211 protein-coding genes, 2 pseudogenes and 2 riboswitches (2 of these 215 cut by a window edge) are annotated in these 230,686 nt (G+C 56.4%); of the genes and pseudogenes, 159 read left to right on the top strand and 54 right to left on the bottom strand.

Translation table 11 applies throughout. The annotated features are described in order from the left end of the window. The 26 genes from WMO45_RS03990 to WMO45_RS03865 form a co-directional block, all read left to right on the top strand. Positions 1-450, top strand: the 3' portion of a protein-coding gene (locus WMO45_RS03990; protein ID WP_155151632.1) for a hypothetical protein. It extends 285 nt beyond the left edge of the window; 450 of the gene's 735 nt are visible here — the last part of the coding sequence; its start codon lies beyond the left edge, outside the window; it ends in the stop codon at positions 448-450. Further along, on the top strand, positions 447-851 hold the full coding sequence (locus WMO45_RS03985) for a synapsin-1 (Synapsin I) (RefSeq protein ID WP_155151635.1): 405 nt from the start codon (positions 447-449) through the stop codon (positions 849-851). The genes WMO45_RS03990 and WMO45_RS03985 overlap by 4 nt, the downstream gene beginning before the upstream one ends. Position 852: 1 nt before the next feature. After that, the gene (locus WMO45_RS03980) at positions 853-1,515 is read left to right on the top strand and encodes a hypothetical protein (RefSeq protein WP_243141969.1); all 663 of its coding nucleotides are present in this window, start codon (positions 853-855) and stop codon (positions 1,513-1,515) included. Between the two features lie 20 nt (positions 1,516-1,535). Next, the gene (locus WMO45_RS03975; RefSeq protein ID WP_155151638.1) at positions 1,536-2,192 is read left to right on the top strand and encodes a DUF4240 domain-containing protein; all 657 of its coding nucleotides are present in this window, start codon (positions 1,536-1,538) and stop codon (positions 2,190-2,192) included. Next, positions 2,189-3,118 carry a ParM/StbA family protein gene (locus WMO45_RS03970; protein WP_173023941.1) on the top strand — a complete coding sequence of 310 codons (930 nt, stop codon included), beginning with the start codon at positions 2,189-2,191 and terminating at the stop codon, positions 3,116-3,118. Before WMO45_RS03975 ends, WMO45_RS03970 begins: the two co-directional genes overlap by 4 nt. Next, positions 3,111-3,407 carry a hypothetical protein gene (locus WMO45_RS03965; RefSeq protein WP_155151643.1) on the top strand — a complete coding sequence of 99 codons (297 nt, stop codon included), beginning with the start codon at positions 3,111-3,113 and terminating at the stop codon, positions 3,405-3,407. Before WMO45_RS03970 ends, WMO45_RS03965 begins: the two co-directional genes overlap by 8 nt. A 14-nt stretch (positions 3,408-3,421) precedes the next feature. Then, positions 3,422-4,561, top strand: coding sequence for a DNA (cytosine-5-)-methyltransferase (gene dcm / locus WMO45_RS03960; protein WP_155151646.1), 1,140 nt, complete (start codon positions 3,422-3,424; stop codon positions 4,559-4,561). After that, positions 4,558-5,520 (top strand): amidoligase family protein, encoded by a 963-nt coding sequence (locus tag WMO45_RS03955; RefSeq protein WP_349139271.1) that lies wholly within the window; start codon positions 4,558-4,560, stop codon positions 5,518-5,520. Before dcm ends, WMO45_RS03955 begins: the two co-directional genes overlap by 4 nt. Positions 5,521-5,524: 4 nt before the next feature. Further along, positions 5,525-5,773, top strand: coding sequence for a hypothetical protein (locus tag WMO45_RS03950; protein ID WP_155151651.1), 249 nt, complete (start codon positions 5,525-5,527; stop codon positions 5,771-5,773). 1 nt (position 5,774) lies between these two features. After that, positions 5,775-6,317, top strand: coding sequence for a gamma-glutamylcyclotransferase family protein (locus WMO45_RS03945; RefSeq protein WP_155151654.1), 543 nt, complete (start codon positions 5,775-5,777; stop codon positions 6,315-6,317). An 18-nt stretch (positions 6,318-6,335) separates the two neighbouring features. Then, positions 6,336-6,734 carry a hypothetical protein gene (locus tag WMO45_RS03940; RefSeq protein WP_155151656.1) on the top strand — a complete coding sequence of 133 codons (399 nt, stop codon included), beginning with the start codon at positions 6,336-6,338 and terminating at the stop codon, positions 6,732-6,734. After that, complete coding sequence (locus WMO45_RS03935; RefSeq protein ID WP_009258915.1) at positions 6,724-7,104, top strand: DUF3846 domain-containing protein; 381 nt, start codon at positions 6,724-6,726, stop codon at positions 7,102-7,104. The genes WMO45_RS03940 and WMO45_RS03935 overlap by 11 nt, the downstream gene beginning before the upstream one ends. Beyond that, the gene (gene metK, locus WMO45_RS03930; protein WP_155151659.1) at positions 7,094-8,245 is read left to right on the top strand and encodes a methionine adenosyltransferase; all 1,152 of its coding nucleotides are present in this window, start codon (positions 7,094-7,096) and stop codon (positions 8,243-8,245) included. Before WMO45_RS03935 ends, metK begins: the two co-directional genes overlap by 11 nt. Further along, positions 8,242-8,946: a phosphoadenosine phosphosulfate reductase gene (locus tag WMO45_RS03925; RefSeq protein WP_155151662.1), complete on the top strand. Its 705-nt coding sequence runs from the start codon at positions 8,242-8,244 to the stop codon at positions 8,944-8,946. The genes metK and WMO45_RS03925 overlap by 4 nt, the downstream gene beginning before the upstream one ends. 133 nt (positions 8,947-9,079) lie before the next feature. Next, a complete protein-coding gene (locus WMO45_RS03920; RefSeq protein WP_155151664.1) occupies positions 9,080-9,853 on the top strand; it encodes a DUF7768 domain-containing protein in 774 nt (257 codons plus the stop codon). A 1-nt stretch (position 9,854) separates the two neighbouring features. Continuing rightward, entirely contained in the window at positions 9,855-10,184 is a 330-nt protein-coding gene (locus WMO45_RS03915) for a hypothetical protein (protein ID WP_155151667.1), read from the top strand. Next, complete coding sequence (locus tag WMO45_RS03910) at positions 10,174-10,914, top strand: DNA-methyltransferase (RefSeq protein WP_155151672.1); 741 nt, start codon at positions 10,174-10,176, stop codon at positions 10,912-10,914. Before WMO45_RS03915 ends, WMO45_RS03910 begins: the two co-directional genes overlap by 11 nt. A 119-nt stretch (positions 10,915-11,033) precedes the next feature. After that, positions 11,034-11,372, top strand: coding sequence for a DUF6329 domain-containing protein (locus tag WMO45_RS03905; RefSeq protein WP_155151674.1), 339 nt, complete (start codon positions 11,034-11,036; stop codon positions 11,370-11,372). A gap of 167 nt (positions 11,373-11,539) precedes the next feature. Further along, entirely contained in the window at positions 11,540-11,851 is a 312-nt protein-coding gene (locus tag WMO45_RS03900; protein WP_173023939.1) for a plasmid mobilization protein, read from the top strand. Further along, positions 11,851-13,263 carry a relaxase/mobilization nuclease domain-containing protein gene (locus tag WMO45_RS03895; protein WP_155151677.1) on the top strand — a complete coding sequence of 471 codons (1,413 nt, stop codon included), beginning with the start codon at positions 11,851-11,853 and terminating at the stop codon, positions 13,261-13,263. The genes WMO45_RS03900 and WMO45_RS03895 overlap by 1 nt, the downstream gene beginning before the upstream one ends. After that, on the top strand, positions 13,244-13,891 hold the full coding sequence (locus WMO45_RS03890) for a DUF3801 domain-containing protein (RefSeq protein WP_155151681.1): 648 nt from the start codon (positions 13,244-13,246) through the stop codon (positions 13,889-13,891). Before WMO45_RS03895 ends, WMO45_RS03890 begins: the two co-directional genes overlap by 20 nt. 87 nt (positions 13,892-13,978) lie before the next feature. Beyond that, entirely contained in the window at positions 13,979-14,437 is a 459-nt protein-coding gene (locus WMO45_RS03885; RefSeq protein ID WP_173029645.1) for a recombinase family protein, read from the top strand. 76 nt (positions 14,438-14,513) lie between these two features. Further along, positions 14,514-16,019: a VirD4-like conjugal transfer protein, CD1115 family gene (locus WMO45_RS03880; RefSeq protein WP_349139270.1), complete on the top strand. Its 1,506-nt coding sequence runs from the start codon at positions 14,514-14,516 to the stop codon at positions 16,017-16,019. Between the two features lie 91 nt (positions 16,020-16,110). Continuing rightward, positions 16,111-16,494 (top strand): TnpV protein, encoded by a 384-nt coding sequence (locus WMO45_RS03875; RefSeq protein ID WP_101885075.1) that lies wholly within the window; start codon positions 16,111-16,113, stop codon positions 16,492-16,494. Positions 16,495-16,508: 14 nt separating this feature from the next. Continuing rightward, on the top strand, positions 16,509-16,691 hold the full coding sequence (locus tag WMO45_RS03870; protein ID WP_101885074.1) for a hypothetical protein: 183 nt from the start codon (positions 16,509-16,511) through the stop codon (positions 16,689-16,691). Between the two features lie 12 nt (positions 16,692-16,703). Further along, positions 16,704-17,006 carry a hypothetical protein gene (locus WMO45_RS03865; protein WP_101885073.1) on the top strand — a complete coding sequence of 101 codons (303 nt, stop codon included), beginning with the start codon at positions 16,704-16,706 and terminating at the stop codon, positions 17,004-17,006. Between the two features lie 80 nt (positions 17,007-17,086). Here the strand turns inward: WMO45_RS03865 and WMO45_RS03860 are convergent, their stop codons facing one another. After that, positions 17,087-17,932 carry a helix-turn-helix domain-containing protein gene (locus tag WMO45_RS03860; protein WP_101885072.1) on the bottom strand — a complete coding sequence of 282 codons (846 nt, stop codon included), beginning with the start codon at positions 17,930-17,932 and terminating at the stop codon, positions 17,087-17,089. Positions 17,933-18,290: 358 nt separating this feature from the next. Here WMO45_RS03860 and WMO45_RS03855 point away from each other — a divergent pair, with 358 nt between their 5' ends. From WMO45_RS03855 to WMO45_RS03825, 7 genes are all read left to right on the top strand, one after another. Beyond that, the gene (locus tag WMO45_RS03855; protein ID WP_101885071.1) at positions 18,291-18,584 is read left to right on the top strand and encodes a hypothetical protein; all 294 of its coding nucleotides are present in this window, start codon (positions 18,291-18,293) and stop codon (positions 18,582-18,584) included. After that, positions 18,568-18,873, top strand: coding sequence for a molecular chaperone (locus WMO45_RS03850; protein WP_227144416.1), 306 nt, complete (start codon positions 18,568-18,570; stop codon positions 18,871-18,873). Before WMO45_RS03855 ends, WMO45_RS03850 begins: the two co-directional genes overlap by 17 nt. A 426-nt stretch (positions 18,874-19,299) precedes the next feature. Next, on the top strand, positions 19,300-20,532 hold the full coding sequence (locus tag WMO45_RS03845; protein WP_101885069.1) for a plasmid recombination protein: 1,233 nt from the start codon (positions 19,300-19,302) through the stop codon (positions 20,530-20,532). A gap of 64 nt (positions 20,533-20,596) precedes the next feature. Further along, on the top strand, positions 20,597-21,241 hold the full coding sequence (locus WMO45_RS03840; protein ID WP_101885068.1) for a CHC2 zinc finger domain-containing protein: 645 nt from the start codon (positions 20,597-20,599) through the stop codon (positions 21,239-21,241). Beyond that, complete coding sequence (locus WMO45_RS03835) at positions 21,201-22,559, top strand: virulence-associated E family protein (RefSeq protein WP_101885067.1); 1,359 nt, start codon at positions 21,201-21,203, stop codon at positions 22,557-22,559. Before WMO45_RS03840 ends, WMO45_RS03835 begins: the two co-directional genes overlap by 41 nt. Before the next feature lie 266 nt (positions 22,560-22,825). Next, positions 22,826-22,993: a hypothetical protein gene (locus tag WMO45_RS03830; protein WP_002594253.1), complete on the top strand. Its 168-nt coding sequence runs from the start codon at positions 22,826-22,828 to the stop codon at positions 22,991-22,993. Between the two features lie 71 nt (positions 22,994-23,064). Then, complete coding sequence (locus tag WMO45_RS03825) at positions 23,065-24,717, top strand: recombinase family protein (RefSeq protein WP_101885066.1); 1,653 nt, start codon at positions 23,065-23,067, stop codon at positions 24,715-24,717. 48 nt (positions 24,718-24,765) lie between these two features. On the opposite strand, the gene WMO45_RS03820 is transcribed toward WMO45_RS03825, so the two are convergent. After that, positions 24,766-24,990: a peptidase M50 gene (locus tag WMO45_RS03820; protein ID WP_101885065.1), complete on the bottom strand. Its 225-nt coding sequence runs from the start codon at positions 24,988-24,990 to the stop codon at positions 24,766-24,768. 145 nt (positions 24,991-25,135) lie between these two features. After that, positions 25,136-25,747 carry a class I SAM-dependent methyltransferase gene (locus tag WMO45_RS03815; RefSeq protein WP_101885064.1) on the bottom strand — a complete coding sequence of 204 codons (612 nt, stop codon included), beginning with the start codon at positions 25,745-25,747 and terminating at the stop codon, positions 25,136-25,138. 298 nt (positions 25,748-26,045) lie between these two features. Here WMO45_RS03815 and WMO45_RS03810 point away from each other — a divergent pair, with 298 nt between their 5' ends. The 6 genes and pseudogenes from WMO45_RS03810 to WMO45_RS03785 all read left to right on the top strand — a co-directional run bounded on the left by WMO45_RS03810 (position 26,046) and on the right by WMO45_RS03785 (position 31,970). Next, positions 26,046-26,663 (top strand): TetR/AcrR family transcriptional regulator, encoded by a 618-nt coding sequence (locus WMO45_RS03810; protein ID WP_101885063.1) that lies wholly within the window; start codon positions 26,046-26,048, stop codon positions 26,661-26,663. A 142-nt stretch (positions 26,664-26,805) separates the two neighbouring features. After that, complete coding sequence (locus WMO45_RS03805) at positions 26,806-28,608, top strand: ABC transporter ATP-binding protein (RefSeq protein ID WP_101885062.1); 1,803 nt, start codon at positions 26,806-26,808, stop codon at positions 28,606-28,608. Then, positions 28,609-30,351: an ABC transporter ATP-binding protein gene (locus WMO45_RS03800; protein WP_101885061.1), complete on the top strand. Its 1,743-nt coding sequence runs from the start codon at positions 28,609-28,611 to the stop codon at positions 30,349-30,351. A gap of 142 nt (positions 30,352-30,493) precedes the next feature. After that, positions 30,494-30,673 (top strand): annotated as a pseudogene (locus tag WMO45_RS03795) (VirD4-like conjugal transfer protein, CD1115 family); the annotation flags it as partial. Positions 30,674-30,789: 116 nt separating this feature from the next. Beyond that, positions 30,790-31,059, top strand: a complete 270-nt coding sequence (locus WMO45_RS03790; protein WP_226928282.1) for a formate hydrogenlyase — start codon at positions 30,790-30,792, stop codon at positions 31,057-31,059. A 65-nt stretch (positions 31,060-31,124) separates the two neighbouring features. Further along, positions 31,125-31,970 (top strand): VirB6/TrbL-like conjugal transfer protein, CD1112 family, encoded by an 846-nt coding sequence (locus WMO45_RS03785; RefSeq protein ID WP_155151065.1) that lies wholly within the window; start codon positions 31,125-31,127, stop codon positions 31,968-31,970. Here the strand turns inward: WMO45_RS03785 and WMO45_RS03780 are convergent. After that, on the bottom strand, positions 31,967-32,311 hold the full coding sequence (locus WMO45_RS03780) for a molecular chaperone GrpE (RefSeq protein WP_155151066.1): 345 nt from the start codon (positions 32,309-32,311) through the stop codon (positions 31,967-31,969). The two genes, WMO45_RS03785 and WMO45_RS03780, sit on opposite strands and share 4 nt — an antisense overlap. 107 nt (positions 32,312-32,418) lie before the next feature. On the opposite strand from WMO45_RS03780, the gene WMO45_RS03775 reads away from it, so the two are divergent. Genes WMO45_RS03775 through WMO45_RS03765 form a run of 3 tightly spaced genes read left to right on the top strand, consistent with a single transcriptional unit; the run spans position 32,419 to position 37,264 of the window. Beyond that, positions 32,419-32,772, top strand: a complete 354-nt coding sequence (locus tag WMO45_RS03775) for a PrgI family protein (RefSeq protein ID WP_173023887.1) — start codon at positions 32,419-32,421, stop codon at positions 32,770-32,772. Next, positions 32,765-35,143 (top strand): VirB4-like conjugal transfer ATPase, CD1110 family, encoded by a 2,379-nt coding sequence (locus tag WMO45_RS03770; protein ID WP_155152922.1) that lies wholly within the window; start codon positions 32,765-32,767, stop codon positions 35,141-35,143. The genes WMO45_RS03775 and WMO45_RS03770 overlap by 8 nt, the downstream gene beginning before the upstream one ends. Positions 35,144-35,173: 30 nt before the next feature. Beyond that, on the top strand, positions 35,174-37,264 hold the full coding sequence (locus WMO45_RS03765) for a C40 family peptidase (RefSeq protein ID WP_173023581.1): 2,091 nt from the start codon (positions 35,174-35,176) through the stop codon (positions 37,262-37,264). Positions 37,265-37,369: 105 nt separating this feature from the next. On the opposite strand, the gene WMO45_RS03760 is transcribed toward WMO45_RS03765, so the two are convergent. The 8 genes from WMO45_RS03760 to WMO45_RS03725 all read right to left on the bottom strand — a co-directional run bounded on the left by WMO45_RS03760 (position 37,370) and on the right by WMO45_RS03725 (position 51,238). Further along, positions 37,370-38,299, bottom strand: a complete 930-nt coding sequence (locus WMO45_RS03760; RefSeq protein ID WP_243141896.1) for a helix-turn-helix transcriptional regulator — start codon at positions 38,297-38,299, stop codon at positions 37,370-37,372. A gap of 57 nt (positions 38,300-38,356) precedes the next feature. Next, positions 38,357-40,987: an ATP-binding cassette domain-containing protein gene (locus WMO45_RS03755; RefSeq protein ID WP_155151135.1), complete on the bottom strand. Its 2,631-nt coding sequence runs from the start codon at positions 40,985-40,987 to the stop codon at positions 38,357-38,359. 22 nt (positions 40,988-41,009) lie between these two features. Further along, complete coding sequence (locus WMO45_RS03750) at positions 41,010-41,996, bottom strand: TIM barrel protein (protein ID WP_256274442.1); 987 nt, start codon at positions 41,994-41,996, stop codon at positions 41,010-41,012. Beyond that, positions 41,981-42,898 carry an energy-coupling factor transporter transmembrane component T gene (locus WMO45_RS03745; protein ID WP_155151074.1) on the bottom strand — a complete coding sequence of 306 codons (918 nt, stop codon included), beginning with the start codon at positions 42,896-42,898 and terminating at the stop codon, positions 41,981-41,983. Before WMO45_RS03745 ends, WMO45_RS03750 begins: the two co-directional genes overlap by 16 nt. A gap of 133 nt (positions 42,899-43,031) precedes the next feature. Further along, positions 43,032-44,036 carry a DUF4430 domain-containing protein gene (locus WMO45_RS03740; RefSeq protein WP_155151077.1) on the bottom strand — a complete coding sequence of 335 codons (1,005 nt, stop codon included), beginning with the start codon at positions 44,034-44,036 and terminating at the stop codon, positions 43,032-43,034. A 12-nt stretch (positions 44,037-44,048) separates the two neighbouring features. Then, entirely contained in the window at positions 44,049-45,719 is a 1,671-nt protein-coding gene (locus tag WMO45_RS03735) for an S-layer homology domain-containing protein (protein ID WP_155151080.1), read from the bottom strand. Beyond that, complete coding sequence (locus WMO45_RS03730; protein WP_155151083.1) at positions 45,719-46,159, bottom strand: homing endonuclease associated repeat-containing protein; 441 nt, start codon at positions 46,157-46,159, stop codon at positions 45,719-45,721. Before WMO45_RS03730 ends, WMO45_RS03735 begins: the two co-directional genes overlap by 1 nt. 234 nt (positions 46,160-46,393) lie before the next feature. Further along, on the bottom strand, positions 46,394-51,238 hold the full coding sequence (locus WMO45_RS03725) for an S-layer homology domain-containing protein (RefSeq protein WP_195309171.1): 4,845 nt from the start codon (positions 51,236-51,238) through the stop codon (positions 46,394-46,396). A gap of 1,338 nt (positions 51,239-52,576) precedes the next feature. Beyond that, a riboswitch (cobalamin riboswitch) is annotated at positions 52,577-52,852 on the bottom strand. Between the two features lie 250 nt (positions 52,853-53,102). Here WMO45_RS03725 and istA point away from each other — a divergent pair. The 3 genes from istA to istB are packed head-to-tail and all read left to right on the top strand — an operon-like array spanning position 53,103 to position 55,323. Further along, the gene (istA, locus tag WMO45_RS03720) at positions 53,103-54,596 is read left to right on the top strand and encodes an IS21 family transposase (RefSeq protein WP_155151090.1); all 1,494 of its coding nucleotides are present in this window, start codon (positions 53,103-53,105) and stop codon (positions 54,594-54,596) included. After that, a complete protein-coding gene (locus WMO45_RS03715; protein ID WP_155151092.1) occupies positions 54,589-54,831 on the top strand; it encodes a hypothetical protein in 243 nt (80 codons plus the stop codon). Before istA ends, WMO45_RS03715 begins: the two co-directional genes overlap by 8 nt. A gap of 6 nt (positions 54,832-54,837) precedes the next feature. Further along, positions 54,838-55,323: an IS21-like element helper ATPase IstB gene (gene istB, locus WMO45_RS03710; protein ID WP_087397874.1), complete on the top strand. Its 486-nt coding sequence runs from the start codon at positions 54,838-54,840 to the stop codon at positions 55,321-55,323. A 640-nt stretch (positions 55,324-55,963) separates the two neighbouring features. Here the strand turns inward: istB and WMO45_RS03705 are convergent. The 8 genes from WMO45_RS03705 to WMO45_RS03670 all read right to left on the bottom strand — a co-directional run bounded on the left by WMO45_RS03705 (position 55,964) and on the right by WMO45_RS03670 (position 70,110). After that, positions 55,964-62,584: an S-layer homology domain-containing protein gene (locus WMO45_RS03705; protein ID WP_186918807.1), complete on the bottom strand. Its 6,621-nt coding sequence runs from the start codon at positions 62,582-62,584 to the stop codon at positions 55,964-55,966. Between the two features lie 296 nt (positions 62,585-62,880). After that, the gene (locus tag WMO45_RS03700) at positions 62,881-63,243 is read right to left on the bottom strand and encodes a bifunctional adenosylcobinamide kinase/adenosylcobinamide-phosphate guanylyltransferase (protein ID WP_155151098.1); all 363 of its coding nucleotides are present in this window, start codon (positions 63,241-63,243) and stop codon (positions 62,881-62,883) included. Then, positions 63,243-63,800: a bifunctional adenosylcobinamide kinase/adenosylcobinamide-phosphate guanylyltransferase gene (locus WMO45_RS03695; RefSeq protein WP_155151101.1), complete on the bottom strand. Its 558-nt coding sequence runs from the start codon at positions 63,798-63,800 to the stop codon at positions 63,243-63,245. Before WMO45_RS03695 ends, WMO45_RS03700 begins: the two co-directional genes overlap by 1 nt. A gap of 11 nt (positions 63,801-63,811) precedes the next feature. Beyond that, on the bottom strand, positions 63,812-64,753 hold the full coding sequence (locus WMO45_RS03690; RefSeq protein ID WP_155151104.1) for an ECF transporter S component: 942 nt from the start codon (positions 64,751-64,753) through the stop codon (positions 63,812-63,814). Then, a complete protein-coding gene (locus WMO45_RS03685) occupies positions 64,732-66,438 on the bottom strand; it encodes an ABC transporter ATP-binding protein (protein ID WP_155151107.1) in 1,707 nt (568 codons plus the stop codon). The genes WMO45_RS03690 and WMO45_RS03685 overlap by 22 nt, the downstream gene beginning before the upstream one ends. After that, the gene (locus WMO45_RS03680) at positions 66,411-67,337 is read right to left on the bottom strand and encodes an energy-coupling factor transporter transmembrane component T (protein WP_155151110.1); all 927 of its coding nucleotides are present in this window, start codon (positions 67,335-67,337) and stop codon (positions 66,411-66,413) included. The genes WMO45_RS03685 and WMO45_RS03680 overlap by 28 nt, the downstream gene beginning before the upstream one ends. Next, positions 67,331-68,188, bottom strand: a complete 858-nt coding sequence (locus tag WMO45_RS03675) for a DUF4430 domain-containing protein (RefSeq protein WP_155151113.1) — start codon at positions 68,186-68,188, stop codon at positions 67,331-67,333. The genes WMO45_RS03680 and WMO45_RS03675 overlap by 7 nt, the downstream gene beginning before the upstream one ends. Before the next feature lie 8 nt (positions 68,189-68,196). Next, a complete protein-coding gene (locus tag WMO45_RS03670) occupies positions 68,197-70,110 on the bottom strand; it encodes an S-layer homology domain-containing protein (protein WP_155151116.1) in 1,914 nt (637 codons plus the stop codon). A gap of 805 nt (positions 70,111-70,915) precedes the next feature. Further along, a riboswitch (cobalamin riboswitch) is annotated at positions 70,916-71,095 on the top strand. Between the two features lie 215 nt (positions 71,096-71,310). Between WMO45_RS03670 and WMO45_RS03665 the strand changes: the two genes are divergently transcribed. The 4 genes from WMO45_RS03665 to WMO45_RS03650 are packed head-to-tail and all read left to right on the top strand — an operon-like array spanning position 71,311 to position 75,064. Beyond that, positions 71,311-72,333: an ABC transporter substrate-binding protein gene (locus WMO45_RS03665; RefSeq protein WP_155151119.1), complete on the top strand. Its 1,023-nt coding sequence runs from the start codon at positions 71,311-71,313 to the stop codon at positions 72,331-72,333. Between the two features lie 9 nt (positions 72,334-72,342). Next, a complete protein-coding gene (locus tag WMO45_RS03660; protein WP_155151122.1) occupies positions 72,343-73,410 on the top strand; it encodes a FecCD family ABC transporter permease in 1,068 nt (355 codons plus the stop codon). Between the two features lie 15 nt (positions 73,411-73,425). Continuing rightward, entirely contained in the window at positions 73,426-74,184 is a 759-nt protein-coding gene (locus tag WMO45_RS03655; RefSeq protein ID WP_173023883.1) for an ABC transporter ATP-binding protein, read from the top strand. A gap of 55 nt (positions 74,185-74,239) precedes the next feature. Further along, positions 74,240-75,064 (top strand): AraC family transcriptional regulator, encoded by an 825-nt coding sequence (locus WMO45_RS03650; protein WP_155151128.1) that lies wholly within the window; start codon positions 74,240-74,242, stop codon positions 75,062-75,064. Between the two features lie 186 nt (positions 75,065-75,250). Here WMO45_RS03650 and WMO45_RS03645 read toward each other — a convergent pair whose 3' ends face one another. After that, on the bottom strand, positions 75,251-75,670 hold the full coding sequence (locus WMO45_RS03645) for a flavodoxin domain-containing protein (protein ID WP_349139269.1): 420 nt from the start codon (positions 75,668-75,670) through the stop codon (positions 75,251-75,253). A gap of 44 nt (positions 75,671-75,714) precedes the next feature. Further along, positions 75,715-76,278, bottom strand: coding sequence for a DUF3793 family protein (locus WMO45_RS03640; RefSeq protein ID WP_349139268.1), 564 nt, complete (start codon positions 76,276-76,278; stop codon positions 75,715-75,717). Positions 76,279-76,538: 260 nt separating this feature from the next. Between WMO45_RS03640 and WMO45_RS03635 the strand changes: the two genes are divergently transcribed. The 5 genes and pseudogenes from WMO45_RS03635 to WMO45_RS03615 all read left to right on the top strand — a co-directional run. Continuing rightward, complete coding sequence (locus WMO45_RS03635; RefSeq protein WP_349139267.1) at positions 76,539-77,261, top strand: hypothetical protein; 723 nt, start codon at positions 76,539-76,541, stop codon at positions 77,259-77,261. Next, positions 77,251-78,207 (top strand): tRNA dihydrouridine synthase, encoded by a 957-nt coding sequence (locus tag WMO45_RS03630; protein WP_349139266.1) that lies wholly within the window; start codon positions 77,251-77,253, stop codon positions 78,205-78,207. Before WMO45_RS03635 ends, WMO45_RS03630 begins: the two co-directional genes overlap by 11 nt. 5 nt (positions 78,208-78,212) lie before the next feature. Continuing rightward, positions 78,213-78,485 (top strand): GIY-YIG nuclease family protein, encoded by a 273-nt coding sequence (locus WMO45_RS03625; RefSeq protein ID WP_349139335.1) that lies wholly within the window; start codon positions 78,213-78,215, stop codon positions 78,483-78,485. After that, positions 78,478-79,422: a tRNA glutamyl-Q(34) synthetase GluQRS gene (gene gluQRS, locus WMO45_RS03620; RefSeq protein WP_349139265.1), complete on the top strand. Its 945-nt coding sequence runs from the start codon at positions 78,478-78,480 to the stop codon at positions 79,420-79,422. Before WMO45_RS03625 ends, gluQRS begins: the two co-directional genes overlap by 8 nt. An 18-nt stretch (positions 79,423-79,440) precedes the next feature. Further along, a pseudogene (locus WMO45_RS03615) lies at positions 79,441-80,662 on the top strand (endonuclease Q family protein); the annotation flags it as partial. A 73-nt stretch (positions 80,663-80,735) separates the two neighbouring features. On the opposite strand, the gene WMO45_RS03610 reads toward WMO45_RS03615, so the two are convergent. The 6 genes from WMO45_RS03610 to WMO45_RS03585 all read right to left on the bottom strand — a co-directional run bounded on the left by WMO45_RS03610 (position 80,736) and on the right by WMO45_RS03585 (position 90,368). Further along, positions 80,736-81,473, bottom strand: a complete 738-nt coding sequence (locus WMO45_RS03610; protein WP_349139263.1) for a phosphatase — start codon at positions 81,471-81,473, stop codon at positions 80,736-80,738. A gap of 91 nt (positions 81,474-81,564) precedes the next feature. Continuing rightward, positions 81,565-83,940 carry a phosphoketolase family protein gene (locus WMO45_RS03605; protein ID WP_349139334.1) on the bottom strand — a complete coding sequence of 792 codons (2,376 nt, stop codon included), beginning with the start codon at positions 83,938-83,940 and terminating at the stop codon, positions 81,565-81,567. 136 nt (positions 83,941-84,076) lie between these two features. Next, positions 84,077-85,432, bottom strand: a complete 1,356-nt coding sequence (locus WMO45_RS03600; protein ID WP_349139262.1) for an MATE family efflux transporter — start codon at positions 85,430-85,432, stop codon at positions 84,077-84,079. A gap of 97 nt (positions 85,433-85,529) precedes the next feature. Next, on the bottom strand, positions 85,530-86,093 hold the full coding sequence (locus WMO45_RS03595) for a GNAT family N-acetyltransferase (RefSeq protein ID WP_349139261.1): 564 nt from the start codon (positions 86,091-86,093) through the stop codon (positions 85,530-85,532). Further along, a complete protein-coding gene (locus WMO45_RS03590) occupies positions 86,086-87,390 on the bottom strand; it encodes a 2-hydroxyglutaryl-CoA dehydratase (RefSeq protein WP_349139260.1) in 1,305 nt (434 codons plus the stop codon). Before WMO45_RS03590 ends, WMO45_RS03595 begins: the two co-directional genes overlap by 8 nt. 38 nt (positions 87,391-87,428) lie before the next feature. Next, entirely contained in the window at positions 87,429-90,368 is a 2,940-nt protein-coding gene (locus WMO45_RS03585) for an acyl-CoA dehydratase activase (protein WP_349139259.1), read from the bottom strand. Between the two features lie 218 nt (positions 90,369-90,586). Here WMO45_RS03585 and WMO45_RS03580 point away from each other — a divergent pair, with 218 nt between their 5' ends. The 14 genes from WMO45_RS03580 (at position 90,587) to WMO45_RS03515 (ending at position 109,342) form a co-directional block, all read left to right on the top strand. Continuing rightward, positions 90,587-91,192 carry a DUF1700 domain-containing protein gene (locus WMO45_RS03580; RefSeq protein ID WP_349139258.1) on the top strand — a complete coding sequence of 202 codons (606 nt, stop codon included), beginning with the start codon at positions 90,587-90,589 and terminating at the stop codon, positions 91,190-91,192. Beyond that, entirely contained in the window at positions 91,189-92,049 is an 861-nt protein-coding gene (locus WMO45_RS03575; RefSeq protein WP_349139257.1) for a DUF4097 family beta strand repeat-containing protein, read from the top strand. The genes WMO45_RS03580 and WMO45_RS03575 overlap by 4 nt, the downstream gene beginning before the upstream one ends. 116 nt (positions 92,050-92,165) lie before the next feature. Continuing rightward, positions 92,166-95,495, top strand: a complete 3,330-nt coding sequence (locus WMO45_RS03570) for a PD-(D/E)XK nuclease family protein (RefSeq protein ID WP_349139256.1) — start codon at positions 92,166-92,168, stop codon at positions 95,493-95,495. 25 nt (positions 95,496-95,520) lie between these two features. Continuing rightward, positions 95,521-96,960, top strand: a complete 1,440-nt coding sequence (locus WMO45_RS03565) for an alanine/glycine:cation symporter family protein (protein ID WP_349139255.1) — start codon at positions 95,521-95,523, stop codon at positions 96,958-96,960. A gap of 12 nt (positions 96,961-96,972) precedes the next feature. Next, positions 96,973-100,536: a helicase-exonuclease AddAB subunit AddA gene (gene addA / locus WMO45_RS03560; RefSeq protein WP_349139254.1), complete on the top strand. Its 3,564-nt coding sequence runs from the start codon at positions 96,973-96,975 to the stop codon at positions 100,534-100,536. A 124-nt stretch (positions 100,537-100,660) separates the two neighbouring features. Beyond that, complete coding sequence (rpmE, locus tag WMO45_RS03555) at positions 100,661-100,864, top strand: 50S ribosomal protein L31 (protein ID WP_087328273.1); 204 nt, start codon at positions 100,661-100,663, stop codon at positions 100,862-100,864. A 93-nt stretch (positions 100,865-100,957) separates the two neighbouring features. Further along, positions 100,958-101,461: a flavin reductase family protein gene (locus WMO45_RS03550; protein ID WP_349139253.1), complete on the top strand. Its 504-nt coding sequence runs from the start codon at positions 100,958-100,960 to the stop codon at positions 101,459-101,461. 30 nt (positions 101,462-101,491) lie between these two features. After that, on the top strand, positions 101,492-102,784 hold the full coding sequence (gene hflX, locus WMO45_RS03545; RefSeq protein ID WP_349139252.1) for a GTPase HflX: 1,293 nt from the start codon (positions 101,492-101,494) through the stop codon (positions 102,782-102,784). 35 nt (positions 102,785-102,819) lie between these two features. Next, the gene (locus WMO45_RS03540) at positions 102,820-103,353 is read left to right on the top strand and encodes a GNAT family N-acetyltransferase (RefSeq protein WP_349139251.1); all 534 of its coding nucleotides are present in this window, start codon (positions 102,820-102,822) and stop codon (positions 103,351-103,353) included. Next, positions 103,350-103,979 carry a YigZ family protein gene (locus WMO45_RS03535; protein WP_349139250.1) on the top strand — a complete coding sequence of 210 codons (630 nt, stop codon included), beginning with the start codon at positions 103,350-103,352 and terminating at the stop codon, positions 103,977-103,979. Before WMO45_RS03540 ends, WMO45_RS03535 begins: the two co-directional genes overlap by 4 nt. An 87-nt stretch (positions 103,980-104,066) precedes the next feature. Further along, complete coding sequence (locus tag WMO45_RS03530) at positions 104,067-105,071, top strand: deoxyguanosinetriphosphate triphosphohydrolase (protein WP_349139249.1); 1,005 nt, start codon at positions 104,067-104,069, stop codon at positions 105,069-105,071. 56 nt (positions 105,072-105,127) lie between these two features. Then, a complete protein-coding gene (dnaG, locus tag WMO45_RS03525) occupies positions 105,128-106,921 on the top strand; it encodes a DNA primase (RefSeq protein ID WP_349139248.1) in 1,794 nt (597 codons plus the stop codon). Continuing rightward, positions 106,914-108,260 (top strand): RNA polymerase sigma factor RpoD, encoded by a 1,347-nt coding sequence (gene rpoD, locus WMO45_RS03520; RefSeq protein ID WP_349139247.1) that lies wholly within the window; start codon positions 106,914-106,916, stop codon positions 108,258-108,260. Before dnaG ends, rpoD begins: the two co-directional genes overlap by 8 nt. Before the next feature lie 137 nt (positions 108,261-108,397). Then, the gene (locus tag WMO45_RS03515; protein ID WP_349139246.1) at positions 108,398-109,342 is read left to right on the top strand and encodes an L-lactate dehydrogenase; all 945 of its coding nucleotides are present in this window, start codon (positions 108,398-108,400) and stop codon (positions 109,340-109,342) included. Between the two features lie 47 nt (positions 109,343-109,389). On the opposite strand, the gene WMO45_RS03510 is transcribed toward WMO45_RS03515, so the two are convergent. Beyond that, positions 109,390-110,946 carry an N-acetylmuramoyl-L-alanine amidase family protein gene (locus WMO45_RS03510; RefSeq protein WP_349139245.1) on the bottom strand — a complete coding sequence of 519 codons (1,557 nt, stop codon included), beginning with the start codon at positions 110,944-110,946 and terminating at the stop codon, positions 109,390-109,392. Positions 110,947-111,141: 195 nt separating this feature from the next. Here WMO45_RS03510 and WMO45_RS03505 point away from each other — a divergent pair, with 195 nt between their 5' ends. The 5 genes from WMO45_RS03505 to WMO45_RS03485 all read left to right on the top strand — a co-directional run bounded on the left by WMO45_RS03505 (position 111,142) and on the right by WMO45_RS03485 (position 117,106). Beyond that, positions 111,142-113,388, top strand: coding sequence for a hydratase (locus tag WMO45_RS03505; protein ID WP_349139244.1), 2,247 nt, complete (start codon positions 111,142-111,144; stop codon positions 113,386-113,388). Positions 113,389-113,649: 261 nt separating this feature from the next. Next, a complete protein-coding gene (locus WMO45_RS03500; RefSeq protein ID WP_349139243.1) occupies positions 113,650-114,498 on the top strand; it encodes a hypothetical protein in 849 nt (282 codons plus the stop codon). 99 nt (positions 114,499-114,597) lie between these two features. Next, positions 114,598-115,491, top strand: a complete 894-nt coding sequence (locus tag WMO45_RS03495) for a metal ABC transporter substrate-binding protein (protein ID WP_349139242.1) — start codon at positions 114,598-114,600, stop codon at positions 115,489-115,491. Further along, positions 115,488-116,258: a metal ABC transporter ATP-binding protein gene (locus WMO45_RS03490; RefSeq protein WP_349139241.1), complete on the top strand. Its 771-nt coding sequence runs from the start codon at positions 115,488-115,490 to the stop codon at positions 116,256-116,258. Before WMO45_RS03495 ends, WMO45_RS03490 begins: the two co-directional genes overlap by 4 nt. Next, positions 116,258-117,106, top strand: coding sequence for a metal ABC transporter permease (locus WMO45_RS03485; protein ID WP_349139240.1), 849 nt, complete (start codon positions 116,258-116,260; stop codon positions 117,104-117,106). The genes WMO45_RS03490 and WMO45_RS03485 overlap by 1 nt, the downstream gene beginning before the upstream one ends. Before the next feature lie 38 nt (positions 117,107-117,144). On the opposite strand, the gene WMO45_RS03480 is transcribed toward WMO45_RS03485, so the two are convergent. The 5 genes from WMO45_RS03480 to WMO45_RS03460 all read right to left on the bottom strand — a co-directional run bounded on the left by WMO45_RS03480 (position 117,145) and on the right by WMO45_RS03460 (position 125,182). Then, entirely contained in the window at positions 117,145-119,115 is a 1,971-nt protein-coding gene (locus WMO45_RS03480) for a M28 family metallopeptidase (RefSeq protein WP_349139239.1), read from the bottom strand. Positions 119,116-119,178: 63 nt separating this feature from the next. Continuing rightward, positions 119,179-121,290: a sodium-translocating pyrophosphatase gene (locus WMO45_RS03475; RefSeq protein ID WP_349139238.1), complete on the bottom strand. Its 2,112-nt coding sequence runs from the start codon at positions 121,288-121,290 to the stop codon at positions 119,179-119,181. Between the two features lie 169 nt (positions 121,291-121,459). Beyond that, positions 121,460-122,896 (bottom strand): TrkH family potassium uptake protein, encoded by a 1,437-nt coding sequence (locus WMO45_RS03470; RefSeq protein ID WP_349139237.1) that lies wholly within the window; start codon positions 122,894-122,896, stop codon positions 121,460-121,462. After that, positions 122,893-124,281 carry a Trk system potassium transporter TrkA gene (trkA, locus tag WMO45_RS03465; RefSeq protein WP_349139236.1) on the bottom strand — a complete coding sequence of 463 codons (1,389 nt, stop codon included), beginning with the start codon at positions 124,279-124,281 and terminating at the stop codon, positions 122,893-122,895. The genes WMO45_RS03470 and trkA overlap by 4 nt, the downstream gene beginning before the upstream one ends. Positions 124,282-124,495: 214 nt before the next feature. After that, entirely contained in the window at positions 124,496-125,182 is a 687-nt protein-coding gene (locus WMO45_RS03460; RefSeq protein WP_349139235.1) for a hypothetical protein, read from the bottom strand. Between the two features lie 178 nt (positions 125,183-125,360). Between WMO45_RS03460 and udp the strand changes: the two genes are divergently transcribed. The 3 genes from udp (at position 125,361) to guaA (ending at position 129,187) form a co-directional block, all read left to right on the top strand. Further along, positions 125,361-126,134: a uridine phosphorylase gene (gene udp, locus WMO45_RS03455; protein WP_349139234.1), complete on the top strand. Its 774-nt coding sequence runs from the start codon at positions 125,361-125,363 to the stop codon at positions 126,132-126,134. 67 nt (positions 126,135-126,201) lie between these two features. Continuing rightward, on the top strand, positions 126,202-127,509 hold the full coding sequence (locus WMO45_RS03450; protein WP_349139233.1) for an Ig-like domain-containing protein: 1,308 nt from the start codon (positions 126,202-126,204) through the stop codon (positions 127,507-127,509). A gap of 136 nt (positions 127,510-127,645) precedes the next feature. Continuing rightward, positions 127,646-129,187: a glutamine-hydrolyzing GMP synthase gene (gene guaA, locus WMO45_RS03445; protein ID WP_349139232.1), complete on the top strand. Its 1,542-nt coding sequence runs from the start codon at positions 127,646-127,648 to the stop codon at positions 129,185-129,187. Positions 129,188-129,479: 292 nt separating this feature from the next. Here guaA and WMO45_RS03440 read toward each other — a convergent pair whose 3' ends face one another. Continuing rightward, a complete protein-coding gene (locus tag WMO45_RS03440) occupies positions 129,480-130,010 on the bottom strand; it encodes a helix-turn-helix domain-containing protein (RefSeq protein WP_009247529.1) in 531 nt (176 codons plus the stop codon). Positions 130,011-130,458: 448 nt separating this feature from the next. On the opposite strand from WMO45_RS03440, the gene WMO45_RS03435 reads away from it, so the two are divergent. The 8 genes from WMO45_RS03435 to WMO45_RS03400 all read left to right on the top strand — a co-directional run bounded on the left by WMO45_RS03435 (position 130,459) and on the right by WMO45_RS03400 (position 137,687). After that, positions 130,459-130,647, top strand: a complete 189-nt coding sequence (locus WMO45_RS03435) for a helix-turn-helix domain-containing protein (protein ID WP_009247528.1) — start codon at positions 130,459-130,461, stop codon at positions 130,645-130,647. Then, positions 130,648-131,739, top strand: coding sequence for a site-specific integrase (locus WMO45_RS03430; RefSeq protein ID WP_009247527.1), 1,092 nt, complete (start codon positions 130,648-130,650; stop codon positions 131,737-131,739). Further along, positions 131,729-132,064 (top strand): plasmid mobilization protein, encoded by a 336-nt coding sequence (locus tag WMO45_RS03425; RefSeq protein WP_009247526.1) that lies wholly within the window; start codon positions 131,729-131,731, stop codon positions 132,062-132,064. The genes WMO45_RS03430 and WMO45_RS03425 overlap by 11 nt, the downstream gene beginning before the upstream one ends. Beyond that, positions 132,054-133,208 (top strand): AAA family ATPase, encoded by a 1,155-nt coding sequence (locus WMO45_RS03420; RefSeq protein WP_009247525.1) that lies wholly within the window; start codon positions 132,054-132,056, stop codon positions 133,206-133,208. The genes WMO45_RS03425 and WMO45_RS03420 overlap by 11 nt, the downstream gene beginning before the upstream one ends. Before the next feature lie 334 nt (positions 133,209-133,542). Further along, entirely contained in the window at positions 133,543-134,703 is a 1,161-nt protein-coding gene (locus WMO45_RS03415; protein ID WP_009247524.1) for a plasmid recombination protein, read from the top strand. Between the two features lie 26 nt (positions 134,704-134,729). Next, the gene (locus tag WMO45_RS03410; protein ID WP_009247523.1) at positions 134,730-135,107 is read left to right on the top strand and encodes a TnpV protein; all 378 of its coding nucleotides are present in this window, start codon (positions 134,730-134,732) and stop codon (positions 135,105-135,107) included. A gap of 453 nt (positions 135,108-135,560) precedes the next feature. Continuing rightward, a complete protein-coding gene (locus WMO45_RS03405; RefSeq protein ID WP_009247522.1) occupies positions 135,561-137,105 on the top strand; it encodes an ATP-binding cassette domain-containing protein in 1,545 nt (514 codons plus the stop codon). Between the two features lie 84 nt (positions 137,106-137,189). Then, positions 137,190-137,687 (top strand): nucleotidyltransferase domain-containing protein, encoded by a 498-nt coding sequence (locus tag WMO45_RS03400; RefSeq protein ID WP_009247521.1) that lies wholly within the window; start codon positions 137,190-137,192, stop codon positions 137,685-137,687. 436 nt (positions 137,688-138,123) lie between these two features. Here the strand turns inward: WMO45_RS03400 and WMO45_RS03395 are convergent, their stop codons facing one another. Then, the gene (locus WMO45_RS03395) at positions 138,124-138,657 is read right to left on the bottom strand and encodes a helix-turn-helix domain-containing protein (protein ID WP_349139231.1); all 534 of its coding nucleotides are present in this window, start codon (positions 138,655-138,657) and stop codon (positions 138,124-138,126) included. Positions 138,658-139,079: 422 nt separating this feature from the next. On the opposite strand from WMO45_RS03395, the gene WMO45_RS03390 reads away from it, so the two are divergent. From WMO45_RS03390 to WMO45_RS03335, 12 genes are all read left to right on the top strand, one after another. Next, complete coding sequence (locus WMO45_RS03390; protein WP_087189495.1) at positions 139,080-139,283, top strand: helix-turn-helix transcriptional regulator; 204 nt, start codon at positions 139,080-139,082, stop codon at positions 139,281-139,283. A gap of 2 nt (positions 139,284-139,285) precedes the next feature. Beyond that, positions 139,286-140,368: a site-specific integrase gene (locus WMO45_RS03385; protein WP_349139230.1), complete on the top strand. Its 1,083-nt coding sequence runs from the start codon at positions 139,286-139,288 to the stop codon at positions 140,366-140,368. 4 nt (positions 140,369-140,372) lie between these two features. Further along, entirely contained in the window at positions 140,373-140,708 is a 336-nt protein-coding gene (locus WMO45_RS03380) for a plasmid mobilization protein (protein WP_349139229.1), read from the top strand. Beyond that, positions 140,698-141,972 (top strand): AAA family ATPase, encoded by a 1,275-nt coding sequence (locus WMO45_RS03375; protein ID WP_349139228.1) that lies wholly within the window; start codon positions 140,698-140,700, stop codon positions 141,970-141,972. The genes WMO45_RS03380 and WMO45_RS03375 overlap by 11 nt, the downstream gene beginning before the upstream one ends. After that, the gene (locus WMO45_RS03370) at positions 141,969-142,202 is read left to right on the top strand and encodes a complexin-2 (protein ID WP_349139227.1); all 234 of its coding nucleotides are present in this window, start codon (positions 141,969-141,971) and stop codon (positions 142,200-142,202) included. The genes WMO45_RS03375 and WMO45_RS03370 overlap by 4 nt, the downstream gene beginning before the upstream one ends. 471 nt (positions 142,203-142,673) lie before the next feature. Then, entirely contained in the window at positions 142,674-144,008 is a 1,335-nt protein-coding gene (locus WMO45_RS03365) for a plasmid recombination protein (protein WP_349139226.1), read from the top strand. A 145-nt stretch (positions 144,009-144,153) separates the two neighbouring features. After that, positions 144,154-144,453: a hypothetical protein gene (locus WMO45_RS03360; protein ID WP_349139225.1), complete on the top strand. Its 300-nt coding sequence runs from the start codon at positions 144,154-144,156 to the stop codon at positions 144,451-144,453. Positions 144,454-144,629: 176 nt separating this feature from the next. Continuing rightward, positions 144,630-144,842 (top strand): helix-turn-helix domain-containing protein, encoded by a 213-nt coding sequence (locus WMO45_RS03355; protein ID WP_349139224.1) that lies wholly within the window; start codon positions 144,630-144,632, stop codon positions 144,840-144,842. Positions 144,843-144,857: 15 nt separating this feature from the next. Beyond that, entirely contained in the window at positions 144,858-146,753 is a 1,896-nt protein-coding gene (locus WMO45_RS03350) for a Dam family site-specific DNA-(adenine-N6)-methyltransferase (RefSeq protein ID WP_349139223.1), read from the top strand. A gap of 15 nt (positions 146,754-146,768) precedes the next feature. Next, positions 146,769-148,781, top strand: a complete 2,013-nt coding sequence (locus WMO45_RS03345) for an AlwI family type II restriction endonuclease (RefSeq protein WP_349139222.1) — start codon at positions 146,769-146,771, stop codon at positions 148,779-148,781. A 42-nt stretch (positions 148,782-148,823) separates the two neighbouring features. Further along, positions 148,824-149,993 carry an XRE family transcriptional regulator gene (locus tag WMO45_RS03340; RefSeq protein ID WP_349139221.1) on the top strand — a complete coding sequence of 390 codons (1,170 nt, stop codon included), beginning with the start codon at positions 148,824-148,826 and terminating at the stop codon, positions 149,991-149,993. Continuing rightward, positions 149,993-150,454 (top strand): DUF4411 family protein, encoded by a 462-nt coding sequence (locus WMO45_RS03335; RefSeq protein ID WP_349139220.1) that lies wholly within the window; start codon positions 149,993-149,995, stop codon positions 150,452-150,454. The genes WMO45_RS03340 and WMO45_RS03335 overlap by 1 nt, the downstream gene beginning before the upstream one ends. 431 nt (positions 150,455-150,885) lie before the next feature. On the opposite strand, the gene WMO45_RS03330 is transcribed toward WMO45_RS03335, so the two are convergent. Then, positions 150,886-151,443, bottom strand: a complete 558-nt coding sequence (locus WMO45_RS03330) for a helix-turn-helix domain-containing protein (RefSeq protein ID WP_004010378.1) — start codon at positions 151,441-151,443, stop codon at positions 150,886-150,888. A gap of 166 nt (positions 151,444-151,609) precedes the next feature. Here WMO45_RS03330 and WMO45_RS03325 point away from each other — a divergent pair, with 166 nt between their 5' ends. The 7 genes from WMO45_RS03325 to WMO45_RS03295 all read left to right on the top strand — a co-directional run bounded on the left by WMO45_RS03325 (position 151,610) and on the right by WMO45_RS03295 (position 159,114). Beyond that, a complete protein-coding gene (locus WMO45_RS03325; protein WP_004010379.1) occupies positions 151,610-151,798 on the top strand; it encodes a helix-turn-helix domain-containing protein in 189 nt (62 codons plus the stop codon). Positions 151,799-151,811: 13 nt separating this feature from the next. After that, on the top strand, positions 151,812-152,888 hold the full coding sequence (locus WMO45_RS03320) for a site-specific integrase (RefSeq protein WP_004010380.1): 1,077 nt from the start codon (positions 151,812-151,814) through the stop codon (positions 152,886-152,888). Positions 152,889-152,891: 3 nt separating this feature from the next. Beyond that, complete coding sequence (locus WMO45_RS03315; RefSeq protein ID WP_004010381.1) at positions 152,892-153,212, top strand: plasmid mobilization protein; 321 nt, start codon at positions 152,892-152,894, stop codon at positions 153,210-153,212. 3 nt (positions 153,213-153,215) lie between these two features. Beyond that, the gene (locus tag WMO45_RS03310; RefSeq protein WP_031474225.1) at positions 153,216-154,370 is read left to right on the top strand and encodes a helicase RepA family protein; all 1,155 of its coding nucleotides are present in this window, start codon (positions 153,216-153,218) and stop codon (positions 154,368-154,370) included. 446 nt (positions 154,371-154,816) lie between these two features. Then, positions 154,817-156,004, top strand: a complete 1,188-nt coding sequence (locus WMO45_RS03305; protein WP_228275371.1) for a plasmid recombination protein — start codon at positions 154,817-154,819, stop codon at positions 156,002-156,004. Positions 156,005-156,376: 372 nt separating this feature from the next. Continuing rightward, a complete protein-coding gene (gene tet(W) / locus WMO45_RS03300) occupies positions 156,377-158,296 on the top strand; it encodes a tetracycline resistance ribosomal protection protein Tet(W) (protein ID WP_031474227.1) in 1,920 nt (639 codons plus the stop codon). 50 nt (positions 158,297-158,346) lie between these two features. Continuing rightward, the gene (locus WMO45_RS03295; RefSeq protein ID WP_004010385.1) at positions 158,347-159,114 is read left to right on the top strand and encodes a class I SAM-dependent methyltransferase; all 768 of its coding nucleotides are present in this window, start codon (positions 158,347-158,349) and stop codon (positions 159,112-159,114) included. A gap of 586 nt (positions 159,115-159,700) precedes the next feature. Here the strand turns inward: WMO45_RS03295 and WMO45_RS03285 are convergent. Both WMO45_RS03285 and WMO45_RS03280 read right to left on the bottom strand, forming a co-directional pair. Beyond that, complete coding sequence (locus WMO45_RS03285; RefSeq protein WP_349139219.1) at positions 159,701-160,252, bottom strand: hypothetical protein; 552 nt, start codon at positions 160,250-160,252, stop codon at positions 159,701-159,703. A gap of 1 nt (position 160,253) precedes the next feature. Further along, positions 160,254-160,775 (bottom strand): helix-turn-helix domain-containing protein, encoded by a 522-nt coding sequence (locus tag WMO45_RS03280; protein WP_349139218.1) that lies wholly within the window; start codon positions 160,773-160,775, stop codon positions 160,254-160,256. A 303-nt stretch (positions 160,776-161,078) separates the two neighbouring features. On the opposite strand from WMO45_RS03280, the gene WMO45_RS03275 reads away from it, so the two are divergent. The 5 genes from WMO45_RS03275 to WMO45_RS03255 all read left to right on the top strand — a co-directional run bounded on the left by WMO45_RS03275 (position 161,079) and on the right by WMO45_RS03255 (position 164,552). Next, positions 161,079-161,273: a helix-turn-helix domain-containing protein gene (locus tag WMO45_RS03275; RefSeq protein ID WP_006571508.1), complete on the top strand. Its 195-nt coding sequence runs from the start codon at positions 161,079-161,081 to the stop codon at positions 161,271-161,273. A 2-nt stretch (positions 161,274-161,275) separates the two neighbouring features. Further along, a complete protein-coding gene (locus WMO45_RS03270) occupies positions 161,276-162,349 on the top strand; it encodes a site-specific integrase (RefSeq protein WP_349139217.1) in 1,074 nt (357 codons plus the stop codon). A 2-nt stretch (positions 162,350-162,351) separates the two neighbouring features. After that, entirely contained in the window at positions 162,352-162,687 is a 336-nt protein-coding gene (locus WMO45_RS03265) for a plasmid mobilization protein (RefSeq protein WP_108981136.1), read from the top strand. Then, complete coding sequence (locus WMO45_RS03260; RefSeq protein WP_349139216.1) at positions 162,677-163,852, top strand: AAA family ATPase; 1,176 nt, start codon at positions 162,677-162,679, stop codon at positions 163,850-163,852. The genes WMO45_RS03265 and WMO45_RS03260 overlap by 11 nt, the downstream gene beginning before the upstream one ends. Before the next feature lie 454 nt (positions 163,853-164,306). Then, positions 164,307-164,552 carry a DUF6061 family protein gene (locus WMO45_RS03255; protein ID WP_054338622.1) on the top strand — a complete coding sequence of 82 codons (246 nt, stop codon included), beginning with the start codon at positions 164,307-164,309 and terminating at the stop codon, positions 164,550-164,552. Between the two features lie 57 nt (positions 164,553-164,609). Here WMO45_RS03255 and WMO45_RS03250 read toward each other — a convergent pair whose 3' ends face one another. After that, complete coding sequence (locus WMO45_RS03250) at positions 164,610-164,921, bottom strand: helix-turn-helix domain-containing protein (RefSeq protein ID WP_349139215.1); 312 nt, start codon at positions 164,919-164,921, stop codon at positions 164,610-164,612. 110 nt (positions 164,922-165,031) lie between these two features. Between WMO45_RS03250 and WMO45_RS03245 the strand changes: the two genes are divergently transcribed. The 3 genes from WMO45_RS03245 (at position 165,032) to WMO45_RS03235 (ending at position 167,714) form a co-directional block, all read left to right on the top strand. Further along, the gene (locus tag WMO45_RS03245; protein WP_349139214.1) at positions 165,032-165,496 is read left to right on the top strand and encodes a hypothetical protein; all 465 of its coding nucleotides are present in this window, start codon (positions 165,032-165,034) and stop codon (positions 165,494-165,496) included. Positions 165,497-165,607: 111 nt separating this feature from the next. Continuing rightward, complete coding sequence (locus WMO45_RS03240) at positions 165,608-166,471, top strand: TRADD-N-associated membrane domain-containing protein (RefSeq protein WP_349139213.1); 864 nt, start codon at positions 165,608-165,610, stop codon at positions 166,469-166,471. A gap of 703 nt (positions 166,472-167,174) precedes the next feature. Continuing rightward, positions 167,175-167,714 (top strand): hypothetical protein, encoded by a 540-nt coding sequence (locus WMO45_RS03235; protein ID WP_349139212.1) that lies wholly within the window; start codon positions 167,175-167,177, stop codon positions 167,712-167,714. 225 nt (positions 167,715-167,939) lie between these two features. Here WMO45_RS03235 and WMO45_RS03230 read toward each other — a convergent pair whose 3' ends face one another. Next, positions 167,940-169,106: an MFS transporter gene (locus WMO45_RS03230; RefSeq protein ID WP_349139211.1), complete on the bottom strand. Its 1,167-nt coding sequence runs from the start codon at positions 169,104-169,106 to the stop codon at positions 167,940-167,942. Between the two features lie 148 nt (positions 169,107-169,254). Between WMO45_RS03230 and WMO45_RS03225 the strand changes: the two genes are divergently transcribed. Both WMO45_RS03225 and WMO45_RS03220 read left to right on the top strand, forming a co-directional pair. Continuing rightward, on the top strand, positions 169,255-169,689 hold the full coding sequence (locus WMO45_RS03225; protein WP_349139210.1) for a MarR family winged helix-turn-helix transcriptional regulator: 435 nt from the start codon (positions 169,255-169,257) through the stop codon (positions 169,687-169,689). Positions 169,690-169,790: 101 nt separating this feature from the next. Next, on the top strand, positions 169,791-170,261 hold the full coding sequence (locus WMO45_RS03220) for a GNAT family N-acetyltransferase (protein WP_349139209.1): 471 nt from the start codon (positions 169,791-169,793) through the stop codon (positions 170,259-170,261). Positions 170,262-170,429: 168 nt separating this feature from the next. On the opposite strand, the gene WMO45_RS03215 is transcribed toward WMO45_RS03220, so the two are convergent. From WMO45_RS03215 to WMO45_RS03200, 4 genes are all read right to left on the bottom strand, one after another. Then, the gene (locus WMO45_RS03215) at positions 170,430-170,729 is read right to left on the bottom strand and encodes an AtuA-related protein (protein ID WP_349139208.1); all 300 of its coding nucleotides are present in this window, start codon (positions 170,727-170,729) and stop codon (positions 170,430-170,432) included. Between the two features lie 27 nt (positions 170,730-170,756). Beyond that, a complete protein-coding gene (locus WMO45_RS03210) occupies positions 170,757-172,103 on the bottom strand; it encodes an acyclic terpene utilization AtuA family protein (RefSeq protein ID WP_349139207.1) in 1,347 nt (448 codons plus the stop codon). Between the two features lie 49 nt (positions 172,104-172,152). Then, positions 172,153-173,517: a CitMHS family transporter gene (locus WMO45_RS03205; protein ID WP_349139206.1), complete on the bottom strand. Its 1,365-nt coding sequence runs from the start codon at positions 173,515-173,517 to the stop codon at positions 172,153-172,155. A 293-nt stretch (positions 173,518-173,810) separates the two neighbouring features. Beyond that, positions 173,811-175,163 carry a sigma-54 interaction domain-containing protein gene (locus WMO45_RS03200; RefSeq protein WP_349139205.1) on the bottom strand — a complete coding sequence of 451 codons (1,353 nt, stop codon included), beginning with the start codon at positions 175,161-175,163 and terminating at the stop codon, positions 173,811-173,813. A gap of 102 nt (positions 175,164-175,265) precedes the next feature. On the opposite strand from WMO45_RS03200, the gene WMO45_RS03195 reads away from it, so the two are divergent. Beyond that, the gene (locus tag WMO45_RS03195) at positions 175,266-176,138 is read left to right on the top strand and encodes an EamA family transporter (RefSeq protein ID WP_349139204.1); all 873 of its coding nucleotides are present in this window, start codon (positions 175,266-175,268) and stop codon (positions 176,136-176,138) included. Between the two features lie 80 nt (positions 176,139-176,218). Here the strand turns inward: WMO45_RS03195 and WMO45_RS03190 are convergent, their stop codons facing one another. After that, on the bottom strand, positions 176,219-177,010 hold the full coding sequence (locus tag WMO45_RS03190) for an IclR family transcriptional regulator (RefSeq protein WP_349139203.1): 792 nt from the start codon (positions 177,008-177,010) through the stop codon (positions 176,219-176,221). A gap of 196 nt (positions 177,011-177,206) precedes the next feature. Here WMO45_RS03190 and WMO45_RS03185 point away from each other — a divergent pair, with 196 nt between their 5' ends. The 20 genes from WMO45_RS03185 to cls all read left to right on the top strand — a co-directional run bounded on the left by WMO45_RS03185 (position 177,207) and on the right by cls (position 198,231). Further along, the gene (locus WMO45_RS03185; RefSeq protein ID WP_349139202.1) at positions 177,207-177,998 is read left to right on the top strand and encodes a 2-keto-4-pentenoate hydratase; all 792 of its coding nucleotides are present in this window, start codon (positions 177,207-177,209) and stop codon (positions 177,996-177,998) included. Between the two features lie 14 nt (positions 177,999-178,012). Further along, entirely contained in the window at positions 178,013-178,834 is an 822-nt protein-coding gene (locus WMO45_RS03180) for a 2-keto-4-pentenoate hydratase (protein WP_349139201.1), read from the top strand. Between the two features lie 22 nt (positions 178,835-178,856). Continuing rightward, entirely contained in the window at positions 178,857-179,798 is a 942-nt protein-coding gene (locus WMO45_RS03175; RefSeq protein WP_349139200.1) for a flavodoxin family protein, read from the top strand. 146 nt (positions 179,799-179,944) lie between these two features. Further along, positions 179,945-181,087 (top strand): DUF819 family protein, encoded by a 1,143-nt coding sequence (locus WMO45_RS03170; RefSeq protein ID WP_349139199.1) that lies wholly within the window; start codon positions 179,945-179,947, stop codon positions 181,085-181,087. Between the two features lie 60 nt (positions 181,088-181,147). Continuing rightward, positions 181,148-182,305 carry a hypothetical protein gene (locus WMO45_RS03165; protein ID WP_349139198.1) on the top strand — a complete coding sequence of 386 codons (1,158 nt, stop codon included), beginning with the start codon at positions 181,148-181,150 and terminating at the stop codon, positions 182,303-182,305. A 25-nt stretch (positions 182,306-182,330) separates the two neighbouring features. Next, positions 182,331-182,717: a tautomerase family protein gene (locus WMO45_RS03160; protein WP_349139197.1), complete on the top strand. Its 387-nt coding sequence runs from the start codon at positions 182,331-182,333 to the stop codon at positions 182,715-182,717. 1 nt (position 182,718) lies between these two features. After that, positions 182,719-182,931, top strand: coding sequence for a tautomerase family protein (locus WMO45_RS03155; RefSeq protein WP_349139196.1), 213 nt, complete (start codon positions 182,719-182,721; stop codon positions 182,929-182,931). Between the two features lie 5 nt (positions 182,932-182,936). Then, a complete protein-coding gene (locus WMO45_RS03150; RefSeq protein WP_349139195.1) occupies positions 182,937-183,719 on the top strand; it encodes an HpcH/HpaI aldolase family protein in 783 nt (260 codons plus the stop codon). Beyond that, positions 183,716-184,858 (top strand): iron-containing alcohol dehydrogenase, encoded by a 1,143-nt coding sequence (locus WMO45_RS03145; protein ID WP_349139194.1) that lies wholly within the window; start codon positions 183,716-183,718, stop codon positions 184,856-184,858. The genes WMO45_RS03150 and WMO45_RS03145 overlap by 4 nt, the downstream gene beginning before the upstream one ends. Before the next feature lie 26 nt (positions 184,859-184,884). Beyond that, positions 184,885-186,039 (top strand): hypothetical protein, encoded by a 1,155-nt coding sequence (locus WMO45_RS03140; RefSeq protein ID WP_349139193.1) that lies wholly within the window; start codon positions 184,885-184,887, stop codon positions 186,037-186,039. A gap of 143 nt (positions 186,040-186,182) precedes the next feature. Then, a complete protein-coding gene (gene glnA, locus WMO45_RS03135; RefSeq protein ID WP_349139192.1) occupies positions 186,183-187,520 on the top strand; it encodes a type I glutamate--ammonia ligase in 1,338 nt (445 codons plus the stop codon). A 37-nt stretch (positions 187,521-187,557) separates the two neighbouring features. Then, positions 187,558-188,055 (top strand): ANTAR domain-containing response regulator, encoded by a 498-nt coding sequence (locus WMO45_RS03130; RefSeq protein WP_349139191.1) that lies wholly within the window; start codon positions 187,558-187,560, stop codon positions 188,053-188,055. A gap of 62 nt (positions 188,056-188,117) precedes the next feature. After that, on the top strand, positions 188,118-188,873 hold the full coding sequence (locus WMO45_RS03125) for a glycoside hydrolase family 25 protein (RefSeq protein WP_349139190.1): 756 nt from the start codon (positions 188,118-188,120) through the stop codon (positions 188,871-188,873). Between the two features lie 94 nt (positions 188,874-188,967). Continuing rightward, positions 188,968-189,882, top strand: a complete 915-nt coding sequence (gene murB, locus WMO45_RS03120; RefSeq protein WP_349139189.1) for a UDP-N-acetylmuramate dehydrogenase — start codon at positions 188,968-188,970, stop codon at positions 189,880-189,882. An 11-nt stretch (positions 189,883-189,893) separates the two neighbouring features. After that, positions 189,894-190,754: an RNase adapter RapZ gene (gene rapZ / locus WMO45_RS03115; RefSeq protein WP_349139188.1), complete on the top strand. Its 861-nt coding sequence runs from the start codon at positions 189,894-189,896 to the stop codon at positions 190,752-190,754. Positions 190,755-190,767: 13 nt separating this feature from the next. Further along, the gene (locus WMO45_RS03110; RefSeq protein WP_349139187.1) at positions 190,768-191,778 is read left to right on the top strand and encodes a gluconeogenesis factor YvcK family protein; all 1,011 of its coding nucleotides are present in this window, start codon (positions 190,768-190,770) and stop codon (positions 191,776-191,778) included. A gap of 12 nt (positions 191,779-191,790) precedes the next feature. Continuing rightward, positions 191,791-192,684, top strand: coding sequence for a DNA-binding protein WhiA (gene whiA / locus WMO45_RS03105; protein WP_349139186.1), 894 nt, complete (start codon positions 191,791-191,793; stop codon positions 192,682-192,684). Between the two features lie 258 nt (positions 192,685-192,942). Then, positions 192,943-193,158, top strand: a complete 216-nt coding sequence (locus tag WMO45_RS03100; protein ID WP_349139185.1) for a hypothetical protein — start codon at positions 192,943-192,945, stop codon at positions 193,156-193,158. 37 nt (positions 193,159-193,195) lie between these two features. Further along, the gene (locus WMO45_RS03095) at positions 193,196-196,690 is read left to right on the top strand and encodes a DNA polymerase III subunit alpha (RefSeq protein ID WP_349139184.1); all 3,495 of its coding nucleotides are present in this window, start codon (positions 193,196-193,198) and stop codon (positions 196,688-196,690) included. After that, positions 196,687-198,231 (top strand): cardiolipin synthase, encoded by a 1,545-nt coding sequence (gene cls, locus WMO45_RS03090; protein WP_349139183.1) that lies wholly within the window; start codon positions 196,687-196,689, stop codon positions 198,229-198,231. The genes WMO45_RS03095 and cls overlap by 4 nt, the downstream gene beginning before the upstream one ends. A gap of 44 nt (positions 198,232-198,275) precedes the next feature. Here cls and WMO45_RS03085 read toward each other — a convergent pair whose 3' ends face one another. Next, positions 198,276-198,971, bottom strand: a complete 696-nt coding sequence (locus tag WMO45_RS03085; RefSeq protein ID WP_349139333.1) for a response regulator — start codon at positions 198,969-198,971, stop codon at positions 198,276-198,278. Between the two features lie 15 nt (positions 198,972-198,986). Further along, on the bottom strand, positions 198,987-200,603 hold the full coding sequence (locus WMO45_RS03080) for an ATP-binding protein (protein ID WP_349139182.1): 1,617 nt from the start codon (positions 200,601-200,603) through the stop codon (positions 198,987-198,989). Between the two features lie 223 nt (positions 200,604-200,826). Here WMO45_RS03080 and WMO45_RS03075 point away from each other — a divergent pair, with 223 nt between their 5' ends. From WMO45_RS03075 to WMO45_RS02970, 22 genes are all read left to right on the top strand, one after another. Then, positions 200,827-201,309 (top strand): DUF2798 domain-containing protein, encoded by a 483-nt coding sequence (locus WMO45_RS03075; RefSeq protein ID WP_349139181.1) that lies wholly within the window; start codon positions 200,827-200,829, stop codon positions 201,307-201,309. Between the two features lie 82 nt (positions 201,310-201,391). After that, positions 201,392-202,093: a F0F1 ATP synthase subunit A gene (locus tag WMO45_RS03070; protein ID WP_349139180.1), complete on the top strand. Its 702-nt coding sequence runs from the start codon at positions 201,392-201,394 to the stop codon at positions 202,091-202,093. Positions 202,094-202,122: 29 nt separating this feature from the next. Next, positions 202,123-202,341, top strand: coding sequence for an ATP synthase F0 subunit C (atpE, locus tag WMO45_RS03065; RefSeq protein WP_349139179.1), 219 nt, complete (start codon positions 202,123-202,125; stop codon positions 202,339-202,341). 13 nt (positions 202,342-202,354) lie between these two features. After that, positions 202,355-202,843, top strand: a complete 489-nt coding sequence (gene atpF, locus WMO45_RS03060) for a F0F1 ATP synthase subunit B (protein ID WP_349139178.1) — start codon at positions 202,355-202,357, stop codon at positions 202,841-202,843. Then, positions 202,840-203,364 carry an ATP synthase F1 subunit delta gene (atpH, locus tag WMO45_RS03055; RefSeq protein WP_349139177.1) on the top strand — a complete coding sequence of 175 codons (525 nt, stop codon included), beginning with the start codon at positions 202,840-202,842 and terminating at the stop codon, positions 203,362-203,364. The genes atpF and atpH overlap by 4 nt, the downstream gene beginning before the upstream one ends. Then, positions 203,361-204,881, top strand: a complete 1,521-nt coding sequence (atpA, locus tag WMO45_RS03050) for a F0F1 ATP synthase subunit alpha (RefSeq protein ID WP_349139176.1) — start codon at positions 203,361-203,363, stop codon at positions 204,879-204,881. Before atpH ends, atpA begins: the two co-directional genes overlap by 4 nt. Beyond that, entirely contained in the window at positions 204,869-205,750 is an 882-nt protein-coding gene (gene atpG / locus WMO45_RS03045) for an ATP synthase F1 subunit gamma (protein WP_349139175.1), read from the top strand. The genes atpA and atpG overlap by 13 nt, the downstream gene beginning before the upstream one ends. Before the next feature lie 68 nt (positions 205,751-205,818). Then, entirely contained in the window at positions 205,819-207,219 is a 1,401-nt protein-coding gene (gene atpD, locus WMO45_RS03040) for a F0F1 ATP synthase subunit beta (RefSeq protein ID WP_349139174.1), read from the top strand. Then, positions 207,220-207,624 (top strand): ATP synthase F1 subunit epsilon, encoded by a 405-nt coding sequence (gene atpC, locus WMO45_RS03035; protein ID WP_349139173.1) that lies wholly within the window; start codon positions 207,220-207,222, stop codon positions 207,622-207,624. 196 nt (positions 207,625-207,820) lie between these two features. Beyond that, complete coding sequence (locus WMO45_RS03030) at positions 207,821-208,954, top strand: TerD family protein (RefSeq protein WP_349139172.1); 1,134 nt, start codon at positions 207,821-207,823, stop codon at positions 208,952-208,954. 24 nt (positions 208,955-208,978) lie between these two features. Beyond that, on the top strand, positions 208,979-209,809 hold the full coding sequence (locus WMO45_RS03025) for an AIM24 family protein (protein ID WP_349139171.1): 831 nt from the start codon (positions 208,979-208,981) through the stop codon (positions 209,807-209,809). A gap of 85 nt (positions 209,810-209,894) precedes the next feature. Next, complete coding sequence (locus WMO45_RS03020; protein ID WP_349139170.1) at positions 209,895-212,231, top strand: YceG family protein; 2,337 nt, start codon at positions 209,895-209,897, stop codon at positions 212,229-212,231. Positions 212,232-212,249: 18 nt separating this feature from the next. Then, on the top strand, positions 212,250-213,320 hold the full coding sequence (locus WMO45_RS03015) for a toxic anion resistance protein (protein WP_349139169.1): 1,071 nt from the start codon (positions 212,250-212,252) through the stop codon (positions 213,318-213,320). Positions 213,321-213,416: 96 nt separating this feature from the next. Then, on the top strand, positions 213,417-213,995 hold the full coding sequence (locus WMO45_RS03010; protein WP_349139168.1) for a TerD family protein: 579 nt from the start codon (positions 213,417-213,419) through the stop codon (positions 213,993-213,995). Between the two features lie 30 nt (positions 213,996-214,025). Next, positions 214,026-214,634 carry a TerD family protein gene (locus tag WMO45_RS03005; RefSeq protein ID WP_349139167.1) on the top strand — a complete coding sequence of 203 codons (609 nt, stop codon included), beginning with the start codon at positions 214,026-214,028 and terminating at the stop codon, positions 214,632-214,634. 38 nt (positions 214,635-214,672) lie between these two features. Next, positions 214,673-215,251 carry a TerD family protein gene (locus WMO45_RS03000; protein WP_349139166.1) on the top strand — a complete coding sequence of 193 codons (579 nt, stop codon included), beginning with the start codon at positions 214,673-214,675 and terminating at the stop codon, positions 215,249-215,251. Positions 215,252-215,329: 78 nt separating this feature from the next. Beyond that, the gene (locus tag WMO45_RS02995) at positions 215,330-216,445 is read left to right on the top strand and encodes an HpcH/HpaI aldolase/citrate lyase family protein (protein ID WP_349139165.1); all 1,116 of its coding nucleotides are present in this window, start codon (positions 215,330-215,332) and stop codon (positions 216,443-216,445) included. After that, a complete protein-coding gene (locus WMO45_RS02990) occupies positions 216,438-217,679 on the top strand; it encodes a phosphoribosyltransferase domain-containing protein (protein ID WP_349139164.1) in 1,242 nt (413 codons plus the stop codon). The genes WMO45_RS02995 and WMO45_RS02990 overlap by 8 nt, the downstream gene beginning before the upstream one ends. Then, positions 217,676-218,782: a cysteine protease StiP family protein gene (locus WMO45_RS02985; protein WP_349139163.1), complete on the top strand. Its 1,107-nt coding sequence runs from the start codon at positions 217,676-217,678 to the stop codon at positions 218,780-218,782. Before WMO45_RS02990 ends, WMO45_RS02985 begins: the two co-directional genes overlap by 4 nt. Then, entirely contained in the window at positions 218,779-219,549 is a 771-nt protein-coding gene (locus WMO45_RS02980; protein ID WP_349139162.1) for an HAD family hydrolase, read from the top strand. The genes WMO45_RS02985 and WMO45_RS02980 overlap by 4 nt, the downstream gene beginning before the upstream one ends. A gap of 27 nt (positions 219,550-219,576) precedes the next feature. Then, a complete protein-coding gene (locus WMO45_RS02975; protein ID WP_349139161.1) occupies positions 219,577-222,288 on the top strand; it encodes a calcium-translocating P-type ATPase, PMCA-type in 2,712 nt (903 codons plus the stop codon). A 74-nt stretch (positions 222,289-222,362) separates the two neighbouring features. After that, positions 222,363-222,818 carry a helix-turn-helix domain-containing protein gene (locus WMO45_RS02970; RefSeq protein WP_349139160.1) on the top strand — a complete coding sequence of 152 codons (456 nt, stop codon included), beginning with the start codon at positions 222,363-222,365 and terminating at the stop codon, positions 222,816-222,818. A gap of 351 nt (positions 222,819-223,169) precedes the next feature. Here the strand turns inward: WMO45_RS02970 and pdxR are convergent, their stop codons facing one another. Then, the gene (pdxR, locus tag WMO45_RS02965) at positions 223,170-224,567 is read right to left on the bottom strand and encodes a MocR-like pyridoxine biosynthesis transcription factor PdxR (RefSeq protein ID WP_349139159.1); all 1,398 of its coding nucleotides are present in this window, start codon (positions 224,565-224,567) and stop codon (positions 223,170-223,172) included. Positions 224,568-224,732: 165 nt separating this feature from the next. On the opposite strand from pdxR, the gene sigG reads away from it, so the two are divergent. Next, positions 224,733-225,503 (top strand): RNA polymerase sporulation sigma factor SigG, encoded by a 771-nt coding sequence (gene sigG / locus WMO45_RS02960; protein WP_349139158.1) that lies wholly within the window; start codon positions 224,733-224,735, stop codon positions 225,501-225,503. 28 nt (positions 225,504-225,531) lie between these two features. On the opposite strand, the gene WMO45_RS02955 is transcribed toward sigG, so the two are convergent. Beyond that, on the bottom strand, positions 225,532-225,810 hold the full coding sequence (locus WMO45_RS02955) for a GNAT family N-acetyltransferase (RefSeq protein ID WP_349139157.1): 279 nt from the start codon (positions 225,808-225,810) through the stop codon (positions 225,532-225,534). Between the two features lie 247 nt (positions 225,811-226,057). Between WMO45_RS02955 and WMO45_RS02950 the strand changes: the two genes are divergently transcribed. Further along, complete coding sequence (locus tag WMO45_RS02950) at positions 226,058-226,711, top strand: YczE/YyaS/YitT family protein (protein ID WP_349139156.1); 654 nt, start codon at positions 226,058-226,060, stop codon at positions 226,709-226,711. 269 nt (positions 226,712-226,980) lie between these two features. Beyond that, positions 226,981-227,970: a helix-turn-helix transcriptional regulator gene (locus WMO45_RS02945; RefSeq protein WP_349139155.1), complete on the top strand. Its 990-nt coding sequence runs from the start codon at positions 226,981-226,983 to the stop codon at positions 227,968-227,970. 95 nt (positions 227,971-228,065) lie between these two features. Here the strand turns inward: WMO45_RS02945 and WMO45_RS02940 are convergent, their stop codons facing one another. From WMO45_RS02940 to WMO45_RS02925, 4 genes are all read right to left on the bottom strand, one after another. Next, a complete protein-coding gene (locus WMO45_RS02940; RefSeq protein WP_349139154.1) occupies positions 228,066-228,548 on the bottom strand; it encodes a YbaK/EbsC family protein in 483 nt (160 codons plus the stop codon). A gap of 132 nt (positions 228,549-228,680) precedes the next feature. Continuing rightward, positions 228,681-230,018: a CCA tRNA nucleotidyltransferase gene (locus WMO45_RS02935; protein ID WP_349139153.1), complete on the bottom strand. Its 1,338-nt coding sequence runs from the start codon at positions 230,016-230,018 to the stop codon at positions 228,681-228,683. Positions 230,019-230,239: 221 nt separating this feature from the next. After that, complete coding sequence (locus WMO45_RS02930; protein WP_349139152.1) at positions 230,240-230,368, bottom strand: hypothetical protein; 129 nt, start codon at positions 230,366-230,368, stop codon at positions 230,240-230,242. Between the two features lie 125 nt (positions 230,369-230,493). Continuing rightward, on the bottom strand, positions 230,494-230,686 hold the 3' end of the coding sequence (locus WMO45_RS02925) for a DMT family transporter (protein WP_349139151.1). Its footprint extends 764 nt past the window's final position; the window shows 193 of its 957 coding nt (coding positions 765-957); its start codon lies off the right edge, out of view; it ends in the stop codon at positions 230,494-230,496.

Raw genomic sequence — 230,686 nt, 5'->3', positions numbered from 1 at the left:
TTTGTCGTTTCTTTGGACAGCCCTCATGAGCGTATGAAGTGGGCGCTCGTTACAGAGCGGTATGGCTATGACGCGCCGGAATTTGAATGCGGCAATGTCCGTGACATGGTGAAATACATCAATGCCATCGCGCCGGAGCTGGCGCAGGGGATCCAGCCTCGCTTCGTGCTGGAGAAAGCGGCTGTGGGCGAATATGTCCGGCAGCACGAGGGGAAAAGCAGCTACAGCATCCGGCGGGCGGGGGAGCACCTGTTCGCCTACCAGTCCCCCCGTGACTGGAAGTACCGGACGGTTGCGGTTTCGGACTCTCCGGAGCATGTCCCCCAGGGCTTTCCTGCAGAACTTGCAGAACATCACTGCATGCTCTATGTTTTCCCAAGCGAGGCGCCCGCCCTGGACAGGGCCGACGTGGTGCAGCGCGCACAGCGCAGGAAGGAGCAGACGCGATGACCAGGAGATCCCACGGCCGCCCCGCGCTGCCACCCAAAGCCAAAACTGAGATCCTGGAGGTGCTGTTTGCCAACATGGAGATCAGCGGCGATGAGATCGCGGCCATTTTGAAAAAGCACCATGTCTCCTGCGACGCCGACGTCCTGCAGGACCGCTACCGCAGGCAGCTGGGCCAGCGCCTCATGGCCAGCCTCCGGGACGCCTCCGGTGAGCGCGAGGTCCTGTCCAACGGGCGGGGCCGGTATGTTGTGCTGGAGTGCTGCCGGGACCGCCAGCAGCTCGCGGCCATCCGTCGCCGCATCCAAAATCAGGCGCATGGCCTGAACGCCTCCGCCGGCAAGGTGAGATCCCGCATCGCCGTGCTGGACCGCCTGATCGCCCGGCTCAGAAAGGCGGCGTGACATGAAAGTCAGGGACCTGATCGCCGCGGTTCGGGACTACCCCGCTCTGCGGCAGGCGTTGGAGGAATCCAACGCCGAATTGGACCTCAGCCGAATGGAATGCGCGCAGCTCCAGAGCAAGATCAATGAACTGGAACCGCTCATTGATGAATACTACCAGGAGAGCTGCAGTAAGGAATATGCCGCTAATCAGGAGCGCCAGATAGTGGAAACGCTGAAGAAAGCCTTTGCGTCCTTTTATCCGGCCCTGGACAGTACGGAGCAGCTCCGGCGGTTCTACGACACCATTGCCCCGGATTTTGATGAGGGCGGTTTCCGCCTCTACGACGCCGCCCTGGCGATCTCCGGCTATCCCAACATTCCCGGCGAGTTCCCCTATGAGGACAACCGCGGTGTTTTTGACTATGCTGACGGACACCAGCTCCTGCAGTACTTGACCGCCCTGCGGTTCCACGCCGTCCGGTGGGAGGTCGTGCCCGGCACGACTTGTGAAAAGGCTGTCCTGCTGGATGTGGATACCGCTGCCCCGGAATACCGGGCCTTTGAAAAGCAGCTCTATACGCGGGTACTGCATGACCTGGGCTTTCAGGACCTTCTGCCCCAGAAGCAGGAGCGTCAGACGGGCAAACAAAAAGAAAAATGGAAGGAAGGTGCTGAGCGATAGAACAGAAACCTGACAATGGGATGAGCAAGGATACCTTCTGGGCGCTGATTCAGGAGGCGAAAACCGCCTGCGGTCAGGATATGGACGCCATAACGGAGCATCTGCGGGACGGCCTTTTGATAATGGGGACCGGGGCCGCGCGGCAATTTCACAATATATTTCAGGCTTACATGGACTTGGCAGAGCCGTTCGGCCTATGGGATGCGGCCAGTATCATCAAGGAAAACGGCTGCACGCTGGAGGGATTCATTGATTTCCGGGCTTGGCTGATCGCCCAGGGCAAAGCGGTATACCTGAACGCGCTGCGGGATCCGGACACGCTGGCGGATGTGGAACCATATGGAGATTGCAGCTTCGAGAGCATCGCCTATGTTGGCAACGACGTGTACCACAACTTGACCGGGCAAGATGCCTATGGCGATCTCGATACTGCCGGGTATCTGAAACTGCGAGATGAACTCCAAAGCGAGGTTGTATATCGGGACGGTATCCACGTCCCCAGCGGTCCGCGGGCCTTCCCCAAGATGATGCCAAGGCTTTGCGCCAAATACGGCGGCACAGAGCGATTCGATGTGGATCCCTGTGTCTGGAATTTTTCCCTGTACGGTTTCTGCCTTCCGCTGGAGTGGGCAAAGCATCAGCGGGAGAAACCGGAGAAAGGTGGTGACACCCGATAAAAGATTCCATCACCATCGGCGTGGACCACGGCTACGCGGCCATGAAAACTGTCCACGGTTCCTTCCCCTCGGGGCTGGTGGCCTATGAGCATGAGCCGTACACCCAGAAGAATGTGCTGGAATACGGCGGAACGTACTATGTGGTGGGCAGCGGCAGGCAGCCCCTGCAGAAAGACAAGACCCGGACGGAGGACTACTATCTGCTGACCCTGGCGGCCATCGCCAGGGAGATGGACTGCCGCAGCGCCGAGCGCACTTGCTCCGTTATTTTGGCCGCCGGCCTGCCCCTGACCAGTTTTGGCCGGGACAAGAAGAAGTTCCGCGCCTATCTGCTGCGGGACGGCAAGCCGGTGTCCTTTCGCTACGAGGGCCGGGACTATGCCGTCACCGTCCGGGATGTGAAACTGTTCCCCCAGGGCTATGCCGCCGTGCTGACACAGACGGAGCTGCTGGACGAGCCGTCCGTCATAGTGGCGGACATCGGCGGCTGGACGGTGGACCTGATGCGTCTGGACAACCGCCTCCCCAACGCCGCCACCTGCCGCAGCCTGGAATTAGGCATGATCCGCTGCATCGACGAGATCGGGGAACAGGTGCGGCGCGCCCTGGGCCTTTCCCTGACAGCGGCGCAGATCGAGTGTGTCCTGCGGGGCGACGTCAGCAGTCTCCCGGACGAGGCAAAAAGCATCATCCATGCCCAGGCGGACCTGTATGTGCAGAACCTGCTCTCCGCTATCACGGAGTGCGGCCTGGACACCCGCGCCATGCCCGCTATTTTTATGGGAGGCGGAGCGGCGCTCCTGAAACGCCGTGTTTCGGCCACAAACGGCCTGTGCCGGCCCGTGATCCTCGATGACGTATCCCTGAACGCCAAGGGCTATGAACGGCTTGTACGGCAGATGTCGGGGAGCGGCGCCCATGCCTGAGAAGCGACGGCTCAGCCTTTCCTTCTCCCTGGCCCAGCGGGAGCAGCGGGACGCATGGGAGCGCCTGTCCGCCGTTGCGCCTGGACAGCGTATGGAAGCCGTGTGCAGGATGATTAACGGCTACATGGAACAGCAGGAACTGCTGGAAGCCGTCCGCAGAACCATCCGGGAGGAACTGACAGGCGTTTCCTTTACAAAGACCACAACGCAGCCGGAGCAGGCTGGGGCCGTCGATGAGGACGTCCTCGGCTTTCTCCGTGCGCTGCAGGAGGGAGATGATACCATCTGATTCGATATTTTGATATGTTCGCCGGGATCGGCGGCTTTCGGGCGGGGCTGACCCGCGCCGGCGGCTTCCAGTGCGTTGGACACTGCGAGATAGACAAATATGCCGAGGCCAGTTACCGTGCGATCCACGACATCAGGAAGGAGGAACGATACTATCCAGACGCCCGGACCATTGACCCCAACGACCTGCCCGAATTTGACCTCTTATGCGGGGGATTCCCCTGCCAGGCATTTTCTCTCGCTGGCCGCAGAAAAGGATTTGACGATGCAAGAGGTACTCTCTTCTTTGAAATTGCCCGCCTGGCTGAAGCCAGACGGCCTTCGTATCTTCTGCTCGAAAATGTTCCAGGACTGCTTAACCATGACGGCGGCAGGACGTTTGCGGCCATCCTCTCCGCGCTTTCTGACCTGGGGTACCATGTCGAATGGTCTGTGCTTAACAGCAAACATTTTGGAGTCCCCCAGTCAAGGCGAAGGGTGTTCCTTATCTGCTATCTTGATCCCCGATTCGCCGGAAAAATATTACCTGTCTTCGGAAATGGTGCGAAGGCTCTTATACAACTCCTCGGCGGCGCCCAAGGGCACCGAGTCTATGACCCGGAAGGAGTAGCCTGCACCCAGACGGCGGGCGGTGGCGGCCTCGGTGTGAAAACCGGGCTGTACCTGCTTCCGCCGGATGCGCCCTTTGTAGATCTGTGCGCAGGGCATCCGAAACGGACACGGCAAGCCAGGTGCATCACCGCCCGCTATGGTCAGACAACTCTGTCCAACCACAAAGGGGAACGCTCTGGGGCGCTGCTGATCAAGGAAGCCACCCGAAAAGGTTATCAGGAAGCGGTGCCCGGCGACAGCGTGGACTTGGGCTATCCGGGCAGCTCCACACGTGCCGGACGGGTCGGGGCTGGAGTCGCCCATGATGCCGCCAGTGTACAGGGCATTGTAGAGCGCGGCGGACGCATCCGCCGCCTGATGCCCAGAGAGTGCCTGCGCCTGCAGGGCTTTGAAGATGAGCAGATCGACAAGATCCTCGCCATCAACTCAGATGCCCAAGCCTACAAGCAGGCAGGCAACAGCGTCACCGTCACAGTAATCGAGGCCATTGGCCGGCGCATCCGGGCCGTGGATGAAGAACTGCGGAAGGAGGCGGCAGCATGACTGGGATGAAGGACCAGTATTTCGGCGTCGAGGTAGAGATGACTGGCATCACCCGCGAGCAGGCCGCGCAGGCGCTGGCGGACTATTTTGGAACAGTGCCCCGGTATAAAGGTGGCGCCTATGATACATGGGTCGTTAAAGACACAGAAAACAAAGAATGGAAACTGATGAGCGATGGCAGTATCTACGGTGAGTGTAAGACGTTGGATGGCTATAAACATACAAACGACAGACGGTATAAAGTTGAAATGGTGTCGCCAAAGCTCACCTATGCAGAACTGCCCAAGTTTCAGGAGTGTGTGCGGCAGGTCCGGCATGCGGGGGCAAAGGTCAACAGCTCCTGCGGCCTCCATGTCCATGTGGACGCTGCCAACCACAACCGCCAGAGCCTGAAAAACCTCCTGAGCATCATGTACTCCAAAGAAGATATTCTATTTAAGGCATTGCAGGTGAACCCAAACAGGGTGCGGGAATATTGTCAAAAAGTGCGGGAACCCATGCTGCGGCAGGCCCGCACCCTCTCTGCCGAAGAAACCAAGGATCTGACGCAGTTGGAACGCATTTGGTATGAAGGGGATATCAGTTCCGGAGAGCATTACAACTGGACACGCTATTATGCCTTAAACCTGCACTCGGTGTTCTATCGCGGCACGGTGGAGTGGCGCTGTTTCAACTCCACCCTCCATGCAGGCCGGGCCGCGGCGTACATCAACCTGTGCCTCGCCATGTCCGCCCAGGCCATCGCCCAGCGCAGCACCGTCATGCGGAAAACCCACAGCGACAATGAGCTGTTCACCTTCCGTGTCTGGCTGGTGTGCCTGGGCCTCAATGGGCCGGAGTTTAAGAATACCCGCGACCATCTGCTGGCCAACCTGGACGGTGACCGCGCCTGGCGCTACGACAAGGACAGTTACGAAGTCAATAAAAAGAAGAAAAAGAACCGAGAGATGGAGAGGTGACGAGATGAAGATCCGCATGGAAGAAGATATCCTGTCCGGTACCGGGGCGGAGATCATGGACCAGCTGCGCGCCCGTGTGTTTGACCCCACGGAGTTTCCTGACACGGAGAGCTACATCTGGTTTCTGCGGAACAATGTGATGCGAACTACCGGCCTGGACTTCCCGCTGCCGGATGGGGATGTGGAGCAGCAGGCCCGCATGATGTTTGCCCAGTTGGCGAAAGTGGGCGCTCTCACGATTTTGGAGAACTGATATGACGGAACGGCTGTATTTTGCCTATGGCAGCAATATCAATTTGGAGCAGATGGCGATCCGCTGTCCTGCCGCTCAAGTGGTTGGACCTGCGGTGCTGGACGGCTATGAACTGCTGTTCCGCGGCAACCGGCGCGGGACCGGCGTCGCCACCATCGAGCCTCTGCCCGGCAGCCAGGTCCACGGCCTGCTGTGGAAACTGACGACGGAGTGTGAGCAATCCTTGGACGTCTATGAGGGATACCCGCGCCTGTACGAAAAAGAGGATATCACGGTCCGCACCGGTGACGGAAAAGACGTGACCGTCATGGCCTACATCATGACCGGGGAACTGTGGCGGGATCCCGCCATCCCTTCTCCCGCCTACTATGGCGGCATTCTGGAGGGATACCGCCAGAACGGCCTGCCGGTGCCGGAACTGGAGGCTGCGCTGAAAAATGTGCACGACGAGGTGCGGCAAGCCCGGCACTTCGAGCGCATGCAGGAAATGGATCTGTTTTCCGGCGAAAAGCCAGGCAGGAAGAAGGGCCACCATGAGCGATAAGAGAAAGAGAGGCGCGGTATGGCAAGAAAAACCATCTCTCTGACGGGAGAACTGCACATGAATTCCACAGGATTTTCCGTAACCGTAGATGCACTGGAAACATTGAAAATCGTTGGTATCGCGTATGGTGTTTATGACCATGCGGAAGATCTGCGGGATTGCCGTGTCACAATGGAGAATGGCGAGCGGCCGGCGCTGGTTGTACAGGAAGATGTCAGCTTACATGGGAGTCCCTTTTGGGAAACTGTGCGTACAATTACAGATGACCCGAAACGGATCCAGCAGTATATGGCATTTCGGGAAACGCTGAAAATGTTTCAACAAATAGAACGGGAGCGCGAAGTTGTGCAACGGGATACAGGCCGCAGCAGTCAACAGGGCGCTCCCGCCAAGAGGAAGGATTGCCATGAGCGATAACCATCTGACAATCCTCGTTGTAGAGCCGGGGAAACCGCCATATCCCCGGCAGATCCCAGACACCCTGCAGGCCATGCAGGAGATTGTCGGCGGGGACATCGACGCCACATACCCCTATGAGGATCCCGTGGCGCTTATATTTAACAGCAGCGGCAAGTTTGCCGGCCTGCAGCCAAACCGCCTCCTCCGGCTGGAAAACGGGGATCCGTATGATGTCGTGTGCGGCACCTTTTTCCTCGCCGGCCTCGGCGGGGAAACCTTTGTGTCTTTGACGCCGGAACAGCTTCGAAAATATGAATCCCTGTACAGCCGAGAGATGCTGTTCCCGCTCCCCAAAAAGAAAGAGAGAAGGAATGAGCATGAAAGATAAGACCATTCTGACAGCGGAGTCCGTCACGGCAGGCCACCCGGACAAACTGTGCGACACCATAGCGGACACGGTGCTGGACTGCTGCCTGGAACACGACCCCGACGCCCGCGTCGCCTGTGAAGTTCTGGCGACGGCGGGCAAATTCGTGGTGGCCGGCGAGATCACCGCGCTGACGATCCCGGATATCCCTTCCATCGTGCGCGACACGGTGCGACGGGCCGGCTACAACTGCAGGAACTTTGACGTGGAGGTCCTCATCCAGCCTCAAAGCCCAGACATCGCAGAGGCAGTACAACACGGGGAACAGACCGCAGCCGGTGATCAGGGGATCGTGTATGGCTACGCCTGCAGCGAAACGGAAAACCTCCTGCCCCTGCCAGTGGTGTTGGCCCACCGCCTGACCGCCCTGCTCGCCTGTGCGCGGACGATGGGCAGGATCAGCGGCCTGCGGCCGGACGGAAAGGCGCAGGTGTCCGTAGAGTACGCCTTCGGCGTTCCCCGGCGGATCTCCGCCATCGTCCTCTCCTGTCAGCATGCGGAGGATAAGGACCTGTCCCGGCTGCGGGAGGAACTGCTGGAGTTTGTCATTCAGCCCGCCCTCCGCATCTTCCCCGCGGATGAGGATACGGAGATCCTCATCAACCCCTCTGGCCGCTTTGTGCTGGGCGGGATCGAGGCAGACACCGGGCTGACCGGCCGCAAGCTGATGGTGGACACCTATGGAGGGCTGGCGCCCCACGGCGGTGGCGCGCTGTCCGGCAAGGACGGGACCAAAGTGGACCGCAGCGGCGCCTACATGGCCCGCTGCATCGCAAAGAACATTGTGGCCGCCGGCCTCGCGGAGAAATGCACGGTCGCCCTGGCCTATGCCATCGGACGGGCTGAGCCGGTGGCTGTGGATGTAGATACCCACCTCACCGGCACATACCCGGACGAACTGCTGGAACAGGCGGTCCGCTGTTTCTTTGACCTCACGCCCGCGGGTATGATCCGCGCCCTACAACTGGACCGGCCCATCTTCGCGGACGCCTGCAACTATGGCCACTTCACCAGGGCAAGCCTGCCGTGGGAGCTGACCGGGCAGGCTGGAAAGTTTGCGGAGTTGTGTGCAGAGCTGGAGTGCGGAGATGATGGCGGCTGAAACATATAGCATCCTGTTCCTTTGGAAAGGACAGCATCGCCACCATCCTGCTGGCGCTCCGTTACGGGGAACCGTTGGATGAGGCGGTGTACTGCGAAGTGATGTTTGACAGCCATATCTCCGGCGAGGTGCCGGAGCACCGGGACTTCATCTATGGCACGGCCATCCCCGCACTGGAGCGCATGGGCGTAAAGATCCGCGTCCTCCGTGGACCGCAGACCTATGTGGGGCTGTTCACCGGGCGGATCACCCGTGGGCCGAAAAAGGGCCTGCTCCGCTCTTTTCCCATCTGTGGGCGATGCGCCGTCCAGCGGGACTGCAAACTGAAACCGATTTTGCGGTACCAGAAAAGCCTCCCGCCGGACACGGTACAGTACATCGGCATCGCCAGGGATGAGCAGGAGCGGCTGCTCCGGCTGGGTGGGCGCCGTGTCTCCCTGCTGGACAAATACGGCTATACGGAACAGGACGCAAAGCAGCTCTGCCGGGAGGCGGGGCTGCTTTCGCCTGTCTATGACTTCACCGACAGGGGCGGCTGCTGGTTCTGCCCCAACGCCAGACAGCGGGAACTCCGCCATCTCTATGACCACCACCCGGATCTGTGGGCCAGGATGCTGGAACTGCAGGCCCTGCCGGGGAAGGTCAGCGAGAAGTTCAATCGGACTATGACATTTTCGGAAATTGACGCAGGTTTTCGGTGAGAGGATGAACAACTCAGCCTATGGAAAAACGCCGCATAGCGGCGAAAGGAGGTCATATGCCAAACCATATCGACAATACGCACCATGAGATCCACTGGAAAAGTGCTCCTGCGCAAAAGGATGGGCCGGAGCGATGACATTTTACGAACAGGAACTTCGGAAACTGTTTGCGGACGGCATGGTGATCGGCAGCCCCAAGTTTACAGGCCGGGCCTGTTTGGGAACGCTGGGAAAGGATCTCCGTGTCCGTGTGCAGTTTGTGACATCCGGCTATGCGGACCACTATGACGCCATCAGCGTTACGGTGCTGAACCGCACAGACGGCGTGGTAGATAAGCTCCGCCTCCGGCTGAAGGATATCCTCGGCATCAAGCAGGTGCCGGGCAACCCCAACTTCCGTAATGGCGTATCACCGCATATCTGGGAAGATGGCGGAAAGGCGGAGTGGTATGCCTTCCGCCCAACCGCGGCGGACTATTCCGCCATGCGGCAGGCTGTGAGCGAGTACCTGGACGTGTTTCGGGATCGTGTGACGGAGCGCCGGCAGGACGGCCCGAAACTCGTTTACATCTGCGCCCCGCTGCGTGGCGAGGTAGAGAAAAATATCGCCTTCGCCAGAGAAAAAGCGCGGGAGGTGTTCGCGGAGGGCAACGTGCCCGTCTGCCCGCACCTCTTATTTCCGCCTATTGCCGACACTGGTAATCCGGCACAGGATCAGGCGGCACGGGAGATGGGCCTGCGGCTGGTAGAGTTCTGCCAGCAGGTCAATGTCTACGGCCCCGTCTGGACGGAGGGCATGTGGGCGGAGATCAACCACGCCGAGAGGCTGGGGATCCCTGTCCTGACAGACCAGAAGGAGCTGGGAAAGCCCCCGCACCGGCGAACCAAGCAAGGGAAGGAGCGATGATGTGATGGTGGACAACATTCCGCCAGAAGAACCGGAGATCGAATTATCAGGCAGGCAGATCGAGCAGTTGGATGCCATCGACAATGCCGTTTACCAAACGATCCTCACCTTCCTCAACAAGACGGAAGATGAATTTCCCTGGGATATGCATTATATAGGCGAAGTAGCGGATGCCATCGAAGGAACACTGCTGGATCTCGGCCAGCGGGTCCACCGGCCTGCAATCATAACGGAAAAAGGCGGAACAGTGCATTTGGAAGAATATCAGGAACCTGTACTGCAAACACCCCAAAAGAATAAGAAGAAGGAGAAACCTGCCTATGAGCGATAACCCCCAGTGGGAAATCATCCAAGGCGACGCGCTGAAGGTGCTGTCCGGCTTTGCGCTTGGGACCTTCGACGCGGTGATCACAGACCCGCCCTACGCATCCGGCGGGCGCACCCAGGCGGAAAAGAACAAGTCCACGGCCAAGAAATACTCCAACATGGGCGACCATGCCCCGCCGCCCTTTGACGGCGACGCCAAGGATCAGCGGTCCTGGACGCGCTGGGCGGCGGAGTGGCTGTACGACGCCAGAAAAATCTGTAAGCCCGGCGCCCCGGTGTGTATGTTCATCGACTGGCGGCAGCTCCCCGCAGCTACGGACGCCCTCCAGTGGGCTGGTTGGATCTGGCGTGGCACCGCCGTCTGGGACAAGGGCAACAGCCGGCCCCAGAAAGGACGCTTCCGCCAGCAGGCGGAGTACATCGTCTGGGGATCCAACGGGGACATGCCCATTAGCCGTCCCGTGCCCTGCCTGCCCGGTGTATTCAAATACGGGAACCCGCAGGATCGCATCCACCTGACAGAAAAGCCCCTGCAGCTTATGCGGGACATCGTGAAGATCACCGAGCCGGGCGGACGGATCCTGGACCCCTTTGCCGGCAGCGGCACCACGGTGCTGGCCGCTGTGCTGGAGGGCTACTCCGCCACCGGCATCGAGGTGACAGACGCCTATGCCGCACTGGCCAGAGGCCGGATCCGTCAGGCGCTGGAACAGGGGCTGGAGGACGTCCAATGACACGCCCTTGCTTTCCCGTTTCAGATGATAAGGGCGTCCAATGATACACCCTTTTTTGAAGGGAGGTCTGCACCATAGCAAAAGAACAGTATGCACGATTTTTCAGAAAGCCGGTTTCTGTGTCTGCTCTGCAAGATACCACCCCAATCATCAAGGCCGCCCCCTTTACAGTGGTGCGGGAGATCATCCTGTCGGAATCCAAATACCGCCGCTTTCAAGCGGATCTGCTGGCCGAGACCCCTTTCATCGCCGCCAGGACCCACCTTACCGGGTACAGTGAGAAGTCCGGCCGCTTCCGCTGCCTGCTGGTCTCTACCCGCAAGCGGCAGGACGGCATCCTCGTTGACAGCGAAGGTTACGCCTACGCCCGCTATGCGGCGTATGTGCGGGACAAGCGCGAACTGGATCTGGCCGGCGTCCCGCGGGATAACCTGAACCTCAAGGCCCGTGAGCGGTGAGCATTTTTCTTTTCCGCAGGAGAGGGAATTGAAATCCACCTACCGCTTGAAAATGGCCGCGCCCTGCGCGGCGATGGCGCAAGCATAGCATTTGTATGACAAATGCGCTTGCAGGGGGAATCCCCCTGGCCCCAATGCCGCCTGCAGGCAGAAAAAGGAGGTGACGTGTGCAGGAAAAAAGCAAATTTCTCTCTGTGCGGCTGACCGCAGAGGAACGGGAACACCTGGACCGACTGGCCAGAGAGTCTGGCCTGTCTCTAAGTAACGTCATCCGCTCCTGCATCAACCGCACGGAGATCCGCCAGCGCCAGCCGGCGGAGATCAACGACTTATATCGGGAGATCAACCGAATCGGCGTAAATATCAATCAAATCGCCCGGAGCGTCAACGCCGGCATCGCCACCCGACAAGACGCAAAAGAGGCGCTGTTCCTGCTGCGGCAGGTGTACCTGCTCATGGAAAAGGTCGCGGATCTGTAATGGCGGTTACGAAGATCCTCGCCCGCAAGGGACGGCTGGACGTGGGGGTCCGGTATGTCCTCAATGGGGATAAAACAGAGGAACAGATCCTGACCGCCAGCCAGGGCTGCTCCACGGAGCACGCCGTCAGCCGTATGATGAAAACCAAGCGGCACTATCGTCAGACGGACGGCGTCCAGTATTATCACATCATCCAATCCTTCAAGCCCGGCGAGGCCACCCCAGAACTGGCGCTGGAGATCGCAAAGGAGTTCGCCGCAGAGCATCTGTCCGGCTACCAGGCGGTCATCGGCGTTCATGTGGACAAGGAGCATATCCACGCGCACACCATTTTCAACTCCGTAAATGCGGATACCGGCGAGAAATACCACAGCAATGCCCGCAGTTACTACAGCCAGATCCGTGCCATCTCAGACCGGCTGTGCCGGGAGCACGGCTTGTCCATCATCATGGAGGGCAAGGGAGAAAAGGCGGTCAGTTACATCGAGTGGCTGCGGCAAAGCAAGGGCCAGCCCACCTTCCGCGCCATGCTGGAGGCGGATCTCCGGGAGGCCATAGAGGACGCCAACGATATCGGCCACTTCTTCCTCATTATGGAGCATAAGGGATATGAGATCAAGCATGGGAATCGCCTCAGCTTCCGCCTCAAAGGACAGGAGCGGCTCATGATACCAGGCCGGAAGAATCCGCTTTTCACCGAGGATGGGATCCGCGCCGCCATCGAGGGGAACCTGGATGAGATCGCCGCCGGTGCTCGCCCATCCATCGTCTATCGGCCCCGGTATGAGCCGTACCGCAGGCGCCACCCGCAGAAGTACACCGGATTCATGGCCCTGTATGTCCACTACCTCTATCTGCTGGGCAAGGCCGGGCAGCGGCAGTACCCGCCGAAGATGACGCCCCATCTCAGGAGGGAGATCATGAAGTTTGAGAGCTACAAGGAGCAGTTCGCCTTCCTGCGGGCGCATGGCGTCTCCACGGCAGAGGGCCTGCAGGCCGTCCATACCCGCACAGAGGAAACGCTGGCCAGCCTGATGAAACAGCGCACCATCCTCAATGTGCGGAAGAAGAAACGGCGGGCGCTCTACGACGCCCTCTCCGACGCAGAGGCCCTCGCCCCGGCGAAGGACTGCTATGAGTCCGGCATGCCCGGCATGGAGGAACCCTTTACCCGCTACATGGACGCCGTCTCCACGCTGGAGCGGTGCGGGATCCCCAGGGAGCAGTTGCTGGCGGAAAAGGCTGAACTATACCGACAGTTGGCGGACGTCAACCGGGAGATCCGGCAGGCACGGAAAGAAATTTCCATGTGTGACACTATTGAACGAAACCGGCCCCAGATGGAACATGATATTCAGGTGGCCGAGGCCACGGCAAAGGAGGTGGAACGAGATGAATATCGGAGGCGGTGAGGCCGCGGACCAACTGGTCCGCATGCTGCTCTCCGGCGGAGAGGTGGCCGTCCGGCTGGGCGGTTCAGCAGCCAAGAACCTGCTGGCCATGTCGCTGGCGCTGGCGAAAAACCACAAGAAGATCAGCGGCAAGGTCCGCATGGGCAAAATGCTGCAGCAGACGCGGGATCTGCGGGTGTTTCCCATGACGCAGGAGGAATACCGGGAGTTCAGGCTCAAGGCGCGGGAACCGAAATTGCTCTATGCGGCCATCCAAAACTCCCGGGACTCCAATGGCCCGAACAGCATGGTAGATGTTGTCATGCCGGCCACAGAGGTGGAACGGGCCAATTTGGTGTTCCAGAAGATGATGTACCAGCAACCGGAGTTCCCCCGAAAGGAGCAGCCGGATCGGGAGCGGCAGCCGGAGATGGAACCAGGAACGCCAAAAAAAGATTCCCGGTCGGGACGCGCCTCACGCGATACCGGCACCAGCTCTCCTACGCGCGCCGGGAGCGCGGCGAGGACGACGAGTGAGGAGCGGCCCTCTGTTGAGGGCCGCCTGCAGGGCTATCGCGCTCGGTTGGAGGAACAGCGTCAGCGTGCCCCGGCCAGGCAGAAAACCAAGACGCGGACCAAGGCCAGATGATCGGGTGCTGTTCGGGGAAAGTGCTGGATATTCCGGGCCGGTTCGGGTATGGTTGAGTTGCAAAAAAGTGGAAGGAGGCCAAATCACATGAAAGCCGTTTACTACTACAGAGGACACACCGGCAGCGCAGGATTCCTGCTCCTGGAGGATATGGCACTGCTGAAAAGGCTGTTCGCGCACGGGAGCCTGCCGCCCAAGGCACAGTTGCGGGGAAAACGCTGCTGGCTGTATCTTCGGGTGGATACCGGCAACCCGATGGCAGACGAGATCGGCATCAGTGGGCAGGACACTTACCTGCGCCAATTCGCGGAAGAAAACGGCATGCAGATCGCCGGCGTATACAAGGATTATATGAGCGGGCGGGATCTCCGGAGGCCCGGCCTTCAGTTCCTGGAGCAGCAGGCTGCGGAAAAGAAAATGGATTATATCCTTTCCTGTAAACGGGATCGGATCTACCGGGGCCATGACCTGCGGGGCCTCCTGCGGTATGAGGACCGAATGCATACCCTCGGCGTGGACATCCTGTATCCCTTCGAACAGGACTGATCAAACGGGCATACATCCCATCAGCCTACGGGGCGCACTACTGCGGTGCGCCCCCTGTTTTTACATTTGGAGGTGAATGCCGCTGAATCAACCGGGCAGATCGGGAGGGCTTCTCCCGTATCTGTTTCTCTACATCCCCGTGGTCTGGGCCGCGCTCCTGATCGCCCAGTCCCTCGGGGACGGCCTGCCGGAACTGCTGACGAACCTGACCGCAGCCCTGCAGACCCCTTTGAAGATCCGCTGGACGGAACACAGCCTGATGAGCATTCTCGCCTGCACCGGCCTCTATGTCATGGGGATCTGCCTCTACCGCACCACCCAGGGCCGTACCCGCGACGGCGAGGAACACGGCTCCGCCCAGTGGGCGTCCCCCAAACAGGTCAACGCCATGTTCTGTCAAAAGCAGAATAAGCCCCTGACAAAGCATGTCCGCCTGGGGCTGGATACCCACAAGCACCGCCGGTCCCTCAACGTACTGGTCATCGGCGGCAGCGGCGCGGCCAAGACCCGCAGCTATGTGCTGCCCAACATTCTGGAGGCCAATACAAACTATGTAATCACCGACCCCAAAATGGAGGTGCTCACCGCCACCGGCGGCTACCTTAAAAGCCAGGGCTATGATGTGCGGGTGCTGAACCTCGTTAACCTGGAGCAGTCGGACGGATACAACCCCTTCCGCTATATCCGGGATGAGAAGGACGCCCTGCGGCTGGTCAACAACCTCATCCAGGCCACCACGCCCAAGAACAGCCATGAGTCGGACCCGTTCTGGACCAAGGCCGAAACGGCGCTGCTGCAGGCCATCATCCTCATGCTGTTTCAGGAGGCGCCGGAGTCCGAGCAGAACTTTTCCATGGTCATGCGGGTGCTGGAGTATGCGGAGGTAAAGGAGGACGACGAGGACCACGTCTCACCGCTGGATCTGCTGTTCAGCGCCATTGAACGGGAGAAGCCGGACAGCGTCGCCGTCCGGCAATATAAGGTCTTTAAGATGGCGGCGGGCAAGACTTCCAAGAGTATCCTTGTGTCCACCGCTGTGCGCTTGGCGCCCTTCAACCTGCCCCAGATCCGGGCCATCACGGACCACGACGATATGGATCTCTACACCCTGGGGGAGAAGAAGTGCGCCCTGTATGCCGTCATCCCGGACAATGACACCACCTACAACTTTTTGGTGAGTCTGCTCTACTCCCAGGTGTTCCAGACCCTCTACTACTGCGCCGATCAGATCCACCACGGCCCGCTGCCCCGGCACGTCCACTTCATATTGGACGAGGCACCCTCGGTCAATCTGCCGGGGCTGCCCCGTGAACTGGCAACCATGAGGTCGAGAAACATCTCCTGCAGCACCATCATCCAGAACATGGCGCAGATCAAGGAGCAGTTCAAGGACTCCTGGGAAACCATCCCCGGCAACTCGGACACCTTGCTGTACCTCGGCGGCAACGAGTCCAGCACCCACAAGTACATCTCCGAGGCCCTCGGCAAATCCACCATCGACACCAAGACCCACGGGGAAACCAAGGGCAAGTCCGGCTCCTGGTCCACCAACATGCAGATCAACGGGCGGGATATGCCATAATTCATGGTGACGAGTTCAGTTGCCTTGAATAACAGATGAACAGGGACACGATCAACTGAATTCGGAGAAAAATCGAATACAGGAGGTCGCTATGGAGAAATTAAGAAAACGAATCCATGATAACAGCAATGGTCTGGACTATGTTCTGGTCGGGGATTACTATATACCAGACCTGAAGCTGGCGGAAGAAAACCGCCCCACTGGGCAGTGGGGACGGATGCACAAGGCATTTTTGCAAGAACATCGCCCCGGCCAGTACAATGAATTGCTTCTGTCGGGAAAACTCTGGACGTATCTTGCCGATCTGAACGAGCTGGCCAATGATTGGCTGGCGTGTATTATCTCGCAGATGCAGGCGGCGGAAGGTGTTACCGAGGAACTGAAAGCTCGTGACCAGCTTGCCTGGGTCAGAGCCGTGAACAGCATTCGCAACCGTGCAGAGGAAATCATCCGGTCTGAGATGATTTATGTTTGAGGAGGTGCCTGTCTATGAGATACCGTATCGAATACGCTGATGGACGCTGCTGTAACTTTGCCAATGGTAGGGCTGACCTGCTGGAATGGCTGAAACTGCTGGAGGAGGAAGAAATCGCCGACATTCGCAAAGTGTATAAAAGTGGCGTATCAGATTCTGTTCTGGAAACATACCGGAGTTATATCCGTTCAGCATAAGGAGGGGCACTTATGGGTACAGATATTGAAAAACTGATTGATTTGATGATTCAGGAGCGGATGCAGAACCAGTTCGCAAAGTGGCGGAAGGCAGAAACCGACAAAGAGAAAAAAGCTGATTACCTTCACTTGGAAACCGAGTATGAAAAAGCAATCAGTGCATTGTCTGAGGAACAGAAGGAAGCTGTAAGGCACTACTGCGATTCTATCTTCGATTCCGGCACAGAAAGCGAATGCTTCTTTTACCGGCTGGGCCTCAAAGATGGTATCCGCCTTTGGAAGTTTATGAAAAAGCTGATGAAAACGGTCAGCTAACAGATGTACAACCGCATATTTTATTCCGCCCACAAATGGGGCGAAAGCCGTCCAACGGTACAGGTTGGGCGGCTTTTTCTCTACTTGCGCTTCTTCTTTGGGGGCATATAATACGGCTGTGGTTTGGTTTTGCCCCGCATATTATTTGGGTTTTTAAGCAGTTTGGACAGGTTCAGTATCCGCAGAAAAGCCGAAAAGTCCTCGGATGAAATTTTTTCAAAAGGAATCTGCATTTTATCACAGAACTCATGGATCATAGCTTCTGTGTCGGTCCCCATCTGTATGGCCTGTTCAAAATTCTCTTTGACCTCATCCAGTGTTGGCTGTGGGTCGGCTGTGGTTTTGTCTTTCAAATGAGCTTCCCGTATATCCCGGACAATGCTGTCCAGATCATCATGGAGGATATGGCTGTAAAAATCGTTCTCCTGTACCTGCCCCAGTTCCAGCGTCCGCATATACAGATCATTTTCTCCCGGTGCGTGTTCTTTCAGAATGGTCTGCCGGGTAGCTTCCAGAATCAGATTCATCTGGTTCACCCGCATATCAGCGATCCGGTCAATAAAGATTTCCATATCAACCATCAGCCGTAAAAAATTCGGATGGGTCGCCAGTTCACAAAGCAGGCGGTTGTTAATCTTTCCGCTGCTTAATAATGCAACCATATCATCACTCAAATGCAGAGCCTGAAGCTCCGCGTTTGGGTGATTTTTATTTTCCGTCAGACCCATCAGGTAGTCGGTGGACACCCCGTAAAATTTCGCCAGTGTTGCGATGGCAAAGGCACTGATGTCCTGTTCTTTCCGTTCGTAATTCCCCAACGCCGCCTTAGACAGACCGGTCTGCGCTTCCAGCTGTTCCAGTGTCAGGTGCTTATCGACTACCCGTAAATCTTTCAGCCGTTCCTGCGGCGATAGTTTTGTGTACATAGAGATGCCCCCTTTCCTCAGGATAAATCCTGCTCTTGTCGTCCATTATAACACATTTCCAAAAGCGTGGAAATATGGCGGTTTTTCGGATTTTTCCAACCTCTTGCATATACGGGAGAAGGCTGTTTTTTTCGGTAAGATAGTTCTTGTCAACAGGCACTGAACCTTGAAAATCGAATGACCGGCTGCAAGGGGTATGACCTCCGGGAAAGTGACGCCATGATAAGAGCGCACCAAAGAGGACAATACGCCGGGAAAATTCCGGGCAGGATCGGCTTGCAGGCAGAACGGCGGACAGAAAACAAGTTTATCATGCGGGGCGCATGGCTCCGCAGCAAAGAAATGGAGGTAGATCATTATGAAACTGAATATGAAGGAAAAGAAAATTCTTTACGCCTACGGCTGTCCCAGCCATCACAACACAGTGACAAGGCTGAAATGGCTGATAGCATTGACTGTTGACCCGGAGGCGAAAAGCCAGATGCTTCATCTTGCTCGTAAAATTGAGACAGAGACAGAGGAAAGGTGGTACGAAGCCTTTTACCATCATCTGCGTATGGAGATGGACGAATATCGCCGGATTAGACGCAGTCTGCGTGCGCTGAAAGCAAACACCGATTATGAGGAGGAACTGTATGAGGAAGCTGTCTAAATATGAAAAAGAAACCATCATCAACTGGAATGAGGGCGAGACGATTGCCAGTATCTACACCTTTAATGCCAGCTTGAAGCGCAGGCTTGCAGATTTCAGCCGGAAGTACCCTCTGCTGTGCCGCTTGGAACGCAGTACGCCGGAAGGCAGCGTGACCTATGTACTGGACAAGTCCCGACTTTCGATCCGGCTGGTGCCGCCGTACAGCGAAGAACGGCTGGCAGCTGCAAGGGAGTACGCAAAAGAGCATGGCTTTCAGGTCATACAGACAGAAGAAAAAATCGCTTAAAATGAGGGCGATTTACGAAAAAATATCGGGTCTGCACCCGCTGTTTTGATCGGCAATTCCCGCAGGCGTATTCTGTATCCACTTCTCGACTATGGGCGTAAATGTACGGATACGGAGCCGGCGAAACTGGCAAAAACCGCTTCTGCGGTGAAAGCCAGCTTCGCCGGTGCGGGAGTACAGAGGGCAGCCAGTCCTTTGTGCCGGGGTGCAGGGGCGGCAGCGCACTGCTGGGGTCAAGGGGCAACGCCCATTGGCGGGTTGAGGGCAGCCGCCCCATCGGGTCAAGGGTGAAACGCCTTGCCCAGGGAGAGTTGATGCTTTGCGTCAACTCGTACTGGGTTATTACCTGACGCAAAACCTCGCAGGTCTGGCGGCTTTGCCGCCCTCCCCAGCCCGGAACATCTTTGCAGGAAGGAGGAAAAATGTTTGAAATTAACAAGACACAATGGACGATCTGGGAAGCATGGCACTTACAATCCCCGGCACAATGACCGTCGGTTCGATGTGGAAAACAGCGAACACATTGACGCTGAGCGTGCCAGACAAAATGTGTACTGGGACTGTTACCGGGGCTTTACAACCCACGACTTTCGGGAAAGCCCTGAGCAACCGGATTTCAGTTTTGAGGAAATTGAGAGGATGTATTACTATGAGCATTATTCCGATCATGTGGATGCCCAGAATGCCCGGAACGAGAAAACCCGGCACACCGAGCGCAACCGCACTGTAGATGATCTGTTGAAAAATAACAAGACCTGCCCAGAGGAAAGTATCTACCAGATTGGCACCATAGAAGAATCCGTTCCACCGGGTACTTTGGCACTCATTGTCAGCGAATTTTACGAGGAGTTTGAACGGCGCTTTGGTTCCCATATCCACATTCTGGACTGGGCGCTGCATCTGGATGAGGGCACACCCCACATCCATGAGCGCCATGTGTTTGACTGTAAAAACCGGTATGGGGAGCTGTGTCCCCAGCAGGAAAAGGCGCTGGAGGAACTGGGGGTTGAATTGCCTGATCCGAGTAAGCCCAAGGGCAAACACAATAATCGAAAACAGACTTTTGATGCAGTATGCCGGACAATGCTTTTTGACATCAGCCACAAGCATGGGGTGCATCTGGAGCAGGAACCATCCTATGGTGGGCGGGCGTATCTGGAAAAGCAGGATTATATCCTGATGAAGCAAAAGGAGCAGCTGGCGGCGCAGGGACAAAAGCTGGAAGAATTGACGCTTAAAATTGAGGATGTGGACAATCTGATTGATGAGGTGTCCAGCGTTGCTTATGACAAGGCGGTGGAATTGGTAACAGACGAGGTAAAAACCATGACCCATCAGGAAGATATTGATATGATCGAGGACACCAAAGTATGGCTGCAATCCCCAGAGCGAAAAGCACCTAAAAAGGAACGGGACTATGCAGTGGCAAGGCTGGATGGTGTGGTACGCAGAATCCGAAAAGCAATGCAGTCCACACTGGAAAAAATGAAGGCTGTGCTGCTTCATGCGGATAAGAAGAAGTCTATCACAGAAGAAATCAAAAAACAGACAAAGCCTTCCATTGTGGAAGCGCTGCGTCGAGGAATGGAGGAGCAACGGAAAAAAGACAGTGAAAAGCAGGCACAGGAGAAACAGAAAAAACAGAATATGGAACTGTAAGGCACTTGCCGTTTTCATTGTGAAAATGTCAGGTGTCTTTTTAGTTCCCTGAAAGGAAGATGCAATGAATGTATTTGAAGCGGTCAAACAGAACCTGACCACCCGACAGGCGGCAGAGATGTACGGCATTCAGGTCAGCCGTCATGGCATGACAGTCTGCCCGTTTCACAATGACAAGAATCCCAGCATGAAGGTGGACAGACGGTTCCATTGTTTTGCCTGTCAGGCAGATGGAGATGTGATTGATTTCACTTCCCGTCTTTTTGGACTAAGCAGTAAAGAAGCTGCCTTAAAGCTGGCAGACGACTTCTCAATCAGCTTTGACCGCAAAGGCCACGATCCGCCACAAAAGAGAGTGATCAAAAGAAAAATCAGCGAGGAAATGCGATACCGGCAGGCAGAGCAGAAATGCTTTCGGGTGCTGTGCGACTACCTGCGTTTGCTGGAACGATGGAAAGAAGAATATGCGCCCAAACAGCCAGAGGAAGACTGGAATCCTTTGTTTGTGGAGGCTCTGCACAGGCAGCCATATATCGAATATCTGCTGGATCTTCTTCTGTCTGATAGCATAGAAGAACGAGCTATTGTAGTTGCTGAGTATGGAAAAGAGGTGAGGAAAATTGAACAGCGAATATCAGAGTTTACCGCCAGCCACCCAGCAGGCTGTGATGAGCGCAGCCGAAGCCATAGTGCCAGAACAGAGCGTTGATGAGGTGCGGCAGAGACTTTCTGTTACCGACAAGGGGAAAACAGCCAACACCATCGACAACTGCCGGATTGTGTTCTGCTGCGATCCACTCCTGCGGGATGCCGTCCGGCTCAATCTCCTGACAGACAGGGTGGACATTGTGCAGGATTTAGGCTGGCGCAGGAATACCAGTGCCCTGACGGATACTGATGTGAAATATCTTCTCCTCTATTTTGAGAAAAATTATGAGTTGACCAGTGAGAAAAAGATTACGGCTGCACTTTCCATCGTAGCAAACGAAAACTGTTACCATCCGATTCAGGATGTGCTGAACAGCCTTGTCTGGGACGGTACACCACGCATCCGATCCTGTCTGCACCATTTTCTTGGTGCTGATGAAAGTGACTATGTGGAAGAAATGCTGAAACATTTTCTGCTGGGTGCTATACGCCGGGTATTCCGTCCCGGTTCCAAATATGAGGAAATGCTTTGTTTGGTGGGCGGTCAGGGTGCCGGAAAGTCCACCTTCTTCCGGCTGCTGGCAATCCGGGACGAATGGTTCTCTGATGACTTAAAAAAGCTGGATGACGACCGGGTATTCCAAAAGCTGCAAGGTCACTGGATCATCGAGATGTCAGAGATGCTTGCCACTAGCAGCGCAAAAAGCATTGAAGAAATCCGCTCCTTTATCAGCCGACAGAAGGAAACCTACCGGACACCTTATGAATCTCAGCCTAAAGACCGGCTTCGGCAGTGTGTGTTCGGTGGTTCCTCGAATACGCTGGACTTCCTGCCGCTGGATCGAGCCGGGAACCGGCGCTTTCTCCCAATCATGATTTACCCGGAGAATGCAGAGGTTCACATTTTGGAGGACGAGGACGCTTCCAGAGCGTATCTGTTGCAGGTATGGGCAGAAGCTATGAGCATTTACCACAGCGGCAAATATTCCATGAAATTCAGCAAGTCCATCCAGTGTCAACTGGTGGAGGTGCAGAAAGACTTCATGCCGGAGGACACCGAAGCCGGACAGATACAGGGATTTCTGGAACACTACACCGGAAACATGGTCTGCTCCAAACAACTGTTCAAGGAGGCACTGGGACACACCTTTGATGAGCCGAAGCGGTGGCAGCTGCACAATATTAACGAGATCATGAACACAGTCGTGACTGGCTGGAAGCCTTTTTCCAATCCCCGGATGTTCGCCGGATATGGCAGACAAAAGGGCTGGGAACGGGACACTTCCGGCAACGAACTGCCCGGCAACGAAGGTGGATTTGTGGAACTGAGTGAGGAAGAATGCCGCCAGCTGGAACTTCCGAAGGAGTGGATCGCCTGACAAGGACGGTCTGTTTCCGGGATGGTTGCCGGTTGGTTGCCGGGTTCGTTGCTGGTAAATCTATGGTTTTGATATAGAAAAAGTCCGTGAATAAAGGGCTTTTATGATCTATCTATGTTTCCGGCAACGAAAGCAACGAGATTTTACAAGAAAATTTGAAAAGTAAGAAATCAAGGTCAGACGGTAGTTTACAGGTTTTTTGATGTCCGTTGCCGGACTTCGTTGCCGCAGCCACCGTCTGATCCACTATTCTATGGAGATAGCCTATGGAGAAAAACAAGAAGCAGAATAAAAAAGTCCAGTTTGTAGTGGTTCGTGAGTTTTCCGGGGACAAAACCATGCGAGAAGCCTTTGAGCAGCTGATCGAGCGTCAGACCTGCGAACACTTCGAGGAATGGTTGGAGCATCGGGAAATGGCACAGAAAGCGGCGTAAGGCAGTTGAATCATGGACAGGGACATGGTATTATAATGATATCGTGTCCCTGTTCATAGAAGGAGAACACTATGAGCAGGAAAAAACAGGTTAATCAGAAAATCACAGCCCTTTATTGCCGTATCTCTCTGGAGGATGGCGGCGATAATGAGAGCATGAGCATCAGCAACCAGAAACTTATGCTCCGGGACTTTGCCGAAAAAAACGGAATGTTCCAGTATGAGTATTATGTGGATGACGGTTATACAGGCCGCAATTTCAACCGCCCTTCTTTTCAGCGCATGATTGCCGATATTGAGGCGGGAAAGATCGGCTGCGTTATCACCAAAGACCTGTCCAGACTGGGCAGAAATTATATCGAAGCTGGCAGCTATATCGAAATCTTTTTCCCAAAACACAATGTACGCTATATTGCCATTACAGACGGAGTGGACAGCCTGACCCGTCAGGAAATGGACATTACGCCGTTTAAGAATATCCTGAACGATATGTACAGCCGGGATATTTCCAAAAAGGTGCTGGCAGGGCGTATGACCCGTTCCCGGCAGGGGAAGTTTTGTGGTGGGCAGCCGCCCCTCGGTTTGATGCGTGACCCGGAGGATAAGGGGCATTTGATCCGTGACCCTGAGACAGCACCGGTAATCCGAAAAATCTATGATATGGCGCTGGATGGCTGGGGATGTATGCGGATTGCAAAGCAGCTCATGGATGATAAAGTCCCGATCACCAGAGTAAAAAGCAACACAGAATGTGATGTAAATTACTATTCATGGGGAAGTGCAAGAATCAGCCATATCCTGCGGAATCCCTTTTATAAGGGCGCACATCTAGTCTGCCGGACACATCAGAAAGGGATTCGCTCCAACACCTATGACATTATCCCTCGTGAGGACTGGGAAATTATCGAGGATTGCCATGAAGCAATCATCTCCCCGGAAGAATGGGAGCAGGTGCAGGAAATCATTGACCGTAGACCAACCATTATGAAGGGCAACTCCTGCCCCTTTTATAACCTGTTCCACGGTATCATTTATTGTGAGACTTGCGGAAAGTCCATGCAGATGCGGTATGAAAAGGTTGGCAGAACCGGAAAGAACCGTTTTACCGGCGAACAGCGGGAACCGATTGATAAGGCGTATTATATCTGCCAGACCTACAACAGGCTGGGCAAGAACGCCTGTACCAGCCACAAGATCGAAGCCAGAGATTTATACAACCTTGTGCTGAAAGATATTCAGGAACTGGCAAAGACTGCGCTCAAAGATGCCGATGCTTTTTATCAGCGGTTGAGCAGCCGGATGGAGCGCCGGTATCTTCTGGACGCCTCCCAGACACAGAAGGAATGTCAACGACTGGAAAGCAGAAATCGTGAAATTGATGAGGTGTTCCTGAGCCTATATACCGATAAAGCAAAAGGAATCCTGACTGAGCAGCGTTTTATGAAGCTGACAGCAACACTGGAACAAGAGCAGGAAGCCAACCAAAAGCGCCTGCAAGACCTGCTGTTGATGATGCGCCACTCTGATGAACAGGAAAATGAAGTCCGCACTTTCATCAAAGAAATCCGGTACTATGCAGCCATTAAAGAACTGGATGAAGTGGTGCTGAACCGGCTCATCAGCAAAATTCTGGTGGGAGAAGTCAAAAAGATTGATGGACAGAAAGTACAGGAAGTCAGAATCGTTTATAACTTTGTCGGTGAGATACCGGAGATAACAGAATAAACATGGCAGCCCTTCTCTCATTTCCCGGGGAAGGGCTTTTTAATTTATTTAATTTATTTTACTTTCTGTCAATAGAATATACAATCCACAAATAATGAGAACAAGAAATAAAACTGTAGGAATCAACAATCCGTTTTCCAAAATGCTTATTATCATTCTTCCAGGTGGTGTTACCCACTCAACTGACGGATTTTGCATTGCTGCTATTATCATTCCTACAACGCCAACAACACCACCTAATACTAAAAAACCACCTTTGATACATCTCTTCATAATCAGTTTCTCCTTATCAAATCCTGATTTTATATTTCGACAATGGAAATTTAAATGTCCCTTTTCTAATTGATGGTTTATTGTTGATTTCCTCCGAAATTCCCGATTTCTCACATTGTCCAACTCCAGATAAACTGGAAGTCATTTATTTTGTTGCGGCAATACACATCCAATGTTTTTTGGCATTTATATACGTTTTTATCTCTGTGAAACCCGCTTCTTTTAAAGCAGCAACAAGCTGATCACGATTATAAATCTTCATACCGCCGATTATCTTTGTCCATTTTTCATCTGAGGCATTCGTACCATCGCTCTCGTTACAAATCAGAAATGTTCCGCCGCTTTTCAGAACGCGATTTACCTCGGAAAAGCATTTTTTCAGACCCGGCCAGAAATAAACTGTCTCAAAGGCGGAGACATAATCAAAGACCTCATCAGAAAAGGGAATCGCCGATACATCGCCCTGAAGCACCCTGCATTTTCCCTGCTTAATGGCAGCAGCGTTCAGCTCTTGAGATTCTGCCACACTGACCTCCGAATAGTCTAGTCCTGTCACATGACCGTTTCTGCACTTGTCCAGCCAGGTCGCAATATTTGCGCCGCCTCCGCAGCCGACATCCAGCACCTTAGCGTCTGGCTTCGCGGAGATATTTGAGAATCCCCATTGCGACACCTTGGCGTGGCCGCTGTTCATCATCTTCGCCATCAGTTTCCCGCCGAAGCCTTGCGGCTTACGGGTGTTTTCAAAAAAGTTCATTGCAATATTCTCCCTTTCAACTTCCGATTTTTCGCTATGAGTGATTGATACCAATAGTTAGCAACATCTAACTGACAGTATAATATCGGAACATGAATTTTTCAACTGCTGCGCCAGATTCTCACCCAACTATCTTTCCTCAACACAAATTGAGTTCACCACTTGACATTGCGTCGAATAGAAGCCATTTTTATGAATAAAGCTTGATTTGTTTGTGAAAACCGCTATTTGCCTTGACAAACGTATCTGTCTGCTGTATTATAACATTGTTACATAGCACTGTTATATGGAGGCCGTCATGGAATCAAAAGCACCGGATACATTAGAAAGAATACAACAGGCTGCTCTGGATGAGTTTTCTGAAAAAGGGTTTCTTGGAGCCTCTCTGCGGCAGATCGTGAAACACGCTGGAGTAACTACGGGGGCCTTTTACGGCTATTTTTCCAGCAAAGAGGCTCTGTTTGCTTCCATTGTAGAACCGCATGCCGCTATTTTGATGAGTAAATATGTGGATGCGCATATCTCCTTTTCCGAGCTTCCCGCAGAGGAACAACCGGAGCATATGGGCGTGGAATCAGGAGCTTACATTCATTGGATGGTGGAATATGTCTGCCAGCACAGGGAACCGGTAAAGTTGCTGTTTTGCGGCGCAGAAGGCACCGGATATGAAAACTTTATTCATAACATGGTGGAACTGGAAGTGGAAAGCACCTTTCGATACATGGAGACACTCCGCCGCCTGGGGTACAATATCCCAGAATTAAGCCCGTCTCTGTGTCATATCATTGCCAGTGGTATGCTGGGCGGCCTTGTTGAGATCGTGGTTCACGATATTCCACAGGAACAGGCCATGTGGGATGTAGAACAGCTGCGTACTTTCTATACGGCCGGATGGTTGAAGCTGATGTCACCTTAATTGCTGCGATTGCGTCAGTGATATGCAGGATGCGCTCTGCCCCTTTCACAAGCAGAGCGCTGCGTGATATACTTTATTTTTTTATTTGTAAGTTAGTATATGCTAACTAATATATTTCTCACTATTTTAAGGAGGTCATTCGATGAAACAAGAAAAAAAGAACGATGTGGCTGTCCTGCTGGAATATGCGGGAAGCCGCAGAGGCCTGACCTTTTTAGGGCTGGCCCTATCGGCGGTGTCCATGCTTTTGAGCATGGCTCCCTACATTTGTATCTGGCTGGCGGCTCGTGATCTGATTGAGGCAGCTCCTGAATGGACACAGGCGCAGAATGTTTCCAAATATGGCTGGATCGCCTTTGCGTTCGCAGTGAGCGGCATTATCCTGTATTTTGCAGGCCTAATGTGTACCCATCTGGCTGCTTTCCGTACAGCTTCCAACATACGAAAACAAGGGGTTGCTCATGTGATGAAGGCTCCGCTGGGTTTTTTTGATTCCAACGCCTCTGGTCTGATTCGCGGGCGGCTGGATGCGGCGGCAGCCGACACCGAAACGCTGCTGGCACATAATCTGGCAGACATCGTAGGCACTATCGTGCTGTTTTTGTCGATGCTGGTCATGATGTTTCTGTTTGATTGGCGAATGGGGGCAGCCTGCCTTTTAGCGGCAGTCATTTCGGTAATTGCTATGTTCTCCATGATGGGTGGCAAAAATGCCAAACTGATGGCGGAATACCAGGCGGCCCAGGATCGCATGACAAAAGCGGGAACAGAATATGTAAGGGGAATTCCTGTAGTAAAAATATTTCAGCAGACGGTCTACTCGTTCAAGGCGTTTCAGGAGGCTATCGAAGACTACAGCAGCAAAGCCGAACATTATCAGGCGGATGTATGCCGTGTTCCTCAGTCTGTCAATTTAACCTTTACCGAAGGAGCGTTCGTGTTTCTGGTTCCAGTGGCGCTGTTCCTTGCTCCAGACGCACTGGCAAACGGCAGTTTTGCTGGCTTTGTTGCCGATTTCGTTTTTTATGCCGTATTTTCAGCCATCATTTCCACTGCGCTTGCAAAAATAATGTTTGCTTCCTCCGGTATGATGTTGGCCAGTACCGCTTTGGGACGGATCAATCAGGTGATGGAGGCGCCTACCCTGGAAGCACCCAGTCACCCACAGTCCCCTCGTAGTAATAAAGTAGAATTTAAGGATGTGAGTTTTACCTATAACGGATCGGAAAGCCCTGCACTATCTCATGTGTCTTTCACAGCCGAACCGGGGCAGACCGTAGCTCTGGTGGGACCGTCCGGCGGCGGAAAGACAACGGCGGCCAGCTTGATTCCGCGTTTTTGGGATGCAACGTCCGGCGCGGTGGAAGTCGGCGGAGTCAATGTTGCTCAGATCGATCCGCATGTCCTTATGGATCAGGTGGCTTTTGTATTCCAGAATAACCGTTTGTTCAAAGCCTCTATTTTGGAAAATGTCCGGGCCTCCCGCCCGGAAGCGACAAGAGAGCAGGTGATGGCCGCGCTAATGGCTGCCCAGTGCAAGGATATTCTTGACAAACTGCCGGATGGCCTTGATACACAGATCGGCACCGAAGGAACTTATCTTTCCGGTGGTGAACAACAGCGCATCGCACTGGCCAGAGCCATTTTGAAGGATGCCCCCATTGTGGTGCTTGACGAAGCAACTGCTTTTGCCGATCCTGAGAATGAGGTGCTGATTCAGAAGGCCTTTGCCACACTGACGAAAGGCCGCACTGTTATTATGATTGCACACCGTCTATCCACTGTTGTGGGCGCTGATAAGATTATCATTCTTGAAGAAGGGCACATTGTCGAGCAGGGTACTCATGCGGAGCTGACTGCTTCGGGCGGTCTGTATGCCCGGATGTGGACCGACTATAACAAGGCAGTTCAGTGGAAAATCACCAGCGAAAAGGAGGCAGAGTAAATGTTTGGAGAGAAGTTTCAGCGAAAATATGCCCTGACCGATCAGGGTGTCCGGAACACAAAGAAAGGCACATTCTGGACAGTGATCGTGAATCTGGTTGTTATGGGCGGTGTCAGCATTCTGTATCTGGTAATGTCTGGTTTTATGGGAGCCTTGACAGAAGGAAGTCCTCTTCCCGGTTCAGCGATTGTCCTCGGACTGTTGGTTCTCTTTGCCCTCCTGTCCTTCGTGACCCATTTGCAGCAATACAAAGCTACCTATGGGCTGGTATATAATGAGGTCAAAACCACACGTCTCAGTCTGGCGGAACGGCTTCGTAAACTGCCGCTGGGGTATTTTGGCAAGCGGGACTTGGCAGACTTGACCGAGACTATCATGGGAGACGTGAATCGGATGGAACATGTCTGGTCTCATGTGCTAGGGTATCTGTACGGTGCTTACATCTCTACGGCGATTATCGCTGTGTGCCTGCTTGTTTACGACTGGCGGTTGGCTATTGCTTGCCTGTGGGGTGTACCGGTAGCCTTTGGCCTGCTGTTTGGTAGCCGCAAGATTGCCGCCCGCAATGCAGAACGGACGAAAAAAGCTGCTGTCCGGGTGTCAGATGGTATTCAGGAAGCATTAGAAAATGTTAGAGAGATTCGTGCCACAAACCAGGAGGAACGGTATCTAAACGGACTGAATCAGAAAATTGACGAACATGAACGAGTTACGATTCAGGGTGAACTGGGAACCGGCCTTTTTGTAAATGCCGCCAGTGTTATCATGCGGCTGGGCGTGGCAACGACCATTCTTGTGGGGGCGAATCTGATCCTGTCCGGCAGCATTGATTTCATGCTTTTGTTCCTGTTTCTATTGGTCATTACTCGTGTCTATGCCCCATTCGACCAAAGCTTGGCACTCATTGCAGAAATGTTTGTTTCTCAGGTGTCTGCTGACCGTATGAATGAAATTTATGACACGCCTACAGCAGAGGGCGCGGAGAAATTTGAGCCAAAGGGGCATGATATTGTCTTTGAGCATGTGGGCTTTTCCTATGATGAGAAAGAAGTCCTGCATGATGTAAGCTTTACTGCTAAAGAGGGCGAAGTTACGGCACTGGTAGGCCCTTCCGGTTCCGGCAAAAGCACCTGTGCCCGGCTTGCTGCAAGGCTGTGGGACATTTCCAAAGGAGTGATTCGTGTAGGTGGTGTGGATATTTCTACCATAGACCCAGAGGTACTGCTGCGGGATTATTCTATGGTGTTTCAGGATGTGGTGCTGTTCGACGATACCGTGATGGAAAATATCCGTCTTGGTAAGCGTGGCGCAACGGATGAAGAAGTGCGGGCTGCGGCCAAAGCGGCCAACTGCGATGAGTTTGTTCATCGGCTTCCCCAGGGCTACAACACCCCCATCGGAGAAAACGGGGCGAAGCTTTCCGGCGGTGAACGGCAGCGTATTTCTATTGCAAGAGCTTTGTTGAAAGACGCACCCATCGTCCTCCTTGACGAGGCAACTGCCAGTCTGGATGTGGAAAATGAAACAAGGGTTCAAGGGGCACTCTCCCGCCTGCTGGTCGGAAAGACCGTATTGGTGATCGCTCACCGGATGCGTACTGTGGAGGCAGCCGATAAAATTATTGTTCTAGCAGATGGCAGGGTGGCGGAAGAAGGAACGCCGGCAGAACTGATGAACAAAAACGGTCTTTACCACCGTATGGTGGATCTACAACGACAAAGCGCCGGGTGGCGATTAAATTAAGCGATTTAGCCTGAGAGTTCTTTAAAAGTTCTCTCAGGCTTTTTGTATATAAGAAAGCTTAAGGTTCAAAAAAACAGGTACGCTATGAAAGATAAATTTCTTTGATAGTGACCTGTTTTTTTAATTCATCACTTGACATTGTGGCAAAGAGCTGCTGACGCCGGACGAGGTACGCCGGCTGGACAACCGGTACGCCGTCCTGCTCATCCGCGGCGCGGGGCCGGTGATGGACCTGAAATACGATTTGATGAAACACCCCGCGGTCCGTCAGACTTCGCTGGCCGGCGGGCCACCCTATATCCACCACGGGCAAAACCAAGCATCGGTGATCTCTGGACATGAATTGTTTGCGGCATTTTCCACCGATGACGCCAATGAAGAAAAGGAGAATGCAGCATGAACCATCTATTTGAAAAGCGGGTCAAGCGCATTTACACAATGCTTTCCTGCTTTGTGCTGGTCGCCGTCATGACCGTCTGCCCCGCCTTCGCGGCGGACGACCCACTGGCGGTTGTGACGAATCTGAGCGACTTCATCTTTTCCCTCATCCGGGCCATCGGCCTCATCCTGCTGGGTTTCGGCGTCCTCCAGCTGGGCCTGTCCCTCAAGAGCCACGACCCCTCCCAGCGCGCCAACGGCATGCTCACCATCGCTGGCGGCATTGTGATCACATTTACCAAGGAGATCCTCACCCTCATCACCGGCTGAGTGGGCAAAGCGGGAGGGCGCACGTGGCGTCCTCCCGCACCCTTCCCACACGGAGGTGATGCACAATGGGAAGTGGAAACTGGATCGTTGACAATCTAAACTCAGCCCTTGCTACCTGGAACGACAAGCTCACCGAGATCTGGACGCTCATCTCCACGTCGCCGGAAGAATTCAAAGGCGGCGGGATCTGGGACGTCATTCTCAATATCCATGACGCGCTGAGAGCCATCGGCTACGCCCTGCTGGTGCTGTTTTTCGTGGCCGGCGTGGTCAAGACCTGCGGCAGCTTTACGGAACTCAAGCGCCCGGAGGTGGCGGTCAAGACCTTTGTGCGGTTCGCGCTGGCGCAGGGGGCCGTCACCTACGGTCTGGAACTGATGATGGCCCTGTTCAGCATCGCTCAGGGGGCGGTGTCCACCATCATGGATGCCTCCGGCCTCACGGCCATGTCCGACACGGCACTGCCGGATGAGATGGTGGCCATCATCGAGGACGTGGGCTTTCTGGAGAGTATCCCGCTGTGGGCGGTGACGCTCCTGGGATCCCTGTTTATCTGGGTCCTCTCGCTGGTGATGATCCTCACCGTGTATTCCCGCTTTTTCAAACTCTACATGGCGTCGGCCATCGCACCCATCCCGCTGGCCAGTTTCGCGGGACAGCCCTCCAGCAGCATCGGCGTGGCTTTTATCAAGAGCTACGCCGCCATCTGCCTGGAGGGCTGTATGATCGTTTTGGCCTGTATTATCTTTTCCCAGTTTGCCGCGGCGCCGCCAGCCATCGCGGATGACACAATGGCTGCCGCTACTATCGTTTGGAACTATATCGGGGAGTTGATTTTCAACATGCTGGTCCTGGTGGGCGCTATCAAGATGAGCGACCGTCTGGTGCGGGAGCTGATGGGCCTTGGTTAATCCTGCAGGTCATCGATATGGACGATACCGCCGCCGTTGCGGCCGGCCTCGCGCACCCGCTGGATCAAAATTTCCTCTTTTTCTTTCTCGCGCCGGCGCCGCTCCATGATGGCGGAGATTTTCCGCACCAGGGAGTACACCCAGGACAGAACCGTCACTGCCAGCAGGACGTACCATATTACATTGGCCAGCGTGTAGTGGGCGTAGTACCAGTCGCTCAGCAGCGTCGGTACCACCAGCGCGTACAGCAGCGGGATGGTCAGACGGAACACCGCGGCCAGGCGGAACAGGATGGACAGGATCAGGATCCCGGCTCCCAGGAAAATATATGCATATAACATGGGTACACCCCTCTCGCTATTTTTTCACTTTGATGTTAGCATACCCCGGCGGACATGGCAACTCCTGTCTGCCAAAAGTCCAGGAACGGAAACGGAGGTGAAATCCAATCGAGGTACGCATCAACAAAGAGGTCCGAAACTATCAGGAGAGCCTGTTTTTCGGGCTGTCGCTCCGCCAGCTCATCTTCGCGCTGCTGGCCGTCGCCGTTGCCGTAGGCGTGTATTTTGGCCTGCGCTCCGTGCTGGCGACCGCCGAGATCGGATGGGTCTGCGTCCTGTGCGCTTTCCCGTTCGCTCTCGGCGGTTTTTTCCAGTACAATGGCATGACGCTGGAGCGGTTTCTACTTGCTTATATCCGCACGGAATTTATATATCCTCACCGGCTCGTCTTCAAATCGGACAATCTGTACGCGAAACTCATGGAGCGTTCGAGTATGAAGGAGGCCCTGAAGATTGATTAAAACCCTGCAAAATACATTGAGGCAGGACAAGGAACAATTTACCGTACCAAGATCTGTACAGGACACCATCCCCATCCGCCGCATCTGGCCGGATGGGATTTTTCAGTTTGGGAGTAAGTTCTCCAAGTGCATCCGCTTTTCGGATATCAACTACGCCATCGCCTCCAAAGAGGACAAGACGGCCATGTTCCTGAATTATTCCGAATTGCTCAATGCGCTGGACACTGGCTCCACCACCAAGATCACCATCAACAACAAGCGGCTCAACCGCCAGAACTTTGAGGAAACCATCCTACTTCCGCCCCGTGGGGATTTTCTGGACGGATACCGGGCCGAATACAACACCATGCTCACGGACAAGGTCACCGACGCATCCAACAGCGTGGTGCAGGAGCGGTACATTACCGTCTCCACCCACAAGAAAAATGTGGATGAGGCCAAGACCTTCTTTGACCGTGTTACCAATGACATTACCAGCCGGCTCAACAAATTGGACTCCCGCAGCGAGGAACTGGACGCCATCGAACGTCTGCGGATCCTCCATGACTTCTACCGGGTAGGTGAGGAAACCGAATTTCACTTTGACCTCAAGGACGGCATGCGGAAGGGGGCCTCCTATAAGGACGCCATCTGCCCGGACAGCATGGAGTTCAAGAAGGACCACTTTGTCATGGGTGATAAGTTCGGACGGGTCCTGTTCCTCAAGGAGTACGCCTCCTACATCAAGGACTCCATGATCAATGAGTTGACGGAGCTGAACCGGACGCTCATGCTGTCCATCGACGTGATCCCCGTCCCCACGGACGAGGCGGTGCGGGAGATGCAGAACCGGCTGCTGGGCGTGGAAACCAATGTGACCAACTGGCAGCGCCGGCAGAACAGCAACAACAACTTCTCCGCCGTTGTCCCGTATGACCTTGAACAGCAGCGCAAGGAAACCCGCGAGATGCTGGACGATCTCACTACCCGCGACCAGCGCATGATGTTCGCCGTGGTGACGCTGGTGCATCTGGCAGACACCAAGGAGGAACTGGACAGCGACACGGAAACCCTCCAGTCCATTGCCCGCAAGCACCTGTGCCAGCTCTCCACCCTCAACTGGCAGCAGGCGGAGGGGCTGGTGACGGCGCTACCCTTGGGCCTGCGCCGCATCGATGCCCTCCGCACCCTTACCACCGAGGCGCTGGCTGTCCTCATGCCCTTCAAGGCCCAGGAGATCCGCCATCAGGGCGGCGTGTACTACGGGCAGAATGTCATCAGCAAGAACCTCATCCTCGCCAACCGCTGGGAACTGCTCAACGCCAACGGCTTTGTCCTCGGCGTGTCCGGCTCCGGCAAGTCCTTCACCGCCAAGCGCGAGATGGTGGGGCTGGCCCTGGCAGCGGAGAACGGCGCAGGCGGCCTGCCGGATGACATCATTGTCATCGACCCAGAATCCGAATACCGGCCGCTCATCGAGGGCTTAGGCGGCGAGGTCATCGAGGTGTCTGCCACCTCGCCCAACCACATCAACGCCATGGACATGGAGCAGGGCTACGGCGACGGGGAGAACCCGGTGGTGCTGAAGTCCGAGTTTCTGCTGTCTCTGTGTGAGCAACTTATGGGATCTGGGAAACTCTCCGCAAAAGAGAAGTCCATCATCGACCGCTGTGCCGCTCAGTGCTACCGGGACTACATCCGCAGTGATTATAAGGGCACTGTACCTACCCTGCAGGACTTCCACGCCGAACTGCTCCGCCAGCCGGAGCCGGAAGCGCGGGATGTGGCGCTGGCTATTGAACTGTTCACCGAGGGCAGCCTGAACACCTTCGCCAAACCCACCAATGTGGACACCAATTCCCGCATCCTCTGTTATGACATCCGGGATCTGGGCCGCCAGCTCCTGCCCGTGGGCATGCTGGTGGTGCTGGACAGCATCTTCAACCGCATCATCCGCAACCGCCAGCAGGGGCGGAATACCTGGATCTACATCGACGAAATTTACCTGCTGTTTCAGCACGAGTACAGCGCAAACTTCCTGTTCACCCTCTGGAAACGTGTCCGTAAGTATCGGGCCTGCTGCACCGGCATCACACAGAATGTGGACGACCTGCTCCAGTCCCACACCGCCCGGACCATGCTGGCCAACAGCGAGTTCCTCGTCATGCTCAACCAGGCGGCGACGGACCGGACGGAGCTGGCCAGGCTGCTGAACATCTCGGACAACCAGCTCTCCTACATCACCAATGTGGACTCCGGCCGCGGCCTCATCAAGTGCGGCAGTGCCATCGTGCCCTTTATGGACAACTTCCCCAAAAACCGGCTGTACCGCCTGATGACCACCAGGCCCTCCGACACGGACGGCAGCCATGCGCCGGGGCGGGCCGCGTAATGCGGCCCGCTTTCATGGGGAGGCGGCCGGATGGATAAGATCAAGGAAAAACCCCATACTGTGGCCTCCGTCCGGGAGAAGATAAAGGCCGCGCCGAAGGAACTGGTCCATCGCGGCCTGGAGGACGGATCGGACCGACTGCGGACGCAGCTCCGGGACGCCGCCCAGCAGGGGCGGCGGGATGACTACGGCGGCGACCAAATCGAGGACGCCGCCGCAGGCGGTATGCGCCGCATGGAGCGCGGCGCGGAAAAGCTCATCAAGGAGAAACGGAAAAAGCATGACTCCCGCGGCGGCAGCCCCGCAGATCCCGCAGCCGGGGATCCCGTGCCGGAGGTTCGTACACGGGGGCAGGAAAGCCGTGTCAACACCGCGGCGGCAGGCCGGCCGGCGGAACCAGCCGGTAACGCCGGGCAGCGGATCAAGACCAAGGACACATACCTGCGCGCCCAGCCGTTAACGCCGGCGTCTGGCCTGACCCCGGAGCGCACCCAGGGCCAGCATCCCTTCATCCGGGAGCGCGGACGGCAGGCGGCGCAGAAGTCCGCGCAAGCCAAAGCCGAGCAGATGCGGCACCCGGCAGGCGGTGGGCAGGAGTCTGCTCAGCCTGTGGGAGATTCCCGGCCCTCCGGCAGAACTGCGCTTGGGAATGGGGGCAGGCAGGACGGGACCGTATCGCCCATGCGGCCAAAGGCGGAGCCTGCCCAGGATACCGGCCCGCTGCCAAAAGGGAAACGCAGAACGCCTGCCATAAAGGAGGCTGGCCGGAACCGGGCGGTACGCCGCGCAAAGCCGGCTGCCGGCGCCCCCAGGCAGGCGGTAAAGACAGCGGACCATGCCGGGAGAACCGCCGCCCAGGCGGGGCGTGGGGCCGCTCGTGCCGCCCAGAGCGCCAAAGCAGCCCGTGCGGCACAGCAGACGGTTATGTCCCGCCAGGCGGCAAAGCAGGCCGGCAGTGCGGCGAAAAAGGCCGCCGCCAAAGCGGGGAACGCCCTGCGGGCCATCCTCGCGGCGGCAAGGGGCCTGATCGCCGCGGCGGCCGCCGGCGGTTCCGTTGTCCTCGCCCTGCTGGTGTTCATCTGCCTGATCGGCATGCTCATCGCCTCGCCCTTCGGTATCCTGTTCGCCAACGAACCTGCAGACAGCAGTTCCGTGGCGCTCAGTACAGCCATCGCCCAGGTCAATGTGGAATATGCCGACAAGCTGGAGGAACTGCAGGCCGGGGACTACGACCAGATCATCATAGACGGTGCCCCACCGGACTGGCGGGAGATCGTGGCGGTGTTTGCGGTGAAAACCGCGGGGACCAATGACGGCGTCGATGTGGTCACCCTGGACGCCGACCGGGTAGCACGGCTGAAGGAGGTGTTCTGGGCTATGACCGTCCTATCCTCCGAGGTGGAAACCATAGACCACCCGGACAGCGACCCGGATGACGGCGAGGACGACAGCTGGACGGAAACCATCCTGACGATCTCCGTCACGGGAAAGACCGTGGACGAGATGCGGGAGCACTACGCCTTTACCGATGAGCAGAACGACATGCTGGACGATCTGTTGGAGAATCTCGACCTTCTGGGCGGGGCCATTGGGAATCTGGCTGTGACGGAGGCCGACGCCAAGGAACTGCTTGCCTCGTTGCCGGCGGACCTGAGCGCCGAGCGCCGGGAGATCATAGAAACCGCCTGCCAGCTGGTGGGTAAGGTCAATTACTTCTGGGGCGGCAAAAGCCTTGTCCTCGGCTGGGACTCCCGCTGGGGGACCACCATGCAGGTCACGGCCCCCGGCAGCTCCAGTTCCGGCACCTACCGGCCCTACGGGATGGATTGCTCAGGGTACGTTGATTGGGTATTCTATAATGCCACAGGCGGCGAGTACATCATCGGCCACGGCGGCGGAGCGGCCGCACAGCACAGTTACTGCACCACCATCGCTTGGGACGAGGCGCTGCCCGGCGATCTGGTATTCTATCCAGAGGACTCCCATGTGGGCATTGTAGGCGGCAGGGACGAGAGCGGCAATCTGCTCATCATCCACTGCGCCAGCGGATACAACAATGTGGTGATCACCGGCATCGAGGGCTTTACATCCATTGGCAGGCCGGTATACTTTTCGGACTAAAATCGGGAAGGGCCTCTGCGGGGATACATCCCCCGCAGAGGTTCTCCTGCCTCATAAAGGTGAGAGGGATCTGCCCGGCCTTCCCTGGACAGATCCCTCTTGTTTTTATGTATGCAGCCATGCGGCCATGTCCCGCATCTTCTCCAGTACCTCCGCAGGCTCCTCGATGCGGATAGCGCCGCCGAAGGTGAACACCCAGGAAAAGAACGGCGGGGTGGGCGCCACATCCACGGTGGCCCGGAAGTGTTTGGCGTCCACCACCTCTGTGGCCACATCCTCCCCAAAGTGGTCTATGACGCTCCGCATGGTGCGGTTTTCACACAGCAGCGTCACCCGCCGGGGCGCGTCATGGTACATGCCAAAGACCTCCCGGAGATAGGATGCCGGATCGAAGGACGGGTCTGCTATGTAGGGGGCGTCCGACTCCTGAATGGCTGTCATGCGGTCCACACGGAACTGGGCCAGTTTCCTGTGCTTTTCCGACCAGCCCACGGCGTAGTAGAAATCCCGGTTCCAGATGAGGGCGTAGGGGCTGAAGCCATAGCGGTACCCCTTGTGTTTCAGGACCTTTTCTTTTTTCGGCGTATACTCGAAATACTGGAAGGAGATGGCCCGCTGTTCGTGGATCGCCGTCTGGATGGCGTCGATGGCGTAGTACACAGCCTCGTTGTCCGGCTTGGCTGTGCCCTCCATGTAGACAGGGCGGTTCAGGAGCGCGGCGTTGTACCGGCTGGTGAGATGGCCCAACTTCTCGATGAGGGCGGCACTCTTCTTCTCCGTGATGAGATGGGAGGACTCCACGGCGTCCACCAGCAGTTTCAGTTCCGGCAGCTCCAACAGCCGGGAGCCGATGAAGTAGCGGTTCTGCGTGCTTTTGATGCAGATGATGTCCACACCGGAATCCACGAGCAGTTGGATATCGCTGTAGACGTTTTTCCGGCTGGCATGGATGTCGTGGGCCTCCCAAAAGCGAAGGATGTCCGCACCGGTCACATAATGGCGTTCGTCCGTTTGCTCCAGAAGAAGGTGCAGCAAAGTAATTATTCTCCGTTGGCTTTCATTTTGCATCGTATCGTTCCTCTCTATCCACCCCTACTCCACCAGCCCGTACTTGACCTTGATGCGGTCCAGCTTCTCCAGCATGGGCTCGGCGGCAAACCACAAAAACAACCATGTGGCGGCGGCCTGGATGCAGTCAAAGGGGAAGCCGGTGACGTAGTAGGTAAGAATCACCTTCCAGTTGAGCTCGGGCGCCCACATCAGCGCCGACGCCGGGTTCATAATCCCACCGTAGATGAGGATGGCGGACAGCGCCCCAAAGACGCACAGCGCCCCCCGGCTGCGCCGCAGCCACCCCTTTCGGAACAGGACGCCGGCAAAAAATCCGATGATGCCCACAGCGAACATCTGCCAGGGCGTCCATGGTCCCTGGGAGAACATCACATTGGAGGCCAGCATGGTCATGGCACCCACCAAAAAGCCTGTCTCCCCGCCGAATGCCACGCCGGATATTATCGTCATGGCAATAACTGGCTTGAACTGTGGCAGCATAAAGAGTGCGGCCCGTCCGGCAATGGCGATGGCGCAGAGCACGGCGATGATCACAAGCTCCCTGGCCTTGGGCTTGCGCCCCTCGAAAATCAGGAAGAAGGGGGCCATACACTCCAAAAGCACCATCAGAGAGATAAAATAGTACTTTTTGTTATCCAGATAGAACACGCCCACATACAGGGTCAGGGGGATCAGCAGCAGAATCAGGGCCGTGGCAAAAAGGGTGCGGCGGGACAGCTTCCGCTTTTCACGCGGGGTCTGCACAAGATAATCCGGCCGGTGGGACCTGCGGGTGATGCAGGCGGCAAAGAGGAACAGCGCGGCGATAAAGAACGCGTACAGCGCCAGCTGGTCCGACGCCAGCTCGGTCATGCCCTCCATGCCCACCAGCGCCGTCAGGTCGGTGACGTTCATGAACTGCAAAAACAAGAGCAGAGCGACGCCGCCGGTGAGGACGGCCCCCAGCTTGCGCCACCAGGGCAGCGGTTTGGGCTTGTAGTCTGCGCTGGCTTCCTCCGGTTCCGGCAGCAGCGGAATATCTTCCGGCAAGGCCGGGGCGGGAGGCACCTGTCCGCCGCAGGCGGCGATCACATCCTCCACCGTCACCGCCCGGGGCAGCAGCTGTCGGGCCATGCGGTTTGCGGCGGTGGTGTAGAAGCTGTTGCCGGAGAAGAAGTTCCGCGGCGTCCCCTCGGTGACGATGCCACCGTCGAAGAAAAGGGCGCAGCGGTGGGCATACCGGGCGCAGAACTCAATGTCGTGGCTGACCATCAGCACTGCTGTGCCGCGGCGGAGCAGGATCTGCAGGATCTCCGCGAACACCTGCTTGAATTCCGCATCCAGCCCTTTGGTGGGCTCGTCCAGGAGCAAAATTTCCGGATTCAGCAACAGCACCTTGGCCAGGGCGGCCCGCTGCTGCTCCCCACCGGAGAGGTCGTAGGGGTGCCGGTCCAGCAGCTCCTCCAGCCGGCACAGGGCCGTCACATGGGCTACGCGCTGGTCCTGCCGCTCTTTGGAGAGTTTCCTGCCCTTGAGGATCTCATACAGGTCCTCCCGCACCGTCTTTTTGACGAACAGGGTCTGGGGGTTCTGGGGCAGCATCCCCACGGAGCCGGAGATTTCCAGCTCCCCCCGATAGGGCTTCCGCAGGCCGGAGAGCAGCTTGAGGCTGGTGGTCTTCCCGGTGCCGTTGCCCCCCAGCAAAGCGAGGAATTCCCCCTTCCGCAGGGACAGGGAGAGGCCCTTGACCACATCCGGCAGGTCCTTGTCATACTTGAACCACAGCTCGCGCCCCCGCAGCACCACATCGCCGCCCTTTGGAAGCTGTGGTTCCGGGCGCAGCGGTTCGATTTCCTTCCGGCCTGCGAAACTGGCCAGCCACTCCCGGCCCTCCCGGACGGTGACCGGGCAGGGGGCGCTGTCGTTCACGGCTGCCCAGATCCGCATGGGGGTGGGCATGGCCAGGAACATGGTATGTCCGCTCTGCCGTAGCTGCTCGCCCACCTCTTGGGGCGTCCCGGTACAGAGGAGCGCCCCCCGGTCCATCACCGCTACTGTGGTCGCCAGCGGGAACGCCTCCTCCAGCCGGTGCTCGGTGAGGAGGATGGTGGTGCCCAGCTCCCGGTTGATCTTCCCCAGCGTGGCCAGAAAGTCACTTGCGGCAATGGGGTCCAGCTGGCTGGTGGGTTCGTCCAGGATGAGGACGGAGGGCTGCATGGCCATAATGGAGGCCAGATTCAAAAGCTGCTTCTGTCCGCCGGAGAGCTCCGTGACGTTTTTATAAAACCAGGTCTGGATGCCGAAGAAGGAGGCCATCTCCGCCACCCGGCGGCGGATGGTGGGCGTGTCGTACCCCAAGCTCTCCAGCCCAAAGGCCAGCTCGTGCCACACCTTGTCGGTGACCACCTGGTTTTCCGGGCTCTGCTGGACAAAGCCGATGCGCTGGCTCTCCGTCCGCTGGTCCAGTTCCCCCAGCAGCTTGCCCTCAAAGAGGATGGTCCCGCCGCGCTTCCCGTGGGGCGCCAGGGCCCGCTTCAGCTGCCGCAGGAGGGTGCTCTTCCCGCAGCCCGATGGGCCGCAGAGCACCACAAATTCACCCTGCCGGATGGTCAGAGAGAAATCACGGAGGGCGGGGGATGGCTGTTCCGGGTAGGTAAAGGTCAGATGGTCCATGCACAGGCAGGGCGCTTTCCGGTTATTCAAGACGCTCGCCTCCTCTCTCAATCGTATCAAGCTGCTGACGGATCGCCCGCAGCTTTGCCTGCCGGTCCGGCGCCGCCAGCTCGTGGGTGAGATACGCCGGCTGGACCCGGTCAACAATCTCCCGCACCGCCGGATCCGTCCACGGCTCGTGCCGGTCTATGTTCTGGATATGGGCATAGCAGGCGCGGTACTGCCCCGGCAGATCCTTCGGGAAGTCTATCGGCAGCGCGCCGCAGTGCCGGCGGACATATGCGCCGCTGATGCTCTGGTGGAGGTGCATCCCCTGAATATACCGGCACAGCGGCCCGTGGCGGTCCAGCATTTCCAGGATAAACCGTACCCCGTCCCGCTGCGTGGCAATGGAGCGCTCCGCGTTCATCAGGTGGCCGGTATCCAGCAGAATGCCCTTGCGGGGATACCGGATGCCCTCCAGCAGGCAGGAGGTGTTCTCCGGCTCCGTCAGCGTAAATCCCGGCCACCACTGGTTTTCCACCAGAAAAGCAAAGGGCCACTCGGCGTCTCCCAGCAGGAGATTGATGAGCTCTGCCGCGGCGTCGATGATCTCCTCGTTGGTGTGGAGCCAGCGGTAGGTGTAATTCTCCTCCACGGATACATCGGTGACATGGAACACCACATAGGCGGCGTCCAGTGCGGCGGCCCGCCGGAGGTCCGCCCGGTACAGGTCCACAAGCGTTTCCGGCGTCCGCCCGCCGTAGTACCACGCCACGGCGTCCATGCTGCCGAACTTATATAGCAGCCGTTTTCGGTCCTCCCGGTAGAAGTCCAGCCAGTCCGGGAAGAAAGTCAGGTGATAGCCCGCCAGCAGGTCCTTCGGGAAATCCGCCGGGATGTCCCCGCCGCTCCAGATGCCTTCCACGCCGTCCAGCCCCAGAGCGGCGCAGGCCCGCCGCAGGCCGTCCCAGCCGCCGTACTCTTCTCTTGTCCGCTCGCACAGCGGCAGGTTCATGCTCTGGCGCACGTCTGTCCCTCCGCTTTCTCCAGCTTCCGCCAGGACCAGTCCGCCCAGCGGTCCACGAGGACCGGCGTCAGGCACAGGGCCAGATAGACCAGCTGGAAACTGATGGTCATGGGCGTGAGCGCCGCGCCCTTCATGGTGGGGTAATACCGATAGGAGAGTCCGCCGGCCATCCAGCCGCAGAGGATAAAGAAGCCGCAGAAAAGGAGCCAGGCCAGGGCCGCTTTGTCCCGGCTGTCGAAGCGGTAGATGGAGAAGGCGGTGCGGCCCGGCAGCCCGTAGCCCCGGCTCTTCATGCTGTCCGCCGTTTCAATGGCGTTCTCCAAGGCCCAGGTCACCATGATGGAGAGGATGGTGATGCCGTTTCGCAGCCGCTGGAGCACGCTGCCGTTGGACACGTCCCGCCCCACGCAGCGCTGGGCCTCGCTGACCACCTGGATCTGCGCCTTAAACTTGGGCACGAACCGCAGCGTCATGCTCAGCACCAGGCTGAGGGCCGGGATGACCCGGCCAAAGAGATAGACAAACTTGTCTGAGGTCATCACCGCCGTATAGCAGGAGAACCACAGGACCACGGCAGCCAGCATGGCGGCCGCTGCAAATCCGTAGGCGATGCTCTCCAGGGTCAGGGGGTTGCCGGAGGGCAGGTAGGCCAGCAGCGTCGCCCCCTCGTGGTTGAAGGCCGGGTTGATGAGGGCGGCCATCAGGGCCATGGGCAGCAGGAACAGCAGCTGGAACCGCAGGGCCTTCCGACCGTTCAGGTAGAGATGGTAGGCGATGGCGCCGGCGAGGGAGATGAGCAGGCTGACAGGGTGCATGAAGAACATACTGAACACCAGCACCAGCGCGAAATACATAAAATTGATGACAGGGTGATAGCTGGAAAAGGCGTCTCTGTTCGGCATAGGATACGGTTCCCTTCTTTCTTGACGGTGCTCCGCTCTCTTTCGATGGCCTCCGTCGGCAGACAGGGGCCATTGAAAAAGGGCGGGAACGCGGGGACGGCAGCAGCCGCCCCCGGCTATGGAATCTCTGGTTTTAACTTCCCGTGGAGTAGTAGCCGCCCACATCCACGCCCAGATCGCAGGTGTACTCCCACTCAATGACGTCCCCGGCCTGCAGCTGGTAGCGGGAGCAGCCGTAGTTGGGGAACCAGCCGTTCACCTGGTACATCCAGCCGGAGAGCTCCCCGCAGTCGAACTCATAGAGGTTGTGGATGCCCTCGATGTAGGCGCTGTTGTACATGGGGGTGTTCTCAAACTCCATGTGGATGCCCTGCTGCTTGCCGGTCCGCTGGAGCACGTTAAAAACACTCTCACCCTCGTAGAAGGTGACCTCCGTGGGCTCCAGGATCCAGCCGTCCTCCGGCACCAGCTCCACCTTCTCCGGGTCCAGCCAGTCCATGTGGTCCAGGATGGTGGCGCAGGAGATGGAAATGGTGCAGGTGTAGGCCGTGTCGGAGATCTCCACATCCTGGGGCTCCACCGGCAGGGGTTTCCCCTCCGGCACCGGGTCAGTGAGATACTGATCCTTGCCGGTATCCGGGTCAATGACCATGCCCTGGGACTCGGAGTACGCCTTGTCGCCGGCCTGCACGCCGGGGGAGGACCCGCCGGCGAGTTCCGCGGCGGCGTCCAGCTTTTCCTGCGCGGTCATGCCGCCCTCTGTCCCACCAGGGCGGCTCTCAATGCCCTCTGCCGGGGTTTCATCATCCGGGGAAATCAGATCCGTCTGCGTTTCCTGCGGGGGATCTTCCGTTTCAACGCCCTGTTCTGACAGGTCCGGCTGTTCCGTTTCCGGCGCTTCCTGCGTCCCGTCCTCCGCGCTGCCCGTTTCTTCGGGAACAGTTTCTCCGGAATGCCCGGTATCAGTTCCTGAGTCCTCCGGCGCAGCGTCCGGTTGGCCGGACAGCGTGGTATTATTGTCCGCCACATTCCAGCCCTGCAGGCCCGGCGCGCCGCCGCCGTACCAAAAGGCGGCGGCCAGCACGGCCACGATCAGGACCGGGACGATCACTTTCCACTTGTTCTTTTTCCACCACATAGGCGCTCTCCTTTACAGGAGCTTGGCGCTGCTGAGCAGGTTGTAAAGCATCTGGGCAATCTCGCAGCGCAGGATTTCTGTCTTCCCCTGAATCTCCATGGCGGAGTCGTCCAGAATCCCCTCCTGATAGCAGAAGGCCAGGCCCTCCCGGGCCCACTCCGGCGTGGTCACATAGTCGGTGAACTGGGCCAGCACATCCCGCACGGCGGCGGTGTCCAGCGCCGTGTCCATACCGCAGAGTTTTGCGGCCCGGGCCACCATGACGGCGGCCTCCTGTTTGGTAATGGTGCCGTCCGGGTTGAAGCGGCCTTCGCCCACGCCGTTGATGAGGCCGTAGGTGCTGGCGGTCCCCACATAGGGGGCATACCATGCGGTGGAGGGCACGTCTGTAAAGGCCTCGCTGGCGGCGGGCGTCAGGCCCAGGGCCCGCACCACGATGGCGGCGAACTGGGCGCGGGTCATGCTCGCCTCGGGATGGAACAGGCCGTCCCCCATGCCATCGATGATCCCCCGGGCGGCCAGCGCCTCGATGGCCGGCTGATTTTCATGGGCGTTGGCTCCGGTGATGTCGTCAAAGGTCTTGCCCATCTGGGTAATCGGCACGGCCTTTACGTCGGCGTGCTTGCCCTCCAGCCCGGCGCCGGACGGGGTTTCTTCACCCTCCGCCACGGTGATGGCGTCCCCCATGCGGTAGAGGCTGTTTTTGTTCTGCCGCGCCCGCTGCGCGGCAACCATGCCGTAGAACGCCTGCTCCGTCGCCATCTGGTTGGAGCCGGATCCGTTTTGGGTATGCAGGAACCCGTTTCCGGGTTGATAGAAGGTCATGAGGTTGTCCAGCATGGTGTTCCCGCCCTTCACAAACCGGGGATCGTCCAGGGAGATGCCCAGCTCGCACAGGGCCACGATCATCTGCACAACGCTCTCAGAGTTGGCGGTACCCCAGGAGGCGAAGCCGCCGTCCGTGCTCTGCTTTTTCGACATACAGGCCAGCGCCTCTTCTGTGGCTTCGGCCACGGCCGGCTGGTCCTGATACTTTGCCAGGGCTTGCAGCGCCATGCCGGTGATGTCCGGATCGGATACGCCGTCCCCGGAGCCGGCGGCCTCTGTTCCGCCGAACAGGCTCCAGCCGCCGTCCGGGAGCTGGCACTCCAGAATGCGGTCGATATACATCTGCCGGGTGGCCTGCGTCTTAGCCTCCGGATTTACCGGCATGGGATAATCCCGGGAATCCAGGGCAATGAGCGCCCAGATGGGGCCGTTGAGCCCCTGCCAGATGGTCTTGTCGTAGTCCCCCAGGGCCTTGGTCAGGTCATAGCCGGCCACGCTGCGGGCGTCTTTTCCAATAGCGCTGAGGGCCACAATGACGCGGCTGTATTCGGTGTATTTCTTGTCGTGGAGTTCGCCCTTGCAGGCTCTGACATACGATTCCACGGTGGCGTAGTAGTCCTGATAGTATTCCTCCGGTACGGTATAGCCGCTCCGGACCAGGCCCAGCACGGCCCATTCCCCGCCGATGGAGCCCACCTGCGGGCTTTTCACCGTCTCATAAATGTACTGCGCCGTGTCCTCGATGGCCGCCGTTAAGGTGTCATCCGACACCGCCGCAAAGGCGTTTCCCGACAGCCCCAGCACCATAATCAATGCCAGGAGCGCGGCCGCGCCGCGTTTTAAGCGTTCCTTCATCATGCTTCTCCTTCCGTTTTTGTTGTCAGGCCGGCCTCTTTTGCTGCCGCCTGCCCAGACAATTCCTGTGCCTTCCTGCGCCGGAGCGCTTCCTCATTCCTTCTTCGGTTGTCCGCTCGCCGCTGCTCGCGGGGCCTCTTCAATCCGGCGGCGGTCAGCGCCCGGGGCCAGTTACCGAACCGCTGGATCAGGAAGACGCGGTAGACGCAGAACACCTCTTTCTTGCTGGGATTCCGCCCCAGCCGCGCCGCCGTTTCCCGCAGGACGGCCAGCAGCTCCTCGTCGGGAAACGCGCCGTACAGCGCCTTGCGCGTTTCTTTTCCCATATAGTTCTTCCACTGCTCCGGCTCCAGCCATGCGGTGCTTTCCCGGTCTCCGGCGGCGTTCGCCGCGTCCAAAGCAAGCGCCTGCTTCAGCCGGAGGACTTCGCTGGGCTCCACGTTCCTGCCTCCACCTCCTCGCTGTACGAAAAGATGCGGGACCCATCCAACGGATGGGTCCCGCATGATCTCTCGTTGGCCGCGCCCATCCCGCGCGGTCCGGTGTGTTGTCCCGGCTGTTACGGGAGGGGTAAGCCTGCGGCGGGTTTCACGCTCTTTATCTGGTATTCATTTTTGTCCGGGCGCCCGCAGTCACAATGGCAGGCTGCGGGCGCCCTTTTTAGGGGGATGCGCTTATTTCACCATGAGCGCGGTCATCCGCTGCAGGATCGTCGCGACCTCCGCGCGGGTGGCGTTGCCCTTGGGATCCAAAATTGTGGGGCTCTTCCCGGAGATGAGGCCGTTCCTGACCGCCCACTTCATGGCGTCGGATGCCCACGGGGACACCTGGCTGCCGTCGTGGAAGCGGCTCAGGCTGCCGGATGCGGCGGTATCCATGCCCAGGAAGTCCGCGTAGCGGTACATCATGGCCGCCAGCTGCTCCCGGGTAATGTTGGCGTCGGGATCGAAGTGTCCCTCCGCCACGCCGTTGACGATCCCGTTCTCGCTGGCCCAGATCACCGCATCGGTGTACCAGGTATCGTCCGGGATGTTCGCAAAGGCGTTCTCCGCCGCGGTTTCCGCTTCGTCCTCCATCCGGCGGAGCACCGTGACCAGCATGGCGCGGGTCATCTCCTCGTTGGGGGAGAAGGCCGTGGCGCTGGTGCCGTTGAACAGCTCGCGGCTGGAGGCGAAGTCGATGGCGTCCGCCGCCCAGTGCCCGCTGGTGTCCGTGAACGTCTTGGCGTTGTCCACCACCTTCACGGTGCAGGGGCCGTCCACCAGGCCGGCGACCTCTCCGTCCGCGGTGACGGATTTCCGGATGATGGTTTCCGTGCCGTCTTCCGCCACCAGCACCAGCACGCTGCCGGCGTCTGCGGCGGGGACGGTCACAGTCAGACCGCCGGGCACGGTATCCACGCTCTTGCCGTTCACCGCCACATCCAGCCGGATGGCGTCCGACTTGCTGCCGCCGGCGCCGGTCACAGTGACCGATTCCGCGGTGAACGACACGGTGCTGCCGCTCTGCTTCGCCAGCTCAGACAGGCCCTCGCTGGGGATGGTCATGCCGGCGATGGGAGTGGACACCGTCAGATCCAGGCTGTCGCCGGCGATGTCGCTGACCGATGACTTCGGCAGCTCCACCGTAACCTTGGAGGCGTCCCCGTCGATCTCGGGGGCCACCACGATGGTGGAGATGCTGCCGTCCTCAGCGGCCTGCTCCAGCACCTGTTCCACCGTTTCGGCGTCCACCTTGGCGGTGGCCTCGCCCTTGCTGTTCACAGAGGCTTCCGGTGTGATGGTGATGGAGCCGCCGCCGGTTTCCCCGACTTCCTCCGGCATCTCTTCGACGCCGGCGATGGTCCCGCCGCTGATGCTGCTGCCGTGTTCCTCCATCCACTCCACCGCGGCGTTGAATTTCTCCACATCGGCGATGGTGATATAGAGCTTCTGATCCTCATCCAGCGCATCGTAGGCATTCCGGGCGGCCTGCACCATCCCCCTGTCCGCAGTGGTCAGTTTGTTTACAGAGGGGATCTTGGACAGCAGATCCTTGACGTCGTCAATCTCGGTGTAGAATTGGATTGCTTCTTCCGCCGATGTCAGTTTGTTCAAATTGGTAACCTTGGTCTTGGCTTCCGCGTTGAGGGCATCATAGGCGTCCCGAGCCAGTTTCACCGCTTCTGCCTGCGTCTTATAGCCGGCGTAGGTGATGGTGGGGATGGCGTCGATAAGCTCAACGACGCTTTCCGCGCTGTTGCTGTCCATGACCTTGATGGTGTACCAGGTGCCGGTATACTTGATGGCTTCCGTTTCCTGGTTGTTCATGGACAACCATGTCGGCTCACCTACGCCGATGTAGATGATATCGCCGGCCTTGACCGGGATCGACTCGCCCCGGCGGTAGAAATCTACATTTCGTTCAACAACTTTTTCATTCAGGAAAGTTTTGACCTGATAGTTTTTGTTCGCAGCAGTGGGTGTTACAGATACGCGGCTGCCGTTGGCGACCAGGACGTATTCCAGGACATCTCCGTCAAAACTCGGGGACAATGTTCCGCCATCTACCTCAAGATCCGCCAGGCTGGTATCACTGCTCGACCAGGAGCCGCCCAAATCCGCGCCATAGCCCTCCAGCGTGAACATGACGCGGATTTCATCGCCGTCTACAATTCGGTAATCCCGTTGTTGGGCCGAAGCGCTGAAAGAGGCGAAGCCTTCATTGGTAAACCAGTCGTTGAGGACTCCCATCCAGCCGGATGTGTTCTTCCCGTCAAACTCTTCCAGCTTGTCGTCACCATAGGTAATTGCGGAGATGTAGGTGATGCCGGGATCATTCACGCCGCCCTGGCTTCCGCCCGTGCCTTCCCATCCGTAACCCTCGCGAGTTAGCGCGGCGGTAATGCAGCTCATCATGGTGCTGTCATGATTAAGCGCCACATAGGCATCTACAAATGTACCGCGCAGCGAGTCAGGCGCACCGGAATAGGTGGTGTTCTCAATGATTACATGGACGCTGCCCAGCTCTCCGACGGTTTCATCTACCAGGAACCCTTCTTCCACCGTCTTCATAGCGGCAATGGCTGCGTTCTTTGCCGATGCAATGCTTTCCTCGTCCTCAGCAGCATCAATAGCCGCCAGTCCATCGTTGTAAAATGCTGTCAGCTTGCTCCAGTTTTCAGCCGTGTAGGCTGTCTTGGAGTAGGCGTTGTAGGCTTCCGTCAGCTCGTTTTTCGCCGTCAGCTTACTGTAGGAGAGATCCCCCTCTGTGATGGTGTTTATCGTAATCGTGAAATCACAGCGTGGGTTAAGAAAAGAGTAAGTGTATGCCTCCCCTCCCGAAGAATCCCAAGGTCTTTCCCGGACTGAGTATGGCTGCGGACCACTGCTCTCCACACTCACCAGCTGCATATTGGCGCCGTCGGGAATGGCAAATTGGAATTCAATGATATTATCCTGGTTCTTTCCGCTGCCAAATGTGAATTCTGCCTGGTCGTCAGTTCCTACTGTTTCCAGCAGATCACGCCCTTCTGTAACGGTGATAAATTCAGTTCCGTTGTTTTCTTTGTCCCGGGCGTAAGCATTAACCTCACAAGCGGCGAACTTGCCGCCATGATCTGCCTCGATGGTAAGGGTAAAACCAGGGCCTTCCGGGAGGCCGCTCCCATCTGCCCCATAGGCGCTCAGGAGGGCGTTCCACTGTGCCATCTGCAAACCAGTAAGCTGCCCTTTCTGATACTCCGTCATGCCGTTATACAGCGACTTAGCCCATTCCATGCGCGCAGCATCTGATTGATAGAATTTTCCCTCCAGAACCTGCTCCGCAGACGGAAGATACTGCAGGTATCCAGTCATCAGGGCGTTGACCCGCTCATTTTCCTCCAGATTTGCGTCTTGCACCGCCTGGATGGCAGTGATGGCAGCCTGTTGGCTTTCATAGGCATCTGCCAGCAGATCCGAGCTAGCAATCGCTGCGGAAGCGGTTTCATAGGTCTTGGTAATTTCTTCCCACTGCGCCTCGGAGTAAAATGCCTGCTCATAGGCGTTGTAAACTGCATCCAGTTCTTTTTGCAGTGTTGCCACGGCGGAGGCTGGGTCGCTGGGCGTGACAATATGCAGCAGCACAGAATCGCCTGCAGCCAGGCCGGGGAATTCGCCTCCGGTATAGCTTGTCTGGTCTGTGGTTTCCGCCGGCGTCTGATCGCGGACATCTGCCACGAACAGCTTGTACCAGCCTTCCTTATACAGGCTGAGTGTGGCCGTACCATCAGAGCTGGTCACAACACCGGTGTTTTCATAGGCGGCAGCCGCCTTTGCTTCATCGGCAGTTTCTTTCGCCTCGCTGAGGAAGATGGTGGCATTGCCCGCCGACAGGGGGTTCCCCCAATTACCGCTCTCCGGCACAGCGCTGGTCTTGGTGACTTGCACAGAAAATTCCGCGCCGCCTTCCGCCTCCATGGTATCCCCGCCGCTGATTTCCAGCTGGGAAACGTAAGAGCGATATGTTTCGTAGGGCGCTGCTGGAATGGTACTGGTGTAATACTTATAATTTGGCGCCGGTACTCTTGCGAGGACAACCTCATCGCCGTCATGCAGTTCCACAGCAGCAACACCGGTTTCAATCCCATTCCCATTTATCAGCAATCCTGTCCAGCGTGAGAAAGAAGCATCCCGGTCTACAACCAACGTGCCGTTGACATAGGCCATAAGGCAGGGGGAAACAGTGGAGTTACCCGTTGATTCAGCCGGTGTGAAGTCAAATTTTATAGCATCCAGCAGGCTGCCGATGGTCTTGTCATCCGTCAGCGTGACCGTCCCATCAAAAGCGGCGGAGTCGGGGTCTTTCAGTGCATATTGCGGATATCTGGCGGCAAAACTATCCGCCACACGGACATGGACGGCGACAGATCCCCCTGCGTCCTCCAGCTGATAGTAGGCCGTGGAGGCCGCGGCCACAGCCTGGGTGTAGGCTGTATACGCAGATTGGGTGCTAATCGATGATGGATCAAGGGCGGAAAGCACCTGATAGGCTCCGTCGCCAATGCCGTTCTCGTCCTTGTCCTCCACATTGTACCATGCGCTCCAGCTGTCAGGGGTATAATCTGCCGCAGTGAGTTTTGCCTGCTGCTCCAGCAGCCAGTCTGCCGCGCTCTGCCATAAGGGCAGGATTTCCACATAATCCGTGAGAAAGAGGTCGCTCCTTGCAGCGTTTAACACTGCGGCAGCGTTTTCCAAATCACGTTGCCGCCCTGTTGTGTTTGCAGGTGTCGCATCGCCGGCTTCTTTCCCCTCCGGAATGGCATCACCTTCTTGGTAAAACAGGGAATCCAGCAGTTCCTTTGCATTCTCATAGTTCGTTGTGAAGTTCTCCCAGCTTGCATCAGTATAGGAACTGCCGGAAGGATTTGGATTGCCGCCCGTGTAAGCATCCTCATGCCGTTCAAGCGTTTCGTACAGCCCGGTGGCGTTGACCTGGGTGGTGGGGATACACTTGGCAAGAGCCTGCGACAGCGCGCTGCCCGGGTCGTTTTGGTTCAATTTGTCAGTTTGTTCATCAACTGCATTTTGATTTGCTTTGCCATTCAGGGCACTTGTATAAACTCTATTGGCTTCGTCCGCGATACTCTGAACTTCCGCCCAAAAGCTGCCTTGGCTGTTTGTAATAGTATCGGCATCCTTGCCATTGTAGCGGTCGTCTGAAGTATAGTAGCCGCTCACAGGGATGCTGTCAATTGCAGATTTCAAGGCGTCCGCATTAACCGGCTCTTCACTGGCAGATGCTTTATATATCAGAAAATTCGCCGTGAATATCTCCTGATCTTGTGTATATACATATACGATATAGAAATCAATGCCAGAAAAAACAAAATCGCTCTTTCCTGACAAATATCCTGCAACTGCTGCCGGGGTGGCCGTCTGGAGCCCATTCAATGAAAAAGCAACCGTGTTGCTTCCAGAAAAAGAATACTTTTTCACTTCAATTGTTTCATAGTCTTCATTTATTTGGCAAAGAGGGGCACTTGAAGTATCCAGAAAATTCTCATCTGTAAACTCTACTGATATTTCATCATCAGTAGCCTCAATGATGTACGTGTAACCGAGGGAATTTCCAGTATCATCAATGGAATTCATTAGGTTTCCGCCAGTAACTGTCACCCCGTCCGCCGCTGCCCAGGCCGCTGGCATAAGGCCAACCACAAAAGAAATTGTCAGCAATAGTGCGAGGGCGCGGTGGGCAATTTTGCCCACCATTTTCCTCCGGGACGGTTCTCTTGTCCCGGCCCTTCCCGTATCTGTCCCATCGGCGTGATATTCTTGCATCATAATAACTGAACCAACTCCTATCTTCTCTTCAAATTCAAGGTAGCGTTATGTCAGGACGTGCGAGGTGGGATCCGCCCGCGCCCTGTTCCAAAGAACGGCCGCCTTCCAACGCGCGCCGTCCACATTGTTTTTGAATACTTCCCGCCACATCCCCGGTACCGGTTCCTGCGCTCCCGCCCGCCGCGACGTAGACCGCGTGCTTCCGCCCTTGGCACGCTCCTGTCGTCGCGTGCTTCCCCGGAAACGGATATGCTCTCCCGATGTGGCTATTCAGTTGTCGGCCGCGGATCGGCCATACGGAAACGGGCAAAGGCCCTGCCGCAGCGCCGCATTGACGGCCGCGCGCAGGGGGTTATCCGGCCGGCAAGGGTTATCGGCGTCAGAGGGGACCCCTCTGACGCCGAAGGGGCGCGCCCCTTCGGCGATGCCTCCCTGGAACGCAAAAAAGCGAACGCATCGTTTGGATGCATCCGCTCCTGTCCCTCTGGGGAGGCTGCCGGCGCGCTCTTCCCGCGCCGCGTCCTGGCATTCTTGTCAGAGCAGCCCCGAACCGTCGGGGGTGAGCTCTCAGTAGGTCTTCTGACTGATGTGTTCAGGCGGGGCCATCCCCGCCAGCGCATACCCGCAGCCTTCCCGGCTAAGCCATTACAGCCGCCAGTGACCTGCTTTCGCAGAAAACGGATATACTTCACAATCACAGCTATTGAATTGCACGTCGCCGCCGCTTTCGCTGCGGTTCCTGCTGCAAAACATATACAGGAATTTCACCTGATTCCCTTGTTCAGCCGAACAAGGATGCGTGTCCGCCCCGGGGTGCCGGAACGGGTCGCGCATTTGCCACAAAAGCCGGATATTCCCTATGCAGTTGTCTGGGTTTCCTATGACAGAGGGAAATCATGCGTGGGTGTAACCCACGCATGAAGGGCCATGGCTGTTTTCGGTAAAATGAAAATGTAGCAAATGGTACTCAAAAAGTGAGCACCCCAATGGCAAATAAAAAGAGCCATTGTCAGCACCTGAAATAAACGCTACCCTTTAGGTGGGATAACCATAAGGGGGTAGCAGAAAGGTGTTACGAATGGCTCAAATCAAGTATATCAAAGACCTCTACGAAAATGAAGAGGCAAGTTTGCGGGAAATATGCCGCATAACCGGCCACAGCTTTGAGACTGTCCGCAAGTACGCCTACCAGGAAAACTGGAGCGAGGACAATCTGCCGGATATTGAGCCACAGAGCTATCCGGTGCTGCAAGACTTCATCCCCATCATTGATAAATGGCTGGAGGAGGACCGAAAGGCCCCCAGGAAACAGCGCCATACAGTAATGCGGATTTACCACCGCCTGTGTGATGAGCATGGGTTTACTGGCTGCTATTCCACCGTGAAGAAGTATGTCCGCAAGAAAAAATATGTCATGAAAACTCTGAGTGCCGGTTATCTCCCTCTGGAGCACCCCAAAGGCTGGGGACAGGTGGACTTTGGCCTTGCGGAAGGCGAATGGGCCGCTACCGGAGAACGCTTTCCGTTCTATGCGCTGACGATCTCATTCCCCGGCTCTAACAACGGAGTAACGCAAGCGTTCCCGTCTCAAAACCAAGAGTGCCTGCTGGAAGGCATGAAGCGGATTTTTGAGCACATTGGCGGCGTCCCTCCCAGGCTGCGGTTTGACAACATGACCACGGCGGTTGCTCAGGTACTAAAAGATGGTGAGCGTGTCCTTACGGACGGCTTTACCCGCTTTATGCTCCACTACCGTTTCCAAGCTGATTTTTGCAATCCGGCTTCCGGCAACGAAAAAGGCAATGTAGAGAACAAGGTTGGTTACAGCCGCCGCAATGCGTTTGTCCCGGTCCCAGTCATTACCTCGTTTGAGGAATTTAATGAACAGCTCTTGGAGTGGTGCGAAAAGGACGCTGACCGGCTCCACTACAAGCACAAGGTTCCCATCCGGGAACTTTGGGAAGAGGACAAGGCGGCACTTTTAGAGCTGCCGCAGTATCCCTTCTCTGTGTTCCGCTACACGACGCTTACCGTGAGTAAAACAGGCTTCGCAACGATTGAGACGAATAAATACGGGCTATCTCCCATGCTGGCCGGCGAAAAAGTACAGGCCAAAATCTTCTATGACCATGTAGAGTTTTACCACGACCACAGACCGGTTGGACGCTTTCCCAGAAGCTACAAGACCAATGATGAGGTCTACGACTGGACGCAGTATATGTCCACCCTCTGCAAAAAGCCAGGAGCGATTGAGCATACCCGTTTCTTCCACCAAATGCCGCAACGGTGGCAGGATTATCTTGCTTCCACCAAGGGAAAAGAGCGGAAGAGCGCCCTGCAACTTCTCAGCGAAATCGTTGCTGACGGAAACTCTGAGTTCTGTGATGATGCTCTGGAAATGGCAGCCGCCAATGGCCGGGCCGATGTGGACAGCCTGCGGCAGTGTTATTACATGATTGCCAAGAAGGAGTACCGCCCAGATCCGCTTAAACTCTCCGGAGCCCCATTGCTGAACTACAATCCAAACCTCTCAGCCTATGATGGCCTGATGGGAGGTGAGGCTCATGGCTGAACAGATTGAACAGCTCATGCGGCAAGTGAAGCTGGGCGGCATGGCGAAAGGCTGGCGGAGCGTCCCCTACGAAAATACCGAGCAATATGTGACCGACCTCTTGACGCTGGAATTACAGGAACGAGAGGCCAACCGGATTAACCGCATGGTAAAGACGGCTGGTTTCCGGGTGATGAAGACACTGGATGATTTTGTGTGGAACTCCGCCATTGAACTTCCTGGCGGCTTGACATAGGAATACATGACCGACCTCCAGTTCCTTGCCCCAAAAGAAAACCTGATTTTTATGGGGAGCGTTGGGACGGGAAAGACCCATCTGGCTACGGCTATTGCTTTGAAAGCCTGCCAGGAGGGGCGGCGTGTCCGCTTCTTTACTGCGGCGGAGTTGGCAAACATCCTGCTGGAGAAGAACACCAAGGGGACCTTGAACAACTACCTGGGTACGCTGAAAAAGGTAGAGCTTGTTGTGATTGACGAGATTGGTTTCGTCCCTCTGCACAAGGATGCCGCTGAACTGCTGTTCCAAGTGATTTCCGATTGCTACGAGCGCAAGAGCCTGATTATTACTTCAAACCTGGAGTTCTCTCAGTGGAACACTGTCTTTGGGGACAACCGCCTGACTGCGGCGCTCGTTGACCGGCTTATCCACCACAGCCATATTGTGATTTTCTCTGGGGAAAGCTACCGGCTTACCCAGTCCCTAAACCGCCAGAGAGCATACACTTAGGGTACTCAAAATTAGTGCAAAAGGGCTTTGGGCACCGATGTGAGCACTTGGCCCCTATTGGCACCGATGCGAGCGTTTGGCCTCCGGGGGACCGATGTGAGCATTAGGCCCCCAGGGCACTCACTCTTGCAAAAGGCCCTCATCTTTCCGGGTACTCAAAAGGTGAGCATTTGGTACTTGGGAAAAACATTGCTCACGACATGAAATCTGGTGCTGAAGGTGCTCACTTTTTTGGGGCCCTTTTGCTCACATTTTCGTTTGACAAACACAGCCATGGCCCTTCATGATTCCTTTTTGTATGCGGCTCCTGCGTCAACACGCATGGGCTTGCTGCCCCATCCATGCCCCGCAGGACTGACTACATCTTTATTTTATCTCAAATTTTGCTAAAAACAAGTGTCCGTTCTTGCGAATTCAGCGATGTCAAGCCTCATCGGAAGCGTTATCGGTCTGCACCCATCCCATGAATAGCTTTTCGCATTTTCTGTCCGCCCTGCGTCACGGAGAGGAAAGGGCGGCCCATCCCTTGCGGGGATGGAACCGCCCGGTTCGCCCACCTGTCTGCTCTTTTGATAGATGCTTGCCGGCTATACGGCGGGGACAGGCCCGTGCTGAATTTCACAGACTTCGCATCGGTTATTTATTTGTTTGCCGCCGCGCTCTCCAGGAAGCGCATAAGGATGGTAGCGGCTTCCGCGCGGGTGGCTGTGCCGCTGGGGACGATGGTCGAAGCGGTGCGGCCGGTAATGAGGCCCTCCGCGTTGGCCCAAGCCATCGCCTCAAGCGCCCACTCCGAAATCGCTTCGTAGTCCGCGTATTCTTTCACTGACATACCCGCCACTGTTGTGTCGTACTTCTTATACTCCGCATACCGGTACAGCATCACAGCCATCTGTTCCCGGGTAATGTTGTCGGTGGGCCCGAACTTGCCTTCTCCGTAGCCGGTTACAATCCCGTTTTCGCTTGCCCAGATGACGGCGTCGGTGTACCAGGTATCAGCTGCCACATCGGCGTAGGTATTCCTACCCTTAACGGCAGGCTCACCCTCCAGGCGATAGAGGATCGTAGCCAGCATGGCGCGGTTGAGCGTGCTGTCGGGGCTGAACGCGGTATCGCTGACTCCATTCATCAGATCGTTGGTATAAGCATACTTGATTGCTTCCAGCGCCCAATGCTTCTGCACATCCATGAAAGGCAGGCTTCCAGTTAGTTTTGCAAACTCTTTCTCAGCCGCGGTCAGCTTGGAGTAATTGCCGACAAGTTTCTTTTGTGTCCCGGTCAACGCATCATAAGCCTTGCGGGCCGCCTCAATTTTCTTGCCGCTGTCCTTGGTGACGGTACCGATGGCGTCGATCAGCGCTGCGACTTTATCCGCCGCTTTCTTGTCATCTTCGCCGGTCGCACCGTCCGGCGCGCCGCTGCCGCCGCTTACAACAACCTCACAACGGGACGGAACAACAGTTGCGTCCGTGTAAGATGTCCCGGAAGATCCGCCATACGCTTCGCAGGTATAATCACAGGTTCCGCTGATTTCAACTGTGTAGGTGCCAGCAGAAGCGAACGTTAACACAAATTGACCGTTCTCGTCCGTCGTTGTAGCCATGGCCGAAACAACGCGGCCGTCTTCGTCATATACGGTAACAGCAGCATTGACCGGAGTTGCCGCGCTGTCCCGATTCTCGCTGCTGTTCATGACATTGATGCCATGAACCGTAAAGACTTTCTCAGTACCAACGGATGCATTATAACTGTCTTCTTCAAACCAAGTATAAAGATCGGAATACTGAACAAGATCCTTATATGCATAAACTGCAAGCTTATCGTTACCTTCAATTTCCGTCTTAGGTCCGTTAACCCAACTGTGATTCAGGACATAAGAAATGTTACCTGAACGATTACCCCAGAATTTATTGACCCAACCGCCGCCGTCAGTGTCTATTTCTTCATAACCTGATGCACCGCCAGAGTAATACATCTCATGCAGTGCGGCAAAAGCGTCTCCCATGGTATAGCGTCCGTCCTGATCTTTATCATAGACGGTAACAGGTGCATTGCATAGCACGGTACCATCCACGCCGGTGACAAATTCGCCTTTATCACTATAGGAGATGGTGACGGTAATGGAGTCGTAATCAGGATCCACCTCTCCGCCGGAGGATTCCGTAACAGTAATCCTCTGCGTCACAGGCTGCAAAGTGCTGTCTGCATCGCTGCCCGTGTATGTGATTGTTACAGCGGAGTCACCCACAGCCAATTTCCCGGAGGGCGTATAGTTGTAGTCGGTGGTAACGACTGTACTTCCATCGCTATAAGTTGCGGTAACCACCATGCCGTCCGGACTGAATCCTTCTCCAGCCTTATACGTAGTTTTGGCAGGCGGTGTAGTAATGGCAATTTGGGTCACCAAGCCGAGCTGCACATCCACAACCGCAGTCTTTCCGCCATAGGTGATGGTGACCGTTTTGTCGCCTGCGCTGAAGGTTTCAGGGCTGTAAGTGTACCCGGTGATTGCTTTGGTACTGCCGTCACTATAGGTGGCAGTAACTACCATGCCGGTAGGATCAAAAGCCGCTCCTACACTGTATGCAGTTTTATTAGGCGGAGTGGTAACCTCTATTTTCTCCAATGTGGCATTTTTAACTGTAACCTGGATGGAAGTCGTCTTTGTCACGCCTCCATGGGTGTAGCTGATGGTGATTGTTTTCGTGCCAGCCTCTGTAAACGCGACGGTATCGTAGGTGTAGCCATCGATTTCTTTGGTAAAGCTCCCTTCGCTTCCCTGATAGGTGGCCGTCACTTTCATACCGGCAGGGTCAAACACATCACCGATACAATACTCCGTCATCTCAGGCTGCGTTGTCACATTGATGCTGTCCAACTTTCCTCCAACCGGGATAGAGATGTCCGGCAGCTGCCCGAAATAAGAGAGCATATTGGCGGACATTCCACTGGTGCTTTGCCCCATTTTTGTGCGGTGTTCACCGAACTTATAGTGAGAAAAGCCGCCCACATTGAACGCGCCGTTGGAGAGCGTGAAGACATCCCCATCAAAATCTGCCGGAACAGTCAGTTCATCGCCCACATTGACCATGGAGTTGCCGTATCCCGAATCATCTTTCCCGGCCGAGACAAGATGCTCCACGACCTGATTGTATGGATTGGATGCAAAGAAGTAGTAACCATAGCCGCCGCGGCCATTGCCGGCACTTTTTCCCTCATAGCCGCTGACATTAAAATATACCGCTGCCGCACTGGTGTTATAGGCATACATCCGGTTGACCGGGTTATAGAGCGTGTCGAACTGAATGCTGACCTTCTCACCGGGGACAAGGACAGCATCTTCCAGCGGCTTTCCGTTGACGGTCACATCGACCTGCTTGGCTGTAATGACCTGATACTCCGATCCCTTGGCGCTGTCCACCTTCACAATATTGCGCCCTTCCGTCAACGGAACCGTATACCGGCCGTCCTGACCGGCGGTGAGAGCGGTAAATCCGGTAAAGCTCATCTTTCCATCACTGATTGTCGGATTGGCCACAGACACGGCGGTAACCCCTGCGCCCGGGGTAAAGGTATACTCGCCTTGCTCATCCATGAAGTAGATGACATCGTAGTCGGCGTCCAAAGCCACTCCGTCCAGCTTATCCGAAACCGTCTTATCTGTGTTGATTACCAAACCGGTGTCAATGCCGCTGGCGGCGGCATCCACAGAGACGACCAGCACACCGGTGTTCTCCGGCCAGATAGCGCCGAAGAAACCGTTGGGGTCATAGTTATCATAGGACACCTTGGCGCCGTCGTGGTAATTCACCGTCATAGCATCGTAGGTAATGAGAACAATGGCTGTGCCAGCGCCCACGGCGGAGATTTTCCCGTTTTCGTCTACGGTGATCACGCTGCTGTTCGGCTGACCATCCAATCCCACAACTGTATAGTGGAAATCGGGCTCCAGAATGTAATAATTTCCGCCCATTTCCCATGTAGCATTGCTGCCCCACCACTGACGCATGGGAGAGAGCTGGTAGGTCGCATTGGCATTCAGCTTCAGATATCCCTGAGTATTGTTATTCATCAGAATATCGCCCACATTGGCTCCGCCATTGGACTTAGTATCCCGGTCCAAAGTGGCTGCCGTTTTTCCTGCGGGCTTCAGCTGTGCTTCGGTGACCTCTATGGCCACCGTGTCGCTGTCTACCGGGGTAGTGCCAATATACGTGACATAATCTGTTCCGCTGACGCGATATTCATAGACGCCTTTTCCAATGAGGAAGCTATAGGTATCCTTCCCAGCCTCTGTCTTGGGCTGGCCAACAGCGGCAACAGGCACATGGGCTACACCCTGGTAACGAGAGGCAATGGCCAATTCAGCCTTCGCTCCGGAAGGCACGGTGAGCGTCAAAGCCGTCGCAGCAGGCAACGTCATGGATACGCTCTGGGTATCTGTGCCTTGCTCTATGCTCTGTGTAAGCGCCAAAACGCCCACATGATTGGACTGCATATAATCCTCGTTCGGCGTGGCCGTCACAGAGTACAACATTGTGCCGCCCTTGGCATACATCAAAGTAGAGAAGTTCAGCTGTCCAGACGCATTGGCACCGGCCGCTCCCAGCGTGACCGTTCCCAGCGTGTTTTTCACCGTCAGGGTAAGGTCGTCCGCCGTGATTTCGCTGTTGGTAACGGAGAACTCCACCTGACGCAGGTAGATGCTCACATCCCGCGTTCCGGCAGCGGTATCTGCCTCCGGAATGGCAAAGCAGCCGCCGCCCATGCTCTGGCCGCCGGAACTCGTGCCCCGGAAGGAGTAGGTCCCCGGTTCAAGAGACATGGTATAAACGGTGTAGTCTCCTTCAACAGCGGAAGCAGCGGCGATGGCGGACTCTTCCGCAAAAGTATCTCTGCCAGCGGTGTCAAAGCCGGTAGTGGGATAGAACGCGGCAGTCCCTGCCGCAGTTGGTACATAAACTTTCACAGTATAGGCAGCATCCGTCACGGTGACAACACAGGTGTCAGTGACGGTCTTTCCGCTGCCGTCGGTAGCTGTCGCAGTAATAACGGCCTCGCCTGCGCCGATTGCAGTGACCACGCCGGTATTAGCGTTTACCCGGGCCACATCCTCCTTCGAGCTGGAGTAGGTCACGGTAACAGCGGCAGTGGCCGGTGCGGTAACGGCAGAGAGCACCGTTGTGCCGCCCACATTGAGTTCTGCGGTTTTGGGAGTTACAGTAATACCCTCAACGGCGATGTCGCTGCTGGTGACGGTGACAGGGCACGTCCAAACGCCGCCGTTCGTCAGCGCGATGCTCAGTTCGGCCGTTCCTGCCTTCACGCCGGTAATGGTAACTTTATCAAGGACTACCTCCGGGAAAAACATCCCCGGCACTTCTTTTGTCGTAACCGCAGCAGTAAAAATGCTTTCGTCGGAAGATGTCACCTTAACCTGTGCTTCCTTGAGCTTGGGCAATGTGCTCTTGTAAGCGTATTCGTTTGTCTCGCCTGCAAGAACAGTTAGAGCCGTTTCACCCAATTTCACGACATCCTTGCCTCTTATAAAAGAAACAACAATCTTGCCAACACGTCCGTCCCCAGCATCGGCATAAAATGTCTTTGAATTATTGCTGTAAAACCGGGTAAAGGTCACCTTACCTGTATCTGCCTCAATCACGGCGGTGCCCGCCTGACCGGGTTGCCCCAGTTCGTCATTACCGCCCGACCATGTGATGACCGCATTGGGTTCACAAGTGGCGGAAAACTGCAAATACCCGTAGTCGGAGTCCTTCATGAACGTCTCCGCGACGCAGTCCACCTCAAGGCTTGTCTGCTCCATATCCAACGTGCCGCAGAGAGTCCTGCTCGCACCTACCGGTTCCCCGCCCAGCAACGTGGCAGTCACATAGATGGGAGTCGTATCCGAGCTGGGCCGCTTGGTCAAATCCACCTCAATCGTGCGCTTTGCGGAACCCCGATATACATCTACCTGCACAGTTTCCAACAGAGTTCCAGTGCTGTTGCTGCCCTCATAGACATTGACCGTAAACGGGGTGGTTTCCTGTAAGTTCGCGCTCATTTCCACATCCAGACGAACTGTCCAGTTGTCTCCCGAAGAGGGAAGGTAATAGCTGGCGAAGCTCATCTCCTCAATGGAAATGGGAACAAAGACCGCCCGATAGGAGGTATCGGCAGCCAGCGTAACCTGCATTTTTGCGGTGCTACTTTCAACGGGCGTCCATGTGCTGCCGTTGTCGGCAGACTGCTCCCAGCGGGCAAACAAGTAGTTTTTATCGGCTGCGGCAGTCAGCGTGTAAGTCTCGCTTTCCCCCTCGCGAATATAGGAAGCTGTACCGTGCTTCGCCCGTTCCAGCGTCAAGGTATGCTGAGGCGCTGCCTTCTCCGTGAACACTGGTGTGATGGAGAAGTCCTTGAGAATCTCGACCGATGTATTAAAACGCAGTGCATACGTATTTGGTGTACCTGTATAGATATAGCTCTGCACAACCAGATCAGAGGCACTCACATACGCTGCCCACGCCGTTTCGTCGGCAACCTTCAGCACCTCCAAATATTCTGTGCTGTCATGCATGGAAAGCAGTTTCTGCAGGCCGTCCTGCCCCTGCATCAGCCAGCCCGTGAAGTCATATTTGACCGTATCCCAGCTGTTGATCGATACATTGCTCACATTGCCGGTGCTGATGTTGGTTACTTCGTCGCCGCCCCAATAATTTTTCACTTCCGCATTGATATCCCCGGCAGCTTCGGTGGTATAATTCCCCTCCTCTCCAGCCAGCTTTGCTGCAGGTTGGAAGGTAAGCTTCGCCGGAATTGGCGCCGCTTCCTCTAAAACCACAATCTTTGTCACTGCGGAATATACCGTTGTGGGCGTCATGCCTTCTCCAAGGCCGTTATTGGTTACCTTTGCCCGGTAATACTTGGTCTCGCCCGGCTGGATATCCGGTTTGTAGCTGCTCGAGAGCAAGAAGTTGAACACACCATCTTTGGCATCCGAAAAGCTCCCTTCTTCTCCGCTATTAGAGCTCTGCCATTTTATCTCCAATGTGTCTTTCGTATAACTTGCTTCATCTTTTGTTATCTGAATTGATAGAGCGCGAATGGAACTGTCGCTGTAATACGTTACTTCCGGCTCTTTCAAATTCGTTTGAAAGACCGGCGCTGGCGCCGGTTCCCCTTCTGCTGCCATGGCGCTGACGGGCAGCATGCCGACCGCCATAACTAGCACAAGCAGCAGAGATAGGACTCTTTTTTTCATGTGTGATAATCCTCCTTTTTAGCTCATGTGTTTCAATTTATATAAACCGCACATGGTATGATATAGGTGCGGATTGCTTTTGTACCAAAGATGCAAAAACAACTGCCGGGAGTCCGGCAGTTGTCGCGCATGTCCCGGTGCAGGCAGGTACAAAGATACTGTCCGGCGTATCTGACTTATCCTCTCTCCGGAGGCATCACAGTGACCCGCTCGCGGGGCTTTTCACCCCATTCCGCCCTTCGGGAGTTTCCCGGCAGGATAGTACCATGATATTCTTTTTTTGATGATCGTCTTATTTATGGTTTCAGCTGCTGCGGCAGCCCGCAGAAAATACGAGTAACCGTGTTCGCTTTGGAAGCTAAAACAGTGAGAGTACGACCGGCTAAATCGCGCCATTTGCGTTCCAAATCTTCCATCGGGACGATGCCGCAAAAAATATCCTCACAGATCAACACCGTTTCCGCCGGATATTCCGTCTGCGGCAGGATGCTGCTTTGCGCACAAGCCCGCAGGTATTGTTCAAAGCCGTAAATACATCGCTTCGTCAAGTCGAGCACAGGACATTCGCTGCAGAAAAACACATCAGAATCAGTCAAGCTGAATTGCGCTTTTGCATAATCCAGCTTTCCCTGATAGACGCCGCCAATGATGATATCCATTATGTTTTTCCCTCCAACGCTGGCAGGCGGCCTTTATGAGCGACCGGACGCCCAAGACAGATTTCCACAACGCAGTCACAACGCTCTGCCAGGAACCGATCCAGGTATGCCAAGCCTCGCCTATATCGTTCGGTCACAGGATCGTAAGCAATTCCATCTCCGTACAGATAATCGCTGACCACGACGGCATGTTCCACGGCGCCGAGAAAAGTCCCCAGATCAGCCGCTATACGCTCTGTCGCGGTCTCATCAGGCTGTGCATTGGTGGGGAACATCTCATTGGCCAGCAGCGCCGTGACGCTGTCCAGCAAAAAAACACCGCTATGATCCGCCTGTTCCAAGCAAACAGGCAAGTTTCGTCCCTGTTCCAGGGTTACAAATCCCTTGCCCGCCCGTGCCGCTCTGTGGATGCGTATCCGCTCCAATTCATCGGCGTCACATGGGGGCTCCATGGTTGCTACATAATAACGCGGGCGTCTTTCTGACAGGCTCAGCGCACATTGCAAAGCGAAAGTGGATTTCCCATTTTTGCACCCACCTGTGATAAAGACTGTCATGCATCCACTCCTCACCGATAGATTCCGTATTTCAGCTTGATTCGCTCCAATTTCCTGATGATTTTATCCCCAAAGATAAAGTTGAAAATCGCCGCGGAACCGGCATGCGCTGCATCATAGGGCACGCCGGAGATGTAAAGCAGCTTCATCGTGTCCCAGCTGATCTCATTTCCTCCCGGGATACTGGCCGCGGTAACCATGGCGCAGATATTCATCAGCCCGCCGTAAATGATAAACGTTGTAAAAAACGTAAAAACAGTCAAGGTGATGTCGTCTACCGGAAGGCGTTTCCGCTGTACCAATACGCCCAGCAGTAAACCAATGGCGCCGAAAACATATAAGCGCCAGCCTAGAAAAGAGCCGTTGTCTACCGGTGGGAAAAGCAAGTAAAGAAGGTAGGCAGTCAGGACCGCAAATACCACACACAGCAGCGGTCCCATCACCACCTTAAAATCCCTGGACTTGAGTTTTTCCACCGTGGCCCGGTTAAAGGCCAGACCGGCCAGGAAGCCCAACAGTCCCCAGCAAAACATCTGCCAGGGCGTCCACGGTCCCTGCCCTTCATAAAAATTCAGTACAAACCTGGACAGGGCGCCGATCAGAAAACCCGCCTCCGGCCCCAGCGCAATTCCGCTGGCAATTATAATTGCTGTTCCTGCGCGGATTGCAATGGTCATACGGCACAGGAGCTGCACGCAGAGCGTTAGGGCACACATCATGGCAATCAGAACGATTTCACGCGCCTTTGGTTTCCGTTTTTCAAATACCATAAAAAACGGTGCAACAGTCATAGCCAAAATCATCCAGCTGACCAGGATATATTTTCGGTCGTTGAATAATGTGAACCCCAGAATAATCACCGCTGGAATCGCTATAAAAATAAGCAGCGATGAAACGGCAGTGCGCTTGCGGTGGGCGGTCTCTACCTGACTTATTTGATATCCCCGCCGCATCGAGCCGCTACCTCCTCCCATGTGATGGCATCTGGAAACCACTGTCCCGCCACTCGGTTGGCCGTGGTGGTGTAAAAACTATTTCCCGAAAAGAACTCTTTCGGAGTCCCACAGGAAACAATTTCACCGTCAAAGAACAGGGCGCACCGGTCTGCATACTCGGCACAGAACTCAATATCGTGCGTTACCATCAGTATTGTCATACCGCTCTGGCATAACCGCTTGAAGATATCGGCCAGCGTTCGCTTAAAAAAGGGATCCAATCCCTTGGTGGGCTCGTCCAGCAGCAGAATCGCAGGCTGGCGCAGCAGAATTTTTCCCAAAGCCAGCCGCTGCTGCTCGCCGCCGGAGAGGTCATAAGGATGCGTCTCCAACAGGGAGTCAAGTTCCATTTCTCTCGAAATCTCAGCCACGCGGGCTGCCTGCTCATCCTCCGGAAGTTTTTCATCGGACAATGCTTCGAGTAATTCCTCACGGACGGTGATCTCCGTGAACAGTGCCTGCGGGTTTTGCGGCAGCATTGCAAGTCCATGGTGGAACAGTTCCATATCCGAGAGTTTTTCCAGCCGCTTACCCCGGATCTCAATCGTGCCGCGGTATGGCTTGACCAGCCGGGTAAGCGCTTTCAAAGTCGTTGTTTTTCCCACACCGTTTCCACCCAAAATGGCAAACAGCTCACCCTCGCGTACTGCTAATTCGACGCCGCGCAGCGTGTCCAAAGAAGTCTTTCCGTAACGGAACCATACATCATGCATCGACACCACGCTTGGCATACTCGTACTCTGCGCTGATTTTACGGTATGAGGCCGCAGTCGCGGTCTCTTGTTTTTCTCCGGCGTCTCATGGCCCGGCTGTCCAAGGCATTCCTCCAGCCACAAGCGCCCCTCCCGCACGGTTAGGGGAAATCTGCCTTCTGGTTTTACCGCGGACGCAATCTTTACTACCGCCGGAAGTCCATAAAACATTTCCCTGCACACACCCGATGCAACCAGAGCCGCCGCCTCCCGGGGCCCGTCGTCAATGGCAAGCTGTCCGTGCTCCATAACCAATACACGATCCGCCATCGGAAGCAGCTCTTCCAATCGGTGCTCGGAAATCAGGATCGTTGTTCCTAACTCCGTATTGATTTTTTTCAGCGTAGCCAGGAAATCCGAAGCCGCAATGGGATCTAACTGCGAGGTGGGTTCATCCAATATCAGGAGTTTGGGCTGCATAACCATAATGGATGCCAAATTCAAAAGCTGTTTCTGCCCACCGGAAAGCTCGCTGACATTTTTGCGGAACCATGTCTGAATTCCAAAGAAGCTGGCCATTTCAGCGACGCGCTGCTTCATAATGCGGCTCTCCAGCCCCAGGCTTTCCAACCCGAACGCCAGCTCATGCCACACTTTGTCGGTAACAATCTGGTTGTCCGGATTTTGTTGAACAAAACCGATCTGAGAAGTGCTGACGCGGTCGTCCAGATTCTCCACTTCCTCACCGCAGTACAGAATGTGCCCCTCCAGTTTTCCGTATGGCATTAGATTCTTTTTCAGATGCCGCAGCAAGGTGCTCTTGCCGCACCCGGATTTGCCGCAAAGCACCACGAATTCTGAACGCCGGATGGAGAAACTCACATCCTTCAATACATCTTCTTCGCATCCTGGATAAGCGAAGTTCACATGGCTGCATGAGATAATTTCCATTCGTGTATTCCTCTCATATCCAGCACCATGGGAATGGACATCAATCCCAGATACGCTGCCAGACTGATCCACTGTAAAACCGTAAAGCGCGGCAGAAGAATGGCTGGATAATAGTAGATTGACATACTTCCTGCTGCACAGGCTGCCACAACCGCCCCGCCCAAAAGCAGGATGGCTGCCAGCAATACTTTCTCACCGCCGGCAAAGCGAAACAGATGAAAACTGCTGCGGCCACGGAGGCCGTATCCACGCGCCTCCATCGAATCAGCACTTTCAATGGATGCCTCCAGTGACCACGCAATCAAAATGGATACTTCTTTCCCAAACTGCCGGATGCGTTTAATCCAAGAGGAACCCTTGAGTCCCCTTCCCATGCATCGCTGCGCTGCGGCCACCTCTCGAAATCGGTGCTGCAGCAGCGGAATATAACGCATAATCATGGAGAGCGTCAACGCCAAAACCGGTGCAGCGCGGCCAAATAAATAAATAAATTTGTCTGCCGTGACTATGACACTGAAGCAGCTGAACCAAATTATGACACTGGTAAGCATGATTGCAGAAGCAAGACCATATATAATCGCTTCCAGCGTAATGCGGTTGTCATTGAGGTAAAACAGCACCGTCACACCGTTGTGAACGTTTAGCGTATTAAACAACGTCATCAGCAAGATTGCAGGAATTAAAACTAAGCAGTTAAATCGAATTGCCTTTATGCCCCTTAACAGGATAGAATAGCACCATGCCATAAAAAAAGACGACAATAGAAAAACCGGGTGCATGGCAAACATGGTAACGCCAATAACAATGGCAAAATAGGAGAAATTCAGCAGAGGATGGCTGCGGTAAAATGCCGCAGCCTCTCCCAGTCCCTCCCGTACAGAATACGCATCTGTCACCATGTGGAATTATCTCCCACATCGCGTCCAAGATCACAGGTGTACATCCAGACGATCTCATCGCCATCCTCTACAAAGTACTGGCTGCAACCATAGTTGGGAAACTGACCATTGACTTTGTACATCCAGCCGCTCAATGTTCCACCATCGAATTCATAGAGATAATTGATTCCCTCAATATACGCGCCGCTATAGAGCGGATCATCGCGGAACTCCATCTGAATACCCTGGTCGCGAGTCACACGTTTGAGAACCTCAAACACATTCTCGCCCGGTGTATACTCCACCTCTGTTGTGGCGAGAATTACCCCGTTTGCCGGTACATAGGGGATCACCGCCTCGTTCTCTAGCTTGGATGTATCCACCACTGTATCGCACCGAATCTCCAGTGTACAGGTATGAATCACTGATTCCTCCGGGGGTTCAGGAGGCAGCGCCGGAGATTCGGTCTCTGCTGGTTGTTCCGGCTGCTTCGGCTCCTCAACAACAGGTGCCTGTTCCGGCTGCTTTGGTTCTTCAATTACAGGCGGCTGTTCTATTTGTTCTGGCTGTTCAACCGGATCTGGTTCTTCAATCACAGCGGGCTGCTCCGCTTGTTCCGGCTGCTTAACCCCGGCAGACTGCTCAACCTTATCTGAGCTTTCAGCTTCAGCAGGCTGGTCTACGTCATCCGGCTGCTGCGCATCATCGAAGAGTTCCGGCTGCTTATCATCAGGTTTATCAGAAAGCGTTCCCGGCGATGTGGAAGGCACACTATTCTCGGCCGGTTCGATCTTTAGTTGTGCAATCCCAAGTCCCAAAAACACCAAAGCAATTGCGGCAATCGCAATGGCTCTGATTTGCTTTTTCTTCATAAAAATAATCAATCCTGTCCGTAAAGCACATGATATAGCCCCGCAATCATGGAAGCAGCCTGGGCGCGGGTGGCCTGAGCCTCAGGCGCAAAACGATAACTGCCGCCGTCGGAAATGCCATTGATGATGCCGGCCGTCTGCATTGCTGCCACCGCATCTTTCGCATAGACTGCGATGGACGATGCATCTGTAAACTCCAGTATCGCATTTTCCTGCGGCAGCTCTTCCTTGGCTACTTTCTCCACATACCGCTGGAGCATAACCGCCATATCCTGCCGTGTGATTGGTGCATTGGGCGAGAAAAGTCCGTTTCCGCTGCCTGTGGTAATCCCATGCTCAACAGCCCAAGCAACCGCCGGAGCATACCAGTCACCGGAACCGACATCAGCAAACTCATCAGTTGTATATGCAGAACAATCTTCGCCTGAGAATTTGGAAAGCATCTGCACAAACTGGGAACGGGTCACCTTCGTCTCCGGGGAGAAATAGCCGTCTCCCGTTCCATTGAGGATATCCTCGCCTGCCAGCAACGCAATCTGGTCCTTTGCCCAGTGGTTCTTTGTATCGCGAAATATGCCGGGCTCCATGTTTGCCGCGTTCTCATAGCAGTAAATCCGTCCTGCGTCGTTATACCAAATCAGGGAGCCGTCTTTCGCAACGATCACGCTCTGGGAGCAGTATTGCCTGCGGCCGATCCCATCCACAATTTCATATTCCGGTTTTGTCTGTCCCTGGCGGTCCGTCAAAATCCACATCTGAGATACTGTTTCATCCTTAGGCGCATAGGGGACCAGATACAGATAAATCATTTGGCCGTTCTCGTCTGTGGCATATGCCGTAGAAATGCCTGCGGATCCCTTAGTCAGAATGGGAACAGAATAGATCTCCTTCATGGTTTCCGCATCAATCACATGAAATGGCTCTGCGGAGCCCATGGTATACCCGCCGCCGCCGATGTAAAGCCGGCCATTATGCACGACCGGCGTGGACTGTGTGCCGCCGCCCTTTGTATGTGATACCCACTCCAACGCCGTCGTTGGATCGGGCATTCCAGCAGCAGTCAGCGCATAGGAGAATATGGATGCACCATCTGTGGGATGATTGGAAGCCACATACAATCTCTCGGTCTCAGCACTATATGTAATGGTGGATTTTATCGCATAACCTTCGCCGATATCAAAGGTACGTGTATCGCCGGTCTTATAGTCGACCACATAAAGCGTACTGCCACAGCCAAAATAGCAGTGCTTTCCCACAAACGCCGCGCCGTTGAAGCTGAAGCCGTATTTGCTGTCAGATTCCACAATCCATTCTGCTTTTTTCACCTCATCGCCGCGTGCGGTATCCTCATCTTTTGCTGTGAAGCAGGCGTAAACGCCGTTACGGCCATAGGTGCCAGTCACAAAATAACCATTATGGTACATAACTGGCGACTGCATCTGTCCGGTGGCTATGGACTCTGTAACATAAAGTTGTTCCAGCGTGTCGGCGTCAAACACACGGAAAAAGCAGCCGTTCACGCCGGTACCGTCGTCCAGATTGTTGACCTGACAGGGCACAAAAATCATACCGTCGCCGAAAGCGATATCAATAAAAAACTGGTTTACCGGCTCGCCATAAATCCTGGCAGTTTTCACTTCTTCCCCCGTGGCCAGATCCAGTTTTCTCAGATATTGAGAGCTGTAATAATAGACAAAATCTCCCATTACAATGGGAGTCCCTGGTACATCATCCCAGGTGTTTCCGGTATTCTTCTCCCATCGCAGCATCAGATCTGCGCCGCTGACCGCGCTGTGGCCGTCGGATACTCCCTGCGCCCCCGGATCTCCCAAAAACTGCGGCCAGTCGGCCGCAAGAGCTGGTATAAGCAGCACCGTCAGCGACAATACGAGCAACAGAACACTGCGAATGATTTTTTTCATAGCACTCGACCCTCTTTCCTTTAATCGCTACATTATTTAAAGCATATTGGTATGCTTTGATTGCATCAAAACACACCTGGCCACAGCCAGATCAATTCTCAAAAAAGTACTGGGCTACACAGCACAAAGCTGTTTCACCCGGTAATCCACAAAACATGCTCACAAAAAGTAGGATAAGTTTTGAACTTTCCCACAACCCGCTCTCTTTGTCTGCTTGTCCTTGTTATTCTGACTTGCGCATGCCCTCCGCCCCCTTAGGCTTCCTCAGTGGCCCGTTTTCACAGAAAACGGATATACTTCACAATCACAGCTATGGAATTGCACGTCGCCGCCGCTTTCGCTGCGGTTCCTGCTGCAAAACATGTACAGGAATTTCACCTGATTCCCTTGTTCAGCCGAACAAGGATGCGTGTCCGCTCCGGCACTCCGGAACGGGTCGCGCATTTGCCACAAAAGCCGGATCTTCTCTATGCAGTTGTCTGGGTTTCCTATGACAGAGGGAAATCATGCGTGGGTGTAACCCACGCATGAAGGGCCATGGCCCTTCATGATTCCTTTTTGTATGCGGCTCCTGCGTCAACACGCATGGGCTTGCTGCTCCGTATATGCCCCGCAGGACTGACTGCATCTTTATTTTATCTCAAATTTTGCTAAAAACAAGTGTCCGTTCTTGCGAATTCAGTGGTGCGCCGGGTGTCCGCATTTCGCCATCACCGGCGAATTGATACCGGCAGGCATTGCCGCAGGCTGGATTGCGCTTGACAAATCCTGCAAACGTGGTAAGATAAGGGACGCTGAACCACAACAGCTGAATAGCCCACGCAGTGCCGCCATTGGCGGGTAAAAGGGAATCGGGTGGGAATCCCGAACGATCCGGTCACTGTAAATGGGGAGCCGGCCGCATATGTCATTGCGATATTCGCGAGAAGACGCGGCCCGGCGACGATCCATAAGTCAGGAAACCTGCTGCCTGTGCTGAAAAGATGGGAGTCTTCCGCAGAAAGAGTCCATCTGTATGCCGCTGATGCGGAGGGAATATTTCTTATTCCGCCCAGCGGCCACAGTCCTGCTTTCTGCCGACGAAAGCAGGGCTTTTTTGCGGCAATTTTGACCCAAGAAGGAGGGGACACGCAGCCAAGATACGATTCCTCATACCATATATTTAGAGAAAACCATGTGAATAGAAGGAGATTCTTTGTCATGAAACGACTGACAGCCATGTTCCTGACGCTGCTGCTCCTGCTGAGCCTGTCCGCCTGCGGCACAGCATCCCAAAACCAGACGGACAACACAGACAGTGGCAATTCCCAAACGGAAGAACCCACTGTGACGGACGACGGTACAGAAACGGAGAGCGGCTTCCCCTTTACCCTGACCACCAAGGACGGCGCGGAGGTTACCTTTACCCATGTGCCGGAGCGGGTCATCGCGGCCAACGCCAATGCGGGCGACCAGCTGATGGCTTTGGGCCTTGGGGACAAAATCATCGCCACAGCCTATACCAACTCCGATATTAACCCCCAATGGGACGCCGAGTATAAGGCCATCCCTTCGGTAGCGGAAACCTATATCTCTCTGGAAACCATTTTGGATTTGGAGCCGGACTTCGTCTACGGCCGCTCCAGCTCTTTTACCGAAAAGTACAACACCGAGCATGACACCCTCTCCCAGTACGGCATCATGTCCCTGTCCTCCATCGAGGGCTATACCGTGGGTGCGGACGTGGATGTGGTGTATGAGGATTTCTACAATCTCGGCCGCATCTTCCAGGTGGAGGACAAGGCGGAGGAGATCGTCAGCGCCATGAAGGCCCAGATTGCCGCCGCAGAGGAGGCGGTTGCCGGCCAGGAGGCCACGAAGGTCTTCGTCTTTGATATGGCGCAGGAGGAAGGTGCCTACACCTGCGGCAACAACTTTACCTCCAAGCTCATTGAGCACGCCGGCGGCACCAACATCTTCAACGACCTGGACACTACCTGGGCCACCGTCAGTTGGGAGAGCGTTGTGGAGCGCGCCCCGGAAGTCATCGTCATCAACGACTACGGCGACACCTCTCTGGATGAGAAGATTGCCCAGCTGAAGGAAAACCCCGCTCTGGCTACGGTGCCCGCCATCCAGAACGACCGGATTATCTCCGTCAAGCTGTGCGAAGTATTTGCCAGCTCCATGACCGGCGACACCGTGGAGAAATTCGCGCAGGCGTTCCATCCCGACTGCTTTTGATTTGAAGCGATGAAGCGATTCTGCAACCTGGTGAAGCGGCATACGCTGGCATCCTGTTTGGTTCTGCTTGGCCTGCTCGTCGTTTCCGTCATTCTCGGCATCGGATTAGGGCCGGTTTCCATCCGCTTTTCCGACGTCTACCGGGTGATGTTCCACCGCCTGTCCGGGATTTTTACCGGTCAGACAGCGCCGCTGGAGAGCATCCGGGAGAGCACGCAGAACATCGTCTGGTTCCTTCGTGCGCCCCGGGTTCTGCTGGGCGCGCTGATCGGGGCGGCGCTGACGCTCTCCGGCGTCGGCATGCAGGCCTTCACCAAAAATCCGCTGGCAGAGCCGTATGTGCTGGGGATCTCCTCCGGTGCCTCCCTGGGTGCCGTGCTGGCGATGCTGCTGGGCGTGTCCGTTCCGGTGCTGGGAAAGCTGTCCGTATCCATGGGCGCCTTTGCCGGTGCGCTGGTTTCCATCCTGCTGGTCTATCTCCTGGCCAAAAGCCGCGGCTCTGTCACCCCCATCCGCCTGATTTTGGTGGGCGTCGCAGTTTCGGCCATGTTTCAGGCCTTCACCAACTACATCGTCTACACCGCACCGGATGACGCCGCCGTCCGGGAGGCGACCTTCTGGATGCTGGGCGGCCTTGGCAGCGCCGAATGGGAGGATCTGCCCCTGCTGCTCTGCCTGGTGCCCCCGGCCTTCCTCCTGATGCTGGCGCTGTCGAAGTCCCTCAACGCCATGATGATGGGGGATAGCTCCGCCATCACCCTGGGCGTCAACCTGAATGTCGTTCGCAATCTGCTGATTGTCATAACGGCCCTTTTGACCGCCTCTTCCGTGGCGGTCAGCGGCTGCATCGGCTTTGTGGGGCTGGTGATTCCCCACCTGGTCCGCTCCGTGGTGGGGCCGGACCACCGGAAGCTGATCCCGATCTCGATGCTCACCGGCGCGATCTTTCTCATCTGGGTGGATGTGGGCGCCCGCATGATCAAGCCGCCGGCGGAGCTTCCCATCGGCATTCTGACGGCCTTCCTGGGAGCGCCCCTGTTCCTGTGGATGATCCGCGTCCGGCGCTATGAGTTTTAGCTGGAGGGTACCGCTGTGATTACCGCAAACGAGATACATTACGCCGCCGGCAGCCGCGAGATCCTCCGCGGCGTGGATTTTCAGGTGACAGAGGGGGAATTTGTCGGCCTCATCGGACCCAACGGCAGCGGCAAGTCCACCTTCCTGAAGAACCTGTATAAAGTCCTGCGCCCCCAAAGGGGCGCCATCACCCTGTGCGGCGAGGACCTGCTGTCCATGAGCAACCGGGAGATGGCCCAGCGCATGGCCGTCATGGTGCAGGAGCAGGAGGCCGCCTTTGACTTTACGGTGGAAGAAGTTGTGATGATGGGCCGGCAGGCCCGCAAGCGCCTGCTGGAAACCGACAGCCGGGAGGACTGGGCGCTGGTGGGTGAGATCCTTGACCTCACCGGGCTGTCGCCTCTCCGGAAGCAGGGCTTCATCACGCTGTCCGGCGGGGAGAAGCAGCGGGTGCTCATCGCCCGCGCCCTGGCCCAACAGACCGCCGTGCTGGTGCTGGATGAGCCCACCAACCACCTGGATATCAAGTACCAGCTGCAGCTCATGGAGCTGGTGCGAAAAAGCGGCTGCACCGTGGTCGCGGCGATTCACGACCTGAATCTGGCCGCGGCCTACTGTGACCGGCTGTACGCCATGAAGGACGGCGTCATCGTAGGCCACGGCGCTCCGCGGGAGCTGCTGACGACGGATTTCCTGCGGGCCCTCTATGAAGTGGAGGCCGAGATCCTATCCGGCCGCGACGGCGCCATGCGGGTGTTTTTCTATTCCAAGTAAAAAGCGATGAATTCCCGAGAGAAACAAGAAATTATAGTACACGGAGAAGATTATCATGAAGCGCAGCGACAATATGGAGCAAATCCTTGCCTATATTGACGCCCACCCTGATAAAAATATCACGGTGGGCGAGCTGGCTGCGCTTTTGGATTACTCGTTCTATCATTTCTGCCATGCCTTTTCCAGCTATACCGGCGTTCCGGTGGCCGCATACCTGCGCAGGCGCAGAATGGCGGCTGCCGCGCGGGACCTGCTGTCCGGGAAATCATCCGTCAGCGTGGCGGCTGCCCGGGGCTTTCAAACGCTGTCCGGCTTTGCAAAAGCGTTTCGGAAGCATTATGGGCTGTCGCCATCTGAATATCAGAAGGAGCTGGCTGATGAACGGTTCCGCATAGAACCGGAATTCCGCTCGTTGGCCTCCTTTACCGCTGTGGGGTACCGGCTCTCACCGCCGCAGGGAGAGTCCGATGTGTTGAATGCCGGCGCTTACTGGATGGGAAGGGAGTTCGCCTTTGTCAGCCCGGAGGATTACCGGCGGCTTAGCGGACCGGAACCCACAGAGATCGGTGCGTGGATTCAGCCGGACCGTAACACAGGCGAACTATTTTATTTCTTCGGGCCGGTCGTGCAGAGTACCGATTTTATCCCGGACGGCCTGGAGCCGCTGGAGGTGGAGTCTGCGGACTATGCCGTGTTTCCTGTCCCGCCCGGTAACGGCAATATGACGCTGCTCAATGAAAACGTCCGGCGGATGTGGAAGTATATCTTCGGCGAGTGGCTGCCGCAAAACAAGAATTACCGCACCGCTGAGGGCAAGATTGACTTGGAAGTCTACCACAGTGGCAGGACCTCCCTCTACGTTCCGGTCAGCCGGTTATAGTTTCCGCCTTGAAAACGGAGCTGAACCTATGCTGGAATAGAATAGCATAATAAAATACAAGGGCACGGCTGCTATGATATAGCAGCCGTGCCCGTTTTACTCTGGACGGTTTCGGTGATACCCCTGTGGAGCCTCGCCCTTACGCCGGCCCTCCTTTGTTCGTTTGTTTCTTGATATACAGGAAAATCAAAGGGCGGCCAGGGCCTGTCCCATGTCCCGGCAGGCGTCGGCGGAACTGCCCTCCGGGGCGCCGCAGGCGATGACGGGCTCGCAAACCAGACTGCACCCGGCATTCTCGCACTGTTCAGCCCACGTGCGCATCCACTCGCCATCGCCCCAACCGTAGGAGCCAAACAGAGCGATGTCCTTGCCGCTCAGGTGAGGCAGAACCGCCTGGAACATGGGTTCAAATTCGGCCTCTTCCAGCTGTTCGGCTCCCATGGAGGGACAACCAAAGGCCAAAGCGCGGTATTGACCGACCAGATCCGGGGAAAACGCATCCGGTGTAAACAGCTCAGCCTGCCCTCCGGCTCCTTCGGCCACCAGGTTGGCCATAGCCGCGGTATTTCCGGTGCCGCTCCAATAGACGATTGCAACTTTGCTCATGATAAATCCCTTCCTTTATTTATAAATTGAAAAAATGCGAATGATTAGGCGGCCACTACCAGCTGTGTGATGGGAACGCCCTGGGCGTACCGGCGGCGGAAAAGTTCGGTGCAGCGGTGGTAGCGCTCAAACCGCAGCCGGGCCTGCCGGGGATCTCCATAACACTTCCAGCAACCACAAAAGGTGTAATTGCGTCCTTTATGGCGGATAAAGCCCGTTACATCTTCCAGCGGATAGCCCAGAAAAATGCCAATTTCATGAGGGAAGTCTTGCTCCAGACAAATACGGGCGGCCAATTGCCGCAGGCAATCCCGGACATTGTCCCAGGCTTTATAGCCCATGTGCTGGAGAAACGCATGATGTTCCGGCTGTTTAAGCAGTGCCTCAAGCTCCCTGGAGCGGTAGAGATAAAGTAGATAGGAGCTGCGCTTGCGACAGCCCTTGAGTATCAGCAGCTCCAGACCAAGTGTGGCCAGCTGGGTGCGGCAGTGCAGAAATTGCCGGGCAAAGTCCGCGCTGCTGGTCGGGGAAACACGAAACAGGCTGGCAGGCTTCAGCCCCACCAGGGTGGGGGAGGCGTGCTCAATCAGGGCTGCTTCCAGATTCATGTAGTGGCTCCTTTCAGCAATTTAAGTTAGCATTAACTAACCAAGGAACAAAAGATAGAGGTTAGTTAGAACTAACCGATGATTAAAAAATACCACACCGTGCTGGGTTTGTCAACTGAAATTTTTCCTGTATTCGCTGCGCTTGACAGGGCGGGAGAGATGGGCTAAAATTTCTTACATATCGTGTCGAAATGGTGCTAAAGGCTCATATGCGCGGCTCTTCCGCGCATATGAGCCCTTTCCTGTGAGGAGAGATGTGAATGAAGCGGAAAAACTCAATGCGAAAGCTCTATCTGGCGCGCCTGGTGTTTCGGGTGGTGGTGCTGCTGATAGCGGTGTGGTTTTACTGCTTTCGGCCAGAGGCGTTTCGTGTGCTGGAAAAGGGAGAATTTTGGGAGCGATTCAGCCCGCTGCACTTGCTGTGGCTGGTCTGGGTGGGGGATATGCTGATGCAGCTGATCCCGGCCAGACGGTACATGGCACTTGGTTCGGAAAAGCAGTTTGCCCGTTACTACCGGCCTGCACAGGCCCGGGCGGACGCCAGGGAATTTCTGCGGCAGAGCGCGCCGGGAGCGGTGAAGGTACTGGTGATCTGGGTCGGACTGACCCTGGCGCTGGGTATTCTGCATTGGGCCGGCGTATTGGGGCGGGAGGAGCTGTTCCTCTGCGTGTGCTTTTTCTATGTGAGCGATCTAATCTGCGTGCTGTTCTGGTGTCCCTTCCGGGTATTTTGGATGAAAAACCGCTGCTGCACCACCTGCCGGATTTTCAATTGGGATCATATGATGATGTTTTCGCCCTTTCTATTCCTCCCGGGCGGCTATACCTGGAGCCTGGCGGGATTGGCCATGGTGATTCTGGTGCTGTGGGAGGTGCGCTTGTATCGGCATCCGGAGCGCTTCTGGGAGCGGACCAACGGGGCGCTGAGCTGTGGAGCGTGCACCGACCATTTGTGCGGAAGGAGGCAGACACGTGCTGTATGAATATGCGCCTCTGGAAGGGGTGACCAGCGCCCTGTTCCGCCGGGCCCACCGGCGTTGGTTTGGCGGAGTGGACCGGTACTATATGCCCTTTCTCTCCCCAAGCCAGGACCACGTGTTTACCCGGCGGGAACTGCGGGAGATCCTGCCGGAGCACAACGAGGGGATCCCGGTAGTCCCCCAGCTGCTGACCCGGCGGGCGGAGGACTTCAACTGGGCCGCCGGCGAGCTGGCGGCCATGGGGTATGAGGAGATCAACCTCAACCTGGGCTGCCCCTCCGGTACTGTGGCAGCCAAAGGCAAGGGAGCTGGGTTTCTGGCCTTTCCGGAGGAACTGGATTGCTTTTTGGAGGAAATCTTTTCCCACGCCCCCTGCCGCATCTCAGTTAAGACGCGACTGGGGGTAAAAGAGCCGGAGGAATTTGAGCGCCTGCTGGGGATCTACCGTAAATATCCCCTTTCCCAGCTGATTGTGCACCCCCGGGTGCGTACGGACATGTACCGCAACCGGCCCCGCCGGCAGGTTATGGCCGAGACGCTGGCGGACAGCCCCTTTCCGGTGTGCTATAATGGGGATATCTATACCGTGGATGACCTGCGCGGCGTGGAGGAGGCGTTTCCGGAGCTGGCAGGCATCATGCTGGGGCGTGGCCTGGTGGGCGATCCGGCGCTGGCACGCCGGGCCCGTGGCGGGGCCCCTGCCGGGCGGGAAGAGCTGCGGGGCTTTGTGGACGAGGTGTACGAGGGATACTCCGTTGCCTTCGACAGCCGCCGCAATGCCATGCTGCGCATGAAGGAGATCTGGTTTTATCTGATGGGGCTGTTCCGGGACGGGGAAAAGTTGGCCAAGACCATCAAAAAAGCCCGGGAGCCTATGGAATATGAGCAGGCGGTGACCCAGGTGTTTCAGACCCTGGAGCTGCGGGATGCGCTGCAGGCGGACTGGTGAGCGGAATGACTTACTGGGTCTATATCCTGCGCTGCGGCGACGGGACGCTGTATACCGGCATAGCCGCCGATGTGGACCGCCGTGCGGCGGAGCACGCCAGCGGCCGGGGCGCCAAGTACACCCGTGGCCGGGGGCCGCTGGAAGTAGTCTACCGGGAGGCCTGCGGCGACAAGTCTGCCGCCCTGCGCCGGGAGGCGGCCATCAAGCGCCTGCGCCGGGCAGACAAACTGGCGCTCATCCAGAGTGCTGAAGAGAGAGGTCAAGAGAAGGATGGATAAGACGGTCCGGGGGCGGTTTGCCCCCAGTCCCAGCGGGCGGATGCATCTGGGGAATCTCTTTTCCGCGCTGCTGGCGTGGTTGTCGGTGCGCCGCGCCGGTGGACGGATGGTGCTGCGGATAGAGGATCTGGACCCGGAGCGCTGCCGGGAGGAATATGCCCGCCAGCTGGCGGACGACCTGCGCTGGCTGGGGCTGGACTGGGACGAGGGATATGAGGTTGGTGGTCCCCACGGTCCCTACCGGCAGAGCGAGCGCACGGCATGCTACGCCGCCGCCTTTCATGTGCTGGAGGCCCAGGGGCTGATCTATCCCTGCTACTGTACCCGGGCCGAGCGCCTGGCGGCCAGCGCACCCCACCGTTCTGACGGACAGGCGGTGTATGCCGGGACCTGCCGGACGCTGAACGAAGCGGAGCGGGCGCAGCTGGAGCGCACCCGCCGTCCGGCCTGGCGCGTCCGGGTCCCGGACGAGGTTATTACCGTGGACGACGGTCTGCAGGGACGGTATACTCAGCCCCTGGCGCGGGACTGCGGAGACTTTATCCTCCGGCGCTCCGATGGGGTATACGCCTATCAGCTGGCGGTGGTGTGCGATGACGCGGCCATGCAGGTCAGCCAGGTTGTCCGGGGGCGGGACCTGCTGGACTCCACCCCGCGGCAGATGTATCTTTACCGCCTGATGGGCTGGAAGATACCGGAATTCTATCATGTACCGCTGCTGCTGGCGCCCGATGGACGGCGGCTGTCCAAGCGCGAAAAGGACCTGGACATGGGAGCGCTGCGTCAGCGCTTCACGCCGGAGGAGCTGGTGGGGCTGTTGGCATTCTGGGCCGGACAGCTGGAGCGGCCCGAGCCGGTGGCGGCGGCGGAGCTGGTGCGGGAATTTGACTGGGCCCGGGTGCCGCGGGAGGACCGCGTGGTCACCGGGCTGCTGTAACGCGGGGAGGGAGAGGGTATGTATATCGCCGATCTGCACATTCACTCCAGGTATGCCATGGCTACCAGCCGGGACTGCGTGCCGGAACAGCTGGAGCACTGGGCCCGGAAGAAGGGCATCGCTCTGGTGGGCACCGGAGACTTTACCCATCCGGCCTGGCGGGCGGAGCTGAAAGAGCAGCTGATCCCTGCGGAAGAGGGACTGTATGTCCGCCGGGGCGCGGGGAAGGACGCCCCGCGGTTTGTCGTCACCGGAGAGATCAGCTCCATCTATAAGAAAAACGGCCGGGTGCGCAAGGTGCACAATCTGATTCTGCTGCCCCATCTGGAGGCGGCAGAGGCGCTGTCCAAACGGCTGGAGAAAATCGGAAACCTCCGCTCCGACGGTCGGCCCATCCTGGGTCTGGATTGCCGGGACCTGCTGGAGCTCACCCTGGAGACCGCGCCGGAGGCGGTCTTGATCCCTGCCCACATCTGGACGCCCCACTTTTCCCTTTTCGGGGCCTTTTCCGGCTTTGACAGTGTGGAGGAGTGCTTTGGGGACCTGGCGGGGCACATCCATGCTCTGGAGACCGGGCTATCCTCCGACCCGCCCATGAACGACCGCTGCTCGGCCCTGGACCGCTTTACGCTGGTGTCCAACTCGGACGCCCACTCGCCGGCCAAGCTGGGCCGGGAGGCCAATCTGCTGGACACGGGGCTGTCTTATCCAGAGCTGGCGGCGGCCATCCAGACCGGGGCTGGTTTTGGCGGTACGCTGGAATTTTATCCGGAAGAGGGCAAGTATCACTTTGATGGCCACCGCAATTGCGGGCTGTGCCTGTCTCCAGCGGAAGCGGAGGAACTGGGCGGGATCTGTCCCGTGTGCGGCAAGCGGCTGACCACCGGGGTGCTCCACCGGGTGGAGCAGCTGGCCGACCGGCCGGAGGGGTATGTCCGGCCCGACGCACCCTATTTTCAGAGTCTGATGCCGCTGCCCGAGGTCATTGCCGCCTCAGAGGGGGGCGCTGCCGGAGGTAAGCGGGTGGCTGCCCGGTATGAGGCTATGCTGGAGCAGCTGGGGCCGGAATTTTCCATTTTGCGGGAGGTGCCGGTGGAGGACATCCGCCGGGTGGCCGGTCCCTGCGTGGCAGAGGGCATCCGGCGCCTGCGAGCCGGCGAGGTGGAGCGGCACCCGGGATATGACGGAGTGTACGGCGGTGTGGAGCTGCTCCGGCCCGAGGAGCGGGAGCACTACCGCAAGCAGGTTTTTGTGCCGTAAAAGCAATCGCCCCGGGCCGCATTTGGCAGCCTGGGGCGATTTTTCTTGCCTGTTCAGCCGGGGATGGGTGCGCCCAGACGGCGGGCCAGATGGTCCAGAAAGACCTCCGGGTCCCGGTTGAGCACCAGCTCCGGTGGAAACGCCAGCTCTTCCAGCAGGGCCTGGGCGTACTGGTGGGCGCCTACAGCCGTGACAAAATGGGCGTCACTGCCCACTACCACGGGTACCCCCTCCTTGCGGCAGAGAGCCAGCATGGTCGTCACATTGGTCCGGCTGTTGACCCGGGAACAGCGGGGAGACAGGGAGGTGTTGTTGACTTCCAGCAGCACCCTGCGCTCCCCGGCGGCCCGTACTAGGGCGGGGTAGTCCAGGGGAAAGCGGCCGTCGTCCGGGTGGCCGATAATACATACTTTCTGACAGTCCATGGCCCGGATGAGAGCCTGCGTATTGGCCTCAGGGCTGCCGCCCTGGGGCATGCACCAGATGTGCTGGCTGGCGATGGCCATGTCCAGATTGTTCAGCAGCTTTGGGGGCAGGTCCACGGTGCCCTCGAAGTCCATGACGTTGAGTTCCGCCCCCATGAGCACGCGCACCCCGAAGAGCGTGCGGTCGATCACTTTGAAGTTGAGAAAGTGGTCCTTGTGGGTGGTCATCTCCATGCCGGGGGCATGGTCGGTGATGCACAGCAGCTCCAGCCCATGCTCGGCCGCACTGCGCACCATCTCCAGCAGGGTGCAGTAGGCGTGCCCGCTGGCCAGGGTATGGGTGTGGCTGTCCAGTCGAAATTCCATATGATCACATCCTTTATCCTGTCTAGCATACCGGAAAGCGGCAAAAAATGCAAGAAAAACCCCCGAAGCGCCCGCGCTTCGGGGGTTTTTGTCAGATTCCGGCCCCGCCGTTCCACTTCCAGTCCCGGATCTCAGGCAGGTCACAGCCGTGGGCGGTGATATACTGCTTGTGCTCCACCAGCTTGTCCTTCATCAGCTGAATCAGGAACGCGCCCCGGTTGCCCAGCTGAGGCAGGCGTTTGACGGTATCGATGACCAGATCGAACCGGTCGATGTTGTTGAGCACCCGCATGTCAAAGGGAGTGGTGATGGCCCCCTCCTCCTTGTAGCCGCGCACATGCAGGTTTTTGTTGTGGCGGCGGTAGGTGAGCTCATGGATCAGGGAGGGATAGCCGTGGAAGGCGAAGATGATAGGCTTATCCCGGGTGAAGAGCACGTCGTAGTCCTCGTCGGTGAGGCCGTGGGGGTGCTCAGTGTGGGGCTGCAGTTTCATCAGGTCCACCACGTTGACCACCCGCAGCCGCACCTCGGGCAGATACTTGCGAAGGATGGTGACGGCGGCCAGGGTCTCCAGCGTGGGAGTGTCGCCGCAGCAGGCCAGCACCGCGTCGGGCTCCACCCCCTGGTCGTTGGAGGCCCACTGCCAGATGCCAATGCCGTGGGTGCAGTGCTTGATGGCCTCGTCCATGGTCAGCCACTGTGGTCTGGGGTGCTTGGAGGTGATCATGACGTTGATGTAATTGCGGCTTTGAATGCAGTGGTCAAACACACTGAGCAGGCAGTTGGCGTCCGGGGGCAGGTAGAGGCGCACCACGTCGGCTTTCTTGTTGGCCACGTGGTCCAGGAAGCCCGGGTCCTGATGGGTAAAGCCGTTGTGGTCCTGCTGCCAGACGTTGGACGAGAGCACATAGTTGAGGGAGGCGATGTCCTGCCGCCAGGGGAGGTTCCCCGCCACCTTGAGCCATTTGGCGTGCTGGCTTACCATAGAATCCACGATGCGGATAAAGGCCTCATAGCTGTTGAGAAAGCCGTGGCGGCCGGTCAGCAGATAACCCTCCAGCCAGCCCTGGCACATGTGCTCAGACAGCATTCCGTCCAGGATGCGCCCGTCGGGGGAGAGAGCCTCATCGCCGGGGAGCAGCTCGGCATCCCAGCGCCGCCCCATATCCAGCACCCGGTCCAGCTTGTTGCTGACGATCTCGTCGGGGGCGAAAATGCGGAAGTTGCGGGCGCGCTGGTTGAGCTTGAGCACGTCACGGACGTACCGGCCCAGCTCGGCGGTGTCCTCAGCCTCCACCGCGCCGGGGGCTGGCACATCCACCGCGTAACGGGCGAAGTCGGGGGTACGCAGTTCCCGCAGCAGCAGTCCTCCGTTGGCATGGGGATTGGCTCCCATGCGCCGCTCGCCCTGGGGGGAGAGGGCACGCAGAAAGGGCGCCGGAGCGCCGGCCTCATCAAAGAGTTCCTCTGGATGATAGCTGCGCAGCCACTGTTCCAGCTGGGTCAGGGTCTCCTGCTGGGCCGTGTCCGCCGGGATGGGCAGCTGATGGGAGCGGAAGGTGCCCTCCACCTTCTTCCTGCCTACCTGCCTGGGGCCGGTCCAGCCCTTGGGGGAGCGGAAAACGATCATGGGCCAGCGGGGGCGTTCGGTCTCGCCATAGGAGCGGGCTCCCTCCTGAATGCGCTGGATCTCCCGAATGGCCCAGTCCAAAGCGGCAGCCATCTTCTGGTGCATCTGAGCGGGGTCCTCCCCCTCCACAAAGCGGGGAGTCCAGCCGCAGCCCTTGAAGAAATCCTCCACTTCCTCGTGGCTGATGCGGGCAAACAGAGTGGGGGAGGAGATTTTGTAGCCGTTGAGGTGGAGAATGGGCAGCACTGCTCCATCGGTCACGGGGTTGAGAAATTTGTTGGAGTGCCACGCCGTGGCCAGCGGGCCGGTCTCAGCCTCACCGTCGCCCACCACACAGGCGGCGATGAGCGTGGGGTTGTCCATTACCGCGCCGAAGGCATGGGCCAGAGAATAGCCCAGCTCGCCGCCTTCATTGATGGAGCCGGGGGTCTGGGGAGCGCAGTGGCTGCCGATGCCGCCGGGGAAGGAGAACTGGCGGAACAGCCGCCGCATCCCCTCCTCATCCTGACTGACATTGGGATAGATTTCACTGTAAGTTCCCTCCAGATAGGTCTGGGCTACCAGGGCGCTGCCTCCGTGGCCAGGGCCGGAGACATAAATCATGTTCAGGTCATATTTGGTGATGACCCGGTTGAGGTGCGTATAGAGAAAAGTCTGTCCGGGCACGGTACCCCAGTGTCCCACGGGGGTTGGCTTTAAGTGCTCCGGGCGCAAAGGTTGACGCAGCAGGGGATTATCCAACAGATAGAGCTGCCCGGCAGCCAGGTAATTGGCTGCCCGCCAGTAGGCGTCGATTTTGTGCAGCGCATCTGGAGTCAGAGGTCCCTTCTTAGACATGCGTGTAGAGGTCTTAACGACGGTTTTCGTCTTTTCCTTGGGCTTGTTTGCCACCGCAATGTCCTCCTTATTCCGGCTTGATCCATCTTTTATTATATAGAAGCGGGAAAAAGTGTCAATAGAACCGGACTTAGAATCACAATGTGGGTTTTTCATCGTCCCAGTGGAGTTTGGTGCAGGTGGTCCTGCGGTAGAGCAGCAGCGCCACAGCGCAGGAGAGCAGTTCCGCCACAGGGAAGGCCAGCCAGACCAGTCCTGGGCGCAGTGCGCCCAGCAGCAGGGCGGCGGGCAGCAGCAGCACGACCTGCCGCAGCAGGGAGATGGCCAGGCTGGCGTTGGCGGCGCCCAGGGCTTGAAGGGAGGAGCAGAGCACGATGGACACCCCTGCGCATAAAAAGGACAGGGCGATCATCCGCAGGGCGGGAATGCCGGCGGCCAGCACGTCGGCGTCAGCGTCGAAAATGGCCAGCAGCGGTCCGGGCAGGAGCATCATCACCGCAGTACCAGCGGCCATGATCACCAGTGCAAGTCCCAACGCGAAGCGGATGGTGCCGGTGATCCGTTGCCGGTCTCTGCCGCCGTAGTTGAAGCTGACAATGGGGACCAGGGCGTTGGTGATGCCGTACAGGGGCATAAACAAAAAGGACTGAAGCTTGAAATAGGCCCCCAGAATGAACACGCCGAAGCTGGTGAACAGGGGGAGAATCAGGTTCATGCCCAGGTTCATCACAGTGGTGAGAGCCTGCATCATGGCCGCTGGGATGCCGACCCGCAGCATATCGGCCAGGATGGGAAGGCTGGGGCGGAAGCCCCGAAAGGTGAGGGTGACAGCCGTGGTACGCCGCACCATGACCAGCCCTACCGTCATGCCTACCAGCTGTCCCAGTACGGTGGCGATGGCGGCGCCGGCCACCTCCAGCCGGGGGAAAGGACCAAGGCCAAAGATGAGTACCGGGTCCAGGATCAGGTTGATGACCGCGCCGATGCCCTGGATGATCATGGGCCCCACGGTGTTGCCGGTGGCCTGCAGGGTGCGCTCCCCGGCAAACTGCATGCATACACCCAGAGAGGCACCAGTGACGATGGCCAGATACTGGCTGCCGTAGGTGACCACCTGAGGCACGTCGGAAAAAATCCGCAGGAAGGGGCGGGCCAGACTTACCCCCAGAGTCAGGAACACCAGCCAGCAGACCAGATAGAGAAAATAGCCGTTGGCGGTTACCTGGTCGGCTTCCGCCCGGCGGCGCTCCCCCAGCCGGCGGGAAAGCAGGGAATTGAAGCCTACGCCCACACCGACGCAGATGGCGATCATCAGCGTTTGGACCGGGTAAACCAGAGACAGGGCGACAAAGCTGTCCCCGCTGAGCCGGGCCACAAACATGCTGTCCACCAGGTTGTAGAGCCCCTGAATGAGCATGGAGAGCATCATGGGCCAGGACATGTTCAGCAGCAGCCGGCGTACCGGCATCACCGCCATTTTATTTTCGTTCAAGGAAATTCCTCCAATCATAGAAAAGACGGGTATCAGGATGCGCACAAGCGCGCCCCGATACCCGTTTTCATCCCGCGGCGTGGCAGCCCGCGGGGGGTCAGAATGTATGGATGTAACGCAGGTCGTGGCAGACCATGTCATGGGGAAAGGGCACCAGCTGAACGGTGCCGTCCCAGGCAAAGCCATGGCGCTGGTAAAACCGCCGGGCGCCTTCGTTTTCCCTTAGTACAAACAGTGTGCAGCCGGGATAGCCTGCCGTCTTCAGCCGCCGGAGCGCCTCCTCCAGCAAAACGGAGCCGTAGCCCATGCCGGTACAGCCGGATTCGGTGTAGAAGGAGATGACCTCACCCCATCCCTGGTATTGGGAGGAGTCGATGACCAGCCCCTCGCTTTGCCGGGGGCTGGGACCGCTGCGGATGGGGCCGTAGTTGCAGCAGGCCACCGGACGGTCCTGTTCGTAAAGCAGCAGGCCCCGGCACCGCCCTGTGGCCCGGTCCTCCCGAAAGAAGGGGATCCAGTGGTCCTCAGTGGTCACGTCCCGCAGATAGTCATCGGGTACGAAACCGCGGTAAGTGGTCCGCCAGCCATGGCAGTGGATGGCGCTCATGGCGGAAAAATGTTCCTCCGTACAGGCGTCTACAAAGCGCAGCGGCTCAGACATGGGCGGTTGTTGCCTCGCTCTCCCGCTCGGCCTGCTGCTTGGCCAGGCCACGAGCGTTGGCCAGCATCAGCTTGATGCGGTTCTCCTGGTTAATTTTGGTGGCGCTGGGGTCATAGTCGATGGCCACGATGTTGGAGAAGGGATAGTCGTCCTTCAGCTTGCGGATCATGCCCTTGCCCACGATGTGGTTGGGCAGGCAGCCGAAGGGCTGAGTGCAGACGATGTTGGGTGTGCCGGAGTGGATGAGTTCCAGCATCTCGGCAGTGAGCAGCCAGCCCTCGCCCATCTTGTTGCCTTCGCCCAGGTAGCCCTGGATGAGCTGCCGCAGATCCTCGAAGGTGCCGGGAGCCCGGAAGCCGCCCTTTTCCATGGCGGCGATCATGGCCTTTTGGCACTTCTCTACATAGCCTTTGAGAATCTGACAGACCTTCTTTTTGACCCACTTGCCGCCGTAGATGTTCACATCCACCTCACGGTTGTAGATCTTGAAGATGATGAAGTCGGTCAGGCCGGGCACCACCGGCTCGGCCCCCTCGGAAAGAAGAAATTCCTCCAGGTTGTTGTTGCCCAGGGGGGAGTATTTGATGTAGATCTCACCCACTACGCCGACCCGGACCTTGGGCTCGCCCGCCACGGGAATGGATTTAAAGGCGGCTACGATGTGGTCGAAATTTTCCACCATGCTCTTGAAGGACAGGCCGCGCCCCTGGCTCATTTCGGAGAGCAGGTGGTCCTCCACTGCCTGGATGGTCCGGTCGGTCTGCCCGGCCTCCACCTCGTAGGGGCGCACCTGGTTGGCCGACTGCACGATGATATCGCCGTACATCATGGCAAATACCGCCTTGCGCAGCGTACCCAGCCCCAGCTTGAAACCGGGGTTGGGTTCCAGCCCGGACAGGTTTACCGAGATGACGGGAATATAGCTCAGTCCCGCCTTTTCCAGAGCCTTGCGCAGCAGATGGATGTAGTTGGAGGCCCGGCAGCCGCCGCCGGTCTGGGTAATGAGCAGGGCTACCTTGTGCATGTCGTACTTGCCGCTCTTTACCGCGTCGATGAGCTGACCGATGACCAGCAGGGCGGGGTAGCAGGTGTCGTTGTGCACGTACTTGAGCCCTTCATCCACGATGCCCCGGTGGTTGGTGGTGAGCATCTCCACGTGGAAGCCCTCGGTCTCCAGAATACGGGCCATCAGTCCGAAGTGGACGGGCAGCATGGTGGGGAAAAGAATGGTGTACTCCTTCTTCATCTCCTGGGTGAAGAGGAGCCGTCCGTTTTTGTCGTATACTAATTCTGCCATTGAAACAGTTCCTTTCGGTCTTGGAGAAGATGGCGCGCTTACTGGCCCGAGCGCTTGCGGGCGTCCATGGCCGCCATCAGGGAGCGGATGCGGATGGTGACGGCGCCCAGGTTGCTGATGTCGTCGATCTTCAGCTGGGTATAGAGCTTGCCGCCCTTTTCCAGAATGTCCCGCAGCTCATCGGTGGTGATGGCGTCGGTGCCGCAGCCGAAGCTTACCAGCTGCACCACCTGCATGTCAGGCTGGGTGCAGACATACCGGGCGGCGTTGTACATCCGGCTCTGGAAGGTCCACTGGTTGAGCACCTTCCGGGGGGCGTAGCCCTCCAGATAGCTCAGCGCGTCCTCGGTGACCAGCACAAAGCCGAAGCTGGTGATCAGGTCGTTGATACCGTGGTTGATCTCCGGGTCGATGTGGTAGGGGCGGCCGCAGACCACAATGATGGGCATGTCGTGGGTCCGGGCATATTCGATGTACTGCTTGCCGGTCTCCCGCACGTCATGAACGTAGGCGTCGTAGGCGGCATAGGCGGCCTTCACCGCGGCCTCCGTCTCCCGCTTGGGGATGGAGAAGTGTTCCTCCATCAGCTGAGCGGCCCGTTTGCCAAAATCCTTGTGCCGCCACAGGCCCACATAGGGATCCAGGAATTTGGTGTTCTTCAGCGCAGGTACATTGGCGGCCAGCAGTTCGGGGTAATAGGCCACCACCGGGCAGTTATAGTGGTTGTCGCCGATGCCCTCGTCGTTGTTGTAGGACATGCAGGGGTACCAGATGGCATCCACACCCTCCTCCGCCAGGGCCTCCACGTGGCCGTGGAGCAGCTTGGCGGGATAGCACACCGTGTCGGAGGGGATGGTGTGCTGGCCCTTCAGGTAGAGTTTGCGGGAGGATTCGGGGGAGAGGACCACCTCAAAGTTGAGGCGGGTGAAGAATTCAAACCAGAAGGGCAGATTCTCATACATGTTCAGGCCGAAGGGAATGCCGATCCTGCCCCGTATGCCGTTGCCGCTGCCCTTGCCCTCCAGAGCGCGGAGCTTTTTATACTTGTAGCTCATGAGGTCCGGGTTTTCCACCTTGGGTTTGCCCAAGGGGCGGGAGCACCGGTTGCCCGAGATGAACCGCCGCCCGCCGTCAAAGGTGTTGACGGTGAGGGAACAGTGATTGGTGCACAGGTTGCACGTGGCGGGCTTGGCGGTGTGGGAGAAGGACTCCAGCGCCTGGGCGGAGAGAAGGCTGCTCTTCTCCAGATGCAGGTCCCGGGCGGCCAGGGCCGCGCCGAAGGCGCCCATAATGCCCGAGATGGTGGGGCGGGTCACGTTGCGTCCCAGCTCCAGCTCGAAGGAGCGAAGCACCGCGTCGTTGTGGAAGGTGCCGCCCTGGACCACGATGTGCTGACCCAGATCATCGGCGTTGGCGGCACGGATGACCTTGTAGATGGCGTTTTTCACGATGGAGATGGACAGGCCCGCGGAGATGTCCTCCACGCTGGCGCCATCCTTCTGGGCCTGCTTGACCGAGGAGTTCATGAATACGGTGCAGCGGGAGCCCAGGTTCACCGGATGGGGGGCGAACAGGCCCAGCTTGGCAAAGTCGGCGATGGTGTAGCCCAGGGCCTTGGCAAAGGTCTCAATAAAAGAGCCGCAGCCGGAGGAGCAGGCCTCGTTGAGCATGATGGAGTCCACCGCGCCGTTGCGGATCTTGAAGCATTTCATGTCCTGACCGCCGATGTCAATGATAAAATCCACGTCGGGGTTGAAGTGAGCCGCGGCGTTGTAGTGAGCCACGGTTTCCACCAGGCCCAGATCGCAGGAAAAGGCGTTTTTCACCAGCTCCTCACCGTAGCCGGTGACCGCCGCCCCCTTGATGGTGATCCGGTCGCCGCACAGCTTGTAGATCTCCCGGAGCTGTTCCAGTACCACGGCCACGGGGTTACCCTGGTTGGAGTGGTAATAGGTGTACAGCAGTCCGCCGTCGGCGGTGATGAGCGCCACCTTAGTGGTGGTGGAGCCGGCGTCAATGCCCAGCCAGGCGTCGCCGGTATAGGTGTGGATGTCCGCCACAGGGGGGTGCATGGCGTTGTGCCGGGCGGTAAAGGCGTCATAATCGGCCTGGTCTTCAAAAAGAGGAGGCAGGGTGTCCACAAGACCTACGTTGTCTACGCTCTTTTCCAGCCGCTCAAGGAGCTCGTCAAAGGACTGCTCGGCATAGTCGGAGGCACACAGAGCCGCGCCGATACCGGCAAAGCAGTCTCCGTCCTCCGGGAAAATGGCGTGTGCCTCGTCCAGCTTCAGGGTTTCCACGAAGCGCTGGCGCAGGCCCATGAGGAAGTGGAGCGGACCGCCCAGAAAGACGATCTTGCCCTTGAGTTCCCGGCCCTGGGTCAGACCGCCCACCGTCTGATCCACCACTGCCTGGAAAATAGAGGCCGCCACGTCCTCCTTCCGCCCGCCCTGGTTCAGGATGGGCTGGATGTCGCTCTTGGCAAACACGCCGCAGCGGGAGGCGATGGGGTAGATCTTCTCGTGTTTAAGGGAGAGCGCGTCCAGCTCATCCACCGAGACATTCATCAAAGTGGCCATCTGGTCGATAAAGGCGCCCGTGCCGCCGGCGCAGGAGCCGTTCATCCGCTCCTCCAGCGCGCCGCCGAAGAAGATGATCTTGGCGTCCTCACCGCCCAGCTCAATGACCGCGTCGGTGTCCGGTATGTACTGATTGACGGCGGCAGCGGTGGCATATACCTCCTGCACGAAGTCGATGTCCGCCGCCTTGGCCACGCCCAGTCCGGCGGAGCCGGTGATGGTGATGCGCACCTGCTGGCCGGACAGCCGGTCCTGAATGGAGCGCAGGGTCTCGGCAGCCCGTTCCCGGGCCTTGGAGTAGTGCCGCTCATAGGAGCGGAACAGCAGCTGATTCTGTTCGTCCAGCACCACGACCTTGACGGTGGTGGAGCCGATATCGATGCCAATACGAAGGCTCATGGAAGTTCACCTTATATCCTTTATCCAAATTTCGCACCGTACATAATATATCAAAATTTGTTTTTTTACAACCCCAAAGCGGACAAAAACAGGATGTTCCGCAGTCGGAAGTAATTACCGCAATTTTTATTTTCATGGAAATTTAATGGTTTTTAGAATTACGGATTCAGGAAGATGTGCTATGATGGCTCCAGACACAAAGGAGGGGGACCGTAGACATGACGCGGAAAGAGTATCTGGAGCAGTTGCGTGCCCTGCTCACCGGGCGGGTCCCGGCGGAAGAGCTGGAACACATGCTGGCCTATTATGAGGAGTATTTTGATGAGGCGGGCGCGGATGGGGAGCAGCGGGTCATTGCAGAGCTGGGCACTCCGGCAGAGTTGGTGAGTCGTGTGCTGGGGGAACAGCGGGCGAAGAGCGCACCGCAGGAATCCGACCCCTTTGCCAAACCGGTCTCCCGGCAGGGAGGAGGCCTGTGGAAAGTGCTGCTGGCCGTCTGCGCCGCGCCGGTGGCCATCCCGCTGCTGCTGGTGGTGCTGGCGTTGGCCGCTCTGGCGGTGATCCTGGTGGCTGGCCTGGTAATCGGCGTGGTGGTCGGCGGGGTAGCCCTGATCGGCATGGGGATCGTTACCGCCTGCGCGGGCATTTCCGTGCTGTTTACCGCGGGGCTGCCTACCGTGATGTTTTTCTGTGGAATGGGCCTGCTGGCCAGCGGAGTGGGCCTGCTGCTGATCGCGGGCGGGTTTCTGCTGGGAGGGCTGTGCCTGCGCGGGCTGACGGCCGCACTGGGCCGCTGGCTGCATAGAAAGGAGGCAAGGGCATGAATCTGCCGTCCAAGGTATGCCTGGGGGCCGGGGTGTTCCTGGTCCTGTCAGGTGGGTTGCTGGCTCTGACGGGCTTTGCGCTGGGAGCCAGGACCAGTCTGGACCTGCACTGGGACAATCAGGGGATCGAGACGGATGTGTCCTACTCCTATTCTGATTCCACGATGGAGAGCGGGATATGGGAAAACAGCGTGGATCCGTTTTCCCGATTGGATGTAGATCTCTCCCTTGGAAGTGTGCGGATCGTGTACGGGGAGGACTACCGCGTCAGCTGTGAAGGCGCGTGGACCGCCGGGCTGGACTGTGAGAGCGACGGGGACACGCTGCGTCTGACCGGCAGTGTGAGTGAGATGGAGCTTGTGTCCTCCGGTGAGCAGGCCGTTGTCACCATTTCCCTGCCTGAGGGGGAGCGGCTGGAGCGGGCGGACCTCCACACGGACATGGGTCAGGTGGAGGTGGATGAGGTGCCGGTGGACAGGCTCACCGTGGACAGCGGCATGGGAGATGTGACCCTCAGCGCAGTGGCGGCCGAAGAGATGGACCTCACCCTCGGTATGGGCGCCCTTACGGCGAAGGAGTGTTCCACCCAGCGCTCCCTGCAGGTGAGCAACAGCATGGGGAATGTGACGCTGGACGGGGCCTTCTTGGGGCAGACGGAGTGTGAGCTGTCCATGGGCGATCTGTCCCTTACTACGCTTGGCTCCAGGGAGGAGTACGAGTGGGAGATCGACGTCTCCATGGGTGAGTTCCGCCTGGACGGGGAGGTACAGCCGGGGCACAGCGAGCGCTCCGGCGGGGCGAACCAGCTGGAGCTGACCAACAGCATGGGTGATATTGAGGTATTTTTTCAATCATGACACAGGAAGGGACCGTTCCATCCGGAACGGTCCCTTTCTTTGGTTTCTTTGGTTGACGAATAGGGGAAAACAGCATAAAATAAAGTCCATTGCTCAGATGAAAGGAGGGGAGCGGCATGCTCCATTTGCTGCTGGGCCGGGCGGGAACGGGCAAGACCCATACCCTGCTGGAGCAGATCGCTGCCACCGGGAATCAACGGCCCCAGGTGCTCATTGTGCCGGAACAGCATTCCCATGAGATGGAACGCAGACTCTGCGCGGTGGGAGGCAACGGGGTCTCCCTGTATGCCGAGGTCCTCTCCTTCACCCGGCTTTATAACCGGGTGAGCTCGGTCTGCGGCGGACTGGCCGAGCCCACCCTGGACCCGGGCGGCCGGCTGCTGCTGCTGTGCAGCGCGCTGCGGGCGGTGTCCGGACAGCTGAAGGTATACCGGCGGCCTTCCCGCCGGCCGGCCTTCCTGACAGGGCTGCTGGCCACGGTGGACGAGCTGAAGAGCTGCCGCGTCACGCCGGAGGAGCTGTGGAACGCGGGGACGGAGACCGGAGGAGGCGAAGGGGACAAGCTGGCCGATCTCTCCCTCATCTATGGGGCGTATGAGGCCCTGGCCGCCCAGCACTGGACCGACCCCCGGGATCGGCTGACCCGGCTGGCCCGGATGCTCTCGGAGCAGGGCTGGGCCAGGGACCGTGACATCTGGATCGACGCCTTTACCGACTTTACCCCCCAGGAGCGGCAGGTCATCGCCGCGCTGCTGCGCACGGCCCGCTCGGTCACGGTGGCTTTGACCTGCGACGGGCTGGAGGCGGGCAGCGGGGAGACGGACATCTTCGCCCCCGCCCGGCGGACCGCCGGGCAGCTGCTCCGTCTGGCCCGGGAGCAGGGAACGGGCAGCCAGGTGCACGTTTGCGAGACGCCGGCAGCGCCTGGCACCCCTGCGCTGGTCCATCTGGAGGCGCAGCTCTTTGCCCCTGCTCCCGCGCCCTATCCGGAGGCGGCGGAGGAGATCACCCTCTTCAGCGCCCACACGCCCTACTCCGAGGTGGAGTGGACGGCCGCGGAGATCCTCCGCCTGGTGCGGGAGGAGGGGTACCGTTTCCGGGACATCGCTGTGTGTGCCCGCAGCCTGGACACCTACGGCGTGCTGATGGAGAGCATCTTTGCCCGCTACGGTGTGCCGGTGTTCCTCAGCCGCATGAGTGATATCCTGCAAAAGCCGGTGCTGGCGCTCATCACGTCGGCGCTGGAGGCGGCTGCGGGAGGGTATCGGTATGAGGATGTGTTCCGCTATCTCAAGACCGGATTGACGGATCTGGAGCAGGAGGACGTGGACCTGCTGGAGAACTATGTGCTCAAGTGGAACCTGGAGGGGAATGCATGGACGGCCCGTAAGGACTGGATGGGCCACCCCAAAGGCTATGGGCAGAGCTTTACCCCGGCGGACACCGCTCTGCTGGAGCGGCTCAACGCCCTGCGGCGCCAGGTGGCCGGGCCGCTGGAGGCTTTGCGGAAGAACCCGGAGCAGACAGGGCGGGGGCAGGCGGTGGCCCTCTACCGCTTTCTGGAGACGGTTGGGGTGCCCGAACGCCTGGCCGGCCGGGCCGAAACCCTGCGCCGGGAGGGGCAGGCCGCCCTGGCCGAGGAGTACACCCAGCTGTGGGAGATCCTCTGCGGCGGACTGGAGCAGTGCGCCCAGATCCTGGGGGAGACGCCCATGGAGCTGGAGGAGTTCTCCAAGCTCTTTGCCCTGGTGCTCTCCCAGTACGACGTGGGCTCCATCCCGGTGTCTCTGGACCGGGTGAACGCCGGAGAGATGCCGCGGCTGGCCCACCGGCCCTGTCCCGTGGTGTTCCTGCTGGGGGCGGACGACGGGGCCATCCCCCAGGCTTCGCCCGCGCCCGGCCTGCTCAACGACGACGACCGCAGCCTGCTGGCCTCTTACGGGTTGGAGCTGGCCCCCAGCCGCACCGACAAGCTCTATCGGGAGATGACCATCGTCTATGAGACCTGCGCGCTGCCCCGGCGGCGCTTCTATGTGAGCTGGGCTGCGGCAGGGCCGGAGGGCGAGGAGCGCCGCCCCTCCTTCCTGATTTCCCGGCTGGAGACGCTGTTCCCCAAAGCCGCCCGGGTGCGGGAGGACCGGCTGGACGGCTCGTTCCGCCTGTCGGCCCCCCGGCCGGCGCTGGAGCTGGCCGGGCGCTATCCCGCGGCGGGACAGGCCCTGCGGCAGATGCCGGACTACGCCCCCCTGGTGGAGCGGATGGTCCAGGCGGCCCATCTGACCCGCGGGCGGCTGAGCCGCCCGGCGGTGGACGTCCTCTATGGCCGGCGGGTGCCCATGTCGGCCTCCCGCATGGATAAGTACAAGGCCTGCCACTTCTCCTATTTCATGCAGTACGGCCTCAAGGCCCAGGCCCGGAAGGCGGCGGGGTTTCAGGCCCCGGAATACGGCACCTTCGTGCACTATGTGCTGGAGCAGGTGCTGCGGGCCTGCCAGCAGCTGGGCGGCGTCAAGGCTGTGGAGCCCGAGCAGCTGCGGCAGCTGACCCGGGAGGCGGTGGAGCGCTACGTGGAGCAGGAGCTGGGCGGAATGGAGCAGGAGACTGCCCGCTTCCGCTACCTCTTCCAGCGGCTGCTGAAGTCGGTGTACGCCGTGGTGGACAACGTGGCCGAGGAGCTGCGCACCTCCCACTTCCAGCCCATCTCGTTCGAGCTGGGCTTCGGCACGGGTAAGCAGCTGCCCCCGGTGGAGCTGAGCATGGACGGTATGACCGTCAGCATCTCCGGCTTTGTGGACCGGGTGGACGGCTGGGAAAACGACGGGCGGCTCTACCTGCGGGTGGTGGATTACAAGACCGGGCGCAAGTCCTTTGACCTGACCGATATCTGGAACGGCATGGGGCTGCAAATGCTGCTCTACCTCTTTACGCTGGCCGACCAGGGACAGGAGCTGTACGGCCGGGAGATCGTGCCCGCCGGTGTGCTCTACCTGCCGGCGCGGGACGCGGTGGTGGCGGGCAGCCGGGCCATGACCGAGGCCGAGCGGCGCAGGAAGGTGGACGCCGAACTGCGCCGGCGGGGCGTGATACTGGACGAGCCGGAGGTCCTCTCCGCCATGGAGGAGCCGGGGGAAGGGGGCATCCGCTTCCTGCCGGTCCGTGTGAACCGGGCGGGGACCATTACCGGCGAGGCCCTGGTATCCGCCGAACGGCTGGGCAAGCTGGCCCGGCACACCCGGCACATCCTGGAGCAGATCAGCCAGGAACTGGCCGAGGGCAACATCGCCGCCGATCCCTTCTGGCGCGGGCCGGAGCACAACGCGTGCCAGTGGTGCGACTATGCCTCCGCCTGCCATTTTGAGGAGGGGCGCGGGGGCGATCGCCGCCGCTGGCTGCCCCCGCTGCGGGGCGAGGCCTTCTGGGAAGCGGTGGCCGACGAGACAGAATGATGTGAGAGAAAGGAATTTGAACGGAATGGATTTGTTTGGCGGGCTGCTGAGCCATATCAGCAACTTTTTATACACCTATATTCTCATTGCGCTTTTGATCTTCACCGGGGTCTACTTTACCATCCGCTCCAGGGGCGTGCAGTTTCGCCTCTTTCCCGAGGCGCTGCGGGTGCTGGGGGAAAAGAAGAAGGACGGTAAGGACATCTCCTCCTTCCAGGCACTGATGATCTCCACCGCCTCCCGGGTGGGTACCGGCAATATTGCCGGGGTGGCCAACGCCATCATCGCCGCCACCCTTATCGGAGGCTACGGTGCGGTGTTCTGGATGTGGCTGCTGGCCCTCATCGGCGCGGCCTCCGCCTTTGTGGAGAGCACGCTGGCCCAGTGCTACAAGGAAAAGCACGGGGAGAACTGGGTGGGCGGTCCCGCCTACTATATCCAGAAGGCCCTGGGCAGCCGGACATGGGGCGTGGTGTTCGCCGTGCTGCTCATCGCCTGCTTTGCCTACGGGTTCAACGCCCTGCAGGCCTATAATGCCGGTTCGGCCCTGCAATACTATCTGCCCGGCTATTCTGAAAGCATCTGGCCGGCGGTAGTGGGCGCGGTGCTGGCCGCCCTCACGGGGGTGTGTATCTTCGGCGGGGTGCAGCGTATCAGCGCCATCACCTCGGCCATCGTGCCAGTCATGGCGGCCATCTATATTGCCCTGGGACTGTTCATCACCCTGAAAAACATCGGCCAGGTGCCCTATATGATCTCCATGATCGTCTCCCAGGCCTTTGATCCCAAAGCCATGTTTGCCGGCATCGGTGCATCCTGCGTTATGCAGGGCATTAAGCGGGGGCTCTACTCCAACGAGGCGGGCATGGGCTCCGCCCCCAACGCCGCCGCGGCCGCCGATGTGTCTCACCCGGTCAAGCAGGGGCTGGTGCAGATGCTCTCGGTGTTTATCGACACCATTCTCATCTGCTCCACCACCGCCTTTATGCTGCTGCTCTCCGGTGTGCCCATCGACGCCTATGCCGAGGGCATGAACTTTGTACAGGCGGCGGTGCACAATCAGGTGGGCGCTTTCGGCCCCCTGTTTATCACCGTGTCCATCTTCCTGTTTGCCTTCAGCTCGCTGGTGGGCAACTACTATTACACCGAGTCCAACTTCAAGTTCATCCGAGATTCCAAGCGGGGGCTTGTGATCTTCCGCGTGACGTGCGTGGCCGCCATCTTCATCGGCGCGCAGATGAGCTTTTCCATGGTCTGGGACCTGGCCGACGTGCTCATGGGGCTGATGGCCCTGGTCAACCTGGTGTCCATTTTGCTGCTGGGCGGAAAGGCCCTCAAGGTGCTGGGCGACTATCAGAAGCAGCGCCGGGCCGGGAAAAACCCGGTCTACCGCTATGAGGAAGTGGGCATCGGCGACGCGTCCATCTGGAACGAGGACCACGCCCGCAAGTGGGAGAATCAGTAAGGAGCGATCGATATGGCCTTTTCCCTGACAAGCGAACAACAGGCCGTGGTGGACAACCGGGGCGGCGGGCTGCTGGTGTCCGCCGCCGCCGGCTCGGGCAAGACCCGGGTGCTGGTGGAACGGCTGCTGGCCCGCATCGAGGGGGAGGGGCTGGATGTGGACCGCTTCCTCATCATCACCTATACCAAGGCTGCAGCCGCGGAACTGCGGGGGCGCATTGTGGAGGAGCTGTCCCGGCGTCTGGCCCAGCACCCCACGGACGCCCACCTGCGCCGCCAGTCCACGCTGGTCTATCAGGCCCAGATCTCCACGGTGCACGCCTTCTGCGCCCAGCTGCTGCGGGAGTGCGGCCATCTGCTGGACATCGACGGGGATTTTCGGCTATGTGATGAGGGAGAGGCGGGCATCCTCATGCAGCGGGCCCTCAACGACGTACTGGAGCGCCGGTATGAGGACATCGCGGAGGGGAGCGACTTTGCCAGCCTGGTCGACACCATGGCCGCCGGGCGGGACGATCAGCGCCTGGTGCAGATCGTACTGGACATCCGGGGCCGGGTACAGGCCCACCCCGATCCGGAGGCCTGGCTGGACGAGCAGGAGCGGGCCTTTGCCCTGGAGGGAGTGGATGATGCGGGGGATACGCCCTGGGGACGCCTGCTGCTCTCCGACGCGGAGGCCCAGGCCGGCTACTGGATCGCCCGGATGGAGCAGGCCCTGGAGCTGTGTGCCTGCGACAGCAACCTGGAGGCAAATTACGTATCCAGCCTCCGGGACACCCTGGCCGCCCTGCGTACCTTTGCCGCAGGGACCCGGACGGGGTGGGACGCGGCCCGCTCCGCCCTGCCCATTCCCTTCCCGGCGGCGGGGCGCAAGAAGATCGTGGACTGTCCCGAGGCGGCCGAGCGGGTGAAGGCCATCCGCAGCGCCTGCAAAAAGCGTCTGGAGAAGCTGGAGGAGTGGTTTGAAGACACGGGGGCGGACCTGCTGGATGATCTACGGGCCGTCCGCCCGGCGGTGCGGGGGCTGTTTGCCCTGGTGAAGGACTTTGAGGCGGCCTATGCCGCGGAGAAAAAGCGGCGCAGCCTGCTGGACTTTTCCGATCTGGAACATATGGCGGTGCGCCTGTTGGTGGGGGAGGACGGCCGCCCCACCAAGCTGGCCCGGCAGTGGTCGGCCCGGTATGAGGAGATCATGGTGGACGAGTACCAGGACACCAACGAGGTGCAGAACGCCATTTTCTCCGCCCTGTCCCGGGACGGGACCAATCTCTTCATGGTGGGGGATGTGAAGCAGTCCATCTACCGCTTCCGTCTGGCCGACCCCACCATCTTTCTGGGCAAATACCGCTCGTTTCAGCCCTATACCGAGGCCGCAAAGGGGGAGGAGCGGCGCATCATCCTCTCCAAGAACTTCCGTTCCAGGCCGGAGGTGCTGGAGGGGGCCAACTTCCTTTTCCGCAACATCATGTCCACCACCTTCGGTGAGATGGATTATACGGCGGACGAGGCCCTTTACCCCGGTGCGCCCTTCCAGCCCGACCCGCGCTACGCCGTAGAGCTGGATGCGCTGGATGCCAGCGTGGAGGAAGACGAGGGGGAGAAGACCGCCCGCGACCTGCTGGAGGCCCGCTTTGTGGCCGGGCGTATCCGGGCGCTGGTGGACGAGGGCTTTCCCCTTTCCGACGGGGAGGGGGGAGAACGGCCGGTGCGGCCGGCTGATATCGTGATCCTCCTACGCTCCCCCAACACGGTGCTCCACCACTACGCCCGCGCCCTGGGAGAGCTGGATCTGCCCTGGGAGGCGGAGGGGGGCGGGGATTTCTTTGACGCCACGGAGGTGTGTGTGGCCCTGTCCCTGCTGCAGATCGTGGACAACCCCCGGCAGGATGTGCCGCTGCTGTCGGTGCTGCGCTCGCCGGTGTACGGCTTTACCGCCGACCGGCTGGCCCAGATCCGGGCAGGCAGCCCGGATACGGATTTCTATGCCGCCCTGGCCGCCGACCCGGGGGAGGACAGCCGCGCATTTCTGGCCGAGCTGGCGCAGCTGCGGGATATGGCGGGGGACAAGAGCTGCCATGCGCTGATCTGGCACATCTACGACCGCACCAACCTGTTGGGGGTATTCGGCGCCATGGGCGAGGGAGAGAGCCGTCAGGGCAACCTGCTCACCCTGGCGGAGCTGGCCCGCCGGTTCGAGGAGGCGGGGCACAAGGGACTTTTCGGCTTTCTCTCCTACCTGGCCCGCCTGCGGGAGAACGGCGGTAAGCTGCTGCTGCCCGCCCCCGGCCGGGAGGGGAACGGGGTGCGCATCATGAGCATCCACAAGTCCAAGGGCCTGGAGTTCCCGGTGGTCTTTCTGTGCGGACTGGCACGCCGGCTCAACCGGGAGGACATGACCCGGCCCATCCTCTTCCACCCTAAGCTGGGGGTGGGGCCCAAGCGGCTGGATCTGGAGCGTGGGGTGGAGTATCCCACCCTGGCCCGCCGGGCGGTGGCCCGGCAGCTGGAGCTGGAGATGATGGCCGAGGAACTGCGGCTTTTATATGTGGCCATGACCCGGGCCAAGGAGAAGCTGATCCTCTCCGTGGCACTCACCGGCGGGGCGGGGGATCTGGAGAAGCTGGCCCCCGACGGAAGCTGTCCGGTGGACCCCCAGGTGCTGCTGGCCTGCCAGAGCGTGGGACAGTGGGTGCTGCTGCCCGCCCTGGCCCGGCCGGACGGCGAAGCGCTGCGCCGGGCCGCCGGCGTACCGGTCCCCATCCCTACGGCGGACTTTGGCCCGGCGTGGGACATCCGCTTTGTGCCCGGCGCGCAGTTCCGGCAGCCGCCCCGGCAGGCGGCGGAGGAGCGGAGACAGGCGGAAGAGGCGGCAAGCCTCAATCCGGACGAGGTGCTGGAGCGCCTGCGCTGGCGCTACCCCTATGCCAATGAGGTGGAACTGCCCTCCAAGCTCACTGCCACCCAGCTCAAGGGCCGGGCGCTGGATGAGGAGGTGGCCGAGGATACGACGGCGTCCAGGCCTCTGCGCTTTGGCCGGCCCCGGTTCGCCGCGGAGGAGTTTGGCCTCACTCCGGCCCAGAAGGGCACGGCCCTCCACCTGGTGATGCAGTATCTGGACTTTGAGCGCGCCGCCACCCGGGAACAGGTGTCCGGGGAGATTGCACGGCTGGTGGAGCAGGCGTTCCTGACGCCCCAGCAGGGAGAGGCGGTGGAGCCTGAGCGCATCGCGGCCTTTTTTGCCTCGCCCATCGGGCAGGAGCTGATGGCCTCCACCTCTCTGCGCCGGGAGTTCAAATTTTCCATCCTGGTGCCTGCACGGGATTACTACCCCGGGGCCGGCACACAGGAACAGGTGCTGCTGCAAGGCGTGGTGGACTGCTATTTCGAGACCCTGGAGGGGATCACAGTGGTGGACTTCAAAACCGACCGGGTGACCCGCCAGAGCGTCCGGACCCGGGCGGAGGAATACCGCCCCCAGCTGGAGGCCTACAGCCGGGCGCTGGAGGAGATCACCGGGAAACCGGTGGTCCGCCGGGTATTGTGGTTCTTTGCCCTGGACCAGGCGGTGGAACTCTGAAAAAGAAAACTTTTTAAAAAACTGTTGCAATCTGTATTCTTTTGTGCTATCATATTCTAGCGTTTATAAGGCGTGGAGGTTTGCTGCGCCGCTTCATCCGGAACGAGAAAGAGGTGAACACAACATGAAGGAAGGCATCCATCCCAACTACGAGCAGACTACCATTAAGTGTGCCTGCGGTAATGTGATCGAGACCGGTTCTACCAAGAAGGACATCCGCGTGGAAGTTTGTTCCAAGTGTCACCCCTTCTTCACTGGTAAGCAGAAGATGGTGGATACTGGCGGACGTGTCAGCCGCTTCAACAAGAAGTTCGGCCTGGACAAGTAAGTTGGTTTTTGAGAGCCTGTACCGGTTTCGGTACGGGCTCTTTTTCATAACGGCTGCATATACTGTGTGGGCAGAGAAAAGGAGGGCGTGACCATGTTTGAGAAAATCGAACCAAAGACGCTGGAGGGCAATGTATTTTCCCGGATCGGTACGCAGTGGATGCTCATCACCGCCGGGACCAAAGACTGCTGCAACACCATGACTGCCAGCTGGGGCGGACTGGGCGTGCTGTGGGGCAAGCCGGTGGCCACTGTCTATATCCGCCCCCAACGCTATACACTGGAATTTGTGGAGCGGGAGGAGCGGTTCACTTTGTCCTTCTTCGGGGAGGAGTACCGGAAGGCTCTGACCCTGTGCGGCACCAAGAGCGGCCGGGAGATCGACAAGATAAAGGAATGCAGCTTTACGGTGGAGACGGAAAACGGCGCTCCTTATTTTGCGGAAGCCGAGCTGGTGCTGGTGTGCCGCAAGGCCTACTGGCAGGACATGGACCCCACCCATTTTCTGGACCCGGAGCTGGATGCGAAATGGTATCCGGAGCGGGATTACCACCGTATTTTCATCGGTGAGATCGAGCAAGTGCTAAAAAAGGTATGACGCCGGGGGAGGCCCGGCGCGGAGGAATGCATGACAGAAGAGAAAAAGGCAACGATCATCAACCGGGCGGTGCTGGTGGGGCTGAATGCCCGCTGCCTGTCCGACGAGGAAAACGCCGATGAGGCATCCATGGAGGAACTGGCGGACCTGTTGGAGACTGCCGGCGGGGAGTGCGTGGGCGTGGTGTTCCAGAACAAGGACGCCCCCGATCCCCGCACCTTCATCGGCGAGGGCAAAGTGGCCGAGGTAAAGCAGCTGGTGGACGCCATGGGGGCGGATATGGTCATCGTGGACAACCCCCTCTCTCCCTCTCAGCAACGGGTACTCTCGGAGGATCTGGGTGTGCAGGTGCTGGACCGGGCGGCCCTGATCCTGGACATCTTCGCCCAGCGGGCCCGCACACGGGAGGGACGGCTGCAGGTGGAGCTGGCCCAGTACCAGTATCTGCTGCCCCGGCTGCTGGGCATGTGGACCCACCTGGAGCGGCAGGAGGGCGCCATTGGCACCCGCGGCCCCGGTGAGACCCAGCTGGAGACTGACCGGCGGCACATCCGCCGCAAGATCCAGAAGCTCCGGGAGGAGCTGGAGCAGGTGCGCCGGGTGCGCGCCACTCAGCGCCAGCGCCGGGAGAAGAACGAGGTGCCGGTGGTGGCCATTGTGGGCTATACCAATGCGGGCAAGTCCACTCTGCTCAACAAGCTGACGGGGGCCGATATCCCGGCCAACAACCGGCTGTTCGACACCCTGGATACCACCACCCGTACCCTGGAGATCTCGGACACCTGTACGGTGCTGCTCAGCGACACGGTAGGTTTCATCCGCAAGCTGCCCCATCACCTGGTGGAGGCCTTTAAGGCTACGCTGGAAGAGCTGAGCTATGCCGATCTGCTGCTGCACGTCATCGATGCGTCCAATCCCCTGTGGCGGGAGCAGGCCCAGGTGGTGGACCAGCTCATCGTGGAGCTGGGGGCGGAGCAGACCCCACGCATCGAGGTGTTCAACAAATCGGACAAATACACCGGGGACATCATCCCCCACGGGGCGGATATTGTCTCCATTTCGGCCAAGACCGGCCAGGGACTGGACGAGCTGCTCCGGAAGATCGGGGAGCGGCTGGATACCGGGGCCTGCCGGGTGGTGCTGCACATCCCCTACGACCAGGGCGGGCTGGTGGATCTGCTCCACCGCCAGGCCAAGGTGGAGCGGGTGGACTATGGCGCATGTATCGAGGTGGAGGCTGTGTGCACCCCCGTGCAGCTGGGCCGGCTGAAGGAGTATGTGGTGTCCGGCTGGACGCCGCCCAAGGAGTTCTGGGAAGACTGAATTGCCATAATAGATCGATAAGGGAGGGCAACGCCATGCAGACACTGGAGACCGAGCGCCTGATCCTGCGCCCCTTCACGGAGGACGACGCGCAGGCGCTCTATGCCTACGCCAGCCATCCGGAGGTGGGTCCCCCGGCGGGATGGAAGCCCCACGAGAGTGTGGAAGAGAGCCGGGAGGTCATCCGGACCATTTTTCTCCCCTCCGATACCCTGGCGGTGGTGCGCCGGGCCGATGGACGGCTCATCGGCTCGGCGGGCTTTGTGGACCGGCACCGCACCGAGCTGGGCACTCCCAGCGAGGAGATCGGTTATTCCCTGGCCCGGGACTGCTGGGGCCAGGGGCTGATCCCCGAGGCGGTGCGGGCCATTATCCGCCACGCTTTTACGCAGCTGGATTACCAGGCTCTGTGGGCCGCCTATTACGATGGCAACCGCAAGTCCAAGCGGGTGATGCTCAAGTGTGGGATGACCTACCGCCTCTCCCGGACAGAGCCGGTGGCCCAGTTGAACGAGACCCGGCTGGCCCATTACTTTGCCATCACGAGAAGGGAGTGGGAAGCACAGTGACGGAATATCTCATCCCCACGGCGGCCTCCGAGACGGAGTTTGTGGAGAAGCGCTCCCGCTTCATCGGCCACGTCTGGCCGGTGGAGAGCGAGGAGGAGGCCCGCGCTCATATCGAGGCCATGAAAAAGAAATACTACGACGCCCGGCACAACTGCTGGTGCTACCGCATCAAGGACGGCGGCGTGGAGCGCTACTCCGATGACGGGGAGCCCCAGGGCACCGCGGGACAGCCCATGCTCAACGTGTTTCAGCGGGAGCAGGTCACCAACGTCTGCTGCGTGGTGACCCGGTACTTCGGCGGGATCCTGCTGGGGGCCGGCGGGCTGGTGCGGGCCTATACCCAAAGCGCCAAGGACGCCCTGGACGCAGCGGGAATTTCGGTAGTGCGTCGGTGGGTAGAGGTAGCGGTACCCTGCCCCTATTCCTTTTTTGAGCGCATCAAGCTGGAAGTGGAGGCCAAGGGAGGCGTGCTGGGCGAGGTGGAGTACGCCGCCGACGTGACCGTCCATGCCCTGTTGCCTGAGGAGGCGGTGGATGGATTTTCCGCCCGGCTCACCGAACTTACCGCCGGCGCGCTGGAGCCTTTGCTTTTGGGGGAGTCTTTTCAGGCCGTTCCTCTTGGATAATATGAACAAATCGTGAATCTTTCGCGAAAAAAGAAGGGTTTTGCCTAGCAATGGCGTATATAGTTCCAGAGAGGTAGGTGGTTGCCCTTGACACCCAGAGAGCAGACCGAAGCGCTGGAACGGGAGATGCTGTCTCCCTTTGCCTGCCAGTCCTCCCAGTCCAAAGGCAGGGCAGTCCCGCTGGAGCCCTGTCCGGTGCGGACCTGTTTTCAGCGGGACATCGACCGCATCGTCCACTCCAAGGCCTTCCGGCGGCTCAAGCACAAGACCCAGGTCTTTCTGGAGCCGGAAGGGGACCATTACCGCACCCGCATGACCCATACCATCGAGGTCAGCCGCATCGCGCGGACCATTGCCCGGGGCCTGCGGCTCAACGAGGACCTGGCCGAAGCGGCGGCCTACGGCCACGATCTGGGGCACACCCCCTTCGGCCATGCCGGAGAGCGGGTGCTGGACGAGATCATGCCCGGCGGCTTTGCCCACAACCAGCAGTCGCTGCGGGTAGTGGACCGGCTGGAGAAGGAGGGCGAGGGGCTCAACCTGTGCTATGAGGTCCGGAGGGGCATCCTCTGCCACACCGGGCCGGACCAGGCCGAGACGCTGGAAGGCCAGCTGCTGCGCCTGGCCGACAAGATCGCCTACATCAATCACGATATCGACGACGCGATTCGTGGAAAAATCATTTATCCCATGGATATCCCCATTTCTATCTCCCAGACCCTTGGTTTTACCCACTCGGAGCGAATCAACACGCTGACGGTGGATATCATTGCCGCCAGCGTGGGAAAGCCGGTCATTGCCCAGTCGCCCGCCTGCCGGGATGCCATGAATGAACTGCGGTCCTTTATGTTTGAATATGTTTACCGCAACCCGGTGGCAAAGGGAGAAGAGGGTAAGGCCCAGGATATGCTCCGCCGCCTCTTTGAGGCCTATGTGAAGGATCCGGACAAGCTCCCGCCGGAATATCAGGCCATCCGGATAGAGGAGGGGGTAGAGCGGGCCGTGTGCGATTATATCGCAGGCATGACCGATATCTACGCCGTGGAGCGCTTCCAGGAGCTTTTTATCCCAAAATCCTGGAGTGTGAAATGACAAAGGGGTATGAGGAGAGTTGACTGCGGCAAAACTAGTCGGAAGGAGGACGCGGCTTGCCGATCCCGGAACAATTTATTGACGAGCTGGTGGCCCGCAGCGATATTGCGGATGTGGTGTCCTCCTACGTCCACCTGACCCGGAAGGGGAACAACCTTTGGGGCCTGTGTCCCTTCCACAATGAAAAGACGCCGTCCTTTTCCGTCTCTCCGGATAAGCAGATCTATCACTGCTTCGGCTGCGGAAAGGGGGGCGGGGTGATCTCCTTTGTGATGGAGATGGAACACCTGCCCTTTCCCGACGCGGTGCGTGTACTGGCCCAGCGGGCCGGGCTTGAGGTGCCGGACGCCGGTGTGGACGACGCCGGGCGGAAAAAACGGGCCCGGGCGCTGGAGGCCAACCGGCGGGCCGCCCGGTTCTATCACGACTATCTCAAAAGTCCCGGGGGCAGGCGGGTGCAGGAGTACATTGCCCAGCGGCGCATCGCGCCCCGCACCGCCACCCGCTTCGGCCTGGGAGCCGCCCCCGACCAGTGGGACACCCTGACCCGGGCATTGACGGCCGAGGGCTTCAGCAAGATGGAGCTCATTGACGCCGGACTGGCCGTGGCGGGAAAGAACGGCGGCATCTACGACAAGTTCCGCTCCCGCCTTATGCTTCCCGTCATCGATGTGCGGGGGGATGTGGTGGGCTTTACCAGCCGCATTCTGCCGGGGGAGGAGGGGGCCAAGTACCTCAACACCCCGGAGACGGTGGTGTTCCACAAGGGGCGGCTGGTGTATGCACTTAACTTTGCCAAGGCCACCAAGCGCCCCAATCTGGTGCTGGTGGAGGGCAACATCGACGTTATCACTCTGCACCAGGCGGGGTTTGACAACGTGGTGGCCACCATGGGCACCGCCCTCACGGAGGAGCACGCCCGCATCCTGGCCCGCTATACCAAGGAACTGGTGCTCTGCTACGACAACGACGCCGCCGGTAAGCAATCCACCGACCGGGTGCTCCACATTTTGAAAAACGCCAATCTGAACGTGCGGGTGCTTCAGCTGCCCAACGCCTACGACGCCGAGGGCAAGCCCATCAAGCAGGACCCGGACGATTTTGTAAAACGCTTTGGCCCGGCCGCCTTTGAGAAGTGTCTCAATGGCAGCGCAGGGCAGAATGACTACCGGCTGGAGACGCTGCTGCAAAAGCACAATCTGGCGGATGAAGAGGGACGGCTTGCTTTTTTGCGGGACGCGGTGGAGGTAGTGGCTGCCTTGCAAAGTCCCATCGAGCGTGAGATTTATGGAAACAAGGCGGCTGCGGCCGCAGGAATTTCGGGAGACGCCATGGCCCGTGAGGTGGAGCGTTTCCGGAAAAACCGGACATGGCAGGCCAGAAAGCAGCAGACCCGTAAGGAGCTGACCCCCGCCATCCAGCTGCAGCCCAGGGAGCGGGAGCTGCGCTACACCAACCTGCGTTCCGCACGGGCGGAGGAGGGGGTGTTGCGGCTGTTGCTGTTGGAGCCGGAGTTGTTCAGCCAGGTGGCAGGTTTGGGGCCGGAGCAGTTTTCCTCCCCGGTGCTGGCGAAAGCCTATACGCTGCTATGCCAGCGGCACCGGGCGGGGCGTTCAACCCAATTGGCTGCTCTGGCTGGCGAGCTGACGCCGGAAGAGATGAGTCATCTGGCAGGTATTTTGGACCAACCGGAGGCATTGGCCAACAGCGGCCAGGCGCTCCGGGATTACATAGAGATCATTGAGACCGAGGCCATCAAGCGGGGCGGGAATGGTGCACAGGACCCACTGCTGGCGGCGCAGGAGAAATTCAGAGAGAAAAAAGGCTATGGAGGACGACCGCATGAGTGAAAAGAAAACCACCGGCAAAAAAGTGCTCACCCTGACCTTGGAGGATCAGAGCAAGCTGGCCCGCGACAACGCCAAGAAGATGGAGCAGGGCAAGATCGAGGTCATGAAAGTTGTCGAAGGCGTACAGGGCGCGGAAAAGCTGGCGGAGTTGATCGAGCGGGGCAAGAAAAACGGCAAGCTTTCGGCCAGTGAGCTGATGGACGTGCTGGAGAACATGGATCTGGAAAGCGAACAGATGGACAAGATCTATGATACTCTGGAAAACCTGGGCATCGACACGGTGGGCGACGATTATCTGCCCGAACTGGCCGACGACGTGATGCCTCCCCTGGAGGAGCTCAACGAGATTGAAGAGCTGCCGGAAGAGGAGATCGTGGACCCCAACACCCTGGTGGATTCCTTCGGCATCGACGATCCCGTGCGGATGTACCTCAAGGAGATCGGCAAGGTCAACCTCCTGACCCCCGATGAGGAGGTTCAGCTGGCCCAGGACATGGGGGCCGGCGACGCGGCCAAGGAACAGATGAGGGAGATCGAGCAGGCCCGGAAGAAGGGAGAAGAGGTCACCCTTACCCCTGAGGAGGAGCGGGAGATCCGCCGTCAGATCAAGCGGGGCGAAGCGGCCAAGCAGCGCCTGGCCGAGGCCAACCTGCGTCTGGTGGTCTCCATTGCCAAGCGGTATGTGGGCCGCGGCATGCTGTTCCTGGACCTGATCCAGGAGGGCAACCTGGGCCTCATCAAAGCCGTGGAGAAGTTTGACTACACCAAGGGCTATAAATTCTCCACCTACGCCACCTGGTGGATCCGGCAGGCCATCACCCGCGCCATCGCCGATCAGGCCCGTACCATCCGTATCCCGGTACACATGGTGGAGACCATCAACAAGGTCATCCGGGTTTCCCGGCAGCTGCTGCAGGAGCTGGGCCATGATCCCACGCCGGAGGAGATCGCCGAGGAGATGAACATGCCGGTGGATAAGGTGCGGGAGATCCTGAAAATCGCCCAGGAGCCGGTGAGCCTGGAGACCCCCATTGGTGAGGAAGAGGACTCCCATCTGGGTGACTTTATTCCCGATGAGGACGCCTCAGAGCCTTCTGAGGCTGCCAGCTTCACCCTGCTCAAGGAGCAGCTGGTGGACGTGCTGAGCACGCTGACCCCCAGGGAGGAGAAGGTGCTCAAGCTGCGCTTTGGCATCGAGGACGGCCGCACCCGTACGCTGGAAGAGGTGGGCAAGGAGTTCAATGTGACCCGCGAGCGTATTCGCCAGATCGAGGCCAAGGCCCTGCGCAAACTGCGCCACCCCAGCCGCAGCAAGAAGCTGAAGGACTTCCTGAATTAAATCAAAAGACGCGGAGCGAAAGCTCCGCGTTTTTTTAAAATAAATATTGCAATTCATATAGGAATATAGTAATATATGGAGCGAAGGAAAGGAAACCGAGTGGACCGGGCATACTGGGTCCAAGGAGGAACGAGTTTATGAACAACATCCAGAAAGTAGCGATCATCGGCTGCGGCTTTGTCGGCTCCAGCATTGCCTTTACTCTGATGCAGAGTGGTACGTTTTCTGAACTGCTGCTCATTGACGCCAATCATCAGCGGGCGGAAGGGGAAGCCATGGACCTGTCCCACGGGCTGCCCTTTGCTCATCCCATGGACATCCGGGCGGGAAGTTACGACGATATCGCCGATTGTGCGCTGGTCATCGTTACCGCCGGCGCGGGGCAGAAGCCGGGGGAGACCCGGCTGGACCTGGTGCACAAGAACGTGGAGATTTTTAAGAGTATCATCCCTGAGGTGGCCAGACGCAATCCAAACGCTATTTTGCTCATTGTTTCCAACCCGGTAGACGTGCTGACCTATGCGGCGTGGAAACTCTCGGGCTATCCGGCCAACCGGGTGCTGGGCTCCGGCACGGTGCTGGACACTGCCCGGCTGAAGTACCTTCTGGGGGAGCGGCTGCAGGTGGACAGCCGCAGCGTGCATGCGGTCATCATCGGTGAGCACGGCGACAGTGAGCTGGCGGTATGGAGCGGTGCCAACGTCTCCGGCGTGCCGCTGGATCACTTCTGCGAGCTGAGGGGCTTCTATGACCACGACAAGGCGGACGAGTGGCTCCACCGGGAGGTTCGGGACAGTGCCTATGAGATCATCCGCCGCAAGGGTGCGACCTATTATGGCGTGGCCATGGCGGTCAAGCGCATCGTCCACGCCATTGTGCGGGATGAGCATTCGGTGCTGCCTGTGTCCAACCTGGTGCAGGGGCAGTACGGCATCGAGAACCTGTGCATGAGTGTGCCGGCTATCGTGGGGCGCAACGGGGTAGAAACCACCCTGGAAATCCCGCTGGCGGAGGAGGAGCATCGCGCTCTGGCCGCCTCGGCCCAGACCCTGCAGCAGGTCATCCAGAGCCTGGATCTGTAAAAAGACAAACAGCCTCCCCGGACCGTTGCGGTCCGGGGAGGCGTTTTTTACAGTGTGCTGAGGTAATTGGCGATGCCGGTTGCGATGCCTTCGGCCAGCTTTTGCTGATAGGCGTCATCCTGCAGTCTGGAAAGCTCCTCCAGATTGGACATGAATCCACATTCCACCAGTACGGCGGCCATGTTGGTCTCCCGCAGAACGGCAAAGTTGGCCGAGGAGATACCACGGTCGATCCCGCCGGTGGCGGCGCACACCGCCTGCTGTACAGCGGTGGCGAAATTCATACTGCGGGTGCTGGAGGGGTAATGGTAGGTGTAGATCCCCTGGAAGGAGGGGACGGTACCCGAGGCGTTGATGTGGATGCTGACAAACAGGTCAGCGTTGGCCGCATTGGCAATGTCGGCCCGGGTATAGAGGTCCACGGTGGAATCGCCGGGGCGGGTCAGTACCACATTATAGCCCTGCTGTACCAGGATCGTTTCCAGCTTGGTGGTGATGGCGAGGGTCAGGTCTTTTTCCAGTACGTCCTGTCCGGAGGCGTCGGGGTAGACGGCGCCGGGGCTACTGCCGCCGTGTCCGGCATCCAATGCGATGGTGTATGCATTGGGATTGGTAGGGGTGGTGGGAGTGGAGGGATCCGTTGGTGTTTCTGCGGGCGGGATAAGGGTAACGCGCACGTTGTTTGCACCGGCGGAGATGGCGACGTTGCCCGCGTAGGTAATGCCGTCCTTCAGGTCCAGGACTACCCGCAGCGTGTGGGGATATCCGTATCCCAGATCGTCCCCGTGCTGGTAGTAGCGCACGCTTTCCAGCAAATCGCTGTCCACCGGCAGGGTGGTGATCTCCCCGGAGTCAGCCCCGGTGGTGAGTACTGCGCCCAACAGATCGATGGCTACCCGGTCTCCCAGATCCAGCACCCGGTAAACCGGTGTATGGTCGGTGGTAATGGTAACAACATGGGCCTCAGCATCTACGGTGATGCCGCTGACATACCCATTGTCCCCCTCTTCCGGGACAACCGGCGTGGGAGAAGGCGTGGGGGTGGGGGTAGGGGTAGGGGTTGGTACGGGAGTCTCAGTATAACCAGGAGATGTAATCTGAGCGGTAAAGGTATCGTTGTCCCACTCCACGGTGGCACCCAGCTGTTCAGAGACAAAACGAAGGGGGACCATGGTGCTCTCCCGTCCGTCATATTTGACCACGCCCGCGGGAACGCCGTCGGGCAGCTGTACGCTCTGCCCATCCACCAGCGCGGTGTCCGAACCTAAGGTCAACACGATGGTCTTGTCCTCTTGCAGCAACAGGACCTGGCGGGTTTCCGGCACCCAGGTGACCGAAATGCCCAAGGCCTCCGCGATGAGACGTACCGGAACCAGCGTCCGGCCGTTTTGATCTTGCTGGGGATACTGCACCAGGGCGGGAGCATCTTCCGGAACCAGTGGAGCGCCGTCCAGCGTTAGGGTCACCTGATCGGTTTGGGTCAGTTCACCGTAACGCTGGCTGGACTCGTCATAGAAGTAGACGGAGAGCGTATTGACCGCTCCGACCGGCAAAAGTAAAGCCAGAAGTACAACTGTAAGCAAACAGGCGATGGTTTTTTTCATGGCAGAACTCCTCTGTGAAATATGCCACTATTCTACCGTATTCCGCATCACCCGTCAAGGAAACCGGGGGAAAAAGGTTAACATAAATTATGGATGCGCTTTTGTGCACTACTGTAAAAACAGGGAAATGCCTTGCACTTTGCCCTAAAAGTTGCTATCATAAAAAAGAAACACATACCAATGGAGGGGATTTCCATGCTGCATGTCACCAGTCATGGCGTGTATTATAAAAACGGCCGCTTTCTTCCGGTAGAGGACGGCCCTGCGGCCGGTTTGCCAGCCCCGGAAGAGGCAAAGAAGGGCACCATGGCCTATGCCATTCTAGAGGCACACAACACGGCGGAGGGAATGGACAAGCTGGCCATCCGGTTTGATGCCATGGCCTCCCATGACATCACCTATGTGGGTATCATTCAGACTGCCCGTGCCTCCGGCATGAAGCAGTTCCCACTGCCCTATGTGCTCACCAACTGCCACAACTCCCTGTGTGCCGTGGGCGGCACCATCAACGAGGACGACCATGTATTCGGCCTGTCGGCGGCCAAGAAATACGGCGGTGAATTTGTCCCCGCCCACCAGAGCGTCATCCACTCCTACATGCGGGAGCGGTACGCCGCCCCGGGCAAGATGATCCTGGGCTCCGACTCCCACACCCGTTACGGTGCTTACGGCACCATGGCCATCGGTGAGGGCGGCCCTGAGCTGGCTCGCCAGCTGTTGGAAAAGACCTACAACATCAGCTATCCCAAGGTCATTGCCATCTACCTTACCGGAGCACCCATCCCCGGAGTGGGTCCTCAGGACGTGGCACTGGAACTGATCCGCTCCACCTTTAAGGATGGCGCGGTGAAGAACGCGGTCATGGAATTCTTTGGCCCGGGTGTGGCCAACCTGTCCATGGACTACCGTTCCGGCATCGATGTCATGACCACTGAGACCACCTGCCTGTCCTCCGTGTGGCCTGCCGACGATACCCTGAAGGACCACCTGACTGTGCTGGGCCGTGGGAACGAGTTCAAACGCCAGGCACCCGCCGACGGGGCCTACTATGACGGGGTTATCGAGGTGGCACTGGACCAGATTCGGCCCATGATCGCCCTGCCGTTCCACCCCTCCAACGCTTACACCATCCAGGAGTTCAAGGAGAATATGGAGGACCTGCTCCACCAGGTGGATGAGGACACCGTGCACCAGCTCAAGCTGAAGAACAAGCCGGCCTCCCTGCTGGAGAAGATCGTGGACGGCCAGTTCCACGTGGACCAGGGCGTCATCGCCGGCTGCTCCGGCGGCACCTATCAGAACATTGTCCGGGCGGCCCAGATCCTGGACGGTCACGCCATCGGCGCCGACGAGTTCTGGCTGTCGGTCTATCCCACCAGCCAGCCCGTCAATCTGGAGCTGACCCGGAAGGGCTACATCACCTCCCTGATGGCTGCCGGTGCCTCCATCCGCTCCTGCTTCTGCGGTCCCTGCTTCGGCGCCGGGGATGTGCCCGCCAACGGGGCTTTCTCTATCCGCCACTCCACCCGCAACTTCCCCAACCGGGAGGGGTCCAAGCCCTCCGACGGGCAGGTGTCCTACGTGGCCCTGATGGACGCCCGGTCCATTGCTGCCACCGCCCTCAACGGCGGTGTGCTCACCGGTGCCGACGAGCTGCCCGACGCCCCTGTGGACCCCGCGGTGGAGCCTTTCTCCTACGATGATACCCCCTATAAGGCACGGGTGTATTTTGGCGTGGGCAAGGCGGACCCCAGCCAGGAACTGGTATTCGGGCCCAACATTGCCGACTGGCCTGAGCAGGTGGCTCTGCCGGAGAACCTGCTGCTTACGGTTTGCTCTGCCATCTACGATCCCGTTACCACCACCGACGAGCTGATTCCCTCCGGTGAGACCTCCTCCTACCGCTCCAACCCCATCAAGCTCTCCGAATTTGCTCTGAGCCGGAAGGATCCCCAGTACGTTCCCCGTGCCAAGGAGGTGCTGGCGGTGGAGAAGCTGCGCCGCACCGATCCGGACGCCCCTGCGGTGAAGGAGGCCCTCATGGGCCACGACGGCAAGGACACCGGTCTGGGCTCCCTGGTGATGGCCCTCAAGCCCGGCGACGGCTCTGCACGGGAGCAGGCCGCCTCCTGTCAGCGGGTGCTGGGCGGCGTGGCCAATCTGGCTGCTGAGTATGCCACCAAACGCTACCGCTCCAATGTGGTGAACTGGGGTATGCTGCCTTTCATCGCCGAGGGGGTCAAGGATTGGAACGTCCAGCCTGGTGACAAGCTGTATATCCCCGGCGTGCGCTCTGCCCTGGACAGCGGGGCCGAGGAGATTCCCGCCACCCTCATCCAGAACGGGGTGGAAAAGACCGTCACCCTGAAGCTGCCCGGCATGACCCGGGAAGAGCGGGATATCGTGCTGGCTGGGTGTCTCATCAACTATTACGCTAAGTAAGACATCCCGCTCTTCTCCGCCGCTTGCGGCGTACAAGCGTTTTGGGCCTATGGCCTAGGACCTTGATGCGGGGCGAATTTACTTCGCCCCAGCAGATTTTATCCGCCTTAGGGCCCCACGGAGTTTGATCCGTGGGGAGCGCGGGATATCGTTCTGGCCGGCTGCCTGATCAACTACTACGCAAAATAATGTTCCCTTCTGCGCAATCATTGCTCCCTCTCAAGTGTGTATCGGGTAGAAACACAGGAAGGAGGATCTGCCATGAAGCGTCTGCTCCGCGCCATTCCCTGTCTTCTGCTCAGTCTGGTCCTGCTGTGGGGGACCGCCTCTGCCGATGTGGGGCCCAAAGAGTCCCTTACCATCACGGTGGTCAACCCACCGAATGGGATATACTACCTGGACCTGCTCCACCAGGATGAAAGCGGCTCTGCCAATCTGAACCTGGGAGACTATGACCCAGCTCTGGTGGAGGGGCTGCGCAGCTGGGAGGGGGAGGGCTGGTATCCCGCCCTGGTACACGGCACCAACCCGCCGCTGTTTGGAGACCTGCTGCCAGGGGAGGATGGCACCCATACCTTCTCCTATTTTGGCCTTCCGGAGACCTTCCGCATTGCGGTATCTTCTGCCGACGGCGCCCAGGCCACGGCGGAGCCCTTTACCAGGACGGTGTTCCATACCGAGCTGGTATATGACTACGCCACCAATACCATCACCCGCTCCACCTCTACGGTGGGGTACTATCTCACACAGTTTCTTTCCACCCTGATCCCAACTTTGGTGGTGGAGGGAGTTCTCCTGTGGCTGTTCGGATTCCGTAGCCGGCGGAGTGTAGTGGTGTTTCTGGTGGTCAATCTGGCGACCCAGGCGGTCCTCCATATTCTGCTGGGCTCGTCTATCCTGGCAGTGGGGGCCCATTCCCTCTACTACCTGCTGTTACTGCCGGTGGAGGCTCTGATTTTGGTGGCGGAGGCGATTGCCTATGGCCTGCTGCTGCGGGACCAGAAGGCCATCCGCCGGGTTGGGTACGCGGTGTGCGCCAATCTGGCCAGCTACGCTGCCGGATTTTTACCGCTCCACCTGATGGCGCAGTTTCTTCTGGGCCGGTGGTAAAGAATTGTTTTACAGAATGGAAAAAGTGCGGTATAATACGATATGCTGGGTAGGAATTGCCCAGCATATCGTATTTTTTGTTTAGACAAGGGGATCTCTATGAAAAAATTGCTCGCGGCGGCCTGTACCCTGGGCCTCCTGCTCTCGGCCTGTTCCGCTCCCGCTGCCTCCCAGCCTGAGGACGACGGTAAGCTGCACATCCTGGCTACCACCTACCCGGTATACCTGTTCACCACAGCGGTGACCGAGGGAGTGGATAGCGTGGAGGTCAGTTTGCTCGTGAACCAGCAGACCTCCTGCCTCCACGACTATACCCTTACGGTCAATGACATGAAGGCCATCGAGGGTGCGGACGTGATCGTGATGAATGGCGCTGGGCTGGAGGACTTTATGGACGATGCCCTGGCGGCTTCCGAGGCGCCGGTAATCGACTGTTCCGAGGGCATCGAACTGCTGCCCGCCCTGGGGCATGAGGGCCATGACCACGATACGGAATACGATCCCCATATCTGGATGAATGAGGAGTCGGCCGCTGTGATGATGAACAATATTGTTCACGGCCTGGGGGAAGTGGATGAAGGCAATCTGGAGCGGTATACCGAAAACGGTACCGCTGCCACAGCGTTGCTCCCGGGCGATGATCCCCGGCTGGCAGAACTGACCTGTCCCTATCTCATCACGTTTCACGACGGATTCCAATACTTTGCCCAGGACAATGGCCTTACGCTCTTAAAGGCGATTGAGGAAGAGGAGGGTTCGGAGGCCTCTGCTGCTGAGATCCAGGAGATCGTCTCTCTCATCAGGAAGTATGATATTCCGGCTATTTTCACTGAGGTCAACGGCTCGGACGCTACCGCCCAGGCCATTTCTCGGGAGACTGGCTGTGAAGTTTATCAGCTGGATATGATCATGAGCGGCGACGGTACCGGTATCCAGCCCTATATTGATGCCATGCAGAAGAACATGGACACCATCGTGGAGGCGTTGGGATGAGCGTACACAAACATGGGAGTACCGGCCCGGGCTGTGCCGGGACCTGTTGCCTGAAGGTCAGTGGCCTGGGTGTCAACTTCGGCGGGGAAGAGGTGTTGAAGAACGTCTCCTTTCACCTGCACTGCGGAGAGATCGTGGCCCTGATTGGGCCCAACGGGGCGGGGAAGAGCTCTCTGTTCCGCACCATTCTGGGGCAGGTGCCCCACTCCGGAACCATAGAATTCCAGCGGGCCGGGGGCGACAAAACCCGGCCGCTCATTGGGTACGTGCCCCAGTCCCCCACCTTTGACCGGGGGGACCCGGTGAGTGTATTTGACTTTTTCTCCGCCGCCATCTCTGACTGGCCGGTGTTTTTGCCCTCACCCAAGCGCCTGCGGGAGCGGGTGCGGGCCTGCCTGGCCCGGGTGCACGGTGAGGGCCTGATGGACCGGCGGATGGGAGCTCTGTCCGGCGGCGAGCTGCAGCGGGTGCTGCTGGCCCTGGCGCTGGAGCCGCTGCCCCACATCCTGGTGCTGGACGAGCCCCTTTCCGGTGTGGATATCGACGGGGAACGGCAGCTGCTGGACATGCTGGATGAGATCCGGACCAGCTACGATTTGTCTATCCTTTTGTCCACCCACGATTTTGCAACCCTGCCCCAGTACGCGGACAAGGTCATCCTGCTTAAGAGTGAAGTGCTGCGGGTGGGGCCGCCGGATGAGGTACTCTCCTCGCCGGAATTCCAGGCGGTCTTCCACCTGGATTTGGGGAAGGGGGGACGAAACTGATGCAGCTGTGGTATTCTCTGGTGGGTCTGCTGCCCTTTGAGTGGGCCGCACCCGGCGCCATGTATTTCATGAAGAACGCCCTGCTGGCGGTGCTGGTGATTTCGCCGCTGTTCGGCCTTTTGTCCACCATGGTGGTGACCAACCGGATGAGCTTTTTCTCTGACGCGCTGGGTCACTCCGCCTTTACCGGCATCGCCATCGGCACTTTGTGCGGCTTTGCCGACCCTATGTGGTGCGCGGTTCTGCTGGCGGCGGCCTTTGCCCTGCTGTTCACTTACGTGCGCCACAGGTCCAATATGGCCAGCGACACGGTAATCGGCGTGTTTTCTTCCACTGCTGTGGCCTTGGGCATTTTTATCGCCACGCTGGATGGCGGTAGCTTTACCAAATTCAACAGCCTGCTCATCGGCGATATTCTCAGCGTGGAACCGGGAAAGATCGCGCTGCTGGCCGCCATTCTGCTGGTGGTGGTGGTGCTTTGGGTGTGTGCGTTTAACCAGCTGATGCTCGCTTCCATCCATCCCGCTCTGGCTGACAGCCGGGGGGTCAAAGTCTTCTGGCAGGAGGCGGTCTTCACTGTGGCCATCGCCGTGGTGGTCACCGTATCTATGACCTGGGTGGGCCTGTTGGTGATCAACTCTCTGCTGGTGCTGCCGGCGGCATCGGCCCGCAATTTGGCCAGAAATATGCGGCAATATCATCTGATTTCCCTGCTTGGAGCTATCGTGGCTGGGGTCGCAGGTCTTATGACGTCCTACTACATCGGCTCTTCGGCCGGCGCCTCCATTACGCTCTATCTGGCGATCTGGTTTGCCATCACCTTCCTGCTGCGGAAGACACGTATGTAAACAAAATTCCCCGGCGTCTTAGACGCCGGGGAATTTTTTTACCAACAGATGGGCTGGATAGCGGCCAATTCTTCCTGGTGAGCCTCCACCAGAACGGCCAACTCATTCAGGTCAGACTCGGTTCCCATGTCGTTGCGCATGGCATCCCCCTCCCAGTGGTAAAAGCTCAGGGTGATCACACAGGAAAGACCTTCCACTCGCAGCTCGGCGGGATCTCCGCCCCGTTCTTCCCCGTAGACCTCCGGGGAGAGATAACCCTTCCAGACCCCCTCCAAGCCATCTGCCGGCTCATAGTAATAATATTCCTTGTCCCGTCCGCCTGTTGCCTGGTCATCCTCCGGGGAATGGAGGGTGAGGAGTAGCCTGCGGCCCTCTGGGCCCTCATATTCCAAACAAACATAGGAATTTGGAGAAAACACTTGCAAAGCAGTTACTTCTTCCAGCGGTACAGGCTGTTCCAGCGGCAGGCCCTCTGCAGAGTCTACACGCAGGAGAGACATGGATCGATCACTCGCGGGAGAAGGGGAAGGGCCGCCGAAAAACAACGCTGTAAAGGTATATGCACCCAATTGTTCCGGCAGGCAGATGGCCGGATCGTAGGCTGCCACTTCCTCCAGCCCAACCAGAGGGCTGACGTCACGGGCAACAAAGCAGGCCTCACCAGTCTGGAAGCATACCGCCTCGTCCCGGGCAAGATCCAGTGTGTCGGCCAGCTCCTGGGCCCGGGCCTCGGCCTGGGACCAGAGGAGAGCCTGAGCGTCCTCACCGCTGCCTGCACTGCTTTGCGTGACTGGAACAAGCTCACCTGTTCGGACATAGTCCGCCAGAGCGGCGGCTACGGCAGCCACCTTCTCCAGATCCACCTGGTCGGGGGTGTCGGCGGGGCTGTGGAGCAGCTCGCCCAGCGAGGATCCGTCCTCCCCGGTCTCGGCGGCGCCTACATTGACGGCAGGGATGCCTTGCTGATAAAAGGTATTGTGATCGCTGTTGCCGGAGGGGGCGATCTCGGTCGTCAGCCCGGCCTTCTCCAACTGATCCTGGACGGCCTCCGCCAGGGGGGTGCAGTTGTCCGACAGGCTTACTACCTGGGTGCCCGCCCAGCCGATGGTGTCCAGGTTGATGACATTGTATTGGTCATAGGGGAGTCCGGCTTCCACCAGGGCGGCGCTGCCCCGCAGACCGTTGTCCTCCCCGTTGAAGGCGCAGAATACCACATCCACCGGCGGGGGATTCTCATCGCCGGAGAGCAGGCGCACCAGCTCCAGCAGAGCGGCGACTCCGGCGGCATTATCCACGGCTCCGGTATACACGGTGTCCCCATAAGAGCCCACGTGGTCGAAATGAGCCGTGAGCAGGATGGCCTGACTTCGGTCGTTCCCCGGCAGGACCCCAATCACATTGTGGAACAAATCCCGGTAGGTGGTCAGACCGCGCGAGAGGGACAGGTGTGTGCAGCCATCCAAAGCTTCATAGAGGGCGGGGTCCACCTTGAGCTGGGGAGTGGACGCGCCCAGACTGGGGTTGGCCGTCACCAGTTCCTGACAGAGGACGGTGGCCAGAGGAAGCTCTTCGGTCTGCACAAAGCTGGATGTAAGCAGGACCCGGTCGGCCAGCGCCGGATCGGATGGGTCAACGGTCACCTCTCCGGAAAAGCCGGTCCGGCCCAGATAGGGATAGAAGTCCTCACCGGACTGGAACTCCCGCGTGGTCCCGTCGGAGTAGGTAGCGGTGAGGATCTGGTTCTGAGTCGCCGAATCAAACACTTCCTGGATATAGGGAACCCGGTAGTCATCCGCATCGTCCCAGTAGCTCAGCCCGGAGTGCTGGAACTGCTGGGCGATGTAGTCCCGGGCCAGGTCATTGCCTTCGGTGCCGGTAAGCCGGCCCTTTCCTTCCTGGCAGAGGTAGGTGAGATCGGCCTCCAGAGCGTTGGGGCCCACCGGTGCGCCGCAGGCCGGAAGCAGGAGCAGCAGTGCCAGGGTGAGCGTGAGCGCACGCGTTCGTTTCATACCGTAGACTCCTCATAGACATACCGGCCCCATCCGCAGAAGATGAGGCCGGTATCTGCATATTCAGAACAGATGGATGGTGGTGATCAGGCCGGAGAACACGATGGAGACGGTGGAGCACAGCTTGATCAGGATGTTCAGGGAGGGGCCGGAGGTGTCCTTGAAGGGGTCGCCTACGGTATCGCCGATGACGGCGGCCTTGTGACATTCAGAGCCCTTGCCGCCGTGATGTCCGGCCTCGATGTACTTTTTGGCGTTGTCCCAGGCGCCGCCGGCGTTGGACATGAATACAGCCACCACAAAGCCGGTGACGGTCACGCCGCCCAGCAGGCCCACCACGGCCTCCGCGCCCAGAATCAGGCCGGTGACCACGGGGACCACGATGGCCAGCAGGGAGGGGAGGACCATCTCATGCAGGGCACCCTTGGTGCACAGGTCCACGCAGGAGGCGTAGTCGGGGTCTACTTTCCCCTCCATAATGCCGGAGATCTCGCGGAACTGGCGGCGGACCTCCACTACGATGGACTGGGCCGCACGCTGTACGCCGCTCATAGTGAGAGCCGCAAAAATGAAGGTAAGCATAGCGCCCACAAACAGGCCCACCAGCACGGCGGGATTGGTGATGGACAGATCCAGGTGCTCCAGCCGTCCCTTGACCACATCCACATAAGAGACCAGCAGGGCCAGGGCGGTAAGGGCAGCCGAACCGATGGCGAAGCCCTTGCCGGTGGCGGCGGTGGTATTGCCCAGGGAGTCCAGTGCATCGGTGCGGTTGCGGACTTCCTCGCCCAGGCCGCTCATTTCGGCGATGCCGCCGGCGTTGTCCGCCACGGGACCGTAAGCGTCAGTGGCCAGCGTGATGCCCAGGGTGGAGAGCATGCCAACGGCGGCGATGCCGATGCCGTACAGGCCCTTGGAGAAGAGCAGATCATAGTCGGCGCCGCCGGTGGTCAGGGAACCGCCGGCAGCCAGGAAAGAGACGATGATGGCGATGCCGATGATGACGATAGGGGCGGCGGTGGACATCATGCCCAGGGAAATACCGCCGATGATGGTGGTGGCCGCACCGGTCTCGGTGGAGTCGGCCAGCTTCTGGGTGGGCTTATAAGTATCGGAGGTGTAGTATTCCGTGAAGTAGCCGATGGCGCATCCGGCGATCAAACCCGCCAGGATAGCGGCGTAGACGCCCATATTCTCCGCGCCCAGCACAAAGTAGGTCAGAGGGGCGGCGGCCACCGCGGCTAGGATAGCAGCGGTATAGGTGCCTTTGCGCAGGGTGGCCAGCAGAGATTTCTGGGTGGCGTCCTCTTTGGTACGGATGAGGAAGGAGCCCAGGATGGAGCAGACCACGCCCACCACGGCGATGAGCACCGGCAGCAGCATGGCGTTCCAGGTCAGACCCTCGGCGGAATAGGCGGCGGCGCCCAGAGCGAAGGTGGCCAGAATGGAACCCACGTAGGACTCATAGAGGTCAGCGCCCATACCGGCCACGTCGCCCACGTTGTCGCCTACGTTATCGGCGATGGTAGCGGGGTTGCGGGGGTCGTCCTCAGGGATGCCGGCCTCCACCTTGCCCACCAGGTCGGCGCCTACATCGGCGGCCTTGGTAAAGATGCCTCCACCTACGCGGCCGAACAGGGCCATAAAGGAGGCGCCCATGCCAAACATGACCATAGTCTGGGCGATTTGAGCCCCCTCAAAGTGGGCAACGTACTTCAAAATGTGGAACCAGATGGATACATCCAGCAGGCCAAGCCCAACCACGGTGAAGCCCATAACTGCGCCGGAGGAGAAGGCTACGTTCAACCCGCGGTTCAGACTCTCGTGAGCGGCATTGGCTGTCCGGGCGTTGGCGGAAGTAGCGATCTTCATGCCCACGAACCCGGCAAGCCCCGACCAGATGCCGCCGGTGAGGAAGGCGAAGGGGATAAACCAGTTGTCCAGCATGTTGGAAAAGGCCAAAAGGAGCAAAATTACGAAGACAATAATAAAGATCTTTGCAACGGTGCTATATTGACGCTTAAGGTATGCATTTGCGCCTTTACGAATGGAAGAAGCGATTTTTTGCATCAGTTCAGTGCCCTCTGAGAAGCGCAACACCTTTTTTGCCTGTAGATAAGCGAAAGCTAAAGCGATAATTGCGCCTGCTAAACCGAGCCAAAACAGGTTTTCCATGAGTGTGTTCAACTCCTTTTTTTCTGGAAAGCCTTGCGTTGCAATGCTTTCCGCTTTCAAAGAACAATATTATCTTACTCCATGTTATGCCTGTTTGGCAAGAGTATTTAAAAAAAGAAAGCGTCAAATCAAAAGATTTGACGCTTTCTACAAAGACGGAGACGGTGAGTTAGGAACGCTTCCAGGCGCTTCCGCTGAAGAGAACCAGCACCGGCAGGACCTCCAGACGGCCGATGATCATGCACAGAGACAGGATCAGCTTGGAGAAATCAGAGAAGAAAGAGAAGTTCCCCATAGGACCAACGGCTTCCAAACCGGGGCCAATGTTGCCGATACAGGCCACCACTGCGGTAAAGGTAGTGCCAAAGGAGTTGTTATCAACTGAAATCAACAAAGTGGCGCCCAAAGTGATGAACAGGTAGGCGGCAAAGAAAATGTACACCGAACGGAGGGTATCCTCCTCCACCACACGGCCGTCCAGTTTGACTACATTGACCGAACGGGGATGGATGACCTGACGAATCTCACGCCGGATAGCGCGCAGCAACAGCAGAATACGGGAGCATTTGATGCCGCCGCCGGTAGATCCGGCGCAGGCGCCCACAAACATAAGTAAAATCAAAAGGACGCGGGAAAACTCCGGCCAGAGGTTGAAGTCCGTGCTGGCAAAGCCGGTAGTGGAGATAATGGTACCCACTTGGAACGCAGCGTGCCGAATGGCGCTGCCATCGTGGGGATACATATCCCAAATATTGATAGAAATCAGAACGATACTGCCGAATACAACGATGAGGAAGAAGCGCAGCTCATCGCTGCTCAGCGCCTGCTTGACCTTACCGCACAGCAGCAGGAAGTAGAGGCTGAAATTCACCGAGAAGAGGAGCATGAACACGGTGATAATAATCTCGATGGCCGGACTGCCATAGGCGGCAATGGAGACGTTTTTGACCGCGAAGCCGCCGGTACCGGCGGTAGCGAAGGAATTGACTATACTGTCGTACCAGGGCATACCGGCCATGCGCAGGCAGATGACCTCGATAAGGGTCATGACACAGTAGATGCCATAGAGGATCATGGAAGACTGCCGGGTCTTTGGCACCAGCTTGCTGACCACGGGACCGGGACTCTCCGCTTTCATCAGGTGAAGGGTACGCGCACCCAGACTGGGAAGCAGAGCGATGGTAAGGATCAGTACACCCATGCCGCCCAGCCAGTGCATGAACGAGCGCCAGAAGAGAATACCCTTGGGCAGCGGTTCTACCTCGGTCAGAATGGAAGCACCGGTAGTGGTGAAGCCGGAAACGGCCTCAAAGAAGCAATCGATGTAAGAGTTGAAAAAACCGCTGAAATAAAAGGGAAGCGCACCGAAAGCGGCCACCAACAACCAAATCAGTGCCACCGCGAAAAAGCCCTCGCGGGGAAAGAAATGGTCGTTGCTCTTAAGGAGAGAAAGGACAATGCCCACCACAACCAGCAGGGGGATGGTAATAAGGAAGGGAGAGGGATCTTCGCGGTATATCAGACAGACCAGAAGGGGGAGGAGCATTGCACAGGCTTCCACCAACAGGGTCTTACCAACAAGACGAAGGACAAGTTTATAATTCATTGTCCGCCTCCCAGATCCAGGAGAGAGTCATCATAGATATCATTGATATCCAGAATGCCGTGGTTGCGGGAGATCAGGATGACGGTGTCGCCAGCGGAGATCACGGAGGAGCCGTCCGGAATGACGATACGGCCCTGATGGACCAGAACAGCGATCAGAATGCCCTTTTTCAGGCGCAGATCCCGCAGGGGAACATCGCGGTAGCGGGTAGTCTCATTGACCATGAATTCCATGGCTTCGGCATGTCCGTCAGCGATCTTATAGAGGGCGTTCATAACGCTGCCCTTGGAATTCTGCATACCGCGTACCACCTGAAGAATCTGGCCAGCAGTAAGCAGTTTGGGTGAAATAACGCTGTCCAGACCGGCAGCGTGGGCAATGCCGGCATAATTCTGACGGTTGGATTTGGCAATGACCTTGGAAATGCCCTGCTGCATGGCAAACAGGGAAATAATAAGGTTATCTTCGTCACGGTCGGTCAGGGCCACAAACGCATCGGACGCTGTGACGTTCTCCTGCTCCAGCAGTTCCTGGTCGGTGCCATCGCCGCAGATCACCATAGCATGGGGGAGCATCTCACTCAAATGACGGCAACGATCCAGATTGCGCTCAATGATCTTTACGTGAATCCCCTGCTTTTCCAGCATTACGGCCAGATAATGGGCAATACGGCCGCCGCCGACCAGGAATACCGTACGGCATTTGGGGGTGTGACGGCCAAGCAGACGGAAAAAGGCGGTCAGACCGGAGGGCTCTCCGATCAGATAAAGCCGGTCGCCAGGCTGAGGGACAAACGAGCCGTCCGGAATGACCACCTCACCCTTAACCGTTTCGGCTGCGCACAGCAGCATGGGCAGTGTCTGCAGCTCGGTCTGTTGGGAAAGAGGCTGCCCAGCCAGGAAGTCGCCTTCCCGCACCCGGAAGCTGATCAACTCCACACGCCCGCGGCAAAAGGTCTCCAGATTGGCGGCAGAGGGGAAACGCAGCAGACGGGCGATTTCGATAGCCGTAGCCTGCTCGGGGTTAATCACCAGATCGATACCCAACTCATGTTTGAGCATGGACAACTCCATGGCGTATTCCACGTTACGGACACGGGCGATGGCAAATTTGGCGCCCAGCCGCTTAGCGGTCTGGCAGCAGATCATGTTGACCTCATCCAGACTGGTGGCGGCAATGATGATGTCTGCGGAGTCCACACCGGATTCCCGCAGAGCGGAGATGGAGGCGCCATTGCCCTTGACGCACATTACATCCAGGGCTTCCGAGGCGCGCTTGAGCGCGTCATCATTGGTATCAATGACCGTGACGTCGTGCTCTTCCTGGGAGAGGTGCTCCGCCAACGCGAAGCCCACTTTTCCGTCGCCCACGATAATGATTTTCAAAACTCTACTCATCCTTTCAGGACACGATCGTATGTCCTACACACGTTGCATGGCATATCTTAACTCAAACTGTGGTAGCATGCAAGTGTTTGATCTGATTTTCTGTAAAAAGCGGATGGTTTTTGCAGATTATTTCCAGCACACAAAACAAAGAGGAAAAACATGGAATAAAAAAGCCCCCGGCATATACCGGGGGCTTTTCTGATGCGGAATGTCAGATGGTCCACTCACTGTGGACGAGTCCAATCAAGTACCACTCATTTTCATAGGGCTGCAGCACAACTTTCAGCGAACACCAGTCGTAGCCATTCATAGCTGGGTCCAGTCCTGAATAGTAGTACTCCACAAAACGGGCATCCGGATAGGCAGCATCCACGTTTTCCAATGCGTTGCCTGAGCTGAGCACTTTATCTATACTGATTTGAGGCGCTTGTGTATAGTCAGCATTGAAAACATACCGGTCAAAATAATCCGCCATAGTCAGTCGGATGGGAGTGCCGCTGCCGTCCATTGTCCCCCAGACATACAGTGCATCATCCTCCGGGATCTGGCTGACCTGTTGAGGAGTAAGGGTGCGATCACCATCCGTGGAGACTGTGGAATATGGGGTCAGCGATACACCGGACAGAGGGTGAACAAAAGTGGAAAGGGTATCGTAATCTTCTGCTTTCAAAGCCTCCAATATTTGACCGGCCCGTTCGACCAGATGGGGATTATCTTCCGGATCCAGGCTCGCTGTGGGAGGTGCGGAGGCTGATAATGTGGAGTTGCGCACAGGGGAGGCCACAACTGCGGCCTGGACGGGAGGATGAAAGGCCGGGGAAAGGCCGGTGCCCAGCAGCAGCCCAAGAAGAAGGCCGGATGCGAGTGCGGTCATGGAGCACAAGACAGTCTTTTTCATGGCTCACACTCCTCTCCGGGGAAAAATACAATCGATTCTTTCATAGTCCCCTATTCTAAAGGTAAGACAGGGGAAATGCAACAACAAAAGGTTACAAAAACGGATGGATATTTGTACAGCTTGCAAATGAAGTGTGGAATTGCTATACTAACCTTATAAAAAAGTGAGGTGAAGCGCTGTGCATGAGCATGAGCTGCAGTTTCATATCCAATGTGGACCAGGAGATGTGGGGCGCTACTGTTTCCTGCCTGGAGACCCGGGGCGGTGCGAAAAAATTGCGGCCTATTTTGACCACCCGGTACATGTCCACAGCAATCGGGAATACAACGTCTATACGGGAGAACTGCTGGGGGAAAAGGTCAGCGTCTGTTCCACGGGGATCGGCGGGCCTTCTGCGGTTATTGCCATGGAGGAGCTGCACAACATCGGTGCGGATACGTTTATCCGGGTGGGCACCTGCGGCGGCATTGCCTTACCGGTAAAAAGTGATGATGTGGTGATTGCCACCGGCGCCATCCGCCATGAGGGGACCAGCCGGGAGTACGCACCCATTGAATTTCCCGCCGTGGCCGATTTTCAGGTGCAGAACGCACTGGTAGAGGCAGCCCGCAGGTTGGGAAAACCATGGCATGCGGGGGTAGTCCAGTGTAAAGATTCCTTTTATGGACAGCACGACCCGGAACGGATGCCGGTGAGCAGAGAACTGCTGTATAAGTGGGAGGCATGGAAGCGTCTGGGCGTACTGGCCTCAGAGATGGAGTCAGCGGCACTGTTTTGCTGTGCAGCGGCGCTGGGGGTGCGCTGCGGTTCCTGTTTCCACGTGATCTGGAACCAGGAGCGGGAACGGGCCGGACTGGATCAGATGGAGAGCCACGATCTTTCTGCTGCGCTGGAGGTCGGGATTGAGGCGGTCAAACTTTTGATCCAGGCTGACCGGTCCGGGACCTGCTGAGACGGGTGCATATTCTTCTTGTTTTGGTAAAGACTATGGACGATTACCAAACAAGGAGGTCATAGACTTGAACCATCGCATCTTCCTGCGCCGGGCACTGTTTGCCTCGGTGCTGGCGGCGGTACTGGCGGCTGGCAGTCTGCCCGCATCCGCCTTTTTCCTGTGGGATCAGGAGGATACCGTCCCCACGGTGGCGGAGGTCACCAAGAATGGTCCGGCTGGTCAGCCGGTCGTATTTTCGGCGGAGGACTTCGTTGTGGAGGACGGGGAGGATACGCTGTCATCCATTACCATCACCCGGCTTCCCGACGCCCAGGCCGGGATGCTCACCCTCGGCGGGCAGCCGCTGCAGGCGGGTGATGTGGTGCAGAGCGGCGCCATGGATGGGCTGAGTTTTCTGCCCCTGGAGGGATCTGCGGCTACTACGGCGGAATTTTCGTTCCTTCCCGTGTTCTCCAGCGGCGTCAGCGGGGAGGAGACCACGGCTCAGATCTATTTGCTCAGTGAGGAGAACAACGCACCGGTGGCAGAGAATCTGGAGCTGAGCACCTATAAGAATGTGGCGATCACAGCGGAGTTTGCCGCAGTGGATCCGGAGGGCGATCTGCTGAGCTACCACATTATCAATAAGCCGGCCCGTGGTGCGGTTACGCTGTCAGAGAACAGCAGCAGTTTTGTGTATACGCCTTATGAAAACAAAACAGGTAAGGACTCTTTCACCTATGTAGCGGTGGATGCGGTGGGCAATGCCTCTGACCCGGCCACGGTGAAGATTCGCATTGCGAAGCCGGATACCAAGGTAAGCTATGCTGATATGGATCAGAACCCGGCCCATAAGGCAGCCATCCGTCTGGCAGAAGAGGAGATCTTTGTAGGTGAGTGCATGGGTGGAGAATACTTTTTCCAACCGGACACGCCGGTGAGCCGCAGTGAATTTGTGGCCATGACCATGAATGCTGTGGGCCTGGAGCGGCTGGAAGATGTGGAGCGCACTGGATTCTTTGACGACAGCGCCATCCCGACTTGGGCCAAGCCCTATGTATCCTCCGCCCTGCAGGCGGGACTGGTTCAGGGCAGCCCGGATGCGACCGGTCAGATCGTGTTCCAGGCTGACCAAAACATTACGGCGGCAGAAGCAGCGGTGCTGCTGGATCGCGCACTTCAGGTAACCGATGTCTCTATGGACGCAATGAAGGCCGAAGAACAGGTGCCTGCGTGGGCGGCCCAGTCGGCGGCAAATCTGGCTACGTGCGGCGTGGTGCAGGCTCAGGGTGACCTGCAGACCACACTGACTCGGGCAGATGCGGCTGAGATGCTCTGTTCCGCACTGGAACTGATGGACAGCCGGGACAGCGGAGGACTTTTTTCCTGGTAGAACGCAAATGCGGCCGGGCACAGTGTGTCCGGCCGCATTTTGGATAAGACTTGCGCTTTTTGTCGGAGTGTGGTATTCTAAACCATAAAATAAACAGTTGCCATAAGGCACAGACTGATAGAAAGAAGGATAGAGAATGTCCCATCAGACCGTTGTTGTCCTGGACTTTGGCGGCCAGTATAACCAGCTCATTGCCCGTCGTGTGCGCGAGTGCGGCGTATACTGTGAGGTAAAGCCCTATACAACGCCCCTGGAACAGCTCAAGGCCATGGAGCCGATTGGCTTTATTTTTACCGGGGGTCCCAATTCCGTTTACGAAGAAGGAGCGCCCAAGGCCGACCCGGCTATTTTTACGCTGGGAGTGCCGGTGTTGGGGATCTGCTACGGTTGTCAGTATATGGCCCATACACTGGGGGGACAGGTGACCGAGGCCCAGGAGGACACTGCCCGGGAATACGGAAAGACAGAGACATATTATGACACTTCCTGTAAGATTTTCCGCGGCCTTCCGGAGCGTGGTATTTCCTGGATGAGCCATGGGGATTACATGGCCAAGGTGCCGACTGGTTTTGCACTGGTGGCTCACAGCGATGCCTGCCCCAACGTGGCCATTGCGGATGAGCAGCGCGGGTTTTATGGTGTGCAGTATCATCCGGAGGTCAACCATACGGAACACGGTGTGGATATGATCCGCAATTTCCTTTATGAGGTATGTGGTGCTGTGGGCGATTGGTCGATGGGGGATTATAAGAAAACCGCCATTCAGGCCATTCGTGAAAAAGTGGGGGACGGTAAGGTCCTGCTGGCGCTGTCCGGCGGTGTGGACTCGTCTGTGGCGGCTGCTCTGCTGGCGGAAGCGGTAGGCAGTCAGCTTACCTGTGTCTTCGTGGATCACGGCCTCATGCGTAAGAACGAAGGCGATGAGGTGGAGGCGGCCTTCTCCCGCTGGGACATCAACTTTGTCCGGGTAGACGCCGAGGCCCGCTTCCTGCTGAAGTTGGCCGGTGAGGCGGAGCCCGAGCGCAAGCGTAAGATCATCGGCGAGGAGTTTATTCGGGTCTTTGAGGAAGAGGCCAAGAAGATCGGACGGGTGGACTATCTGGTGCAGGGCACCATTTATCCCGATGTCATCGAGTCTGGCGCTGGGGACGCTGCCGTCATCAAAAGCCATCACAATGTAGGCGGCTTGCCTGACTACGTGGACTTTAAAGAGATCATTGAGCCCCTGCGGCTCCTCTTTAAGGATGAGGTTCGTCAACTGGGCCGTGAGCTGGGGCTGCCGGAGTACCTGGTCATGCGCCAGCCCTTCCCGGGCCCTGGCCTGGCTATCCGCGTCATCGGTGACCTGACCAAGGAGAAGCTGGATACCCTGCGGGAGGCCGACGCCATCTACCGGGAGGAGATCGCCGCCGCTGGCGAGGACAAGAACATCAACCAGTATTTCGCCGTGCTCACCAACACCCGCAGCGTGGGTGTCATGGGCGACGGTCGGACTTATGATTACACCTTGGCACTCCGGGCAGTGACTACCAGCGACTTCATGACCGCTGACTGGGCCCGCATCCCCTATGATGTGTTGGACCGCATCTCTACCCGTATCGTCAACGAGGTCAAGGGAATCAACCGTATCGTCTACGACATCACCTCCAAGCCCCCGGCGACCATCGAGTGGGAATAAATCGAGTTGCTTAAAAAAGCCAGTGTTTATGCGGGTTTCAGCGATTTCGATTAGTCTTTTGATAACAAATTGATAACAGTCATAGCAAGTGCCATTATTCTTGTTATCCAGTGGTTTATGGGTAACGGAACAATTAACAGGTGGCTTGCAGACTAAAGTTCGGAGCTTGGCTCTGAACAAATTCCATATTATAAACTAAGCCCTTAGCTGTGGTTAATAACCATAGTTAAGGGCTTTTTTGTCGTTGCCAAAGCATCTGTAGGGAGCTGCCAGTGGCAGGTCCTGTAGGTGCTTATTTATCTTTCAAGTGGTCTTTGAATGCTTCCACGAGAGCGTCACTTAATTCCTGTGATGGAACTTTTGCCCAACGCTGTGTGGTGTCGAACTCTGGATAATGGTAACGCCAGTTATCGTATTCTTCTCTGTTGATTTCTTCGGAAGATAGCTTGTCTGCCTGTTCTTTCCAAGCATACAGCATTTTGAGGAGTTCATATGCTTCTCTGCCTTTGTCCTTGTTGACCTTTAAGCATACCTCTCCGTCTGCTTCACTGACAGTAAGACCGTAAATATCTTCAAGGGTAAACAGAGTGTGCATAAGACCGATATAGCTGTCTATGTCAGGAACATCAAGAGCCTGTGGAGAAACATCAAGCACCTGTGCCAATGCATTTGTAAGGTCTGCTTTCGGTTTGCGTGTACCAGTTTCGTACTGTGCCAAACGCACATCAGCACTCTTTTCTGGAAAACCGATTGCTGTACCGAGATACTTTTGTGTCATACCACGCATTAGTCTGAAAAAATGTATTCTTTCGCTGATAGCCATAATGATACGCTCCTTTTATATTTAGTGAAATAAGTATAGCAGAAATGTTTAGTGGAAGTCAAGAAAAACCGAAACAAAAATGTTTAATATTTTCTTTGCAACCACTTGACAATAGCAAATATGTTTAGTAAAATAAATTACGAATTAAACAAATATGCTTAATGCGACAACTGAATGACCGTCCGAAAAGCCAAACCGCCAAGACCTCGTCGGAGCAAGTTCCGTATCGTTCGCTTGTGTGCAAGCACAAAAGCTCATTCGCTGCACTGCTCCTCCTCTTCCCCAAAAGTCTCCGACTTTTCGGGAACCCCTATACGAGCGAGCGCCTGATGTACTGCGGTGCATTGGGACAGCACAGCGCCTGCCGACAAGCAGGAGTGCCTGTTGGAACTTTAACACGGAGAAAGCGGCAAGCAAAAAATTATTTTAAGAAAGGAAGAAAAAGGATATGGAAAACAGATTTATCCGAGCCGAAGATGTGGCTCAGGAACTAAACGTATCAAAACCTTATGCATATAAACTCATCAGACAATTAAATGAGGAATTGAAAGCAAAGGGCTTTATTACGATTGCAGGGCGTGTAAATCGCCAGTATTTTTACGAAAGGCTCTACGGAGCAGGAAAGGGGGAAATGTAAATGCCGGTATTTAAGAATGAAGATAACGGTACTTGGTATGTGATGGCAAGGTATGTGAACTGGAAAGGGGAACGCAAGCAGAAATGCAAGCGTGGCTTTGCTACCAAACGAGAAGCACAGGAATGGGAAAGAATGTTCAAATTGCAGACTTCTTCAGACCTTGATATGAGTTTTGAAGCCTTTACGGAGCTTTATATCAATGATGTGAAGAACCGTTTGAAGGAAAACACGTGGCTTACCAAAGAGCATATCATACGCACAAAGATACTTCCGTATTTCGGGAAACTGAAAATCAGCGAGATTTCCACAAAGGAGATTATTACTTGGCAGAATGAAATGCTTGCCTATCGTGATGAGAAGAAAAAGCCTTATTCACAGACGTATCTGAAAACGCTGCACAATCAGTTGTCCGCCATTTTCAATCACGCTGTCCGCTACTATGAACTGCGTTCCAATCCTGCGGCAAAGGTGGGAAATATGGGACGTGAGGAACACAAGGAAATGCTGTTCTGGACAAAGGAAGAATACAAGAAATTCTCTTTTGAGATGATGGACAAGCCTGTTTCCTTTTATGCGTTTGAAATGCTTTACTGGTGCGGTATCCGAGAGGGCGAGCTGTTAGCTTTGACTCCGGCAGATTTCAACTTTGATAAGGAAACAGTCACAATCAATAAATCCTATCAGCGTTTGAAAGGGCAGGATGTGATTACTTCTCCGAAAACGAAAAAGAGCAACCGCACGATTAAAATGCCGAAGTTTCTGTGTGAGGAAATGAAAGAATATCTCGGTATGCTTTACGGATTGAAGAAGAAAGACCGTATCTTTACGGTGACGAAAAGCTATCTTCATCACGAGATGGACAGAGGGGCAAAGGCGGCAGGCGTGAAGCGTATCCGCATTCACGATCTCCGTCACAGCCACATTTCACTCTTGATTGATATGGGCTTTTCTGCGGTGGCGATTGCTGACCGAGTTGGTCACGAAAGTATTGATATTACTTATCAGTACGCACACCTCTTTCCGTCAAAGCAGATTGAGATGGCAGAAAAATTAGATGATTTAGGGAAAGGAGATTTTGAAAATGTCAGCTAAGAACAGAGATAACAAAAATCGTTGGAGGAATATCACAGTAGGGTTTCGAGTATCGCCCGAAGAAAACGAACTCATTAACAGAGCTGTAGCTCTATCAGGATTGCCAAAACAGGAGTATTGTTACCGCCGTTGCTTAAATCAGGATGTGGTGGTACAGGGCAATCCGAGAGTGTATAAGGCGTTGAAAACGGAATTTGCCACAGTCCTTGCGGAACTGAAAAGGATTGAAGCAGGAAAAGGTGTGGATGATGAACTGCTGAGTGTAATAGAACTGATTTCCATTATTCTCGGCGGTTTGAAAGGAGAGGATGCGAATGGAGAATAAAAAAGAAATGACTATTCCAAATGTATCTGCGGCAACAGATGCGGAACAGTCACTTTCCAAATGTACTGACAATAGTATAGTCAATCAGGATACGGATTTCAAGGGGTACGAGCAATCTTTTGAAGAAATGCAAAGGGAAATACTCAGACAGTTAGACCCTTCCTATCTGAAAACAGTATCAATGACAACGCTGTATGATACGGTGTTTGAGGTTCAGACACCACTTATCGACGGTCTGCTCCAAAGGGGAACTTACCTTTTCGTAGGTTCCCCGAAAGTGGGAAAGAGCTTTATGATGGCACAGCTTGCCTATCATATCAGCACAGGCACACCGCTTTGGGAGTATAAGGTGCGTAAGGCAACGGTGCTTTATTTTGCCCTTGAAGATGATTACCCACGTTTGCAGAAGCGATTGTTTCAGATGTTCGGTGCAAAGGAGACAGGCAATCTGTATTTCGCAACGGAATGTAAAACGGTCAATGGCGGACTGGAAGAACAGATAAGAGGGTTTATGAGGGAACACCCAGACACAGGCTTGATTATCATAGACACCTTAAAGCGTGTGCGTGAAGCAGGCGGAGCAGATTACAGCTACGCAAGTGATTATGATGTTGTGGCAAGGCTGAAAGCGTTGGCAGACAGTTACAAGGTTTCAATGCTTATTGTTCATCATACACGCAAACAAAAATCGGAAGATATATTCGATATGATTTCAGGCACGAATGGTCTGATGGGTGCGGCAGACGGTGCATTTGTTCTCAGTAAGGACAAGCGTACTTCCAACAATGCCACACTTGATGTTGCTGGCAGAGACCAGCAGGATATGAAAATCCATCTTGTAAGGGACAGCGAGCGATTGGTGTGGAACTTTGCAAAATCGGAAACGGAGATGTGGAAAGAACCGCCCGAACCTCTGCTTGAGAAGATAGCGGATACGCTCTTTTCGGAAAGTGACAGATGGGAAGGAACTGCTTCGGAACTTTGCGAAAGGCTTGCGGTGGATATAAAGCCGAATGTACTTTCTTTAAGGCTCAGTATCAACGCAAGCAGGCTGTTTCGTGATTACGGTATCCGTTATCAGAACAGCCGCACACACGACGGAAGAAAGGTTTCACTTTGGAAAGAAACCGAGCAGACGGCGTGACAAACGGTGTCAAAGGTGTCAATGTTTTTGAGAGCAGCACGCTGTGAAAAACATTGTCACCATCGTCACACTTTGACACCGGATAAAGTTTAGGGGAGTGTGCAGAGAGTGCCTTTTCAAAGGCGGCTCTTTGGTCTCGCCTGCTGGCTCGGTCGGTTCGCAGGCGTGTGTGCCACCGGCACACGCTCACCCCTCGGAGAGCCTTCGGAGAACGCAAAACCTGTTTACAGGTCGCATTTTTGATGGGTGTACCCGTCAAAAGTGCTTTTGCGTTACTTTTGACAAAAGTAACAAAACCTGAGAATGTTGAAATTTACAGATGGGAGATGAAAAAATGCAGAGAACGATAAGTGCAATGGTCGGTAAAGGCTCGGTCAATCACAATAGCCGAAAGTTCCGAGCAGAAAATGTAGACGGAACTCGTACTCATCTCAATATCGACTACTGCAATGAAAATATAAAGACAGTTTATCACGAATTGTTTGATGAAGCATTGGAAAGATACAATGCCAAGCAGATAAGGTCAGACCGAAAGATAAAAGATTATTATGAAAAAATCCGAAGTTCCAAGCAGGAAAAACCGTTCCACGAAATCATTTTACAGGTGGGCGGTAAGGGAAATATGAACGCCGATACGGAAAACGGAGAACTGGCAAAGCAGATTTTAGATGAATACTATCAGGGTTTTCAGGAGCGAAATCCACAGCTTCGGGTGTTCTCGGCTCATCTGCATATGGATGAAGCTACACCACATCTGCACATAGATTTTGTACCTTTTACCACAGGCAGCAAGCGTGGACTTGATACAAGAGTGTCACTAAAGCAGGCTCTTGCAACGCAAGGTTTTAAGGGCGGCAGTCGTGGCGATACGGAGTGGTCGCAATGGATACAGTCCGAAAAAGAACAGCTTGCGGCGGTGATGGAACGTTATGGGATTGAGTGGGAACATTTAGGCACACACGAAAAACATCTTTCTGTTTTGGATTATAAAAAGCAGGAAAGAGAAAAAGAAGTGGCGGCATTAGGTGCGAAAATCGAGCAGAAACAGATTGAATTTGATGTGTTGTCGGAACGAGTATTGAACTATGATAAGGCAAAAGACGAGCTGTCAAATCTTGAAATAGAGCTTGATACTGCACCGAAATATCAGTTGCCAGAACCAGAGAAATTTATGACTGCAAAGGCATATAAAACCAAAATGGCAGAGCCGGTTGTAAGGAAATTGAAGCAACTTGTCAAAACGGTGCTTGCCCGCTGCTTTGAGGGGTGGGACAACTATCATAGGCTGAATACAGCGAATGCACAGTTATACCGCACCAATCAGCGTTTGGAGAAAGTCAATGAAAGATTGACCGAAGAAAACAAAATCCTAAAAGCAGAAAATAAAGATTACAGCCTGCTCCGTAAGGTTTTTGGTCGCAAACAGATAGATGATTTGTTGGAGCAGGCAAGAACAGTTAAAGGTCGCAAGCGTGATAATACACGATCACGATAGACAAAAATCACAGGAGGAAAAGGAAAATGACAAAGACAATTTTTGAAGAAATGGGCGGAACTTATAGACAGGTGGGTGATTATTTATTGCCGAACATCACAGTACCAGCCGAAGAAGAAATAGAGCCGATTGGTTTATGGGGGAAACGACATGCAAGGCATTTAAAGGAACACTATAAAGTGTTATATATGAACCTGCTGACAAGCGGAAAGCTGCATAGTTATCTTGCAGAAGTCGATAAGCAAGCAGAGGATATGTTTCTTCGACTGGTAAAGGAATATGCCGACAGACAAGATGTGACGGAACAATTAAAGAAAGATAATCCCTACGAATGGATTGGAAGAATGAATAATATTCAGGCTTGTGTGAGGGAAGTTGTAGGAACGGAGTTGATTTACACATAAGCGTTTTACGGTATGGTGCTCCTGCGTTTGCTGGAGTGCTGTGGTTGTGGTTGTAAAGAGGTTGTGAAAGATTGAATTTCGTAATGGTTGGATGTATAATTAGGAAGTGAAAATTTTAATTTGCACTTCCATAAGGTGAAATGTATTGACACAAAAAATACAGTATGATAGTATTGCCATTAGAAGAAAGAAAGGCACATTTTGTGTAAGGTGAGGAAATGATTAATAGATAATTTGATTTAAGTAAGACACATATAGTTATTGAGCCTGTAGAGAATAGGTTTGTTTTGTGTACGCTTAAGTTGGATTATCGCAAGAGGCATTTCCTTTGTTTTCCTTTTGGAAAAGAAATAAGGGTCTATTTAGCGAGTCTATTTTTGCGTATGCAAAAAAGACTCGTTTTTGTGTGTTCAAAATAATAATTGGCTCAGACTTCGAAAAGGAGAAACTTTAATGTTGCAGATAAAAAAATTAAATTTAACACATAAAAAAGACCTGAGAATAATTCTTAATGATTTCAACCTTGTGCTAAATGATGGAGATAAGGCAGTTATTATTGGAGAAGAGGGAAATGGGAAATCGACATTAATGAAGTGGATATACAATCCGTCGCTTGTAGAAAACTATATAGAAGCAGATGGGGAAAGGATAATGGGACACGAACGTCTTGGTTATCTTCCGCAGGAGATGCTCGATGAAGATAAGGAAAAAACAATATACGAATATTTTTCTGAAGAGGAAATATTCTGGGAGAAAACGCCTAAAGAATTGTCTGTTATTGCGGGAAAATTTGGAATGAAAAATGATTTTTTCTACAGTAACCAGACAATGGGTAGTCTTTCAGGAGGCGAAAAAGTCAAGACACAACTTATGAGGCTTTTCATTCGCGATGTTTCTGTGCTGTTGTTGGACGAACCTTCCAATGACATCGACATTGCGACGCTTACATTACTGGAAAAAATCATAAATGACTGGAAGCACATTGTGCTTTTTATTTCACACGATGAAACGCTGATAGAGCGTACTGCCAACATGGTGATACATATCGAGCAGATTATACGAAAAACAAAGGCGAGATATACCGTGGCAAAGCTTCCCTATAGACGCTATGTGGAAGAACGGCTTCATAAATTTGAAATCCAAAAACAGCGGGCACTGAGTGACCGTAGGGAGAAAAAGATTCGCGATGAAAAATATCAAAGAGTTATGCAGAGTGTACAAGGTGCATTAAGAAGTTGTACCAGACAAGCACCGTCTGTTGCCAAAAACTTAAAGGACAAAATGCATACGGTTAAGGCAATGGAACGAAGATTTGAAAAAGAAGATGAAAATATGACTCAGATGCCGGAACAGGAAGAAGCAATCTTTGTCAAATTAGGGGATGAAAACTCACACATTCCCGCAGGAAAAACGGTCATAGAATATGAACTTTCAAAGCTTGTGACTCCGGATGGCAAAAGAATTTTAGCAGAAGGAATTCATTTAAAAATAAAAGGTTCAGAAAAAATCTGTATGATAGGAGCCAACGGGGCAGGAAAAACGACTCTTCTAAAAAAGATAGCGGAAGAACTCCTAAATCGGAATGACATTAAAGCAGAATATATGCCTCAAACTTATGAAGACCTGCTGGATTTGGATGTTACACCGGTTGATTACCTTGATAAAACAGGAGATAAAGAAGAGCGTACAAGAATTAGAACATACCTTGGTTCACTTAAATACACACCAGATGAAATGGAGCATCCGATTCGGGAGTTATCAGGCGGACAAAAGGCGAAAGTGCTTCTCTTGAGGATGAGCTTAAGTGGTGCAAATGTTCTTATTCTGGATGAACCGACAAGAAATTTTTCACCATTGTCCGGTCCGGTAATAAGAAAAATGCTCCGAGAATTTCCGGGGGCTGTCATTAGCATTTCTCACGATAGAAAGTATATTGAAGAGGTGTGCGATAAAATATATCAGCTAAATCCTAATGGATTACAGCTAATTGGTGATTGATAACAAAAAGGATGAAAGACTGACAAATTTCAGGCTTTTAGTGAGTTGGAAAGCATACAAAGATTTGAATTTGGAGGATAGATTATGGTACGTACAGAAGATGCATGTGAAATTATAAAATATGCTTTGCAAAACGAAATTAAAGTATATTTAGATGGCGGATGGGGTGTTGATGCACTTCTTAAAAGAGAATCAAGAATACACAATGATATTGATTTGTTTGTTGAACTGAAACATTATCATGATTATATTTATGTGATTAAGCAGCATGGATTTGAGGAAGTAAATACTGATTATACAACGGATGGTCATACTGTCTGGAAAGATGATAAACAAAGAATCATTGATTTACATTGTTTTGAATTTACAGATGACGGAATTGTTTATGAGGGAGATATATTTCCATCAAAAACTTTTTCCGGTATTGGAAAAGTTGGAGATATAACTGTTTCTTGTATTGAACCATTGAGTCAGGTAATGCTTCATTTGGGATATGAACACGATAAAAATGATGTGCATGATGTGATGCTGTTGTGTGAAACATTTCAAATAGCAATACCAGATGAATATAAGGAAAAGTAAAATTTCAGTTTTGTGTTGAATCTCTAAGCAAAATAGCTTATAATTTGACATGCTACATATAGTTATTATCCACAGTTATCGAGTAGGTGTTATCAATGCCGATAACAAAATGATAACATTAGCTCGTATAGGCAGGATAATATGGATATATCAAATAATCAAAAGAACGAGAAACATTACAGAGAATAATTCCTAAACAAAAAGCGTTAGTCTTTGTAGAGTGGGAATAAGCAAAAAGTGGATATGAGGGCCCGCAAACCCTTGAAAACACTGACTTTTTGATTTTCAAATTCCCCGTTTGATAGCAGATTGATAGCACCCGTCAAATCCATACTTGCTGATTTTCTGGCAGGTAACGAACGGTTTGCAGGTGCAGATTAAAAACTTATCCAAGAGAAAAGGTCTAACCGATTTTTGCAAGTCGGTTAGACCTTTTTTATTTATCCTTTTTGTCCTTGTTCAGTTCCTCTACCAGCAGATCACTGAGGCCCTGAGATGGGACAACCTTGTGCCAGTGGCCTGTGGTATCGAACTCCGGATAGCGGTAACGCCAGCGGTCGTAGTCCTCTTTGCTGATCTCCCCCGATTTCAGCTTGGCCGCCTGCTCCCCCCAGGCGCAGAGCATCTCATGGAGCCTTGCTGCATCCTTGCCTTGGAACACATCCACCCGAAGATGTATTTCTCCGTCACACTCGCAGATTTTCAGGCCGTAGCGGTCCTCAAGCGTAAACAGCGTGTGCATCAGCCCTACATAGGAGTCTATGTCCGGCACAGCCAAAGCATGGGGTGAGACCTCCAATATCTGTGCCAGCGCAGCAGTCAGGTCTGCCTTGGGCGTCCGCGACCCGTTTTCATATTGAGCAAGGCGCACATCGGCGGACTTCTCCGGGAAGCCCAGCGCCATACCGAGATATTTCTGCGTCATGCCACGCAGAGTGCGGAAAAAGTGAATGCGTTCTCCAATCGCCATAACGGCCAACTCCAATCTGGATTCTTGATAATTTTAGCATAGCAGAAATGCTTAGGATAGTCAAGAGAAATCTAAACAAATTTATTTAATATTTTTTCTGCAAACCGCTTGACTTTAACTGTTATGCTTAGTATAATGAAGATGATATAAGCAAATAAGTTTAAGTCACAAAAATTTTACAAATTGAATGCCCTCAAAACGGCGAAAAAATGTCCGTTGTAAAGTGAGAGGGGGAATTTCAGGCGAAGTAAAACTGAATGACCGTCCGACAGATACTTTCTCCGGGGAAGCAGGTGACGATATGAGCATGCCAAGGAGAAGAACAAACGGCATAGCGCCAGGAAGGGTTGCCTGCCAGAGTCTGAAGGGTGAAACGGCAAACAAGAAACGATCACGACAAGGAAAGAAAGGTATTTTTACTTATGGCAGGACAGATTTTTATGCGTGTGGACGAAGTAGCCGAGGAGCTGGGAGTATCTAAACCCTACGCTTATAAACTCATTAAGCGAATGAATGAGGAGCTGGCACAGACTGGCTGCATCACGATTGCTGGCCGGATTGACCGGAAATTCTTTCATGAAAAATTCTACGGTACGAGGACTGAGACGAAAAGGAAGGAGGGCTAAATATGGCTGCATTCAAAAATAAAAACAACGGAACCTGGTATGTTCAGTTCCGTTACACGGACTGGAGGGGTGAGCGCCAGCAGAAACTTAAACGCGGTTTTGCAACCAAAAAAGAGGCGTTGGCCTGGGAACGGGAATTCCTGATGGAAAAGCAGGCCGATATAAATATGACCTTTGAGAGCTTTGTCTCTCTATATGAGAAGGACATCAAGCCCAAGCTGAAGCTCAACACCTGGCTCACTAAAGAGAGCATCATCAAGAAAAAGATTCTGCCCTACTTTGCCAAACGGAAGATGTCGGAGATTACGGCCAAGGACATCATTGACTGGCAGAATGAAATTCGCAATCTTACAGATTGTCACGGAAAGCCCCTATCCAAGACCTATCTGAAAACAGTTCACAACCAGTTAAGTGCAATTTTCAATCATGCAATCCGATATTACGGCCTGCAAGTCAACCCGGCACAGAGGGCGGGAAATATGGGAACCGAAGAACGGCGGGAAATGCTGTTCTGGACGCGAGAGGAGTACACCAGATTCTCTGAGGCGATGATGGATAAGCCCATTTCTTTTTATGCCTTTGAGATGCTTTACTGGTGCGGAATCCGGGAGGGCGAGCTGTTGGCACTGACGCCCGCGGACTTTGACTTCGAGAAGCATACCGTTACCATAAACAAATCTTATCAGCGTCTCAACAAACAGGATGTTATCACCACACCTAAAACACCAAAAAGTAACCGTGTTATCCAGATGCCCCAATTTTTGTGCGATGAGATGCAGGACTACCTCAAGCAGCTCTATGGTGTGGAACCGGACAGCCGCATTTTCCCCGTCAGTAAAAACTATCTCCACCGTGAGATGGATCGGGGCTGTAAAGAAACCGGGGTAAAACGCATTCGCATACACGATTTGAGACACAGCCATATCAGCCTGCTGATTGACATGGGATTTACCGCTTTGGCAATCGCAGAACGGGTAGGGCATGAGAGTATCGACATCACCTACCGCTATGCTCATCTGTTCCCCACCCGTCAGGTGGAAATGGCTGACAAGTTGGACTCGCTGAAAACAGAGAAAGGAGCTTGAAACAATGTCTATGAAAAATCTTGATCACCACAACCGCTGGCGGAACAAAACGGTGGCCTTCCGGGTCTCCCCGGAGGAGGACGAGCAGCTGGAAATCTTCGTCAAGCTGTCCGGCCTGACGAAACAAGACTACATTACCCGGCGGCTGCTGGAACGGGATGTAGTGGTTCAGGGCAATCCCAGAGTCTACAAAGCCCTCCGGGACGAACTGGCCGCTGTGCTGGACGAGCTGCGCCGGATTGAGGCCGGGCAGGGCGTGAACGACGAGCTGCTGGACACCATCCAGATGATCGCTACGATTATGAACGGAATGCAGGAGGAAGCTGCCTATGGGAATTGAGCCAAAAGAAAAGACTGCCCGAAATACATCTGTTGGCTCAGATGCAAGGCAGTCCATTCAAAAAGATTCTGACAACAGTATACCCGCTTCGGAGGCAAAACGCAACAGGGAAATGGATGATTTGGAGGAAATGTACCGCAGGATGCAGCGCATGGCTGACCCGCGCTATCTGCACACGCTCACCATGACCGAGCTGTTTCAGACCTCCTACAAAAGCCGCCCGCCTATCATTGAAAATCTGCTCCATTCGGGAGCATATCTTCTGGCGGGCGCGCCCAAGATCGGCAAGTCGTTTCTGGTGGCGCAAATCGCCTACCATGTCAGCACCGGGCAGGAGCTGTGGGGTTGCAAAGTCCATCAGGGAACTGTACTTTACCTCGCGTTGGAGGATGACTTCCAGCGCATCCAGAATCGGATGTTTATGATGTATGGCGTGAACGATACCCCGAACCTGCACTTTGCAACCGCCGCCGGAAAAATCGGGAACGGTCTGGACGAGCAGCTGGAAAACTTCATGCGGGAACATTCAGACACTAAACTCATTATCATTGACACCATGCAGAAAATTCGGGAAGTGGGCGGCGAAGCGTACAGTTACGCCAGCGACTATGAGATTGTCGGAAAGCTCAAGCAGTTTGCAGACAAGCACTGCATCTGTGTGCTGACTGTCCACCACACCCGGAAGCAACCCGCCGGGGACGCCTTCGAGATGATCTCCGGCACCACGGGCCTGCTGGGCTGCGCGGACGGCTCCCTGCTGATGCAGAAGAAAAAGCGAACCGCGTTGGAGGCCACTATTGATGTGGTGGGACGCGATCAACAGGATCAGATTCTCTACTTGAAAAAGGACCCGGAAACGCAGATTTGGAATTTGGAGCGCATGGAAACGGAGCCGCACAGGGAACCGCCGGACCCGGTGCTGGAAGCGGTGGCTAAGCTGGTCTCCGTTGAGCGTCAGGAGTGGACAGGCTCACCCTCGGAGCTGGCCGAAACGGTGCAGGTGGGAATGGCGGCAAATGCGCTGACCAAGTATCTGAATGTCAAATCCGGCAGGCTGCTGGAAGAGTATCATGTAGGCTACGAGAACAGGGCGCGGCACGCCGGGCGGCAGGTGAAGCTCACCTATATGTTGGTGGAGGCTCCGTCTTTTGAGGTGGTTGAGGATGGGCGCGACGGTTGCGACGGTTGCAACGGTGAAAATGCTACCGCCCAAACAACCGTCGCTATCGTCGCAGCCGTCGCGGAAAGGAACGGAAGCGAATGAAAAATGTGCAGATTCCCTATGACCTGTTCGTGGCGCTGGTGGAGTATCACCTCGGCTATGATGACGAATACGATGATGAAATCCGGCAGGGATTGGAGCAGAAGCTGGACGCCCTGATGCGGCACGAGCTGTATGCAAAATATAAGACCGCACCCAGCGCGGAAGAACGGGAGCAGGCCCGGCAGGAGTATCTGGCCCGGCGCGGTGTATTCCCGGATTTTCGCTGGTAACAGGTGTTTACTTTCATACTAATCTCGCGGATGAAATCAGCACAAAAGTCAATCTTCTCCCTGTTGGCATATACAGGAGCGTGACACGCTCCTGTGGCTGGCGGACAAGGCGAATTGGCTGGCAGCACACGCCCTCCGCATCCTTCGTCCCCATCGAAAAATCCGCAGATTTGGCGATGGCTAAGGCCGGGAGAATCCGGTGGATTTTCCCGGCCGGTGGGCGGCGGAATGGAAGCAAACGCAGTTGCGAAAAGAACGCCGGTCACACCGCATTTTGAGGCTGTGGGTATCACCTGCAAGCCGAAAAAGGCGGCGAGGCTCCCGCAGGAGCCGCATACCCCCTCGGAGAGCCCACGATACTTTGCAGCCGCAGGATGAAAGTATCATAGTGGGTTATTACACTTCCGCAGAAGTGCATCCCCCAAAAGCTACCCGTATCTCAACCGCCCTTGTGGGCGAGAAAGGAGTTCTATGGCAAGAGGCGACGGTATCCATCGTACCAGCGCAAGAAATATGAGACTAACCACACCCAAACTGAAAAACGCGCAGCAGCACAACGAGCGCGAAAAAGAATCGTATGTCAACCAGGATATAGTTCCGGAACGCTCTCATCTGAACATTCACTTCAAGAAACCGGACGGCGGCTATCTGGAACAGTTTGAACAGATGGAGGCGGACGGGCTTATCTCCACACGCGGCATCAAAGAGGACGCCTTCCGCTACGGCGAGCTGATCTTCGATGTGAACTCCGCCTACTTTTTCAACCACGGCGGATATGACTTCGCAAAACAATTTTACCACGACGCCTATCAGGCTGCAATCAAAATCGTGGGCGGTGAACAGTACATTCTGTCGGCAGTCATGCACGCCGACGAGCGCAACCGGGCCATGTCCGAGGCGTTGGGTCAGGATGTATACCACTACCACCTCCATGTGGTCTATGTGCCGGTGGTAGAAAAGCAGATACGATGGTCCAAGAGGTGCAAGGACAAGTCATTGGTAGGCAAGGTAAAAGAAACGGTCATGCAGGTCAGCATGAGCAAAAAGTGGGCCTCCAAGCCGGTTCTGGATGAGGCCACCGGCGAACCGCTGAAAACGGCGAAGGGAAAACCTGTTCTCAAAAAATCGTACAGCGTGTTGCAGGATGATTTCTTCCAGTATATGCGCAAGGCCGGTTACGCGGATATAGAGCGCGGTGAGCGCGGCAGCTCCGAGGAACATCTGACGGTGACGCAGTTTAAGGTGGAGAGAGAGCAGGCGCGGCTGGCGGAGCTGCAAACAGAAAAATCAGAGGTTCAGGCGGAGATCGGCCAGCTCCAGGCAGAGAAGGCCGAGGCAGAAAAATCTGCCAAAGAAGCGCAAACGGAACTCCGGTTGCTTGCTCCCAAACTCAAGAGCATGGAGAAGCTGGCGGCTGAGTATTCTTCCGACCCGGAGGACCTGCTGCCGCTCCCCGATCGAATGGAGTCCGCCAAATCCTACCGGGAGAAAAAGTCCAAACCGCTGCTGGAGAAGATCGTCAAGGTGGTGCGCTCTGTTTACCGTGCTTATCTGGATGTCTGCCAGAAATTCGAGCTGTTGCAGCGCAAATATGATACGGAGGTTCCTTATTTGAAAAAGCAGTTGGCCGAGGTCAAGGGAGAAAATGCAGAATTGCAGGAAACCGCCAGAGACTATCACCGGCTGTGCCGGGCCTATGGGCTGGAGCGCGTAGCCGAAACAGTGGCCGCTGTCAAGCAGCAGGAGCAGGCGGAAAAAGAGCAGAAACGCAGTCAAAAGCGGCGGCATGACCGGGATGCGCGGTAATCCCGTGTAGAGCTGAGAAAATAGGATTTTTGCGGATAGAGGCATCTGAACTGAACCGTGTATCGTTTGGGTGCTTTCTATCCAAAAATCCGCTTACTTTTTCCGGTGTAGAGCTGGGAAAAATTTATGAAAATACGGAGGTTTTATGAGAACAGGTCTTTCCAAGAAGCAAAAGACAACCAGCGTCTTTTTTGACGAGGCAAGTCCCATCATTGAAGTGTCTACCTACAACACATCGCTCAAGAACCGTTTGAGCGAGTATTCGGGAAAGTATCCGTCTGAGTGCCGATTGGTGGATGACGATGAAAACGGTTGCCTTACATTTGAAATCAGGAAAGGGCGGTTCAGTTTCAAGCTGAATGCCCCATACAGCGCAGAGCGCCGGAAGGCGGCCAGCGAGCTGGCAAAGAAGAATATCCAGAATTTGCAGCAAGGCAAGAAGTGACGGCACGCCGCCCGTGGGGAGAGCGGTTCCCTGCGGGCGGCGTCTTGCTTGAAATGCAGAAAATGTTTCCTCTCTGCTTGCGATCACCTTTGAAATATGCTATACTGGATTCGGATTCAGCGAACGCTGATTTCAATTCTTGACTTTGTGATATAATCCTTTGTGGAGTGAATTGTATGGCCGTAAGTTATAAAAAGCTATGGAAGATACTGATTGATCGAGATATGAAGAAGAAGGACCTTTGCGCAGCAGCGGGTATCAGTCATGCTTCGATGGCAAAACTCGGGAAAAACGAGAATGTGACAACAGATGTTCTTGTAAAGATATGTACCGCGTTACAGTGCGACATAGGCGATATTATGGAGCTTGTTCCAGATACTAAGAAATGAAAGGAGGCGGCGACTATGCAAAGCAGCACAGCAAAAGAACTTTCCACTGTTATTGCAAAACCGATCTTAAAATGGGCCGGTGGGAAGACGCAGATGCTAAGTGAATTGCTGCCCAAGGTTCCGTCCTCCTATGGGCGATATATTGAGCCGTTTTTTGGTGGGGGTGCGCTCTTTTTTGCGTTACAACCGGAAAAAGCTATTATTGCGGACAGCAATCCGGAACTCATCAATATGTATCGGCAGGTAGCTGAACATGTTGACGATGTGATTTCTTATCTTAAAAAGTACGAAAACACAAGCGAGATGTTTTATTCTGTGCGCGGTTTAGATTGGGAAACACTTCCCAAGGCCGAAGCTGCTGCAAGAACAATTTATTTGAATAAAACCTGCTACAATGGTCTTTATCGCGTAAACAAGAAAGGACAGTTTAATGTCCCATATGGGAAGTACAAAAATCCCAAAATTTGTGATGCTGAGGCCCTTTGGGCTGCATCTGAGACGCTAAAAAAAGCTGATATTATCTGCGGCGACTATCTTCTTGTATTGGAATATTACGCGCAGCCAGGCGATTTCGTTTTTTTAGACCCGCCATACCTTCCGATCTCCGAGTATTCTGACTTTAAGAGATATACAAAAGAGCAATTTTATGAAGAAGATCATATTGAATTGGCCAAGGTCGTCATGAGCTTGCATGAAAAGGGATGCCATGTCTTGCTGACCAACTCCAACCATCCCTTGGTGCATGAGCTGTACGCGCCCTTTAAGATTGATGTTATCCAGACAAAGAGGCATATTTCTTGTAATGGAAGTACGCGTAAGGGGGAGGATGTTATTGTCACCATCCCTCCCAAGCAGCATACACTAATCAAACTCGCACCAAAACCTTTGCCTGCGCAGGTATCAGCATATCCCCCCACCCGATTTATGGGGTCAAAGAGCAAGTTACTTTCTGAAATTTGGGCTGTAGCATCTCAATTTCAGGCGGAAACCATTGTCGATCTTTTTTCTGGCTCTGGCATCGTCGGATACATGTTTAAGGCGCAGGGTAAAACCGTAATCAGCAACGACTATATGGCGATGTCCGCGACTTTTACCAAGGCGATGATAGAGAACAACACTGTAACATTACCGATAGAGGAAGCAAAACAATTATTGAAAGCCAGCAAAGAATCAGACCATTTCGTGGCAAATACTTTCAAGGGTTTGTACTATACCGACGAAGAAAACGACTTGATTGATACTTTGCGCACAAATATAGCTGAAATCCGCGACCCATACAAATACGCAATCGCTATGACTGCACTGATTCGGGCCTGCACTAAAAAGCGTCCACGCGGTATTTTTACCTATACCGGACAGCGCTACAATGATGGACGAAAAGATTTGCAAAAAAGCCTTGAACAGCAGTTTCTTGAAGCAGTTGAGGCTGTAAACAAGGCTGTGTTTGATAACGGAAGGCCCAACAAATCCAGAAATGGGGACGCGATGGATTTGCGTGTCGAACAGGCAGATTTGGTATATATCGATCCGCCTTATTATTCGCCGTTGTCTGATAATGAATATGTCCGCAGATACCACTTTGTGGAGGGGCTTGCCCGTGATTGGAAAGGTGTTGAAATTCAGCAGCACACACAGACCAAGAAGTTCAAATCCTATCCGACCCCTTTTTCTACCAGGAAAGGGGCAGCAGATGCCTTTGATCGGCTATTCAAAAAATTTGCAAACAGTGTGCTGATCGTTTCGTATTCCTCTAATAGCTTGCCCACACAAGATGAAATGGTGGCGCTGATGGCAAAGTATAAAGAACATGTGGAAGTTATACCGGTAGATTATAGATATTCCTTCGGCAATCAAGGCGACGCAAAAACGCATAGAAATTCCGTACAAGAATATTTGTTTGTCGGCTTCTAAGATGGAGGTGGCCTCGTGAGCGAACATATTGATATTTGGCTGGTTGGAAACACCGGCCTGCGCAATCCAAACCGCATACAAGAAGGCTTTTCTGTATTTGCGAGTTCCTCCTTCGTGGGCAAACTTCACGGCAGAGAAAACGAGCTTGGCTTTATGCGTCTTCTGGACGAAAAAGGGATTATTCAGAACGAAGATGGCAAGGATGTATCAGGAAGCCATGCCCGTAAATGGCGATTGATGTTCGCTAAGAACGGTTTTATTTACCCGCAAGTCAAAAAGAAAGATGGGCAGCAAGAAGATCTCGGAAAGCTGGACGATATTACTCCCTTCGGGAGAGCCTTTCTAAACGCTGACACTTATGCTGCTGTTCAAGAATGCTTTCTTCGCGCTATGAGCGTGGAACAGTTTCCCCTTACGGACGGCGAACACTACTTTTCTCCGCTGAGATGGCTTTTGGCAATTATGCTGGAGCTTGAAAAGCGCACAGGTTCCTCTGAATTAAGCAGAATTGAGTTTGCCTTGTGGGGTCACACCACTAACCCGAGTTATGATCTGGAAAGCGTTGTTGACAACATTCTTGATTTGCGGCAGCGGAGAGCAGCCGCCCCGGCAAAGCGTGCGTTCGATAAAAAAGAAATCGCCAAGCGAGGCGAAAACTATGACAAAAAATCCGACAATTTTTTGGATTATAGCGATATGAACATGAGATACCTCCGCATTTCCGGCGTATTACAGCGCAAGGGCAGAGGTCTTATGATTGTTCCCACAAAGCACATTTTGGCTGAAAAGCTTGCAAAAGTAACAGCAAGCAAAGGGCCGATTATAGAACAATATAGATTGCTTTGCAGCGGAGCTCCGCTGCCTACCGACAATGTCGATGTGGCGAAAACATTGCTGGATGATCTGATGAAGCAGATGAAAGAGCGCCACATTCTGTTTGATATAACCGATCTACCACTGGACACCGCAGCAGAAATCAATATTGCAAGGCGTAGGCTCGAAAATATACTTGCACAGACTGATGAAATCCAATATGCGAAAGATCAGTGCAACCAATGGCAAGAAATTCGAGATTATATGTCGCTTATCATAAAAGGCGGCGGTAAGCTTGTCTATGATGAAGACAATGCGATCGAAGTACCTAAAGATGAAATGCCGGCATATTTGGAGTGGATTCTTTGGCGCGCTGCGTTAGCAATCGATCACATGGTCAATGAGCCTTATGAAGTTCGCGGGTTCAAATTGGATTCAGACTTTTTGCCTGTTTCGGCCGCTGGAGGCGGCAAGGGGGACTTATATTGTGAATTTGAAGATTTCACTATTTTGACTGAAGTCACAATGTCTACATCTTCTCGGCAGGAGGCAATGGAAGGTGAGCCGGTAAGGCGTCATGTCTCCGATGCCGTGTTGAAGTATGATAAACCTGTGTATGGTATGTTTATTGCTGTCCGCATCGATACGAACACAGCAGAAACATTCAGGCATGGCATTTGGTATACCAAAGATGATGTGAAGCAACGGCTTGATATTGTCCCTCTAACCTTGGCGCAGTTTCAGAAATACTTTGTTGCAATGTTTGAGGCAAACAAAGCGGCTCCCGAAAAGCTCAGAGATTTGATCGTTAAGTGCGAATCTCGCAGGGATATTCTGGAAGCTCCAGCTTGGAAGCAATATATTGACTCCACTGTTGCAGATAAATCGCTTGAAATCACCAACGGAACTGTTGCTCACAGAGGCTCCGAAGCCCCCCTTGTTCCGGCAGGGGCCATTGTGCGCCATGTAGCATTTGGGGAGGGACAAGTTGTTGCACTTGAGGCCAATTTCCCCGAGTGTCGGGCCAAAACGATTGAATTGCCATATCTGAGATCGTTACCCGATGAGGTAAGTGTCTGCCCTGATGGTAAAAAACTGCTGCATGATCGGTTTGGTGCGGGTACAGTTTATGCATATGTCATTGTGTTCCAAGAGGTTATTATGAGATTATCATATCCTACAGAGTTCATAACGGGAGAACTTACAGTAGAATAGGTGAATTGTGAAACATATTGATAAAGGGAGGAGGCGACAGCAATGGCAAAGAGTATTCCTGCAATCGTGACTCCCGAAGTGCTTCAATGGGCTCGTAGTCTGGATAGAATCACTTTGGAAGAGATTGCACTGAAATTGAAAGTTGAAGTCGCCAAAGTGGAAGCATGGGAAAACGGCAGTGAATATCCCTCTTTGATACAAGCAAAAAATCTTGCTAAGCAATATCGTGTGCCATTTGCTTATTTTTATTTGCCCGATACTCCGCAAAAAACCAAACGCTTGGAAAAGGTTGATTACAGAACTTTTGGCAACTGGGGCGTGAGCGAAATGTCTCGCGAATTGCGATGGTTTCTAAGAGACATCGAAGATCGCAGAGATACCATGATTGAGCTATATAAAGAAGCAGAAGTGGAACCAGTTCCATTTACATTGAACATCTCGGTCGACACTGCGGAGGCCGTGTTTGCAACTCAAATCCGAAACTTTTTGTCCTTGACTGACCAAATACAAATAAAATTTCGGAAGCCGGAAGCTGCACTATCGTTCTGCATTTCCAGATTGGAGGAACAGGACTTTCTTGTTTTTCAAGCGGCAAAAATTCAGACAGAGGAAATGCGCGGCTTGTCGATAGCTTATGATATGTTCCCAATTATCGCACTAAATCGGAAAGACGAGCCAAGCGCAAGGCTGTTTACACTGATACACGAATTGGTGCACATTTTATCCAGAACCTCCGGTATCTGCAATGATATGAGTCAAGACAAGGTTCAGATTAGCAAAATAGAATTGTTTTGCAATAAGATTGCAGGATTGACATTAGTCCCGACTCCTCAATTAAAGAAAAATAGAAATATATCTTTAATTCAACAGTATGGCCTTGACGATGCCTATGTAAATGCTATTGCAAGAGATTTTGCAGTAAGCAAAGAAGTGATTCTTCACCGGTTGTGGGATATTGGTGTTATCGATCGAACAACATATTTTGATACCTTTAACAGGTATTCCGAAGAGTATATGGCTTACAAAAACCGGAAAAAGAAAGACGGTTTTCTGCCTCCTGCATTGGATAAGGGAACGCAGGTTGGCAAGCTATATACTAAAACTGTTATAACAGCCTATCACGCAGAAAAACTTAGTCCGAGAGAAGCAAGTAACTATCTTTTGGGTCTGCGTGTTAAGCACTTCGGAGCTATCGAAAGGTGGTGCTATTGATGGCTAAATATGTGTTCGATAGCAATATCTTTATTAACTTACAACGGCGCCAACCTATTGATATTTATCCATCTCTGTGGAGCAAAATTGGAGATTTGATGGAGAATGGTACAATCATATCCAGCCAAGAGGTTTATGACGAGATTATGATTGGCGGGGACGACTTGGAAAAATGGGCGAAAGCTCGGAAAGAATGCTTTCTTCCATCCAGTGTTCCTGTGCAGCAAGAAGTTCGAGCAATTTTGGTGTCCCATCGTGGATTAGTAGAAGGCGGAAGCAAAAAGAACTCGGCCGACCCATTCGTAATTGCGTTGGCAAAACAGGAACATTGCAAGGTGGTTACAGAAGAATCCCGGACAAGAAATGTCAAATCGCCCAAAATACCGGATGTGTGTGATGCATATCAAATTGAATGCATTGACTTTGTTGGCTTTGCACGAGAAGAAAAATTTGCTTTTTAGCGGCTTGCACTTCGTAGGAGGAAGCGCCAATCGCTGTCTGGCAAATACAGTGGAAGTAGGCTATAATACATCTAAGCTATCTGCACAGCCCTATCAAGAATAACCACTGATAGCACAAGGCTGATAGATTTTTGATAGCAGAATTTCGGATAGACCATAGGATAAGGATAATCTGTATCAAAACAAATAACACCGAATCAAATCCTCTATACAAAAAAGTTTAGAAATGGATTTGACTCGGCGAGTGGGAATGACGCTCGAAACGGCGAAAACCCGCATGAATACAGGCTTTTTTGCCCGTCCATACTGCTCTTGATACTGGATTGATACTATTTGTGTCCGCCCGGTATTCTCAAGAGAAAAATCCCAAAAGGACAAGCAAAACCGCCCTGCTGAACGACAAATTCAGCAGGGCGGTTTTTTTGCTTGTCTTATTTATTTTTCCGCCAAGGGATATAATATTCGCTTTCCAGGCCATCGTCGCAGGTATGGGGCCAGTTGAGTTTCCATTCAAAATACTCTTCCCTGGTGATCTCCCCGGCGTGTAACTCCTGCTGACGAAAAAGCCATTCCCGCATGAACTCGTCCACAAGGCCATACTGGAAGTACATACCCACGGGAGGGTGTGCGGGCCAGTCATCGCTATCATTGTACCGTACAGCGGTATCATCAGCGGCCCCTGCTCTGCCCGGATTGCGGACAAGTTGGAACAGGCGGATAGCGCCAGGGCTGTCCTCGTCCAGCCAGAAGAATGTCCGCATGAAGTCCTCGGCAGAGCCGGGGGCGATGGTGTAGAAGTTCTGGCGGTCTACCCGCAGCGCCTCGGCCATCTTGTCCAGCAGTTCCCGTTTCGGAACACGGTAATTCGTCTCATACTGGGCGATCCGGTTGTCCGCTCCCTTTTCCTCAAAGCCGATAGCAAGCCCCAATTCCTTTTGTGTCATGCCTCGAAAGGTGCGGATTTTCTTTATCTTGTCTCCGACTGTCATAATATCCCACCGCCTTTGCCAATAGTATAGCGCAAAAAAGCGAAAGATGCAAGATAATCTTTAACAAAAATGCGAAATAAATTCTTGACATTAACACTTATGTTAATGTATAATGAAGATGGTGACATTAACATATTTGCGAAACTAAAATAAGGAGGTGCTGACCATGGAAAAGGAGCTGTTTGTGAGAGCAGAGGAGGTCGCCAGGGAGCTGGGCATTTCCAAGCCCTACGCCTACAAGCTGGTGCGGGAGATGAACGAGGAGCTGAAGAAAAAAGGCTTTCTCACCATTCCCGGACGGGTAAGCAGGCGCTACTTCGAGGAAAAATTCTATGGGCTGCGGGACAGACAATAAGGAGGGAACCACAATGCCGGCATACAAAGACAAGGCAAAGGGCACATGGTATGCGTCCTTTTACTACGAGGACTGGACGGGCAAGAAAGTAAAGAAAATGAAACGGGGCTTTCCCACCAAGCGGGAGGCTCTGGAGTGGGAGCGGACATTCCTGCAACAACAGACCGCCGACCTGGAAATGACCTTTGAAAACTTCGTGGCTGTCTATGTGGCGGACATGAAAGGCCGTATCAAGGAAAACACCTGGGGGACGAAAGAGCATATCCTCTACAAGAAGTTGGTGCCGTACTTCGGCAAGCGGAAGATGTGCGACATTCACTCCAAGGAGGTCATCGCCTGGCAGAATGAAATGCTGGGTTACCGGGACAAGAACGGCAAGCCCTACTCTCCGGTGTACTTAAAAACGCTGCACAATCAGTTGAGCGCCGTGTTCAACCATGCGGTACGGCACTACAATCTAAAGGTCAATCCCGCTGCCCAGGCGGGCAATATGGGAAAGCCAAAGGGACGGGAAATGCTGTTCTGGACAAAGGCGGAGTATCTGAAATTCGCCGAGGCCATGATGGACAAGCCCCTTTCCTATTACGCCTTTGAAATGCTCTACTGGTGCGGCGTCCGGGAGGGGGAGCTGCTGGCCCTCACTCCTGGCGACTTCGACTTTGAGAAACAGACCGTCACCATCTCCAAGTCCTACCAGCGGATTAAGGGCAAGGATGTGATTACCGACCCCAAGACCCCTAAGAGCAACCGGGTCATTCAAATGCCCGCTTTCCTCTGTGAAGAAATGCGAGACTATATCAAGAGCCTGTATGGGGTGAAGCCCACCGACCGCATTTTCACGGTGACAAAATCCTACCTCCACCGGGAGATGGACAGGGGTGCGAAAGAGGCCGGGGTAAAGCGGATCAGAATACACGACCTGAGGCACTCCCACATTTCGCTGCTCATTGACATGGGCTTTACGGCCCTGGCAATCGCTGACCGGGTGGGACATGAAAGCATTGATATTACCTACCGCTACGCCCACCTGTTCCCCACCCGGCAGGCGGAGATGGCGGACAAACTGGACATGGAGCGAAAGGGGGCCTAAATCATGTCAGTGAAAAATCTTGACCGACACAACCGCTGGAGAAACAAAACTGTGGCTTTCCGGGTGTCCCCGGATGAGGACAGGGAAATTGAAACCGCTGTGCGGCTCTCCGGCCTTACCAAACAGGACTACATCACCCGACGGCTGCTGTGCCGGGATGTGGTGGTACAGGGCAACCCCAGGGTGTATAAGGCCCTGCGGAACGAGCTGGCCGCCGTTCTGGAAGAACTGGAGCGTATCGAGGCCGGGAATGGCGTGGATGGGGAGTTGCTGGACACCATCCGGCTGATCGCCGCCATCATGGACGGCATGAGGGAGGATTGATAGATGGATAGATTGCAAGAGAAAACGACTGCCCCATATCCGCCTGTTGGCGCAGACGGGGGACAGTCGCTCTCACAAAAACCTAACCAAAGTATAGCAGAGGGCGTGACAGAACACAAGCCCCCGGAAAGAGATTTGGAGGAAATCCTGCGGCAGATAAGCCGGGTCAATGACCCGGCCTATCTGCCTACCGTGTCTATGAATGACCTCTACGAACAGGTGTACCCCGGCAGACCTCCTGTGGTAGACGGTCTGCTCTATGCGGGGACATATCTCTTTGTGGGCGCTCCCAAGGTGGGCAAGTCCTTTCTCATGGCCCAGCTTGCCTATCATGTGAGTATGGGCCTTTCCCTGTGGGGGTATGAGGTGCGCCAGGGGACAGTCCTCTATCTGGCCCTGGAGGACAACCACCGTCGCTTACAGGAGCGGTTGTACCGGATGTTTGGAGTAGAGAGTACCGGAAACCTGTTCTTTGCCATCGGAGCTAAGCAGCTCGGCGGTGGCCTGGAGGAGCAGCTAAAGGGCTTTGTCCGGGAACACACGGACACCCGGCTTATTATCATCGACACCCTGCAAAAAATCCGGGAGGCCGGGGCAGAGAAGTACAGCTATGCCAACGACTATGAGGTAATCACCAAACTGAAACGGTTTGCCGATATAAGCGGGGTTTGCCTCCTGGTTGTACATCACACCCGCAAGCAGCAGGCCGATGATAAGTTTGATATGATCTCCGGCACCAACGGCTTATTGGGTGCGGCAGACGGGGCCTTTCTGCTCCAAAAGGAGCGGCGGGCAGACAACGCCGCCACCCTGGACATTTCTGGGCGGGATCAGCAAGACCAGCGCCTCTACCTCAAGCGGGACGAGGAACGGCTTGTGTGGGAGCTGGAGCGGCGGGAAACGGAGCTGCGGCAGGAGCCGCCTGACCCGGTGTTGGAGGCTGTTGCCGCCCTGGTAACGGCGGAACGGCCAGAGTGGAGAGGGACGGCCACGGAACTTGTCGCCGCCCTGGGGCTGGATATGAAACCCAATGCCCTGGCTATGCGGCTGAATGTCCGGGCGTGGCGGCTGTCCTATGAGTACCACATCCACTATGAAAGCGCCCGAACCCATGCCGGGCGGAGTATCAAGCTCACGTTGGAGGAACCCCAGGCGTGACGACCGTGACAGCTGTGACAGCTTTTCGGAGTGCGGAGGCGGTGTGTAAAACATCGTCACGGTCGTCACGGCTGTCACGGGGAGCGGGGGCGAAAGTCAAGGGGGGCATACCTGCGGGTGGAGATTGCCGCAAGTCAATACAACCCGTACCCCTTGACTTTCGGCCCACGGAAAACACTTGCCGGGCGGTGGAAAGGCCCCTGGCCTTTCCACCCTGCCCAACGGCGAGTGACAAAGTTTAGGCGGGGTGCAGGGTGCCCTTTTCAAAGGGCGGCCCTGCTGGGGGAGGCAACCGCAGTTGCCGGGGGCAAAGCCCCCACACCACCCCGTAGGGCGCAAATGCGCTTTTGATGGCCGTCAGGCTGTCAAAAGTGCTTTTGCGTTACTTTCGCAGAAAGTAACAAAGGCTCGCCGCTTGCGCGGCGGAAAAGGGAGGAGGGATTGATTTGAAAAGGACAATCAGCGCCATGGTGGGCCAAGGATCGGTGAACCATAACAGTAGAAAATTCCACGCCAAGAACACTGACCCGGAACGCTCCCACTTGAATATAACCTACTGCCAGGAGAATATCAAGGCGGTGTACCATGAACTCTTTGACGAGGCTCTGGAACGGTACAACGCTAAACAAACCAGGGCCGACAGAAGGATAGAGGATTACTATGAGAAGATCCGCTCCGGCAAGCAGGAAAAGCCGTTCCATGAAATCATCCTGCAAGTGGGCAATCGAGATGATATGAGCGCCGACAGCGAGGAGGGACAGCTTGCGGCAGCGGTTTTGGACGAGTACATGAAGGGCTTTCAAGAGCGCAACCCCCAACTCCGGGTGTTCTCTGCCCACCTCCACATGGACGAGGCTACGCCCCATCTGCACATTGACTTTGTACCATTCACCACCGGGAGCAAGCGAGGGCTGGACACGAGGGTATCTTTGAAACAGGCGTTAGCGGCCCAGGGTTTCCAGGGCGGCACCAGAGGGGACACAGAGTGGAGCCAGTGGGTGCGCTCGGAAAAGGAGCAGCTTTCCCTGGTCATGGAGCGCCACGGGATTGAGTGGGAGGACAAAGGCACCCACGACAAGCACTTGTCTGTGCTGGACTACAAGAAAGAGCAGCGGGCAAAGGAGATCGCCGTTCTGGAGACGGTCAAGGCGGAGAAAGAAAACCAGGTGGAGAGCCAGGAACGGCGGCTCAAAGAACTTGCCCCGGCGGTGAAAAATATGGAGCGGTTGGCAGCGGATTTCTCCGCCAATCCGGAGGAGATTTTGCCGGAGCCGGGAACGCTGGAAACAGGCCGGGCCTACCGAGAGAAAAAGGCAAAGCCCCTGCTGGCCCAAATCGTCAAGGTGCTGCGCTCCCTGTATCTGGCCTATGTGGAGCTGCGGGGGAAATTTGAGCGTCTGCAAGGGGACTATGGCCGGGTGAGGGAGAGCAACATCCGCCTGTCTGATCGATTGCAGGAGGTCAAGTTGGAAAACAAGGCCATGCGGCAAGTCTCCGCTGACTATGAGCGGGTCAAAAGGGCCTTTGGCCCAGAACAAGTGGACAGAATATTAGAGGCAGCTTACCAGCAGGAACATGCCGAAAAGGAACGGAAACGGGCCGCAAAGTCAAAAATTCGGATAGACGCACGATAATCACCAAAACCGGAGGGTATTCCAGTGAATACCCTCCGATTTTATTTGTGGAATCGGTAAAATGATTTCTTGTTTTTTAGAGCGTACTATGATATACTGCTATTATCCTGATTTGAGGAGTCTATCAAATATGCGGCAAGGTATTCTTAAATAAAATTTGATAATGGGCGCAAAAATGATTGCCCCTTGCAGGGGCTTGGTTTTTGTACCCAATTTTAAGAATACTTTTGCCTTTTTAGTAAATATCGTGACGGACCGCGGCTTATGTAAGTCGTGTATGTTTCTGTGTGTCCGAAGTCATGATCCCCAGCGGTAAAAGTATTAGCCGCTGGGGATTTTTGCGCCCATTCGGGCCTTGTATGGAGGATAGACATGAACATTATCAATATCGGGATTCTTGCCCATGTAGACGCTGGAAAGACGACCTTGACGGAGAGTCTGCTATATGCCAGTGGAGCCATTTCAGAACCAGGGAGCGTCGAAAAAGGGACAACGAGGACGGACACCTTGTTTTTGGAGCGGCAGCGTGGGATTACCATTCAAGCGGCAGTCACTTCCTTCCAGTGGCACAGATGTAAAGTTAACATTGTGGATACGCCCGGCCACATGGATTTTTTGGCGGAGGTGTACCGCTCTTTGGCTGTTTTAGATGGGGCCATCTTGGTGATCTCCGCGAAAGATGGCGTGCAGGCCCAGACCCGTATTCTGTTCCATGCCCTGCGGAAAATGAACATTCCCACCGTTATCTTTATCAACAAGATCGACCAGGCTGGCGTTGATTTGCAGAGCGTGGTTCAGTCTGTTCGGGATAAGCTCTCCGCCGATATTATCATCAAGCAGACGGTGTCGCTGTCCCCGGAAATAGTCCTGGAGGAAAATACCGACATAGAAGCATGGGATGCGGTCATCGAAAATAACGATGCATTATTGGAAAAGTATATCGCAGGAGAACCAATCAGCCAGGAAAAACTTGCGCGGGAGGAACAGCGGCGGGTTCAAGAAGCCTCCCTGTTTCCGGTCTATCATGGCAGCGCCAAAAAGGGCCTTGGCATTCAACCGTTGATGGATGCGGTGACAGGACTGTTCCAACCGATTGGGGAACAGGGGAGCGCCACCCTATGCGGCAGCGTTTTCAAGGTTGAGTACACCGATTGCGGCCAGCGGCGTGTCTATCTGCGGCTATACAGCGGAACGCTGCGCCTGCGGGATACGGTGGCCCTGGCCGGGAGAGAAAAGCTGAAAATCACAGAGATGCGTATTCCATCCAAAGGGGAAATTGTTCGGACAGACACCGCTTATCCGGGCGAAATTGTTATCCTTCCCAGCGACAGCGTGAGGTTAAACGATGTATTAGGGGATCAAACCCGGCTCCCTCGTAAAAGGTGGCGCGAGGCCCCCCTCCCCATGCTGCGGACGACGATTGCGCCGAAAACGGCAGCGCAAAGAGAACGGCTGCTGGACGCTCTTACGCAACTTGCGGATACTGACCCGCTTTTGCGCTGCGAAGTGGATTCCATCACCCATGAGATCATTCTTTCTTTTTTGGGCCGGGTGCAGTTGGAGGTCGTTTCCGCTTTGCTGTCGGAAAAATACAAGATTGAAACAGTGGTAAAGGAACCCACCGTCATTTATATGGAGCGGCCGCTCAAAGCAGCCAGCCACACCATCCATATCGAGGTGCCGCCCAACCCGTTTTGGGCATCTATCGGACTGTCTGTTACACCACTCCCGCTTGGCTCCGGCGTACAATACGAGAGCCGGGTTTCGCTGGGATACTTGAACCAGAGTTTTCAAAACGCTGTCAGGGATGGTATCCGTTACGGGCTGGAGCAGGGCTTGTTCGGCTGGAACGTAACGGACTGTAAGATTTGCTTTGAATACGGGCTTTATTACAGTCCAGTCAGCACGCCGGCGGACTTCCGCTCATTGGCCCCGATTGTATTGGAACAGGCATTGAAGGAATCGGGGACGCAGCTGCTGGAACCTTATCTCTCCTTCACCCTCTATGCGCCCCAGGAATACCTTTCCAGGGCTTATCATGATGCACCGAAATACTGTGCCACCATCGAAACGGCCCAGGTAAAAAAGGATGAAGTTGTCTTTACTGGCGAGATTCCCGCCCGCTGTATACAGGCATACCGTACTGATCTGGCCTTTTACACCAACGGGCAGAGCGTATGCCTTACAGAGCTAAAAGGGTATCAGGCCGCTGTCGGCCAGCCGGTCATCCAGCCCCGCCGTCCAAACAACCGCCTGGACAAGGTGCGCCATATGTTTCAGAAGGTAATGTAAAGATACATAATCGTCAAGACGGCAACAATCAGAAGTTATGGAGGGTAACAATGGAATATCGTAAGGAAGATTTAATGGAAGCAAAAAAGCAAATTTTGGGAGTGGGAGAGAACATGGGAACAGAGGAAAGTAAAAAAATCTGGGAGGAGAACGCACAATTTTGGGATAATGCAATGGGTGACGAATCTAATGAATTTCACAGAGAGGTAGTGCGTCCCAAAGTAACGGAACTTCTATCTCCTAATCCTGCGGATTATATTTTGGATATTGCGTGTGGCAATGGAAATTATTCTTCGTATCTTGCACAAAGAGGCGCTTCGGTTGTCGCTTTTGATTACAGCAAAAAAATGATAGAATTGGCTAAAAGACGGCAATCACAATATGCAAAACAAATTGAATTTTGTGTGGCGGATGCGACCAATAGAAAAAGTATATTAGAATTAAAAAGAAATCGAGCCTTTACGAAAGCAGTTTCTAATATGGCAATTATGGATATTACGGATATTGAACCACTTCTTATGGCTGTTTATGAACTGTTGCAGGAAAGCGGAATTTTTGTCTTTGCAACGCAACACCCTTGTTTTGTCACGTTGACTGAAAAATATATGACACCGCACAGTTACTATGATATAGCGATTGAAGGGCAACCGAAAGAGCAGATTTATTATCATCGTTCCATACAAGATATTTTTAACCTTTGTTTTAGAGCTGGATTTGTCATTGATGGATTTTATGAAGAATGTTTCAAAACCAACAAAGAAATTCCTATGGTAATGATAGTAAGGCTTAAGAAGGTAAAACGTGATACCTTACAATAAATTCAAGTTTGTCGGGTAAATAGCAAAGCCAGCCGAGCCAGCGGGCGGTCAAGATGAACGGGCTTCGCCCACCGTTGACAGCCCCGCCCGGTTTCGCAGTTAGGCAGTCAAGGAGCGACAGCAAGGAGTGCTGCCGCCCCGCACTATTATTCAGAGAGGGGGAATTTCCATGACAGACCAGAAAGCCTATCAAGAATATATCCAGCGCAGGTACAACGCCTCTTGCAAGGCTGTTATCCGCTGTGCCTGACAGCGTCCGTCCGTGCCGGAATTATGTAGAGCTCCACATAATTCTGTTGTATTTCCCAGCCTTTTGTGATACTATTTTGATACTAATAAACTTTACAGCCGAAAATAGCAGGTGGAATATTAACATATTTGCGAAAGTTTTTCCTGCGAAATCACCTCAAATACACCCTACTATATCTGAATTTGCCGAGTGGGAATGATTTCAGAGACCCGGAAAAGCCTGATTTTACTGGTTTTTTGAGGGGTTAAGGCCCTTTGTGGCAACGATTTGGCAACACTTTTTCATTATTCATAAAAAGAGAGCTAACTGATTTTGATTAGTCAGTTAGCTCTCTTTTTATCCAAAATATTGCTCCTGCTCTTCTTCAGTAAGATAGTCAATAAATACATCTTTCTTGAAGCCATGAAAGTCTACACGAAAAGAATCTTGGATTTCATCGTATAGATTATACAGTTCATCAAAGCAAGGTTTTACTTTATCCAATTCCTTGGATAATTGAGTAAGATTAGATCTTCTCATCTTATGAACGGCATTAACTCGATACCCATTGAATTGCTCTGCTTTTTGGATGAACTCATCTTTTTTATAAAAGCTTACAGAACTTTTTAATTCTCCTATATAATAGCCAAACATTTTATCTGTTGGTAATTTGAATTGTATTGTAGCAGGGTATACCGAAAGCTGGATGAGAAAATGGCAATCATCAAGAAGATGCATACACATAGCCTCCAGAATTTGATGGTACATAAGAGTTCCGGCAAGCTTCCCTTCAAAAGTACCTAACGAAAAGCTGTTATCGGCTAATTCGTTGAGGAGGTCTAAATTTTCGGGTAACTGTAAGGATGGCCATTTATTATTGTCCATAATTCGAGCTGTTAAATCGTCCAAGTTATTCTTCTCCCTCCATTTGCGCCAATAACATATCACTCAATCCCTGGGACATGGCCTTGGTCCGCTTCTGTGCAGTATCAAACTCGGGATAGTGGTAGCGCCACTTATCATAATCCTCTTTAGAGATTTCACCTGCTTCCAGCATGGCTGCGGCCTGTTGCCAGGAACAAAGCATCTCATGCAGCCGGGCGGCGTCCTTGTTCTTCCGCACATCAACCTTCAGGCAGACTTCTCCATCCATCTCGCTGATCTTGAGCCCGTAGTTATCCTCCAGGGTAAACAGGGTGTGCATGAGCCCCACATAGGAGTCTATGTCCGGGACGGAGAGAGCATGGGGGGAGACATCCAGTACCTGTGCCAGGGCAGCAGTTAGGTCTGCCTTTGGGGTTCTTGATCCTGTTTCATACTGAGCAAGGCGCACATCAGCGGACTTCTCCGGGAAGCCCAGCGCCATGCCGAGATATTTCTGTGTCATCCCCCGCAGGAGACGGAAAAAGTGAATCCGTTCGCCAATCGCCATATCGTCAACTCCAATCGTTGGTTGTCCTTAGGAAAAGCGTAGCAGAAATGCTTAGTAAAGTCAAGAGAATCCTAAACAATTTTATTTAATTTATTTTGCGTACTCCGATTGACACAAGCTATTTTGCTTAGTATAATGACAATAGACTAAGCATAATAGCTTAGAATCAATAAATAGAAAAGAACTGCCGCAACCCCTCGGTTATACATCCGAGAAAAAAGTGGCGGACGGAAGTGAGGAGGCATTTATGGAACACAATATCCAGCCGCAGCAGCCATCAATGAGGAAAGGAAGGTATTTTCAATGCAGGCACAAAACTTTATGCGTGTGGAGGAAGTGGCCCAGGAGCTGGGCATCTCCAAGTCCCACGCCTACAAGGTGATCCACAAGCTCAACGCCGAACTCCGTGAGAAGGGCTATCTGACCATCTCCGGGCGGGTCAATCGGAACTTTTTCATGGAGAAGTTTTGCTACGGCAAGACGGGAAAGGAGGGCTAATCATGGCGGTCTACAAAGAAGAAAAGACGAATACTTGGCGAGCGGTCTACCGCTACACCGACTGGAACGGCGAGCGCAAGCAGACCCAGAAACGGGGCTTCAAGACCAAACGGGAGGCTCAAGCCTGGGAGCGCGAACAGCTTAACAAGACCAGCGCCGATCTGGACATGACCTTCAGGAGCTTCGTGGACCTCTACACAGCGGATATGAAGACCCGGCTTAAGGAAAACACCTGGGCCACCAAGGATCACATCATCCACACCAAGCTGCTGCCCTACTTCGGCAGGCTGAAAATGTGCAACATCACCGCTCAGCAGATCATCACCTGGCAAAACGAGATGTTGAACCACAAGGACGAGAACGGCAAGCCCTACTCTCCGGTGTACCTGAAAACGGTCCACAACCAGCTCAGCGCCATCTTTAACCACGCAGTACGGTATTACAACCTCCGGGAAAATCCCTGCAAAAAGGCGGGCAGCATGGGCAAGAAGAAAAACCGGGAGATGATGTTCTGGACCAAGGAGCAGTACCTGAAATTTGCCGAGGTGATGATGGATAAACCGCTGTCCTTCTACGCCTTTGAGATGCTCTACTGGTGCGGTATCCGGGAGGGGGAGCTGCTGGCTCTGACCCCAGCGGATTTTGACTTTGAGAAGCGCACTGTGTCCATCAACAAGTCTTACCAGCGGCTGAACGGCCAGGATCTGATTACCACCCCCAAAACGGAAAAGAGTAACCGGGTCATTACCATGCCGCAGTTTCTGTCTGAGGAAATCCAGGATTACATCAAGATGCTCTACGGGATCGGGCCGGATGACCGAATGTTCACTGTCACCAAGAGCTATCTCCACCGGGAGATGGACCGGGGAGCCAAAGAAGCGGGAGTACCGCGCATCAGAATCCACGATATCCGTCATAGCGCAGTGTCGCTTCTGATTGACATGGGATTCTCCGCCACGGCCATCGCGGACCGGGTGGGCCATGAGAGCATTGACATCACCTACAATTATGCGCACCTGTTTCCATCCAAGCAGGCGGAAATGGCGGATAAATTAAACATGGAAAGGGGCAATTAAAAATGTCAGCAAAGAATTTGGACAAGCACAACCGTTGGAGGAACAAGACCGTGGCTTTTCGGGTCTCCCCGGAAGAGGATACCCAGATCGAGACGGCGGTCAAACTCACCGGCCTGACCAAGCAGGACTATATCATCCGACGGCTGCTCTGCCGGGATGTGGTGGTCCAGGGCAACCCCAGGGTCTACAAGGCGCTGCGGGATCAGCTGGCCGCTGTGCTGGACGAGCTGCGCCGGATCGAGGCTGGGCAGGGCGTGAACGACGAGCTGCTGGACACCATCCAGATGATCGCTACCATTATGAACGGAATGCAGGAGGACTTTGCCTATGACCGATGAGAAAAAGAAAATGACCGCCCAGAACTCATCTGTTGGCGCAGATGATGGGCAGTCAATCTCTCAAAATTCCAAGTTCACTATACCAGACCCGGACGAAAAAAGCAATTCCCCGGAAAAAGATTTGGAGGAACTTTACCAGAAAATACGCCGCATGAGCGACCCAGCTTACCTCCATACTGTGACCCTGGACGAGCTGATGGACAATGTGTTTGATGGCAAGTCTACGGTGATTGAAAACCTGCTCCACACGGGAGCGTACATCCTTGCCGGTGCGCCCAAAATCGGCAAGTCCTTCCTAGTGGCGCAGATTGCCCACCATGTCAGTACCGGGCAGGATTTGTGGGGCTATAAGACCCATCAGGGGACTGTTCTCTATCTTGCTTTGGAAGATGACGAGAGCCGTTTACAGCGCCGGATGTTCCGTATGTTTGGCGTGGAGGGGACAAGCTCTCTTCACTTCGCCACCAACGCTAAGATGATCGGCGGTGGCCTGGATGAACAGATGGAAAAGTTTGTTCGGGAACACAGTGATACCAAGCTGATTATCGTGGATACCCTGCAAAAAGTCCGGGAGGCAGTGAGCGATAGTTACAGCTACTCCAGCGACTATGAGGTGATCGGCAAGCTGAAGCAATTTGCTGACCGATATGGCGTCTGCGTCCTGATTGTCCACCACACCAGAAAGCAACCTGCGGGAGATAGCTTTGAAATGATTTCCGGCACCACGGGCTTGCTGGGCTGTGCGGATGGTGCGCTCCTGATGCAGAAGGAAAAGCGGACGGATAGCAGGGCCACCTTGGAAGTGGTAGGCAGAGACCAGCCGGATCAGCGGTTGTATCTGAGCAAAGAACAAGAGAGCCTGGTTTGGGGGCTTGACCATGCAGAGAATGAGCTTTGGAAGCAGCCTCCAGACCCGGTACTGGAAGCCGTAGCAAAGATCGTATCTGCTGACAACCGCGAATGGGAAGGCAGTCCCACCGAGCTGGCCCAGGCGATTCAAACAGATATGGCGGTAAATCGGCTCACCAAGCATCTGAATGTGAATGCCAGCCGCCTGTTGGAAGAACATCAGGTAAAGTATGAGAACAAAACCAAGCACGCCGGGCGGCGTATCCGGCTGACCTACATGGTGGTGGAAGCACCTGCGTTTGAAGTAATCGAGTAAAGCGCGACGCTTGCAACGGTCGCGACGGTGTTTTGAGGGGTGCTCCCAGCACCGTTGCGACCGTCGCCACCGTCGCGGAAAGAAAAAGATGGGGTGGTATTTTGCCACCCCATCTTCAAGGAGGATGCCCCATTTTAGGGTACCCTAAAAGTATCAGAGGATGTCGCGATTCACGACACCCTATGCCCCAAAACAGGGCACCGGGTACAGGGGCAAAAAGCGTTCGGAGAACGCGCAGCCACAGAATGAAATTCTGTGTTCAGAAGGGGCTTGGGGGCGCTGCCCTCAACAAGCAGATGGCAGGAAATGTGAGTGTGTATTAACACTCGCATTGCTTGCCGGATTTGTGTGTGGCTATCCACACGCATTGCTTGCCTGTATCTAAAACAACCGAAACGGCCCTTGTGCCGCTGCGGAAAATCAACTGAAATTCAAGTATTGGGAGGTAACGAGTATGAGAAAGATTTTGTCCTGTGAGTTCAACCCGGACACTGCCTGCGTGGAGCTGTGCATGGAAGATGGAACCCTGTTGTCCATCGACTGCACCGCCGTGGAGAACGAGGTAGCGAACAGTATGTACCAGCGGTCAGAACTGGACTGGCTGATCTATAATGATCCGCTGTCCTATGCCGAACTGATTTTGAATGGGGACCCTGAATTGTATCTAAAAGCAGTAACAAAGAAAACTCCGTTAGATTGATGGCAAAGAAAATCCGCCAGAAGCAACACTCTAAAGGGTGCGCCTCTGACGGATTTTTTACATCTTATCAATCAAAGCAAATACAACAGCTTGCTGTTCTTCGCTCAATCTTGACCAGCGTTCTAGAAGCTTTTTCTGCGCCTCAGTCAAGGAAACAGGTGCATCTTCTTCGGCAAACAGTTGAGATAGCGTAATGCCAAAGGCTGTGCAGATTTTCTCCAGGGATGGAATGGTCGGAACCATGTTCTTGCGATACCATGAGGAGATCGTGGATTGCGGCAAACCGGAGCGTTCTGCAAGCTGATACTCTGTCCAGCCCCGTGCCTCCCGATACGCGGTTATAACCGAGAGAATATCCTTCACCTGCATCACTCCTTTGCTAGTGTTCTTCGTAAATTATACTTTGATAAATCGTTGTGATTTAATCATTTATATCGTATAATTTTAACGATAAACACAACCACAAGGGAGGGAGAAATTTGAGTGGAAAAAGTTGTTTTTTCATCGGGCACAGAGAGGCCGCGGAAGAAATTTATCCGGCATTGTATGCGGCTGTGGAGCAGCACATTTTGGAATATGGCGTCACAGAATTTATCGTCGGCCACTACGGCGGATTTGACCGCCTGGTAGCGTCAGCAGTCAAAGAAGCAAAGCGTTTCTACCCGGAAGTGAAGCTCACTTTGCTGCTACCATACCACCCGGCGGAGCATCCCATCCCAACACCAGATGGATTTGACGGAACATTCTATCCGCCCGGAATGGAGAGCGTTCCGCACAAGGTTGCAATCGTAAAAGCAAACCGCTATGTTGTGGATCATGTAGATTATCTGATCGCCTATGCTTGGCACCCTGCCAGCAACGCGCGCGAGCTGGTGGAATATGCCCGGAAGAGACAACAGAAAAGCGGTATCCAAATAACCTTATTGGCACATGCAGCTATATAATTGTGTATGTCATTCGACTTGGAGCGAGCTTATATTTTCGTGAGGCTATCTTGAGGTATCGTGTGTTTTCTGATATAATTATTTATCTATACATGATATAGAGAAGTTACAGTGCTGGTATCTTATGATAAACTTCCCAAAATTCTCATCGACAAAAAGATGAAAAGCTTGGAGTTAAAGGATGTATCAGGCATTAGTTTTAATGTCTTAAAAGACAGTCAATGGGAGACAAAAGCTATGGAAGAAAAATCAGCAAATATTGGTGCCAATAAATCTGAACACAAGGTGCAAAAAAAATCTGAAAGAGATAGAAATGGTGTAATAGGTGGGCTTGTATTTGGCATCCTTCTAGCGTTTCTTGCTTATTTAATATATGATAAAATATTTGATTTTCCAATTGGACAGATACTGGTGTATATAACGGGATTTTTAGCGTTTGTTTGCTTTATGGTATCTGTAAGTTGTTTCTTTGATTTGAAAGAGTCAAAAAAACTGGAGAAATTAGAAGAGGAAGCTCGTAGAGAGGAAAAAGAATTTTCGCAAATAGATCCTGAGAAAAGGGCTTTGAGAGCAGAAAAAATGTTTAGAATGAATCAAAAGGAGTTAATGAGATATTATGATATGAATTTAGCTCAAACAAAATTTCTTTCTGGACTTGGCATTATGATGATTATATTTGGTATAGTGATAGTAGGAATAACCCTGTATATGTATATGTCGATTGAAACGGATAAGGTTCTGTTAGTGGTAGGGAGTTTAAGCGGAATCGTTGTAGATTTTATTGGAGCAGTTTTTATTAAGATGTATACCAAAAATATAGAAGCAGCTGTTAAGTTTCATGCCAAATTTGCAGAAAGTAACAATCTTTTGCTTGCAAACTCAATTGCCAATAAAATAGAGGATGTTAAGATTCGAGAAACTACTTTATCAGAGATATCCAAAAATATTATATTGTCAAAAAATATAGTGGAGTAATGGCAACATCATGGCAACAAAAAATCAGATAGCCTCTACTATCTGAATAATGAAAATAATGCCAATACCCTGAACTAAATCCCATAAGCAAATCTGTTTAGAAAATTTCTGACAGGAGCGAGTGGGAATAAAAAATCAACACCGGAAACCCTTGCTGCATCAGGGTTTCCGGTGTTTTTTTGTGCCCGCTGAGTGCAAATTGAGTTCACTTTTCTTTACTTTATGAGGCGTTCTGACCGAGACGCCGTTGCTGGTATCCAGCATACGATTGGCTCGCATGAGTTCAAGCGCATTCAGTTCCATCTGGCCATAGAATTTGAGAATATCTTCCGTGTACTTGCCACCGCTTTTCTCCACGTGCAGCAAATCATGGAGGAACTGGACATTTGTGACTACACTTTGAGTACAATTTCTCAGAAACTCTGTGTTTTTAAGTAAGATCCGATAATGTAGCAAGCCGCTATGTTGATTTACCAATCATTTTGTACGGCATATGTTGACATGAGATGAGAAATGTTTGGTATTAAAGTTGCAAAATAAAGGACCTCTGATGTATAATAAAAATGCTTCTCACAGTAACTCAATCATATTTTATTCTAGGACATGAAGTTGTCTTGTCCTATGTACTTTATATGGCAACAAGGTTTATACGGTGTCCTTACTTTTTTACACCGCAAATCAATTTATTGAGGAGAAGGCAAAAATGAAGGCCAGACGTTTTCTAAGTCTCATGTGTGCTTCCTGCATCGTGTTTTCTATGGCTGTTGGGGCAAGCGCAACATCCATCGAAGATGATCCTTATTACTGCGGTGTAGATTGGAGTCAGGTGGACACCTCAATGTGTATATCTGGAACCGAGTATCACCGTTATGAACAGCCTTCTACCTCGTTACTGAGTGCAGACAGGGCTGCGTTCAGTGGCTGGGTAAAGGGAGTCCCTGCAAATGCTTCTCTGGGTACCAGTCAGTACGCACTTGTAACTGACTTAACTTTTGAGGAAGGTGAGTCCGGTACTGTCGAGGTCACCTTTACCGATTCCCAAGATCTGAGTAAGTCTGATGTGAACATATCCATTTACGACAAGGACGATCAGCTTATTACGGACTATTTTTCCCTTGCCTATAACAGTAAAGCTCCTGTCACCGCGTTGTTCCACATTGATCCTACCCATGAGTACGATCTTTTTATCAGCCATCAGGGAACCGGCTTACAGAACGAGCGAATTGTTGTAAAAGTAGGATAATTTGAGGTGTGTGCAAAGAGTGTCTCTCATGGGGAATTCCCCACGAGAGACACTCTTTTCTCCTACCAATCATTTGAAATGTCACAAACCCGCATCAATACAGGAGTTTTAGCCTATAGAATAGGTAAAACCACCCCGCTGAATTTATTGTTCAGCAGGGTGGTTTTTGTTTGCCTTTTTCTGTCCGATTGGAGAAGGTGCAAACTTAAATAGGGACTCATGGTGTTATGTTCTTCTTAACTTGCGGTAATACCGATCGGTGTAAGCCATATAGATACCTCCGCCGATTCCGTATGCAATAGCGGTCAAAGCAAACCCCACAGGAAGTCCAATCGGCTCCTGAAGGAAGCCCATCAGGAGGGAACCGATTCCGATCCCGACATCGTAGGAGAGCATATAAGTGGCGTTTGCCACGCCACGCCTCGGAGCGGGAGTTGTTCCGGTGACAAAAGACTGAAACAGTGGCTGCAGAATCCCGTATCCCAGTCCGAAGAAGAAACCGGCTGCAAGCAGGTGAATTCCGGATGACAAGAAGATATAACTGGCCATGGTAAGGATCAGGATTACCAGACTGGCGTAGACCAGAATACGATGTTTGCCGGCGTCGATCATCTTTTGTGTGGAAAGCTTGGAGCACAGCATCCCGGCGACGAGACAGATGTAGAAGTAGGGGAGAAATGCTGTGAGTTGTTTTTCCTGGGCCAGGATAGAGGAATATGCAATCACAGCGCCATAAGGGATCATCAGGAACATCATATTAAACATAAACGGCAGCGCAGGGACGTATATAGTGTCCTTGATAGAAAACTTTTTTCGTTCTACCTTTGGGTAGTGTATACGGCAGCAGGATACACAGACCAAGGCGGCTACCGTAATGGCAAAGATGGTGAGAAAGGATGCCTTGCTGCTCATGTGGTTCTGTACCTGAATCCCGACATAAGGACCAACCGCCATGCCAATGGATACCGTAAAGGCAAACCGACTGATGCCCTCGGTAATCTTTGTAGGAGGGAGGACGTCGCCGGCCAATGTCATAGTAGCGGATCCGCACACGGAATATACCGCGCCCATATAAAGGCGGATGAGGATGAGCACCCCAAATATAGGGAAAGCAATAAAGGCCGGGAACGACAGGCAAAACAGGGCAAGAAAGACCAGATAGACACGATAACGATTGAAGTTATCCAACAGGTATCCAGCCACTGGACGAAACAGAATCGTCGCGACGGACATGGCGGTCAGTACGATTCCAATCCCAGAGCCGGTAATTCCAATCTCCTGGCAATAGACCGGGATGATGGGAATGGATGCGTAAAAGGCGGCCAACACAAGCAGGTTGGTGAGGAACAGAAGCAGAAATCTTCGGTTCCAGATGGTATCCTTTGTTTCCATATAAATAAACCTCCTCTGTCTGTAACAAAAGAATATAGTGGCAATTGCCACTATATTAACATAGCACAGTTGTTCTCCTGCGTCAAGAACTGGTTGCAAGTGCCACCAAAATGGACTATAATCAACATGCGAAAAGGAGGTATGCACGGTGCCTTATATCATGGACAGCCCCTTTAAGTCGATATCCATTTTGTATCGAAAATCGCACATTTGGCTCAACAGCGGCTGTGGAGGGTATGGACTTACCGCTGCACAGGCGGTCGTTATCCTGATCGTGTGTGATTTTGAGAAACTGACGCAGGACGAGATCACAAAACGGCTTTCGCTGGACAAAAGTGTCATTGCAAAGACGGTTACAAAGCTGGAGGAAAGCGGATATATCCTGCGTGGTACCAATGCAAGGGATAAACGGACCTATGATATCTGCCCCACGGAAAAAGCGTGGGCGGTGTATCCATTCATCAAAGAGCAGATTGAGGAAGGTTTCCGCCGTATGACGCAGCAGATGACAGATGCCGAGCGGGAGGAATTTAAGCGGTTGCTGGCAGTGGCTGCAGCGGCGGCGGTAGCGCAGGAGGATTGAGCGCGCAGGGGTGGTGCCTCCTGAGCAGAACTTGACGAAAAGAGAAAAAATTTCTATAATGAAGGCGATTGCAGAGGCTATGCTCAGATAGGAGGTCTGTCATGACGGAAGAGGTCAAAATCGTCCATTTGGCTGACGCGCCGGAGTATATGGAGGAGGTCTCCCGCTGGCTGTGGCTGGAGTGGGCCAAGGCGGACGGATATTCCCTGGAAGAGATTATTTACCGCACCAGGTATGCGTGCCAGCGGGATACGATCCCGCAGATGTTGGTGGCAGTCTTGGAGGGACGTCCGGTAGGGGTGGTGTCGCTCTGGCTCAATGATCTGAAGACCCGGCAAGACCTGTCACCCTGGATGGCGACGCTGTATGTCAAAGATGAGGAGCGGAACCGGCACATCGGCCAGAAGCTGCAGCAGGCCAGTATCGAAGCGGTTCGGGCCCTGGGATGCTATCCGTGCCTCTACCTTGTCACAAAGCTGGATGGCTACTATGAGAAGACGGGCTGGGTTTTTGTGGACAAGGCCCCGGCAGGACAGGGAACGTTTGAGCGTATTTATCGTTATGATCTCTGAGGCATGCGCTTTATTTTGCGCCTGCCAGGCACTTGGTGCCTGGCAGGCGTTTTTTGCTTATTTGCAGATGTAAGGAATGTGGTCTATGTCATTTCCGAGCGCAGTGGAACAGAGGAGAAAAAACAGCGGCCCGCTGCCAGGCAGCGGACCGCTGTTTGGGGAAAGGGATCAGATTTCCATATCCAACAGATAGGAGGACAGGCCCTTGCCGTGCATATCCACGGACAGGGAACGGGTGACGCCTCCGCCCAGAGCGGCATACATCACGAAGTTGAGGGCGTGGATATTGGGCAGTTCATAGCGGACCACCTCGCCCTTGACCATGCCCTTGAAATGCTCTTTCACACGCTCGGGTGTGACTTTCTCCTTGAGCAGCTCATAGTCCTTGGGGTCATAGGCGATGAGGGAGATGTTGGAGATGTTGCCCTTATCGCCGGTACGGGAGTGTGCGAGGTCCCAGAGTTTCATAGTAAATGCTTCCTTTCTGTCCCAGAATCAGACGGTAAAGATCTCGGCTTCGGGCTTGACATCGTAGCGGCTGACCAGGATAGAGGCCACAGAGACGATGTCGCGGGTGCGCTTGACGGCGCCGCAGCCGCCGGCGGGGCCGTTGGTGTACAGAGCCTCCACTTCGTTGCCGATGAGGTCGGCCTCGGCCTTGGTTTTGGCGCGGCCGGATACCCGCACCCGTACCTCGCTGGGCTCCTCATTGTACTTGTAGTCAGGATTCCAATACAGGCTGTTGCAGCCGATCAGGTCAAACTTCAGCTCGTCAAACACGCCGGGCGCGACCAGCTCCAGTCGCTCTTTGATGATATCCAGGGCCAGCTTACCGCGGTTGACGCAGCCGGGGCCGCCATAGCTGATCTCACCGTCACCGATGAAGCAGTCGCGATAGCCGATGGAGCACTTGAACGTTTCCGTCTTGGGCTTGCCGGTAATGCCCTCCACTTTTACCATGTCTTTACCGATTTCGGTGAACTTGATCTGTTTGCAGTCGGCCACCACATCGGGGGTCAGATAGTTTTCAGGGTCATGGATCTCATAGCAGATCTGCTCAGAACAGGTCTCTACAGTGACCATACCGCCGGCCTCGGGTACCTTGGTGACAAAGAAGGAGCCGTCCTCAGATACCTGGATGATGGGGAAACCCAGGTGGCCCAGGCCGGGCACATCCTTCTTGCCGGGCTCGGCGAAGTAGCCGCCGGTGACCTGGCCGCCGCACTCCAGCAGGTGGCCCATGATGGTGCCCTTGCCCAGCTTGTCCCAGTCGTCAAGGGACCAGCCAAACTCGTGGATCATGGGAGCCATAAAGATGGCAGGGTCGGCCACGCGGCCAGTGATGACCACATCGGCACCCATGTCCAGGGCTTTCAGGATGCCCTCCACGCCCATATAGGCGTTGGCGGAGACGATCTCACCGGGGAGCTTGGACAGCGGCTCGTGGGTCTCCCACACCTCGGTGTCCATATACTTATCGATAACGGGCAGCAGATCGTCGCCGGTGACACAGGCGATCTTCATGCCGGTGAGGCCGTGCTTGCGGGCGATCTCCACACATTTCTGAGCGGCGGCCTGGGGATTGGCGGAGCCCATATTGGTGATGAGCTTCACCTTGTGCTCCCAGCACAGGGGGAGCGCCTTCTCCATGCGGTGCTCCAGAAGGCCGTTGTAGCCCTTGGTGGGGTCCTTCAGCTTGGCCTGCTGGCCGATGGCGATAGTGCGCTCGGCCAGGCACTCATAACTGATGTAATCCAGATTGCCCTTCTCAATAAGCTCCAGGGAGGGCTCCAGGCGGTCGCCGGCGTACCCGGCGCCGCTGCCGATGCGGATGCTTTTCATACAATGACTTCCTTTCTGAACAAGAAGGTGGATGGAGCGATTGGAATGATCAGATGGTAATGCCGCCGGTGACCACAGCAACCACCAGCATGATGATGGAGATCAGCCACACCATGGGGATGGTCTTCTTCTGGTGCTCACCCAGGTCCACACCGGACAGACCTACCAGCAGGAAGGTGGAGGCGGTGAGGGGGGAGACAGGGAAGCCGGTGGTCATCTGACCCAGGATAGCGGCCTGACCCACATTGACGCCGGCTACGCCGAAGCCCTCAGCGGTCTGAGCCAGCACGGGCAGCACGCCGTAGTAGAAGGAATCGGGGTCAAACAGCAGGGAGGCGGGCATACCGATGATACCCACGATGACGGGGAAGAACTGACCCAGGGAGTCGGGGATGAGAGCGGTCAGGGCGTTGGCCATTTCGGTGATCATACCGGTGCCCTTCATGATGCCGGTGAAGCAGCCGGCGGCGAAGAGGACGGAGCACATCATCAGGCACTCCTTGGCGTGGGCATCCACCCGGGCCTTGGACAGCTTGACGCTGGGGTAGTTGATAACGGTAGCCAATACGTAGAATACCATAAAGACCACGGCGGGAGCGAAGCCGGAGAACAGCAGAGAGATGATGGCGGCGATGATGAGGATGATGTTGATGGGGAACAGGTGGGGCCGCAGCAGAGCCTTCTCCTCGTCGGACAGCTCGGCCATGGTTACCTCAGCACTGCCAAGAGCAACGGTACCAATGCGGGCCTTCTCACGGCTGCCCAGGAAAGCGGAGAAGATGACCACACATACCAGGCCCACGATGACAGCGGGGAGGATGGGCATGAACAGTTCGCTGACTACATCCACACCCAGCGCGGTGGCGGCGCGGATCGTGGGGCCGCCCCAGGGAAGGATGTTCATGGTGCCGGCGGCCATGGCTACGATGGTGGCCAGAGTGGTGCGCTTCATGCCGACCGCATCATACAGGGGCACCAGGGGGGGTACGCAGATCAGGAAGGTAACGGCGCCGGAACCGTCCAGATGGACAGCCATGGCCAGAATGGCGGTGCCGATGGCGATCTTCACCGGATCGGTGCCCATGAATTTGGTGATGCCGCCGATGATGGGGCGGAACGTACCGGCATCGGTGAGGACGCCGAAGAACAGAATGGAGAAAATGAACATGACGCCGGTGGCGGCCACAGAGCCGATACCGTCAGAGCCGGTGATCATGCCACCCAGACTCTTAAAGTTGGCCAGAAAGTCCACGACGCCTTCGGTGGAACCCTCCGGGACAACCTGGATGAAAGCACAGGCGATGATGCCGGTGACCACGGGGACCGCGATCAACGCCACCAGGGGCGAGGCTTTCTTGGTCATGATCAGGATCAGCATGACCAGGACAGTGATGAAGCCGAGTGCTGCTAACATGGATGTACCTCCTCTAATTTCCGGGACGCGGCCCGGAAGATATGCAATCCTCTCTTATCGATTGCGCTTACAATACGACGCAAACCGCATGCCAACTCTTGCTCTGTATAAAAAATTCCCGGAATATCTTGTGGGACAAGACATCCGGGAATGGCGGCATTAAAAGAAGGGGAGGAGTAAATTCTAAAAAATTAGAAATAAGTCGAACGATGGAGGAAAGAAAAAGATGGAAGAGATTGAAATAGCAAGGATTCTAAAATTCTAGAAGTGAATTCTAAAAAACTGGAATTTGGTTAGGAGCGGTTTGCTGAGAGTTTGTTGTACAAGCTGGCCAAGGAGATACCAAGTTGAGCGGCGGTTTTTTTCTTCCCTTCCAGGGAAGAGCCGTTGCGTTCTAAGAGGTTCAGAATGACCCGTCTTTCAAATGCGCTGGTACGCTGAGCGAGGGTGAGGCCGGCTGTCTCGCGGATGCGGGTCAAGTCATTGGGAAGGGCCTCGCGGTCGATGACACCGGAGGGGGTCAGGTAGGCGGAAAACTCCAGCACGTTGCGCAGTTCCCGTACATTGCCCGGCCAGTTGTGAGCCTGGAGACAGCTCACCGCGTCCTCCGTTAATGTAAAGGGGCGGTGAAGTTTGTGTGAAAAGTCCTCCAGAATAGAGCGGGCCAGGGCTGGGATATCTCCCGGCCGTTCCCGCAGGGGAGGGACATGGATGAGAAATGTACTCAGGCGGTAATAAAGGTCCTTGCGGAATTTTCCGTCGGCCACATATGCCTGCAGATCGGCATTACAAGCGGCAATGACCCGCACATCCACATCCACCTCTTTAATGCTTCCAACTGGGCGGATGGTGTGTTCCTGCAGAGCCCGTAGTAGCTTGGCCTGGAGTCCGAGGTCCATCTCTGAAATTTCATCCAGGAACAGAGTACCGCCGGCAGCGGCCTCAAACAGGCCGATCTTTCCGCCGCGCTTAGCACCGGTGAAAGCCCCTTCCACGTAACCGAACAGTTCGGATTCCAGGATATTGGCGTTAAAGCTGGCGCAGTTGATGGCCACAAAGACTCCGTCCCGCCGGTCGCTGGCGTTATGAATGGCCTGGGCGTAGAGCTCTTTGCCAGTGCCGCTCTCACTTTCCAAAAGCACGGTAGCATCGGTGGCCGCTACCTTCTGGGCCAGTTCCTTTACTTGAAGAGTGGCGGGGCTGACCGCCGTGATATCGTCAAAGGTATAGCGGGCGCCGTTTGCCTTGTTGATGCGGCGGAGCAGCTGCTGGCTGCGGGCTTCCACAGCCTCCAGTTCCTCTTTGGCCTGATAGGCATCCTCCAAAAAGGTCACCACGGAAAGACCGCCGGTCAGTATGCCATCCTCATAGATAGGGTAGAGGTTGACAAAGTAAAAATCCTTGATCTCCTGTCGGGTGATGTGCAGAATGGGTTTGCCTTCCTTCAGAACTTCGGGCAGACGGGCCCCCGGACGCAGGTCCCGCAGATACTTCCCTTCAATATGATCCAGTGGCTCTCCCAGTTCCTTGCGCAGAAATTCCAAATAGGCGCGGTTGCAGAATACCAGCCGGCCCTCGGTATCGATAATGGTGATACCTTCCCGCATGGCATCGAAAGCGGCTCTCGCCCCGGCATTCAGATCCATAATGTGCCTCCCCCTTTTTGTCCATGTTGATTATACCCCGCTTGTCAATGGCGGAAAAACGCGCTATGATAAGGGGCGCAAAATGGGAAGGAGAGACGAACAATGGCGTGGCTTTTGGCGGCGGTGCTCTCGGCTTGCTTTGCTGGCATAACATCCATACTGGCCAAATGCGGGATCCGGCAGACGGATTCAGATCTAGCCACCGCGCTGCGGACGGTAGTGGTGCTGCTGTTTGCATGGATCATGGTGCTGGTTGTCGGATCGGGTGGTACCATAGGAGCGATTACTCCACGGTCATTGCTCTTTCTGATCTTGTCGGGGACAGCTACAGGTGCCTCCTGGCTGTGCTATTTTAAGGCGCTTTCGATGGGGGACGTCAATAAGGTGGTCCCCATTGACAAATCGAGCACGGTTCTTACGGTCCTGCTGGCCATCATCTGCTTTTCCGAGACTGGCCATCTGGCCGTCAAGCTGGTCGGGACGGTTTTGCTGGCGGCGGGCATTTTCCTGATGGTGGAGCGGAAAGCCGAGCAAGGAGAAACGAAAACAGGCCGGGCGTGGATATTCTACGCCTTTGGTTCAGCGATATGTGCAGCTCTTACCTCCATCCTGGCGAAGGTTGGCATATCCGGCGTGGAGTCCAACCTAGGTACGGCCATCCGGACCAGTGTGGTGCTGGTACTGGCGTGGCTGGTGGTTTTCATGCAGGGAAAGCAGAGACAGCTGAGGTATTTGCAGCGGCAGGAACTGATTTTTATTCTCCTGTCTGGCCTTGCCACAGGTGCCTCCTGGCTGTGCTATTACTATGCCATCCAAAACGGTGTGGTCAGCGTGGTGGTTCCCATTGACAAACTCAGCCTGGTCATCACAGTGATTTTTTCCAGGGTAGTGTTTGGAGAGCGGCTTAGCCGCCGGGCGTGTACCGGCCTGTGCCTGATGGTGGCCGGTACGCTGATGATGGCCATCTGGAGCTGATGACAAGGGATGAATCTATATCGGTTTGATCGAAGAAAAGGCGGGCGCTTTGGCGCCCGCCTTTTTCTATTATTCGTATGTTATAGGGCAAGATCGGTATAGCCCAGATTGGCGGACATGTATTTCCCCATGGCAAGGATATCCTCCAGCAGTTTTTTCTGATGCTTTTTTACAAAGGATTCGCTGCCGCGGATGCTGATGGCCCCAGCCAGGTGCCGACCGGAAGAAAACACCGGGACGGAAATGCAGTGGAAGTCGGTAAACAGATCACCGTCCAGAATGCAGTAACCCTGATGGCGGATTTTCAACAGCTGTTCTTTCAGAATCTCCGGGTCGGTTACCGTATTTTCTGTGTACCGGGTCAGTGTGGCCTGCTGGAAAAAGGCAGTACGGAACTCCTTGGAGCTATTGGCCAGCAGGACTTTTCCTACCGCAGTCGCGTGGAGGGGGAACGCAGTACCAGGCGACACAAAGGATTCGTTTGAGCCCAAAATGCTGAGATAGATTCCCCGCATAGAGGTGCCGAATCCGCCCAGACTGATGTTGCAGGCGGGGTATTTCTGGAGCAGGGGCAGGCAGCACAGCTCAAAGACGTGGGTGACGGGATTGCTGGTGCGGTACAGCGTACCCAGTTCAAAGAGTTTGCTGCTGAGCACATACTTCCCACTCTCATTTTTTTGCAGGTACTGCCGGTATTCCAGTGTGCGCAGCAGATTATAAGTGGTGACCTTGTTCAGCTTAAGACGTCGGCTGATCTCCGGTGCGCTTTGGGGTGAGCCAAAGGAAGCCAGAAATTCCAGAATATCAAACGCCTTATCCAACGAACTGTTGATGGGTACGGCCGGCGGCTCGGAAGAGAGATTTGTACTCAAAAAAATACCCCCTATTCCAATGCGGCTAGGCCGCTTATGGTTATATTAACTATAGCATACCATGTTTTTAATGTCAATTTACCGAAGTGTGAGTAAAAATATATAAAAAACTCAGTTTAAAATTTTAAACTTTTTAGATAAAATTATTGATTTTAAGACAAAAGAAGAATAACGTTAAGTCAAAGGAGGCGTGACCATGGTATTGACAAATGCACAAATTTTAGAACAGGGGCGGTTGCATTTTGAGGCGATTCGGACACGTGAGCTTTTGACGCCGCCCAGTTACCTGTATCCGGATATGGGATATGACGATGCGTATGCCATCGCCAGCGCCATGGTAGAGGAATACAAGCGGGCAGGTTACACAGAGTCGGGCAAGAAGGTTGGCTTGACCAGCAATGTCATGCGCAAGCACGCGGGCATCGAAGAGCCGGATTACGGCATTTTGTTCCATGAGCTGTGCTACGCCAATGAGAGCGAGCTGCGTCACGACGCCTTTGCCAAGCCCAGGGTGGAGGCAGAGCTGTGCTTCAAGCTCAAGCGGGACCTGGTAGGGGAACATATCACGGCCGATGAGGTGCTGGCCGCCACAGAGTATGTGGTCCCTGCGCTGGAGATCGTGGACATCCGCCAGAAGGTGGACCGGCCTCGGAAGATTTATGACACGGTGGCGGACAATGCATCCTTTGGGGCGTATGTGCTGGGGGACACACCCATCCGGCCCTATCAGGTGGATCTTGGGCTGGTGGGGTTTGTCTTTGAGCACAACAACCGCCAGACGGAGGTGTCCTGCGGGGCGGCGGTACTGGATCATCCGGCCAATGCAGTGGCGTGGCTGGCGGCCCGTTTCACCCAGCTGGGTAATCCCCTGAAGGCGGGGGAGATGGTGATGTCCGGCTCGGCCATTACCATTCTGGATGCCGCACAGGGCGACCACTTCCGCTGTCGTTACGGCCGTTTCGGCGAAGTGTCCGTCCAGTTCGTGTAAAGGAGGTTGAGGCAATGAGTGCATCCTATGAACTGCTCAATGAGCTGGCGGAGCGCTCCCTGCGGGGAGAGCGGGAGATCCGCTCCATCGCTCCGTTTTATACAGACTATCCGGAACTGGATGTCCACGACGGCTATGCCGGACAAAAGCTCCGTCTGCAAAAGATGGAGGCGGAGGGCCACAAGCGCGTGGGCGCCAAGCTGGGCGGCACCAGCCTGGCCAAGAGCCGGCAGATTCAGACCGACCTGAGTGCCGGCACCTGGACGCCCCGGAAGGCACCCACCTGCGGTATACTGATGGACTATATGCAGATCGAGGGAGAAGAACTGGTCCTGGACGAGCTCATCCACCCCAAGCTGGAGGCGGAGCTGGCCTTTGTTCTGGGAAAGGAGCTGTACGGGCCCTTTGTGACTGCGCCGGATGTGATGATGGCTACGGCGTATGTGGTTCCGGCCTTCGAGATCATTGACAGCCGCTTCCACAACTTTAAAATGGGCGGTAAGGCCGATGCCATCATCGACAACATCTCCGCCGCCCGCTTCAAGCTGGGCAATGTGTTCCGTGAGCCGCTGGAAGTGGACATGATCGGCATGGGCGTGCGCACCAGCTTCAACGGGCAGATCACGGGGCACAGCGCCGCCGGGGCGGTCATGGGACACCCGGCCCGCGCCGTGGCCTCTCTGGCCAAGACCCTCTATGAGGAAATGGGGCTGGGTCTGCCGGCAGGGTCCATTATTCTGACGGGGGCCATCTGTGCCTCCCACGTGCTGACCCGCGGAGACGAGGTGGTCTCAGATTTTGAGGGAATGGGTTCTCTGCGGCTGAGAGTGGTATGAGCGGCACAAGGAAGGTGAAAGCATGAAAATACTTGGCATTTCCGGCGGAACCCCCAATGGAAACAACGACGCCATCTGCAAGGAGGCGCTAATGGGAGCGGCTGAGTGCGGGGCAGAGGTGGAGTTCATCCGCCTGCTGGATCTGGATCTGAAGCACTGCACCGGCTGTGCGGCGTGTATGCGGAGCTTGAACGCCGGCCAGGGCGGCGGATGCCCGATCCAGGACGACTTTGAATGGCTGAGAGACAAGATTCTGGACGCGGACGGCGTGGTGTTCTCCATGCCGGTGTTCGAAAAGGGCGCCGCAGGCGTCTTTCATACGATCCTGGACCGGTTTGGTCCCCGGCATGACCGGGGCACCAACCTCACCGGCAAGCGCATCGCAGAAGAGAGGGGTGGCACACCTCCAGACCCCAGAGTACTCAAGGACAAAGCGGTAGCCTTCCTGGGAATGGGCGGGACCGACTACACCAGCCGTTTTCAATGTGACTGCGCCATGCTGGCATCTCATCTGATGTGGAGCGTGGTGGAAAACCGGGTCTATCAGTGGACCAAGCTGTTTGCCATGGAGGACGAAAAGGTGGCCCACGCCCATGAAACTGGAGTCCGGCTGGCCAAAGCGGCGGCTGATCCGACCCACGGGACTTATTATGGCGACCCTGGCATGTGCCCCCACTGTCACAGCCGTAATTTTTACCTCAATGATGCCGCCGACAAGGCCATCTGCTGCCTGTGCGGGATCGAGGGCCGACTGGAGATCCAGAACGGCCGGCTGCGGTTTCTCTTTGATAAGGAGCAATTGGAACGGGCCAGTGATACCCTGGAGGGCAAGCTGCGCCATGCGGAAGATATCAAGCACAATCAGGCGGTGCGCCGGGAACAGATGAAGACCGAGGCTTTCCGGCAGCGCCAGCAGCGCTATCTCACGTTTATCCATCCCACGACTCCGGCTTCCGGCCGGTAAGGCATACCCCAAAGCGCGCTGTGTACGTCGGCGGAGCGGGGCGTATCTCTCCGCGCCCCGCCCTTCCCGTCGGCCGAAGGAGAGACGGCCGCCGGGAAGGCGCGTACAGAAGATAGAACGTCAACGTTGCGGAGGAGAAATGGAACATGATTACAAACACGTGGCTCGTTTGGGCAATGATCGTCGGTTGGGCCGGCCTCTCCATCTGGCTGGCAAACAACACACGGGTAGGTAAGTTTTTGGGATTTGTCAATATGGGCCTGCTGGGCGGTGTGGTCCTGTCCAACATCGGGGTAGCGCCCATCACCTCGGACGCATACAGCATCGTGGACAATTACTTTGTGCCAATTGGAATCGTGCTGATGCTGTTTATGTGCGATTTGCGCAAGTTGGGAAAATGTGGCCCGAAGGTGGTTGGGGCCATGGTGCTCAGCGCGGCAGTGATCTTCCTTGCCTGTATGGGCGGTGCTATGATCTTCGATCTGGGCGATGAGACCTGGAAGTTCGCGGCCATCTCCATCGGCGATTTTGTGGGCAACATGCAGACAGCGGCCGGCGTGGCCACCAGCGTGGATATCTCCAGTGAGAATATGACCTTCTTCACTGCTGCTACTGCCATTCCCTGGGTCGTGTACAGCCTGCTGGCCTACATGGTGGGTAAGTCCTTTATCCCCAAGTTCCTGGTGAGCTATAAGGACGTGGATACCGGCATGAAACTCACCGCTGAAGAGCACGCCGCCGCTCTGGAGAAGCTCAACCGGAAAGAAGTCATGCTCAACATCAACGAGACTGCAGTGGTGCTGGGCGCGGCCGTTGCCATTGCCGGCATTGGCAACTGGCTGGGTGAAGTTACCGGGTTCTATTCCATCGTTTTCTATGCCACCATCGGCATTCTGGTGGCCAATTTCACTCCCATCCACAAGTGTGTAGTCAACGACTATCTGGCTACGCTGATCTTTGCCATGTATATGTTCAAGACCGGCTGCGGCGCCCACTGGAGCAAGATCGCCTCGGTGCCCTGGCAGCTGTTCCTGTACCTGATCTTTATCTATGTGGCCTCCGCGGTGCTGCTGATCCTGGTCAGCAAGCTGATCCGGATGCCCTGGGAGTACGGCCTCATGGCTCATATGGCCTGTATCGGCGGCCCGGTCTCCACTCCGCCGCTGGCTAAGCTGTACGGCTGGAGCGACCTGGTACTGCCCGGCATCATCATCGCGGTGCTCGGCCAGGTGGCCGGATCCTATCTGGGTGTATTCGGCGGCTCGCTGCTGCGCATGATGGGATTCTAAAATCATATGCGCCGGCCCGGACAATACGTCCGGGCCGGCGGACAGAAAGGGTGTCAAACTATGGCATTTATTGTACATTGCTATGATCTGCTCATCAAAAACGGTACGGTGGTGGATCCGGCCAACGGAATCCACAAGAAGATGGACATCGGGATTTACGCCTCCCGCATTGCCGACGTCTTTGAGCCGGGGACCCTGCCCGGTAAGATCTGTGCTGCCGAGGTCATCGACGCCACCGGCATGACGGTGGTGCCCGGCCTGGTGGACGGACATGCTCACGTCCTGCCTGGCCTGCGCTTCAGCTATCCGATCAAGGAGCTGTGGAAGCGGGGCATCACCGCCTGCATTGACATGGGCAGCCAGAGTACGGCCACCTTCAATCGCACGCGCCACCTCATCGACGAGGCGCCCTGCGTGGTAAACGCCTGCCTGGGGCTGTCCGACATGTCGGAAACCCAGGGCGAGATCCCCCGCTATACCCTGCTGGACCGGGAAGTGGACAAGGAGAAGATGAAGGAGCTCTTTGAGATCCATGGGGATGTGCTGGTGGGCGTCAAGGTGTTTATCGGCCACAACGACTCCCCCGGCGCCGAGCTGACCCACGCGGTGATGAAAAAGGCCCGGGAGGTCTGCGATTACGTGGGCTGCCGGATGTTTGTGCACGTGGCCAACCCGGACGTGAAGCTGCCTGAGCTCATCGACTACTTCCAGGCCGGGGACAACTTTACCCATACTTACAATAAAGGCAACATTCTCAACGAGAAGGGCGAGGTCTATCCGGAGGCGTGGAAGGCCAAGGAGCGGGGCGTGCTGTTTGACTCGGCCCGCGGCTCCCGTAACTGGAGCGCCGAGGTGGCCAAAACGGCCTTTGCTCAGGGCTTCTATCCCGACGTGATCACGGACGACCTCACCTGCCTGAGCAACGATCCCAACACCAGCCGCCTGACGGTCCACATGGCAGAGTGTATGGCCATGGGCATGTCCTTTGAGGATGTGCTGTACCACGCTACCAATGTCCCGGCCAGCTATATGAAGGGGGTAGAGGTGGGCATCCGCCGGGGCCTGCCCGGAAACATCACCATCCTGGAGGTGCAGGAGGGCCCCCACGAGTTTGTGGACGCCTTCGGCGTGCACTACACCGGGGAGCATTTCATCGTGCCCAAGGCTACCATCCTGAAAGGCAAGGTCATGTACAACGAGATCAAGACCGATTATTAAAAGGTTAAAGGAAGGGGAGAGCAAGATGCCGTTTGTTACGCTGTATCTGCGCAAGGGCAGTGACGACGCGGCCCTGGAGCGGTCCATGCGTGAGATCACCCTGGCGGGCGCCAACACGCTGGAAAATACGCTGGAGCGGATGATCCGTGTCAGCGTCTATGAGGCCGAGCCCGAGCGGGTCTACTGCGGCGGCGTGCCGACGCAGCAGCTCCAGCCCACCGTGCTGTTCCGCATTGGGCCGGGCCGGAGCGCAGAGGCCAAGGCTTCGTTTATGGAGCAGATTGCCGAGATCCTGAGCCGGAATCTGGACTGCCGGAAAGAGGATGTGCGGGGCTATGTCATGGACAATGAGGAAGGCCACCACTTCTGCATTGGCGGCAAGCATAAAGATTTTACAAAGAAGGTGAAGTAACATGCCCATTATGTGTACGGTACAGCTTCCCAAGGGGAAGAAGTCCGAGCAGATCGAGCAGGCTCTGGTGGATCTGTCCAACGTCCTGATGCGCGACTTTGAGGCGCAGCCCAACCAGGTGCGGGTCACCATCGACGAGCTGCCCCGCAACCGCTATATGGCCGGCGGAGTCATGGCCTATGACATGCCGGAGTTCAATCAAGGGGAGGACTGAGACAAATGCATGTCAATCAGGCCAAACAGAAGCTTCGCTCGGGCGATTGCATCTGGGGCGTGTTTGCCAATGGACTTTCCCCGGAACTGGTGGAGATCATGGGGCTGGCCGGATTCGATTTTATCGTCATCGACAGCGAGCACGCTTCCTCCACGCCCCAGCACAACCGCACCCTGATCATGGCCGGAGAGGCCAGAGGGGTATCCATGTTTACCCGCGTACCCTGTCAGGAGTCGTCCGTTATCCTGCGCAACCTGGATGTGGGTGCCCAGGGCCTGTTGGTACCCCAGGTCAACAGCCGGCAGGAGGCCGAGGCCATCGCCCGGGCCGCCCGTTATTATCCAGAGGGGTTCCGTGGAGTGGCCACCCCACGGGCGTCGGACTACGGTATGTCAGGCAGTATCCTGGATTACATGGCCCACGCCAACGAAAATCTGCTGCTGGCGGTGCAGTGTGAAAACATCGCCTGCGTGGAACACCTGGACGAGATCGCCGCCGTGCCCGGCATTGACGTGATCTTCGTGGGGCCCTTTGATCTGTCTCAGTCCATGGGCATCCCGGGTCAGGTGAACGCTCCGGGGATCCATGCGGTGGCCGCTCAGGTCCTGGATGCCACAGCGCGGCACGGAAAGTACGCAGGGATCTTTGCCTCCACGGTGGAGCAGGCCCTGGCGTACCGGGACATGGGCTTCCGGTACATCATCGTGGGAACGGACATGAAATACTTTGCCTCCGCCTGCAAGGAGGCGGTGCGGGCGCTGCACGCCGGGGAAGGAGAACAGTCATGAATGCATTTACCTTTCAGGTGCCGCAGAACATCCTCTTTGGCATGGGGTGCCTGGAGCGTCTGCCGGAGCTGCTCAGCAAGAGCGGTTCCCGCCATACGCTGATCATCTCTGACCGCGGCCTGGAACGGCTGGGCGCAGTGGAGCGGATCATCCGGCTCTGTGAGGCCGGCGGTGTGGCCCACACGGAGTATCTGGACGTCATGCCAAACCCCACCGACCGCTGCGTGGACGCGGCGGTGGAGTGCTACCGGCAGTGCGGGGCCACCAGCATCGTGGCCCTGGGCGGCGGTAGCCCCATGGATGTGGCCAAGGCGGTGGGCGTGCTCGTGACCCACGGCGGGCACATCATGGACTACGAGGGAGCCGGGCGGGTGCCCGGTCCTATCGTCCCAGTGGTGGCCATCCCCACCACCGCAGGGACGGGCAGCGAGGTGACGGCCTTTTCCGTCATTGTGGACGAGGCCAGGGCGTATAAGCTGACGGTGTTCAGCTATGAGCTGATTCCTAGATATGCCCTGCTGGACCCGTCCATGATCATGACCCTGCCGCCCTCGGTGGCCGCCTCTACGGGAGTGGACGCTATGATCCACGCCATGGAGGCCTATCTGTCCCGGGATGCCTCCCCCTTCTCCGACGCTATGGCGGAGAAAGCGCTGGAGCTCATCGGCGGCAACCTGCGGGCCTTTACCGCCTGCCGGGAGAACGAGCAGGCGGCCGGAGCCATGCTGGTGGGGGCTATGTTTGCCGGGATCGCCTTTGCCTGGGCCCGGCTGGGCAATGTGCATGCCATGTCCCACCCGGTCAGCGCCCTGTTCGGTGTGGCCCACGGGGTGGCCAACGCGATCCTGCTGCCCACCGTTTTGGAATACAATGCCCTGGCCGATACCGGGCGCTATGCGCGGCTGCTGTATCTTCTGACCGGGCGGCGGGAGGAGAACTTCCGTCCCCAGATGCTGGTGGACGAGATACGGTCCCTGTTGACAGAACTGGGGCTGCCCACCCGGCTGTCGGAGGTGGGTGTGACCGAAGAGGCCATTCCCCACATGGCCGCAGACGCCATGAAGAGCGGCAATGTGCTGGCCAATCCCAGACAGTCGGTGCAGCGTGACATTGAGGAGCTCTATCGGAAAGCCATGTAAGGAAAGCAAAGGAGGGGAAATAAACCATGCCGTTTCTGGTACACTGTTATGACCTTTTGATCCGCAATGCCACCGTGGTGGACCCGGGCAGCCACATCCACAAAAAGATGGATATCGGCATCTATGAGCCCAACATCGGCGATCTGTTTGAGCCGGGTACCATGCCCGGTAAGGTCTGTGCCCGCAAGGTCATTGACGCCTCGGGCATGTATGCCGTCCCCGGCCTGATCGAGGGCCACGGCCATGTGCTGCCCCTGTCCTTCGGCTTCGATGTGGACGGGCTGTGGAGGCGCGGCATCACGGCCATCTGCGATATGGGAAGCGTGTCCATCTCCAGCTTCCACCGGGCGCGGCGGGAGATCATCAACCCCGCTCCCTGCGTTATCAACGCCGCGCTATGCATCACCAACACCATGGAGAGCACCCTGTATTATCCATTGTTCACCAACCTGGACAACGAGATCAACAAGGAGGAGATTCGGGACTTCTTTGCCATCCATGGGGATGTACTTATGGGTATCAAGGTGTTCATCGGCGCGGAGACTCCCACACCCGAACTGGTGCACGCGGTGATGCGCAAGTCCCGGGAGGTCTGCGACGAGGTAGGATGTCCCATGATCGTGCATGTGGCCAACCCCTGCGTCAAGCTGCCGGAGATCATCGACTACTTCCGGCCCGGTGACAACTTCACCCACGCGTACAACAAGGGAAACATCCTGGACGAGCATGGACATGTCTACCGGGAGGCTTTCCTGGCCAAGGAGCGGGGCGTGCTCTTCGATTCGGCCCGGGGAGCGCGCAACTGGAGCGCGGAGGTGGCCCGGGAGGCTTTTGCCGAGGGCTTTACCCCCGACATCATCTCGGCGGATCTGACGTGCCTGAGCAACGATCCCAATACCAGCCGCCTGACCGTTCACATGTCCGAGTGTATGTCCCTGGGCATGTCGTTTGAAGATGTGCTCTACCACGCTACCAATGTGCCGGCCCGCTATATGAAAGGCGTTTCGGTGGGCCTGCACAAGGGCGGGCGGGCCAATATCACTTTGCTGGAACAGGTACCCGGTCCTCAGCGTTTTGTGGACGCCTATGGTGTGGAGACGGTGGGGGAGTGCCGCCTGGAACCCAGAGCCACCATCCTCAACGGGGTGATCATGTACAACGAGCTGCCCATGGCGGATTAAAACTCTGTAGAAACTATTCTTGACAGCGAAAGGGAAAGCACGTATACTTAAATCTGTTGAGAACAAAGGCGTTCCGACCTGTGGGGGCGGAGCGCCTTTGGTGCATATGTGACCGAGTTTGAGAACGAAAGGGGAAGCGTGCAATGACCCACCTCCACACCAAAGAGGATATCATCCGCATCGTTAAAGAAGAGGACATTGAATTTATCCGGCTGCAGTTCACCGACATTTTCGGTATGCTGAAAAACGTGGCGATCACGGCCTCACAGATTGAAAAGGCCGTCAATAACCAGTGCATGTTCGACGGCTCCTCCATCGACGGTTTTGTCCGTATCGACGAGTCCGACCAGTATCTGTATCCCGACCTGAAGTCCTTCCGGGTATTTCCCTGGCGGCCCGGCCACGGGAAGGTGGCCCGGCTGATCTGCGATGTGTACAACACCGACGGTACTCCCTTTGTGGGTGACCCCCGCGGTGTACTCAAGCGGGTCATCCAGAAGGCGAAGGATATGGGCTTTGACACCTTCAATGTGGGCCCTGAGGCGGAGTTTTTCCTGTTCCAGACTGACGATGAGGGCAAGCCTACTACCAAGACCAACGACGAGGCGGGCTATTTTGACCTGGGCCCGCTGGATCACGGCGAGAGCACCCGCCGGGAGATCTGCATGGCGCTGGAGCAGATGGACTTTGAGATCGAGGCCAGCCATCACGAGTGCGCCGAGGGCCAGCATGAGATCGACTTCAAGTACGCTGAGGCTCTGCATGCTGCCGACAACATCATGACCTTCAAGCTGGCGGTCAAGACTCTGGCGCAGAAGAACGGCCTGCACGCCACCTTTATGCCCAAGCCTATCTTTGGTGTGGCTGGTTCCGGTATGCACACCAATATGTCCCTGTTCCGCAATGGTAAAAATGCCTTCTATGATCCCAACGACGCCCGTGGACTGTCCAAGGAGGCCTACAGCTTTATCGCCGGTCTGCTGCACCACGTGAAGGGTATGGCTGCCATCACCAACCCGCTGGTCAACTCCTACAAGCGCCTGGTGCCCGGGTATGAGGCTCCCTGCTATCTGGCCTGGTCGGCCTCCAACCGCTCCGCGCTCATCCGCATCCCCGCCTCCCGCGGCCAGTCCACCCGTGTGGAGCTGCGTTCTCCCGATCCCTCCTGCAATCCTTATCTGGCCTTTGCGGTCTGTCTGGCCGCCGGTCTGGACGGGATCGAAAAGGGCATGACGCCCCCCGATGAGATCACCGAGAACATCTACGCTATGGACGACGCCACCCGGAAGGCTCACGGCATCGAGGGACTGCCCGGCTCTCTGGAGGAGGCCATCCACGCCCTGGAGGCTGACCAGCTGATCATGGACGCGCTGGGCGAGCATGTGGCGGCCAACTACATCGAGGGCAAGTGGAAGGAGTGGGAGGAGTATCGCACCCGCGTCTCTTCCTGGGAGCGGGAGAAGTACATCATCAACTATTGATCCCGCCCACAGGCCTATACGGCAGGAGTGATGGGATATGCAGACGGTGGTGGTGGCCTTTTCCGGAGAGGTCAGCTGCACCCGCATCCGGGAAATCCTGGAGAGTGCCGGCGCGGCCGACTGCCTGATCTGCCGGTCGGCTGACCAGGTCCGCCGGACCCTTTGCCAGCAGCGGGTGGCCGGAGTGATCTGTGGTTACAAATTCCCCGACGGTACGGCGGAGGAACTGCGGGAGGATCTGCCCGGCGGTTGCCCCATGCTGGTGGTTGCAGCAAAACCCCTGCTGGAGCACATCCAGTGCGAGGGGATACTCAAGCTGGCTTCTCCGCTGTCCCGGGGCGCGCTGCTTTCGGCGGTGGAGGAGCTGCTTCGGGGGGAAGAAGAGGAGCGGGCGCTTATTGCCCGAGCCAAGGAATATCTGATGCAGCGCTATGGCCTGAGCGAGGAACAGGCTCACCGAAATCTCCAGCGCAGGAGCATGACCACCGGGCTGCGTCTGGCCCAGGTGGCCCGGACGGTGCTGGGCACCCACTGACAAAGAGCAGTTTTCCTTGCCTTTTTGTTTGTATCCGGGTATGATAAAATACGGTGATGTCTTTGAAACGCATTCTGAAATGCCTGTGCAGGATCATCCTGGTTTTGCTGTGCCTGGCGGCAGCAGTGCTGCTGGCTGTGGGTGTCCTGCGCTGGCGGGGCTATATCCTCTTTTCCCACGAGGCGGATCCGGAGATGTGGGAAGTGTTCGGAGTCGATGTGTCAGCCTATCAGGGGGTTGTGGACTGGTCCATGCTGGCGGATCAGGGAGTGGATTTTGCTTTTATCAAGGCCACAGAGGGCTCCGCACTCCAGGACCGGCAGTTTTCGGCCAACTGGGCCGGTGCAGCTGAGGCAGGGGTCCGTACCGGTGCCTACCATTTTCTCAGTTATGACAGCCCTGGTCAGACCCAGGCGGATAATTTTATCTCGCTGGTACCGGCCACCGAAGGGGCTTTGCCGCCGGTTGTGGACATTGAGTTTTATGGTAAGTATCTGGAGCAGCCGCCCGGACGGAAGCAGGTGCAGTCTATTCTGGACCCACTGCTGGAACGGCTGGAGGAATATTATGGGGTTAAGCCCATTCTCTATGTGACGTACCGCTCCTATTATTTGTATCTGGCAGGAGGAAAGTACAGCGCTTACCCCATCTGGTGCTCCAGCCCCACTGTGTTTCCTCTGGTCCCGGGATGGGATTTCTGGCAGTATTCTCACAGTGCCCGATTGGAGGGCTATTACGGCAGCCAGAGCCGTATTGATCTGAATATTTTCCGGGGCAGCCGGGAGGAATTTGACGCCTTCGGCCAACCCGGCACCTGAGGGACGGGCGAGATTTCTCGCCCGTCCTCTTCTATTTTCCGGCGAATTCTGGTATAATAAAAAATCAAAGTATTTTTGCAATGTGGAGGCCAGAATGGACCGATTTGAGATACTTGCCCAGACGCTGCGTAAGCAGGTGCCTGGGCTGGAGATACGAGAACAGGAACCCATGAGCCGGCATACGACCTTTCGGATCGGCGGCCCGGCTCGGCTGATGGCGCTGCCTGCCGACCCCAAGCAGGCTGCTGCAGCAGTGCGAGCGGCCCGGGCGCTGGAAATTACACCGTTTTTCCTGGGCAACGGCAGCGATTTGCTGGTGGCTGACCGGGGATATGATGGATTTGTGCTCAAATGCGGCGGTATGGACCAGGTGCGGGAGGTAAACCGGCGGCTTCGTGCAGAGAGCGGAATTCCGCTGGCCCGTTTGGCGATGGCTGCGCTGTGGCGGGGACTTGCCGGGCTGGAGTTTGCCCACGGTATCCCGGGCACACTGGGCGGCGCGGTGCTGATGAATGCGGGAGCCTACGGCGGGGAGATGGTCCAGGTACTCACCAGCGTGACTTACCTGGACGAGGAAGGACAGTACAGAACCTTGCCTGCCGATCAGTGCGGCCTGTCCTACCGGCACAGCCTGTTTGCCGAGCATCCCGAGTGGCTCATCCTGTCAGCGGAAATGACCCTTACCCAAGGGGATGGCGAAGAGATCCGGGGACGTATGGAGGATCTGGCCCAGCGCCGGCGGAGCAAGCAGCCCCTGGAGTGGCCCAGTGCGGGCAGTACCTTCAAGCGGCCGGCGGGACACTTTGCCGCCGCGCTTATTGAGCAGTGCGGGCTCAAGGGCGTGGGGATCGGCGGGGCTCAGGTCTCGGAGAAGCACGCGGGCTTTGTCATCAACCGGGGCGGTGCCACGGCGGAGGATGTCCGGCGGCTCATGGACCACATTCGGGAGACCGTCCTACGTCAGACGGGTGTGGAACTGGAGCCAGAGGTCAAGTTCTTGGGATTTTGAGGTGAAGAAACATGGAATTCATCCTGATATCGGGTCTGTCTGGAGCTGGAAAGAGTAAAGTCGCCTCGTTTTTGGAGGACATCGGATTCTACGTGGTGGACAATATGCCCGCCCCGCTGATCCCCAAATTTGCCGAGCTGTGCATGGCCAATCCAGGTCGGTACGACCGGGTGGCACTGGTGACGGACATCCGGGGCGGGCAGACCTTTGACGGGTTGTTTGCCGCCCTCAATGACCTGCATGAGATGGGATGCGCGTACAAGATCCTCTTTGTGGAGGCCAGCGTGGAGACCATCATTAAGCGCTATAAGGAAACCCGGCGCATCCATCCGCTGGCCGGTTCCACCCGCTCGTTGGACGAGGCTGTGCACAGTGAACGCACCGTGCTGGCGCCGGTGCGCAAGCGGGCGGAATACATCATTGATACCTCTGCGCTCTCCACCGCCAAGCTGCGGGGGGAGGTACTGCGCCTGTTCGGTACCGGGTCTGATACCCCGGCCATGAGCGTTAACGTCATCTCCTTCGGCTTTAAGTACGGTATTCCGATTGAGGCCGACCTGGTGTTTGACGTGCGCTTTCTGCCCAATCCCTATTACATAGCCGAGCTGCGCCATCAGACCGGACTGGATGCCGGGGTCTATGATTTTGTATTCGGCTATCAGCAAACCAAGGACTTCATGAGTTACCTGGAGGGACTCATCGGATTTCTGCTGCCGCAATACGTAGAGGAGGGAAAGACCGCGCTGGTCATTGCCATTGGGTGTACTGGAGGTCAGCACCGGTCGGTGGCCATCACTCGGGCTCTGGCTGATTTCATCCGGCGTAAAGGATTCCAGGCCACAGAGAACCACCGGGACATGACCCGATCCTGAGGGGGGAAAAAGAATGGCGCAAAGCAATCGAACCTGGGAACAGGGCCCCAAGGTTGTGGCCATTGGCGGCGGCACGGGGCTGTCCACTATGCTGCGCGGCTTGAAGAGCCGTACCAAGGACCTGACAGCCATCGTCACGGTAGCCGATGACGGAGGCGGCTCTGGTGTGCTGCGGCAGGATCTGGGCATGCCCCCGCCGGGGGACATTCGCCACTGTATGGAGGCCTTGGCCAACGCCGAGCCAGTCATGCAGCAGTTGTTGACCTACCGTTTTCCAGCTGGCTCGGGTAATTTGACCGGTCAGTCTTTCGGCAATCTCATTCTGGCTGCCCTAAATGGTATCTCTGATTCATTTGATCAAGCTGTGGCCCGGATGAGCGAGGTGTTGGCCATCAGCGGCCGGGTGTTGCCTGTGACCAATGCCGATGTGGCGCTGGAGGCCAAATTTGAAAATGGTACCCGGGTACTGGGAGAGTCCAAGATCAGCGATTTCAAGAAAGCACAGGACTGCCGTATCGAGAGCGTGCGCCTGTTGCCCGAGCATCCCCAGGCACTGCCGGAGGCGATACGCGCCATCGGAGAGGCGGAGCTCATCCTGCTGGGCCCTGGAAGTCTCTATACCAGCGTGATCCCCAATCTGCTGGTAGATGGAATCTCGGAGGCGGTGTGTGCCTCCAAGGCGCTGAAGATCTACATCTGTAATATCATGACCCAGGATGGGGAGACCGAGAATATGACGGCCTCCGACCACGTGAAAGCGTTGCTGCGCCACTCCGGCCCCGGTCTGGTGGACATCTGCCTGTGTAATTCCGCGCCGGTACGGCCCGGACTGGTGGAGCGCTACCGGGAAGAGGACGCCGCCCCTATTGTAGTGGACCGAGCGGAGATCGAGGCGCTGGGGGTGGAGGTGGTCACCCGGCCGCTGGCCTCTGAGACCCTCGACTATGCCCGCCACTCTTATACCCGCCTGGCGAACGCTGTCATGGAACTCTACCGGGAGCGGGCCCATACCAAGATCTTCTGAGGAGGAAGGGAAGTGTCCTTTTCATCTGACGTCAAGGCGGAGTTGTGCCGTGCGGCCCTCTCACGCCGCTGCTGCGCCCAGGCGGAAGCCTACGGTGTGCTGCTTTACTGCAATCAGTTTACAGGGCGGGAGGTGCGCATTACCACCGAGTCGCCCGACTTTGCCGCCCGACTGCCCGCCCTGTTCCAGAAGGCGTTCCAGATTGCCTTTGACCGCCTCCCTGTGACGGGGGCGGGCAAGCGGACCTTTGCCATCCGTGATGGGGACAAGCTTTCGGCGCTGTGGACGGCCTTCGGCCATGACCCGGCCGAGACTCTGGCCCACCATATCAATTTCGCGGTGCTGGAGGAGGAACACTGCCGCACCGCGTTTTTCCGTGGGGCCTTCCTGGCCGGCGGCTCGGTCACCGACCCCGCCAAGCGTTATCATTTGGAGTTGGCCACCCCCCATTTGAGCGTCAGCCGGGAGCTGCGCGCCCTGCTGCTGGAGGCGGGATTTACCCCCAAGGAGACCACCCGGAAGTCCAACTCCGTCACCTACTTTAAACAGAGCGAGGCCATCGAGGATTTTCTCACCGCCATTGGCGCCCCGCTGGCGGCCATGCAGATCATGAATGCCAAGGCGGAAAAGGACCTGCGGGGGAGCATCAACCGCCGGGTCAACTGTGACGCGGCCAACCTGGATAAGGCGGTGGACGCCGCTCAAGGCCAGATCGAAGCCATCTATCAGCTGGAGGCGCGAGGCATGCTGGAAGAGCTGCCCGACAAGCTCAAGGAGGCGGTGGATCTGCGGGTGGCCCATCCGGAGCTTACCCTCTCCCAGCTGGCCGAGCTGTGCGATCCGCCGGTGAGCAAATCTGCGTTCAACCACCGGCTGCGTAAATTGATGGAACTGGCCAGACGCTAGAAGGGAGCAGATGAGATGCGGTTCGAATGCAGCTTGTCTCCGGAAGAGGCCCTGAAAGCCCTGGAAAACGGGGCGACGCCGGCCCCTTGTCATGCCGATGCCCTACCTCGGCTCATGTTCAGGCATGAAAAGGCAAACTGCTTTACAGTTGGAGTGCTTCGGCGATCCAGACTTAGCAAAAACCCCTCCATGCTCTGGCAATGGTGCGGAACGGCAAAACCTAGTGCCGCAGGATCTGTCATCCAAGGACACTTTACAATGGCTCGCCTGCCGAGGCAGTATCTGACCTGGGTAGCGGCGGTCCTGTTTGTGGTTGCCTTGGGGGCGGGATTGCCGGTGGGGCCCGTGCTGGTGTTCTGGGGCGCGGTGTGCCTTTCTCTGGCCCACCTGGCGGGACCGCTGGTGGGGCGGGACCGGGTGGTGCTGCGTTTTTTGTACACCTGCCTGACTGGGCAAAGCAGGAAAGCGGTCTGAGCCGGTCCGATGTTTGGAAGAATAAGGAGGAACTCAAATGTCATTTGTCCACCTGCATGTGCATACCGAATTTTCTCTGCTGGACGGAGCCTGCCGTATCCCGCTGCTGGTTAAGCGGGTGAAGGAGCTGGGCCAGAGCGCCGTGGCCATTACCGACCACGGTGTGATGTACGGTGTGGTGGACTTCTATAAGGCATGCAAGGCCGAGGGGATCAAGCCCATCATTGGCTGCGAGGTCTATGTGGCCCCCCGGGGCCGCACCGACCGGGTCCATGAGCTGGATGCGGCCATGAACCATCTCATCCTCCTCTGCCGCAATGAGGAGGGGTATCGTAACCTGTGCTTTCTGGATTCAGCCGCCTTTACCGAGGGGTTCTACATCAAACCCCGCATCGACAAGCAGCTGCTGCGCCAGCATGCGGGGGGGCTGATCGCCCTGTCGGCTTGCCAGTCGGGCGAGGTGCCCCGGCGCATCCTGGCCGGGGACTACGAAGGGGCCAAGGCTGCGGCGCTGGAGATGCGGGAGCTGTTTGGGGAGGATGGCTACTACCTGGAGCTTCAGGACCACAACCTGCCCAACGACCCGGCGGTGAATCAGGGACTCATCCGCATTCATCAGGAGACCGGCATCCCCTTGGTGGTGACCAACGATGCCCATTACCTCCGTCGGGAGGATGCCGAAATGCAGGACACCCTTATGTGCATCCAGATGGGCAAGACGGTGGATGATCCCAACCGCCTGAAGATGGAGACCCGCGAACTCTATGTCAAGTCCACCGAGGAGATGGCCGCTCTCTTTCCGGACTATCCGGAGGCGGTGGCCAACACCGTCAAGATTGCCGACCTGTGCAACATGGACTTCCAGTTCGGCACCTACCACCTGCCGGAATTCAAACTGCCGGAGGGGTACACCGACGGGGACGCCTATTTCCAAAAGCTGTGCGAGGAGGGGTACGCCCGCCGCTATCCCGATGATCCGGCGGGTTTTAAGGACCGGCTGAACTATGAGATGGGGGTCATCCGGCAGATGGGGTTCGTTGATTACTTCCTCATCGTCTCCGATTTTATCGGCTATGCCAAAAGCCAGGGCATCCCGGTGGGCCCCGGCCGTGGCTCGGCGGCGGGCTCCATGGTGGCCTATTGTATGGCTATCACCGATGTGGACCCGATGAAATACTCCCTGTACTTTGAACGATTCCTGAACCCGGAGCGGGTCACCATGCCTGATATCGACATCGACTTCTGCATCCGCCGCCGGCAGGAGGTCATTGAGTATGTCCAGCGCAAGTACGGCGAGGATCACGTGGCCCAGATTGTCACCTTTGGTACCATGGCCGCCCGGGGCGCCATCCGGGACGTGGGCCGGGCGTTGAACATCCCCTATGCCGACGTGGATGCGGTGGCCAAGCAGGTGCCAAGCGGGCCTGGCGCTCTCCATATCACGCTGGATGAGGCACTGAAGCTCTCCAAACCTCTGCGGGAGGCCTATGAGGGGGATGAGCGGATCAGGCGCCTCATCGACACCGCCAAGGCCATCGAAGGCATGCCCCGCCACGCCTCCACTCACGCCGCCGGGGTGGTCATCACCCGCCGGCCGGTGGTGGACTATGTGCCCCTGGCGAAAAATGACGAATCGGTGGTCACCCAGTACGTGATGACGACTTTGGAAGAGCTTGGGCTGCTGAAAATGGACTTCCTGGGCCTGCGGAACTTGACCATTTTGGACGACACCGTGAAGCTGGTCCGGAAGAGCCGTCCCGGTTTTACCCTGGCGGATATCCCGGACGGCGATCCGGAGGTGTTCCAGATGCTGTCCGACGGCAGGACCTCTGGCGTGTTTCAGATGGAGTCTGCGGGCATGACCGGTGTGTGCGTGGGCCTGAAACCCCACAACATCGAGGATATCACCGCTATTATCGCCCTCTACCGGCCGGGGCCCATGGAATCCATTCCCCGGTTCATTGCCTGCAAGCATAATCCGGACAAGGTGAAGTATAAGCATCCGTCCCTGGAGCCCATCCTGTCGGTGACCTACGGCTGCATCGTCTATCAGGAGCAGGTCATTGAGATCTTCCGCCGCCTGGCGGGGTATACCATGGGACAGGCCGACATGGTGCGCCGGGCCATTTCCAAAAAGAAAAAGGCCCAGATCGAGAAGGAGCGGCAGACCTTCGTCCACGGCGACCCGGAGCGGGGAATCGTGGGCTGTACCGCCAACGGGATCCCTCAGCAGACCGCCGAGGACATCTATGATGAGATCGAGGCCTTTGCACAGTACGCATTCAACAAGGCCCACGCGGTGAGCTATGCCATCGTGGCCTATCACACCGCCTGGTTCAAGTGTCACTATACAAAAGAATATATGGCGGCTCTGCTCACCTCGGTACTGGATTCCAGCGAAAAGGTAGCGGAGTATATCGCCGAGTGCCGGGACTGCGGTATCACATTGCTGCCCCCGGATATCAACGAGTCAGGGGCAGACTTCACCGTCTCGGGAGAGAACATCCGGTTCGGATTGGTGGCTGTAAAGGGAGTGGGCCGGGGCTTTATCAATGCGGTGCTGGCAGAGCGGCAGCGGAGCGGGCCCTTTGTCTCCTTCCCGGATTTCTGCCAGCGGATGTTTGAGGCGGACCTCAACAAGCGGGTGCTGGAGAGCCTCATCAAGTGCGGCGCCTTTGACAGTATGGGGGCTTTCCGCTCCCAGTTGCTGGATGCCTATGAGCAGGTGGTGGACTCCATAGCCCAGACCCGGAGGAAGAATCTGGAGGGACAGTTTGACCTCTTCGGCGGCGGGGGAGACGATCCCCAAAGCGCACCGGAGCTCCATCTGAAGCCCATCCCGGAGTTTTCCCGCCGGGAGCTGATGACCATGGAGAAGGAGACCACCGGGCTCTATCTCACCGGTCACCCTATGGATGAATATCGGGATTTGGTAAAGCAATATCGGGTCGCCCCGATCGGGAGCATTCTGAGCGATTTTGATCAAGAGGGAGGGCCCACGACCTACAAAGACGAACAGCGGGTGACGATTGCCGGTGTGGTGGCCACCGCCCGGACCAAGACCACACGGAACAACACGCTGATGGCCTATGTCACCCTGGAGGATGACACAGCCTCGATGGAGATGCTGGTTTTTGCCCGAGTGCTGGGGGAGGCCGGGCCCTATTTGAAGGAGGGCATGCCCATCCTGGCTGAGGGGCGCATCTCCGTGCGGGATGAAAAATCTCCCCAGCTTATGTGTGACCGGATCCGACCGCTGGACCAGGTAAAGGATGCCGGCACACCTGCTGTGGAGGAGGCAGCTATCCGCAAACTCTATATCCGTATCCCAAGCCTGGACGATCCCAGATGGGCCAAAATCAAGCTGGTACTCACCATGTTTCCGGGTACGGAACAGCTGGTGGTCAAATGCGAAGATACAGGGAAACGACTGGGGACAGTCTGTCTGGTACACCGTGCGCTCATCCGGGAACTGGAGGAGCTTTTGGGAACGGAAAATGTGGTAGTTCGTCAGGGAAAGGCAAACGCATGAACATTAAAAAACTGGCATCGATTCTCTTTCAGCGGCGGGTGATCGTGGCGCTGCTCATTGCGCTACAGGCTGCGGTGCTGCTGCTCTATATGCTGTGGTTTTCCAGCGATTTTATCTATGCCTACTGGGGCTGTGTGGTATTATCTCTGTTGGCTGTTCTGGTTATCGTCAGCCGCCAGACCGACCCGGGGTACAAAATCGCCTGGATCATCCCCATTCTGCTTTTCCCGGCGTTTGGCTGGCTGGTCTATCTGCTCTGCGGCGGCAACAAGCTCTCGGCCCGCAAGCGGCGGAAGATGCAGGGAATGGACCGTACCATGCTGGAACAACTGGAACGGGACTTCAAGGCCGATGAACTCAAGCGATTTGGTGCCGATGCGGTCAACCAGGCCCGCTACCTGGAGCAATATGCCCGCTGCCCGGTGTACCGCAACACCTATACGCAGTATTTTGCTCTGGGGGACGACGTATTCCCTGTTATGCTGGAGGAACTGCGGAAGGCACAGCACTACATTTTCCTGGAATATTTCATTATTGGGCCCGGTGTGTTTTGGGACTCCATCGTGGAAATCCTGAAAGAGCGGCATGCCGCAGGAGTGGATGTGCGGGTCATCTATGATGATGTGGGGTCGCTGAATACACTGCCTATGAACTACGCAAAGAAGTTTGAGCGGGAGACCGGCATTCCTTGCTGCTTTTTTAACCGGTTTAAGCCCATTATCTCCATTCGCATGAACAACCGGGATCACCGGAAGTTCTGCATTATCGATGGGCACACGGCTTTTACCGGCGGCATCAACCTGGCCGACGAATATATCAACCGTACCATCCGCTTTGGACACTGGAAGGACAGCGCCATTCTGCTCAAAGGAGAGGCCGTATGGAGCATGACGGTAATGTTTCTTACCATGTGGGAATATATCCGGGACGTGGAAGAAGATTACAGCAGTTTCCGGCCGGAACGTTTGCCGCCTGAGGCGGCACTGGGATCAGATCATTATGTCCAGCCCTATGCGGACAACCCCCTGGATGAGGAAGCGGTGGGGGAGACCGTGTATCTGAACCTCATCAGCAAGGCCAAACATTATATCTATGCCATGACGCCTTATCTTATCATCAGCGACAGCGTGAATACTGCGCTGTGCAATGCAGCCAAATCCGGAGTGGATGTTCGTATCATGACGCCTCATATCCCGGACAAGCCCCTGGTATTCGAACTGACCCGCGCCCACTATGAGTCGCTGCTGGAGGCGGGGGTAAAGATCTTTGAGTATGTGCCTGGCTTTGTCCACGCCAAAAACATGGTGGTGGATGACCTCTATGCGGTGGTGGGATCCATCAATCTGGATTACCGCAGCATGTTTTTGCATTTCGAGGATGCGGTATGGCTGTGCCATGACCCCAGCGTACTGGCGGTCAAGGCGGATTTTCTGGCCACCCAGGAGAAGTGCCTGCCCATTACACTGGAGCAGTGCCTGGACCATTCCTGGGCCCGACGGCTGTTTCGCTCCATCCTGCGCGTCATGGCTCCGCTGCTGTAAAAATGAACCGGAGGGGCGCCCGACTCAGTCGGGCGCCCCTCCGGTTATTCATTTGCCTGCGGTGCAGGCGGATGGATGAATTGTGTGGCGTGATACAGGCGACAGGGCCGCCCGCCGGTATCGTAATTGACAGTGCTGGCCGCTTCGCCGTGTTCCACCAGATAGCTCACATAACGCCGTACCGTCACCACCGACAGCCCAGTTTGGCGGGAAAGGGTCTCGCTGGGCAGGCCCTGTTCCGGCGCGGTACGCAGACAGCTGCGGATCCGTTCCAGCGTAGCCTCCTGCATCCCTTTGGGCGGGGTGTGCTCTCCAGTGAGACTGGAGGCGGGAAAGAGCCGATCCAATGTATCCTGATCCACGGCACTGCCTGCCATGGCGGCCCGATGTCGGCAAAAGGCGTCCAGTGCCTGCTGGAACCGCTCCACGGTAAATGGTTTGACCAGATAGTCCACCACACCCAGCTTGAGCAGTGCATCTACCGTTTGTACGTCGTTGGCGGCGGTGACCATGATAGCGTCCAGCTGGACCCCTTCCGCACGCAGGGCATGGAGCAGTTCCAATCCGGTCAGCTGAGGCATGTACACATCCAGAATCAGCAGGTCTGCCTGATGTTCCAAAAGCCAATCCAGCGCGCTCTGTCCATTTTGAAAAGACTGGATCACCTGAAAACGGGTATCTTTTTCCGCAAAGGTCCGGTCCAGCAGGGCGACCATGGGATCGTCCTCCACGATGACCACTTGATACAACCAAAATCACTCCTTGATAGCCGGGGCCGTTTCCCGGCGAAAACTGATGAAAAAAGAGGTGCCCACACCTGACTCTGACTCTACGCGGATCTCGCCGTGGTAAGCCTCAACGATCTCTTGGACCAAGGATAATCCGGTGCCCCGGCCCTTTCCCTTTGTGGAAGCGCCGCGCTGGAACAGCTGACCCTTCAGATCACCGGAAATACCAGGCCCGGTATCCTCCACACACAAAAGCAGATTCTCGCCATCCTCGCGGATGCTGACGGTGACCTCCTTGTTGCTGCGAGGAGAGCGGCTGAGTTCCTCGATGGCGTTTTCGATGAGATTACCTAGGATGGTCACGTAGGCGTCGGCAGGCAGCCAGTCAGCCCCTTCACTCAGGGCGCTCTCACGATCCAGGGTGAGTCGTACGCCCAGTTCGTTGGCTCTGCTGGTTTTTCCCACCAGCAGAGCAGCCACTGACGGCTCCTTGATCTGGTTCATGATGCGCCCCACCGCCTCCTGCTGGATGCGGGTGGTGTCCATAATGTACTGCTGGGCGCGGTCTGGCTGGCCGATCTGCAACAGACCCAGGATCACGTGGAGTTTGTTCATGAATTCGTGAGTATAGGACCGCATGGCATCCACCATGTGCCGTACCCCTGTAAGGTCATCGGCCAGGCGGGTGACCTCCGTGCGGTTCCGGAAAATGCTTACCGCGCCGGCCAGACGGCCGTTTTCATACACGGGCAAACGGTCGGCCAGTACATGTACGTGCTTCAGTGAGCGCATGCTCACATTGTATTCCGCCTTACCAGTGCGCAGGATGCGATCCAGAGTAGAGCGGGGATAGACCGCATGCAGCGGCTGATTGAGACAGGTATCCTGGTCCAGAGAGAGCATCTGAGCGGCAGAGGAATTGAGAAAGATGATCTTGCTGTCCCGGTCAATGGCCAGAATGCCTTCCTCCAGTGCATCCAGAATGTCCTCCCGCTGGTGGAACCGTTTGGCCAGCGCATCAGGCTCATAGCCCAGCAGGGACTGCTTGATGCGCCGGGACAGGCGCAGCGCCAGCAGGGAACCCAGAACTGCGGCCAACGCACCCATGAGGATCAGGCGCAGGGCGGTAGTTACGGCCACCTGGGTCATGCTGCGCAGATAGATCCCTACGATCACAAAGCCGATGACGTCTCCATTGGTGTCCAGAATGGGGGCATAGGCTGAGTGGTCTGAGCCCATGGGGCCGGTTTCATTGGAGGTATAGGGAGGGATTCCAGCCAGCGCACCAGCCTGGGCGGTTCCGGTGTACTGACTGCCGATGAGAGTACGGTCGGGGGCATAACAGAGGCGGGCGTTCAGATCGCCCACCAGGATAAGATCGATATCGGAGGTGTGGGTGGTAGCCGCGTCCAGAAAGTCAGCCAGTTCCTCAAAGGAGGCGGAGCCGGTCAGGGCATCCCGCACCAGCGGCACCTGAGAGAGGATGCAGGCGGAGTTGATCAGGTTTTTATCCAGCGACTCCTGCTCGCCCCGCAGGGTAAGATAGAGGGTTCCGGCCAGGGAAAGAGCCACTGAGACCGTGACGATGATCAGATTCATCCACATCAGCTGGGCACGGATGGAACGCTTGACCTGTGCGGGCATAGCGATACACCTCCTTCGAATAATATCAGTATAAAAAATTTTTCTCATCCTGTCAAATCAACGGACGTTCCGTCAGGTTGGAGAAGAAATGTTTGCCCCTAAAGGCCGAGATTCAGAAAAACCCACAATTACGAGGATGGAAAACCATGGGGTATAATAACCACCGTTCCCCTTCGGCCGTGTCCGGAAATCAAGAGGGGAAGAGAGAAAGGAGAAGCATACGATGCCTCAGAATAAGCGAGAGAGTTTGATTTACACGGTACTGATGTGTTTTGTCATGGTGCTGTGGATGAGTTTTTATAATGTGGCGATCCAGCAGGGCGGCCTCAGCCTGGCAGTATTCCAGGCTGGCTGGCTGGGATTCCCGGTAGCCTATGTGTTTGCCATGTGCTGCGACTGGTTTCTGGTGTCCAAGCTGGCCAAAGGCTTTGCCTTCCGTTTTCTGGTCAAGCCCCAGGATACGCCGCTGAAGAAGGTGATCTGTGTGTCCTGCTGCATGGTGGTGCCCATGGTGATCATCATGTCGTTGTACGGCGCCTGTGAGGGCGCGTTCCATACCGGCGCATGGGCAAGTGTGCCGGTACACTGGCTGATCAATATTCCCCGGAATTTTATCATGGCCCTGCCCTTCCAGCTGCTGATTGCTGGCCCGCTGGTGCGCAAGGTGTTCCGCACCGCCTTCCCTGAGGGGAAGGTGCTTGCCTGAGAGTTTCAATAGTTTTTTTACTTTCAAAAGGATTCCCAAATTCTCTTCGCAGGCGTAAGATAGCCCACGCGAAAACGAGGTGATGTGTTTGGGTGCATTCAAGGAATCCCTGGTGAGTGAGCTTGGGAACAAGACCGCGTTCACCCTTCCAGTGCTGGGCGGTATCCCGGTGGGGGAGTCGGTGGTGGTCAGCTGGATCGTCATGGTCATACTGGTGGTGCTGTCACTGCTGCTGACCAGGAAACTCAGTGTGCGCAATCCCGGCAAGGCTCAGATCGTGCTGGAGAGCGCCGTGCAGTTTCTCAACGGCTTTGTCAAGGAAAACATCGGTGCCCACTGGCGGCCCTTTGCTCCCTGGCTGGGTACGGTGGCGCTGTACATCGGGCTGTGTAACCTGATCGGTATCTTTGGGTTGACACCCCCTACCAAAGACGTGAGCGTGACGGCCGCTCTGGCCATCCTGAGCATGCTGCTCATCTATGGGGCCCAGTTCCGCTATAACGGACTTCTGGGTGGAATGAAGAAGTTCGCCGAACCCATGCCGCTGCTTGTGCCCATCAACCTGATGGAGATCGCCATACGGCCTCTGGCGCTGTGTATGCGTCTGTTCGGCAATATTCTGGGCGCCTTCATCATTATGGAGATGGTCAAGCTGCTGGTGCCGGTGGTGCTGCCGGCCGTGTTCAGTCTCTACTTCGACCTGTTTGATGGAGTGATCCAGACCGTCGTCTTTGTGTTCCTCACCACGCTGTTTACTGGTGAAGGGATCAAAGAGGAAGCGTAAACCACTGTTAGTTTTAGGAGGAATTCATTATGACACTGGGAATCATTGCTGCGGGTATTGCGGTTTTCACCGGCATCGGCGCCGGTATCGGAATTGGGTTTGCCACCGGTAAGGCCAGCGAGGCCATTGCCCGCCAGCCGGAGGCGGCCGGTAAGATCAACAGCGCACTGCTGATGGGCTGTGCTCTGGCGGAAGGTACCGCCATCTTTGGCTTTATCACCGCGCTGCTTGTGATTTTCGTTGGTTAAGGGGGCGTCCCCCATGCTGGAATTTGAACCTTCCACCATTGTATTTACCATCATCAATCTGCTGGTACTCTATGTGATCCTGCGCAAGCTTCTTTTTGGCCGGGTCAACGCCGTGCTGGAGCAGCGGGCTGCGCTGGTGAAAGAGGAACTGGATTCAGCCGAGCGCAACAGCCGCCAGGCCGAGGAGCTGCGCAGCGAATATGAGGCCAAGCTCACCGACGCCCATCAGGAGGCCGCCCGCATCGTAGCCGAGGCCCAGAACCGGGGCCAGCGGGTTTATGAGGCCAAGCTTGCCGACGCTGAGACCGACGCCAAGCGTGTGCACAGTGAAGCGCAGGCCCAGATTGCCACGGAGCGGGAGAACATGCTCCGCGGCGCCCGGGAGGAAGTGGCCTCTCTGGCCTTGCTGGCTGCGGCTAAGGTAGCGCAGAAATCCATGGATAGCGCGGACGACCGGGACCTGGTGGAGTCTTTTCTTTCGGAAGTAGGTGAGCAGGCATGAGCGAACTGGCGCGCCGCTATGCTCTGGCGCTTTATTCCGTCTGTCCAGATGAGCAGACACTGGAGCAAACTGCCCACGTTCTCATGGACGATACCACGCTGTGGCAGACACTTTGTTCGCCCGCGATCCAGGGGCAGGAGAAGGCGCGGGTCCTGGCCCGTCTGCCGGTTCTGGACGGCCATGGACTGCTGCTGAATTTTTACCGTCTGCTGGCGGAGAAAGGGCGTATGACCCTGCTGCCCGAGATTCTGGAAGCCTTTAATGAAGAGGTGCTCCGGCAGAAGGGAATGGCCCGTTGCCGCCTGAGCTGTGTACGGGCGCCGGATGCGGCGGAGCTGGATAAGCTCCGCCGTGCTTTGTGCCGGCTCCACCACAAGCAGGATGTGATTTTTGAGATCCGCACCGACCCGTCTCTGCTGGGCGGCTTTACGCTGGAGATCGAGGGCGTGCGGTATGACAAGAGTGTCCGAGGGGCGCTCTCCGGCCTGGGCCGGCAATTGGAAGAGAGGCGAATGGCATGAACAGCAAACCGGAAGAGATCGTCTCCATCCTGCGGGAGGAGATCCAGGGATATGATACCCGCGTGCGACGGGATGAGACCGGTACTGTCCTGGAGGTGGGTGACGGTATCGCCACGGTCTATGGCTTGGACAAAGCGGTATACGGCGAGCTGGTGGAGTTGGATACCGGTGTTAAGGGCATGGTAATGAATCTGGCTCGGGACAGCGTGGGCGTGGTGCTGCTGGGCAGCGATGCCGGGGTCAAGGAAGGGACGCTGGTGCGCCGTACCGGCCGCGCAGCCGATGTGCCGGTGGGCGACGGACTCGTCGGTCGGGTAGTAAACGTATTGGGCCAGCCCATTGACGGCCTGGGCCCCATCAACGCCACGGAGACACGGCCCATTGAGCACGAGGCCAGCGGTGTGGTCAGCCGCGAGCCGGTCAATGTTCCTCTGCAGACCGGCATCCTGGCCATTGATGCCATGGTGCCCATCGGGCGTGGCCAGCGTGAGCTCATCATCGGCGACCGGCAAACCGGCAAGACCGCCATTGCCGTGGATACCATTCTCAACCAGAAGGGGCAGGACGTGATCTGCATCTACGTGGCCATTGGTCAGAAGGCCAGCACGGTGGCCCGTATTCAGGATACCCTGAAGAAGCACGGGGCCATGGACTACTCCATCATCGTTTCCTCCACCGCCAGTGAGTCTGCCCCCCTGCAGTACATCGCACCCTACTCCGGCGCAGCCATGGGCGAATATTTCATGAGCCGCGGCAAGGATGTGCTCATCGTGTACGATGATCTGAGCAAGCACGCAGTGGCTTACCGGACCCTGTCTCTGCTGCTCAAGCGTTCTCCCGGCCGCGAGGCCTATCCCGGCGACGTGTTTTATCTGCACTCCCGTCTGCTGGAGCGGGCCTGCCGCCTGACCAAGGAGTATGGCGGCGGCTCTATGACCGCTCTGCCCATTATTGAGACCCAGGCCGGCGACGTGTCAGCCTACATCCCAACCAATGTCATTTCCATCACAGATGGTCAGATCTACCTGGAGAACGACCTGTTCTTCGCCGGCCAGCGGCCCGCCGTCAATGTGGGCCTGTCGGTCTCCCGTGTGGGCGGCTCCGCCCAGACACGGGCCATTAAGAAGACTGCCGGTACCCTGCGGATCGATCTGGCCCGCTTCCGGGAGCTGGAGGTCTTTACCCAGTTTGCATCCGATCTGGACCCGGCCACCCAGCAGGCGTTGGACCACGGCCGCCGTCTGCTGGAGCTGCTGAAGCAGCCGCTGTACCACCCCATGCCGGTAAGCCGGCAGGCCATCATCCTGTATGCTGCTACCAACGGTCTGGTGGACGACGTGCCCCTGGACAAGGTGCGCGGCTTCCTGCTGGACTTTGCCCAGGAGATGGAGAACGAACACAGCGACGTGGTATCTGAGATCGAGTCCACCGGCAACCTGAGCGGTCCCGCCATTGAGACCATTCGCTCGGCGCTGGAGGATGCCAAAAAGCGGGTGAGTGCCACATGGCAAGCATAAAAGAGATCCGCACCCACATCAAGAGCGTGGAGCAGACGCTGAAAATCACCAACGCCATGTATCTGATCTCCTCCTCCAACCTGCGCAAGGCGCGCAAGCAGCTCAATGATGTGGAGCCCTATTTCCAGAAGATCGAGGTCACCATCTCCGATATCCTGCACCACTCTCCTCAGATCGAGCACCGCTTTTTTGACAAGCGGGAGGGTATCCCCGCGGAAAAACGTAAGGTGGGCTATATCGTCATTACGGGCGACAAGGGACTAGCTGGTGCATACAACCATAACATCCTGAAGCTGGCCGAGCAAAAGCTGGCCAAGACGGCCAATCCAAGCCTGTTTGTGGTGGGACAAGTGGGGCGCTCCTACTTCCAGGAACACGGGATTCCCATCGATGGAGAATTTCTCTATACAGCCCAGAACCCCACCGTGGCCCGGGCCCGGGATATCGGTGAACAGATGATCGACCTCTATATGACAGGACAGCTGGATGAGGTATATGTCCTCTTTACCAAGATGGTGACCTCCTTCCAGATGGAGCCCACCGTCCACAAGCTGCTGCCTCTGGACCCGGATGTATTTCCGGAATATGAAAAAAACCGCGATAAATATAACCGGGACGTAACGTATGTCCCCTCGGTCAAGGCGGTCATGGACCGCCTGGTACCTGGATATCTGAAGGGCGACCTGTTCGGTGCCCTGGTGGAGTCCTACTGCTCGGAGCAGAACGCCCGCATGACGGCTATGAAATCCTCCAGCGACAATGCCCGGAGCATGCTCCAGAGTCTGAATTTGTCCTATAACCGCGCCCGGCAGAGCGCCATCACGCAGGAAATCACCGAGGTGGTGGGCGGCGCTCAGGCGGCGCTGTGAGACCCGGGGCGCATGTACCGCCCGGATATGAAATGTGAGAGTGAACGCCCGAAAGGGGATACGATATTATGAGTGAGAATCAGGGAACCATTGTACAGGTCATGGGACCTGTCGTAGACGTGGCGTTTTCAAACGGCAGCCTGCCTGAAATCAAGGAAGCCCTTGAGGTGGAACTGAACGGGAAACGCCAGGTCATGGAAGTGGCCCAGCATGTGGGCGGGGACACGGTGCGGTGCATCATGCTCTCCCCCAGCGAGGGACTGGGCCGCGGCATGAGCGTCACCGCCACCGGCGCGCCCATCTCCGTCCCCGTGGGCGAGGGTGTGCTGGGGCGCATGTTCAACGTCCTGGGTGACGCTATTGATGAGAAGGGGCCGGTGAAGGCCAGCGAGAAGTGGTCCATCCACCGCCAGCCCCCTGCCTTTGAGAATCAGCGCCCTGTGGTGGATATCTTTGAGACCGGCATCAAGGTCATTGACCTGCTGGCTCCCTATGCCAAGGGCGGCAAGATCGGCCTGTTCGGCGGCGCCGGCGTGGGCAAAACGGTGCTGATCCAGGAGCTGATCCACAACATCGCAACTGAGCACGGCGGCTACTCCATCTTTACCGGCGTAGGTGAGCGTACCCGTGAGGGCAACGACCTGTGGCGTGAGATGACGGAGTCCGGCGTCATTGAGAAAACTGCCCTGGTGTTCGGCCAGATGAACGAGCCCCCCGGAGCCCGTATGCGCGTGGCCCTCACCGGACTGACCATGGCCGAGTATTTCCGTGACAAAGAAAAGCAGAATGTGCTGCTGTTCATCGACAACATCTTCCGTTATGTCCAGGCTGGCTCTGAGGTCTCCGCTCTGATGGGCCGTATGCCTTCCGCCGTGGGCTACCAGCCCACCCTGGCCAATGAGATGGGTGCGCTGCAGGAGCGCATCACCTCCACCAAGGATGGGGCCATCACCTCAGTGCAGGCCGTCTATGTCCCCGCAGACGACCTGACCGACCCTGCCCCTGCCACCACGTTTGCCCATCTGGACGCCACGACCGTCCTCTCCCGTAAGATCGTGGAGCAGGGCATCTATCCCGCTGTGGACCCCCTGGAGTCCACCTCCCGTATCCTGGAGCCCGATGTGGTGGGCGAGCGGCATTACAAGATCGCCCGGGGCACCCAGGAGCTGCTCCAGCGCTACCGGGAACTGCAGGACATCATCGCCATCCTGGGCATGGAGGAACTTTCGGAGGACGACCGGCGCACCGTGGAGCGTGCCCGCCGCATTCAGCAGTTCTTCTCCCAGCCGTTCTCCGTGGCCGAGCAGTTTACCGGTCTGGAAGGGCGCTATGTAAAGCTGGAAGATACCCTGCGCTCCTTTGAGACCATTTTGGGTGGTGAGCTGGACAAGTACCCCGAGGCCGCCTTCAGCAACGTGGGCAACGTGGACGAGGTTATCACCAAGGCGAAAAAGATGGGGGCGGTGTAAATGGCCGAGACAGGTACCTTTTACCTGGAGATCATTACCCCCGAGCGGCAGTTTTACATTGGCCCGGCCGAGGCGCTGGTGCTCCCCGCCGTGGATGGCGAAATGGGGATTTACCCCGGCCATGAGCCGGTGGTCACCGCCATTGAACCGGGTGAACTGCGGTATAAAAATGATGACAAGTGGGAGCATGCCGCCGTGGGCGCCGGCTTTGCTGAGATCAAGCCCGACTATGTGATCCTTCTGGTGGGTTTTGCTGAGCACCCGGAGGAGATCGACCGTAAGCGGGCGGAGGCCGCCAAAGAGCGGGCGGAGGAGCGCCTGCGTCAGAAGCAGAGCATCCATGAGTATTACCACTCCAAAGCGGCACTGGCCCGGGCTATGGCCCGGCTGAAAACCAGACGCTGAACCAAGGACAGAAAGCCGATAGATATCGGCTTTCTGTCCTTTTTGTTTTGGAAAAAGCAGAGAGATGGTATTAGCCAAATGTATACAATTTTAAAGACTTTCTGAAATTTATGTAATTTAAATTGTATTTCTGATAAGAAACTTGTATGATGATAACAGTTTTGGCCGAAACGGCTGGGGTAAAGGGGGCAACGGTATGATACAGATGCAGAAGGGACAGAAGCTGAAACTGACGGACCTTGCACCGGATGGGCGCTTCCGTGTTTCGGTTTCGGCCGCATTGCCCGAAGGAGAAGCAGATGTGACCTGCTTTGGCGTGGATGGGGCCGGAAAGCTGTCTGATGACCGCTATTTTGTCTTTTACAATCAGACGCGCACCCCCGAAGGAGCGGTGGAGATGACGCAGAGCTCTGGAACGACAGAGTTTTCCATCGATCTGCACCGGCTGCCGGCTTTTGTACAGAAACTGGTGGTGACGGTTGCGCTGGATGGCGGCGTCACCATGCGGAAACTGACCCGGAGTCTGCTGACGATAAAAGGAGAGCGGGAGCAGGCGGAATATACCTTTGACGGGGACGGTTTTCAGGAGGAAAAAGCGATCATTCTCTGTGAGCTGTACCGCAGGGAGGAGCTTTGGCGGTGTGCGGTGGTTGCCAGTGGGTTTAACGGTGGACTGTCGGCGCTGTTGGCCCATTTCGGGGGAGAGGAAGTCCGTCCTGCCGAACCGGCTCCGCCTGTGCCCAAAGTAAACCTGTCCAAGATCAGTCTGAAAAAGAGCGGTGAGAGCCACAAAATCGACCTGAGCAAAAACGCAGGGCGTATCCATGTCAATCTGAACTGGGACCGTGGACGTCCCGGCCTGTTTAAAACGGGGGGCGATGTGGATCTGGATTTGGCATGCATGTACCGGTTGAAAAATGGCACACAGGGTGTCATCCAGGCGCTGGGCCGAAGCTTTGGCAGTGCCAGCGATATGCCCTATATCCGGCTGGACGGGGATGATCGTTCGGGCGCTGCCCTGAACGGAGAAAATATGGACTTCTTCCGGCCGGAGCTCATCGACTTTGCAGTCGTATTTGCCTATATCTATGACGGGGTGCCCAACTGGCGGTCCACCAATGCCCGGGTGGTGCTCAGCCAGGAGGGGGCGCCGGATATTGAGATTCTTATCGACAACGCCCGGAGCAATGCGCGGTTTTGTGTCTTGGCCAGTCTTACCGGTCGGGACGGAGGGCTGGAGGTTCGACGGGAAGAACGGTTTTTTAACGGCCATCGTGAGGTGGACCAGCACTATGGGTTCGGGTTCCGCTGGGTGGCGGGCCGAAAATAAAAAGAGAAAAGAGGAGGCATTTCTATGCTCAGCGCCATTGGATCAAGGGAACATATAAAGGTCGTCGATCAGGCCAGTTTTGGGGGCATGCGCATTGAGGTGATGGAGTATCAAAAGCTGCTGGGCTCCACCAACACCGCTGCGGCGTCCGATCTCTATTTTATGGAGAAACAAAACATCCGCGCCCGTCAGGTGGCCGTCTATTTGGATAATGATATGGTGACGGTGGAGCCGGGGGCCATGAGTTATTTCCGGGGCAATCTGGAGATGATCTCCGGAGTGACGGCGGGCAATGCGCTGGGCCGGCTTTTTTCCGGCGCGGTGACAGGGGAGGCACTGGCCCAGCCGGAGTACCGGGGGACTGGTATGCTGGTGCTGGAGCCGTCGTTCAATCACTTCCTGCTGCTGCAGCTGGACCACGAGGAGATCATTGTGGATAAGGGGATGTTCTACTGTGCCCAGGGCGGTGTCACAGTGAAAGCCAGCATGCAGCGCACGGTGTCCTCGGCAGTGGCCGGCGGCGAGGGCCTGTTCCAGATCTCTCTGTCCGGTACCGGCCTTGTGGTGCTGGAGTGTCCCGTGCCGTCCTGTGAGATCGATATCATTGAGCTCAGCAACGATGTGCTTAAAGTGGATGGCAACTTTGCTGTGCTGCGCAGCGGAGGCCTTCAGTTCACGGTGGAGCGCTCGGCTAAAACGCTGCTGGGCTCGGCTGTCAGCGGCGAAGGGTTGGTCAATGTCTACCGCGGTACCGGCAGCGTGTGGCTGGCACCTTCCATCAAGATCTACAATACGATCAATTCCGGAGTAGTCAGTACACGGCACATGGATATGAACACCAGCAACACTCGGTAAAGCGGATTGCGTTCTTTGAACAAAGCGTGTATAATAAAATCACGCCTATTTTGAACAAAATAAACCAAGTGGAGCGCCGTTTTTTATGAGCCAGAACTGTTGCTTTTCCGCTTTTTACCTGCCGGTCAGTCAACGAACGCCGCCTAAGCCGTGTTTTTTACGGGTCATCGGGCGGGATGCGGCGGGAGAGAGCGCCCGGTTTCTTTCACAAGTGCATACACTGGCCGACCGAAACGGTGTGTATCTGAAGGACGGTGTGGCCAACCCTACGGAGCCTGAGATCCGCCGCTTTTATGATTTGGTAGGGGAGCGGTTTGTGCTCAGCGGCGCGCTGATCCGCCGACATATGACCATGTGGCTGGGGCAGCTGCGCCCCGAGCAGCGGGAAGCGCTGGCCCTGGCTCTGGAGCAGACACTGGAACGCCTGCGCAGCCGGGGTGCCAATGATGGTGTGCTCCGCAACGCATACATCAAATTCATGTGCTGGTTCCGGGGGGCCTTTGGACATGCGCTCACCGGCCTGTTGCGGGATGTGCCTCCCTGTATTCTGGCTGAAGGGGAGTTGTCCAAGTATGATTTTTACGTGCTCTGCCTGCTGCATCAGGCAGGGTGTGATGTGGTATATGCCAATCCGGTTTCCGACGCATCTTACCGCAAGCAGGACCCGGAAGGCAGCTGTTCCATTTTGTGGCAGGGAGAACTGCTGACGCCGGAGCCGCGGTCCGCTCCGCCCCGTCCTGCCCAGCCCCGTCCTGCTCCTGTTCCTCCTCGCCCGGCGCCCTCACCGTCCCGCACGGTTTCTTCCCAGCCCCGGCCGGCCCAGGCCCGGCCGTCACCTCCGCCTCTGGGACCCGCGCCCTGGGAGGGAATGGGGAATACCCTGTGTATCAACCGTTGGGCAGATGGGCAGGCAGTGACCGAGGCGGTGCTCCTGCCGGCCTCCCGCCGGGGGAAGGACGGGCATATGGATACCCTGTTCGCCCTCTGCTTTGGCGGTGATGAACGGTCCGCTTACCGGACCCGGCTATTTCGCCTGCGACGGGCCCTGGAACAGTCTCCCAAGCGGTGGAAGCTGCTGGAGGGGGCCGCGCCGCCGCCTACTCCGGCGGAGGTGCAGCGGTTCCAGACAGTCGATAAGACGTTGCCTGGGGTCCATCTGATCCGCGCTATTGCCGGGGCGCTGGCCCTCAACTGCGGAAAGGTTCCTCAGCTGCTGGCGCAGCGGGCCTTTACCCTTGCCATGGAATCCGCGGCGGAGACCAACTCCGTGCGTCTTTACAACCACGGGGTCCGTCTGGCCTGCTGGATGCGGCGGTATCTGGAGCCGCTGTTTGAAGGATATGATCCGGAGCAGCTCCCCGCTCTGGTTTGCTACGGGCCGGTGAACGAGGCCACGGTAACACTGCTGTGGGCAGTGGCCCACAGCGGTGTGGATGTGCTCTACTTCAGCCCCCAAAAGGCTGGTCAGACGCTGTTCGAGGCTTCGCCGCTGTCCCACGACTGGAGCGAGGTGGTGATGGAGCAGGACTTTCCTGCAGAGCCTTTTCCCCAGAAGGAGGAGCTGCTGCGGGCCTCTACAACGGCCTACAACGCCGCCCGGGAGATCGATGAGATGCTCCACAACGATGTGGGGATGTTCCGTACCCGGTCCTTTCCCCGCTCGGCGGCAGTCACCCTGCGCACGACGTATGACGAGGTGCTGCAGCTCTGGAAGGAGGAGGCTCAGTTCCGCCCATCCTTTCAGACCCAGGGGGACACCGTTCATGTGCCCAACCTCTTCGCCAAAATCAACGGGGTGGAGGGGAACGTGTCGGACTACTGGGATACCATCCGGGGTCTCATCACACCGGAGACCCACCTTATTACCAACGTACCCTTCCTGGTGGACCCGGCACCGGTGATGAGCATCCCCAAAGCCCGGGCATTTTTCCATAACGGACGGCTGGACCCGGTGGCGCTTAAGCGCTCGGAGCAGTACCGCTACGGATTCCTGCCCGATGATACGCAAAACTATATGCTGGAGAAGATGCAGACGCTGATCGACTGCGGCCTGATCACCGACGGGGGGCGTGACTTGCCCGCCTGTGTACTCTCTACCCTGATGGGACTGAGCAAGGACACCCTGCATACCATCCAGAGCTTTGATTTTACCCGCACCATCCCCAAGGTGGTGATTGTAGATGTGACCGACCGGGTCTTTTCACTGGCGGAATGTATTCTGCTGGGATTTTTCAACCTGGTTGGGTTTGACATCGCCGTATTTACCCCAACGGGCTACCGCAATGTGGAGGCCCACCTGAACCCCGATGCATTTCAGACCCTCAACGCAGGGGAATACCGCTTTGACCTGACCGTACCCAGTCTGCGGGGTGGGCGTCGCGGTTCGGGCGAATGGTTCAGCCGCCTGTTCGGCGGGAACTGACGCAGAAAGGAGCGAGACATGGAAACACCGCAGGAGCTCCTGGATCTGAGTGCCCAACGCAATGAGCTGGCCCGCTCCCTGGAGGGCTCCCAGGATCTGGACCGGCTGGTCAGCCAGATCTATCTGGACGATCCGTCCACTATACTCTCCTTTGGCGCGGATGCAGCCAAGGAGATCTCACGCTGTTCGGATACCATCCTGCACAGTGTCAGTATGGGGCGGACCAGCGATCCTACGCCTCTGCTGACGGATCTGTCGGCGCTGATGGGGCAGTTTGATGTGGACGAGATCGCCGGGGAAGAACGCCGCGGCTTTCTGGGCCGCCTTCTGGGCGGCGGGAAAGAGACGGTGGAGCAGGTGCTGGTCCGCTACCGCACGCTGGGAGATGAAGTAGACCGGATCTATATCCGGCTCAAGCAGTTGGAGGCCGAGCTGGAACAGACCAACCGCCAGCTGGAGGAGATTTTCACTGCCAATCTGGCCTACTATAAAGAACTGGTCCGCTATATTCTGGCCGGGGAGGAGGGGCTGCGCCAGGTGGATGCCTACCTGGAGCAGAAGCGGCAGGAGGCTGCCGCCCACCCGGGCGACCATCTGCTGGCCATGGAGTGCACCAGTGTCCAGCAGGCCCGTAATCTTCTGGACCAGCGGGTGCAGGATCTGCGCATCGCGGAGGTGGTGGCCATGCAGGCCCTGCCCATGGTCAAGAGTATGGAATACACCAACCTCAATTTGATGCGCAAACTCAACTCCGCCTTCCTGGTGACGTTGCCCGTGTTCAAGCAGGCACTGACCCAGGCGGTGCTGCTCAAGCGCCAGCGTCTGCAGCGGGAATCTTTGCGGGCGCTGGAGGAGCGTACCGGCGCACTGGCCGAGCGCAGCGCCCAATCGGCCGCCGCCTTGGCCGGCGTGGCCCGGGAGGAGCCGTCTACGGTCTCCGCCGATACGCTGACCGCCTCCCGCCGGACCATTCTGGAGGGGATCGATCAAACGAGAAAACTCCAGCAGGAGCGGCAGGAGAACCAGCGGGAAGGCGCCCAGGAGCTCAGCCGCCGCCAAGAGGAGTATCAGGCACGGCTGCGGATGTAAGGAGCGGTTCTTTGTTCCCGCTTGGCGGGAGCTGGAATAAATAGAAAAAAGCTATCTATCCACACAAACAAGGTTTTATAAAAGGAGTGTATCAGTATGCCGATTAATCTTTCCAAGGGCCAGAAGGTAGACCTCACCAAGGGCAACGCAGGTCTGGACCACATTATGGCCGGCCTGGGATGGGACACCAACCGCTATGACGGCGGCCATGAGTTCGACCTGGACGTCTCTGTTTTTATGACCAACGAGCAGGGAAAGGTGGAGACGGATACCAATTTCATCTTTTATAACAACGCCCAGGATGCGGCCGGCAGCGTGGTCTATTCCGGCGACAACCGCACCGGTGCAGGCGAGGGTGACGATGAGTCGGTCAATATTACCCTGAGCAAGGTGCCCGCCAATGTGGCCAAGGTTGCCTTCACGGTTACCATCCATGAGGCGGAAGCCCGGGGCCAGAATTTTGGCCAGGTGTCCAATGCCTATATCCGCATCGTAGATACCGCCAAGAACGAGGAACTCATCCGCTATGACCTTGGTGAGGACTACTCGGTAGAGACCGCCATTGTGGTGGGTGAACTGTACCGTCACAACGGGGAGTGGAAGTTCGCGGCCGTGGGCTCCGGTTTCAGCGGCGGCTTGGCCGCGCTGTGCCGCAACTACGGCCTGGATGTCTGATCGAACGAATGTGAGAAAGCAGGTGCAAGTATGGCAATTTCACTGCAAAAGGGACAGAAGATCGATCTGAGCAAGAAGGATGGCTCCCAGCTGACCAACATTATGGTGGGACTTGGCTGGCAGGAGGTCAAAAAGCCGGGCGGACTGATGGGCCTGTTCAAACAGAAGTCAGATGTGGATATCGACGCGTCGGTGCTTCTGCTGAATGACCAGGGGAAGGTGGCCAACAAGGACGATGTGATCTTTTTCAATCATAAGGATCACGCCACCGGCTGTGTCCACCACTGCGGCGACAATCTGGTGGGCGGTACCATGGGCGGTATGGAGGACTCCGAGCAGATCCTGGTGGATCTGACCCGGGTACCTCAGAATATCAGCCGGATCGTATTTGTGGTCACCATCTACGAGTGCGTCTCCCGCAAGCAGCATTTCGGTATGGTGGAGCACGCCTATATCCGCATTGTGGACAAGGGCGCCAGCGAGACCATTGCCAGCTATAACCTGACGGAAGACTACGGCGGGAAGACCTCCATGATCGTGGGCGAGATCTACCGCCATAACGGCGCCTGGAAGTTTAACGCCATCGGGCAGCCGGGGAACGATGCCGGCATCTCCGACCTGGTGCGCCGGTATATGTAAATATCACGCAGCATGGGGCAGAAAAGGGGGAAATGCATATGCCTATCAATCTTTCCAAGGGACAGAAGATCAGCCTGAGCAAGGAGGCGCCCGGCCTGAGTGTGGCACTGGTGGGTCTGGGCTGGGACATCAAGCAGTATGATTCCGGTGCGGACTACGATCTGGATGCATCCATCTTCCTGCTGGATGCCAACGGAAAATGTGCCCACGATACCGACTTCATTTTCTATAATAACCTGCAGGATCCTGCCGGCAGTGTGGTGCACTCGGGCGATAACCGCACTGGTGAAGGCGATGGTGACGACGAATCCATCACCATTGAATTTGCCAAAGTGCCCGACTATGTGCAGAAGATCGCCATTACAGTCACCATTTACGATGCCCCTGCCCGTGGTCAGAACTTTGGCCAGGTGGCCAATGCTTTCGTTCGTCTGGTGGACAAGCAGACCGGGGTCGAACTGCTCCGGTATGATCTGGGAGAGGACTATTCCACCGAAACGGCCATTGTGTTTGCCGAGATCTACCGCTACAACGGTGAATGGAAATTTGCCGCGGTAGGCTCCGGGTTCAATGGCGGACTGGAAGCCCTGTGCCGCCAGTACGGGCTGGACGTCTGATTCTCTTAAAAACTTGCCCCCGGGCGGCGTGACCTTTCCGCCCGGGGGCGTTTAATCGGAAGGTAGTTTAATCGGACCATGAAGTATTATCAGCACTTGACGGTGGAGGAGCAGACACATCTGTTTTGGCGGACTCCGTCGCCGTTTGACAAGCAGACGCCCAGAGAACGGCTGCGCCGGGCGGTGGGTGGGTTGCTCTATACACCCGGTTCCCGGACCGATGGGGCAGACATTGTTCTGGAGCAGCGGGTTCCTCTGCTGACGTCCATGGCCTTTTGTCTGGAGGATGCGGTAGGCGACTGCGCCCGGCGGGCGGCGGAGGAGAACACCGTGCGTCAGTTGGAGCGGTTGTGTGCGGCCTCAGAACAGGGGCAGCTGCCACCGGAAAAACTGCCCTTACTCTTTGTGCGGGTAAAGGATCTGGCCATGCTGGAGCGACTGGGGGACGCCTTTGCCCGGCTGAGCCCGGTGCTCACCGGCGTGATCCTGCCCAAAGTCACGGCCGATGGCCTGGAGGGGCTGCTCCAATGCGTGGAGAGCATCGCTGCCCGGGCCGTCCAGCCCTTTTATGCCATGCCTATCCTGGAGTCGGAGGAGCTGATGGATTCCCAAGATCGGTTGGCCCTGCTGCGGCGGATGCGGGAGAGTACCGAGGCGCACTATGACCGCATCCTCAATATCCGCGTCGGTGCCACCGACCTGTGCGGCCTGCTGGGGGTCCGGCGGGAAGTGGATACCCCGGTCTATGAAGTGCTCCCTGTGGCTCAGGTTCTGGCGGACGGGGTGCGGGTCTTTGGCCTGGGGGACCGTTATACCCTCAGCGCCCCGGTGTGGGAATATTACGGCCCGGCCGGCAGCGCCGAGCGGATTGGACTGGAGCGGGAGCTGGCACTGGACCGGCAGAACGGTTTTCTGGGCAAGACCTGCGTCCATCCCGCTCAGCTTCCGGCGGTGCAGGCCGCCTGCGCCGTACCCCGGGAGCTGTGGGAGGATGCCCGGTCCATCCTGGCGGAGGAGGCTCCGGAGCGGGGCGTGTTGGCCGGGACCCGGCGCAACAAGATGAACGAGCGTAAACCTCATGCCGTCTGGGCGGAGAAAATACTGGCCCAGGCTGAGGTCTACGGTGTACTGCGGGAGGGTGTGTCCAGGGCCGCGCTGGCCGCCGCGCTGGAAGGGGCGGTGACTGGTGACTGAGTATACCTTTCCACAGGTCCTGGATTTGAAGCTGGAGCTGGAGCCAGCCCGGTTCGGCCTGATGCCGGAGGATCTGTTTGCCCTGGCGGTACGGAAAAATCCAAAGCGCAGTTTCCTCTTTGTCAGCCGGGTGCTGGGCAAGCACCTGCCCATCCGGCCCCAGGTACTTCCAGCGGCAGGAAAGCTGCTGGCTCTGGCCTGTTCCGGCGGCGGGGAATGGGAGCGCTGGGCCGGTGTGGTCCGGGGGACCGACCGGACGGACTTTCCCACCCTGATGGAGGCCCTGGCGACTTCACGTGTGGTTCTGCCGCCGGAGGAGCGCACCCTGTTCGTCGGCTTTGCCGAGACGGCCACCGGCCTTGCCCGGGCGGTGGCGGCCTGTTATGACGGGGCGTGGGACTACCTCAGCACCACCCGCCTGCCCTTGGATGGGTGGGACACGGTATATTTTGAAGAGTCCCACTCCCACGCCAGGACCCATCTGCTCCACGTGGCGCCCGGACTGGGCGAGCGGGCGGGGTGGACCCGGGCGGTGCTGGTGGATGATGAGCTTACCACCGGCAATACGGCGCTGAAGCTGGTGGAGGCCCTCCACCGCCGCTTTGGCATCCGGCGTTTTACCCTGCTGACTCTGCTGGACTGGACCGACGAGGCCAACCGTGAGGAATTGGCCCGGCGGTTGGGGGTGGAGATCGAGCTGGTCAGCCTGCTCCACGGCCGGATTGTGGGGGAGAAGCGTGGGACGCTGCCCCCCTTTGCTCTGGACGACTGCCGGGAATGGCCAGGTACTCCCATAGCTCCGCAAACGCTGGAACGGGGCGGGAGCATGGGGCGCACCTTGCTCACCCCCAGGGACCAGGCGGAATGCGAAGCCTTCTGCCGCCGGGTGGCCCGGAGCCTGGGGCCGGCAGGGGAGGATACCCTGTTTCTGGGTACGGGGGAGCTCATTTATGAGCCTGCCCTCATCGCCGGCTACTGCGGCGCCAGCGCCTTCCACTCCACCACGCAGAGCCCGGTCTATCCACTGACCGGTTCGGCGGTCACCTGCGGGGTGCAATTCCAGCCCCCGGACGGATACAGCGCCGCCGGGTACATCTACAATGTTCCTCAGGGGCGCTACCGAAGGGTGGTGCTCTTGGCGGAGCAGGCGAGTTTCCGCGCCCAGGGCGCCCAACAGCTGATGGGTTGGCTGGCCGGGCGTGGTATGGAACAGCAGGAGGTGGTGCTGTTGTGAAGCCGTTGGATCCGCCCGGCAGCTTTGACCCGGCAGACGTGACCCTTCTGCTCCAGGATGTAACAGGCCGGGTGGCCGAGCGGCCCACGGATTGCCGGGAGCGGGAGATCCAGGCCGGGCGGCACTACTCGGAGGATCTGCCCATCGAGCAGGTCCCAAGCCCGGCGTATATGCAGGTATTTGACCAGCTGATGCAGACCCAGGTGCCCCGGGTGGCGGAGTACACCGGGGTACTGACCCGTCTGGTGCTGGAGCGCTTCCGGCAGCCGGTGCTGGTATCCCTGGTGCGGGCCGGCACGCCCTGCGGGGCGCTCATGACCCGCTATGCCCGGCTGCGGTTGGGTATAGAGGTGCCCCATTACGGGGTGAGCATCATCCGGGGCAAGGGCTTTGACGCCAATGCCATCTCCTATATCCTCGCCCGGCATCCGGGACAGACCTTGGTGTTTGTGGACGGCTGGACGGGAAAGGGAATGATCACCCGGCAGCTGCGGGAGTCCTGTGACGCCTACAATGCCGGGCACGGCGGGGCCATCGCCCCCATCCTGGCGGTGCTGGCCGACCCGGCCCATTCCACCGATCTCTATGCCACCCGGGAGGATTTCATCAATCCATCCTGCTGTCTCAACTCTACCATCTGCGGACTCATCAGCCGGACCGTACACAACACCGCGCTGGTGGGACCGGAGGATTTTCACGGGGTACGGGTCTACCGGGAGTTTGCCCCCCTGGACCAGACAGCGCGGTATCTGGATGCGGTCACGGCGCAGTTTGTACCGCAGGAAGGGGCGATCTTATCCCGCCTTGCAGCGCTGGAGCGGGAGGACCGCACGCCCGACTGGCGAGGTATGACGGCGGTGGAGCGCATTGGAGTACACTTCGGGATCTCCGATATCAACCGCATCAAGCCCAGCATCGGCGAAACCACCCGGGTGCTTCTGCGTCGGGTGCCTGACCGGGTGCTGGTGCGGGAGGCGAATCATCCGGATACCGCTCATATCCTCTTGTTGGCCCGGGAGCGGGGGGTTCCGGTGGAGGTCTATCCCGATATGCCCTACCTGTGCTGTGGGCTTATCGCCGACCGGCGGGGAGGGACGGAATGATCTTTACTGCCGATCTGGACCGCACGCTGATTTTTTCCCGGGGCCGCCTGACCGAGTCTCCGGCGGTGGTCCCCGCCGAGTACCGCCTGGGAGAGCCCTACGGGTTTATGACGCCCGGGGCGCTTGCCGCCCTGCGGCAGCTGCAAAAAAAGGTGCTGTTTCTTCCCAACACCATGCGGGGAGTGGAGCAGGCCAGACGGGTGGTTTTTGTAGGGGATGGAAGCTGCCCCTATCTGGCGGCCCAGAACGGCTTGTATCTGCTGTACAACGGTGAGCTGGACCGGGAGTGGAGCCGCCGGGTGGCCGCCGTGGTACATGGCCTGCCTCTGTCGCTGAGCGATGGGGTGGGGCGGGTGCTGTCCGACTTGCCCGGTATCCAGTGCCTGTCCAAGCAGTACGAATATCTGGCGGTCTTTTTTGTAGAGGCGGACGCCTTCGACGACCAGGTCTGCGGTCAGCTGGCAGAGGAACTGGCCGGTTCAGGCTGGAGTCTGGTCCGCCAGCGCAAAAAACTCTATCTCTTTCCGGCGGCCATCGACAAAGGTGCGGTACTGGCCTATGTCATGGAGCGGGAGGGAGACGATCATACCGTGGGCTTTGGGGATTCGGGCTTTGATCTGCCCATGCTCCGGGTCTGCGAAACGGCCTGGTCTTTGGCGGGCTGTGAACTGGAGGGCGGGGAGTGGGGCTTTCCCATCCGCTTTTCCCACGCGCCGGCCCAGGCCGGTACGGAAGAGGTCCTGACGGACCTGCTGCACGCACTTTGAATCTATCTGTGACAGGAGAAATGATCCATGCTGAAACGACATGAAATCCCCGCTCTGACGGATGAGCAGGCGGAAGAAAGCCGGAAGAAACACGGCTCCAACGCCCTCACGCCGCCGGAGCAGACCTCCTTCTGGAAGGAACTCTGGGAGACCTTCCGGGGAGACGCGCTCATCCGCATCCTGACGGTGGCCCTGGCCATCACGGTGGTATTTGCCATCGTGGGGGTGGGGGACTGGCTGGAGGCTGTGGGCATTGCCATCGCGGTGGTCCTGGCTACCACCGTGTCCACTTACAGCGAGTATTCCAACAACCAGCTCTTCCAGAAGCTGCAGGACGAGTATTCCAAGATCCTGTGTAAGGTGTTCCGCAAGCGGGACGGCGTGGTCCAGATCTGTGATTTGAAGATCGACGACATCGTCACCGGCGATTTTGTTCTGCTGCAGGCGGGCGACAAGGTATGCGCCGACGGCGTGCTGGTGGAAGGCGAGCTGAAAGTGAACCAGGCCAGCCTCAACGGTGAGAGCGAGGAGGCCCCCAAAAAGGCGGCGCCCGACGACTATGTCTATGATGGGGATAAAGTGGACTTCCTGGACAAGCACAAGGTCTACCGCGGCGCGGTGGTCACCAGCGGAGAGGCCGTCATGCAGGTCAAGTGCGTGGGCGACCAGTCCCAGTTCGGCAAGCTGGCCCAGGAGCTCAAGGACGACGAGGAGCGAGAATCTCCCCTCAAGGTCAAGCTGGGCAAGGTGGCCGATGTCATTTCCAGATTTGGCTATATCGGCGGTACCCTCATCGCCGTGGCCTTTATGATCAACTGTGCCTTCTTCAATCCTACTTTGTTGGAGGGGGCCACAAGCTACTTCTCCATGCCCAACCTGATGCAGATCCTGTCCGATCTGGTGCACTCCATCACTCTGGCGGTGGTGGTCATCGTGGTGGCGGTACCTGAGGGCCTGCCCATGATGATTGCGCTGGTCTCCGGACTGAACATGAAAAAGCTGCTCAAGGACAACATCCTCATCCGCAAGATCGACGGCGCCGAGACCGCCGGCAGCCTCAATATCCTCTTTTCCGATAAGACGGGCACCATCACCAAGGGTGCGCTTCAGGTGGTGGACTTTGTCTCTGCGGAGAACCGCGACTATCAGAGCTTCCAGGACGTGCCCGAAGCCCTGCGGGAGATGCTGCTCATCAACATTTGCGGCAATACCAATGCCGTAGCGCTTGTAAACAACGGCAAGCTCCAGGTCACCGGCGGCAACGCCACCGAGCGGGCCCTGCATGAGTTTGTGGGTCCGGAAGGTACCCTGGCCTACGAAGCCTATAAGCTGGAATGCGGCGAGACGCTGATGTTCAACAGCGCCAACAAGTATTCCGCCAGTGAGATCAAGGGCAAGCTGGACCGGGCCATCATCAAGGGCGCGCCGGAGAAGCTGCTGGCCTACTGCACCCACTACTACGGCGAAGACCTGCAGGTCCACCCCATGACAGAGGCTGTCCGAGCCGCGCTGGAGGAGCGTATGGCTGTCCTGTCTGAGAAGGCCATGCGTGTCCTGGCCTTTGCTACCTCGGACAACCGCATTGGTGAGCATCTGCTCCAGGACATGACTTTTGTGGGCCTGGTGGGCATCCGTGACGAGCTGCGGCCCGAGGCGGTGCAGGCCATCCGCACCGCCAAACGGGCGGGCATCCAGGTGGTCATGGTCACCGGCGACAAGAAGGAGACTGCCGCCGCCATCGCCCGGGACGCCAAGCTCATTGAGTCGGAGGACGATCTGGTGCTCACCAGTGACGATCTGGCAGCCCTGTCCGATGAGGAGCTCAAGCAGCGCCTGCCCCGCCTGCGGGTGGTGGCCCGGGCCCTGCCCACCGACAAGAGCCGGCTGGTCCGGGTGTCCCAGGAAATGAACCTGGTGGTGGGCATGACGGGCGACGGCGTCAATGACGCTCCCGCCCTCAAGAAGGCCGACGTGGGCTTTGCCATGGGCTCGGGCACCGAGGTGTCCAAGGAGGCCGCCGAGATCACCATCCTGGATGACAACTTCAACTCTCTGGTTAAGACGGTGCTCTATGGCCGCACCATTTACAACAACATCCGCAAGTTTATTGTATTCCAGCTTACCATCAACATCAGTGCGGTACTTATCGCCTTTATCGGTCCCTTTACCGGCATGGGCACTCCGTTGTCGGTAACTCAGATGCTGTGGGTCAACATCGTGATGGACACCCTGGCGGCCCTGGCGCTGGGCGGTGAGCCGGCTCTGGACCGCTACATGGATGAGAAGCCCAAGCGCCGGGACGAGTCCATTGTCAGCAAGGATATGTGGTCGTCTCTGCTCACCATGGGCATCTATCTGACGGCGGCCAGCCTTCTCTTCCTGGAGCATCCCTTCTTCCAGAGCTTGTTCCGTGCAGAGGGCGAGCTGGTGTTCGGTACCCGTGATATCTACTTTATGACGGGCTTCTTCTGCTTCTATGTCCTGTCCGCCATGCTCAACGGCTTCAATGCCCGTACCGAAAAGATCAATATCTTTGACAACATCGGCGGCAATAAGATGTTCCTGTACATTATGGCCCTGATCGCCGGAGTACAGGTGCTCATGACCTTTGTGGGCGGCCCCATTCTGCGTACGGCTCCTCTCACCCTGAGCGAGTGGGGCTGGGTGGTCCTCTTCTCCCTGATCGTGCTGCCGGTGGGTACTCTGCGCAAGCTGATTTTCCGCAGCCACAAGGACTGATTGCCCGTTGCACGTCGGAGTGGATTCGGCTATAATAACGTCTGCCAGACCAAGGAGAAGGAAGGTACGATGTTATGGTAACGATGGCACAGCGCATTGAGGAATTGCGTACCCAGGCGGGCCTGGGCCGCGGCCCGGCGTCGGCCGCGCTTGGATTTCCCAAGAATGCCTTTGAAAAGTTTGAGACCGGCCGTCAGACACCGACCAAGGAGCAGCAGGAAAAGCTGGCCGACTACTTTGGGGTCTCTCTGCTGTATCTGCGGGGGGAGAGCAACGACCGCACCCGCCAGGGCGACTGGATGAGCGGCGCTTATGAGGAAGAGCCGGAGGAACCGCGGCCCGCTCCTGCACCGGTCAAAAAGCGCCGGAGCGAGTCCGCCCCTGAGGGAGCTACCATGCTGGATGCGTTGTTTGCAGGCCGGCAGGCCAGGGAGCAGCTTCGGTCCGTGGTAGAGGAGTTTTTAACCACACCCGAAGGGCAGGAACTCATTGCCAAGGCAGTTCGCCGGGAACTGACCAGACATAAATAAAAAGGAAAACACGTCTCCGTTGCCTTTAAGGGCGACGGAGACGTGTTTTTTATCCAAATCAAAGGTGGAGGGGTGGGGGCAAATAGGTGCTCCCACCGATGTTCACGGTTCCCGCGGATGTCTGACGGGCCTGGATTCGTTGGGCGTACAGCTTAAGGTGTTCCAATGTATCGATTGCCTGATACTGGGAACGAAGTCGGTCCTGAACGTAGGCAGGGAGAGCATTGAAATATTCTTCCGTCCTGGGGTCATGGCGGAAGAGCGCATACAGATCGGTGTAAGGCTGACGCATCTGATTCACCTCGGCTACAGGATGTGCCGAAGGGAAAAAAGCATGCACGGAAAAATACGTCAAAAACCCCAGGCGTTCTTCAGACGCAGCAGAGCGGGCATCATCTTCTCAGCGTCCACCCTTGTGTAGCCCAGAATGAGGGCAGGAGGCCGGCCGGCGGGCGGCGCGCTCAGGTCGTAAGCGGAGAGAGGAGCCACTCCTACACCAACGGCGGCAGCCCGATCCACCAGTTCCTGCTCCTGCCAGCGCCGGTCCATCCAGAGAAGCAGATGCAGCCCGGCGTCCCCGCCGGAAAAGGAACCAACAGCCGTCAAACCAGTGGTTTTTGCAGCGGCCAGCAGTGCCTCACGCCGGGCGCGGTAGCGCATGCGGGTACGGTTGAGGTGGCGCTCAAAATGGCCCCGCTCCATAAACCGGGCCAGTGCATATTGTTCAAAGGAGGGAACGGTAGAGGCATAGAACCAGAACTCCTGCCGCCAACGTGCCAGCAGGTGGGGAGGCAGTACCATATAGCTGACGCGCAGCGAGGGGGCCAGGGTCTTGGCAAAGGTATTGAGATAAATCACACGCTCTCCGACATCCAGGCTCTGCAGGGCGGGAATGGGACGGCCGGAGAAGCGGAACTCACTGTCGTAATCCTCTTCCACGATATAACGCTCCGGCCGCTCTGCGGCCCAGCGCAGCAGCGCCTGCCGGCGGGGGGCAGGCATGATGGTACCAAGGGGAAAGTGGTGGGAAGGGGTCACGTGGGCGATCTGAATGCGCTGCGCATCCAGCAGATCTACGTTTAGGCCATACTCATCCAACGGGATGGGACACACCTTAGCCCCACAGCTGGACAGAATACGATGGGTCTTGGCATAGCCCGGGTCCTCCACGCCGTAGGCGCCGGTCCGGCCCAGCAGCTGGACCAGAAAACCAAGTAAAGTTTCCGACCCGGCCCCCACCACAATCTGCTCCGGATCGGCCCGAATGCCGCGGAAACGATACAGGTGCTGGGCAATGGCCTGCCGTAATTCCGGTATACCCTGGGGGTGGGAGGAGGCCAGCAGGGTGTCCTCCTGCTGCGAAAGGACCTCCCGCATGAGCTTAGCCCAGGTGGCAAAGGGAAACAGACTGGTGTCCACGCCGCTGGTGGAGAAATCATAATCAAAGCGGGGCCGCACGGGAGCTGCGGCCAGTGGGGGCAGAGGAACAGCGGGGGGCGGCGCCTCCTGTACGGCCTGAACAAAGAAGCCGCGCTTTGGTTCGGAGCGCAGATACCCCTCGGCCAGCAGCTGGCCATAGGCACCCTCCACGGTCACCACGCTGATCTTCAGATGAGCAGCCAGGGTGCGCTTGGAGGGCAGGCGCTCCCCGGCTTTGAGCCGGCCGGTTTCGATCTCGCTCCGGATATGACGATAGAGCTGTTCGTAGAGCGGCCGGGAACTGCCGGCGTCCAGAATTGGGGTCAGCATGGTCACACCTCCCATTGAAGTAAGCGTTGCCGTTGGAAAAAGGAGAAGGGCAAAGTCCATCGAAACCCGTCCCACGATAAAAAATATAGGGACCAGCCCACCGGTATGAATCGTTCCGTCTCGGACATACTGAACACAGACTTCACGTATGGGGAGGCGGCGGATATGCAGGGGAAGGTCGAGATCTGCGGCGTCAACACATCCAAGTTAAAGGTCCTTAAAAATGAAGAGACCATGGAGCTGTTACGCCGCACCAAGCAGGGGGATATGGCCGCCCGGGAAGCCCTGATTGCCGGCAACCTCAGACTGGTACTCTCAGTGCTCCAGAAGTTTTCCAACCGGGGCGAGAATGTGGATGATCTGTTCCAGGTGGGATGCATCGGACTGATCAAAGCCATTGACAACTTTAATACGGATCTGGATGTGCGTTTTTCTACCTACGGCGTGCCTATGATCGTAGGAGAGATCCGACGCTATCTTCGGGACAACTCTTCCATGCGGGTGTCACGCTCCATGCGGGATACTGCTTACAAGGTTTTGCAGACCAAAGAGAAATTTATGAGTGAACACCAGCGGGAGCCTAGCATTGAGGAAATTGCCGGCTTGCTGGATCTCAAGCGGGAAGACGTGGTGTTTGCTCTGGATGCCATTGTGGACCCGGTGTCTCTCTATGAGCCGGTGTATTCCGATGGAGGGGACACCATCTGTGTTATGGATCAGGTAAAAGACTCCAAAAATACCGATGACAGCTGGTTGGAGCACATTGCACTGAAAGAAGCCATGAACCGGCTTTCCGAGCGGGAACGGCATATTCTGAATCTGCGTTTTTTTGAAGGAAAAACGCAGATGGAGGTATCAGCCGAAGTAGGGATCTCTCAGGCCCAGGTATCACGCCTTGAGAAAAATGCCATCAATCAGATCAAGAAGAGCCTCTGATCAATGCGAGTGCTGGATACCGCCCCTGCTACAGGGCGGTATCCAGCAGATCAGTCTGTTCCGGATGCCGGGAAAACCATGCCACAGCATAGGGACAGGTGGGATGGGCCTTCAGACCGCGGGTACGGATCTGACCGACTGCCGCAGCCATCAGCTGTCCGGCGACAGATTGTCCCCGCAGCGCGGGAGCCACGAATGTGTGGTCGATCTGTGCAACACCGCCGGCGTCGGGGAATGTGATTTCGGCTAGCAGCGTTCCGTCGGGCGCGCAGGCGTATATACGCCCTGGTGTATGCGTAAACTCCATATCGATCACCTCAACTGAAGTATAACCGGGATCATACAGAAAGACAAGCATCAAAACACAGGCGGCCCTGGACAGCCTCTGCTCAAATGGCAGAGGCTGTTTTTTTTGCCCGCCTTGACAGCAGGCTTATAATAAAGAGTAATATAATTCGTATACGTATTATTGGAGGAACCGACATGAAAGTGCGGCATTATTTACTGACAGAGTTCTGCACCGGTGTGTCCGGTACAGAAAGAGGGCGTGTGTGATGCAGCAGACACAGATCCGCAGTACCATCCGGCGCAGCCTTTTGCTGTGTGTGGGGTTGTTCATCATGGCCTTCGGTGTGGCCTTTTCCATTAAGGCGGGACTGGGTACCTCGCCAATTTCCAGCCTGCCCTATGTAGTGAGCCAGTTCACCCCGCTCAGTGTGGGTACTGCAACCATCGTGATGCATATTGTGCTCATCTTGCTGCAGATTTTGCTGCTGCGGCGGCAATATGACCCGGTCCAGTTGCTCCAGCTGCCGGTGGCGCTGGTGTTCGGAGTACTTACCGATTTCAGCGTGTGGGCCCTGCGGGGGATCACAGTCGGGACCTATCCCGCGCAGTGGCTGCTGTGCGTGGTGGGAATCTTGCTGGTCGGGATAGGGGTCAGCTTTGAAGTGACAGCCAATGTGGTTACGTTAGCGGGCGAAGGTATGGTATTGGCCGTCTGCAAGGCCTTCCGGGTAAAGTTTGCCAACGCCAAAGTGGGCTTTGACGTGACGCTGGTCCTCATCGCCTGCCTGCTTTCTTTGGTATTTCTACATCAGCTGTCCGGCGTGCGGGAGGGCACTGTGGCGGCAGCCATTTTTGTGGGCCTGACTGCAAAGCAGGTCAACCGCCCCATGAAGCGCTTTGCTCAGCGCTATTTGCTTTGAGCCCTGCTGCCGCAGTGCCCTGATCAATCTTTTGTGTACCGGTATCATCAGGGAATAGAACTGCGCTGTGCGGAGCACGCGGCCAAGAACAAAGGATCTGTCCGGATAACGGGACAGATCCTTTGTTATGCTGGGGCGCAGAAAGAAGATGGCTTGTGCAGTCCTTGCTGGGGTATTTGTCCGGATTTTGCCATGGACTATTTTTCAAAAACAAATATTAGTGGTATAGTAAGGGAGGAAGATCCCGGAGCCAAAGGAGTGGTGTGGTCATGGCCCGTGCCCCGTACCAGAAGCTGAAGATTTTGTACATCATGGAGTATTTGCTGCACAATTCGGATGAAGCACACCCCGTGACGGTGGCGCAGCTCATTCAGGAACTGGACCGCCATGGTATTTCTGCTGAGCGCAAGAGCATCTATGACGATCTGGAGGCCCTGCGGAATTTTGGTATGGACATCCTGCAGGCTGGTTCCGGGCGGAACAGCGGCTGGTATGCGGCCCGGCGGGAGTTCGAACTGCCCGAGCTGAAGCTGCTGGTGGACAGTGTCCAATCCTCGAAATTTATTACACAGAAAAAGACCGTGAGCCTGATCAAAAAAATTGAGGCTCTGGCCAGCATCTATGAAGCACAGCAGCTCAACCGGCAGGTCTATGTCAAAAATCGGGTCAAGACCATGAATGAGTCCATTTATTACAACGTCGATGAGATCCACCGTGGTATCGGGGAAAATCGAAAGATCCGCTTTCATTACTTTGAGTACACCATGGAGAAAAAGCGGCAGTTTCGGCGCGGAGGGGAATGGTATGTCATCAGCCCCTATGCACTGACCTGGGATGACGAGAACTACTATCTGGTGGGGTTTGATACGCAGGCCGGTATCATCAAGCATTTCCGGGTGGACAAAATGGCTGACATCGGTGTCACTCAGCAGCCGCGGGATGGGCAGGAGGCCTATGCTGCGTTGGATATGGGACTATATGCCCGTCGGGTATTTGGGATGTTTACCGGGGAAATGGTGTCTGTCCGAATGCGCTTTGACCGGGAACTGGTGGGGGCGGTGTTGGACCGGCTGGGGCAGGATGTGTCTTTGGTACCGGAGGATACCGAGCACTTTACCGTCCAGACCGAAGTGGTGGTCAGTCCCCAGTTTTTTGCCTGGCTGTGCGGCTTTGGAGAGAAGGCAAGGGTACTTGGGCCGGAGCCGGTGGTGCAGGCCATGAAGGAGCATATCCATGCCATTTCCTCACTGTATGATTAAATAAGGGAAAGGAATAGCAAGGGCGGCCCGCAGCATATCGCTGCGGGCCGCCCTTGCTTTGGGAGCAAAAAACGCTCTCTGGTAAGAAATTGGAGTTATACGGCTGCCTCATCCCAATCCTTGCAGACGTCCAGCCAGCCGGAAGAGTGGGAATGGATCTCCAGCTCTTCCAGGGACAGATCCACCGCGCTCTGGCTGCTGCCGGCGGCGGGGTAGACATGTGTAAAACGCTTGAGGGAGCGATCCAGGTAGACGGTTACACCGGGGAGCGTAGCAAACGGACACACGCCGCCTGGAGCATGTCCAATGCAGGATTCTACCTGATTGGCGGGAATCATCTTGGCTTTTTCGTGGAAAAAAGCCTTGTATTTCGGATTGTCCACCTTGGCATCTCCCGCTGTAACGATCAGTACCGGAGCACCGCCCACCAAGAAGGACATGGTTTTTGCGATCTGACACGGTTGACAGCCCAGAGCTTGCGCTGCCTCTGCCACAGTGGCACTGGAGGCCTCGGGTACGATGATTCTGCTGCCAAGACCGACCTGCTCAAAGTATTCCTTGACCCGTTCCAAAGACATGTTGACACCTTCCCATCAGAGTTTTCCATCTTAGTATATACGATTGTCGACAGGAAGTAAAACAAAGAATGGTATCCCCTGTGCCCAGAGGGGTGCGGACACACCCGGAATTCATATGCGCTCTTGCAGCACTCAGATGGACGAAGGGGGAAAATGGAGCGGATCAGACAGAAGAAACGCCAGCAGTGCGTTTCGTTCGTTGGAGACGCGCCCGTCCAGCACGGCTTCCAGGCAGGTCTGCAGTGCAGTGCCCACGGCTTTGCCATGCAGGCCCAATGCGGTCAGATCCTTGCCATGGATAGCCAGATCTTTGCGGGAAAAGCAGGCTTTTTTCCGCAGTAGTTCATCCAATACCGCCTCTGCCTGCCGATATTGTTCCAAACGGTCGCGGCAGAGGATGGACTGGCCTATGGTATCGGCTTTATGCAGTTCAATCAGCTGGCGGACGCCTTCCGGTCCCAACTGATTGAGCAATCGGCAAACCGGTTTCGGTTCCGGCAGGATAGGCGTGTCATGGCGGCGGACAAGCGTCACGATACGGGTCCGGCTGGCGGTGTCACAGCGCAGGCGGGTGAGAATGGCGTCGGCCAGCTGAGCGCTCAGCGTCCCATGGCCGTAAAAATGTCCTGTGCCGTCCTCGGAGCAGGAAAAGCACTGCGGCTTTCCAATGTCATGAAATAAGGCCGCCCAGCGAAGTACGGGATCGGGCGGTACAGCGGATAAAACAGCCAGAGTATGCTCCCAGATGTCTTTGTCATGGTGGGGGTTATGTTGCTCAAAGCCAAACATGGGGGCCAGCTCGGGGATCGATACAGCGGCTACATCGGCAAAGATGCGAAGGACATGCTCTGCGTCCGGACCACAAAGAAGTCTGGTCCATTCAGAGTGAATGCGTTCCGGAGCTACAGCCTGCAGCAACGCACGGTTCCGGTGGATGGCCATGGCGGTGTCGGGAGCCAGCTGCATACGGAATATCGCAGCAAAACGAAGGCCGCGCAGAAGGCGCAGACCATCCTCCTGAAAGCGCTGGTCCGGATTTCCCACGCAGCGTACCATACCACAGACCAGATCTTCCTGCCCGCCATATAGATCTACAAGGCCGGTTCTGGGGTGATAGGCCATGGCATTTATGGTAAAGTCCCGGTGGGCCAGGTCTTCCTCCAGGCTTCCGGCAAATCCTGCCGGGCCGGGACCGCCGGTGCGGTAGGTGGTGATCTCAAGGGGCATGCCATCCAGGAGTACCGTTACAGTGCCATGTTTCCAGCCTGTTCGTATCACACGAGAGCTGACAAATACATTGGCTATTTCCCAGGGGCGGGCACTGGTGGCGATATCCCAGTCTTTTCCCGCGCCTAAGCCCAACAGCTGGTCACGGACCGCGCCGCCCACCAAAAACGCTTCAAAACCGGCGGCCTCCAGCAGAGACAGAGCGGTATTCACTTGTGGTGGAAGGTGGAACGGATTGGCCATAGTTTCCATCTCCTCATACAAAACGGGGGTGCTATCAGGCTGTGATGGCCGCATGGCGCGGATTGCTCAGGACATCCATCATAAGGGGATGCAGCGGATACCCATATTGTGCAAAGTGTGCCCGAGCGCGGTCGAGATTGGCCTGTGCGCCGTTATCCACACAGCGGTCAAAAAAATGATGCAGAGCCTGTCGGGCAGCTCCTCCGGGGAAAGGCGGTACTTTACGGTGGTGTGGAGCAGCAGCTGGAACACCTGCTGCAGACGCCATACATGGAGCCGGAGCCGTCCATCACCACCAGCGCATTTTCACCGCCGGTAAAATCCTCCAGGGCGCGCCAGGCGGCATCCATACTCTGCCGTTCACAAGGAGAGACCGTGTGCTGAGTAAAAAATGGGGCCACCAGATCATAAGGCGTGAGCGTGCCGGTGTGCAGAGTGGCCCGGAAAGGAACTTCTGGGCCGCTGCCTTTGCCGTTTAAACAGAAGGAGACCGGTCGGTGCTCTGGTCTGGGGCGGGCCGTTTTGAGAATTTGCACTCGGAGAGAAACAGCCCTGCCAGCGTCAGTACGGTCCCTACGCCGGTCATCCAGGTGAACGGTTCGTGCAGGATCAGTACCGAGGCAGTCACTGTGATAACAGGGACCATATAGATGTAAATACTGGTCTTG

The sequence above is a fragment of the Flavonifractor hominis genome, assembly GCF_040095835.1.
GTDB classification, from domain to species: Bacteria; Bacillota; Clostridia; order Oscillospirales; family Oscillospiraceae; genus Flavonifractor; species Flavonifractor hominis.
Note: the sequence above shows the minus strand (reverse complement) of the source record. Positions and strands in the feature narration are given on the sequence as shown.

Bases quoted from the DNA above. Each gene is read 5' to 3' on its own strand.
- WMO45_RS03985 (WP_155151635.1), top strand. From the start codon at position 447: ATGACCAGGAGATCCCACGGCCGCCCCGCGCTGCCACCCAAAGCCAAA.
- WMO45_RS03980 (WP_243141969.1), top strand. From the start codon at position 853: ATGAAAGTCAGGGACCTGATCGCCGCGGTTCGGGACTACCCCGCTCTG.
- WMO45_RS03975 (WP_155151638.1), top strand. From the start codon at position 1,536: ATGAGCAAGGATACCTTCTGGGCGCTGATTCAGGAGGCGAAAACCGCC.
- WMO45_RS03965 (WP_155151643.1), top strand. From the start codon at position 3,111: ATGCCTGAGAAGCGACGGCTCAGCCTTTCCTTCTCCCTGGCCCAGCGG.
- dcm (WP_155151646.1), top strand. From the start codon at position 3,422: ATGTTCGCCGGGATCGGCGGCTTTCGGGCGGGGCTGACCCGCGCCGGC.
- WMO45_RS03955 (WP_349139271.1), top strand. From the start codon at position 4,558: ATGACTGGGATGAAGGACCAGTATTTCGGCGTCGAGGTAGAGATGACT.
- WMO45_RS03950 (WP_155151651.1), top strand. From the start codon at position 5,525: ATGAAGATCCGCATGGAAGAAGATATCCTGTCCGGTACCGGGGCGGAG.
- WMO45_RS03945 (WP_155151654.1), top strand. From the start codon at position 5,775: ATGACGGAACGGCTGTATTTTGCCTATGGCAGCAATATCAATTTGGAG.
- WMO45_RS03940 (WP_155151656.1), top strand. From the start codon at position 6,336: ATGGCAAGAAAAACCATCTCTCTGACGGGAGAACTGCACATGAATTCC.
- WMO45_RS03935 (WP_009258915.1), top strand. From the start codon at position 6,724: ATGAGCGATAACCATCTGACAATCCTCGTTGTAGAGCCGGGGAAACCG.
- metK (WP_155151659.1), top strand. From the start codon at position 7,094: ATGAAAGATAAGACCATTCTGACAGCGGAGTCCGTCACGGCAGGCCAC.
- WMO45_RS03920 (WP_155151664.1), top strand. From the start codon at position 9,080: ATGACATTTTACGAACAGGAACTTCGGAAACTGTTTGCGGACGGCATG.
- WMO45_RS03910 (WP_155151672.1), top strand. From the start codon at position 10,174: ATGAGCGATAACCCCCAGTGGGAAATCATCCAAGGCGACGCGCTGAAG.
- WMO45_RS03895 (WP_155151677.1), top strand. From the start codon at position 11,851: ATGGCGGTTACGAAGATCCTCGCCCGCAAGGGACGGCTGGACGTGGGG.
- WMO45_RS03890 (WP_155151681.1), top strand. From the start codon at position 13,244: ATGAATATCGGAGGCGGTGAGGCCGCGGACCAACTGGTCCGCATGCTG.
- WMO45_RS03885 (WP_173029645.1), top strand. From the start codon at position 13,979: ATGAAAGCCGTTTACTACTACAGAGGACACACCGGCAGCGCAGGATTC.
- WMO45_RS03880 (WP_349139270.1), top strand. From the start codon at position 14,514: ATGCCGCTGAATCAACCGGGCAGATCGGGAGGGCTTCTCCCGTATCTG.
- WMO45_RS03875 (WP_101885075.1), top strand. From the start codon at position 16,111: ATGGAGAAATTAAGAAAACGAATCCATGATAACAGCAATGGTCTGGAC.
- WMO45_RS03870 (WP_101885074.1), top strand. From the start codon at position 16,509: ATGAGATACCGTATCGAATACGCTGATGGACGCTGCTGTAACTTTGCC.
- WMO45_RS03865 (WP_101885073.1), top strand. From the start codon at position 16,704: ATGGGTACAGATATTGAAAAACTGATTGATTTGATGATTCAGGAGCGG.
- WMO45_RS03860 (WP_101885072.1), bottom strand. From the start codon at position 17,932: ATGTACACAAAACTATCGCCGCAGGAACGGCTGAAAGATTTACGGGTA.
- WMO45_RS03855 (WP_101885071.1), top strand. From the start codon at position 18,291: ATGAAACTGAATATGAAGGAAAAGAAAATTCTTTACGCCTACGGCTGT.
- WMO45_RS03850 (WP_227144416.1), top strand. From the start codon at position 18,568: ATGAGGAAGCTGTCTAAATATGAAAAAGAAACCATCATCAACTGGAAT.
- WMO45_RS03840 (WP_101885068.1), top strand. From the start codon at position 20,597: ATGAATGTATTTGAAGCGGTCAAACAGAACCTGACCACCCGACAGGCG.
- WMO45_RS03835 (WP_101885067.1), top strand. From the start codon at position 21,201: ATGAGCGCAGCCGAAGCCATAGTGCCAGAACAGAGCGTTGATGAGGTG.
- WMO45_RS03830 (WP_002594253.1), top strand. From the start codon at position 22,826: ATGGAGAAAAACAAGAAGCAGAATAAAAAAGTCCAGTTTGTAGTGGTT.
- WMO45_RS03825 (WP_101885066.1), top strand. From the start codon at position 23,065: ATGAGCAGGAAAAAACAGGTTAATCAGAAAATCACAGCCCTTTATTGC.
- WMO45_RS03820 (WP_101885065.1), bottom strand. From the start codon at position 24,990: ATGAAGAGATGTATCAAAGGTGGTTTTTTAGTATTAGGTGGTGTTGTT.
- WMO45_RS03815 (WP_101885064.1), bottom strand. From the start codon at position 25,747: ATGAACTTTTTTGAAAACACCCGTAAGCCGCAAGGCTTCGGCGGGAAA.
- WMO45_RS03810 (WP_101885063.1), top strand. From the start codon at position 26,046: ATGGAATCAAAAGCACCGGATACATTAGAAAGAATACAACAGGCTGCT.
- WMO45_RS03805 (WP_101885062.1), top strand. From the start codon at position 26,806: ATGAAACAAGAAAAAAAGAACGATGTGGCTGTCCTGCTGGAATATGCG.
- WMO45_RS03800 (WP_101885061.1), top strand. From the start codon at position 28,609: ATGTTTGGAGAGAAGTTTCAGCGAAAATATGCCCTGACCGATCAGGGT.
- WMO45_RS03790 (WP_226928282.1), top strand. From the start codon at position 30,790: ATGCTTTCCTGCTTTGTGCTGGTCGCCGTCATGACCGTCTGCCCCGCC.
- WMO45_RS03785 (WP_155151065.1), top strand. From the start codon at position 31,125: ATGGGAAGTGGAAACTGGATCGTTGACAATCTAAACTCAGCCCTTGCT.
- WMO45_RS03780 (WP_155151066.1), bottom strand. From the start codon at position 32,311: ATGTTATATGCATATATTTTCCTGGGAGCCGGGATCCTGATCCTGTCC.
- WMO45_RS03765 (WP_173023581.1), top strand. From the start codon at position 35,174: ATGGATAAGATCAAGGAAAAACCCCATACTGTGGCCTCCGTCCGGGAG.
- WMO45_RS03755 (WP_155151135.1), bottom strand. From the start codon at position 40,987: ATGGACCATCTGACCTTTACCTACCCGGAACAGCCATCCCCCGCCCTC.
- WMO45_RS03745 (WP_155151074.1), bottom strand. From the start codon at position 42,898: ATGCCGAACAGAGACGCCTTTTCCAGCTATCACCCTGTCATCAATTTT.
- WMO45_RS03740 (WP_155151077.1), bottom strand. From the start codon at position 44,036: ATGTGGTGGAAAAAGAACAAGTGGAAAGTGATCGTCCCGGTCCTGATC.
- WMO45_RS03735 (WP_155151080.1), bottom strand. From the start codon at position 45,719: ATGAAGGAACGCTTAAAACGCGGCGCGGCCGCGCTCCTGGCATTGATT.
- istA (WP_155151090.1), top strand. From the start codon at position 53,103: ATGGCTCAAATCAAGTATATCAAAGACCTCTACGAAAATGAAGAGGCA.
- WMO45_RS03715 (WP_155151092.1), top strand. From the start codon at position 54,589: ATGGCTGAACAGATTGAACAGCTCATGCGGCAAGTGAAGCTGGGCGGC.
- istB (WP_087397874.1), top strand. From the start codon at position 54,838: ATGACCGACCTCCAGTTCCTTGCCCCAAAAGAAAACCTGATTTTTATG.
- WMO45_RS03705 (WP_186918807.1), bottom strand. From the start codon at position 62,584: ATGAAAAAAAGAGTCCTATCTCTGCTGCTTGTGCTAGTTATGGCGGTC.
- WMO45_RS03700 (WP_155151098.1), bottom strand. From the start codon at position 63,243: ATGGATATCATCATTGGCGGCGTCTATCAGGGAAAGCTGGATTATGCA.
- WMO45_RS03695 (WP_155151101.1), bottom strand. From the start codon at position 63,800: ATGACAGTCTTTATCACAGGTGGGTGCAAAAATGGGAAATCCACTTTC.
- WMO45_RS03690 (WP_155151104.1), bottom strand. From the start codon at position 64,753: ATGCGGCGGGGATATCAAATAAGTCAGGTAGAGACCGCCCACCGCAAG.
- WMO45_RS03685 (WP_155151107.1), bottom strand. From the start codon at position 66,438: ATGGAAATTATCTCATGCAGCCATGTGAACTTCGCTTATCCAGGATGC.
- WMO45_RS03680 (WP_155151110.1), bottom strand. From the start codon at position 67,337: ATGGTGACAGATGCGTATTCTGTACGGGAGGGACTGGGAGAGGCTGCG.
- WMO45_RS03675 (WP_155151113.1), bottom strand. From the start codon at position 68,188: ATGAAGAAAAAGCAAATCAGAGCCATTGCGATTGCCGCAATTGCTTTG.
- WMO45_RS03670 (WP_155151116.1), bottom strand. From the start codon at position 70,110: ATGAAAAAAATCATTCGCAGTGTTCTGTTGCTCGTATTGTCGCTGACG.
- WMO45_RS03665 (WP_155151119.1), top strand. From the start codon at position 71,311: ATGAAACGACTGACAGCCATGTTCCTGACGCTGCTGCTCCTGCTGAGC.
- WMO45_RS03660 (WP_155151122.1), top strand. From the start codon at position 72,343: ATGAAGCGATTCTGCAACCTGGTGAAGCGGCATACGCTGGCATCCTGT.
- WMO45_RS03650 (WP_155151128.1), top strand. From the start codon at position 74,240: ATGAAGCGCAGCGACAATATGGAGCAAATCCTTGCCTATATTGACGCC.
- WMO45_RS03645 (WP_349139269.1), bottom strand. From the start codon at position 75,670: ATGAGCAAAGTTGCAATCGTCTATTGGAGCGGCACCGGAAATACCGCG.
- WMO45_RS03640 (WP_349139268.1), bottom strand. From the start codon at position 76,278: ATGAATCTGGAAGCAGCCCTGATTGAGCACGCCTCCCCCACCCTGGTG.
- WMO45_RS03635 (WP_349139267.1), top strand. From the start codon at position 76,539: ATGAAGCGGAAAAACTCAATGCGAAAGCTCTATCTGGCGCGCCTGGTG.
- WMO45_RS03625 (WP_349139335.1), top strand. From the start codon at position 78,213: ATGACTTACTGGGTCTATATCCTGCGCTGCGGCGACGGGACGCTGTAT.
- gluQRS (WP_349139265.1), top strand. From the start codon at position 78,478: ATGGATAAGACGGTCCGGGGGCGGTTTGCCCCCAGTCCCAGCGGGCGG.
- WMO45_RS03610 (WP_349139263.1), bottom strand. From the start codon at position 81,473: ATGGAATTTCGACTGGACAGCCACACCCATACCCTGGCCAGCGGGCAC.
- WMO45_RS03605 (WP_349139334.1), bottom strand. From the start codon at position 83,940: ATGTCTAAGAAGGGACCTCTGACTCCAGATGCGCTGCACAAAATCGAC.
- WMO45_RS03595 (WP_349139261.1), bottom strand. From the start codon at position 86,093: ATGTCTGAGCCGCTGCGCTTTGTAGACGCCTGTACGGAGGAACATTTT.
- WMO45_RS03590 (WP_349139260.1), bottom strand. From the start codon at position 87,390: ATGGCAGAATTAGTATACGACAAAAACGGACGGCTCCTCTTCACCCAG.
- WMO45_RS03585 (WP_349139259.1), bottom strand. From the start codon at position 90,368: ATGAGCCTTCGTATTGGCATCGATATCGGCTCCACCACCGTCAAGGTC.
- WMO45_RS03580 (WP_349139258.1), top strand. From the start codon at position 90,587: ATGACGCGGAAAGAGTATCTGGAGCAGTTGCGTGCCCTGCTCACCGGG.
- WMO45_RS03575 (WP_349139257.1), top strand. From the start codon at position 91,189: ATGAATCTGCCGTCCAAGGTATGCCTGGGGGCCGGGGTGTTCCTGGTC.
- WMO45_RS03570 (WP_349139256.1), top strand. From the start codon at position 92,166: ATGCTCCATTTGCTGCTGGGCCGGGCGGGAACGGGCAAGACCCATACC.
- WMO45_RS03565 (WP_349139255.1), top strand. From the start codon at position 95,521: ATGGATTTGTTTGGCGGGCTGCTGAGCCATATCAGCAACTTTTTATAC.
- addA (WP_349139254.1), top strand. From the start codon at position 96,973: ATGGCCTTTTCCCTGACAAGCGAACAACAGGCCGTGGTGGACAACCGG.
- rpmE (WP_087328273.1), top strand. From the start codon at position 100,661: ATGAAGGAAGGCATCCATCCCAACTACGAGCAGACTACCATTAAGTGT.
- WMO45_RS03550 (WP_349139253.1), top strand. From the start codon at position 100,958: ATGTTTGAGAAAATCGAACCAAAGACGCTGGAGGGCAATGTATTTTCC.
- hflX (WP_349139252.1), top strand. From the start codon at position 101,492: ATGACAGAAGAGAAAAAGGCAACGATCATCAACCGGGCGGTGCTGGTG.
- WMO45_RS03540 (WP_349139251.1), top strand. From the start codon at position 102,820: ATGCAGACACTGGAGACCGAGCGCCTGATCCTGCGCCCCTTCACGGAG.
- rpoD (WP_349139247.1), top strand. From the start codon at position 106,914: ATGAGTGAAAAGAAAACCACCGGCAAAAAAGTGCTCACCCTGACCTTG.
- WMO45_RS03515 (WP_349139246.1), top strand. From the start codon at position 108,398: ATGAACAACATCCAGAAAGTAGCGATCATCGGCTGCGGCTTTGTCGGC.
- WMO45_RS03510 (WP_349139245.1), bottom strand. From the start codon at position 110,946: ATGAAAAAAACCATCGCCTGTTTGCTTACAGTTGTACTTCTGGCTTTA.
- WMO45_RS03505 (WP_349139244.1), top strand. From the start codon at position 111,142: ATGCTGCATGTCACCAGTCATGGCGTGTATTATAAAAACGGCCGCTTT.
- WMO45_RS03500 (WP_349139243.1), top strand. From the start codon at position 113,650: ATGAAGCGTCTGCTCCGCGCCATTCCCTGTCTTCTGCTCAGTCTGGTC.
- WMO45_RS03495 (WP_349139242.1), top strand. From the start codon at position 114,598: ATGAAAAAATTGCTCGCGGCGGCCTGTACCCTGGGCCTCCTGCTCTCG.
- WMO45_RS03490 (WP_349139241.1), top strand. From the start codon at position 115,488: ATGAGCGTACACAAACATGGGAGTACCGGCCCGGGCTGTGCCGGGACC.
- WMO45_RS03485 (WP_349139240.1), top strand. From the start codon at position 116,258: ATGCAGCTGTGGTATTCTCTGGTGGGTCTGCTGCCCTTTGAGTGGGCC.
- WMO45_RS03480 (WP_349139239.1), bottom strand. From the start codon at position 119,115: ATGAAACGAACGCGTGCGCTCACGCTCACCCTGGCACTGCTGCTCCTG.
- WMO45_RS03475 (WP_349139238.1), bottom strand. From the start codon at position 121,290: ATGGAAAACCTGTTTTGGCTCGGTTTAGCAGGCGCAATTATCGCTTTA.
- WMO45_RS03470 (WP_349139237.1), bottom strand. From the start codon at position 122,896: ATGAATTATAAACTTGTCCTTCGTCTTGTTGGTAAGACCCTGTTGGTG.
- WMO45_RS03460 (WP_349139235.1), bottom strand. From the start codon at position 125,182: ATGAAAAAGACTGTCTTGTGCTCCATGACCGCACTCGCATCCGGCCTT.
- guaA (WP_349139232.1), top strand. From the start codon at position 127,646: ATGTCCCATCAGACCGTTGTTGTCCTGGACTTTGGCGGCCAGTATAAC.
- WMO45_RS03440 (WP_009247529.1), bottom strand. From the start codon at position 130,010: ATGGCTATCAGCGAAAGAATACATTTTTTCAGACTAATGCGTGGTATG.
- WMO45_RS03435 (WP_009247528.1), top strand. From the start codon at position 130,459: ATGGAAAACAGATTTATCCGAGCCGAAGATGTGGCTCAGGAACTAAAC.
- WMO45_RS03430 (WP_009247527.1), top strand. From the start codon at position 130,648: ATGCCGGTATTTAAGAATGAAGATAACGGTACTTGGTATGTGATGGCA.
- WMO45_RS03425 (WP_009247526.1), top strand. From the start codon at position 131,729: ATGTCAGCTAAGAACAGAGATAACAAAAATCGTTGGAGGAATATCACA.
- WMO45_RS03420 (WP_009247525.1), top strand. From the start codon at position 132,054: ATGGAGAATAAAAAAGAAATGACTATTCCAAATGTATCTGCGGCAACA.
- WMO45_RS03415 (WP_009247524.1), top strand. From the start codon at position 133,543: ATGCAGAGAACGATAAGTGCAATGGTCGGTAAAGGCTCGGTCAATCAC.
- WMO45_RS03410 (WP_009247523.1), top strand. From the start codon at position 134,730: ATGACAAAGACAATTTTTGAAGAAATGGGCGGAACTTATAGACAGGTG.
- WMO45_RS03405 (WP_009247522.1), top strand. From the start codon at position 135,561: ATGTTGCAGATAAAAAAATTAAATTTAACACATAAAAAAGACCTGAGA.
- WMO45_RS03400 (WP_009247521.1), top strand. From the start codon at position 137,190: ATGGTACGTACAGAAGATGCATGTGAAATTATAAAATATGCTTTGCAA.
- WMO45_RS03395 (WP_349139231.1), bottom strand. From the start codon at position 138,657: ATGGCGATTGGAGAACGCATTCACTTTTTCCGCACTCTGCGTGGCATG.
- WMO45_RS03390 (WP_087189495.1), top strand. From the start codon at position 139,080: ATGGCAGGACAGATTTTTATGCGTGTGGACGAAGTAGCCGAGGAGCTG.
- WMO45_RS03385 (WP_349139230.1), top strand. From the start codon at position 139,286: ATGGCTGCATTCAAAAATAAAAACAACGGAACCTGGTATGTTCAGTTC.
- WMO45_RS03380 (WP_349139229.1), top strand. From the start codon at position 140,373: ATGTCTATGAAAAATCTTGATCACCACAACCGCTGGCGGAACAAAACG.
- WMO45_RS03375 (WP_349139228.1), top strand. From the start codon at position 140,698: ATGGGAATTGAGCCAAAAGAAAAGACTGCCCGAAATACATCTGTTGGC.
- WMO45_RS03370 (WP_349139227.1), top strand. From the start codon at position 141,969: ATGAAAAATGTGCAGATTCCCTATGACCTGTTCGTGGCGCTGGTGGAG.
- WMO45_RS03365 (WP_349139226.1), top strand. From the start codon at position 142,674: ATGGCAAGAGGCGACGGTATCCATCGTACCAGCGCAAGAAATATGAGA.
- WMO45_RS03360 (WP_349139225.1), top strand. From the start codon at position 144,154: ATGAGAACAGGTCTTTCCAAGAAGCAAAAGACAACCAGCGTCTTTTTT.
- WMO45_RS03355 (WP_349139224.1), top strand. From the start codon at position 144,630: ATGGCCGTAAGTTATAAAAAGCTATGGAAGATACTGATTGATCGAGAT.
- WMO45_RS03350 (WP_349139223.1), top strand. From the start codon at position 144,858: ATGCAAAGCAGCACAGCAAAAGAACTTTCCACTGTTATTGCAAAACCG.
- WMO45_RS03340 (WP_349139221.1), top strand. From the start codon at position 148,824: ATGGCAAAGAGTATTCCTGCAATCGTGACTCCCGAAGTGCTTCAATGG.
- WMO45_RS03335 (WP_349139220.1), top strand. From the start codon at position 149,993: ATGGCTAAATATGTGTTCGATAGCAATATCTTTATTAACTTACAACGG.
- WMO45_RS03330 (WP_004010378.1), bottom strand. From the start codon at position 151,443: ATGACAGTCGGAGACAAGATAAAGAAAATCCGCACCTTTCGAGGCATG.
- WMO45_RS03325 (WP_004010379.1), top strand. From the start codon at position 151,610: ATGGAAAAGGAGCTGTTTGTGAGAGCAGAGGAGGTCGCCAGGGAGCTG.
- WMO45_RS03320 (WP_004010380.1), top strand. From the start codon at position 151,812: ATGCCGGCATACAAAGACAAGGCAAAGGGCACATGGTATGCGTCCTTT.
- WMO45_RS03315 (WP_004010381.1), top strand. From the start codon at position 152,892: ATGTCAGTGAAAAATCTTGACCGACACAACCGCTGGAGAAACAAAACT.
- WMO45_RS03310 (WP_031474225.1), top strand. From the start codon at position 153,216: ATGGATAGATTGCAAGAGAAAACGACTGCCCCATATCCGCCTGTTGGC.
- WMO45_RS03295 (WP_004010385.1), top strand. From the start codon at position 158,347: ATGGAATATCGTAAGGAAGATTTAATGGAAGCAAAAAAGCAAATTTTG.
- WMO45_RS03280 (WP_349139218.1), bottom strand. From the start codon at position 160,775: ATGGCGATTGGCGAACGGATTCACTTTTTCCGTCTCCTGCGGGGGATG.
- WMO45_RS03275 (WP_006571508.1), top strand. From the start codon at position 161,079: ATGCAGGCACAAAACTTTATGCGTGTGGAGGAAGTGGCCCAGGAGCTG.
- WMO45_RS03270 (WP_349139217.1), top strand. From the start codon at position 161,276: ATGGCGGTCTACAAAGAAGAAAAGACGAATACTTGGCGAGCGGTCTAC.
- WMO45_RS03265 (WP_108981136.1), top strand. From the start codon at position 162,352: ATGTCAGCAAAGAATTTGGACAAGCACAACCGTTGGAGGAACAAGACC.
- WMO45_RS03260 (WP_349139216.1), top strand. From the start codon at position 162,677: ATGACCGATGAGAAAAAGAAAATGACCGCCCAGAACTCATCTGTTGGC.
- WMO45_RS03255 (WP_054338622.1), top strand. From the start codon at position 164,307: ATGAGAAAGATTTTGTCCTGTGAGTTCAACCCGGACACTGCCTGCGTG.
- WMO45_RS03250 (WP_349139215.1), bottom strand. From the start codon at position 164,921: ATGCAGGTGAAGGATATTCTCTCGGTTATAACCGCGTATCGGGAGGCA.
- WMO45_RS03235 (WP_349139212.1), top strand. From the start codon at position 167,175: ATGAAGGCCAGACGTTTTCTAAGTCTCATGTGTGCTTCCTGCATCGTG.
- WMO45_RS03230 (WP_349139211.1), bottom strand. From the start codon at position 169,106: ATGGAAACAAAGGATACCATCTGGAACCGAAGATTTCTGCTTCTGTTC.
- WMO45_RS03220 (WP_349139209.1), top strand. From the start codon at position 169,791: ATGACGGAAGAGGTCAAAATCGTCCATTTGGCTGACGCGCCGGAGTAT.
- WMO45_RS03215 (WP_349139208.1), bottom strand. From the start codon at position 170,729: ATGAAACTCTGGGACCTCGCACACTCCCGTACCGGCGATAAGGGCAAC.
- WMO45_RS03210 (WP_349139207.1), bottom strand. From the start codon at position 172,103: ATGAAAAGCATCCGCATCGGCAGCGGCGCCGGGTACGCCGGCGACCGC.
- WMO45_RS03205 (WP_349139206.1), bottom strand. From the start codon at position 173,517: ATGTTAGCAGCACTCGGCTTCATCACTGTCCTGGTCATGCTGATCCTG.
- WMO45_RS03200 (WP_349139205.1), bottom strand. From the start codon at position 175,163: ATGGATCTGAATGCCGGGGCGAGAGCCGCTTTCGATGCCATGCGGGAA.
- WMO45_RS03195 (WP_349139204.1), top strand. From the start codon at position 175,266: ATGGCGTGGCTTTTGGCGGCGGTGCTCTCGGCTTGCTTTGCTGGCATA.
- WMO45_RS03185 (WP_349139202.1), top strand. From the start codon at position 177,207: ATGGTATTGACAAATGCACAAATTTTAGAACAGGGGCGGTTGCATTTT.
- WMO45_RS03180 (WP_349139201.1), top strand. From the start codon at position 178,013: ATGAGTGCATCCTATGAACTGCTCAATGAGCTGGCGGAGCGCTCCCTG.
- WMO45_RS03175 (WP_349139200.1), top strand. From the start codon at position 178,857: ATGAAAATACTTGGCATTTCCGGCGGAACCCCCAATGGAAACAACGAC.
- WMO45_RS03170 (WP_349139199.1), top strand. From the start codon at position 179,945: ATGATTACAAACACGTGGCTCGTTTGGGCAATGATCGTCGGTTGGGCC.
- WMO45_RS03165 (WP_349139198.1), top strand. From the start codon at position 181,148: ATGGCATTTATTGTACATTGCTATGATCTGCTCATCAAAAACGGTACG.
- WMO45_RS03160 (WP_349139197.1), top strand. From the start codon at position 182,331: ATGCCGTTTGTTACGCTGTATCTGCGCAAGGGCAGTGACGACGCGGCC.
- WMO45_RS03155 (WP_349139196.1), top strand. From the start codon at position 182,719: ATGCCCATTATGTGTACGGTACAGCTTCCCAAGGGGAAGAAGTCCGAG.
- WMO45_RS03150 (WP_349139195.1), top strand. From the start codon at position 182,937: ATGCATGTCAATCAGGCCAAACAGAAGCTTCGCTCGGGCGATTGCATC.
- WMO45_RS03145 (WP_349139194.1), top strand. From the start codon at position 183,716: ATGAATGCATTTACCTTTCAGGTGCCGCAGAACATCCTCTTTGGCATG.
- WMO45_RS03140 (WP_349139193.1), top strand. From the start codon at position 184,885: ATGCCGTTTCTGGTACACTGTTATGACCTTTTGATCCGCAATGCCACC.
- glnA (WP_349139192.1), top strand. From the start codon at position 186,183: ATGACCCACCTCCACACCAAAGAGGATATCATCCGCATCGTTAAAGAA.
- WMO45_RS03130 (WP_349139191.1), top strand. From the start codon at position 187,558: ATGCAGACGGTGGTGGTGGCCTTTTCCGGAGAGGTCAGCTGCACCCGC.
- murB (WP_349139189.1), top strand. From the start codon at position 188,968: ATGGACCGATTTGAGATACTTGCCCAGACGCTGCGTAAGCAGGTGCCT.
- rapZ (WP_349139188.1), top strand. From the start codon at position 189,894: ATGGAATTCATCCTGATATCGGGTCTGTCTGGAGCTGGAAAGAGTAAA.
- WMO45_RS03110 (WP_349139187.1), top strand. From the start codon at position 190,768: ATGGCGCAAAGCAATCGAACCTGGGAACAGGGCCCCAAGGTTGTGGCC.
- WMO45_RS03100 (WP_349139185.1), top strand. From the start codon at position 192,943: ATGGCTCGCCTGCCGAGGCAGTATCTGACCTGGGTAGCGGCGGTCCTG.
- WMO45_RS03095 (WP_349139184.1), top strand. From the start codon at position 193,196: ATGTCATTTGTCCACCTGCATGTGCATACCGAATTTTCTCTGCTGGAC.
- cls (WP_349139183.1), top strand. From the start codon at position 196,687: ATGAACATTAAAAAACTGGCATCGATTCTCTTTCAGCGGCGGGTGATC.
- WMO45_RS03080 (WP_349139182.1), bottom strand. From the start codon at position 200,603: ATGCCCGCACAGGTCAAGCGTTCCATCCGTGCCCAGCTGATGTGGATG.
- WMO45_RS03075 (WP_349139181.1), top strand. From the start codon at position 200,827: ATGCCTCAGAATAAGCGAGAGAGTTTGATTTACACGGTACTGATGTGT.
- WMO45_RS03070 (WP_349139180.1), top strand. From the start codon at position 201,392: ATGTGTTTGGGTGCATTCAAGGAATCCCTGGTGAGTGAGCTTGGGAAC.
- atpE (WP_349139179.1), top strand. From the start codon at position 202,123: ATGACACTGGGAATCATTGCTGCGGGTATTGCGGTTTTCACCGGCATC.
- atpF (WP_349139178.1), top strand. From the start codon at position 202,355: ATGCTGGAATTTGAACCTTCCACCATTGTATTTACCATCATCAATCTG.
- atpH (WP_349139177.1), top strand. From the start codon at position 202,840: ATGAGCGAACTGGCGCGCCGCTATGCTCTGGCGCTTTATTCCGTCTGT.
- atpA (WP_349139176.1), top strand. From the start codon at position 203,361: ATGAACAGCAAACCGGAAGAGATCGTCTCCATCCTGCGGGAGGAGATC.
- atpG (WP_349139175.1), top strand. From the start codon at position 204,869: ATGGCAAGCATAAAAGAGATCCGCACCCACATCAAGAGCGTGGAGCAG.
- atpD (WP_349139174.1), top strand. From the start codon at position 205,819: ATGAGTGAGAATCAGGGAACCATTGTACAGGTCATGGGACCTGTCGTA.
- atpC (WP_349139173.1), top strand. From the start codon at position 207,220: ATGGCCGAGACAGGTACCTTTTACCTGGAGATCATTACCCCCGAGCGG.
- WMO45_RS03030 (WP_349139172.1), top strand. From the start codon at position 207,821: ATGATACAGATGCAGAAGGGACAGAAGCTGAAACTGACGGACCTTGCA.
- WMO45_RS03025 (WP_349139171.1), top strand. From the start codon at position 208,979: ATGCTCAGCGCCATTGGATCAAGGGAACATATAAAGGTCGTCGATCAG.
- WMO45_RS03020 (WP_349139170.1), top strand. From the start codon at position 209,895: ATGAGCCAGAACTGTTGCTTTTCCGCTTTTTACCTGCCGGTCAGTCAA.
- WMO45_RS03015 (WP_349139169.1), top strand. From the start codon at position 212,250: ATGGAAACACCGCAGGAGCTCCTGGATCTGAGTGCCCAACGCAATGAG.
- WMO45_RS03010 (WP_349139168.1), top strand. From the start codon at position 213,417: ATGCCGATTAATCTTTCCAAGGGCCAGAAGGTAGACCTCACCAAGGGC.
- WMO45_RS03005 (WP_349139167.1), top strand. From the start codon at position 214,026: ATGGCAATTTCACTGCAAAAGGGACAGAAGATCGATCTGAGCAAGAAG.
- WMO45_RS03000 (WP_349139166.1), top strand. From the start codon at position 214,673: ATGCCTATCAATCTTTCCAAGGGACAGAAGATCAGCCTGAGCAAGGAG.
- WMO45_RS02995 (WP_349139165.1), top strand. From the start codon at position 215,330: ATGAAGTATTATCAGCACTTGACGGTGGAGGAGCAGACACATCTGTTT.
- WMO45_RS02980 (WP_349139162.1), top strand. From the start codon at position 218,779: ATGATCTTTACTGCCGATCTGGACCGCACGCTGATTTTTTCCCGGGGC.
- WMO45_RS02975 (WP_349139161.1), top strand. From the start codon at position 219,577: ATGCTGAAACGACATGAAATCCCCGCTCTGACGGATGAGCAGGCGGAA.
- WMO45_RS02970 (WP_349139160.1), top strand. From the start codon at position 222,363: ATGGTAACGATGGCACAGCGCATTGAGGAATTGCGTACCCAGGCGGGC.
- pdxR (WP_349139159.1), bottom strand. From the start codon at position 224,567: ATGCTGACCCCAATTCTGGACGCCGGCAGTTCCCGGCCGCTCTACGAA.
- sigG (WP_349139158.1), top strand. From the start codon at position 224,733: ATGCAGGGGAAGGTCGAGATCTGCGGCGTCAACACATCCAAGTTAAAG.
- WMO45_RS02955 (WP_349139157.1), bottom strand. From the start codon at position 225,810: ATGGAGTTTACGCATACACCAGGGCGTATATACGCCTGCGCGCCCGAC.
- WMO45_RS02950 (WP_349139156.1), top strand. From the start codon at position 226,058: ATGCAGCAGACACAGATCCGCAGTACCATCCGGCGCAGCCTTTTGCTG.
- WMO45_RS02945 (WP_349139155.1), top strand. From the start codon at position 226,981: ATGGCCCGTGCCCCGTACCAGAAGCTGAAGATTTTGTACATCATGGAG.
- WMO45_RS02940 (WP_349139154.1), bottom strand. From the start codon at position 228,548: ATGTCTTTGGAACGGGTCAAGGAATACTTTGAGCAGGTCGGTCTTGGC.
- WMO45_RS02935 (WP_349139153.1), bottom strand. From the start codon at position 230,018: ATGGCCAATCCGTTCCACCTTCCACCACAAGTGAATACCGCTCTGTCT.
- WMO45_RS02930 (WP_349139152.1), bottom strand. From the start codon at position 230,368: ATGGATGCCGCCTGGCGCGCCCTGGAGGATTTTACCGGCGGTGAAAAT.